Source organism: Kitasatospora terrestris (genome assembly GCF_039542905.1).
Lineage (GTDB): Bacteria > Actinomycetota > Actinomycetes > Streptomycetales > Streptomycetaceae > Kitasatospora > Kitasatospora terrestris.
In genome coordinates this window covers 6551569-6781437 of sequence record NZ_BAABIS010000001.1, presented here as the reverse complement: position 1 = coordinate 6781437, position 229869 = coordinate 6551569, and the positions used below count along the sequence as shown (strand labels likewise).

Here is a 229869-nt window from a genome sequence, read left to right as displayed (position 1 = left end):
CGCCGCCTTCCCCTCCCCGCTCGACCGCGCCGACGACCTGCCCGCCTGCGACCCCGACGGGCCGCTCGCCGCCCAGGTCGTGCACACCGGCGAGGACCCCTACGTCGGCCGGCTCAGCCTGCTGCGGGTCTTCTCCGGGACCCTGCGGCCCGACACCACCCTCCACCTCCCCGGCCGGCCCGACGAGAAGATCACCGCGCTCACCTGCCCGTTCGGCAAGCAGCAGCGCCCCGTACCGGACGCCACGGCCGGCGACCTCGCCTGCGCCGCCAAGCTGCTCGGCGCCCGCACCGGCGACACCCTCGCCTCCGACGCCACCGTGCTGCCGCCCTGGCCGCTGCCCGAACCGCTGCTGCCGATCGCCGTCGAGGCCCACTCCAAGGCCGACGAGGACAAGCTCTCCCAGGCGCTCGCCAAGCTCGCCGCCCAGGACCCGGCGCTGCGCGTCGAGCAGAACCCCGAGACCCACCAGCTCGTCCTGTGGTGCACCGGCGAGGCCCACCGGGCGGTCGTCCTCGACCGGCTGCGCGGCCGGCACGGCGTCCACGTCGACACGGTGCCGTACGAGGTCGCGCTCCGCGAGACCTTCGGCGGCCCGGCCAGCGGCCACGGCCGGCACGTCAAGCAGTCCGGCGGGCACGGCCAGTTCGCGATCTGCGACCTGACCGTGGAGCCGCTGCCCGGCGGCGGCTTCGAGTTCGTCGACAAGGTGGTCGGCGGCTCCGTCCCGCGCAACTTCATCCCGTCGGTCGAGAAGGGCGTCCGCGCCCAGCTCGCCCACGGCATCCACGGCCACCCGATGACCGACGTCCGGGTCACCCTGACCGACGGCAAGGCGCACTCGGTCGACTCCTCCGACGCCGCCTTCCAGACGGCCGGCGCCCTCGCCCTGCGCGAGGCCGCCGCCCACGCCAAGGTCGAGCTCCTGGAGCCGGTCGACGAGGTCCGGGTGCTGCTCCCCGACGAGTACCAGGGCGCCGTCCTCGGCGACCTCTCGGCCCGCCGCGGCCACGTCCTGGGCACCGAGACCGGCGGCCCCGGCCTCAGCCTGGTCCGCGCCGAGGTCCCCGAGCTCGAACTGACCCACTACCCCGTCGACCTGCGGTCGCTGGCCCACGGCACCGCCGAGTTCACCCGCAGCTACGTCCGCCACGCCCCCATGCCGGCCAACCTCGCGAGCCGGTACGAGCACGCCTCCTGACCGCTCAGCGCACCTCGCAGGCCGCCGTGCCGATCGGGAGCTGGTGGCGGTGGCGGGCGACGAAGCGGTAGACGGCGTCCGCGAGCGGGCGGACCGGCGGGAGGGTGAGGAGCGCCCCGGCCCAGGCCCAGGCGCCGCCGGAGCGCATCAGCAGCCCGGCGACCGCCTGGGCGCCGCCGTACGTCCGGCGGGCCGGGGTGATCCAGAGCAGCTCGCGCTCCGCGCGGTCGGGCGTGACCTCGCCGTGGGTGAAGTCGGCCAGTGCGGCGAGGTCCGCGTGCTGCGAGGGGACGGCGTCCCAGCCGGCGGAGGAGAGGCTGGCCCGCGGGTAGCGCTCGGCCCAGCGGACGAAGGTGGTGCACAGGGCGCAGTCCCCGTCGAAGACCAGCACCGGGTCGCGCGAGATGTCATCGGCCATACGTCTGATCCTGCCCCATCGTGGGCACCATCACCGGGAAGCCGGGCAACGGCCGAGATGTGACCACGGATCAGACGATCATCCGCGCGGCCGGGCGGTGGCACGGTAACCTGCCGCTGACAAGGGGAGGAGGGGCAACTCGCCAGATGAGTACGCTCGACATGACCCCGGGTGCGCAGATACCCCGGACGGACGTCGGTAACCAGACCGCGGTCACCCAGGCACTCTCCTCGGCGGCGTACCGCACCGGCGAGTACAAGGAGTTGGAGGGCCTCGCCGGGGTGAAGTGGAAGCCCGGCCGGTCGGAGCTGTTCCGTCCGAGCGCGGGCGAGGCGTTCAGCCGCGCGCTGATCGACCGGACACTCTCGGCCAAGCGTCTCCCGCTGGTCCCCTCCTTCGGCACCGACGCGCGGATGGTGGTCGAGCACTGCCTCGCCGCCCAGGACCTGCGCGACGCCCGCGACCGGCAACTCTCGCTGATCACCCTGGTCTTCGGCATCGCCTTCCTGCCCGGTGCGCTGATCTGGCTGGCCGCCTACCAGGCCAAGGCCTGGCTGGGCCGCAACCGGAGCGCCGCCCGGGACGGCTTCTACGGCACCCTCGCGCTGCTGCTGGCCTGCGGGCTCGCCCTGCTGTTCGCGCTGCGCCCGCCGGTCTCCGGCCCGTGGTCGCTGTACGTCCGGGTGATGATGCTGGCGCCGGTGGCGGGCTGGTTGCTGGCCAAGCGGATCGTGGTCCGCTCGGTGCTGGCCCAGCGCGCCCGCTGGGGCGACCTGGTCGGCGGCAACCCGGTGGCGGCGACCGTGCCGAAGGCGGTGCCCCGCGACCACCTGGACAAGCAGGCGGTCGACCTGAAGGCCGCGCTGGACCGGCTGGGCGCCGAGCAGGAGACCAACATCCACCACTACGCCGGGTCGAAGGGCATCCTCGGCGTGGGCGCCCGCTGGGGCGACTGGGGCCTGCGCGAGGACCTCAGGCCGGCCGAGGGGCACGAGGACTTCCGGGTCTTCCACACCGCCGACCTGACCCGCCGGATCATCGAGCGGCTCGGCCGGCTGACCAGCAGCGAGGTCCCCAACGGCGGCATGCCGAAGGCCACCATCACCCAGTGGGTGGTGCAGGACATCCCCGAGGGCGCCGACGAGATCGGCCGGCCCGGCGGCGCCGACATGGACCAGTTCCGGATGCGCGACTTCGCCGTCCAGGAGGTGGCCAACCGGCAGACCTTCGGCAGCGACCCGCGCCACCGGATCGCCATCCAGTACGTGCTGCACAAGGGCCAGCTGGTCACCACGATGCTGGTCGAGGTCGTGGTGCTGCACAACAACCTCCAGGTGCACGTGACGGGCCACGCGCTCGGCCCGCTGGTGCCCTGGTTCGGCGCCAAGCCGAAGCCCAAGGAGAAGGACATCCCGAAGACCTTCCGCCGCTGGGAGAACCAGACCGTCCAGCTGCCGCTGGTCGACGACGACGAGGTGGTCCGCCAGGCCGTCCGGGCGCCCTTCCACCGGATGCCGACCCTGCTGACCTTCCTCGGCGGCTCGATCGGCCTGCCGGAGCCGTTCTGCATGCGGCAGGCGTGGACGGACCCGACCTGGGCCAGCCGGTTCAAGTCGGACGACGCGATCTACGCCTCCACCCCGGTGGTGAACACCATCCACGCCTCGGTGCTGGAGTTCCTCGCCGAGCACGACATCTCGATCGAGCGCTTCACCAACCGGTCGAACATCCTCAAGTCGGAGATGCAGGGCAGCCGCCCGTACCGGGTCGACAAGTACGACGCGGGCTGAGGGCGCACGGCACGAGGGGCGCGAACCGCAACGGTTCGCGCCCCTCGTGCCGTGCGCCCTCAGCCCTGCGGCCAGACGTCCGCGAGCATCTTGCGGGTGTCGGCCAGCAGCTGCGGCAGCACCTTGGTGTGCCCCACCACCGGCATGAAGTTGGTGTCCCCGCCCCAGCGCGGCACCACGTGCTGGTGCAGGTGCGCCGCGATGCCGGCGCCGGCCGCCGCGCCCTGGTTCATGCCGATGTTGAAGCCGTGCGCCCCGGAGGCGGCCCGCAGCGCGGTCATCGCGCGCTTGGTGTAGTCCGCCAGCTCCGCGGTCTCGGCCCCGTCCAGGTCGGTGTAGTCGGCGACGTGCCGGTACGGGACGACCATCAGGTGGCCGCCGTTGTACGGGTAGAGGTTGAGCACCGCGAAGACCGAGGTGCCGCGCGCGATGACCAGCCCCTCCTCGTCACTGAGCCGCGGGATCGAGCAGAACGGGCAGCCGTCGTCGGGAGCCGGTCCGGTGGGCTTGTTCTCGCCCTGGATGTACGCCATCCGATGGGGTGTCCACAGGCGCCGGAAGCCGTCCGGTTCGCCCACGCCCTGCTGCAGTTCCGGCTCACTCATCATGCTCGCCAGCATATTCGGCCGGGTACCCGTTCAACCAAGGGTGGGGCGGACTCGTACGAGCCCGCCCCACCCCGGTGTGCGTTTCCGGTCAGACCTGGATGCGGCGCTGCACCGCGTCCACGATCTCGGCGACCGCGTCGGCCACCGGGACGCCGTTCTTCTGCTCGCCGTTGCGGTAGCGGAAGGAGACCGCGCCCGCCTCGACGTCGTCGTTGCCGGCGATCAGCATGAACGGGATCTTCGCCTTCTGGGCGTTGCGGATCTTCTTCTGCATGCGGTCGTCGGAGGCGTCGACCTCGATCCGGATGCCGTGCTTCTTCAGCTCGGCGGCGACCTGGCGCAGGTAGTCCACGTGCTCGTCGGTGATCGGGATGCCGACCACGGTGACCGGGGCGAGCCACGGCGGCATGGCGCCGGCGTAGTGCTCCAGCAGCACCGCGAAGAAGCGCTCGATCGAGCCGAACAGCGCGCGGTGGATCATCACCGGGCGGCTGCGGTTGCCGTCCTGGCCCTGGAACTCCAGCTCGAAGCGCTGCGGCAGCTGGAAGTCGACCTGGATGGTGGACATCTGCCAGGTGCGGCCGATCGCGTCCCGGGCCTGCACGGAGATCTTCGGGCCGTAGAACGCGGCACCGGCCGGGTCGAGGACCAGTTCGAGGTTCTGCTTCTCGGCGGCCGCCCGCAGGGTCTCGGTGGCCTCCGCCCAGTCCTCGTCCGAGCCGATGAACTTCTCCGGGTCCTTGGTGGAGAGCTCCAGGTAGAAGTCGGTCAGGCCGTAGTCGCGCAGCAGGTCCAGCACGAAGGTGAGCAGCGAGTCGAGCTCGTCCGCCATCTGCTCGCGGGTGCAGTAGATGTGCGCGTCGTCCTGGGTGAAGCCGCGGGCGCGGGTCAGGCCGTGCACCACGCCGGACTTCTCGTACCGGTAGACCGTGCCGAACTCGAAGAGCCGCAGCGGCAGTTCACGGTACGACCGACCGCGCGAGCGGTAGATCAGGTTGTGCATCGGGCAGTTCATCGGCTTGAGGTAGTAGTCCGTCTCGCCGTCGAGCTGCATGGGGGGGTACATGCCGTCGGCGTACCAGTCCAGGTGGCCGGAGAGCTCGAAGAGGGTGCCCTTGGTCGCGTGCGGCGTGTAGACGAACTCGTAGCCCGCCTCCTCGTGGCGCTTGCGCGAGTAGTCCTCCATGACCCGGCGCATGATGCCGCCCTTGGGGTGGAAGACGGCGAGGCCGGAACCGATCTCCTCCGGGATGGAGAAGAGGTCGAGCTCGCTGCCGAGCTTGCGGTGGTCGCGCTTGGCGGCCTCCTCGAGGAAGTCGAGGTGGGCCTTCAGCTCGTCCTTGGTCGGCCACGCGGTGCCGTAGAGGCGCTGCAGCTGCGGGTTCTTCTCGCTGCCGCGCCAGTAGGCGGCGGCCGAGCGCATGATCTTGAACGCCGGGATGTGCCGGGTCGAGGGCAGGTGCGGGCCGCGGCAGAGGTCGCCCCAGCACAGCTCGCCGCTCTTCGGGTCGAGGTTGTCGTAGATGGTCAGCTCGCCGCTGCCCACCTCGACGTCGGCGCCGTCCCCGGCGGTCGCGGCGGAGCCCTTGAGGCCGATCAGCTCCAGCTTGAACGGCTCGGCGGCCAGCTCCTCGCGGGCGGCCTCGTCGGTGACCACGCGGCGGGAGAACTTCTGCCCCCGCTTGATGATCTCCTGCATCTTCTTCTCGATGACCTTGAGGTCGTCCGGGTGGAACGGCTTCTCGACGTCGAAGTCGTAGTAGAAGCCGTCCTTGATCGGCGGACCGATGCCGAGCTTGGCCTCCGGGAAGGTCTGCTGCACGGCCTGCGCCATCACGTGCGCGGTCGAGTGCCGCAGGATGTCCAGGCCGTCCTTGCTGGAGATCTCGACCGGCTCGACCTCGTCGCCGTCCTGGACCGCGTACGCGAGGTCCTTGAGCACACCGCCGACCCGGGCGGCGATGATCGAGCGGTCGTCGGCGAACAGGTCGGCGGCCGTCGTGCCCGTGGTCACCACGCGCTCTTCCCGATCGGGTTCGCGGTTGATGATGATCCGGACGTCCGTCACCGGTCTCTCCTGACGTTCTGGCTACCGTTTGCGCAACACTTCGCTGCCTGTGCATGGTACCGAGCCGCGCGCCCCGGGCGCGCACGCGCGTACCCGCCGGACCGGCGGCTCCGGTGACCCTCGGGTCCACTCCCCGCAACAGAGCGTCGCGGCCACGGTTGAGCGGCCGTCAACTGCGGTATCACCAGAGCAGCGTGCGGCGCACCACCGGTCCTCGGCGGCGCGCCGCACTCCCGGGCCCAGGGGGTGTGACCTATGGACTGGTACCGAGGCCCGCTGGCCTCCTTCGACACCGAGACCACGGGCGTGGACGTGGAGTCCGACCGGATCGTCTCCGCCGCCCTGGTCCGCCAGCCGTCCGCCGGGGCGCCCACCGAGGCGGTGACCTGGCTGGCCGACCCCGGGGTGCCGATCCCCGAGCAGGCCCGCGCCGTCCACGGCATCAGCGACGAGCGGGTGCGCGCCCACGGCCGCCCGGCCCGCGCGGTGGTCACCGAGCTCGCCGCCGCGCTGGCGGCGCTCGCCCGGGAGGCCGTCCCGGTGGTGGTGATGAACGCCCCGTACGACCTGACCCTGCTCGACCGCGAGCTGCGCCGGCACCGGGCCGGCTCACTGGACGAGCACCTGGCCGGCGCCGAGCTGCTGGTGCTGGACCCCCGGGTGATGGACAAGCACGTCGACCGCTACCGCCGGGGCCGGCGCACCCTGACCGACCTCTGCCTGCACTACGGCGTCGACCTGGAGGGCGCGCACGACGCCTCGGCGGACGCGGCGGCCTCGCTGGAGCTGGTCCGGGTGCTGGGCGCCCGCCACCCGGAACGGCTCGGCGCGCTCACCCCGGCCGAGCTCCAACTGCGGCAGACCGTCTGGCACATCGCGCAGGCGCGCGGGCTGCAGCGCTGGTTCGACCGCTCGGGCACGCCGGAACGGGTCGACCTCTCCTGGCCGCTGCGTCCGGCCCGCTGCTCCTGCGGCGAGCGCCTCGGCCCGCACCACCGCTGCGAGTTGGCCGCCTGAGGCCGACCGCCGACACCGGCCGCCGACGCCGCGCGAGCCGGCCCCGGAAACGCCGCAGGCCCCGACTCTCCGTCGGGGCCTGCGTGTTGTGCTCGGTGGGCGATACTGGGATCGAACCAGTGACCCCTTCGGTGTGAACGAAGTGCTCTCCCGCTGAGCTAATCGCCCGGGCAACGAGAAGAACTGTAGCACCACTTGGGCCCGGGGCTCAAAACGGTTCCGCCGACGCCCCTACAGTTCCGCCCCGGCACACCCCTTCTGAATAGCCGTCAGCCGCCACTCGGAGAACACGCCGAAAAGGCTCAGGGCCCCGATCATTAATTGATCGGAGCCCTGCGCCATTGCATTCCGGTGGGCGATACTGGGATCGAACCAGTGACCCCTTCGGTGTGAACGAAGTGCTCTCCCGCTGAGCTAATCGCCCGGGTGCAGGGAAAACATTACCCCATCCGCGCGGGTGCTCCGAACACCCCTCGCCGCGCCCGGCCCGGTCAGCCCAGGTTCCAGGGCATGGTCATCCCGTACCGCCACAGGTACCAGCCGCCGACCGCGGCGATCACCACGAGGCCGATCACCGTCAGCGTGATGTTGCGCCTGCGCACCCGGGGGTCCAGCGCCCGCTGCGCGGCCTCCGCGACCTTGCGCCGCGTCCAGCGCAGGGCCAGCTGGGCCCAGACGAACTCGGTCGCCCAGATGCCCATGCCCAGGAAGATGACCACCCAGCCCGGACCGGGCAGCGGCAGCATGAACACGCCGAGCACCACCACGGCCAGCCCGACCAGGAAGACCAGCACCTGCCAGGACAGGTGCAGCGGCCGGGAGCGCCGGATGAACCGGGGCGCCCGCGAGCCCAACGGCCGGCCCGGGTCCTCGCTCCTGCGGTCGCCGTCCATGGTCGCCACCAACTCTTCGTCGCTTCCTACAGCCATGCCTCGAAAAGTACCCGAGTTCCGCCCCCCGCCGGGCCCGTCCGCCCCTCCGGGGCGATTCCGCAATGCGCCGGAAGGGGTACGACTCGCACCGGAATCGGGACAGAGGGGTTTACACCGGGCTTTCAGGTGGGATGGTCCGTTCGCCGACGTGCGATTCCCCGAGCGCACACTGAGCGAAAGGCCCTGGCGCTTATGAACACCACGGTCAGCTGCGAGCTGCACCTGCGCCTCATCGTGTCCAGCGAGTCCTCACTGCCCGTCCCCGCGGGCCTGCGCTACGACACCGCCGATCCCTACGCCGTCCACGCGACGTTCCACACCGGAGCCGACGAGACCGTCGAGTGGGTGTTCGCCCGTGATCTCCTGGCGGAGGGGCTGCACCGACCCACCGGTACCGGCGACGTCCGGGTCTGGCCGTCGCGGAGCCACGGTCAGGGGGTGGTCTGCATCGCCCTGAGCTCTCCGGAAGGAGAGGCACTGCTGGAGGCCCCGGCGCGCGCCCTCGAGTCCTTCCTCAAGAGGACGGACGCCGCGGTGCCCCCCGGCACCGAACACCGTCACTTCGACCTCGACCGGGAGCTGTCCCACATCCTCGCCGAAAGCTGACCCCGAACGAGCTGCCCGCCGCCGTCCGGCGGCGGGGCGGGACTCGACGCGTCCGTCCTACTCGGGGGCACGGTCGCACTGATCAGCCGCGCGGTCTGCGGCCTCGGGGTACCGCCCCGGGCCCTCCTCCCACGGGAGGACGGCCCGGGGCACAGCCGCATCCCGATCCGGGCAACCCGACGCCGTGACGGCCTCTGCCGGTAGAGTCGGGCCCCGATGACCGGTGCGGGCGGCCCAGGCCCCCCGCCGCGTGAGGAGCCCCCACGTGCTGATCACCCATGACACCGAGTGCGCCCTGAGCATTCTGGTCGAGCTGCTCAACACCGCTCCGGAGGCGTGCGGCAGCGAACAGCTGCCCGATGTCACCGCGCTCGGCGCCTTCGTGGTCCGGCAGGAGATCAGCGAGATCGACTCCCTCGGCCCGCAGGACCTGGCGGCGGTGCAGGCGCTCCGCGGCCGGCTGCGCGAGGTGTTCTCGGCCGACTCCACCGGGCAGGCCGCCGAACTGGTCAACGCGATCGTCGCCGAGGCCGGGACGACGCCCCGGCTGACCAACCACGACCACCACGGCTGGCACATCCACTACTTCGCCCCGCACGCCGCGGTCGGGCCGCACCTGGCGGCCGAGCTGGGCATGGCGCTGGCGTTCATCGTGATGGCCGGCGAGCGCGAGCGGCTGCGCCGCTGCGAGGCGCCGGACTGCGCCCGGGTCTTCGTCGACCTCTCCCGCAACCGGTCGCGCCGCTACTGCGACAGCCGGACCTGCGGCAACCGGCTGCACGTCGCCGCCTACCGGGCCCGGCAGCGCTCGGCCGACCAGGTCCCCGCCGGCACCTGAGCCCCGCCGCGGGCTGAGAGACTGGGGGCATGACCGATGCCCCCCTCCCCCGCCTGGAGCTCTGGTGCGAGCTCCAGTGCCCCGACTGCCGCACCGCGCTGGACGACGTACGGGCGCTGCGCGAGCAGTACGGCGACGCGCTGACCGTCGAGCTGCGGCACTTCCCGCTGGAGAAGCACAAGCACGCGTACGCGGCCGCGGAGGCGGCGTCCGAGGCCTTCGAGCAGGGCCGGGGCTGGCCGTACGTGGAGGCGGTGCTGGCACGGCTGGAGGACCTGGAGCGGGGCGGCCAGAAGGTGCTGGTCGAGGTCGCGGCCGAGGTCGGGCTGGACGCCGACGAGGTCGACACCGCCCTGATCGACGGCCGGCACACGCTGCTGGTCGACGCGGACGTGGCCGAGGGCCGGGCGATCGGCGTGACCGGCACCCCGACCTACGTGATCGCCGGGCAGCGGCTCGACGGCGGCCGGAGCCAGGACGGCCTGCGCGAGCGGATCGTCGCGGTCATCGAAGCGGCCAGGGGCTAGCCCCTCTGCCGGGACGGCCTAGATCAGCGGTTTGCCGAGCACCCGGCGGGTGACCCGGTAGCCGAGGGACTCGTACAGGCCGATCGCGACCCGGTTGCCGGTGAAGACGTTGAGGCCGAGCCGGTGGACGCCGGCGGCCAGGCACTCGCGCTCGGCGAGCAGCATCAGGGTGCGCCCGTGGCCGTGGCCGCGGTGCGGCTCGTGGACGGCGACCACCATGACCCAGGCGAGCGGACCGTCCGGCAGCAGTTCGGCGCGCAGGTTGAGCCAGAGGGTGCCGAGCTCGGTGCCCCCGGGGTCGAGCAGCCGGCGCAGGGCCACGCCGTCGGTGGCGTGGCCCCGCGGCAGCAGGTGCTGGTGGTCGGTCTCGCACTTGGCGCGGGCCTGGGCGGGGCTGAGCCCGGAGCGTTCCAGGTCCGCGCGGTAGCCGGCCTTGGCCTGCTCCAGCCATTCCCCGTACTCGGCGGCGCCGATCGGACGGACCGTCACGTCGCCGGGCAGCTCCGGGAGTTCACCGAGCGTCTTGACGAGGTTGCGCATCCGCTCGGTGTAGCCGAGGGTGCGGGCCAGCCCCAGGGCGGCCGGGGCCCCGGCCGGGACGGTGACGTCCAGCCGGGTGCAGCCCCAGCCGCGCAGGACCTCCTCGGCGGCGAGCGCGGCCACCGTCGCGCGGCCGCGGCGGCGGCCGCCCTCGGCGACCTCGAGCTCGGAGATCTCGCCCCACCACTGGTCGCCGCGCGGGGCGGCGGTGGTGCGCAGGGCGCCCACCGGGCGGCCGTTGACACGGATCAGCCAGCGCCGGCTGCGGCCGCCGCCGGGGAGGTCCTCCTCGGGGCCGGCCGGGCGCAGTGTGGTGGTCATGTGGCTACGGTGCCCAGTCCGGGGCCGGTTCTATCGCACCGTCAGCGGGCGGCGACCGGGTCGGCGTCGACGGCGGCCCGTTCGGCGAAGGTGGCCATCGCCTTGAGGGTGACCGGGCCGGGGCCGGCGAGCTCCCGGTCGTCGACCCGGGTGACCGCCTGGACGTCGCGCAGGGTCGAGGTCAGGAAGACCTCCTCGGCGCGCTGCAGGGCGTCGAACGGGACGTCGACCTCCTCGGCGCCGGTCCAGTCGATCACCAGTCGGCGGGTGATGCCGGCCAGGCAGCCGGAGGCCAGGGTGGGGGTGATCAGCCGGCCGTCCAGGACCAGGAAGACGTTGGAACCGGTGCCCTCGCAGAGCAGGCCCGCGGTGTTGGCGAACAGCGCCTCGGAGGCGCCGACCCGGTGGGCGGCGGCCAGTGCGACCACGTTCTCCGCGTAGGAGGTGGTCTTCAGGCCGGCCACCGCGCTGTGCTCGTTGCGGCGCCAGGGGACGGTGGCCACGGCGGTGGTGTCGGGGCGGCGGGCGGCGGTGCCGACGGCGACCACCAGGCTGGGGCCGGAGTCACCGCGCTCGGAGCCGAGCGGGGCGGTGCCGCCGGTGAAGGTGATCCGCAGGCGGCCGAGCGGCATCGGGTTGGCGGCCAGCACCTCGGCGCACGCGGCGCGGACCAGGTCGTGGTCCGGGTCGGGCAGGCCGAGGCCGCGGGCGGAGCGGGTGAGCCGGTCGAGGTGGCGGGTGAGCGCGAAGAGCTGCCCGTGCTCGGCCTTCACCGTCTCGAAGACGCCGTCGCCGACGGTGATCCCGTGGTCGAGGACGGGCAGGGTGGCGGCGTCGGTGTCGGCCAGGGCTCCGTTGACCCAGATCACGTGCTGCTCCTTCGAGGTCGTTCAGTGCAGGGGTGTTCCCGACGCTATCGCGACCAGCCGGGCGGCCTTGAGTTCGGTCTCGGCCCATTCCCGCTCGGGGTCCGAGCCCCAGGTGATCCCGGCGCCGGTGCCGAACCGCAAGGTGGCGCCGGTTGCCGTCCGGTCGATCCAGAACGTCCGGATCCCGACCGCGAGTTCGCCCTCGCCGCGGTCGGCGTCGACCCAGCCGACGGCGCCGCAGTAGGGGCCGCGCGGGGCGGTCTCCAGGGAGTCGATGATCCGCAGCGCGCTGGACTTGGGGGCTCCGGTGACCGAGCCGGGCGGGAAGGTGGCGGCGAGCAGCTCGGGCCAGCCGGCGCTCTCGCGCAGGGTGCCCTCGACGGTGGAGACCAGGTGGACCAGGCCGGGGTGCTTCTCCACCACGCACAGGTCGGGGACGGTGACGCTGCCGGTGCCGCAGACCCGGCCGAGGTCGTTGCGGACCAGGTCGACGATCATCACGTTCTCGGCGTGGTCCTTCTCCAGCAGGTCGTCCTCGGTGCGGCCGGTGCCCTTGATCGGGCCGGAGAGGACGGTGCGGCCGCTGCGGCGCAGGTAGAGCTCGGGCGAGGCGGTGGCGATCTCCACGCCGTGCTCGGGAAGGCGAATCGTTCCTGCGTAGGGCGCGGGGTTGCCGTGCGCGAGCAGTCCGGTGAGCGCGTCGATGTCGCAGCGGTCCGGATCGGGGAGCTCGGCGCTCATCACCCGGCAGAGGTTGGCCTGGTAGACCTCGCCGCGGGCGATGTGCGCGCGGACGGCGCGGACGCCGGCGACGTACGCCTCGCGGTCCAGGGAGCTGTGCCAGCGGCCCGGGCCCGGGCCGAGCCAGCCGTCGCCGGCCGGCGGCAGCGGGTCGGGGCGGACCTCGTCGAACCGGGCGCAGGTGAGCCGGCCCTCGAAGTCGTACGCGACCGCCCAGAAGCCCTCGGTGTCGAGCACGGCCGGGTCGGAGCTGACCTCGCGCAGCCCGGTGGCGAGGCGACCGCCGAAGCGGGCCATCGGCTGGTGCGGACTGAGCGGGGCGGTGCGGCGGGACACGGTTCTCCTGCGCGATTTCGGTGGTGCTGGGTCCTGCTCGGGGTTCGGCCCCGGTGCTGAAAAGTCTAGGTCGGAGCGGGGGCGGAGGGCCGGGCGGAGCGAGCGGGGCGGGCGCGCCGGGCGGCGGTCGACGGCCATCCCCGCGCCACGCTGCGGGAACGGATTTTTCAGCTGGCCCTGGAATCCGCTAGAGTTCAACACGTCGCCGGGACGCGGAACCGAAGAAAAGCGGGGAAGCAACCGGGAGACAGGCGGACGTGGCTCAGTTGGTAGAGCATCACCTTGCCAAGGTGAGGGTCGCGAGTTCGAATCTCGTCGTCCGCTCGATGGAGAACAGGTAAGATCGTTCTTCGAAGTTGCCTGGTGGAGTGGCCGAGAGGCGAGGCAACGGCCTGCAAAGCCGTGTACACGGGTTCAAATCCCGTCTCCACCTCCAAGAGGTGCCCCTGGTGAGCCAGGAGCCCCTCCCCGCGCGATTAGCTCAGCGGGAGAGCACTACCTTGACACGGTAGGGGTCACTGGTTCAATCCCAGTATCGCGCACTCGAGCCCTTCGGGGCTTGGCATCCCAGCGCGATTAGCTCAGCGGGAGAGCACTACCTTGACACGGTAGGGGTCACTGGTTCAATCCCAGTATCGCGCACGCAGGGCCTTCGAGTCTTGACAACCCCGCGCGATTAGCTCAGCGGGAGAGCACTACCTTGACACGGTAGGGGTCACTGGTTCAATCCCAGTATCGCGCACAGAAGCAGAGCGGAGCCGTGGTCCTCGGACCACGGCTCCGCTGCGTTGTGGGCAGGTCGAAGAAGATTCCGGGCATGGCTACGGCGCCGGGTGCGGGACGCCCTCACCGACGTCCTGCACCCGGCCACCGCGCTGCCGGAGCTGCTTGATTGCGACCGCCCTCGCCCGTCCATGTCCGTGCGGCGCGCGGCCCCGGCCGGCGCCGACCCCTACCCCGGGGGTCAGCGCGCGATCAGATCGGCGACCGCTCTGGTCTGCGTCGCCAGTTGCTCCCAACCACCGAACAGCGACAGCAGCAGGACCGCTATCGGCAGGGCGATCGCGATCGCCACGGCCGGATGCCGGGTGTCCGCCGCGGCGTGCGCGGTGGAGGGCCTGCGCCGACGGGCGGCTCGGACGAGCTGCTGCGGTGCCATGATCCTCTGCTCCTGCCTGGCTGTCGTGGGGGTGGAAGTCGTACCGACCGTGCCGACACTGTCGGTCTGCGGTCGATATTCGGTCGATACGGAGGGGAGCGGGGGCGGTTGACCTCGGGGGACGAGTGGGCCGCCCACCGCTGATGACAACGCTATGGCCGCGGCGGCCGCGGGGCGTCATGCCCGCGTACCGTTCGCCGGGCCTCCCGAAGGATGACGCCGGTCCGTGGCGCGTACTACCAAGGGTGGACACGGGGTCGAGCCGATCCCCGAGGGAACCCTGAGAGGGACCCCGAGGAGGGCTGCCGGGCCGGTCGGCGCGGGCGCCCGGGGAGCCAGTCGACGCATATCTGACAATCGGACCGGCGCTTCGCGTGTTGCGAACCAGCGGAGCGGTACTCGCGGTCCGTAAGCTGTGCCGGGACAGTATTTGACGGCGCCCCACCTCCGACGGGGCCTCACCCCACGGGCTGACGGGAACAGAGCGAGCGATGGCGATGATGCGGCTGCGGCGTGAGGACCCCCGCATCGTCGGCCCCTACCGTCTGCACCGGCGGCTGGGGGCCGGCGGAATGGGCGTGGTCTACCTGGGATCCGACCGCAAGGGGCAGCGGGTCGCACTCAAACTGATCCGCGCCGAGCTGGCGGAGGACGCGGAGTTCCGCACCAGGTTCGCCCGCGAGATCGCCGCCGCCTCGCGGATCCGCGGCGGCTGCACGGCCCGGGTGGTCGGCTCCGACATCGAGGCCGACCGGCCCTGGCTCGCCACCGCCTACGTCCCCGGGCCCTCGCTCTACAAGCGGGTCGGCGACGAGGGCCCGCTGCCCTGGCCGGAGGCCGCCCGGATCGGCGCCGCCCTGGCCGACGGCCTGGTCAAGGTGCACGAGGCCGGGGTGGTCCACCGCGACCTGAAGCCGTCCAACATCCTGCTCTCCCCCAAGGGCCCGCGGATCATCGACTTCGGCATCGCCTGGTCGCGCGGGGCCAGCACGCTCACCCACGTCGGCACGGCGGTGGGCTCGCCCGGCTTCCTCGCGCCCGAGCAGGTGCGCGGCGCCGCAGTGACCCCGGCGACGGACGTCTTCGCGTTCGGCGCGACCCTGGCGTTCGCCCTGACCGGCGAGTCGCCGTTCGGGTCGGGCGCCTCCTCCGAGGTCATGCTCTACCGGGTGGTGCACGAGGAGCCGGACCTGGCGGCGGTGCCGCCGGCCCTGGCACCGCTGGTCCGGGCGTGCCTGGCGAAGGAGTCCACCGAGCGGCCGCCGGCCGCCGCGCTGCACGAGCGGCTGGCGGAGCTGGCGGCGCGCGGCACCGCGCTCGGGCCGCAGACCGGGGTCGGCGCGTTCGGGCGCGGACGCTTCGGCGGCGCGGGCGCCGGACCGGCGGCCGGCGCGGGGCCCGCCGAGGGCGAGGCGGTGCTGCCCGCACAGCACGGACAGCAGCAGGGACAGCAGCACGGACCGCACGGCGCGGTGGCCGGTGGACGCGGCGGGCCCTCGCGGGTCGCCGGGCGCGGCGGGGCGGCGCCGGGTGGCGAGTCGGCACCGCGACCGGCGGCCGGCCCGGGGCAGGCCGGGGGCCGCCCGCGGCCCGGCGCCGGGCCCGGGCCCGGCGCGCGACGGCCGACGCGGCCGTACGGGCAGGCGCCGACGGCGCCGATGCCGCGTCAGGAGTTCGTCGAGACCGGACGGGACGGCGCGCGCGACGGCGGTCGGGCCGGCCGGGACACCCGGGGCGGGCGGGAGGTCCGGGAGCGGACCCCGGTGCCCGGGCGGGAGCGGCAGCACAGCACGCTCTCCGGCCGCTCCCCCGCCGCCCGGCGGCGGCTGCTGCGGCAGCGGGTCGTGGTGTTCGTCACCGTCACCGTCGGAGTGGCGCTCGCCATCGCGGCTGCCCAGGGCTGCGAGAACCGGGACGCGCGGGGCCTCGGCCCCGCAGCGGGCGCCTCGGCGCACGCGATGCCGCCGGTGCCGCCGCTGTCGATCGACGGGGCGGGCGGCGAGGACGTCCGGCCGCGGGCGGACGGCGCCGCGGACGGCGGGCTCGGCCCGGCGGTCGACTCGATGCCGGTGGTGGACTGGACGAACCGCACGTACGGCGACCCGGCCGGCGGCCCGGCGATCCAGCTGCGCGACGGGCAGGCCCCCTCCGGGGCCGGGGCGCCGGTGTCGCTCACCGCGGTGCTGCCCGCGCACTACCGGGACGCACAGGCCGCGGTGGTGGTGCTGCGGCGCCTCGAGGGCGCGGTGCCGGTCGACCTGGTCCAGCTGTTCGGCTTCGACGCGGACGCGCCGGTGCTGCTCGCCTCCCGGACGTCGGCCGCGGATCCGCAGGCCACGGCGGCCTGGCGGGTGGAGAACGGCGCGCTGATCCGCGAGGAGCGGGTGGCCCGGACCGGGGCGACCTCCTCGACCCGGTACATCGTCCGGGCGGACGGCGGGATCGAGGAGTCCTGGCCCGGAGCGGGTGTCTCCGGGACGGTCACGGCGCACTGAGCGGGCGCCGCGGCGGACGTCGCAGCGAGCGCCGCAGGAGCGCCTCGGCTCAGGCGATTCCGCAGGCGCGGAGGGCGGCGGTGGTGCCGGCTGCGGCGAGGACGACCAGCGGGAACGGCGCGCGGCGCAGGGCGAGGACGCCGGCCACCGCGACGCCTGCGGGGCGGGCCCACCCGGCGAACTCCGGGCCCTGGGTGAGGGCGGCGGTCGCGGCCAGGGCGAGCAGCAGGACGGTCGCCGCGACGGCGAACAGGCGCTCCAGGCGGGGCGGGAACTCGAAGCGCGTACGGAAGGTGGGGCCGGCCAGGCGCAGGGCGAGGGTGCCGGCGGCGAGGGCGAGGACCGCGAACAGGGGCATGGGGGCGCTCCTTTCAGGAGGACGTGGCCGGGGGCGGGTCGACGGGGGCAGGAGGTCCGCGGGCCGGTGCGGCTCGGCGCCTGCCGCTGCGCGCAGTTCCCCGCGTCCCTGACGGGGCGGGGACGTCGGGCGCGGTCACGGCGCCGCGGGTGGGGTCAGCGGTCCGCGGGAGTCCGGGCCCCGGCGGCGGGTGGCGCCGGGGCCGGGTCGGCCGCCGGGTGCGGGGTGTCCGGGTCGGGGGCGGGGGTCTTCCCGGGTGCGGCGAGGGCGAGGCCCGCGAGGGCGAGGAGGACGGGGATGCCCGGCGGGAGGAAGGGGGTGGCGGCCACCGCGAGGGCTGCGCCGAGGAGGGCGGCGCGGCGGGTCGGGCGGTCGGTGGTGACGGCGGGGAGGACGAGGGCGAGCAGGACGGCGGGGAAGGCGGCGTCCAGGCCGAGGGCGTCGGTGTCGCCGATCGCGCCGCCGGCGAGGGCGCCGAGGACGACCGCGACGTTCCAGATCACGAACAGCCCGAGCCCACTGGCCCAGTACGCGGCGCGCCGCCGGGCGCGGTCGGGCTGCTGGAGGGCGAAGGCGGTGGCCTCGTCGGTGATCAGGTGGGCGCCGAGCAGGCGCTTCCAACGGGGGCCGTCGAGGACGTCGGCGACGGCGAAGCCGAACGGGAGCAGGCGGGTGTTGAGCACGAGGCCCGCGGCGACGGCGGCGAGGGCGCTGCCGCCGGCGAGCAGCACGCCGACGGCGGCGAACTGGGAGCCGCCGGCGAAGACGACGACGGAGAGCAGGACGGGCACCCAGGCGTCCATGCCGCCGGAGACGGTGATGGCGCCGAAGGAGGCGCCGACCACGGCGTCGGCGAGGCAGACCAGGGCGATGGCGCGGATGGTTGAGCGATCCAATGTTCGCAATGACGAACGCATGTCCATTAGAATGAACACCTCAGCCCGCGTTCGTCAAGGCGAACGAATCGACTCCTGGAGCGAACACGTGGAGACCGACCTGATCGGCCTGATCGCCGCCGCCATCCGGCGCGAGCGCGAGCGCGCCGGGGTGTCGATGAGCGAGCTCGCCAAGCGGGCGGGCATCGCCAAGTCGACGCTCTCGCAGCTGGAGTCGGGTTCGGGGAATCCCAGCGTGGAGACGCTGTGGGCGATCGGCGCGGCCCTGGGCGTGCCGTTCAGCCGGCTGGTCGACCCGCCGCGGCCGCAGGTCCGGGTGGTCCGGGCGGGCGAGGGCCCGGTGATGCACTCCGAGCAGGCGACGTACTCGGCGACCCTGCTGGCCTCCTGCCCGCCGAACGCGCGGCGCGACGTCTACCGGATCGACAGCCAGCCCGGCGAGTCACGGATCTCCGACCCGCACATGCCCGGCACGGTCGAGCACGTGGTGCTCGGCAGCGGCCGCGCCCTGGTCGGGCCGGTCGACGAGCCGGTCGAGCTGCTCCCCGGCGACTACGTCAGCTACGCCGGGGACGCCAAGCACATCTTCACCGCGCTGGAGCCGAACACCACCGCGACGATGGTGGTCGAGCACGTCTGAGCGGGCGCGGACCGGGCGGTTCAGCCCGCGTTGACGGCGTAGAAGGCGACCGCGGCCGCGGCGCCGACGTTCAGCGAGTCGATGCCGTGCGCCATCGGGATGCGCACCCGCCGGTCGGCGGCGGCGAGCGCCTTCGCGGTCAGGCCGTCGCCCTCGGCGCCGAGCATCAGCGCCGCCCGGGGCAGCGTGTGCGGGCGGGCGACGGCCAGGTCGACCGCACCGGACGGGGTGAGGGCGAGCAGTTCGAACCCGGCGTCGCGGACGGTCGCCAGCGAGCCCGGCCACGGGTCGAGGCGTGCGTACGGCACGGAGAACACCGCGCCCATGGAGGTCTTGACGGCCCGCCGGTACAGCGGGTCCGCGCAGTCCGGCGAGAGCAGCACGGCGTCCATGCCGAGCGCCGCGGCGGAGCGGAAGATCGCCCCGAGGTTGGTGTGGTCGACCAGGCCCTCCAGGACCGCCACCCGGCGGGCGCCGATCAGCAGTTCCGAGGCGGCCGGGAGCGGCTTGCGCTCCATCGAGGCGAGCGCGCCGCGGTGCACGTGGTAGCCGGTGACCTGCTCGGCGAGGGCCGGTTCGACGACGTGGACGGGGGCGTCGGCCGCGTCGATCACGTCCTGCATGACGCCGAGCCACTTGGCGGTCAGCAGCATCGAGCGCATCCGGTACCCGGCCGCGAGCGCGCGGCGGATCACCTTCTCGCCCTCGGCGATGAACAGGCCCTCGGCGGGCTCGCGGCGGCGGCGCAGCTCGACGTCCGTCAGGCCGGTGTAGTCGGCGAGGCGGGGGTCGGCGGGATCGGTGACGGTGAGTGGCTCGGACACCGGCTCATCTTCGCACGTGGGGAGGGCCGGCCAGGGGCCCGGCGGATGCCCGGGCCCCCGGCGGTGGTCAGCCCCCGAGGACGTTCACCACGTCGCCGACGACGATGACCGCCGGGGGCTTGACGCCCTCCGCGGCGACCCGGTCGGCGACCGTGGCGAGGGTGGCGTCCACCCGGCGCTGGGCGGCGGTAGTGCCCTCCTGGACCACGGCGACCGGGGTGTCCCCGGCGCGGCCCGCGGCGATCAGGCGGGCGGCGATCGCACCGATCTTGTCGACGGCCATCAGCAGCACCAGGGTGCCGGTCATCTGCGCCAGCGCGTCCCAGTTGGTCAGCGAGCGCTCGTCCGGGCCGACGTGGCCCGAGATCACGGTGAACTCGTGGGTCATCCCCCGGTGGGTCACCGGGATGCCGACCGCGGCGGGCACCGAGATCGAGCTGGAGATGCCCGGCACCACGGTGACCGGGATGCCGGCCTCCACGCAGGCCAGCAGCTCCTCGCCGCCGCGTCCGAAGACGTACGGGTCGCCGCCCTTGAGCCGGACCACGAACTTGCCGGCCTTGGCGTGCTCGACCAGCGTGTGGTTGATCGCCTCCTGGGCCATGTACCGGCCGTACGGGATCTTCGAGGCGTCGATCACCTCGACGTGCGGCGGCAGCTCGGCGAGCAGCTCGCGCGGGGCGAGCCGGTCGGCGACCACCACGTCGGCGTCGGCCAGCAGCCGGCGGCCGCGGACGGTGATCAGGTCCGGGTCGCCCGGGCCGCCGCCGACCAGGGCGACGCCCGGCGTCCGCTCGCGGTACTGCCGGGCCGCCAGCGAACCGTCGCGCAGCCCGTCCACGATGGCGTTGCGCAGCGCGGCGGAGTGCCGCGGGTCGCCGGTGAGGACCGCGACGGTGGCGCCGCCGTCGCGGCCGGAGGCGGGGGTCCACGCGGTCGCGGCGGCGGCGTCGTCGCTGCGCGCGCAGAACACCCGCCGCAGCTCGGCCTCGGCGGAGACGGCGGTGTTGACGGCCGGGTCGTCGGTGGCGACCAGCGCGTACCAGGTGTCGGCGAGGTCGCCGTCCTGGTACCGGCGCTCGTGCCAGGTCAGCTCACCGGCGTCCGCCATCGCGTGGACGGCGGGCGTGGTGGTCGGCGAGATCAGCTGGACGTCCGCACCGGAGGCGATCAGCGCGGGCAGGCGCCGCTGGGCGACCTGGCCGCCGCCGACCACGACGACGCGGCGGCCGGCGAGCAGCAGGCCGACCGGGTACGGGGTGAGGCCCTCGGTGCTGGGGTGGGGGGTGGGCGCGGTCATCGGCGGGAGCTCCTGGGTGGGCGGGTTCTCAAGGGCAGGGGACGACCCCGCACCGGCGCGCCCTCGGGCCGGTGCGGGGTGGGGATCCTGATGGGGGTCAGGCCTTCTCGGTGACCCCGGCGGAGTCGAAGGTGGCTACATCGTGCATCGCCCGGGCGGCGCTCTGCACCAGCGGCAGGGCCAGCAGGGCGCCGGTGCCCTCCCCGAGCCGCAGGTCGAGGTCGATCAGCGGACGCAGGCCGAGCTTGGCGAGCGCCGCCTGGTGGCCCGGCTCCGCGGAGCGGTGGCCGGCGATGCAGGAGGCGAGCACCTCGGGGGCGATCGCCTTGGCGACCAGCGCGGCGGAGCCGGCGATCACGCCGTCCAGGATCACCGGGGTGCGCAGCGACGCCGCGCCCAGCAGGAAGCCGGCGAGGGCGGCGTGCTCCAGGCCGCCGACCGCGGCGACCACGCCGATCGGGTCCGCCGGGTCGGGCTGGTGCAGGGCCAGCGCCCGGCGGATCACGTCCACCTTGCGGGCGTGCGTCTCGTCGTCGATGCCGGTGCCGCGACCGGTCACCTCGACCGGGTCGGCACCGGTGAAGACCGAGATCAGCGCGGCGGACGCGGTGGTGTTGGCGATCCCCATGTCACCGGTGATCAGCACCTTGTTGCCGGCCGCGACCAGGTCGCGGGCGGTCTCGATGCCCACCTCGACCGCCCGCAGCGCCTCGTCGCGGCTCATCGCCGGGCCCTGGGTCATGTCGTCCGTGCCCGGCTTGACCTTGCGCGGCAGCAGACCGGTGGTGCGGCCCTGCTGGATCGCCTCCGGCAGGTCCACCTTCACGCCGACGTCCACCACGCACACCTCGGCGCCCACCTGCGCGGCGAAGGCGTTGACCACCGCTCCCCCGGCCAGGAAGTTGCCCACCATCTGGCCGGTGACCTCCTGCGGCCACGGGGTCACGCCCTGGGCGTGCACGCCGTGGTCACCCGCGAAGATCGCCACGCAGGCGGGCTCCGGGATCGGCGGCGGGCACTTCCGGGACAGGCCGGACAGCTGCGCCGCGATGATCTCCAGCATGCCGAGCGAACCGGCCGGCTTGGTCATCCGCTTCTGCCGGTCCCACGCCTCGCCGAGCGCCTTCGCGTCCAGCGGGCGGATGCCCCGGAGGGTGTCAGACAGCAGGTCGTGCGGCTCCTCGCCGGGCAGCGCGCGGTTGCCGTACTGCTCCTCGTGCACCACCCAGGACAGCGGGCGCTTCTTCGCCCAGCCCTGCTGCTGCAGCTCCGGCTCGTCCGGGAAGGAGTCCACGTAGCCGACGCACAGGTACGCCACCACGTCCAGGTGCTCGGGCAGGCCGAGCTCGCGGACCATCTCCTCCTCGTCGAAGAAGCTGACCCAGCCGACGCCCAGGCCCTCCGCGCGGGCCGCGAGCCACAGGTTCTCCACGGCCAGCGCGGCCGAGTACGGGGCCATCTGCGGCTGGGTGTGCCGGCCGAGCGTGTGCCGGCCGCCGCGGGTGCGGTCGGCGGTCACCACGATGTTGACCGGGGTCTCGAGGATCGCCTCGATCTTGATTTCCTTGAACTGCTTCGCCCGGCCCTTGGGCAGCGAGTCCGCGTACTCGTCGCGCTGTCGCATCGCCAGCTGGTGCATCTTGCGGCGGGTCTCGGACGAGCGGATCACCACGAAGTCCCACGGCTGCGAGTAGCCGACGCTCGGCGCGGTGTGGGCCGCCTCGAGGACGCGGATCAGCACCTCGTGCGGGATCGGGTCGCCGCGGAAGCCGTTGCGGATGTCGCGGCGCTCGCGGATCACCTGGTGCACCGCGTCGCGGCCGGCGTCGTCGAAGCCCGGGGCGGCCGGCGGCCGCTCGGCGTCGGCGTCCTCTGCGGTGACGGGCTCGGCGGTGACCGGCTCGGCGGTGACCGGCTCGGCGGTCGTGCCCTCGACGGTGGCGGCCTCGACGATGAGCTCGGTGGCGACGGCCTCGACGGTCGTCTGCTCGGCGGCCGTCTGCTCGGCGGCCGGGGCGTCGGGGGTGAGGGTGGACGCGTCGACCGGGGGGAGGTCGGCGGCGATCGGGGCGGGCTCTGCGGTGGACACGGTGGCGCTCGGCTCTTCGGAGGTGGCGGTGGGGGCGTCGGCCTGGGGAAGGTCGGCGGAGGTGGGGGCCTCCGCCGGGGCGAGGTCGGCCGGGACGAGGTCGGTGAGGGCCGGAGCCGGGTCGGCGAGGAAGGCCGAGATCCGGCGGTGCTGGCCGCCTCTACCGCTCTGCTGCGGCGGGATCTCCGCCTGGGCCGGGGCCTCCTCCGGGGCCTCCACCGGCTCCGCGACGACGACCGCGACCGGCTGCACGGCGGCGGCCGGCTCCTGCGCGAGCGCGGTTTCCGCGGACAGCAAGAGTGTCGCGTCGGCCGGGACCGCGGCGACGGTCTCGGGTCCGGCGAGCTCGGCAGGAGCGGGCTGGGCAGGAGCGGGCTGGGCAGGGGCGGGCTGCTCCTGGGACTCCCCCGCCGGCGCATGGACGGGCTGCGCCGGGTCCGCGAGGGGCGGCTGAGGGGCCACGACCGCGGCGTCCAGCGGCTGCGCCGGGGCGACGTCGGCGGACACGGCGTCAGTGGGCGCGGCGCCGGCGGACACCGCGTCGGCCCCCGCCGCAGCGGCCGGGGCGTCGGCGGTGGGCGCGGCGTCCTGGGCGGCGAGGTGCAGCGTCTCGGCGCCGACCGGAGCGAGCGGCTGTCCGTCCGGGCCGACGGCGGCAGGCTGGGCGTCACCGGGCAGCGGGGCGACCGGGGCGGCGAGGTGCAGCGTCTCGGGGCCGACCTGGACCGGCTGGGCCGGGGCCGGGACCTGGCCGTCGAGACCGACGGCGAAGGGCTGCCCGGCAGCGAGCGGAAGACCGTCCGGACCCACCGGAAGCGGTCGGCCGTCGGGACCGACAGCGGCGGGCTGGGCGACCGGCTCGGCGGCGGGGACCTGCGGCTGACCGTCCGGGCCGACCGCGAACGGCTGCGCCGGTGCCGGGACCTGGCCGTCGGCACCGACGGCGAGGGGCTGCACGGCGGCGAGCGGAAGACCGTCAGGACCGACGGCGCCCGGGTGCGGTGCGCCCGCGGGCGACGGCCCGCCGGGGAACGCCGCCTCCGCCGGAGCCGGCTGGAGGGCGTCGGCGGGTACGGGCTGCGCAACGGGCGTGGCCGGGACGGCGTTTGCCGGGACGGGCTGGGCCACGGGCGCTGCCGCGGCGGCGTCCAGGGGCGCGGACTGGACGGCGGCGCCGTCGCCGGGCAGGGGCTGCTCGGCGGTGACCGCGGGCGCCAACTGAGCGGTGGCGTCCAGGGGCGCGGGCTGCGCGACGGGCGCTGCCGCGGCGGCCTCGGTGGGAACGGGCTGCGCGGCGGCGGCAACGGCCGCCGCAGTCGGGTCCACGAGCGCGGGATCGGCGGCGGGCACGGGCTGGGCGACGGCGTCGAACGGCAGGTGCTGCGCGGCGGCGGGCGCGGCCACCGCTGCGGGGGCCTCGCCGGGCACCGGCTGCGCGGCGATCTCCGCAGGTGCGGGCTGGGCAACAGCGGTGGCGTCCGCGGGTGCGGGCTGCGCGGCGGCGGGCGCGGCCACCGCCGCGGGGGCCTCGCCGGGCACCGGCTGCGCGGTGGCGTCCGCGGGTGCGGGCTGGGCAACAGCGGTGGCGTCCGCGGGCACCGGCTGCGCGGTGGCGTCCGCGGGTGCGGGCTGGGCAACAGCGGTGGCGTCCGCGGGCACCGGCTGCGCGGTGGCGTCCGCGGGTGCGGGCTGGGCAACGGCGGTGGCGTCCGCGGGTACGGGCTGCTGGGCGTCGCTGAAGAGCGGGGTGAGCGGCGGCGCGGGCGGGACGGGGACGCCGTAGGCGGGGGTGCCGCCGGGGGTGGTGGAGGGGCCGCGGTCGGCGAGCGAGCGGACCGGGACGTGCCCGGTCATCAGGGAGGGGTCCGGGATCGGCGGGCCGGCGTGCAGGGGTCGGCGCGGCTGGGGCTGAGCGGCCGTCAGCGGTTCGACGACGGGCGCTGGCGCGGGCGCGGGCTGCACAACCGGTTCTGCGGCGGCCGGGGCGGGCGGCGTGAGCGGCGGCCAGGAGGGCGCGACCGGGGTGCCGGCGGGCGGGGTGGCGGCGGCCGGGTCGTCGACGGTGCGCAGCGGCATGGTGTCGCCGACCGGGAGGTCGGCGGGGGTGGGGTCGACGTTGACGGTCTCGACGGCGCCGTGGATGGGCTCCCCCCAGGCGGCCTGCGGGCCGGGCATCAGCAGGACGTCCTCCTCCTCGTCCAGCTGGTCGGGCTGGTCGAGGAAGGTGTACGCGGGCCGGTGCTCGGTGGACCAGGGGCTGCCGAGCGGCGCGCCGGGCACGTGCCCGGGGTCGCCGGGCTCGGGCGCGAGCGGGCCGCCGTTGGGGACGTGGCCGCCATCGGTCATGTCAAAAGCTCCTTCCGGGCCGCTTGCGCGCCCTCGGTGCCGCGGTCGCCGACCGCCGCACCCACCTCCGCCGGGGGCGGGTTCGCACCGACCCGCCCCTGTCTGCACCTAGCACTAGCACCTGCGGCCGGACCGTCCGGCGTCGAGCACCGGACGGGCGTCACCCGTCGGGGTGGCGCGCCATCTGAAACAACGACAACCCCGAGCAAGCGGCACGACCGCTCCGGGGCCCGTGGGCATTCTTCCGGGCCGGTGCGCAGCGCGTCGAATGCCCGCAAGCCGGGTCATTCCGGATTGCAACGCGTCAAAAAGGGGACAACCGTGCCGGATCGGACACGATGCACCGGTCGGCGAGCGCAACCCAGGGGCCCAACCCTACCGGCCGCGGCGGACGCGTTCTCGAAACGGTGTCCGGATGCGACCGGGATCACCGTGGCTGTCCGAGGGGTGGTCGGCACGGTGCGGCGGCCGGGCTCAATCGGGCTGCTCGGCCCAGATCAGGAGGGTGTAGTCGGCGCGTCCGAGGGTCGCTCCCGCGGCGGCGCCGGGGTCCGCGGTGAGCGGCGCGGACTGCAGCAGGACGCCGTCGGTGCGGTACCCGGCGGAGGTGAGGATGCGGTGGATCTCGCCGGATTCGGCCAGTGAGCCGGCGACCGCGACCAGGCGTTCCGGGCGGCGGGCGACCACCTCGCGGACCACGTCGGCGCCTCCGGACTCGACGGCGACGGCATCGGGTTCGGGCAGGCCGCCGAGCACGTCGGCGGGTTCGCCGGGGACGGTCTCCACCTCGACGCCGCGGCGGCGGGCGTTGGCGGAAATCCGGGCGCAGGCGGCGCGGTCGGGTTCGACGGCGACCACGGCGGCACCGAAGCCGGCGGTCTCGACGGCGAGCGCGCCGTCGCCGGCGCCGACCGTCCAGACCAGGTCGCCGGGGACGGGCGCGAGCCGGGCCAGCGCCAGCGCGCGGACGTGCGAGGGCAGGGCGGTGGCGCGCCGGGCACCGGCGTCCGCGCCCGCGTACGCCCCGCGGGGCAGCGCCCAGCCGCGGTCCGGGCGGGGGAAGCCCAGCGGTCGGCCGGCCAGCCAGCCGGCCGCCTCCTCGCCGGGCTGCGGGCCGCCGCCGATGACCAGGACGACGTTGGGCTCGCGCCAGTCGTGGTCGGGGACGCGTTCGGAGTCGAGGACGGTGACGTCCTCCTCGGGGGTGCCGAGGCCCTCGCAGACCACGAAGGTGCGCGGGACGCCGCGCAGCATCAGGGCGAGCTCGCTGGGGCCGGCGTCGGCGGTGGTGAGGACGGCGACCTTGGGGTGGGCGCGGCAGATGTTGGCCGCGCGGCGCAGCCGGCCGCCGTGCGCGGAGACCACCTGGGCGTCCTCCCAGGCCATGCCGGCCCGGGCGAAGGCGGCGGCGACGGAGGAGACGGCGGGCAGCACCTCGAGTTCGAGGCCGAACTCGGGGCGGCGCAGGGTGCGCACCACGCCGAAGAAGCCGGGGTCGCCCTCGGCGACGACGACGGCGGTGCCGCGGTGCTCGGCCAGCCGGCGGGCGGCGGTGCGCAGGTCCGCGAGGCCGATCCGCTCGGCGGTCGCCGGCACCGGCAGGGCGTTGAGTTGGTAGGGCGCTCCGGCCACCAGTGTCGCTCCGGCGAGCGCGCCGGCGGCGGCCTCCGTGAGCGGCGTTCCGTCCCACCCGATGACCGTGATCCGGTCAGCCATCCCGGCCGCTCTCCCTCGCCTGGTCCGCCCCGTGGTCGGCCGCGCCGGCACGGCGCGTCCAGCACCAGAGGCTACCGGTTGTGCCGCCGCCGTGGCCGCACGGGCGCGCGATCGGTGGGGCGGCGGGGATCAGTCCCGCAGGGCGTACGGGCGTTCGGCCCGGTCGGAGCCGCCGGCGGGGTCGAGGTCCTCGGGGAGCAGGCTCCAGACGATCAGGTCGGTGCGCTCCACGGCGGCGTCGCCCCAGTCGCCGCGGACGGTGGCGGCGTTGCGCAGCACGCCCTCGCTGATCGCGCCGGTCTTCTGGGCGACCTGCTGGGCGGCGGCGTTGCCGGCGGCGGTGCGCAGTTCGAGGCGCTGGAAGTCGCGGTCCTCGAACAGCCACTGGGCGACGCCGAGCACGGCCTCGGGGGCGTAGCCCTCGCCGCGGGCCCAGGAGGCGGTGAGGAAGCGGACCTCGGTGGCGCGCAGCCGCCAGTCGGTGCGGCGCAGTTCGGCGAGGCCGACGACGCGCTGGGTGAGGTGCTCGGTGACGGCGAAAACGATTCCGCGCCCGTCGGCCCGTCTGGCGGGGGCGAGCAGGCGGACCAACTCGCGGGCGTGCGCCTCGGTGTAGGGCTGCGGATAGTCGGTCCAGGTGCGGACCGGCTCGTCGTCGAACATCGCGACCAGGCTGGGCACGTCCTCGTCCGCAAGCGGGCGCAGCAGCAACCGGTCGGTGCTGATGGCTGTCTCGGGGAAGCTCGCTGCCATGCCGTCATCTCCTCGCCGGGTCGTTGACACACCGTACGCCCCGTACCCATGGAGTTGCATACTGCACGACCGACCCCCGGCGCGGCCACGCCGGGGGTCGGTCGACGGTGTGTCAGAACGCCGGGATGACGGAGCCCTGGAAGGTGTCCTGGATGTACTTCTTGACCTGGTCGGAGTGGAGCAGCTCGGCGAGCTTCTTGACCCGCGGGTCGCTCTCGTTGCCCTTCTTGACGGCCAGGATGTTGGCGTACGGGTTGCCCTCGGCCTTCTCCAGGATCAGCGCGTCGGTGGCGGGCTTGAGGTTGGCCTCCAGGGCGTAGTTGCCGTTGATGACGGCGGCGTCCACGTCCGGCAGGGCGCGCGGCAGCTGGGCCGCCTCCAGCTCCTTGAACTTGAGGTTCTTCGGGTTGGAGGCGATGTCCTGGACGGAGGCGGTGACGCCGGCGCCGGACTTGAGGGTGATGACGTTGTTGTCGGCGAGCAGCTTGAGCGCCCGGCCCTCGTTGGTGGCGTCGTTGGGCAGCGCGACCTGGGCGCCGTCGGCCAGCTCGGTGACGGCCTTGACCTTCTTGGAGTAGAGGCCGAGCGGCTCCAGGTGGACGGTCTCCACCGAGACCACGTTGGTGCCGTTCTTCTTGTTGAACTCCTCCAGGTACGGCACGTGCTGGAAGTAGTTGGCGTCCGCGGAGCCGTCCTGGACCGAGGTGTTGGGGGTCACGTAGTCGTTGACCACCTTGATGTCGAGCTTCAGCCCGGCCGACGCCGCCAGGTTGTCCTTCACGTACTGGAGGATCTGGGCGTGCGGGGTGGGGCTGGCGACCACCGTGAGGGCCTTGTTGGGGTCGGCGGAGGCACCGCCGGTCGAGCTGTCGCTGCCGCACGCCGCGAGGGTGAGGGCGAGGCCGGCGGCCGTGGCGGTGACGACGGTGGTCTTCAGAACGTTACGCACGAAAAGTGCCTTTCTGCGGGTTTCTTGCGGACCGCTCCTGGTGGGAGCGGAAGTTCAGTGGACGGACAGGGTGTCCTCTTCGGCCTCGGCGGGCCGGGCGGCGGCGCTGCGGAAGAACGCGAGCGGGCTGGCGTAGTCGCCGCGGTGGGAGAGCCTGCGGGCGGCCTGGTCGCCGATGGTCTGCAGGACGGTCACGATGACCACGATCTCCGCGACGATCACCCACATGAAGGCGGTCTCGAAGCGCTGGTAGCCGTAGGTGATGGCGAGGGATCCGAGGCCGCCGCCGCCGACCGCGCCGGCGATCGCCGAGTAGCCGATCAGCGCGATCACCGTGGTGGTGACGGCGGCGATCAGCGAGGGCAGCGACTCGGGCAGCAGGGTCTTGCGGACGATCGTCGGGGTGGAGCCGCCCATCGACTGCACCGCCTCGACCAGGCCGGGGTCGACCTCGCGGACGGAGGTCTCCACCAGCCGGGCGAAGAACGGGATAGCGCCGACGGCCAGCGGCACGCTGGCGGCCTGCCAGCCGAGGGTGGTGCCGGTGACCCAGCGGGTGAACGGGATCAGCGCGACCACGAGGATGATGAACGGGATCGAGCGGCCGATGTTGACGATCATGCCGAGCACCCGGCTGACCGCCAGGTTCTGCAGCAGCCCGCCCCTGTCGGTGAGCACGAGCAGCAGTCCGACCGGCAGGCCGACCACGATGGTGATGACCGAGCTGAGGCCGACCATCCCCAGGGTCTCCCAGGTGGCGGGCCACATCAGTTCCTGCATCTGGTCCCAGGTCATGCCGCGGCTCCGTTCACGTCCAGCACGTCCACCTGCAGGCCCTGCTCGCGCAGGTAGCCGATCGGCACCACGTTGTCCTGGTGGCTGCCGGGCAGTTCGACGCGCATCCGGCCGACCATCAGGCCGGCGATGGTCTCCACCGCGGCACCGAGGATGTTGATGTCGATCTGGTAGGTGCGGGCGAGCTGGGAGACGAACGGCTGGGCGGGCGCGTCGCCCTGGAAGGTGATCTCCAGGACGGTCCGGCCGGGGTGGCCGCTGCCGAAGTCGCCGAGCGGGAACAGCTCGCGGGCGAGCTGCGAGTTCGGGTCGGCGAGCAGCCCGGTGAGGCCGCCGGACTCCACCACCCGGCCGCCGCGCATCAGCGCCGCCGAGTCGCAGACCGACTTGATCACGTCCATCTCGTGGGTGATCAGCAGGACGGTCAGGCCGAGCTGCTGGTTGAGGTCGCGCAGCAGCTTGAGGATGGAGCGGGTGGTCTCCGGGTCGAGGGCGCTGGTGGCCTCGTCGGAGAGCAGCACCTTGGGGTCGCCGGCCAGCGCCCGGGCGATGCCGACGCGCTGCTTCTGGCCGCCGGAGAGCTGGCTCGGGTAGCTGCGGGCGCGGTCGCCGAGGCCGACCAGGTCGAGCAGTTCGGCGGCCTTGCGGCGGCGCTGGGTGCGGTCCAGGCCGATGATCTCCAGCGGGAGTTCGACGTTCTGCTGGACGGTGCGCGAGGACAGCAGGTTGAAGTGCTGGAACACCATGCCGATCCGCCGGCGGGCCTCGCGCAGTTCGCGGCCGGCCCGCTCGCCGCCGGGCAGCGCGGTCAGCTCGACGCCGTCCACGGTGACGCTGCCGGAGCTGGGGCGCTCCAGCAGGTTCACGCAGCGGATCAGGGTGGACTTGCCGGCGCCGCTGGTGCCGACGACCCCGTAGACCTCGCCCTCGCGTACGTGCAGGTCGACGCCGTGCAGGGCGGTGACCTCGCGGCCCCGGGAGCGGTAGACCTTCGTCAGGTCCTTGGTGGTGATCACAGCTGCTTCCGTTGTTCGGGGGCGGACGACTCGCGGCGGTCCGCGCCTGTGAAAGGGAATCAGTTCCTGTCGCTGTGTCGATCGTGGCCGGTGGGCGGCGGGGATGCTCGCGGGCATGGCCCTAACGAGTCATCAGCGGCGACAGGAGGAGAAGGCTGGGCGGGAGGAGGGGCGCTCAGCGGCGACACATTCGACGACACATGCAGCGCTCACCTGCCGGCACGGTGCCGGTGGGGGTGCAGTTCGTCGTCGCAGTCATGCCAGCAAGTAAATCAGACATATGGACACGGTCCCAATTATCAGGAGTCGACGTCCGATATGTGGACACGACACGGGCGCACCAAGGCGAACGGCGCCCGCCCCCGGTCACGGGGCGGGCGCCGCGGGGGCCGCGACGGTCTTCTCAGGCCGCCAGGGAGGCCGCGACGGGCTTGGCCATGGTGACGATCGACAGCTGCCGGGACACCTCGCGGACCCCGGTCTGCCGGTAGCCCTGACGCTGGTACAGACGCAGGTTCGCCAGGCTGCGGTGGCCGGTGAACAGCTCGAAGCCGCCCACCGCGCCGGCCTCGGCCAGCTGCGCCTCGATCCCGGCCAGCAGCCGCCGGCCCAGGCCGTGGCGCTGCATCCGGGGGTGGACCACCAGGCGGCCGATCCGGCCCACGCCCTCCTCGTCCACCCAGCCGCGGACCGAGCCCACGACCTCGTCGCCGAGCCTGGCGACCAGGACGTGGCGTTCCGCCAGCTCCTCGCGCAGGCTCTCCAGGGTCTGCGTCAGCGGGTCGATCGTCCAGTCCGCGTACAGCTCGGCCTCGCCCTGGTAACCGAGGTACTGGAGCTTCAGGATCTGCTCCGCCTCGTCCTGGCGTGCCGTCGAGATGATCACACTCATGCCCATGTGCGGGGGCCTCCCCATCGTCGTGGCCGGCGCGCGTGTGAGGGTCTCGCACCCGCCCTGTCCGAGGTGTGCCCGGACGGGGATCTGCCCGGTCCGGGAGAAGCGCAGCGACGCCCCGCCCGACGGTGGTACCGCTCACGGGAGCCGACACTGCGCTTACGCTCAGTATCCGGGCAGTCGAGCGACCGTCAAGGGAGGCGTTCGCCACCGCTCTACCCGCCATACGGGTGATCTCAACCTTCCGGACGCCCGACGTGGCGAGCGTCACTCCTCCCGCACCGCCGCCACCAGCGACCGCAGCCGCCCCAGACAGCGCGAGCGGAGCGGCCCGATCGAGCCGCGCGGCAGGTCCAGCCGGTCGGCCAGCTGCCGGTAGGTGAGGTCCGGCGAGGCCGCGAGCTCCTCCAGCAGCTCCCGGCACCGGCCCGGCACCAGGTCGAGCGCACGCCGGAGGGACTCGCTCCGCTCCGCCCGGAGCAGCTCCTCCTCCGGCCCGCGATGACGCTGCGTCACCCGCGCCACCGCGGTCTCCGGGCCGCCCCCGCGGCCGGACAGCGCCTCGCGGACGGCGAGGCCGCGGAGCCAGTTGCGGACGTCGACCGGCAGGCCGGAGGTCCGCGAGCGTTCCATCGCACGTAGCCAGACGGACTGTTCCAGGTCGTCGGCGTCCACGCCGGCGCCGGTGGCGAGGACGGTGAGGAAGGCGGTGAGCGCGGGCCGCAGCTCGGTCACGGGGAGCACGCCCGGTATGACGGCCCGGCGCGGCCCGAGGTAACGGTCAGACGCTGGGCGGGATGTTCTGGTTGACGCGGAAGAAGTTCTCCGGGTCCCAGCGGTCCTTGAGCGCCGTCAGCCGTTCGTACTTCGCCCTGCCGTACGCCTCCAGGACCCGGCCGGGCCCCTCCTGGCCGAGGAAGTTCACGTACACCCCGCCCGAGGAGTGCGGCCGCATCGCGTTCCAGAACGCCCGGGTCCACGCCACGTGCGGATCCGGCTCGCCCGACTCCCAGCGGCTGTTGATGTTCAGCAGGTACGGCGCCGCGCGGTGGGTGTACGCGGTGTCCTCCGGACCGACCCGGGCGATCGCGCCGCCGAGGAAGGCGAGTTTGACGTCGGAGAGCGGCGAGGTGACGGTCGCGAAGTGCGCGGCCACCGTGTCGATCGCGGCGTCGTCGAGCACCGACAGGTACTCCGACTTCCAGTAGTTGTGCGCGCCCGGCCCCCAGCCGGGATCCAGCATCTGCTGCCACACGGTGTACGGCCGGGTCTGCACGGCGTCCGCCACCAGGTGCGGCAGCGCCCGCAGCGGCGCCACCACCTCGCGCCCGCGGTCCGCGCGACCCGCCCAGCAGACCCCGACCCGGACGACCGGCCGCCCGTGCCACCCGGCCGGCAGGAAGGGCGCGGCCGGCGCCCGGCCGAAGATGCAGGAGGCGAACAGCTCGTCCGGGGCGTCCGCCATCAGGTCGCGGACCGCACGGACCGTGGCGGCCAGGTGCTCGGCCGGGAAGAACAGCCCGCCGCACAGCACGGCCGGGCCGATCCGGTGCAGGCGGTAGGTGAAGGTGGTGACGACACCGAAGTTGCCGCCGCCGCCGCGCAGACCCCAGAACAGGTCGGGGTGGGTGGCCGCGCTCGCGGTGACCACCCGGCCCTCCGCCGTCACCACGTCCGCTTCCAGCAGGTTGTCGCAGGCCAGCCCGTACGCGCGGCTCAGCCAGCCGAAGCCGCCGCCGAGAGTGAACCCCGCGATGCCGGTGGAGGACATCAGGCCGCCCGGCGTGGCCAGCCGGAAGGCCTGCGTCTCGTGGTCGAAGCCGCCCCAGGTGGTGCCCGGCTGCGCCCGGGCGATCCGGCGCTGCGGATCGACCCGGACCCCGCGCATCGCGGACAGGTCGATCACCATGCCGCCGTCGCAGACCGCCAGGCCCGCGATGTTGTGGCCACCGCCGCGGACGGCGGTGAGCAGGCCGTGCTCGCGGGCCACGGTGACGGCCCGCAGGACGTCGGCGGTGCCGGTGCAGCGGGCGATCACCTCGGGCCGGCGGTCGATCGCGCCGTTCCACACCGCGCGCGCCGCGTCGTACCCGGCGTCGCCGGGCACCACCACCTGCCCCCGAAAGCCCTCACGGAGGGCGTCCGCAGCCTTCACCGTTCCAGTATTACGGCGAAGTGCCGCCGGGGCTCGGGGAGCCCCGGACGGGGCTGCTCACTTCACCCAGGACTCCTGGACCGCCAGGTCCGCCTTGATCTCGGCGAGCTGGACGGCGACCGCCGACGGGGCGGTGCCGCCGCGGCCGCTGCGCGAGGCGATCGCGCCGTGGACGCTCAGCACCGACCGGACCTCGGGCGTCAGGTGCTCGGAGATCGATGCGAACTGCTCGTTAGTGAGGTCGGCCAGCTCGATCCCCTGGGCCTCGCAGACCTTGACGCAGGCGCCCGCGACCTCGTGCGCGACGCGGAACGGCACGCCCTGCTTGACCAGCCACTCGGCGATGTCGGTGGCCAGCGAGAAGCCGGCCGGCGCCAGCTCCTCCAGCCGCTCGCGGTGCACGGTGAGCGTGGCGACCATGCCGGTGAAGGCGGGCAGCAGGACCTCGAGCGTGTCGCAGGAGTCGAAGACCGGCTCCTTGTCCTCCTGGAGGTCGCGGTTGTAGGCCAGCGGCAGTGCCTTCAGGGTGGCGAGCAGGCCGGTCAGGTTGCCGATCAGGCGGCCGGACTTGCCGCGGGCGAGCTCGGCGATGTCGGGGTTCTTCTTCTGCGGCATGATCGACGACCCGGTGGAGAAGGCGTCGTGCAGCGTGATGAAGCCGAACTCCTTGGTGTTCCAGATGATGATCTCCTCCGCGATCCGCGAGAGGTTGATGCCGATCATCGCGGTGACGAAGGCGAACTCCGCCACGAAGTCGCGCGAGGCGGTGCCGTCGATCGAGTTGCCGACCGAGCCGCCCTCGAACCCGAGGTCCGCGGCGACCGCCTGCGGGTCCAGGCCGAGCGAGGAGCCGGCCAGCGCGCCGGAGCCGTACGGGGAGACCGCGGTGCGGGCGTCCCACTGGCGCAGCCGCTCGGCGTCACGGCCGAGGGCCTGGACGTGGGCGAGCACGTGGTGGGCGAAGAGCACCGGCTGGGCGTGCTGGAGGTGGGTGCGGCCCGGCATCGCGGTGTCGGGGTGCGCCTCGGCGAGGCCGACCAGGGCGTGCTGGAGGTCGAGGAGCAGGCCGCCGATGGTCCTGGCGTGGTCGCGCAGGTACATCCGGAACAGCGTGGCGATCTGGTCGTTGCGCGAGCGCCCGGCCCGGAGCTTGCCGCCGAGGTCGGCGCCGAGCCGCTCCAGCAGGCCGCGCTCCAGCGCCGTGTGCACGTCCTCGTCGGCGACGGTGCCGACGAAGCTGCCCGCCTCGACGTCGGCGAGCAGCTGGTCGAGGCCGGCCAGCATGCCGTCGAGCTCGGCGTCGCCGAGCAGGCCGGCCTTGTGCAGGACGCGGGCGTGGGCCTTGGAGCCGGCGATGTCGTACGGGGCAAGCCGCCAGTCGAAGTGGACCGAGGCGGAGAGCTTGGCCAGCGCCTCGGAGGGGCCGTCGGCGAAGCGCGCTCCCCAGAGTCGGACGTCGGCGTTCCGGTCGGCAGTCATCGCGGGAGCTCCCTTGGTATCCATACAGCGATCGGCATAAGTATGCACCAGCCCGTATGACTTCCACAAGCAAGGCGGGGGTAGCGCTACTGGGCCTTGGCCTGGGCCAGCTGCATCAGGTGGTCGGCCAGCGCCTGGCCGCCGGCCGGGTCGCGACTGATCAGCAGCACGGTGTCGTCGCCGGCGATGGTGCCGATGACCTCGAAGACCTCGGCCGCGTCGATCGCGGAGGCCAGGAACTGGGCCGCGCCCGGCGGGGTGCGGAGCACCACGAGGTTGCCGGAAGCCGTGGCGGAGACCATGAGCTCGCCCGCCAGCCGGGCCATCCGGGCCTCACTGGCGGACTCGCCCATCGGTGCACGCGGCGTGCGGTCGCCGCCCTCGGCCGGGACGGCGTAGATGAGCGCGCCGTCCCGGTTGCGGATCTTCACCGCGCCCAGCTCGTCCAGGTCCCGGGAGAGCGTGGCCTGGGTGACCACCAGCCCGTCGTCGGCGAGCAGCTTGGCCAGCTGGCTCTGCGAACGGACGGGTTGACGGGTCAACAGGTCCACGATCCGCCGGTGGCGCGCGGTGCGGGTCTGCGGGACCTGCGGCGTCGGACCGGCGGCGGGCTGGTCGGCGTGAGGTGCGGTCATATGACGATTCTCCCGGACTGGGGTCAGGCGGTCGCGCCGGGGGCGGCCTCGCGGACCGAGCGGAGGATGCCGGGCAGGGCCGCCAGGAAGGCGTCCGCCTGCGCTTCCGTGAGCACCAGCGGCGGCACCAGCCGGACCGCGTCGGCGACGGCCGCGTTGACCAGGAAGCCGGCCTGCTGGGCGGCGGCCTGGACCTGGGCGGCGACGGGCTCGGTGAGCACGATGCCGAGCAGCAGACCGGCCCCCCGGACGTGGCTGACCAGCGGATCGCCGATCGCCTCGATGCCGGCCTTCAGCCGCTCGCCGAGCTTCTGGACGTGGTCCAGCAGGCCCTGGCCCTCGATGGTGTCGATCACCGCGAGACCCGCGGCGGCGACCACCGGGTTGCCGCCGAAGGTGGTGCCGTGGTGACCCGGGTGGAGCAGGTCGCCGGCCTCGCCGAAGGCCAGCACCGCGCCCATCGGCAGACCGCCGCCGATGCCCTTGGCCAGCGTGACGACGTCCGGGTCGACGCCCTCGTACGCCTGGTGGGCGAACCAGTGGCCGGTCCGGCCGATGCCCGTCTGCACCTCGTCCAGGACCAGCAGGGTGCCGGTGGCCCGGGTGATCTCGCGGGCCGCCCGCAGGTACTCGCCGGACAGCGGGATCGCGCCGTTCTCGCCCTGGACCGGCTCCAGGAAGACCGCGGCGGTCTCGGTGGTGACGGCCGCCCGCAGCGCCTCGACGTCGCCGAACGGCACGTAGGTGGCGTCCGCGAGCAGCGGCTTGAACGGGTCCTGCTTGGCGGGCTGGGCGGTCAGCGTGAGCGCGCCCATGGTCCGGCCGTGGAAGCCGCCCTGCAGCGAGACCACGTGGGTCCGGCCGGTCAGCCGGCCGATCTTGAAGGCGGCCTCGTTGGCCTCGGCGCCGGAGTTGCAGAAGAACACCCGGCCCGGCCGGCCGGCCAGCTCCAGCAGCTTCTCGGCGAGCGCGACCGGCGGCTCGGCGATGAACAGGTTGGAGACGTGGCCGAGGGTGGTGATCTGGGCGGTGACCGCCTCGACGATCGCCGGGTGGGCGTGGCCGAGGGCGTTGACCGCGATGCCCGCGACCAGGTCCAGGTACTCCTTGCCGTCGGCGTCCCGGACGGTGGCGCCCTCGCCCTTGACCAGCGGCAGCCGCGGGGTGCCGTAGTTGTCCATCAGCGAGTGCTGCCACCGCTGCGTCATCTGGGTGTTGTCGCTCATGCCAGTCCCCCGGTCACGGTCGGTTCGTCGTCCGGCACGACCATGGTGCCGATTCCCTCGTCGGTGAAGATCTCCAGCAGCAGCGAGTGCTGCACCCGCCCGTCCAGCACGCGGGCGGTGCCCACGCCGGAGCGGACGGCCCGCAGGCAGCCCTCCATCTTGGGCAGCATGCCGCTGGCCAGGGTGGGCAGTATGGCGTCCAGCTCGGAGGCGTTCAGCTGGCTGATCACGTCGTCCGAGTTCGGCCAGTCCCGGTACAGGCCCTCGACGTCGGTGAGGACCACCAGCATCTCCGCGCCCAGCGCCACCGCCAGCGCGGCCGCGGCGGTGTCGGCGTTGATGTTGTACACGTGGCCGTCGGCACCGCGGGCGATCGAGGAGATCACCGGGATCCGCCCGTCCGCGATCAGCGCCTTCACCGCACCGGCCTCGATGTTGACGATGTCGCCGACCAGGCCGATGTCGACCTGCTCGCCGTCCACCACCGCGTACCGCTTGACCGCGGTCATGGTGTGCGCGTCCTCGCCGGTCATGCCGACCGCGAACGGGCCGTGGCCGTTGAGCAGGCCGACCAGCTCGCGCTGCACCTGCCCGGCCAGCACCATCCGGACCACGTCCATGGTCTCCGGGGTGGTGACCCGCAGGCCCGCGGTGAACGAGGACTCCAGGCCCAACTTGTCGAGCTGGGCGCTGATCTGCGGGCCGCCGCCGTGCACCACGACCGGGTTGAGGCCGGCGTAGCGCAGGAAGACCACGTCCTGGGCGAAGGCGGACTTCAGCTCCTCGTCCACCATGGCGTTGCCGCCGAACTTGATCACGACGGTCTTGCCGTGGAAGCGCTCCAGCCACGGGAGCGCCTCGATGAGGGTGCGGGCCTTGGGCAACGCGGCGTTGCTGCGGGCCTGTTCGCCCTTGGGTGCGATCTTCACGGTCTCTGTCCCCCCGGGATCAGGTGGAGTAGGCGCTGTTCTCGTGGACGTAGTCGGCGGTGAGGTCGTTGGTCCACACCGTGGCGCTCTCGGCGCCGGCCTTGAGGTCGGCGGTGATGACCACCTCGCGGTCCTTCATCGAGACCAGGTCGCGGTCCTCGCCGACGCCGCCGTCACGGCAGACCCAGACCCCGTTGATGGCGACGTCCAGCCGGTCCGGGTCGAAGGCGGCGGCGGTGGTGCCGATCGCGGCCAGCACCCGGCCCCAGTTGGGGTCCTCGCCGTGGATGGCGCACTTCAGCAGGTTGTTGCGGGCGATGGTGCGGGCCACGTCGACGGCCTCGTCCTCGCTCGCGGCGTTGACCACGTCGATCCGGATCTCCTTCGACGCGCCCTCGGCGTCGCCGATCAGCTGCCGGGCCAGGTCGTCGCAGACGGTGCGGACCGCCTCGGCGAACTCCGCGGCCTCCGGGGCTACCCCGGCCGCGCCGGAGGCCAGCAGCAGCACCGTGTCGTTGGTGGACATGCAGCCGTCGGAGTCGACCCGGTCGAAGGTCGTCCGGGTGGCGCCGCGCAGCGCGGCGTCCAACTCGGCGGCGGGGACCAGGGCGTCGGTGGTGACCACCACCAGCATGGTGGCCAGGCCCGGGGCGAGCATGCCCGCGCCCTTGGCCATGCCGCCGACCGTCCAGCCCTGCGCGTGGGTGACCTGGGCGGTCTTGTGCACGGTGTCGGTGGTCTTGATGGCGATCGCCGCCTGCTCGCCGCCGGTCGGCGAGAGCGCCGCGACGGCCGTCTCCACGCCCGGCAGCAGGATGCCCATCGGCAGCCGCTGGCCGATCAGGCCGGTCGAGCAGACCGCGACCTCGCCGGCGCCGACGTTCAGCTCGGCGGCCACCTTCTCCGCGGTGGCGTGGGTGTCCTGGAAGCCCTCCGGACCGGTGCAGGCGTTGGCGCCGCCGGAGTTGAGGATCACCGCGGCCAGCTCGCCGGCCTTCAGCACCTGCTCCGACCAGCGCACCGGCGCGGCCTTGACCCGGTTGGAGGTGAAGACGCCGGCCGCCGCGAAGGACGGGCCCTCGTTGACGACCAGGGCGAGGTCCGGGGTGCCGGAGGCCTTGATGCCGGCGGTGACGCCCGACGCGCGGAAGCCCTTCGCCGCCGTCACGCCCACGTTCTTGGGCTCGGACACGGTCTGAGTGTCGGTCACGGTGCGACTCCGTTCAGCGGGAGGCCCAGCTCCTCGGGGAGGCCCAGGGCGATGTTCATGCTCTGCACCGCGCCGCCGGCGGTGCCCTTCACCAGGTTGTCGATCGCGCTGATCGCGATCAGGCGCCCGGCGTGCGGGTCCAGCGCGACCTGGACCAGCGCGGCGTTCGAGCCGTAGACCGAGCTGGTCTGCGGCCACTGCCCCTCGGGCAGCAGGTGGGCGAAGGGCTCGGCCGCGAACGCCTCGGCGTAGGCGGCGCGCAGCTGCCCGGCCGTCACGCCCGGCTTCGCCTTGGCGCTGCAGGTGGCCAGGATGCCGCGCGGCATCGGGGCGAGCGTCGGGGTGAAGGAGACGGTGACCGGCTCCCCGGCGAGCGGGGTGAGGTTCTGCGCCATCTCCGGGGTGTGCCGGTGGCCGCCGCCCACGCCGTACGGGCTCATCGAGCCCATCACCTCGCTGCCCAGCAGGTGCGCCTTGACCGCCTTGCCGGCGCCCGAGGTGCCGGACGCCGCGACGATCACGGCCTCCGGCTCGACCAGCTGCGCCGCGTACGCCGGGAACATCGCCAGCGAGACGGCGGTCGGGTAGCAGCCCGGCACCGCGATCCGCCTGGCGCCCTTGAGCGCCTGCCGGTGGCCGGGCAGCTCGGGCAGGCCGTACGGCCAGGTGCCGGCGTGCGGCGAGCCGTAGAACTGCTCCCAGTCGGCGGCCGAGGCCAGCCGGTGGTCGGCGCCCAGGTCGACCACCAGCACATCCTCGCCGAGCTGTTCGGCGACGGCGGCCGACTGGCCGTGCGGCAGGCCGAGGAAGACGATGTCGTGGCCGGCCAGTGTCTCGGCCGTGGTCGGCTCCAGCACCCGGTCGGCCAGCGGCAGCAGGTGGGGCTGGAGCAGCCCCAGCCTCGTCCCGGCGTTGGAGGCGCCGGTCAGCGCGCCGATCTCCACCTCCGGGTGGCCGAGCAGCAGGCGCAGCACCTCGCCCCCCGCGTACCCGCTGGCGCCGGCGACGGCAACTCGCAATGCCATGGCGTTCCCTCCTTGAAGCTTGGCATGAATATACGCAGCACGGAACATTCATGCAAGGAGCTCAAGGTGAACGCCAGGAGCCGGCCCGTCTCCGGGCCGGCTCCTGGCGTTCAGGCGGGGATCCGCGGGCGCGCGCCGCGGGTCAGATCCGGCGGATGGTGTTGATCGTCATCGCGTCCACCTTCATGGTCCGCACCACGTCACCGGTCTGCGGCGCGTGCACCACCAGGCCGTTGCCGATGTACATCCCGACGTGGTGCCGGTCGGAGTGGTAGACCACCAGGTCGCCGGGCTGGGCGTTGTGCCAGTCGGTGCCCACGTTCGTCCCTGCGTTGCCCTGCTCCTGGGAGGTGCGCGGCAGCGAGACGCCCGCGCTCGCGTACGCGAACACCATCAGGCCGGAGCAGTCGAAGGTGTTCGGGCCGGTCGCGCCCCACTTGTACGGGTCGCCCTGCTGCTCCAGCGCGGTCTTCACCGCGATCGCGGCGGCGCCGCCGGCCGGGGGCAGCGTGGCCGGGTCCACCCGGGAGGCGCTGCGCGAGGCCGTCTCACCGCCGCCGGCCCGGATCGCGGCCTGGTCGGCCCGGCTCAGCCGGGAGAGCAGCCGCTGCGCCTCCTGGAGCTTCGACTGCACCTCGTTCTTGGCGTCGTTCAGGACCTTGGTCGAGCCGTCCAGCTCGGCCAGGACCGCCGTCGCCTCCTGCTTCTGCTGGTCCAACCGGCGCTGCTGGTCCTTGAGCGCCTTCAGCGAGTCCGCCTGCGTGTTGGCGGCCTGCTCGTAACTGGACGCCTGCGCCAGGTACCCGTCCGGGTCGCTGGACAGCATCAGGCGTATCGACGGGTCGACCCCGCCCTGCCGGTACTCCTCGCCGGCCACCTCCGCCAGCCCGGAGGCCAGCTCGGTCAGCTGCGCCTGGCTGCGGGCCATCTGGTCCTGCAGCTGGTCGGCCTGCTTGCGCAGCTGGTCGGCCCGCTCCTTGGCGCCGTTGTACCGCTCCGCCGCCTGCTCCTGCTGCTCGGCCAGCTTGTCGACCTGCGCCTTCACCTCGTCCTTGGTCGGGGCGGGGTCGGCGTGCGCGGCCAGCTGGGCCGTCAGCGCGACCGCGGTCGCGGCAGCACCGGTGAACACGGTCAGCCGTGCGCGGCTCGACTGCTTGGGGCGGCGGTGCGTGGCCAAGGCGGGCTCCTCTTCCTGCGGACCCACCCCCACGGGTGAAGGTCCGGAATACAGGTTCGATACCAGACCGTAATGAGGGTCCCGCCGCACGTCCACTCGGGAACCGAACAAACTCGCCTCCGTGACAGCGGATTGACTCTCCGTCAGTACCATCGGCCCATGACCGCCGTCGCCACCTGGAACGTGCTGCACCGCGTCCACGCCGAGAACCACGCCGGCGAGATGCTCGACCGCTGGCCCGCCGAGGCCGACCGGATCACCGGCGTCACCGCCGAGATCGTCGCGATGACCGAGCAGGTGATCGCCCTGCAGGAGGTCAGCGGCGACCAACTCGCCGCCCTGCGCGCGGCCCTGCCCGGCGGCCGGACCACCCACCTGCTGCGCTACCCGCGGACCCCCGAACCCCGGCGGATCCCCACCCAGCTCGACGACCGCGCCGAACACCTGGTGCTGCTGCTCGACGGCCCCGGCGAGGTGGTGGCCGAGGCCGCGGGCGACGGACCCGCGGTGCTGCTCGGCGACTTCAACGCCGACCGCACCGTGGTGGCGGCCGGACTCGGCCCGGACTGCACGGTCACCGCACTGCCGGCTGGCGCCGGTCCGACCCGGCCGCGGGAACCCGGGGCGCCCAAATCCCAGTGGATCGACCACGTGGTGGTCCGGGGCGGCCTCGCCGGGCGCGACGCGGCGGTACGGGACGTGCACGGCCTCTCCGACCACAACCCGGTCCGGGCCGTGGTCGGCTGACCGCCGGGGCCCGTGACTACTTCCGGGCGTCCTTCTGCGCGTCCTTCTGGGCGTCCTTCTGGCGGTTCTTCTCCTTGATCCGGACCGCCTCCTTGCGGACATCGACCTGGGTGGCGCGCTCGTGCTGCAGCCACAGCGGGTTCTCGTCCTTCAACGCCTCGATCTGCTCCGTGGTCAGCGCCTCGGTGACCCCGCCGCGCGCCAGACCCGCGATCGACACGCCCAGCTTCGCCGCCACCACCGGACGCGGGTGCGGACCGGTGCGGCGCAGCTCGCGCAGCCACTCGGGCGGGTCGGCCTGGAGGGAGTTCAGCTCGGCACGCGAAACCACGCCCTCCTGGAACTCGGCGGGCGTGGCGGGCAGGTACACACCCAGCTTCTTCGCCGCGGTGGCGGGCTTCATCGTCTGGGCGGTCTGGTGGGACGTCATGGGGTCAAGGGTAACGAGCGCGCGCCGCCGCCCCGACCACGACCTCGGCCGACCCCCCGCGGCCGGTACGCTGGGCCGGTGACCAGCCCCATCAGCGCCGACCTGCCCGCCGAGTTCCGGCTCGCCTACGTGCCCGGGGTGACGCCCACCAAGTGGGTGCGGATCTGGTCCGAGCGGCTCCCCGACATCCCGCTCACCCTGGTGGCCGCCGACCCCGGCGAGGCCGCCGGGCTGCTGCTCAGCGGCGGAGCGGACGCCGCGCTGCTGCGCCTTCCGGTCGACAGGACCGCGCTCAACGCCATCCCGCTGTACACCGAGACCACGGTCGCCGTCGTCCCCAAGGACCACGTGATCACCGCGGCCGAGGAGATCACCCTGGCCGACCTCGCCGACGAGGTCGTGCTCCACCCGCTCGACGACACCCTCGGCTGGGACGAGCTGCCCGGCGAGCCCGCGCATCAGCGCCCCGCGACCACCGGCGACGCCGTCGAGCTGGTCGCCGCCGGCATCGGCGTCCTGGTCGCGCCGCAGTCGCTGGCCCGCCTCCACCACCGCCGCGACCTCACCTACCGCACGGTCGCCGACGCCCCCGAGTCCCGGATCGCGCTGTCCTGGCCGACTGGCGAGGACACCCCCGTGCTGGTCGAGGAGCTCATCGGCATCGTCCGCGGCCGTACCGTCAACAGCTCCCGCGGCGTCGCCGGCGCCGACCGGCAGCAGCAGGCCGCCACCAAGCAGCCGCGCAAGCCGCAGCAGCCCGCGAAGGGCAAGGCGGCCGGGAACCGCTCCGCCGCCGGCGCCAAGCGCACCGGCCAGGGCTCCACCCCCCGCAAGGGCGCCGCCTCCCGCCCGGGCAAGCCCCGCCGCCGCGGCTGACCCCGCACGCGCCCGCGGACTCCTGTCAGCCACCCCGCGCCGCACATCCCGCTGCCGCGCCCACCGTGCGGCAGACGCCGACCGGCCCGGTGGACGGCGGGCGGCACCGGCGGAGCCGGGACTCCCGTGGCCGCCGGTGGCGGCTGCGCCCTGCGGATGTCCCGGACCCGCGGGCGGCAGCGCGTCCGGGTGCGGGACGAGGCAATTTCCGGTGATCACGGTTTCATGCATCGAGACCCTACAGATTTCGCCGACGCGACACGGTGGGTGATGGCATCCGGTGATCGGCAACTGCACTGGCAGGGTGGCTATCGGGGCGGCCGGCCGAGGTCTGCGGCCGACCCCGTGTGCTGTCACTTGTCCACAGAGGGAGCGGGTTGTCGTGGGTATGGTCACCGAAGCCGTGGCGGTCACCGGGCTGGGCGCCACCACGCCGTTGGGCGGCGACGTGGCGTCGACCTGGGCGGCGATGCTGGCCGGGGAGTCCGGGATCGGCGCGATCACGGAGGGGTGGGCGGCGGACCTGCCGGTCCGGATCGCCGGACGGCTGAAGGTCGAGCCGACCACCGTGCTGGACCGGGTGCAGGCCCGCCGGCTCGACCGCTGCGAGCAGGTGGCGCTGGTCGCAGCGCGGGAGGCGTGGGCGGACGCGGGTGCGCCGGACGTCGCACCGGAGCGGCTGGCGGTGGTGATCGGCACCGGCACCGGCGGCGCGCTCACCATGCTGGGGCAGGACGACGTGCTGGAGACGTCGGGCGTCCGCCGGGTGTCGCCGCACACGGTGCCGATGCTGATGGCGAACGGTCCGGCGGCCTGGGTGTCGATCGAGCTCGGTGCCCGCGGCGGGGCGCACACACCGGTCTCCGCGTGCGCGTCCGGGGCGGAGGCCCTCGCGCTCGGGCTGGACCTGATCCGGCTGGGCCGGGCGGACGTGGTGGTCGCGGGCGGCGCCGAGGCGTGCATCCATCCGCTGCCGCTGGCGGGTTTCGCGCAGGCCAGGGCACACTCGACGCGCAACGACGCGCCCGCTGCCGCGTCCCGGCCGTTCGACGTCGACCGGGACGGGTTCGTGATCGGCGAGGGTGCGGCGGTGGTCGTGCTGGAGCGCGCTTCCCGGGCGGCGGCGCGGGCGGCACGGGTGCACGCGGTGCTCGCGGGCGCGGGCGTCACCTCGGACGCGCACCACATCACCGCGGCCCACCCGGAGGGCCAGGTCCGGGCGATGCGGCTCGCGCTGGCGGCGGCCGGGCTGCCGCCCGAGGCGGTCGGGGTGGTGCACGCGCACGCCACGTCGACGCCGCTCGGCGACCTGGCCGAGGCCGGCTCGGTCGCGGCGGCGATCGGCACCCACCCCGCGGTCACCGCCACCAAGTCGATGACCGGTCACCTCTTCGGCGCGGCCGGCGCGATGGGTGCGCTGGCTGCGGTCCTCACCCTGCGCGACGGCCTCGTCCCGGCGACCCTCAACCTCGACACCCTCGACCCGGAGGTGGCCCTGGACGTGGTGGCCGGCGAACCGCGCAAGGTCCTGGCCGAGGCGGCCCTGACCAACGCGTTCGGCTTCGGCGGCCACAACGCCTCGCTGCTGTTCACCGTGGCGCCCTGAGGCCTGTCCGACGGCCGGTCCGACGGCCGGTCCACGGCGCCGCCGTACAGGCGTGACACCGGTCGGCCGGGCGGCGATCCTGGAAGGAGGACCGGGTCGGCCGTCGGGGTGGTCCGTCGGCGCACGGGTGTGTGCGGGGGCGCCGCGGGCCGGACCGGTCCAGGGGGGTACGGGAGAGCGCCATGGGCTACTACAGCGAACACGTCGTCCCGCGGCTGATCGACTGGGCGTGCGGGATGAAGACCGGCGAGCCGATCCGGGAGCGGGCCTGTCGGGGCTTGACCGGCGAGGTGGTGGAGCTCGGCTTCGGGTCGGGGCTCAACATCCGGTTCTATCCGCCCGAGGTCGACTCCGTCGCCGCCGTCGAACCGTCCGACGTCGCGTGGCGGATGGCCGGCGACCGGGTGGCGGGCTCGCGCGCACCTGTCCGGCTGGCCGCGCGGGACGGGCAGCGGCTGCCCTTCGCCGACGCCTCGTTCGACTCCGCGCTCTCCACCTGGACGCTGTGCACCATCCCGGACGCCCAGGCGGCGCTGCGGGAGATCCGCCGGGTGCTGCGGCCCGGCGGCGTGCTGCGCTTCGTCGAGCACGGCCTCGCTCCCGAGGCCGACCGGGGCGTCCGCCGCTGGCAGCACCGGCTCGACCCGATCCAGCAGCGGGTCCTCGCCGGCTGCCACCTCGACCGGCCGATCGTGCCGATGATCACCAACGCCGGGTTCACCGTCACCGACCTCGAGGTCTTCTACGAACCGGGCGCCCCGCGCATCCTGGCCGCCGACTCCCTCGGCTCGGCCCGGGTGGCGGCCTGACCGGCCTGACCGCTCGACCCGCCTGGCCGTCCCGACCGGCCGACCGGCCGACTGGCCGACCGGCCCGACCTTCTCGCCCGCCCGGCCGGCCCGGCCGCGTGACAGCTGGTCGGCCGCGCCCGGTCACCCCGCGGCGAGGCGCTCGGCCAGCCCGACCAGGTCGGCGAGGTGCAGCGTCCGCCCGCCGCCGCCCGGCAGCGGCACGTGCAGCGGCGCGGTCCACCGCTCGGGCACGGCGCCCAGCCCGTACACCGCCCCGGCCAGCGCGCCGGTGACGGCGGCGACCGTGTCGGTGTCCCCGCCGAGGTCGACGGCGGCGCGCAGCGCGTCCTCGAAGCCGCCGGTGGTGCGCAGCGCCCACACCGCCGAGCCGAGGCAGGGCCAGACCGCGCCGTTGAACTCGGTGGCCAGCTCCGGGTGCCAGTCGGGGGCGAGGACGGTGGCGTAGCGCTCGCGGTGGTCGGGGTGGACCGCGTCGAGCGTGGCGGGCAGCGCGGCGATCGGGTCCCGCCCGGCCAGCGCGACCCGGACGAGTTCGTGCTGGATCGCCGTGCCCTCCCAGGCAGCCCGGTCGCCGTGGGTGAGCGCGGCGATCCGCCGGGCGGCGTCCATCGTGGCGTCCCGCCCGGCCGGGGCGAAGCGGACGGCGGCGGTGGCGGCCCGCATCAGGGAGCCGTTGCCGGCCGCGCGGAGGTTGGTCTGGAAGTGGATCGCGGCGGCGAGGTCCCAGGGCAGGTCGGCGGTGAGCACGGCCTCGGTCTGCAGGCCGATGTCCTTGGGCTGGTCGCACGCCCAGCGGCGGAAGCGGTCGAAGACGTCGGGCAGGTCGAGTCCGCCGCGTTCGAGCAGCGATTCGCCGAGGTGGACGGCCATCTGCGTGTCGTCGGTGGCCTCGCCCGGGTCCCAGCCGCCGCCCCCGCACATCTCGCCGCCCGCACCGGGAGCCGGGAAGCGGGTGCCGAAGGCGCCGGCCGGGCCGAATTCGAAGGGGGCGCCGAGCGCGTCGCCGACGGCCGAGCCGACGACGGCGCCCGCCGCCCGGTCCGCGCGGGTGGGGTCGATCATGGCGGGCAGCGTAGCGGGGTGGGGCCTCCGCTAGCCTGAGGGGACGATGAACCGCTTCGCCACGCCGTGGGGCGAGCTCGCGCTCGCCCGCTTCCCCGAGGACCCCCGCGACCAGCTCCGTGCCTGGGACGCATCCGACGAGTACCTGCTGCGGTACCTGGCCGGGGAGGAGCTGAAGGGGATCGAGCACCCCGCGCCCGTCGACCTCTCGGGCGAGGTGGTGGTGGTCGGGGACCGCTGGGGGGCGCTGGCGGTCGCACTCGCGGAGCGGCGGCCGACGCAGATCGTCGACTCCTTCCTCGGCCGCAGCGCCACCACCGCGAACCTGGCGCGCAACGGCGTCGCCGCGGACGCCGTCCGGCTGCTCACCACCCGGGATCCGGTGCCGGCGCGGATCGACGTCCTGCTGGTCCGGGTGCCGAAGAGCCTGGCGCTGCTGGAGGACCAGCTGCACCGGCTCGCCCCGGCCCTGCACCCGGGCACGGTGGTGGTCGGCACCGGCATGGTGACCGAGATCCACACCTCGACGCTGGAGCTCTTCGAGCGGCTGGTCGGCCCGACCCGTACCTCGCTGGCGGTCCGCAAGGCCCGGCTGATCCTCGCCACCCCTGACCCGGCGCTGGTCAGGCCCGCCAACCCGTGGCCGCACAGCTACCCGCTGCCGGAGGGGGTCGGCCCGGTGTCCGGCCGCACGGTGGTCAACCACGCCGGCGTGTTCTGCGCGGAGCGCCTGGACATCGGCACCCGCTTCCTGCTCGAGCACCTGCCGGAGCGCAGCGGCCCCGACCGGGTCGTCGACCTGGGCTGCGGCAACGGCGTGCTCGGTACGGCGGCGGCGCTGGCCAACCCGGCGGCCGAGCCGCTGTTCGTCGACGAGTCCTTCCAGGCGGTGGCCTCCGCCGAGGCGACCTTCCGGGCCGCGCTGGGCGCGGAGCGGACGGCCGGGTTCCGGGTCGGGGACGGCCTGGACGGCGTCCCGTCCGGCTCGGCGGACCTGGTGCTGAACAATCCGCCGTTCCACTCCCACCAGGCGACCACCGACGCGGTCGCGTGGCGGATGTTCACCGGCGCCCGCCGGGTGCTGCGCCCGGGCGGCGAGCTGTGGGTGGTCGGCAACCGGCACCTCGGCTACCACGTGAAGCTGCGCAAGATCTTCGGTGGCTGCGAGACCGTCGCCGCCAACCCGAAGTTCGTGATCCTCCGGGCCGTGCGCCGCTGAGGCCGGGGGTTCTGCGGGCCGTACGCCGCCGAGGCCCGGGGCCTGTCCGTCGCGGACCGCACGACAGGCCGTAGGGTTGGGCGCGCCGCCGGGTGTCCGGCGGCGGGCACCGACCGAGGGGGAGAACCGAGTCCATGGACGCCGACCACACCGCCGATCCCGGGCCGGGCACCGAGCCCCCGGCGCCCGCCGTCTGCTTCCGGCACCCCGACCGCGAGTCGTACGTGCGGTGCGCCCGCTGCGACCGGTACGCGTGCCCGGAGTGCCGACGCGAGGCCTCGGTCGGCTACCAGTGCGTGGAGTGCGTCCGGGAGGGCAACGCCGGGGTCCGGCAGGCCCGCTCGGTGTTCGGCGGGCCGACGGCGGTGACCCCGGTGGCGACCGTCGTACTGATGGCGGTCAACCTGATCGCGTACGTGATCGAGCTGGTCCGCCCCGCGTTCGTGGACCGCTTCGAGATGGTCGGCCAGACCGTGATCGGCCCCGACGGGGGCCACTACCTGGTGCACAGCACCGCGCTGCCGCCCGGGTTCGACGGGGTCGGCGTGGCGCAGGGCGAGTGGTACCGGCTGATCACCGGCGCCTTCCTCCACCTGCCGCTGACCGGCGGGCCGACCGCGATCCTGCACATCCTCTTCAACATGTACTGGCTGTGGATCCTCGGCCGGGCGGTCGAGCAGCAGCTGGGCGCGGTCCGCTACCTGGCGCTGTACCTGGCGTCCGCGCTCGGCGGATCGGTCGCGGTCTACCTGCTGAACTCCCCCGGGCAGTCGGCGGTCGGCGCGTCCGGTGCGATCTTCGGACTGGCGGGCGCGTACTTCGTGCTCAGTCGGCGCCTGCACCACGACCCCCTGGGCGGCAAGCAGCTGCTGATCACCTTCGTGATCTGGATGGTCATCTCCGCCGGGTTCACCTCCTGGCAGGGACACCTCGGCGGACTCCTCACCGGACTCGCCGTCGGCTCCGTGTTCGCCTACGCGCCCCGGCGGCGCAGGGACGTCCAGGGCGCGGTGCAGGCCGTCGGGGTGGTCGCACTGGTCGGACTGCTGATCGTGCTCGTGGCGGTGCGGACCGCCGACATCACGGCGTCGATGCCGTGGAGCGCGTAGCGTTCGCCCCATGCCCCCAGGTCCAGCCGAGAGTCCAGGTGCCGAGCCGGGAACGACCGCCGAGCCGGCCGTGCTGCCCGCACTGACCGGCCGCGCCGTGCTCCTGCGCGGCGCCGAGCAGCGGGACGTGCCCGCGCTCGCCGCCATCCGCGCCACCCCCGAGGTGCGCCGCTGGTGGCGCGGCCCGGAGTCCACCGCCGACCTGGAGGCCGAGGTCGGCGAGGACCTGGACGACCCGACCACCCGGGTGTACGCCGTCGAGTTCGACGGCCGGGTGGTCGGCCAGATCCAGTGGTACGAGGAGACCGACCCCGAGTACCGCCACGCCGGCATCGACGTCTACCTCGACCCCGCGGTCCACGGCCGGGGCCTGGGCACCGACGCCGTCCGCACCCTCGCGCACCACCTGCTCACCGACCGCGGCCACCACCGCCTGGTCATCGACCCCGCCGCCGACAACACCGCCGCCATCGCGTGCTACCGCCGCGTCGGCTTCCACCCCGTCGGCACCATGCGCGCCTACGAACGCGGCCTCGACGGCCGCTGGCACGACGGCCTCCTGATGGACCTCCTCCCCACCGACCTGATCCCCTGACACGGGCGGGCCCACCGCCCGGTCGAACGGGCGGGCCCCGGACAGCCTTCGGGCACGGCCCCCGCCCCCGCCCCCGCCGCCGACGGCGGTGGCGGCTGCCGGTGCGAAGGCCCCGTGCGCCCGGCGCGGGCGACGGGCACGGCGCGCCCGGGCCTCGGGCGGGGCAACCCCCGCCGGGGGCCGGCCGTCGCTTCGGCGTCTCAGAAAGTGTTGGGTAATTGATCAACTGCTTGGCGTGATGCCCTGGCGGTGATCTTTGCGGCCACGGTGTCCGTGAAGATCACCGCCATGTGTGTCTGTGCGTGCAAGCCTTCCTATTCCTCGTCGTTGACGGATGCCCAGTGGGCGGCGATCGAGCCGCTGCTGCCGGTGCGGGATCCGCGCAGGGCGGGTCGGCCGCTGAAGTTCCCGCGCCGGCTGGTCGTGGACACGGTGCTGTATGTGCTGGTCAGCGGTTGCGCCTGGCGGTTGGTGCCGCACGATCTGGCCCCGTGGGACGCGGCCTACCGGTGGTTCCGGGCCTGGACTGCGGACGGCACCTGGAACCGGGTCCACGACACGCTGCGCGAGCGGGTGCGGGTGGCGGACGGGCGGGATCCGCAGCCCTCGGCGGCGGTGCTGGACTCGCAGTCCGCCCGCAGCCACCAGGGCGGGCAGGCGATCGGCTACGACGCGGGCAAGCGCGTGCGGGGCCGCAAGCGGCACCTGCTCGTGGACACCTGCGGACTGGTGCTGCGGGCGGTGGTGCACTCGGCCTCGGTGCAGGACCGGGCAGGCGCGAAGCTGGTCCTCGCCGGGATCCGGAGCTCGTTTCCGCAGGTCGGGCCGGTCTGGGTGGACGGCGGATACGTGAACGTGGTCGACGCGGGACTGGTCGGCTGGGCGGCCGAGCACGAAGGGCTGGAGATCGTTGCGGTGCCGCGCAACGCCGATGTGAAAGGGTTCCAGGTACTGCCCCGCAGGTGGGTGGTCGAGCGGACATTCTCCTGGCTGGGACGGTGCAGACGGTTGGCACGGGACTACGAGCGCAAGACCGCGCACGCCGAAGCGATGATCAAGGTCGCGATGATCCGGCTCATGGCCGCCCGCCTCGCCGGCGAGGAGATCGAACCGCACGGTCCCATCGAGACCGAAGCGGCCCGCCGCCTCGCCGACGACCTCAAGAACGAGTGATCATCCGATTACCCAACACTTTCTCAGGCGGGTGGCACCCCGGCCCGCCGCTCACCCGCCGCAGGTTCTCCGCGCCGGCGCGGGGGCGCTCCCACGGCGGGCCCCCCGCACAGCCGTCGGGCACAGCCGTCGGGTCCCGCCGCCGCAGGCAGGTGGTGACCGGGGTCAGCCGGCTGCGGCGACGGCGGTGGCGAGGAGGTGGGCGGCCTCGCGGAGGCGGTGTTCCGGCAGGCCGGCGTAGCCCAGGGCGAGGGCGGGCCCGCCGGGGGCGAGGCGCATGGGCGCGACCGGCTCCACCCGCAGCCGCCGCTCCCCCGCCGCGGCCACCACCGCCGCCTCGTCGCTGCCGTCCGGCAGGTCCAGGTACAGGTGCAGCCCGGCGGCCACCCCCCGGACGCGTGCGGCGGGGAGTTCCGCCGCGAGCGCGGCGACGAGCGCGTCCCGCCGGGCCCGGTAGCGGGCCCGCAGGTCGCGCAGGTGCCGGTCGTACGCCCCGTCCGCGAGCAGCCGTCCGAACGCCAGCTGGTCGACGACGCCCGTGCCGAGGTCGGTGTACCGCTTGGCCTCGCGGAAGTCGGCGGCCAGCCACGGCGGCAGGACCGCCCAGCCGAGCCGGAGCCCCGGCGCGAGCGACTTGCTGACCGATCCGAGGTGGACGACCCGGTCGTGGGCGAGGCCCTGGAGGCAGCCGACGGGTTCGCGGTCGTAGCGGAACTCGGCGTCGTAGTCGTCCTCGATCACCACGCCGCCGGTGCGGTGCGCCCAGGCGGCGAGTTCGGCGCGCCGGCCCGGGGAGAGGACGACGCCGGTGGGGTACTGGTGCGCGGGGGTGACCAGGACCGTCCCGGCGCCACTGGCGGCGAGCGCGGCGACGTCCAGCCCGTGGTCGTCGACGGGGACGCCGACCGGCTCGATGCCGTGGGCGCGGAGCAGGCCGAGGGTGCCGGGCGAGCAGGGGTCCTCGACGGCGAAGGGGCCGTGGCCGCGCCGGGTGAGAACGCGGGCGAGCAGGGCGAGGCCCTGTCCGACGCCGCTGACCACCATGACCCGGTCGGGGGTGGCGGCGGCGGCGCGGACCCGGCCGAGGTAGCCGGCGAGCTCGGCGCGGACGGCGGGCAGGCCGGCCGGGTCGCCGTAGCCGAGGTCGGTGTGGGGGGCGTCGGCGAGGGCGCGGCGGACGGCGGCGGCCCAGCCGGCCCGGGGGAAGGCGGCCAGGTCGGGGGTGCCGGGTTTGAGGTCGTGGGTGGGTTCGGCGGCGGCCGGCGGGGGCGGGGTGGGTGGTCCGGGCGGGGTGACGCCGTCGGCGACCCGGGTGCCGGAGCCGTGCCGGCCGACCAGGTAGCCCTCGGCGACGAGCTGGGCGTAGGCCTCGACGGCGACGCCGCGGGAGACGCCGAGCTCGGCGGCGAGGGCGCGGGTGGCGGGCAGCCGGGTGCCGGCGGCGAGCCGCCCGTCCTGGACGGCGGCGCGGACGGCGCGGGTGAGCTGTCCGGTGAGGTCGCCCGCGGCGTGGTCCACGGTGATCAGCAGCTCTCGCACCCGAGTGGTCCTCTCATCGGCGGTCGAAGTGGTCCTTCAGACCGGACCACCTGCGACCCTAGCGTGGCGGCATGGCTCTCTCCGACTCCTCCTCAGGCGGGCTGCGCGCCGCCGCCGCGATGACCGTGCTGGGCTGCTCGGCCGGGGTGACGGCACTGCTCGCCGGCTTCCCGTCGGCGGGCGGGCAGGCGGTGCGCTACGTCCTGGCGGCGGCGCTGCTGCTGCCGCTGGCCCACCGCGCCGGCGGTCCGCGCCCCCGGCTCGACCGCCGGGAGGTCCTGCTGCTGCTCGCGCTGGCGGCGGTCGGCCTCTACGCGTTCAACCTGCTGATGGTGACGGCGCTGCGGCACACCGAGCCGGCGGTGGTGGGCAGCGTGCTGGGCTGCGCGCCCCTGCTGATGGGGGTGGTCGGGCCGCTGCTGGAGCGCCGGCGGCCGCAGGCGCGGCTGCTGCTGGCGGGGGTCGCGGTGGTGGCGGGCGCCGCGGTCACCCAGGGGTTCGGTTCGGGCGATCCGGTGGGGCTGGTGTGCGCGGTGGGGACGCTGCTGTGCGAGGTGGGGTTCTCGCTGCTGGCGGTGCCGTTGCTGCCCCGGCTGGGGGCGGTGCGGGTGTCCGCGTACGCGACGGCGCTGGCGGTGCCGATGTTCGCGGTGACGGCGCTGGTGCTGGACGGGCGGGCGGCGCTGCGCCTGCCGAGCGGGGCGGAGCTGTTCGCACTGCTCTACCTGGGGGCGGTGCTGACCTGCGGGGCGTTCCTGCTCTGGTACGGGGCGCTGGGCCGGCTGGGTGCGGAGCGGGCGGGGCTGTTCGCCGGGCTGGTGCCGGTCTCGGCGGCGCTGTCGGGCGCGGTGCTGGGCGCCGGGGTTCCGCACCCGGCGACACTGGCGGGGTCGGCGCTGGTCGGGCTGGGCGTGGGCGTGGGGCTGACCGGCCCGGACCCGCGGATGAGGGGGCGTCAGTCCGCCTACGCGGCGGGGTAGTCAGCTGCCGGTCCGGGGGTGGTGCCAGCACCAGGGAGAAGTCGGAAGCTGGCAGGATCGTGCGCGGAGCGCAGGCGGAGAAGACTTCTCGCCATGCGAACCCTTCACCGCGGCGCGGCCGTTGCCGCCGCCTCCGCCACCGTCCTCGCCCTCACCGCGCCGCTGGCCTCCGCCGCGCCACCGGTCCCCGCCTCCCCGCCGCCGCTCGTCTGGGGTGCCTGCCCGAGCCCGGGGGCCGCCGCCGTCCAGCGCTGCGCCACCGTCACCGTGCCCTTGGACCACCGGGATCCGACCGGCCCGTCGATCCCGCTCGCCGTCTCGCGGATAGCGGCCGCCCGGCCCGAGCTGCGGCACGGGGTGCTGCTGATGATCCCCGGCGGCCCGGGCAACCCGGGGCTGGACGGTCCGAGCAGCGCCCTCAAGCGCCTGCCGCAGTCCGTGCTGGACCGGTACGACATCGTCGGCTTCGACCCGCGCGGGGTGGGCCGCTCCAGCCCCGTCTCCTGCGGGCTGGCGCACGAGGACCTCACCCTGGTCCGGATGCTGCCGTGGCCCGCGGCCGACGGCTCGACGGCGGAGAACGAGGCGACCGCCCGGCGGGTCGCCGAGGCCTGCGTCGCGAACGGCGGGCCGGTGCTGCGCAGCCTGTCCACCGCCAACGAGGCGCGGGACATCGACCGGATCCGCCAGGCCCTCGGAGAGCCGCGGCTCTCCGCCTGGGGCGTCTCCTACGGCACCTACGCGGGCGCGGTGTTCGCCACCATGTTCCCCGGGCGCACCGACCGGATCGTGCTGGACAGCAACGACGATCCCGATCCGACCCGGGTCGAGCGCGGCTGGCTGGCCGCGTACGGCCGGGGCGTCGAGGACCGCTTCCCCGATTTCGCCGCCTGGGCCGCCGACCCGGCCAACCCGGACCGGGTGGCCGACACCCCCGAGCAGGTCCGGTCGCAGTTCCTCGCCCTCGCCGCGCGGCTGGACACCGCACCGCTCCCCTGGCCGGGCGCCAACCCGCCCCGGCTGGACGGCAACACCCTGCGCCAGACCCTGCTGGACGGCATGTACGCCGACAGCCGCTTCCCCGCGGTCGTCCGGCTGATGCTCGCCGCCGACGGCCGGCGCCCGCTGCCCGCCGCCGCCACCCCGCCCGACGAGGCCCTGCAGAACGCGCTGGCGGTGTCGGTCGGCACCCTCTGCAACGACGTCTCCTGGCCCCGCTCGCTCGACCAGTACCGCCGGGAGACCGCCGAGGAGCGGATCAAGCACCCGCTGACCGCCGGGATGCCGGTCAATGTGATGCCCTGCGCCTTCTGGCCGTCCGATCCCGCCGAGCCCCCGGTCCGGGTCACCCCGGCCGGCCCGTCGAACGTCCTGATGGCGCAGAACCTGCGCGACCCCGCGACCCCCTACACGGGCGCCCTCAAGCTGCGGGCGGCGCTCGGCGGCCGGGCCCGGATGGTCGCCGTCGACTCCGGCGGCCACGACGCCTACGCGGCCAACGGCAACAGCTGCGGCGACGCACTGGTGACGCGGTTCCTGACCACCGGTCGGCGCCCCGCGGGCGACGTGCTCTGCCCGGCCGAGCCGGGGAAGGGGTAGGCCCGGTGCGGGACCCAAGGCGAGACCCCGTGTCAGACCCAGTGCAGGGCCCGGTGGGAGATCCGGTGGGAAACCTGGTGGGAAATCCGCAGGTCATCGGGCAGGGTGACGACCATGGAGATCACCGAGGCGGTCGATGCCGCGCAGGCGCTGGTCCGCGAGCGCTTCCCCGAGGCGGTGGCGGCGTTCCTCGGCGGGTCGCTCGCCCGCGGCGAGGGCACCGACACCTCGGACCTGGACGTGGTGGTGATCCGCCCCGCCCCGGCCGAGGTGTACCGGGAGACCCTGGTGTGGCGCGGCCGCCCGGCCGAGGTCTTCGTCCACACCCCGGAGTCGGTGCGCACCATGTTCGCCTGGGACCGGGCGAACGGCGTGCCCACCATGGCCTCGCTCTGCGCCGACAGCCTGGTGCTGCGCTCGGTCGGCGGCGCCGCCGAGCAGGTCGCCAGCTGGGCTCGGGACACCCTCCGGGCCGGCCCCCGCCCGCTCAGCGCGGACGCGCTCGCCCTCCGCCGGTACACCGTCACAGACCTGCGCGACGACCTGCTCGACTGCCGGGACGCGGACGAGCGGCTCGCCGTCGCCGCCCTGCTGCACGTCGCGGCGGGCGAGCTGCTCCTCGCCGCGGTCGGCGCCTGGAGCGGCAAGGGCAAGTGGCTGGCCCGGCGTCTGCGCGCCGCCGCCCCCGACCTCGGCGGGCGCCTGCTCGCCGACTACCGCGCCCTGGCCGCCGGCGGGCCCGCCGAGCCCCTCGGCGCCACCGTCACCGCCGTCCTCGACCTGGCCGGCGGCCCGCTCCTCGCGGGCGACCGCCGCACCGCCGGCCCCTCCCTCCTCGCCGGCCCCGCCGACTGACCCCGGCCGCCCGTGCCCCTCAGCCGACCACCGGGAAGGACGACTGGTACGCCAGCCGTCCCTCCGCACCCTCCCCGATCGCCGTCAGCACCTCGTCCAGATCCAGGAAGACCTCCCACCGCTCCAGTCCGCAGATCTCCGCGATCCGCCCGGTGACCAGGTCTTCCAGCTCCTCCTCCCGGCGGTTCTTCCACACCTTGTCCGCCAGGGCGACCAGCAGTTCCTCCAGACTGATCCCGGGCAGGCCCCAGGAAGCGTGGGTCCGGGCGAAGCGGGCGTCCGCCGGGTCGACCCCGAGCTCCACCAGCAGCGCGTACCCGGCGGGCTCGTGCGCGTGGCCCGGCCCGGTCAGCTCCTCCGGGTGCCTGACCTTGCCGACGTCGTGGGTGGCCGCCCCGAACCGCACCGCCGCCTCGTCCACCTCGACCCCCGGCCACCGCCGGCCCACCTCCGCCAGCAGTTCCACGGCGACCCCGTGCACCAACTCCAGGTGCGCCACCAGCCGCGGCTGCGCCCCCACCCGCCCCAGCAGCCCCGCCACCCGCTCCGGCACCCGCTCCGGCACCCGAGAGATCCCCTGCTGACCGCCCGTCACGCGAACTAGCCTCCCCTCATGTTGAACCCCACCACCGTCGACCGGTACCTGGCCCGCCTCGACTTCCCCCGCCCCGCCGCACCCGATCTGGCCGGCCTGCGCGCCCTCCACCGTGCCCACGTCGAACGCATACCGTACGAGACGGTCGACGTCTGGCGCGGAACTCCGACCCTGATCGAGCCCGAGGCCGCGGTCGAACGGATCGTCAACGGACGCGGCGGATACTGCTACCACCTCAATGGGGCATTCGCCGCCCTGCTGGAGAGCCTCGGCCACCGGGTCGAGCTCCACCGGGGAGGCATCCAGTCCCGCCGGGACGCGGCTCCGCGCGGCGCCACCGGCGACCACATGGTGCTCACCGTCCAGTTGGAGGGCCGGCGCTGGTACGTGGACGTCGGCCTCGGCGACGGCCCGTCCGAGCCCCTGCCGCTCCCCCTCCCCGGCGCCGACCCCGCCAATCGATCGGTCACCCACCGGCAGGGTCCGTTCAGCTACCGGCTGCGGCCGTCCGAGGCGGTCCCGGGCGGATGGCGGCTGGACCACGACGACCGGGCCTGCTCGGCCGGGCTCGACTTCGACCCCCGCCCCGTCTCCACCGGCGACTTCCTGCCCAACCACCACCGCCTCTCCACTTCCCCCGACTCGCTCTTCACCCAGGTGCCGCTGGCCATCCGTCGCACTCCCGACAGCTACCGCGCGCTCATCGGCCTCGTCCTGACCGAGCAGGGCGCCGAGGAGCGCACCACCCGCGAGCTGACCAGCGAGCACGAGTGGTTCGCTGCCCTCGCCGACCGCTTCGACCTGCCCCTCCCCGAGCTCGGCCCGGCCGAACGGAGCAGGCTCTGGTCCGAACTCCACGCCGCCCACCTCGCCCGGCGCGCCGCCCAGCGGCAGCCCGCGGAGGTGTAGCGCTCCGCCCCCCGACCGGATCGCAGGGGGTTCGGGCACCGCTTAGGCTGAGCGGCGATGACTGTCGACCGACGCACCGTGCTGCGTTCCACGGCCCGGCTGGCCACGCTGACCGCGTCCGGCGGGCTGCTCGTTGCCTGCTCCTCCGCCCTGGAGCCGGGGGAGGCCGAGCCGACCTCGGTGGCGGCCCGTCCGCAGCCGACCCAGCTGACCACCACCACCGGGGGTACCGACCCGGCGGCCGGCGGGGCGCCGGAGACCGGCGGCCCGGCGAGTTCCGCGGCCGCGACGCCGGCCGGCACCCCGACCACGCCGCCGGCCGCTCCCCCGCTCGCGGCGTCCACGCCCGCCGAGGTGGTCAACGGCCCGCGTGACCGCACGATGGTGGCGTTGACCTTCCACGGCCAGGGCGACCCGGCGCTGGCCACGGCGGTGCTGGAGGCGGCCGAGAAGCACGGGGCACGGCTGACGGTCATGGTGGTGGGCAGCTGGCTCGACCAGCAGCCGCAGATGGCGCAGCGGATCCTGGCGGGCGGCCACGAGCTCGGCAACCACACCCAGAACCACCGGGACATCTCCTCGATGAGCCCGGACCGGGCGCGGGCCGAGATAGCCGAGTGCGCGGAGCGGCTGCAGCGGCTGACCGGCTCGATCGGCCGCTGGTTCCGGCCCTCGGCCGCGCAGTTCGCCAACGCGATGGTGCGCGAGCAGGCCCGACAGGTCGGCTACCAGCACTGCCTGTCCTTCGACGTGGACCCGCACGACTACGCCGACCCGGGCGCGCACGCGGTGCAGCAGCGGGTGCTGGGCGGGGTGTCCGGCGGCTCGATCGTCGCGCTGCACATGGGGCACCGGGGGACGGTCGAGGCCCTGCCCGCGATCCTGGACGGCCTGGCGGGGCGCGGCCTGCAGGCCGTGACGGCCAGCCAGCTCTGCTCCTGACGGCCGCCCAGCACCCGGAGCCCCCGGACCCGCCCCCGGTCGGCGGGCGTGGCATGCTCGGCGCATGCGCTATCTCATCATCGGCGCCGGCGCGGTCGGCGGGACGATCGGCGGTCGGCTGTACGAGAGCGGCCACCCGGTGGTGCTGGTCGCCCGGGGCGAGCACCTGGCGGCGCTGCGCGGCGAGGGCCTGCGGTTCACCACGCCGGAGGGCACCCGGCTGCTGCCGGTCCCGGCGGTGGGCGGTCCGGCGGAGGTCACGCTGACCACCGAGGACGTGCTGGTGCTGGCGGTGAAGACCCAGCACTCCCAGGCGCTGCTGGACGAGTGGTCGGTGCGGCCGGTGTCCGGCCCCGACGGGCGTCCGGCCGGTACGGCGGGCGAGCTGCTGCCGCTGGTGTGCGCGCAGAACGGCGTGGAGAACGAGCGGCTCGCGCTGCGCCGCTTCCGCCGGGTGTACGCGATGTGCGTGTGGCTGCCGTCCACCCACCTGGCGCCCGGCCGGGTGTCGGCGGCGGGTTCGCCGTGCTCGGGCATGCTGCACCTGGGGTGCTTCCCGTCCGGCACCGACGACACCGCCGCGGCGATCGCCGCCGACCTGGCTGCCTCGCACTTCGACGCGCCGGTCACCGCCGAGGTGATGGCGTGGAAGTACGCCAAGCTGCTGGGCAACCTCGGCAACGCGCTGGAGGCGGTGGCCGGTCCGATCGACGGCGGCACCCGGACGGCGGTCTGGCGGCGGGTGCAGGAGGAGGGCCGGGCGGCGCTGGCTGCCGCCGGCATCGCGTCCGTCGGGGCCGAGCAGCAGCGGGCGACCCGCGGCGACCGGATCACCCTGCTGCCGCTGCCGGGCGAGGAGCGCGGCGGCGGTTCCTCGTGGCAGAGCCTGGCCCGGGGCACCGGTGACATCGAGGCGGACCACCTGAACGGCGAGATCGTGCTGCTGGGCCGTCTGCACGGGGTGCCCACGCCGGTGAACGCGGCGCTGCAGCGGCTCGCCAACGAGTTCGCCCGCACCGGCCGCGCCCCCGGCAGCCTCCCGGAGGCCGAGCTGACCGCCCTGCTCGACCTCTGACCACCCTGCCCGGCCGCTGACCGCCCTGCCCGGCCACTGACCATCCTGGTCGCCCTGCCCGGCCTCTCAGGCCATCGGGTCGTCCGGTCCGTACGGGCGCAGCCGCAGCGTCCGGGCGTCGGACTCGCGGATCTGCGCGGCGCGGTCGACCAGCTGCTCGAGGTTGTCCCGCCCGACGTGGATGAACCGTCCGTGCAGCGCGTCGAAGCGGCCGCGGGCGGCGTCCACGGTGACCGCGACCATGTAGGGGATCGAGCCCCAGGCCTTCATGTCGTGGAACATCGGCATGCCGGCGGTCATGTCGGTGGCGACCGCGCCGGGGCTGATGTCGAGCACCACGATGCCGTGCTCGCCGACCGAGTCGGCGATGTTGTCGGTGAGCTTGAGCAGGGCGCCCTTGGAGGTGGCGTACGCGGTGTAGTTGCCGTCCGGGCGGAGTGCGAAGCCGCTGTTGAGGTTGATCACCCGGCCGCGGCCGCGTTCGACCATGCCGGGCAGCACGGTGCGCAGCAGGTTGTAGGGGCCGCGCAGGTTGGTCTCGACGACCTGCCACCACTGGGTGGGGTCGGTCTCCCAGAGCGGGACCTCGTCCCGGTCGACCTGGCCGGCGTTGTTGACCAGGAGGTCGACCGGCCCGAGGTCGCGTTCGACCGCGCGGACGGCCTCGCGGACGTTGCCGGGCCGGGTGACGTCGGCGGCGACCGCGACGCCGCGCGCGCCGTGCCGCACGCAGGTGCGGAGCGTCTCGACCAGTGGCGGGTGGTTGCGGCCGATGAGTCCGACGGCCATGCCTTCCGCGGCGAGTCCGATCGCGATCTCGCGGCCGATGCCGCGGCCCGCCCCCGTGATCAGTGCCACCTGGCCGGTCAGCGATCCCGTGCCCATGTCCCGTGCTCCCTCCTCGGCTGCTCCCTCCCCCGGTCCGTCTCCAGCCCGGGCGGGGCTCACACGGGCGGCCCGGGGAGTGTCGCCCGTTCGGCCGAAGGTGACGGAGAACGCGCGGTTCCGGCGGTCCGCGGACATTCGGGGAGCGTCCGGGGAGCGGGCGGTGGTGAACGGGCGTTAAGCGGAGTAGTACCGTCGTCCGGGGCGCGGCACCGGACACCACTGCCGGTGCCGCGCCGAGACACCCCGCTGGGCCACCCCCAGCACCACCGTGAAGGGCAACTGAGTGAGTGACATCGCGCGCGTCGGAGTGATCGGCTGCGGCCTCATGGGGTCGGGCATCGCCGAGGTCTTCGCCCGTTCCGGCCTGGACGTCCTGGTCGCCGAGGCCACCGGCGAGGCCCTGGAGTTCGGCCGGACCCGGCTGACCAACTCGCTGGAGACGGCGGTGAAGCGCGGCAAGCTGTCCGAGGAGGACCGCGACGCGGCCCTGGCCCGGCTGTCCTTCACCACCGAGCTGTCCGACTTCGCCGACCGCGACCTGGTGGTCGAGGCGGTCGCCGAGCGCGAGGACATCAAGATCAAGATCTTCGAGACCCTCGACCGGGTGGTCGAGCGCCGCGACGCGGTCCTGGCCTCCAACACCTCCTCGATCCCGATCGTGAAGCTGGCCGCCGCCACCTCCCGCCCGGAGCAGGTCATCGGCCTGCACTTCTTCAACCCGGCACCGGTGCAGAAGCTGGTCGAGGTCATCCCGACCCTGACCACCTCCGCCGAGACCACCGCCCGGGCCGAGGAGTTCGCCGTCCAGGTGCTCGGCAAGGACCCGATCCGCGCCCGCGACCGGGCCGGCTTCGTGGTCAACGCCCTGCTCGTGCCGTACCTGCTCTCCGCGGTCCGGATGTTCGAGTCCGGCGTGGCCACCGCCGCCGACATCGACAAGGGCATGGAGGCCGGCTGCGCCCACCCGATGGGCCCGCTGCGCCTGTGCGACCTGATCGGCCTGGACACCATCGTCTCCATCGCCGAGTCGATGTACGAGGAGTACAAGGAGCCGCTGTACGCCGCTCCCCCGCTGCTCTCCCGGATGGTCGACGCGGGCCTGCTCGGCCGCAAGTCCGGCCGCGGCTTCTACGACTACACCGCGACGGCCTGACCCTGCCGCCGGGCGGGCGGGACGCGGGCGCAACGGTGACGGGGCCCGGGAGCAGTATCCAGCTCCCGGGCCCCTGAGATGCCACCCAATTGCTCGCACCGGCACGTTTAAGGACGTGGATCAGTGTCAGAGCGTCGTGTTCTGCCTTTGAACTACCGTGCCAGGTCAGAGGCACAGGCGGGACTTGAACCCGCATCCGACGCTGGAGGTCCGCGTCCGGTCGATCCGGCGCTCGGCGGCGAATGCTGAGACTGGAGCGAGAGTCTGAGTCTGAGGGGCTGCCTCTGCCGTTTGGGCCACCCCGGCCGGTGGTGCCGGGGGGAGGATTCGAACCTCCACCGTTGCCTCGGTTCAGCTTCAACTGTCAGTTTCAGCTTTGCGCCGGGCTTCCCCGGCGCACCCCTCCGCTCGCGCGAGGGGCGTTCGGTGGGCTACCCGAAGAGGTAGCCGAAGACGGCGTCGCCGACCCGGCGGTCGGTGATCTCGCCGCCGTTGGCCTCCTCGCGGGCGAACTGCACGGCCTGCTGCAGCTTCTCCACGCGCTGGACCAGCTCGTTGACGCGGCGGGCGGGCAGGGCGCCGGAGAACTTCACCGTGGTCCAGTACCCGACCGGCACGTCCTCGTAGTACACCTCGACCTGCGCCGGGTGCTTCTCGGTGGCCTCGGCCTTCACGTGGTTGCGGGGGACCTTCTTGGTCCGGATGGTGCGCACCGGCTCGGTCTTCCAGGCGTCGGTGGACGGGTCCGGGCTCCAGGCCTCGGAGGCGTCCAGCACCGGCAGCTTGCGCACGAAGGTGTAGAGGTCGGTGAGCTGCTTCTCCAGGAACAGCAGGTACGTGACCGGCACGTCCTTGAGCAGCGGGTTCCCGTCGACCACCACGTCGGCGCGGGCCGAGCAGTTCGCCCAGTCCTTGGTCGCGGTGACGTCGAACAGCTTGCCGAGCGAGGCCGCGGTGTCGCGCAGGATGTCCTCCGCGCGGACCTGCACCCGGGTCGACTCGGGCGGCAGCTGCTCGCCCTCCTCGTCCTTCGGCTGGTAGGTCCGGGAGATGCCGGCGAGCAGTGCGGGCTTCTGCAGGCCGTGGTGCGCCTGGGTCAGCTCCTGGAAGGACTTGGACTTGACGCCCTTCTCGACCGCGATGATCTGATTGAGTTTCGCCACGACGCGGACGCTATCGGCGCCCGCTCGCGGCTGTCACCCGATTATCCGGCGCACCGTCACCCGCGGCCGCTGCCACGGGTGACGGTGCGCCGGCGGTCAGCCCAGGATCTGGTACGGGTCGCCGTAGACCTTCCACTTGAGCGGCGGGTTGAGGTCGAAGTTCTTGGCGTTGAGGAAGACCAGCTGCTCGGTGTCGACCCGGCTGGTGTCGGCGTGGGCCTCCTCCTGCTTCATGACCACCTTGCGGGCGTCCAGGAAGGCCTTGAGGTAGGCCGCCTCGTCGCCGCCCTGGGCGGGGGTCCTGGCCTTCTTCATGGCCGCCTTGCGGATGCCGCCGAAGCTGTCCGAGGAGTCGCCCGGACCGTGCATCACGATGGCGTCGTAGTAGGCGAACTGGCCGAGCGCGCGCAGTCCGTCGGCCTTGGCCTGCTTGACGGCCGGGTTGAAGTAGACCCGGTCGCGCTCGTCGTTCTGGGCCTTCTGGAAGACGCTGTCCTTGGCGGCGGTGGCCCAGTCCCTGGTGAAGGCGGAGCCGAGGCCGGAGTGCGACTCGGTGCCGTTGACCTTGCGCAGGGCGGGCAGGTACTTGGCGAGGACGTTGCCGGGCTCGAGGTCGGTGTAGTGCTCGACGAGGTCCAGCATGTCGCCGGTGCCGGAGCAGAAGCCGATGATGCCGGCGGTGTAGCCCCGGCCGTCCTTGATGTCCTCGATGTACTTGTACTGGGCCTTCCAGTCGAGCGAGGAGTTCTCCGCGCTGGAGACCAGCTCCATCGCGATCTCCTTCTTCTTCGCGTCGTCCAGGCCGACGGCGGCGACCGCCGCGGTGCCGGTCAAGGCGTGGCCGACGCCGGCCGTGACGGCGGTCAGGGGGACCGCGGCGAGCAGGACCGCGAGGGCGGTACGGGCGGTACGGTGCAGGGCAGGACGCATGTGACGCTCCGGCTGCTTCGGGGCGCGGGCAAGGGGGTGCCCGGGCGAAAGCTGTTAGGAAACTTTCCTAACCAGATTGAAGCGCCGAACGGCCGCCCACCGCAAGGGGTCTGACGGACCGACGTCAAACCGCGGGCTCGAAGCCCGCCAGCATCCGCTCCAGCGCCTGCTGGTCCGGGCCGACGAACGGCTCCAGCCCCGGCGCGCCGCTGACCGTGTCCAGCAGCGCCGACAGGATGCCCCGCGCCGGCGGCAGATGGGTGGACAGCACCGTCTCCGCGCCCTGCGCGCGCACCGGCTCCACCCAGGCCAGGAACCGCCCGGCGTCGACCGCCGCCAGCCACGGACTGTCCACCGACGCCCAGAGCAGCTGCGCCGCGCGCAGCTCGTCCGCGGGCAGCACCCGGACGTCGGGCCCGGCCGCCACCTCGGCACTGGGCATCACGCCGCCGAAGCAGTCCGAGCTGAAGGTGGTGCGCGAGCGGTCGTCGTAGAAGCCCACCGTCGCCGGGTTGTCGAACAGCGGCGGGCGGAAGGCGTGCAGCGTCCGGTCGCCGACGTCCAGCGACTGGCCCGGATTCAGCAGGAAGACCCGGTCGAGCGGCACCGGGCGCTCGCAGGACATGATGCCCAAGCCCGCGAAGGTGGAGACCAGCCGGGCCCGCGGGGCGGCCTCCAGCAGGGCGAACAGGCCGCCGGTGTGGTCGCGGTCCGGATGGGTCAGCCAGATCCATCGGACGTCGGCCGGGTCGAGCACCTCGCCGACCGCCGCCACGAAGTCGCGGTCCGGCAGCCCGAGACCGGTGTCGACGACCACCGGCTCGGCCGCCTGCAGGACGAAGGCGTTCACCGGGAGGAACCCCAGGCCGGGCACCTCCAGGCAGTCGCCGAGGACGCTGGTGTCGCGACCGATCCGGTGGATGTTCATGGCGCCGTCGCCTCCGGGAGTGTGACCGGGTGGACCCACCCTCCAGCCTGGACCCCGACGGCCCGAAGGGCACGGCGCGGCGGTCGGTCCCGGAAGGCCGCCCGGAAACGGCGGGGGCGCGAGGAGCCCGTCGTCCGGCCGTGCGCTCGGATCGAGCGTGGCCGGTCGCGCGGGTCCTCGCGCCCCTGGTGGCTGCCGTCCTGCCTAGCCGCGCAGCGTCGCGCCGGTGCGGTCGGTGGCCAGCGCCACCGCGGCCTCGCGGGCGGCGGTGGCCTCGTCGGCGGTCAGCGTCCGGTCGGTGGCGCGGAAGCGCAGCGAGTACGCCAGCGACTTCTTGCCCTCGCCCGCCTGCTCGCCGGTGAAGACGTCGAACAGCCGGATCGACTCCAGCAGCTCGCCGGCGCCCTCGCGCAGCGCGTCCTCCACGGCCGCGGACGGCACCGAGGAGTCGACGATCAGCGCGACGTCCTGGGTGGCGACCGGGTAGGCGGACACGGTCGGGCCGTGCACCCGGCGACCGTCCTCGAAGACCAGGTCGAGGTCGATCTCCATCGCGCAGGTGCGCTCCGGCAGGTGCATCGCCTTGATGACCCGCGGGTGCAGCTCACCGGCGTACCCGACGACCACGTCGCCGGCCACCAGCTCGGCGCAGCGGCCCGGGTGCCACGGCGCGTGCTGCGCCTGGCGGACGGTCAGCTCGACACCGGCGGCGGCGGCCACCGTGCGGGCGGCCTCGATCGCGTCGGCCCAGATCGCGCCGGAGCCCTTGCCCCACCAGCCGGACGGCAGCCGCTCGCCGGCCAGCGCGACGGCGACCCGGCGCGGCTGGTCGGGCAGCGCGGCGTTGAGCTCGGCGAGCTCCTCCTCGCTGGGGCGGCGTTCGACGGACAGCCGCGGGGCGACCTTGAGCTCGGCCTTCGGCAGGAAGACCGTACCGGTCTCGAACAGCGCGAGGTCGGTGTTGCCGCGGCCGACGTTGCGGCGCAGCGCACCGAGCAGGCCGGGCAGCAGCGTGGTGCGCAGCGCCGGCTCCTCGTCGTTGAGCGGGTTGACCAGCTTGACCGTGCGGCGGCGCTCGTCGTCCTGGTCCAGGCCGAGGGCGTCGAACGCGGCGTCGCCGAGGAACGGGTACGCGTTGATCTCGACGTAGCCGGCGCCGGCCAGCGCCACGCCGACCCGGCGGTGGAAGCGCTGGGTCTCGGTCAGGCCGCGGCCCGGCGGGACGGTGGGCATCCGGGCGGGCACGTTGTCGTAGCCCTCCAGCCGGATGACCTCCTCCGCGAGGTCGTACGGGTCGGTGAGGTCGGGCCGCCAGGACGGCGGGGTGACCTCCAGGACGTCGGAGCCGGCCACGGTGCAGCCGACCTCCTGCAGGCGCCGGGTGACGGTCTCGCGGCCGTACTCGGTGCCGGCCACCCGGTCGGGCAGGTCGGCGGCGATGGCGATGGTGCGCACCGGGTGCGGGGCGGCGATGTCGGTGACCCCGGCCTCGGCGGTGCCGCCGGCGATCAGGACCAGCAGGTCGACGGCGCGCTGCGCGGCGGCGCGGGCGGCCTCCGGGTCGACGCCGCGCTCGAAGCGCTTGGACGCCTCGGAGGGCAGCTTGTGCCGCTTGGCGGTGCGGGCGATCGAGATCGGGTCGAAGTGCGCCGCCTCGATGATCACCTCGGTGGAGCCGGTGGTCAGGCCGGTCTCCGGGTCCACGACGGGGTCGAGGATCTCGGTGGTGGAGCCGCCCATGACGCCGGCCAGGCCGATCGGGCCGGAGTTGTCGCAGATCAGCAGGTCCTCGGCGGAGAGCTTGCGCTCCACGCCGTCGAGGGTGGTGATCTTCTCGCCGGCCTCGGCGCGGCGCACCTGGATCGGGCCGTCGACGCGGCCGCGGTCGTAGGCGTGCAGCGGCTGGCCGACCTCGAGCATCACGTAGTTGGTGATGTCGACGGTCAGCGAGATCGGGCGGATGCCGGCCTTCTGCAGGCGGCGCTGCAGCCAGATCGGCGACTTGGCGCCCGGGTCGATGCCGGTGACGGTGCGGGCGACGAAGCGGTCGCAGCCGGCCGGGTCGGCGACCTTGACCAGGTAGCCGTAGGAGTTGGCCGGAGGGACGTCGAGCAGCGCCGGGTCGGCCAGCGGCAGGCCGTACGCGGCGGCGGCCTCGCGGGCCACACCGCGCATCGACAGGCAGTAGCCGCGGTCCGGGGTGACGGCGATGTCGAGCACCTCGTCGACCAGCTGGAGCAGCTCGATCGCGTCGGTGCCGGGCTCGAACTCCGGCGGCAGCACGATGATGCCGTTGTGGTCGTCGCCCATGCCGAGCTCGCGGGCGGAGCAGATCATGCCGGCCGAGGTGTGGCCGTAGGTCTGCCGCGCGGCGATCGGGAACGGGCCGGGCAGCACGGCGCCCGGGAGGACCACGACGACCTTGTCGCCGACGGCGAAGTTGGTCGCGCCGCAGACGATCTCCTGCGGCTCGCCGGTGCCGTTGGCGTCGCCGACGTTGACGAAGCAGTGCCGGATCGGCTTCTTGAAGCCGCTGAGCTCCTCGATGGAGAGGACCTGGCCGACCACCAGCGGACCCTTGAGGTCGCCGCCGAGCTGCTCGACGGTCTCGACCTCCAGGCCGGCGCGGACCAGCCGGGCCGCCACGTCGCGGCCGGTCTCCCCGGCAGGCAGGTCGACGTACTCGCGCAGCCAGGAAAGCGGGACGCGCATCAGATCTCCATCCCGAACGGGAGGGTGAAGCGGACGTCACCCTCGACCATGTCGCGCATGTCGGCGACGTTGTGGCGGTTCATCAGGATTCGCTCCAGGCCCAGGCCGAAGGCGAATCCGCTGTAGCGGTTGGGGTCCACACCGGCCGCGACCAGCACCCGCGGGTTGACCACGCCGCAGCCGCCGAGCTCGATCCAGCCCTCGGAGGAGCAGGTGCGGCAAGGGCGGTCCGGGTTGCCGACGGACTCGCCGCGGCACACGAAGCACTGCAGGTCGATCTCGGCGCTCGGCTCGGTGAACGGGAAGTACGAGGGGCGCCAGCGCAGCTGCAGGCCGGTGCCGATCAGCTTCTCGACCAGCACCTCGATGGTGCCCTTGAGGTCGGCGAAGGTGATGCCCTCGTCCACCGCGAGGCCCTCGACCTGGCGGAACACCGGGGTGTGGGTGGCGTCCAGCTCGTCGGTCCGGTAGACCCGGCCGGGGCTGACCGCGTACAGCGGGGGCTCGCGGTCGAGCATGGTGCGGATCTGCACCGGGGAGGTCTGGGTGCGCAGGACCACGCCGGAGTCGGGCGAGCCGTCCGGGGCCTGCACGAAGAAGGTGTCCTGCATCGAGCGGGCCGGGTGGTCCTGGTGCAGGTTGAGGGCGTCGAAGTTCAGCCACTCCGCCTCCACCTCGGGGCCGGAGGCGACCTCGTAGCCCATGGCCACGAAGGTGTCCTCGATCCGCTCCGCGAGGGTGGTCAGCGGGTGCCGGGCGCCGCGCGGCACGCGGTCGTACGGCAGCGTGACGTCCACCGCCTCCTCGACCAGCACGCGGGCGTCGCGCTCCGCCTCCAGCTCGCTCTGGCGCTTGGCCAGTGCCTGGTTGACGGCGCCGCGGGCCTGGCCGATCAGCTTTCCGGCGGCGGCCTTGGCGTGCGGCGGCAGGGCGCCGATCTCCCGGTTGGCGAGGGAGAGCGGGGAGCGGTCGCCGGTGTGCGCGACCTTCGCCTGCTTCAGCTCGTCGAGACCGGTGGCGGCGGCGAACGCGGCGAGCGCCTCGTCGCGGGCCTGCTCCACCACCTCGGGCTTGAGTGCCTCGACCTCGACCGGGTCGTACGACTTGTTGGGTGCCGACATCTCTATCTTTCCCGTGCTCCTGCTCGTGATCAGGGGGTGTTGCTCGCCGCAGGCCGTCCCACAACGCCAAAGGACGAGTGTAGTCGCAGCGCGCACGCGCCTACCGCGCGTGACCGGTGGGTGGCCCGCCCGGGAACGTCAGAGCATGAAGTCCGGGATCCCGGCGGGCAGGATGAATCGGAACTGGGCGCCGCCGCCGGGCGCGCGGCTGATCCGGATCGTGCCGCCGTGGGCCTCGACGATGCCCTTGACGATGTAGAGGCCGAGGCCGGTGCCGCCGCGCTTGGAGCCGCGCCAGAAGCGGGTGAAGACGCGGGGCATGGACTCCTCCGGGATGCCGCTGCCCTCGTCGCTCACCGTGACCGCCGTGCCCTCCAGTACCCGGGGCGGAGTGCCCGCCGGCTCCCAGCCGGCCGCCTCCACCACTTCCTTGGCGGGCGCGATCTCGATCGTGACAGTCCCCTCACCGTGCCGCACCGCATTTTCCAGCAGGTTGGCGAGCACCTGGTCGACCTTGTCGGGGTCGGCCCACAGCTCGGTCAGCGGCTCGGTGATCCGGATGTCGAAGCGCTCGGGGGCGATCCCGGCCGCGACCTTGCCCTCCACGTGCCGGCGCACCGCGGCGGCGATGCCGATCCGCTGCTTGCGGACCTCCAGGCGGCCGGCGTCGATCCGGGAGATGTCCAGCAGCTCGGCGATCAGCCGGGTGACCCGGTCGGCGTCGGCGTCGACGGTCTCCAGCATCACCCGCTTCTGCCCGTCGTTGAACCGCTCCCACTTCGCCAGCAGGGTCGCGGTGAAGCCCTTCACGCTGGTCAGCGGGGAGCGCAGCTCGTGCGCGACGGTGGCGATCAGCTCGGCGTGGCTGCGCTCGGTGCGGCGGCGCGCCTCGGTGCCGCGCACCGCGACGACGACCCGGCGCACCGGGCCGAGCGGCCGCTCGCGGACGTACCGGGCCGAGACCAGCACCTCGCGCCCGCCGGGCAGCAGCAGGTTGCGCTCGGGCTGCCCGGTGCGGGTGGCGAGGCCGCCGTACGGGTCGGTCAACTGCCACCAGCGACGGCCGTCCAGGTCCTCCAGCGGCAGCGCCTGCTCCAGCGGGCGGCCGAGGGCGGCCCCGGAGCCGATCCCGGTGATCCGGGCCGCGGCCCGGTTGAACACCACGACCAGGCCGTCCGCGTCCGCGACCACCAGCCCGTCCGGCACGTCGTCCGGGTCGAGCCCGGCCCATCCGCCACTCATCGGCACGTCCTCCCCCTGCCGCTTCCCCCAGGAGCAGACCCTAGCGCTCGTTCCCCGCCGCGCGACAGCCTTGCGGGGAGCGCTGGGCGCGCGCGGAGGCGTAGAGGCACACGGCGGCGGCCGTGGCGAGGTTGAGGCTCTCGGCGTGGCCGTGGATGGGCACCCGCACCACCTCGTCGGCGAGTGCGCGGGTCTCCTCCGGCAGGCCCCACGCCTCGTTGCCGAACACCCAGGCGCCGGGCGCGCCCAGGGTGCCCTCGTCGAGCTCCTGGTCCAGGTCGCGCTCCCCCGCGCCGTCGGCGGCCAGCACCCGCACCCCGGCCTCGCGCAGCCGCCGGACCGCCTCCTCGACCGGCACCCCGGTGGCGAACGGCAGGTGGAACAGGCTGCCGACCGAGGCCCGGACCGCCTTCGGGTTGTAAGGGTCGACCGAGGCGTCGGTGAGGATCACCGCGTCGGCGCCGGCCGCGTCGGCGGTGCGCAGCACGGTGCCGGCGTTCCCGGGGTCGCGCACGTGCGCCAGCACGGCGACCAGCTGCGGGCGGGCCGCCAGCACGTCCTCGAAGGGGGTGTCGATGAAGCGGCAGAGCGCCACGATGCCCTGCGGGGTGACGGTGTCGCAGATCTCCGCGATCACCTCGTCGGTGGCGGTGAGCACCGGCAGGCCCTCGGCCAGGGCCGCCGTCACGATCTCGGCGTGCCGCCCGGCGGCCTCCTGGGTGAGGTAGATCTCCACCACCGCGTGCTCGTCCGAGCCCGGCGCCCGCCCGTAGGCCACGGCCTCCCGGACCGCCTGCGGACCCTCGGCGAGGAAGCGGCGCTCCTTGCTGCGCTGGTTGCGCTTGGCCAGCCGGCGGGCGGCCACGACGCGCGGGGAGCGGAGGGAGGTGAGCAGGGGGGTGTCGGTGCTCTGCATGCTCTCGTTCTCTGTGGAATGCGCGACGGACCCGCAGGCAGTTGCCTGCCTGCGGGTCCGGGAAGTCAAGGCGTGGGCCTGGATCAGGCGGCGACCTTGGGGGCGTTGACGTCCTCCGGCAGCGCCTTCTTCGCGACCTCGATGAGGGCGGCGAACGCGTTGGAGTCGTTGACGGCCAGCTCGGCGAGCATCTTGCGGTCGATCTCGACGCCGGCGGCCTTCAGGCCCTGCACGAAGCGGTTGTAGGTCATGCCGTTGGCACGGGCCGCAGCGTTGATGCGCTGGATCCAGAGCTGACGGAAGTCGCCCTTGCGCTTCTTGCGGTCGTTGAAGTTGTAGACGAGCGAGTGGGTGACCTGCTCCTTGGCCTTGCGGTAAAGGCGGGAGCGCTGGCCGCGGTAACCGCTGGCCCGCTCGAGGATGACCCGGCGCTTCTTGTGGGCGTTGACTGCCCGCTTGACGCGTGCCACTTGATTACTCCTTGGCTCCGGACCGCGGTTCGTGCCGGCGGTCCGTTATTCGATTCGGTCGGGAAGGATCAGCTGCGTCCCACGGCCGGGGCCGCGGGCTGCGATCACTTGCCGAGAAGCTTCTTGACCTTCTTGGCGTCCGGCGCGGCCAGCACGACGGTGCCGGCGAGCTTGCGGGTCAGCGTCGAGGGCTTGTGCTCAAGCAGGTGCCGACGGCCGGCGCGCTCGCGCAGCACCTTGCCGGAGCCAGTGATCTTGAAGCGCTTGCTGGCGCCGCTGTGGGTCTTCTGCTTCGGCATGTCGCCGTTTCTCCTCGTCGGTCCGTCCCGGCCCGCGCCTTGCGGCGCGGGCCGGAACCGGGTTGATCTCGGTCTCCGGGGCGGGTGCCCCGGTACCACGGGGCCGATCCGCTCGGATCCGCCCTGAGCCCGAGGGCTCAGGCGTCCTGAGCGGTCTCGGCCGGCTGCTCGACCTCGGCGGCCTCGTCGGCCTCGACGGCCTCCACAGCCTCGTCGGCCTCCAGGACCTCGGCCGCGGCCTCGTCGGCCTCGATCCCGTCCTGGGCCTCGGCGGAGTCGGTGGCCGTGCGCCCCTGGCGCTCCGCCTTGCGGGCGTCCGCAAGGGCGCGGGCCTCGGCCATCGCCTCGGTCTTCTTCTTGTGCGGGCCAAGCACCATGATCATGTTGCGGCCGTCCTGCTTCGGCGCCGACTCGACGAAGCCCAGCTCCTGGACGTCGTCGGCGAGCCGCTGGAGCAGTCGGAAGCCCAGCTCGGGGCGGGACTGCTCACGACCGCGGAACATGATCGTGATCTTGACCTTGTCGCCCTGCTTGAGGAACCGAACGACGTGACCCTTCTTGGTGTCGTAGTCGTGCGGGTCGATCTTCGGCCGGAGCTTCATCTCCTTGATGACCGTGTGCGCCTGGTTCTTGCGCGCCTCACGGGCCTTCATCGCCGACTCGTACTTGAACTTGCCGTAGTCCATGAGCTTGCAGACCGGCGGCCGGGCGGTCGCCGCGACCTCGACCAGGTCGAGGTCGTACTCCTGCGCAAGCTCCAGCGCCTTCGCGAGCGGGACGATGCCGACCTGCTCGCCGCTGGGACCGACGAGTCGCACCTCGGGGACGCGGATCCGGTCGTTGATGCGGGGCTCGGTGCTGATGGGGCCTCCTCGGTTGCACCTTCATTCGATGCGGCCGTCGGACGGCGGTCGCACGTAGTGACCATTCTCGGTCACAGTGCGGGGCTTCATTCGCTCCTCCGCTGCCGGTGTGTGCACCGGACGAACGAAAAAAGCCCCGCGCATGCGGGGCTCCACGACCGGGACACCAGCGGACTGGCGTCACAGGCGGCGCGTGTCGGTGGGACACTGCCGCGACCGGACCCGTCGACCCGTGGGACGAAGCGGGTGGGAGACCGTGTGGAGCCTCCACTTGCTGGCCGGGCGCCCATACGGAACACCTGGCCGGTCAGTCTCGAAGCATAGCAGCGTTCCCCGCCCGACCGGTATTCCGGCCCGCGCGAGCGCTCCTTGTACTCTCCCTGTTGTACGTCCACCGGCACGACGGAGTGAGTCCACCTTGACCAGCCAGCCCGAGAACACCGACGACGCCATCGGCTTCGACGACCTGACCCGCGACATCGCGGAGGTGCCGGCCGTCGAGGTGATCACCACCGTCGCGGTGCACCTGATGAGCGCCGCCGCCGTCAAGTGCGGGCTCGCCGAGGGCGGCGAGGCCGACAAGGACCTCGACGAGGCCCGCAAGCTGATCACCGCCCTGGCGGGCCTGGTCACCGCCGGCGCGCCGGAGATCTCCAACTTCCACGCCGCGCCGCTGCGGGACGGCCTGCGCTCGCTGCAGCTCGCCTTCCGCGAGGCCTCCGTCGTCCCGGACGAGCCGGGCACCGGCCCGGGCGAGAAGTTCACCGGCCCGGTCTACGGCTGAGCGCCGCACGGCGGCTGGACCCGGGGGCGCGGCTCGGCCGCGCCCCCGGGTGTTTTCAGCCCGCGGTGTAGAAGGGCTCCCCGCGGAGCGGCTCGCGCAGGACGGCCAGCTGGAGGCCGGTGTCCAGGCGGACCCGCAGGACGGGGTCGCCCGACAGGGCGTCGATCAGCGGGCGGGGGTCGGCGTCCGGGACGAGGACGACGGCGAGGGTGCCGTCCGCGTCGTCCGCGGGGGCCAGGTAGGCGTGGGTGACGACGCCGGTGGTGTCGAGCAGCCCGCGCAGCGCCTCGTGCACCGCGGGGTCGGCGAGCGGCGGCAGGTACGGCCGGTTCTCCGCGAGCGCGCGCAGCCGGGCCCCGGTGACCTGGAAGGCGACCGGCCCCGCGGGGTCGATCAGCAGGGTGTCGGCCTGCTCGGAGTAGGCGACCATCGCGGCCTGCGGCGCGGCGACCGGCGCCGGCCGGGCGTCGGCGCGCCAGCGGGCCAGGGTCTCCAGTGAGGTGAAGGCCGGCAGGGCGCGGCGCCCGTCCGCGGCCTCGACCAGCGGGACGGCCATGTCACTGGTCTTCTCGTGCTTGTGCCCGTTGGCGTCGACCTCGACCTCGCCGAGCAGGGCGACGATCGGGACCATCAGCCGGCCGGGGGCCAGGGCGGCGAGCAGTTCGGGTTCGGCCGCGTCGCCGTCGGCCGCCCAGGCGGCCAGGGCGGCGGCGAGCCTGGGGTCGGCGGTGCCGTCGTCCTCGGCGAACCCGGGGTTCGGAATGTTCTTGCGCTCCACCCCGTGAGGGTATGCCACCGGGCGGCGGCGGCTTCTCAGCGCGGGCTCATCCGCAGCTCATCGCGGCCCAAGGGGTGCGGCCGAGCATCGTGGGCATGATGGCACCATCGAGTTCGCGGGCGACCGTGCGCAGGCGTCGGCGCCGTACGAGGCGGATCAGGCGGGTGGTGGTGCTGGTGGTGGCGCTCTCGGTCCTGGGGTCCTGGCTGGTGTTCTCCCGGCCCGCGACGAGCACGCCGGTACCGGTCGCCGCGTCGGCCGCGGCGTCCGCGTCGACGTCCGCGGCGGCCCCGGCGGTCGACCCGGACGCCGTCCTGGGCGCGGCGGTGAGCGGGCTGGCCGGCCACTTCGCGGTCGCCGTGACGGACCCGGCGGCGGGCACCGGCGCGAGCTGGGGCGAGGACTCCTTCGTCACCGCGTCGATCGTCAAGGTGGACATCCTGGCGGCGCTGCTGCTGCGGAGCGGCGGCGAGCTGACGGACGACCGGCGGAGCGCCGCCGCGCTGATGATCGAGCAGAGCGACAACGACGCGGCGACCGCGCTGTTCGAGGCGGCGGGCGGGGCGTCCGGGCTGGACGAGGCCAACGCGGCCTTCGGCCTGACCGCGACGGTCGCGGGGACGGACGGCTACTGGGGGCTGACCTCGACCACCGCCGCCGACCAGGTGCGGCTGCTGCGGGCGGTGTTCACCGAGGACTCGCCGCTGACCCCGGACTCCCGGGCGTACCTCCGGCAGCTGATGGGTCAGGTGGTGGACGGTCAGGACTGGGGCGTCTCGGCGGCCGACCAGGGCGGCGCCGCGCAGCTGAAGAACGGCTGGCTGCCGCGGACCTCCACCGGGCTGTGGGTGGTCAACAGCATCGGGCGGATCGACTACGGCGGACGGGAGTTGCTGGTCTCGGTGGTGAGCGACGGCTCGGCCACCCTGGAGGACGGCATCGCGCTGGTCGAGTCGGTGGCGTCCGCCGCGGTGCGGGCCTTCGCCTCTACCCACGGGTAGTCCGATGTGGCAGTCTGCGCCCATGGCCCTCGACCTCGCGCCCGCCACCGGCACGGGCACCGTCTCCGACCGCGCCCGCTACGACCGGGCGACCGCGCACCTCGACGCGCCGCTGGCCATCGTCGACCTGGAGGCCTTCGACGCCAACGCGGCGGACCTGGTGCGGCGGGCGGCCGGCAAGCCGATCCGGGTGGCGAGCAAGTCGGTGCGCTGCCGGGCCCTGCTGGAGCGGGTGTTGGCGACGGACGGCTTCGCCGGGATCATGAGCTTCACGCTGGCGGAGTCGATCTGGCTGGCCCGCGCGGGCTTCGACGACATCCTGCTCGCCTACCCCTCGGCCGACCGGGCCGCCTTCGCCGAGCTGACCGCCGACCCGGAACTGGCCCGGGCGGTCACCGTGCTGGTGGACGACCCGGCGCAGCTGGAGCTGATCGACAAGGCCCGCGAGGGCTCCGCCGAGGTCCGGGTCTGCCTGGAGCTGGACACCTCGCTGCACCTGCTCGGCGGCCGCGTCCGGGTCGGCGCCCGGCGCTCCCCCCTCCGCACCCCGGAGGCGCTCGGCGCGCTGGCGGAGCTGGTGCAGACCCGGCGCGGCTTCCGGGTGGTCGGGCTGATGGCTTACGAGGGCCACATCGCGGGCGTCGGCGACGCGGTGCGCGGCCGGCCGCTGCGCTCGGCGGCGGTCCGGCTGATGCAGGCGAAGGCACGGACCGAGCTCGCGGAGCGCCGGGCCGCCGCGGTGCGCCGGCTGCGGCAGGTGGCGGACCTGGAGTTCGTGAACGGCGGCGGCACCGGCAGCGTGGAGTCCACGGTGGCCGAGCGGGCGGTGACCGAGGTGGCCGCCGGCTCGGGGCTGTATGTGCCGCGGCTGTTCGACAACTACCGCTCGTTCACCGGCCGGCCGGCCGCGCTGTTCGCGCAGCCGGTGGTCCGGCGTCCGGGCGTCGGCGTGGTGACGGTGCTGGGCGGCGGCTACCCGGCCTCCGGCGCTGCCGGGGCGGACCGCTCCCCCGTGCCGTACCTGCCGGCCGGGCTGTCCTACGACCCGCAGGAGGGCGCCGGCGAGGTGCAGACCCCGCTGATCGGCTCGGCCGCCGACGACCTGCTGATCGGCGACCGGGTGTGGTTCCGGCACGCCAAGGCGGGCGAGCTGTGCGAGCGGTTCGCGGAGCTGCACCTGGTCGAGGGCGACCGGGTGGTGCGCACCGTCCCCACCTACCGCGGCGAGGGCCGGACGTACCTGTAGATCAGGTGCGGGTGCCGCCGCCGGCGCTGCCGAGCGGGCCGCCCTTGGCCTCGGCGATGCCGCTGACGATGGTGTCCATCTGGGCGACGTCGGGCGCCTTGTCGGCGATGTCGAAGCCGAGGTGGACGGAGACCAGCGCCTTGCCGTCGGCGCTCGGGAAGACCACGGTCTCCACGTAGCCGTCGTTGCCCTGGGCGGCGTCGACCTTCCAGCGCACCAGGTAGCCGTCCCGGCCGGCCACCTTGACCGCCTCGGACTTCAGCTCCTCGTGCCCGTTGACCTGGTTGTAGGACTCCTTCGCGGCGGCGGCGATGTCCTCCAGGGCGGCCTGCTTGGCGTCGGTGCCCTTGAGCCGGCCGGTGACCGCACCGCCGAGGGTGCAGTTGCCCTTGCCGTCGGCGCAGGTGTACTCGCCGATCGAGAGCGTCGCGAACCCGTCCTTGGTGGTGCCGGCCTCCCAGCCGGACGGGACGGGCAGGCTGAGGCCGTTGACCAGGTCGATCGCGGCGTTGCCCGGCCGGCCCCCGCGACCCTGGCCGTTCTGGCCGCCGCCGTTCTGCCCACCGCCGTTCTGCCCACCGCCGTTCTGCCCGCCGCCGTTCTGGCCGTCCTGGCTGCCCGGGCCGCCGCGGCCGTCCATGCCGTAGCCGCCGCCGAGGCGCGGACCGCGCCGGTCGCTCGCCGTGGAGTCGCCGCGCCCGTCCATCGCCAGGTAGGTCACGCCGGAGCCGACCGCGAGGCCGATCAGGGCGGCGACCGCCGCGGCGACCAGCACCGGCCGGGCCGGCTTGCGCACCGCGCCCGCCGGGGCCGGCACCTGGTCGGTCACCGGCGGCAGCTCGGGGTAGCGGACCGCCGGACCGCTGTCGAGCACGGTGCCCTCCAGCACAGCGGTGTCCTCGACGGACGGCTGCGCGGCGGGCTCCGGGGCGGGCCGGGTGGTGCCCGTCCAGCCCGTGCCGTCCCACCAGCGCTCGGGCCGGGGGTCGCTCGTGGTGTCCTTCGGGTCCGGGTACCACCCGGCGGGAATCTGCTGCTCGCTCACGTCAAAGAATCTAAGGGCACGCGGATAAGCGGGATATCAGCGCGGCCCGGGAACGGCCCGGGATTCGATGAGATTCCGGTGAGAAATCCCAACGGCCGAACCGAGTCGTTGCCCCGGCCCCGCGCACGGCAGAATGCGCGCCATGGACAACCGCCCGGTGATCGGCATCTCCACCCAACTCCTCGACGCCGCCTGGGGCCGCTGGGACCGGCAGCGCGCCGTGCTGCTCCCCGAGCGGTACCCGGCGATGGTCCGGGCCGCCGGCGGCGTCGCGGTGCTGCTGCCGCCGGACGCCCCGCAGTACGCGGCGCAGGCGGTCGAGCGGCTGGACGCCCTGGTGGTCGCGGGCGGCGAGGACGTGGACCCGGCGCTGTACGGAGCCCGGCCGCACCCCCTGACGGTGGCGAACGCGCCGGAGCGCGACGCCTGGGAGGCCGCGCTGCTGCGGGCGGCGCTGGCCGCCGGGAAGCCGGTGCTCGGCGTCTGCCGCGGCATGCAGCTGCTGAACGTGGTCTTCGGCGGCACGCTGGTCCAGCACCTGCCGGACGTGGTCGGCCACGAGGGCCACGTAGGCCCGCCCAACGCGTACGGGCGCCACCCGGTGCGGCCGGTGCCGGACACCCTGCTCGGCGGGCTGCTGCCGGAGCCCGAGCTGGTGGTGCCGACCTTCCACCACCAGGCCGTGGACCGGCTGGGCGAGGGGCTCACCGTCGCCGCGTACGCCGCGGACGGCACGGTCGAGGCGATCGAGGCCCCGGCCGGCTTCGTCCTCGGCGTCCAGTGGCACCCCGAGCAGGACCCGGCCGACCTCCGTCTCGCCGAGGCCCTGGTCCGAGCCGCCTCCCTGGTCCGGGAGACGGCCCTGATCACCGCGGCCGGCTGAGGCCCCCCGGGGTCCGGGCCCGACGCCGACCGGGCCCGACGTCGATTGGCCCGACGGGGCGTCAGGGCAGCGGGAGGCCGGCCGTGACGGCGAGGGTGCCGAGCGCGCCGGCGGCGAGCAGGCAGGGGACGACGGAGCGGCGCAGCGCCAGCAGCCAGAACAGCGCGAGGGCCAGCACCGCCGCCTGCCACCAGGCGTGCAGGCCGAGCGCGAGCGGGACGGTGGAGCCCGCGATCGCGCCGATCACGGCGGGCCCGGCGCCGGTGAGGAAGTCCTGCACCCGCCGGTCGGCGCGCAGCCGGTCGAAGTGCGCGGCGCCGAACAGCACGAACAGGAAGGACGGCGCGAAGGCCACGCAGGCGGCCAGCAGCCCGCCGGCCACCCCGGCGGCGGCGTAGCCGACCACGGCGACGGTCTGCACCACCGGGCCGGGGGTGATCTGGCCGAGCGCGACGGCGTTCAGGAACTGGCCGTCCGTCATCCAGTGGTAGCGGTGCACCGCGTCCTGCTGCATCAACGGGATGATCACGAACCCTCCGCCGTAGGAGAGCGCGCCGACCTTGAACGCCACCCAGGCGAGCGCGCCGATCCCGCCGGTGGCGGCGGTCGCGGGGGCCAGCAGCGGCAGCAGCCCGCGCGGACGCCGGTCGGAGGTGCCGCCACCCGGACGGCGGACGGCGATCTCGGTGATTCCGGTGGCGATCAGGACGAGCACCAGCCAGGGCCCGGTGAGCAGGGCCGCGAGCGCCCCCGCGGCGAGGTAGCCGCACCAGCGCCGGCGGGCCGCGCCGCCACCCGCGCGCTGCCGGCTGGCGGGGACGAGGGCGGTGGCCGCCTGCAGGGCGACCGCGGGGACGGCGGCCCCGGCGCCGGCCGCCGCGCCGAGCACCCAGCGCGGCGGGTCGCCGGCCAGGAAGAGCGCGGAGAGCAGCAGGATCAGCACCAGGCCGGGCACGATGAACGCGGCCCCGCCGACCAGGGCGCCGGCCGGCCCGCGCAGCCGCCAGGCAGTGAAGACCGCCAGCTGGGTGGAGGCCGGGCCGGGCAGCAGGTTGGTGGCGGCGATGCCGTCCTCGAACTCGGCGGCGCCCAGCCAGCGGCGCTGCTCCACGCAGAGCCGGCGCAGCAGCAGGATGTGCGCGGGCGGTCCGCCGAACCCGGTGATCCCGATCCGTCCCCACTCCCGGGCGATGGTGGCCAGCCCGACCCGCTCCTCCACTGTGTCCTCCCTCGTTCGACCGGCGCAGACCCTATCGGAGCAAGTGGTCACTCGTGCGAACGACAACGGTCACCAGTGCAGCCTTTGGATCTTCGTCCGATCTGGGGTTCACTTCCGGTGCGGACTCCACCTCGACCGGGAGGATCTCGATGGGCGCCCAGCACGACCACGACCACGGGCACGGCGGGCACGGGCACGGCGGGCACGGCGGGCACTCGCACGGCGTCTCCGCCGACGCGGACCGCCGCTGGCTGGTCAGCGCGCTGCTGCTGATCCTGGTGTTCATGGCGGGCGAGGTGGTGGTCGGCTTCGCCGCCCAGTCGCTGGCGCTGATCTCGGACGCGGCGCACATGCTCACCGACGCCGCCTCGATCGCCCTGGCGCTGGTCGCGATGCGGCTGTCGGCCCGTCCGGCGCGCGGCGGCTACACGTACGGGCTGAAGCGGGCCGAGATCCTCTCGGCGCAGGCGAACGGCGTGACGCTGCTGGTCCTCTCGGCCTGGCTCGGCTACGAGGCGGTGCAGCGGCTGATCGACCCGCCGGAGGTGACCGGTTCGCTGGTGCTGGTGACCGCGCTGGTCGGGATCGTGGTCAACCTGGCCGCCGCCTGGTGCATGTCCAAGGCCAACCGCAGCTCGCTGAACGTCGAGGGCGCCTTCCAGCACGTGCTGACCGACCTGTACGCGTTCATCGCGACCGCGGTGGCCGGTGCGGTGGTGATGCTCACCGGCTTCGTGGCGGCGGACGCGATCGCCTCGCTGGTCGTGGTGGTGCTGATGCTCCGGGCCGGCGTCGGGCTGGTCCGGGACTCCGGGCGGATCTTCCTGGAGGCCGCCCCGGCCGGCATCGACCCGGACACGGTCGCCGACCAGCTGGTCGCCGCCCCGCTGGTGGAGGAGATCCACGACCTGCACATCTGGGAGATCACCTCCGGCCAGCCCGCGCTCTCCGCGCACATCCTGGTCACCCCCGGCGGGGACTGCCACGCGGTCCGCCGGGACCTGCAGCGGCAGCTGCGGGAGGACTACCGGATCAGCCACTCCACCCTGCAGGTCGACCACGTCGGCGAGGAGGAGGTCGACGGGCTGCTGCAGATCACCCGCCCCGGCGACGACGACCGCGACCACTGCGCGGACGCGCACGGCCCGGTCCACCGCGCCGGTCCGCACCGGCACTGAGGCGCTGTCAGCCCGGTAGGGCATGATTCGGAAGGTGACCGCACCGCGCCTGATGCTGCTCGACACCGCCAGTCTCTACTTCCGCGCCTACTTCGGCGTGCCGGAGTCGATGAAGTCCCCCGACGGGCAGCCGGTGAACGCCGTGCGCGGCCTGCTCGACTTCATCACCCGGCTGGTCCAGGACCACCGGCCCGACCAGCTGGTCGCCTGCATGGACGCCGACTGGCGCCCGCAGTGGCGGGTCGACCTGATCCCCTCCTACAAGACCCACCGCCTCGCCGAGGGGGCCGCCGAGGGCGAGGAGGAGGTCCCCGACACCCTCGCCCCGCAGGTCCCGGTGATCGAGGCGGTGCTGGACGCGATCGGCATCGCCCGGGTCGGCGTCGCCGGCTACGAGGCGGACGACGTGATCGGCACCCTCGCCACCGCGGCCACCGGTCCGGTGCAGATCGTCACCGGCGACCGCGACCTGTTCCAGCTCGTCGACGACGCCCGGGCGGTCACCGTGCTGTACCCGGTGAAGGGCGTCGGCCACCCGCAGGTCGTCGACGACGCGTACATCGAGGAGAAGTACGGCGTCGGCGCCGCCTCGTACGCCGACCTCGCGGCACTGCGCGGCGACACCAGCGACGGGCTGCCCGGGGTGAAGGGGATCGGCGAGAAGACCGCCGCCCAGCTGCTGCGGACCTACGGCGACCTGGCCGGGGTACGGGCCGCGGCGCTCAACCCCGCCTCGAAGATCACCCCGGCCCGCCGGAAGAACCTGCTGGACGGCTCCGCCTACCTGGACGTCGCCCCCACCGTGGTCGGGGTCGCCCGGGACGTCCCGCTGCCGGCCTTCGACCCGGCCCTGCCCGCCGAGCCGATCGACCCGATGACCCTGGAGTCGCTCTCCACCCGTTGGGGCCTGGGCACCTCCCTCACCCGCACCCTGGCCGCCCTGGCCGAGGCCGGCCAGGGCGCCTGACCGGGCTATCCGAGCAGTTGGTCGACGAGGTGGGCGACCGCGTGCTCGTCGTTGCTGGGCAGGATCCGGTCCGCCGCGGCGCGGACCGGGGCTCCGGCGTTGGCGGGGGCCGCGCCGAGGCCGGCCAGGCGGAGCATGTCGCGGTCGTTGAGGCCGTCGCCGACGGCCACCGTCTGGGCGGTGGCCAGTCCGAGGTCGGCGGCGATCCAGGCGAGGACGCCGTGCTTGCCGGTGCCGCGCGGGCCGAGTTCCAGGAAGTGCTCCCCGGAGGCGGTGACTTCGGCCTCCTCGCCCACCATCTCCTGCACCGTGTCGACGAGTTCGGCGTCGCAGGGGAGGAAGGGGCAGACCAGCACCTTCACCACGGCCCGCGCGAGCTCGGCCCCGCCGCGCCACTCGACCCCGGCCCAGCCGCGGGTCAGCTCCGCGGGGAAGCCCGGCTGCACGACCGTCCCGTCGAGCAGGTCGAAGGCCAGCGCCCAGCCGGGACGCCGCGCGCCGAGGACCTCGTGGATCCGGCCCACCGCGCCCGCCCCGAAGACGAGTTGGCGGCTCGGCAGGCGCTGCCCGGGCCGGAAGACCAGCGCGCCGTTCCCGTGCGCCCAGTAGGCCGTCCCCGGGATCCCCGCCCGGACCCGCGGGGGGACGTCGCGCGGCGGCCGCGCCGTGATCACCGCGACGGCCATCCCGGCCGCCGCGGCCCGGTCGAGTGCCGCCGACACCGCGGCGGGCAGCTCGCCGCGGGAGTCGAGCAGCGTGCCGTCGAGGTCGCAGGCTAGCAACCGATAGCCGTCGGCCATGGCCAGTCCTCCGCCGGGGGTTCCAGGAACCGCAGGGTCAGCCGGGCCAACCCCTCTGCGGTGACCACGAGTTCGACGTCGGCGGTGCCCGCGCACCGCCGGGTGGTCGGCCCGGTGCCGAGCGGCACCCAGAGCCACTGGGTGTCCACCACCCCGCGTCCGATCACGTCGTCGCCGTCCACCCGGGGCAGCCGGTCGGAGACCTCGACGGGGATGTCGTGGACGTTGATCGAGGAGACCTCGCCCGAGGCCCCGAAGGCGACCCAGCCGATGCTCCGGAAGGACATCCGCGCCGCGTCCGGCGCGTTCGGGTCGGCCCGCAGCTCGGCCCTGACCCGGTGCCGTTCCTCGTCCCACTCGGCCTGCACGCTGCGGAGCCCGGCCGGGCCGGCGTGTGCTTCCACGGATCAACCCCCGTTGGTCGTGATCGATGCACCTTCAGACGTACTGGAGACGGTCTTCAGACGTACTGGAGACGGTCGAGCCCGACGACCGGCGGGCGGTCCAGCCGGCCGGGTCGGAGTTCGATCTCCCCGAGGACGGTGTCCCTCGGCGTGGCGGCCGCCCAGGACACCACGTCGGCGACGGATTCCACGCTCATCTTGTAGGCGGAGTCGTCGTCGTCGAGGTTGCGGATCGCCCCGGGGCTGAGCAGGGTGGTGCGCACCCCGTGGCGCCGCTCCTCCATCAGGAGCACCTCCGCCACCTGCTTGAGCGCGGCCTTGGTGGCGCAGTAGGCCAGCCCGCCCTCGAACGGGCGGGAGCCGGCGTGCGAGCCCATCAGCACGATGTGCCCCTCGCTGCGGCGCAGCAGCGGGAGTGCGGCCTGGACGACGCGGACCGGGGTGGTGAGGTTGACCGCCACGGCCTCGTCCCAGTCCCGTGCGCCGACCTCGGCGACGGTGCCGAAGCCGCGGGTGACCGCGTTGACCACGAGCAGGTCCAGGCGCGGGGCCCCGGCCAGGGCGAGGACCGCCGCCCGGGCGGCGGCGTCGGGGTCGGCGAAGTCCGCGGTGACGGGGTCGGTGTGGTCGGCGCACGGGGTGCGGTTGAGGCAGCGCACGGCGTAGCCGTCGGCCAGCAGCCGGCTGCGGATGGCCCGGCCGGTGCCGCGGTTGCTGCCGGTCACCAGGGCCAGGGGGCCCGGGAGATCAGGCACCGGAGACCATCGCGATGAGCTCGGCCCAGCGGGCGAGGATGTCCTCGCGGCCGGCGCCCTCGCGGAACATGTCCTTGTCGTACGGGCGCCCGTCGGCGGCCTTGAGGCGCATGCAGTCCGGTGAGATCTCGGAGTTGACGACCAGTCCGTGCGTCTCGTCGGGTGCGATGACGAGGCAGAAGTCCCAGAGGTCGAGCGGGTCGAGGAGCTTGCGCAGGGCGGCGTTGCAGTCCAGCGCGAGCTTCCGGTGGTGCTCGACGTCCACGCCGAGGAGGCGGAGGTAGTCCTCGCCGATCGGCTGGTCCTCGGGGTCGGTCCGGTAGTCGAACTTCACCACCGGGCGGTCGAGGACCTGGCCCTCCTCGAAGAGTCCGGGGTACTTGCGGATGGTGGAACCGGTGGCCCGGTTCTTGACGATGACCTCGAAGGGCGGGGCCGGCCGGTAGTCCGCGATGTAGGTGGTCGGGCCGACGCGCTCGCCGAATACGGTGTGGACGTCGTATTCGGCGAGCCGGGCGGAAACGTACTCGAAGAAATCGAGGCGCAACTCGGCGGTGCCGTCGACGAGCTCGTCGCGATCGAATGTGAAACTCCGCAGCGACGGAATCATCTCTATCAGGCAGCGGCCGTCGTCGAGATACCAGAGTTTCTTGCTACGGCCCTCGATGTCCGGAGTACGGGAAGTCACGTTATCCACGTTCAAGGAAGCCACGGGTCGCTCTCATGAGATCGGGCACGAATCCGTGCCAGGACTTGATGATCAGCGGTGCGGCAAGTCTTGCACGGGCATCACCGGAAAGAAAGGGCCATCGAGATGTTTAGAAGTGGACATGACATGTCTGGCGGGGGGTCAGAAGTGTTCCAGCAGCTCCGCGAAGCGGCCCAGCGCGAGCGTCGCCTCCTCGGGCCGGAACACCTCGTGCTCCAGCACCCAGGTGTGCTCGTGCGGGATGTAGACGGCCTTCAGGCCCGCCCGCAGCGCGGGCAGGATGTCCGACTTGGGAGAGTTGCCGATCATCCAGGTCCGCTCCGGGTCGAGCCCGAGCTCGGCGACGAGCTGCCGGTAGGTGTCCACGTTCTTCTCGGCGACGATGTGGATGCTGCGGAAGTGGTGGGCGATCCGCGACGCGTCCACCTTCAGCTGCTGCTCCGCCGGGTTCCCCTTGGTGAGCAGCAGCAGGTCGTGCCGGCCGACGAGCACCGGCAGGACCTCCTCGACGCCCTCGATGAGCTCGATCCCGCGGTTGGTGAGCGGGGCGAGGAGCTCCTCGATCCGCGCCCGGTCCTCGGCCGTGGGGGTCCGCCCGGTGACCTCCTCCAGGCAGTCCGCGAGGCTCTGCCGGAACATCTCCGCGCCGTACCCGAGGGTGACCGCGTTCTTCGCCTCGATCTCGTCGAGAAGGGTCCGGTTGCGGCTCCGTTCCTCCGGAGTCGACACCCAGTTCAGAAAGCCGTCGATGACGCGCTCGAAGAGGACGTTGTTCTCCCACAGTGTGTCGTCGGCGTCGAAGACGAGCGTCTGGCCCATGAGCATCTGATCCACCTCACGTGAGTGCGCCGAAGGCTGCACCGGAGACCGCGCCCGACCCCGGCCCGTCGTTCTCGGACGTGGGCGGACAACCCACCTGCGGGGCTGCGGTCGTGCAGAATGTTCATCATGCCAGAGCAGCATCAGATTCGTGGGCGTCGGGCCTCGGAGATCGCCGCCGACATCGAGCAGGCGGTCGCCTCCGGCAGCCTCGGCCCCGGGAGCGCACTGCCCTCGCTCCGCCGGCTGGCCACCGATCTGGGAGTGAACCCCAACACCGCGGCGGCCGCGTACCGGCTGCTGCGCGACCGGGGCGTCATCGAGACCGACGGGCGGCGCGGCACCCGCGTCCTGGCCCGGCCCGCCCACACGCCGCGCGACCACCTCCGCTTCGAAGTCCCGGACGGAGCGCGCGACTTGACCGACGGAAACCCGGCCCGCGAGCTGCTGCCCCCGCTCGCCGACGCGCTCGCCTTCGCCGCCGACGAACAGCTGCGCACCCCGGTCCTCTACGGCGGACCGGCCATCGACCCGGGCCTGCTGGCCGTCGCCCGGCGGGAGTTCACGGCCGACGGCGTGCCGGCCGAGTCGGTCGCCGTCACCTCGGGCGCCCTCGACGCGATCGAGCGGGTGCTGCAGGCCCGGCTGCGCCCGGGCGACCTGGTCGCGGTCGAGGACCCGGGCTGGGGCAGCCTGCACGACCTGCTCCCCGCGCTCGGCCTGCGGATGACCGGGATCGGGGTGGACGACGACGGGCCGCTCCCGGCGGACGTCGCGGCGGCCCTGGCGGCCGGCGCCGCCGCCGTGGTGGTCACCTCCCGCGCGCAGAACCCCACCGGCGCTTCGATCGGCGCGGCCCGGGCCGCCGAGCTGCGCGCGCTGCTGGCCGCCCACCCCGACGTCCTGCTGGTCGAGGACGACTTCGGCCACGCCATCGCGGACAGCCCGTACCGGGCGGTGTGCGCGGCGGACGGCCGCCCGGTCACCGACCACTGGACGGTGATCCGCTCGGTCACCAAACTCCTCGGCCCCGACATGCGGTTGGCCGTGCTGAGCGGCGACGCCGACACCGTGGACCGGCTGCGCGGCCGGCAGCGACTGGGCACCGGCTGGGTGAGCCACGTGCTCCAGCGGGCGGCGGCCCGGCTGCTCACCGACCCGTCGGTGGACCGGGCGCGGGTGGCCGCCCACTACTCCGAGCGGCGCGGCGCGCTGATCGGCGCGCTGGCGGCACAGGGCGTCCCGGCCCGGGGACGCAGCGGCTTCAACGTCTGGATCCCGGCGCGGAGCGAGACCTCCGCCGTGGTGGCGCTGCTGCAGCGGGGCTGGGCGGTGGCCCCGGGCACTCCGTTCCGGCTGAAGTCGGCGCCGGGGCTGCGGGTGACCGTCTCCGGCCTGGACCTGCCGGAGATTCCGGCGCTGGCGGCGGACGTGGCGGCGGTGTTCCGGGTCGATTCCGGCCGGGGGCGCCTTTCCTGACGATCAGTCAGTCAGTCCGGGGCCGGGCCGTGACGCGTCCTTGACAGTCGGTTCTGCGCGAACGATGCTGACGGACGGCCCAGGAGAGAAGTCGGCCCCTCCGCCTCTCCGCCCCGGCGCGGCCGGTCCGGCCGGACCGGCCGCCACCCGTAGGTCGCCCCCACGCCCCGCACCCGTACGGACCGAGGAGTCCGAAGGCCGTGACGTCGATGATCGAGCGCCTGCACGACCACACCCTCACCGACCTGGCCGCGCTCGCCGCGCCCCACGACTCCGGGCACCTGGCCCGGACCGCCGAGCTGGCGGGCCGGATCGCCGAGGAGTCCGGGCTCACCGCGGGCACCGCCCGCTGCGCCGCCTACCTCTACCACCGCTTCGGCCTGCCGGACGCCCCGCACGGCCAACACGGCCCGGCCGGCGGGTCGGCGCCGACCCGCGCCGACGCGGTCGACTTCCTGACCCGTTCCGGGGTGCCCGGCGCGCTGCACCGGGACCTCCTGACGCTGCTCGACCCCGACCCGCCGGCCGCCGAAGTGCCGTACGGCGCGGCTGTGCTGGACGCCGAGCGGATCGACGCGATGGGCGCCGCCGGCCTCCACCGGACGCTCGCCGGCGGCGGGCCGCGCTGGCACGCCCCGGCCGGCCGGCACCCGCGCCCGGCCCTGCCGGAGCTCTACGAGGCGCTGGTCCGGACCGAGCGGGAGCTGCTGACCGAGCCGGCCCGCCGGCTGGCCGCGGACCGGATGGACCTGGTCCACCGGCTGGCCGCCGACTACCGGGCGGAGGCCGAGCTGGGCCGGCACCCGGCGGAGGCCGGGCCGGCCCCGACCGCCGCCCCCGGGGTGAGCTGGGATCCCAAGTCGGGCTTCCTGCACGCCGCGACGGGCGTCCCCGCGGTCGGACCGCTGGCGCGCATCGGCTACCGCGGCACGGTCTGGCTGACCTTCGACGACCGGGACCGGCTGCTCGGCATCGACCTGTACGACGCGCCGGCGGCCCTGGTCGCCGTCCTGCCGCCCGGCCAGCAGCACCGGTACTTCTGGCACAGCACGGCCCGCGGAGCGGGCATGGCGTGGTGGGCGGACCCCGCCACCTGCCACGTCTGGATCACCACCGCGCCGGGCCTGGCCCACCACCGGGTGGTGGGGGCCGCGGACATCGAGGTCGGCACCCGCGCGGACCGTCCGGCAACCCTCAGGCTTCATGTACAGGCCAACCGATGAATCGCGGTGTATCCGCGCGTAGATCCTCCTAAGGTAGAGCTCATGAGCTTCCTGGCATTACTCCGGTCCCCCTTCGTCACCCGTCTGCTGCTGGGCAGTTGGGTCGGCAGACTGCCCTCCGCGATGGCCGCGCTCACCATCCCGCTGGCGCTGCGCGAGGCCGGGTCCGGGTACGGCTTCGTCGGTGCGGCGGCCAGCGCCTACGCGATCGCGGCGGCGGTCGGCTCCCCGCTGCTCGGCCGGCTGGTCGACCGCTGGGGGCAGACCAGGATCCTGGTGCCGACCGCGCTGCTCGCCGCCGCCGGCTTCCTCGCCATCGCGCTGGCGCCGCGCGAGCCCGCGGCCGTCCTGGTCGGCGCCGTGCTCGCCGGGTCGATGACGCCCCCGCTGGAGCCCTGCCTGCGGGTGCTGTGGCCGGCCATCGCCCCCGAGGGGAAGCTCGAATCGGCGTACGCGTTGGACTCCAGCGCGCAGGAACTCGTCTTCGTCGCCGGCCCGTTGGTGGTCACCGGCAGCGTCGCGATCTGGTCCCCCACCGCCGCGCTGTACGTCCAGGCGCTGCTCGGCCTGTTCGGCGTCGCGGTGGTGGCGAGCGCGCGGCCGTCCCGCGAGTGGCGGGCCGAGACCCGGTCCGGCGACTGGCTGGGCCCGCTGCGCAGCGGGCGGCTGGTCACCCTACTGAGCGCGATGATCGGGGTGGGCTTCGCGATCGGCTCGCTGAACGTCCTGGTGGTCTCGTACGCGGAGCACTGGCACGTGCCCGGCGGCGCGCCCACCCTGCTGGCGCTCAACGCCTTCGGCTCGCTCGCCGGTGTGCTGGTGTACGGCTCGCGCAGTTGGCCGGGCACGCTCGCCGGCCGCGGGCTGCTGTTCGCCGGCGGCCTGGTGGTCGGGTACGGCCTGCTGGTGCTGCTGCCCCCGCCGGGCTGGATGGCCGGGCTGATGCTGCTCACCGGGGCGTTCCTCGCCCCGATGCTGACGGTCACCTTCGTGCTGGTCGGCGAGCTGGCACCGCCGGGCACCACGACCGAGGCCTTCGCCTGGCTGGTCACCCTGTTCGCCGCCGGCACCTCGCTGGGCTCGGCGGCGGTCGGCACCGTGCTCGCGCACGCCGACGCGCACTGGGCGGCCCTGTGCGGCACCGCGGGCGCCCTGGTGACCCTGACGATCCTCGCCCTCGGCCGGCGGGGCTTCACGACCGCCCCGGCGGCCGCGCCCGCCACGGCGGAGGCGGCCGCACCGCGCTGAGCGACCGGCGAGGGCCCCCGGAACCGTCCGGTTCCGGGGGCCCTCGCCGTCGGTGCCCGCTCAGCGCGGTGGGAGGGCCAACCCCAGGTGGTCCCTGAGCGTCCGTCCGCGGTACTCCTTGCGGAACAGCCCGCGGCGCTGCAGCACCGGGACGACCAGCTCGGTGAAGGCGGTGACCGCGCCCGGCACGTACGCCGGATAGATGTTGAACCCGTCCGCGGCGCCCTCCTCGAACCACTCCTGGATCATGTCGGCCACCTCCTCGGGGTTGCCGACCACCACGTGCGAGAGCTGGGCGGGCGTGGCGTGCACGAGGTCGCCGTAGGTGATCGGGGCCGGCCCCCCGACGGTGCGCCGGGTGAGCCTGGTGATCTCGGCGAGCCGCCGGGCGCCCTCCTCGGAGACGCCGGCCAGGACGGCGGCCGGTACCGCGTCGGCCAGGTCGTGGCCGCGCACGTCCACGCCGAACACCTCGGACGCGGACGTGAGGTTGCGCCGGTGGCCCTCGCCGATGCCGCCGGCCCGCACGATGTCGCCGACCTCCCGCTCCGGGTCGAGCACCAGCAGCGCGTTGAGCAGGTCGTGCAGGGCGACCGCCTCCTCGGTGGTGGGCGCGACGATCGGGGTGAGCCCGGGCAGCACCGCCACCCGGTCCGCGCGGCCGTGCCGGGCGGCCCTGGCCCTGATGTCGGCGTAGTACTCCTTGCGCTTCGCGAAGGTGGGCTGGGGCCCGGCGAAGACGACGTCGGCGTCCCGGGCCCCGAGTTCACGGGAGCGGTCGGAGGTGCCGGCGCTGAACACCACCACGTGGCCCTGCGGCGGCCGGGCGACGTCCAGCGGCCCGTCCACCGAGAAGTACCGGCCGCGGTGGTCGATCCGGCGGGAGCCGGTGCCGTCCGGGTCGGGGGCCGCGTCCCACAGTCGGCGGACCACCGCCAGGGTCTCCTCGGCCCAGTCGTAGCGCCGTTCGGTGTCCCAGTGGGCGTCCCGGCCGAAGTTGAGCGCGGCGGCCGGGTCGGCGCCGGTCACCAGGTTCCAGGCCGCGCGGCCCTCGCTGAGGTGGTCGAGCGAGGCCAGCAGCCGGGCGATGCCGTACGGGTCGGAGTAGGTGGGGTTCGCGGTGACGACCACCCCGATGTGCGTGGTGGCGGCGGCGATCGCGGCGGCGGTGGCGAAGGGCTCCAGCCGGGAGATCTGCGCCGGGTTGCTGTGCTGCAGCGCCGGGTCGGAGGCGAGCCGGTCGCCGAGGAAGACGAAGTCGAGCTTGGCCCGCTCGGCGCTCCGGCTGACCTCCTGGATCAGCTCGATGTCGTAGGCCGCGTCGGCGACCGCGTCGGGGTGGCGCCACCCGGCGGCGTGCGTGCCGGTCGCCCAGAACATCAGTCCGAGGTGCAGTTCCCGTGTCCTCATCGCGGTCGGCTCCTCTCCGTGCCGGCGGCCGTCAGCCGGGCGACGATCCGGTTCTCGGGCCTGGCCAGTCCCAGGTGTCCGCGCAGCGTCGCGGGCCCGTGCCCGTCGACGAGCCCCCCGGCGGCCCGCAGTGCGGGCAGCGCGAGGGCGGTGAAGGCCTCGACCCCCTCGGGCTGCGGGAAGCGCAGGGCGAAGCCGTGCAGGGACGCGCGGTCGGCCCAGGCGAGCAGGCGCCGCGCGACGGACGGTCCGTCACCGACCAGCACCGCCGCGTCCGCGTCCGACCGCGGCGCGCCCGCCCGGGCGTGCAGCTCCTGGGCGCCCGCCTCCGTCCCCGCCACGAACGGGGTGACCGTCGCCAGCACCGGCCGGTCGGCGGCGGCCGCGGCCTCGGGGCTGCCGGCCAGCAGGACGTCCGCCTCCCGGGCGAGCACCGGGTGGTCGGCCGGGGCCAGCACCACCGGATGGCCCTGCGGCGGGCGGACCAGGTTGAGCGGCCCGCGCACCCGCAGCGCCGGGCCCCGGTGGTCCAGCACCCGGACCCGGCCGGGGTCGATGAACCGCCCGGTGTCCTTCTCGTGGACGAAGGCGCCGTCCTCCCAGGTGTCCCACAGGTCGCGCAGCAGCGGCACGAACTCCGCCTCGCGCGCCGCCCGCCCGTCCACCGGGTCGGCGCCCTCGCGGCGGTGGTTGGCGTCCGCCTCCGGGTCGGCTCCGGTGACCACCCGCCAGCCGGCCCGGCCGGCGCTGACGTGGTCCAGCGAGGCCACCATCCGGGCCAGGTTGTACGGCTCGTGGTAGGCCGGCGCGGCGTCCACGACCAGGCCGATCCGCCGGGTGCGCACCGCGAGCACCGAGGCGGTGACGATCGCGGCCGGCGGGGCCGGTCGGCCCGGCCGGGCGGCCGGGCGGTCGCCCAGCAGCAGCGCGTGCACCCCGGCCGCCTCGGCCCGCCCGGCCGCCGCGACCGCGTCGGCGGGCCGGCCGGCCAGCACCGCGTCGGGCAGCCCGTACGCCAGGAAGAGCCCGGTGCGGCCCGTCACGACCGACCCCCGCGGGCGCCGAACAGCTCCGCGACCGACGCGTCGTACGCGCTGCTGATCCGGAACGCCTTCTCCGCCAGGGCGAGCCGGCGCTCCACCGGGACGGCGGACGGGCTGCCGCCGCCCTCCTCCAGGAGCTTCAGCACCCCGTCGTAGTCGTCCGGGTCGCTGAGCGGGATGACGTGCTCGAAGTTCTTCGCGGCGCCGCGCAGCATCGCGGGCCCGCCGACGTCCACCTTCTCGCGGAACGCGGCCGGTTCCTGCCCCGGCTCGGGCAGCAGGTAGTAGTTGTTGCACACCAGGTCGATCCGCGGGATGCCGTGCTCCGCCATCTCGCGCAGGTCGGACTCGGTCTCCCGGGCCAGGATGCCGCCCATCACGGAGACGGTGAGCGTCTTGACCCGGCCGCCCAGCAGGGTCGGCACACCCGCGAGGTCGGCGATGCCCTCCACCGGGTGGCCCGCGTCCCGCAGCAGCCGGTACGTGCCCTCCGTGGCCGCGACCCGCCAGCCGAGCCGGACGAGTCCGGCGGCCAGCGGCTCGATGTTCCGCTTGTCGCTCACCGCGAGTACGGCCAGCATGTCAGCGCTCCTCCTTGAGCCGGTTCACTTGATCTCGATCAGGGCGTCGCGGTGCGGGCCGACCGACACGTGGCGCACCGGCGCACCGAGCAGGTCCTGGATCGCCTCGACGTACTCCCGCGCACCGGCGGGCAGTTCCTCGTACGCGCGGATGCCGGTGAGGTCCTCGTCCCAGCCGGGCAGGGTCTCGTAGACCGGGGTGGCGGCGGCCAGGTCGGCCGGGACGGGGCTGAACTCGCGCACCGTGCGGCCGTTCTGCTCGTAGGCCACGCACAGCTGCAGTTCGCCGGTGCCGCTCAGCTGGTCGAGGTTGGTGATCGCGACCTCGTCGGCGCCCTGCACGCGCGCGCCGTAGCGGGTCGCCACCGCGTCGAACGCGCCGAGCCGGCGCGGGCGGTTGGTCGTCGCCCCGTACTCGCCCCACTGCCGGCGCAGCCGGTCGGCGCGCTCCTCGTCGAACTCCGTCACGAACGGCCCCGCCCCGACGCAGGAGGAGAACGCCTTGGTGACGCCGACCGTCCGGTCCACCCGCGCCCACGGGACGCCGATGCCCACCGGCGCGTGGCCGGCCAGGCAGTTGGACGAGGTGGTGAAGGGGTAGATGCCGTAGTACAGGTCCTTCAGGGCGCCGAGCTGCCCCTCCGCGATGACGGTGGCCCCCTCGTCGAGGGCCTTGCCGAGCAGCGCGGTCGCGTCGACGACGTGCGGCTCCAGCCGCTCGGCGACGTCCGTGGCCCAGCGCAGGACCTCGTCGGGGGAGAGCGCGGCGCCGCCGTAGATCCGCTCGGTCCGCTGGTTGGCCCAGTCCAGGACGGCGGCGAGCCGGCCGGGCAGGTTCGGCCGGTCGAACAGCTCCCGGACGAGCAGGGTCTTCTTCATCACCCGGTCCCCGTAGGCGGGCGAGATGCCGCGCCGGGTCGAGCCGTACCGGCCGTCGGAGAGGCGTTCCTCCTCGGCGCCGTCCAGGTCGCGGTGGAAGGGGAAGCAGACCGAGGCCGCGCCCGCGACCAGGAGCCGGTCGGCCCGCACCCCGTGCTCGCGCAGCGCCTCGAACTCGGCGAGGAAGCCCTCGACGTCGACGGTCATCCCGGGGCCGAGCACGCCGGTCACGGTGGGGCGCAGCACGCTGCTGGGCAGGCTGTGCAGCTTGAACCTGCCCCGGTCGGTGTGGATCGTGTGGCCGGCGTTGCTGCCGCCGTGGTAGCGGACGGTGAAGTCGGCCTCCGCGGACAGGTTGTCGACCATTCTTCCCTTGCCCTCGTCGCCCCAGTTGAGGCCCACGATCGCCTTCAGCACGGCGGCACTCCTCGCTCTCGCGGTCGGTCGGTCTCAGGCCAGCAGGGCGCGGCGGCGCTCGGCGGCCCGGCCCCAGACGTCGGGGTTGAGCGCCGCCGGCGGCTGCTTGCCGGCCAGCGCGCCGGCCAGCTGGGTCGCCGCGGACAGCGCGAGGGCACGCTTGGTCTCGACGGTGAAGTCCGCGATGTGGGCGCTGAGCACCAGGTTCCCGATGCCCAGCAGCGGGCTGTCGGCGGGCAGCGGCTCGTCCTCGTAGACATCCAGCGCGGCGCCGCCGAGGTGGCCGCTGCGCAGCGCGCGGGCCAGTGCCTCGCCGTCGACGACCCGGCCGCGCGAGGTGTTCAGGAAGTACGCGCCGGGCTTCATCTGCGCGAAGGTCTTGTCGTTGAACATCTGCTCGGTCTCGTCGTTGAGCTCCGGGTGGCAGGTCACGACGTCGGCCCGGGAGAGCAGTTCCTCCAGGGTGTCCACCTTCTCGGCGCCGACCTCGGCCATCTTCTCGGCCGGGACGTAGGGGTCGTAGGCGAGCACCCGCATCAGGAAGCCGCCGTGCGCCCGGCGGGCCATCCAGCCGCCGACGTTGCCGAGGCCGACGATGCCGAGCACCTTGCCGGTCAGCTCCACCCGGTGGGTGGTGAGGCGGTCCTCCCAGGCCTTCTCGATCCCGTCCCGGCTGATCGCGGTGAGGCCCCGGGTGACCATCAGGAGCAGGCCGAGGGCGTGCTCGGAGACCGGCTTGCCGCCCAGGCCCGGGTTGTTGGCGACGACGACGCCGGCCTCGGTCGCCGCGTCGAGGTCGATGTTGTCGACGCCGCGCCCGCTGGAGAGCACCGCGACGAGGTTCGGGGCGGCGGCGATCAGCTCGGCGTCGATGCGGGCGGGGTAGCGGGCGACGATGCCGTGCGCCTCGGCGACGGCGGCGAGGACGGCGGGCCGGTCCTGGTCGTCCACTCGGCGCACGTCGGCGTGCTGCTCCAGCAGTTCCTCGGCCTCGGCGGCGTACATCGAGCCGATCAGGAGCACGGTGGGTCGCATGGCGGGTTCCTCCAGGTGCGGGGGTGGTCGTGGTGGTGGCGGGTCACGCGGCCATCGCCGCGGCGAGCAGGTCTTCCAGCGGCTTGAGTTCGCCGCCGCGGCTGGCCGCCAGGAAGCGCCGGGTCAGCTCGGTGCGTTCGGTGGGCGCGACGGTGAAGCGGGAGCGGTCGGCGGTGAGGCGGTCGCAGGCCCGGCCGTACAGCTTGCGGCTGTAGGCCTCGCTGATGCCGAGCGCGGCGGCGATCTCCCGGTGGCTGTAGTCGAAGGCGCGGCGCAGCAGCAGGACGGCGCGCTCGGCCGGTGAGAGGCGTTCCAGCAGCCAGGTCATCCGGCCGTGCAACTCGTCCTCGTCACCGACCAGTTCGTGCGGTTCGCCGCCGACGGGCAGGACCTCCTCGGGCACCAGGGCGCCGACGTAGGAGACCCGGCGGGTGTGCGCGGACTTCAGGTGGTCGACGCACAGCCGGCTGACCACGGTGGCCAGGAACGCGGCGTGGTTCTCCACGTCGGTCGCGGCGGACCAGCGCAGCCAGGCTTCGGAGACGATGTCCTCGGCCTCCTCGGCGGAGCCGACCCGCCGGGAGGCGAGTGCCAGCAGCCGCGGGCGCTGGCGCTCGAACTGCTCGTCGGGGGCGGGGACGTACTCGTGTTCCCGCTCGTGCTGCTGCGGGTGTTCCAGGACGGGGCCGGACAACGGTGCTGCCTCCCAGGGCTGTTCCGGTGCGGGGCCGGGACGGCGGCCCCGCACCGGAAGCAGGTTCGCGTTCGCGGTCAGGCCCGGCCCTCGGCCAGGACCTGGTCGAGGCTGGTGCTGAAGGCCGCCGCGTACTCGGCGACCTCCTCCTCGCCCATCGGCGTGGAGATGCAGCCCAGGCCGCTGTCGCCGACGTGGATGCCGTTCTCCAGCAGCTTCCAGTAGAGGGCCTTCATCGCGGCGGCCGAGCTGTCGTAGCCGGCCGGGGCGCTGGTCGCGACCACCCGGAACAGCGAGCCGAGGCCGTTGACCTCCCAGTCCAGCCCGGCGTCGGCGAGCGCGCCGCGCATGGCCACCCGGGCCTGCTCGCCCAGCAGGCCGATCCGCTCGTGCGCCTCGGGGGTCAGCAGGCGCAGCGAGGCGAGGCCGGAGCTCATGCTGACCGGGTTGGCGTTGTAGGAACCGGAGTGCGGCAGCGCCGGCTTGCCCTTGCTCGGGTCGAACACGCCCATGAAGCGGCGGCGGCCGGCCACCGCGCCGATCGGCATGCCGGCGGCGATGACCTTGCCGAGGACGGTGATGTCCGCCTCGGCGCCGAGCAGTTCCATCGCGCCGTGGTAGCCGACCCGGTAGGAGCCGACCTCGTCGGAGATCAGCAGCGCACCGGTCGTGTCGCAGAACTCGCGCAGCGCGTCGAGCCACTCCTTGCTCGCGGGCAGCAGGCCGATCCGCCACGGCACCGGGTCGATCAGCACGCAGGCGAGCTCGTCGGCGTGCCGGCGCAGCACCTCCAGCGAGCCCTCCGGGTCGTTGAACGGGATGACCACGGTGTTGGAGACCACGCCCTCGGGGTTGCCGGTGACGGCGTGGCTGATCAGGTTGCCGGAGCCGTCGTTGTTGACCGCGACGGCGTCGTAGGCGCCGTGGTAGGCGCCGGCGATCTTGGCGATCTTCGGGCGGCCGGTGTGGGCGCGGGCGGCCTGGACGGCCATCATCACGGCCTCGGTGCCGGAGCTGGTGAAGCGGACGTGCTCGAAGGTGGCGTTGCGGGCCGAGAGCGCCTCGGCGTACTCGACCTCGACCGGGGTGGGCATGCCGAAGCTGGTGCCGTGGCCGACCGCCGCCGCGATGGCCTCGACCATCTCGGGGTGGGCGTGGCCGTGGATCAGCGTGGTGCTGTTGTTCAGGAAGTCGATCCGCTCGACGCCGTCGACGTCGGTGACCCGGGCACCGCTGCCGGACCGGACGTAGACGGGGTAGGGCGAGCTGTAGACGGCGGTGCGGCTGTTGCCGCCCGGCATGACCTCGACGGCGCGGGCGTACAGGGCGGCGGACTTCTCGGTGTTCACGGGTAGCCCCTCGGGACGGGCCTCTCGGCCGCGGGAAACGGGTGGAAGGACGGTGCTCGGGTGGTCAGTCGGCGCTGCGGACCAGCGCGTCCGTCACGAAGTACGGCCCGGTGAGGTCGACGGCGGTGCCGGGCGCGACCCAGCTCGCCGGGGTGCCGCCGGCGGGTGCGCCGAGCTTCCCGCGGAGGCGGGCGGCCAGCTCCGGCAGCAGCGGTCCGGCCGCCTCCGCCAGGGCCCGGACGGCCATCAGCTCCAGCGCCATGCAGGTCCGCGCGGTGGCCGAGACCGGCTGCACCGCGAGGACGTCCTCGCAGACCTCGGTGAAGCGGCGGGCCTCGGCCACGAAGTCGCGGACCTCCCGGGCCGCCGCCCGGGCGGAGAATCGTTCCGGCCGGAGGGCCTCGGCGAGCCGGGAGGCGAAGGCCCTGATCCGGCCGTAGAACTGCTCGGCCTCCCGGTTCCAGCTGCCCGCCTCCGGGGCGCGGCCGTCGAAGGACTTGCGCAGCCGGTCGTCCACCGAGGCCAGCCAGCCCTCCCACTGCCCGGCGAGCTCCTCGCGGACGAAGCGCTCGTACTGGGCGAGGGAGAAGTCCCGGCGCCGGATGTCCGGACTGGTGGCGGCCAGGTACAGCCGCAGCTGGTCGCGGGTCTCGGGCCGGAAGGCGTCCCGGCCCCAGATCGCGTGCTTGCGGCCGGTGGAGAACTTCTGCCCGTCGAGCAGGTAGAACTCGTTGCAGACCATGGTGTCGGCGAGCTCCAGCCGGTCGGTGAAGGCACCGAGCACGGCCGGGAAGACCACGGCGCGCAGGAAGGCGTTGTCGAAGCCGAAGAAGAGCACGGTGCGCGGCCGGACGGCCTGCGCGTACTCCTCCCAGCCCGCCATCCCCTGCTGCCCGGCCAGGTCGTCGACCGCCGTCAGGTACCGGGCGGCGAGCTCGAAGGCCGAGTACATCCGCTGGCCGGCGGTCGCCCCGGACGGGTCGGCCGGCAGCAGGATGCCGTCCGCGGCGACGGTGCTCACCGGCAGGTCGGGCAGCGGGGCCGCGAGCACCCGGTCGACGTACGACCGCAGCCGCGCGCTCATCGAGACCGACCGCAGGTAGCCGGTCAGCCTCTCCCGCAGCGGTTCCAACGGCAGGTAGTAGCGCGTGAGTTCACGCTGCTCGGCCGGGGTGCCGCAGTTGCGGCAGCTGGGCTCCAACAGCTCGTGGTCGGCGAACGGGAGCGCGCAGGCCTCGCACTCGATGCCGGCGGTGTCGTACGAGCCGCAGTGCGGGCAGGCCCCTGCGACGAACGCTTCGAACAGCCAACTGTCGCACGGGACACAGTAGTTGGACTGGACGGCCTTCGCCGTGACGGTCCCGTCGGCACGCAGCCGCTCGAACACCTCCAGCGCGATCTCCGGGTAGCGCGGGGAGGACGGCCGGACGAAGACGTCCCAGGCGACGCCGGCCGCGGCCAGCGCCTCCTGGATCGCGTCGGTGTTCCGCTCGGCCAGCTCGTAGAAGCTCAGCCCCTGGTCCTGCGCGGCGGCCGCGACCTGGCTCTGGTGACCGACGGTGCCCAGCAGCAGCCCGACCGGGGTGCCCCGGGCGGCCAGGCCGCGCCGCAGCAGGTCCGCGTTGAGGAACGGGCCGGCCAGGTGGCCCAGGTGCAGCTCGCCGTTGGGGGTCGGGAAGGAGGGCAGCAGCAGGACCGGGCGGCCCTCCTCCGCGGTCCGCTCCGAGCGCCGGTCGTGCTCGGCCTCCAGCGCCGCCAGGTCCTCCCACCAGAAGGTGAGGAAGGACAGCGGCCGGTCCGCGGCCGGGTTGTGCAGGGTGTGCACCCCGAGCGGCGGCAGGCGGACCGCGTCACCGGCCGCCACCTGCACCGTCCGGCCGTCCGAGGTGACCTCGCCCCGGCCGTCCAGGACCACCCAGACCTCGACGTCGTGGTGGTTGTGCGGGGCCGTGGTCTCGCCCGGACGCAGGGTCACCCGGCGGACGTTGACCGGCAGTTCGGGATCCTTCGCCCAGGCCGGCTGCGCGCTCCGGACGAAGTCCGGCCGGCCCAGGTCGTCGACTGTGCGCGGAACGGTCACGATGTCCATGCTGTGGTGGGGGCGGGACCGCCCCCAGCTCCTCTCCCGAGGTCGTCGTCGGAACGTCGGTGTGCGCGAAGGGAACCGTCAGTACGAGGTGTTCAGGGCGAGTCCGGCGGGCCCGTCCGGGGCCTCCTGCGGGCCGGGTCCGGCCCAGTCCAGGGCGGTGCTGACCGAGCCGGTGTCGTAACGCCGGAGGCCGAGCAGGCTGTTGGCGATCACCGCGCTGCGCCAGGCGAGCAGGCTGAGGTTGGGGTCCGCCACGCCGTACTCGCGCCGCGCGGCGTTCTGCACGTAGATCCGGTGCTCCGCCGGGCCGTCCCACTGGAGGCTGAAGTCCGGCCGGACGACCGGCAGTCCGTCGCTGATCGCGAGCCGGTCCTTCAGGCCGAGCAGCAGGTCGGGCATGCCGTGCTCGTAGCCGGTGGCGCAGATGACCATGTCCACCGCCTCACGCACCACCTCCCCGCCGCGGGTCGGCCGCCAGCCGATGACCAGGCCGTCGGCCGTCTCCTCCAGGTCCTCCAGGGCGTGGTCCAGCAGGATGCGGCAGCTGCGCTCCCGCCCCTCCAGCAGGTCCAGGTCGTACAGCCGCCGGTAGAGGTCCTCCAGCAGCGGGATGGAGATGCCGTCGCTGGTGAGGCGCAGCCGCTCCACGGTCTCCGCGCGCTCCTCCTCCGGGAGGGCGTAGAAGTGGTGGCTGTAGTCGGGCAGGTAGAGCTCGTCGACGAACGGGCTGTCGTCGAGCGGGAGCAGGTTGCTGCGCCGGGTGCCCCAGAGGATCCGCTCGGGCCGCCGGTCCTCGCCGCCCAGCAGGTAGTTGACGACCTCGGCGCCGCTCTGCCCGCCACCGACCACGGCCACCCGCTTGCCCGCGAAGTCCCGCGGCCGCCGGAGCAGTTGGTCGGTGTGGAAGACCTTCTCCGGGTCGTGGCCGCGGGCGCTGCGGGGCAGCCGCGGGGCCAGGCCGGTGCCGACCACGATGTTGCGGGCCTGCAGCACGCCCTCGCCGGTGTGCACGACGAACGCACTGCCGTCCCATTCGACGTTCTCCGCCCGCCGCCCGAAGCGCAGGTTGTCCAGGCCGGCCGCCACCCACTGGCAGTACTGCTCGAACTCGCGGCGCGGCACCTTGGAACGGCCGGTCACCAGCAGGCGGTAGAGCCGCTTGGTGGCCACCTGGAAGGCGAGGAAGGAGAACGGGTTGGTCGGGTCGACCGGGGTGACCAGGTCCTTGAGGAAATGGACCTGCATCTGGGCGTCCGGCAGCATCAGGCCCGGATGCCATTCGAATCGGTCCTTGCTGTCGAGGAACACGGTCGACAGGCCCCGCTCCCCCGACGTCAGTGCCGCGAGACTCAGATTCGAGGGACCTATACCGACACCCAGCAGATCGAAAGTCTCCGGCAGTTCACTCATGCTTTCTCTCCCGTTGCCACGTGGGCGATTGTCAGCTGATCTCGTGGGCCGGTACCCAGGTCACTCCGCGAGCGGTCAGTGATCCCATCAGCTGTTCGAAATGTGCTGCGGACAGGGCGCGGTGCGGCTTTCGCCAGCCGGGCCCGGTGACGTCCCGGTCGGCGAGCAACCGGGCCGCCTCGGCCAGCGCGAAGCCCGTGGTGCGGGCCATCGCGGACAGGCCGGTCGCCTCGTCGGCGGAGTCGAGCACGGTGCTGCGCAGGCTCACCGGCCGGCCGCCCAGGCGGCCGTGCGCGGTCACCTCCAGTACCACCAGGTCGCGGTCGCCGGCCCGGGCCCTGACCTGCGGGGCCAGCACCCGCTCGACGACGCGCTTGGGTGGGACCCGGACGCCGTCGACCTCGACCTCGTCCTCGGCCAGCAGGCCGAGCCTGGCCAGGTCGGTCACCGTCCGGGCGAAACCCGGCCAGCGCAGGGTCTTCTGGGTGCAGTCCGCGCCGCGCAGGAGCGGGTGCTCGCCCAGCCAGGGGGCCATCCCGTCGTGGTAGGCCTCCAGCAGGCCGACGCCCTCCACCTCGCGGGTCTCCACGCCGGAGAAGCGGGCGTGCCGCACCCGCCGTCCGCCGCTCAGCGCCAGGGCCTCGCGCTGGGCGATCGGCAGGTGGTGCTCGTTCTCCCCGCCGAAGAACGCGGTGTAGCCGAGCGGGTCGCGCGGCTGCTCGGGCACGCCGCCGCAGCAGATCTCCAGCGACTCGACGGTGTCCAGGCGCTCCGCGAGGTGCACGGCGAGCAGTTCGGTCAGGCCCGGTTCGAGGCCGAGCGGCAGCAGGACGGTGACGCCGGCGGCCAGGAACCAGGCGTCCAGGTCGGGCAGTTCCTCGGTCGGCGGCCGGGTGATGCCGGCCACCGGCACCGCCGGGTCGGTGCGCACCACGGTCCGGATCACCGCCCGGGTGGCCGCCCACGGCAGGGCCGTGGCGAGGACGTCCGCCCCGGCGACGGCGGCCGCCGGGTCCTCCACCACCCGGACCGGGCAGCCACCGGAGCCGGCCAGCCAGTCGGCCAGCCCGGCGGCCCGCCCGCGGTCCCGGTCGCACACCGTCAGCCCGGTGGTGCCGGGGGCGGTGGCCAGTGCGTAGGCGGCGGCCCGGCCCATCTGCCCGCAGCCCACCAGGGCCGCCTTCACGAGCGGCCTCCCCGCCGTCGGGTGGTCACCCGCTACTCGCCGTCGGTCGCGGTCACCCGGGCGACCGCCTCGGCGGACACCCGTCCGAGCAGGGCGTCCAGCCCGGCCCGCTCGACGTGCCGGGCGATCACCGCGGCCACCCGCTGCTGCCCGAAGTTCTGCGGCGGCAGCGCCACCTCGGTGCCGGCCGGGACCTCGACGAAGACGTGGTCGAAGCCCGCCTGCTCGCAGATCCCGGCCAGCCCGCCGACCTCCTCGAACCGCCCGGCGCGCTCGGCGAGCACGAACGCGAGGCCCGCGTTGAGCTCCCGGTCGTGCTCCAGCCGCAGCGGGTCGCCGGTGGCGACCCGGACGACGTTCTCGAAGTAGTCGACACCGGTGGCCAGCGGCACCAGGTGCGAGCCGATGTAGTCGCCGGCCGGCCGGGCGGCGATCTCGATGAACCTCAGCCCCTGCCCGCCCCACTTGGCCTCCAGGTGGAAGGCGCAGTGGTCGAAGCCCAGGCCCGCCACGATGTCCTTGGTGGTGGCGGTGATCTCGGCCCAGGCGTCGGCGGGCAGCGCGCTGGGCACCTTGTGCGACAGCTCCAGGTGGTACGGGACGCTGGTGGCCTTGTCGGTCACGGTGACGACGTGCACCTCGCCGCCCGCGACGAAGCCCTCGACGCTGAGCTCGTCGCCCTCCAGGTACTCCTCGACGATGAACTCCGCGCCGAACTGCTGGAACACCGGGTCGAAGTCCGGCCGGGCGATCTCCGCCAGCCGCTCCATGGCCGGCTCCAGGTCCTCCGGCGCGCGCAGCTCGAAGATGCCCTTGGACCCGGAGGCGCCGGTCGGCTTCACCACCGCGGGCAGCCCGACCTCCTCCAGCGCCTTGCGCAGCTCGTCCAGGCCGGTGACCCGGGCGAAGCGCGGCAGCACGTCGCCGAGGTGGCGCAGCGCCTCCTTCATCGCGTACTTGTTGCGGGCCCGCAGCGCGGCGCTCGCGGACATGCCGCGCAGGCCGAGGTCGGCCGCGATCGCCGCGACGAGCTGCACGTCGACCTCGGTGAAGTTGGCGACGCCGGCCAGGTCGTACCGCCCGGCGAGCTCCCGGGCGGCCGCCAGCGAGGCCTCCCGGTCATAGGTGTCGACCTGGTGGAATTCGTCCACGAGGGGCCTCGCGAACTCCGGGATGGATCGTCCGAGGAGCACCACACCATAACCGAGACGGCGGGCCGCGAGGAGGGATTCCAGGCCCTCCCGCTGAATCCTCCGCAGGTTCACGAAAAGCACATGGCGCTTCGCCACAGGACTCCTCCAGTGTTGCCTTGTCGGATGAATGGCCGTGCAGATCCATTACCGCCCGAGCGGCCGTCAATCACGTGTACGAGAAACTCCCGCGGCATGAACGCACACGGAGAAAGGACGGAGACCACGACCCGCGCCTGACAGCGGTGACTCTCCCAATGACAGGGGCACCGTCAGTACCGCTGCCCCCTGGCTCATCACCAGCATGATTTGCCCTCAAGGACATGTCAACCGGTCACTTCAGGTCACCTCCGGGCGCACTTCGTCATGTCCGGGCCCCCGGGGAACCTGCTGTTCAACCGTCAACACTCGGTCGCCCGGCCGCCCTTGGCGGCGTGGCCGAAATCCTCCGTGCTCGGACGACGCCTTCCGGACAGCCGCCACGAGCACCCGGCCCGTGGCAGGATGACCACGCGGGCGGGGTCCGGCCCCGACGTCCGACACCCCGGGCCCGCCGGCACCCCCCGATCCGCTCCCACCCGTCCACCCGCCCGCACCGCGGGCGGGTCGACCCCGCGCGCCCGCACCTCCACGACCCCGCGCGCCCGCGCTTCCCGCGACCCGCCCGGCCCCACGACCGCCGAGGAGAACGCATGTCCGACCGCGCCCGGACCGCCCCGTACGGCACCTGGCCCTCCCCCGTCACCCCCGCCGAGGCGGCGCGCGGCGGGGCCCTCGTCGAATGGGTCGGCTTCCTGGGGGCCGACCCCTGCTGGACCGAGGCACTGCCCGAGGACGGCGGGCGCAACGCCCTGATGCGGCAGGGCCCGGACGGCGGACCCGCCCAACTGCTGCCGCCCGGCTGGGACGTCCGCAGCGGCGTCATCGAGTACGGCGGCCGGCCGTGGGCCGCGCTCTCCGACCGGGCCGGGGACGGCCTGGTCTTCAGCCACCGGGGCGACCAGCGGGCCTACCGGTGGAGCCCGGGGCGCGACCCCGTGCCGCTGAGCCCGGCCGCACCGGCCGGCGTCCAGCTGCGCTACTGCGACTTCGCCGTCCGCGGCGGCGAGGTCTGGTGCCTGCGCGAGCGGGTCCTGGACGAGGCCGGCACCCGGGTCGAGCGCCACCTGGTGGCCCTGCCGCTGGACGGCGGCGCCGCCGACGACCCCGGCAGGGTCCGCGAACTCGTCAGCAGCCACCACTTCCTGACGGGCCCTCGGATCTCGCCCGACGGCACCCGGGTCTGCTGGATCGGCTGGGACCACCCGAACATGCCCTGGGACGGCACCGAGCTGATGGCCGCCGCGATCGACCCGGACGGTGCCGTCGGCGAACCGGTCCGGCTGATGGGCGGCGACCGCGAGTCCGTGGTCCAGGCCGACTGGGCGGCCGACGGCTCCGGCCGGCTCCACGCCGTCGGGGACCCGGACGGCTGGTGGAACGTCCACGAGATCGGCCCCGACGGCGCCGTCCGCAACCTGCGCCCCGCCGAGGAGGAGTTCGGCGAGGCGCTGTGGCGGATCGGCCTGCGCTGGTGCCTGCCGCTGCGCGACGGGTCCCTCGCCACCGTGCACGGCACGGGTCGGCGCCGACTCGGCCTGCTCACCCCGGACGGCCGGCTCACCGACCTCGGCCTCCCGTACACCGAGTGGTCCTCGGTCGCCACCGACGGCCGCCGGATCGCCGCCGTGGTGGCCGGGCCGGAGCACCGCCGCGGCGTCGTGCTGATCGATCCCGCCGACGGCTCGACCACGGTGGTCCGGGCCCCGCACCGGGCCCACGAGGAGTACGCGTCCGCCCCGGTCGTGCGCGCCTTCCACGGGCCTGACGCCACCGTGCACGCCTACCTGCACCCGCCGCACCACCCGGAGGTCACCGGCCCTCCCGGCGAGCTGCCCCCGTACCTGGTCTTCGTCCACGGCGGCCCCAACAGCCGCAGCCAGCCGGTGCGCAACCAGGAGATCACGTACTTCACCAGCCGGGGCATCGGCGTGGTGGACGTCCAGTACGGCGGCTCCAGCGGCTTCGGCCGGGCCTACCGGGAGCGGCTGCGGGGCGGCTGGGGCGTGGTGGACGTCGAGGACTGCGCGACGGTCGCCCGGGCCCTGGTCGCCGAGGGGCTGGCCGACCCGGACCGGATCGCGATCCGCGGCGGCAGCGCGGGCGGCTGGACGGCCCTCCTGTCGGCGATCGCCGAGCCCGGGCTGTACCGGGCGGCGTGCCTCTACTTCCCGGTGCTCGACCCGGTCGCCTGGCGGGCCGGCGGCACCCACGACTTCGAGGCCCGGTACGCGGACGCCCTGATCGGCCCCTGGCCGCAGCAGCGCGCCCGCTACGAGGAGCGCTCCCCGCTGAACCGGGCGGAGGCGCTGTCCGTGCCGATCGTGCTGCTCCAGGGCGAACTGGACCCGATCTGCCCGCCCGCCCAGGCCGAGCGCCTGGTGGAGCGGCTGCGCGGGACGGGCGTCCCGCACGGCTACCTGCTCTTCGCCGGCGAGCGGCACGGCTTCCGCCGGAGCGACACCGTGGTGCGCTGCCTGGAGGCCGAACTCGCCCTCTACGGGCGGACCCTGGGATTCGATCCGGCCTGACGGCGAACGGTGTGCGGGGCGCGGGTCAGACCGCGTCCAGCAGCCGGCCCGCGCGGTCCAGGGTCTCCCGGAAGTTCTCCTCGGTGGTGCGCTCCCGGGCCTCGGCCAGGGTCAGCCACTCCAGCGGCGACTCGGGGTTCTCCGGCCGCGCGTCCTGGGGCGACTCGGTGGCCAGCAGGAACCGGAGGTCGGCGTGCTCGTGCGCGGGCTCGCGGGGGGAGTCGGGCACCGGCACCACGGTGACGTGCACCAGCGACGCGTCCGGCCAGGGCACCAGGTCGGTCAGGTGGGTCTCCTCCCGGCCCTCGCGCAGCGCGATGTCCAGCGGCAGCGTCTCGCCCGGGTCGCCGTGCCCGCCGACCTGGAGCCAGGCCTGCTGCTTGACGTGCCAGCGCAGCAGCACCCGCTTGGTCTTCGGGTGGACGATCAGCGCGGAGGCCGTGAAGTGCAGCGGGGTCGAGCGGTCCCAGGCGTCGGACGCGCCGACCAGGCCGAGCAGGCGCTCGTGGTCCGCGGTCTCCACCGGGCCCTGCGGCCGGTACCGGCCGAGCAGTTCGGCCAGGCCGGGGGTCTGCGTCCCGCTCGTCATATCAGCACTCCTCGTTCCGTCGGGCCAGCTCACCGGGCTTGTTCCGCACGGCCGTCGGGCCCGTCGTCGGTTCCCGGACAGGGCGGTTCCACCTTACCCGGTGATCGACGACGGGCCCGGCCGGTCAGCGGACCAGGACCGCCGGGCGGGCGGCCCGCGGGGTGTTGCGGCTGGCCAGGAACCGCAGTTCACCGGCGGTCACGACCGCCGAGATCCCGGGCACGTCCCCGATCGCCAGCGCCTCCAGCGCGGTGCCGGCCGCCGAGCCGCGCGGGGCGTCGAGGACCAGCAGGTCGGCCTCCTCGCCCACCCGCAGCCGGCCGGCGGGCAGCCCCCACACGTCCGCGACGTTGCCGGTGGCCAGCGCCCACACCCGGGCCGGGTCCACCGGGGAGAGGGCCGACAGCTCCACCACCGTCTTCAGCACCGCCAGCGGCATCACCCCGAACCCGGACGGCGTGTCCGAGCCGAGCACGATCCGGTCCAGCGCGTCCTCCTCCACGGCCCGCCGGACGATCCGCAGTCCGGCCCGCAGATTGCCCGCCTGGACGACCTGCAGGGCCATCCGGCTCTCCGCCAGCAGCCGGTCCACGTCGTGGTCGGGCAGCGCCGTCGGGCCGCCGTTGGCGTGCCCGCAGACGTTCGGCGCGAGGGCCAGCAGGTCGTCCGCGGTCAGCGAGGCCGACCCGGCGGCGCTGGCACCTCCGGCGTGGCACATCACCACCAGGCCGCGCTCCCGGGCCCAGCGGATCTGCTCGACGCCGTCCGCCGCCTTCTCGTAGGCGCCGAACCCGAACTTGGCCAGCCACACCCCGCAGCGCGCCAGGTCGTCGAAGTCGGCCTCGTCGAGCACGGGTTCGAGCAGGACGTTGCCCGCGTGCACCCGCATCCCGCCGGGGCGGAAGTTGTCGAACGAGGCCCGCGCCGCGACCGCCAGCGCCTTGACGCCGTCCCGGTCGCGCGGCCGCCCGGGGACGTGCACCTCCCCGGCCGAGATCGTCCGGGTGATGCCGCCGTGCACGTACCCCTCCAGGTAGTCCACGGCCTTCTGCCGGGGCGAGTAGTCGCCGAAGGTGACGTGCCCGTGCGAGTCGATCAGCCCCGGGGCCACCGTCGCCCCGGCCGCGTCCAGGACCCTTTCGGCGGCGGCGAGTTCGCCGGCCAGGTCGGCGGCGCGGCCGACCGCGGTGATCCGGCCGCCGGTGCACACGACGGTGTCCGCGCCGTCGACCACCGGTGCGGCGAGGTCGCCGGAGAGCAGGCGTCCGGCCCCGGTGACCGCCAGCGTTCCCACGTTCGGTTCCTCCGTCCGCACCGTCACACCGCCGCGAACCGCTCGGGGCGGAACGCCGCCGCCAGCGGCGACGGTCCGTCCAGCAGCTCCTGCGCGACGATCTCCCCGAGCACCGGCGCCAGGGTGAGCCCGCTGTGCGTCACCACCACGTACAGCGACTCGACACCGGGCACCGGCCCGACCACGCTCATCCCGTCGACCGGCATCGGGCGGACCCCGACGTACGCGTCCTCCACCGCGACGCCGGCCCCGGCCGTCCCGGGCAGCACCTCGGCCAGCCGGGCCAGCACCCGCTCGGCGGCGGCGGGGCCCTGCCGCGCGTGCGTCAGCTCCTCGTCCACGTCGTGGCAGTGCAGCACCACCCGGCCGCCGCTGTGCGGCCGGATGCTCAGGTGGGGCGCGTGCAGCACCCGGTCCACCCGGACGGGCAGCGGCGTGGTCCGCACCAGCAGCCCCACGACCGTCACCCCGGAGCCGTCCCCCGGCTCCACCAGCGGCACGTCGGCGCCCGCCCGGCCGAGCAGGGCCCTGGTCCCGCGCCCGGCGCAGCTCACCACGGCGTCCGCCTCGATCCGCTCCCCGGAGGCGAGTTCGACGCCGCGCACCCGTCCGCCGGGCTGCCCGCCGAGCAGCCCGGTGACGGCGCTCCCGATCCGCAGCCGGACGCCGGCCCGCCGGCCGTGCTCCTGGACCGCCGCCACGAACCGGTCGGCCACCACGTGGGCGTCCGCCGGGTAGTGCACCAGCGGCCCGTGCAGCCGGTCGAGCGCGAGTCCGGGCTGCAGGTCGCGCCGGGCCCGTTCGGCGTCGACCTCCTCGACCGGGTACCCCTTGGCGCGGTACCCGTCGGCGACGGCGGCCAGCCGCCGGGCGCCCTCGGCGCTGTCCGCCCAGTGCAGGTTGCCGTGCCGGAAGAACCACGGCGCGCCGTCCGCGGTCTCGGCGGCCAGCCGCTCGTGGGCCCGCAGGCTCTCCGCGGAGAGCCGGTAGTAGGGGTCGGAGCCGTTGTCGACGGCGTTCACCCAGCCGAAGCCGTGCGCGGAGAGCCCCTCGGCGGGCTCCCGGGCGTCGACCAGCACCACGTCGGCGCCCCGGCGCGCCAGGCGCAGCGCGACGCAGCTGCCGATCGAACCGGCTCCGACGACGACGATCCGGGTCACCGCTGCTCCTCCTTGCCGATGGCCGTCCCGCAGAGGTAGCCGCCGACCAGGGCCGGGCCGAGGGTGCCCCCGGACCCGGGGTAGCCGGGGCCCATCACGGTCGCGGCGACGTTCCCGCAGGCGTACAGCCCGGGGATCGGGCTGTCGTCGTGGCGCAGCACCCGGCCGCGCCCGTCGGTCACCAGGCCGCCCTTGGTGCCGAGCATGCCCGGTTCGACCCGGACGGCGTGGAACGGCGGTTCGACCAGCGGCCCCAGGCAGGGGTTGGGCCCGTGCAGCGGGTCGCCGTAGTACCGGTCGTGGCTGGTGGTCCCGCGGCCGAAGGCGGTGTCGACGCCCCGGGCGGCGTCCGGGTTGAACGCGGCCAGGGTCTCGGTGAGGCCCTGCTCGTCCACGCCGATCGACCGGGCCAGTTCGGCGGGCGTGCCGGCGCTGGTGTACCAGCCGGGCGCGGCGGCGCCGGGCTGCTCGCCGGCGATCGGGTACCGCCGGCGGAAGCCCTCGTCGAAGACCAGCCAGGCGGGCAGGTTGGGGCGTTCGTGCCGGGTCGGGTCGAAGGCCAGGAAGGCCTTGGTGACGTCGTTGTAGTTGACGGCCTCGTTGACGAAGCGCCGGCCCTGCCGGTTGACCATGATCGAGCCGGGCAGGCAGCGCTCGCCGACCAGGTGCCGGGTCAGCGGCGCGCCGTCGTACTCCTCGCCCCGGCCGGACACCGCCGGCACCCACCAGGCCTGCGACATGCCGTCGAGCGCCGCGCCGGCCTCCGTCGCCATCAGCAGGCCGTCGCCGTGGTTCCAGGGCGGGCTGACCGGGCGGGTGCCGGGGATCCCGAGGTGGGCCCGCTTGAGCCGCTCGTTCCACTCGAAGCCGCCGGTGGCGAGCACCACGCCGGCGCGCGCCCGGTACTCCGCCGGGCCGTCGGCGGTGTCGGCCCGGACGCCGACCACCCGGCCGTCCTCCCGCAGCAGTTCGCGGGCCCGGACGCCGGTCTCGAAGGCGACCCCGCGGTCGTCGCAGGCGGCCACCAGGGCGGCCGCCAGCGCGGCGCCGACGGTGAGCACGCCCTCGGCCCGGCGGCGGGCGACCAGGGCGTGGTCGTAGCGTCCGGGGATCTGCCAGCGGTGCCGCTCGTCGTAGGTGACGGCGTCGAAGTGGCTGCCGCGCCGGATCCGGTCCACCAGGCCGGGCCGGTCGGCGGTCGGGAACGGCACGTTGTCCAGGGTGCGGCCGACGTCCCGGGCGCCGGGCCAGTCGGAGTGGTAGTCGGGCCGGTCGATCGGGAAGAGCCGGACGGGCGTCTCGGCGTGCAGGTAGTCGACCATCTCGCGGGCCGTCCCGACGTACTGCTCCAGCCGTTCGCGGTCGGTCTCGCCCTCGGTGACGAGTTCGAGGTAGCGCAGCGCGTCCTCGGCGGAGTCGGGCATGCCGTGCTCGCGCATGACCGAGCTGTCGGGCACCCAGACCATGCCGCCGGACACGGCGGTGGTGCCGCCCAGCTCCGGGGCGCGTTCGAGGACGAGCACCCGGTGCCCGGCGTCGGCGGCCCGGCAGGCCGCCAGCAGCCCGGCGCCGCCGGAGCCGATCACCAAAGAGTCGGTTTCAACCTGTCGCACGGGAGTCCAATCCCTCGAAGTCGGTCGGGTCCTGGAGCGGGAGCGGCTCAGAGCAGCGGGGCGGGGCGGTAGCCGGAGCTCTCCGGGTGGCGGGCGGCGAGCTCCTCGATCCGTCCGACCAGGGTCGCGACCTGGTCGGTGGCGGCGCCGGTGAAGCCGATCCGGTCGGCCAGCAGGGCGTCCAGTCCGGCCCGGTCGAACGGCAGCCTCTCGTCGGCGGCGAGCCGCTCCAGCATCAGGTTGTCCCCGCCGTCCGACCGCATGGCCAGGGCCGCGCCGACGGCGTGCTCCTTGATGATCTCGTGCGCGGTCTCCCGGCCGACGCCCGCGCGCACCGCCGCCATCAGGATCTTGGTGCTGCCCAGGAACGGCAGGTAGCGCTCCAGCTCGGCGCCGACCACGGTCGGGAAGACGCCGAACTCGTCCAGGACGGTGAGCATCGTCTCCAGCAGGCCGTCGAGCGCGAAGAACGCGTCCGGGAGGGCGACCCGGCGGACCACGGAGCAGGAGACGTCGCCCTCGTTCCACTGGTCGCCGGAGAGCTCGGCCGCCATCGAGGCGAATCCTCGCAGCACGATCATCAGGCCGTTGATCCGCTCGCACGAGCGGGAGTTCATCTTGTGGGGCATGGCCGAGGAGCCGACCTGCCCCTCGGCGAAGCCCTCGGTGACCAGCTCGTCCCCGGCCATCAGCCGGATCGACTTGGCGAGCGAGGAGGGTCCGGCGGCGAGCTGCACCAGCAGGCTCAGCACCTCGTGGTCGAGCGAGCGCGGGTAGACCTGGCCGACGCTGGTGAGCCGGTGGGCGAACCCGAGGTGGGCGGCGACCCGGTCCTCCAGCTCGGCCAGCCGGGCCGCGTCGCCGCCCAGCAGGTCGAGCATGTCCTGGGCGGTGCCCATCGGGCCCTTGATGCCGCGCATCGGGTAGCGCGCGATCAGCTCGTCCAGGCGCTGCACGGCGACCAGCACCTCGTCGGCCACCGTCGCGAAGCGCTTGCCCAGGGTGGTGGCCTGGGCGGCGACGTTGTGCGAGCGGCCGACCATGACCAGCCCGGTGTGCTCGGCGGCGAGCCGGCCGAGCCGGGAGAGCAGCGCGACGCAGCGTCCGTGCACCAGCACCAGGCTGTCCCGGACCTGGAGCTGCTCGACGTTCTCGGTGAGGTCCCGGGAGGTCATCCCCTTGTGGATGTGCTCGTGCCCGGCCAGGGCGTTGAACTCCTCGATCCGGGCCTTCACGTCGTGCCGGGTGATCCGCTCGCGGGCCTCGATGGAGGCCTGGTCGATCCGGTCGACGACCTTCTCGTAGTCGGCCACCACGCCCTCCGGCACGGCGATGCCGAGGTCGCGCTGGGCGGTCAGCACGGCCAGCCAGAGCCGGCGCTCGAGGAGGATCTTGTGCTCCGGCGACCAGAGCGCGACCAGCTCGGGCGAGGCGTAGCGCGCGGCCAGCACGTCGGGGATCTCGGTCTTCATGGCCCTGTTCTCCGATTCGGTGGGGTGGCGTGGGTCAGGAGACGGCAGTGGTGGCGAGGCCGTGGTTGTTGGCCCGGGTGAACCAGAAGTCACGGATCGCGCCCCGGCGCTTGAGGTCCCAGGCCCAGCGTTCGGCGGCCTGCGGGCGCCGGGTGAAGGCGAAGCAGGCGGGGCCGGTGACGCTGAGCGCGATCGCGTCGACGGAGGGCGCGGCCCGGCCGGCCGCCAGGACGCCCGCGACCGCCTCGCCCTGGAAGGCGATCTGCGCCTGCTTGAAGTGGCCGGTGAAGGTGATCTCGTTGACGGCCGCGCAGAACGCGTCGAAGTCCTGCTCCAGGACGGCCGGGGCGAGCCCCATGAACACCAGGTGCGAGGTGCGCCAGGACTCCTCGGCGGGGATCGGCGTGACGGAGTGGAACCAGTCCAGCTCCTGCTGCCCGCCCAGGTGCCGCCCGTGCGTCAGCAGCACCAGGACCGGCCAGTCGGGGAAGTCCAGCCGCACCACCGGCCGGGGCGGCGCCTCCTGCTGCGCGAAGCGGCTCGGCCGCAGGTACTTGCGCGGCTCGTCGGCGAAGTCCGGCGGGTTGACGTGCCCGCCGTCGACCAGGAAGCCGCCGTGCTCGGCCAGCCCGGTGCTGGCGCCGGAGGTCCGGCCGCGGCCGAGGGTCCGGGCCAGTTCCCGCAGGTCGGGCTCGACCCCGCACAGCCGGCCGTAGGCGGCTCCGACGGCCACCAGCGTGCTGGTCTTGGAGCCGAACCCGCTGTGCTGGGGCAGTGCCTCCAGGACGTCCACCCGGGCGGGCGGCCCGTCCCAGAGCTTGCGCAGGGTCTCCAGCGCGGCGGACACCTCGCGGGCGGTCTCCTCCGCGGTGCCGGTCACGGTGACGATCCCGTCCGTCGCCTCCCGGACCTCGGCGCTCAGGCCCGGCCGGTCGACGGCCATCGCGGCGATGCCGTTGCGGCGCTGCGAGGAGGCGTCGAGGCTGATCAGGGTGAAGCTCAGCCGGGCCGGGGCCGACACGTGCACGGCGCGGCCCCGGCCGGTTGGGTCGAGTGCCATGGTGAGCCCTCCGGTTGGTCGTCGAGCGCGGTCGCGGGCATGGCCGGTCGCACGCGGAACTCGGGTGACGGGGGGGTGTTCCGGGACGACGGCCCGAACGGGCGCACCGCCGGCCGACGGCCGGGCGTCTCGTCGCGGCTCTGCGGAGCACCCGGCGGTCGGCGCCGGGGCTCGCGGCGGTTCAATCTTGGACCGTTCCCGGACGGACCGTCAATCACCGTATGCCGAACGCCGCTTCACCACCACCGGTGACGTGGGGTGTCACATCCGCGGCGGCCGAATCGTCTCAGGAGTGGAAACCGGTCATCGCGATCGGCGCATCGCGACCCATCGAGACGGAGGCCCGCAGTGGCAACGCGGAAGGTCAACGAATCCCTGACCCGGGTCGGACCGGGCACGCCCATGGGCCGGCTGCTCCGCGAGTACTGGCTTCCGGTGATGCGCGCGGAGCGCCTGGCCGAGCCGGGCGGCGCGCCGCTCACGGTGGAGCTGCTGGGCGAGAAGTACGTCCTGTTCCGCGGCGCGGACGGCCGGATCGGCTGCTTCGACGAGGCCTGCCCGCACCGCGGCGCCTCGCTCGCGCTGGCCCGGAACGAGGACTGCGCGCTGCGCTGCATCTACCACGGCTGGAAGTTCGACGTCTCCGGTCGGGTCCTCGAAACCCCGTCGGAGCCGGAGGACGGCGGCCGGTTCGCCTCCAGGGTGAAGCTGAGGCACCACCCGGTGGTGGAGGCCGGCGGGATCGTCTGGGTCTGGCTCGGCGGCACCGGCCGGGAGCCCGGGCCCTTCCCGGAGTTCCCGTTCACCAAGCTCCCCGCCGAGCAGGTCTTCGCCACCGTCGCGCTGGTGGACTGCAACTGGCTGCAGGGCGTCGAGGCCGACATCGACTCGGCGCACGTCTCCCTGCTGCACGAGACCGAGGCCCGCAACGGCCCGCTGCGCGACCTGCTCGACGACACCGCGCCGCGCGACGAGATCGACGAGCAGCCGTACGGGCTGCGCTACGCCGCGATCCGCTCGCTGTCCTCCGGGGAGTCGCTGGTCCGGATCAAGCCCTTCGCGATGCCCTGGTACACCGTGGTGCCCGAACTCCCCACCGGCGACCGGCTCTGGCACGCGTGGGTGCCCATCGACGACCACCGCACCATCATGTGGTACCTGTGGTGGAACGACGAGAAGCCCGTCGACCCGTCCTACTTCGCCGAGCAGTTCGGCCTCGACCTCGACCGGATCGACCCCGACGACATCCGCAAGGGCTACACCCGCGAGAACAACTGGGGGCAGGACCGCGACGCGATGGCCGCGGGCCGCAGCTTCTCCGGCATCCGCGGCCTGGTCCTGCAGGACGTGGCCGTCCAGGAGAGCATGGGGCCGATCGTCGACCGGACCATCGAGAACCCGGGCAAGAGCGACCGCGGCATCGTCCGCGCCCGGCGCTACCTGCTCGACGCGCTGGAGACGCACGAGGCCGGCGGCACCGCGCCGGGGCTCGGCCCCGACGCCGACTACGGCAAGGTGCGCTCCGCCAACATGGTCGTCCCGGACGGCACGGACTGGCGCGGCCTGGTGTCGTAGCCCTTCCGCGCCCGACCGCCGGCCCGGTCACCAGCCACTCAGCCGCTCAGCCACTCATCCGAGGAACCCGTCATGGCCCATGTGCTGTCCGTCTCGGGCAGTCCCTCCGCGACGTCCCGCACCACCGCGCTGCTGCGCCACCTGGGCACCAGGCTCACCGCCCACGGTCACCGGGTGACCGCGCTGGAGGTCCGCTCGCTGCCCGCCGAGGCGCTGCTCGGCGCCGACCCCCTGCATCCGGCGATCGCGGCGGCGGCCGAGCTCCTCGCGGCGGCCGACGGTGTCGTGGTCGGCACCCCCGTCTACAAGGCGGCCTACTCCGGTCTGCTGAAGTGCCTGCTCGACCTGCTGCCGCAGTACGCCCTGGCCGGCAAGGTGGTGCTGCCCCTGGCCACCGGGGGCAGCACCGCGCACGTCCTGGCGCTCGACTACGCGCTGCGCCCGGTGCTCTCCTCGATGGCCCCGGCGCAGATCACCCCGGGCTGGTTCGTCCTCGACCGCGAGATCTCCGTGCGCGAGGACGGCACGGTGGCCCTCCCCGAGCGGGCCGCCGGTCCGCTGGCCCAGGTGACCGACCGGTTCTCGCTCGCGCTCGGCGGCCGCCCGGTCCTGTCCGCGGCCTCCGCCTGAGCCCCTCCGCCTCCGCCCTGCACCTACCAGTTGGAGCATCCGTGAAGCGCTGGTCCACCAAGGACTTGGAAATCCTCCGCCCGCCGGCCGACGGCCGGCCCGGCGACGGCATCCTGACCTTCACCGACCGCTACTCGGTCTACGACTTCGGCGTCATGCCCGACGAGATCCCCGGGAAGGGCACCGCTTCCGCCACCATGGCCGTCCACTCCTTCGGCCTGCTGGCGGCGGCCGGCATCCCGACCCACTTCGTGGAGCAGGTGGCGGAGAACGCGCTGCGGATCCGGCTGCTGGAGATCGACTTCCTCGGCCGGTACGGCCCGACCGGCCCGGCCGGGATGATCCCGCTGCAGGTGGTGTACCGCAACGCGCTCCCGCGCGAGTCCTCGGTCCACCGCCGCACCGCCGCGGGCACCCTGGACCCGGCGCTGGTGCCCCCGTACGCGGCGGACGGCGCGCCCTGGCTGGCGTCCACCATGGTGGAGTTCACCACCAAGTTCGAGGAGACCGACCGCTTCGTCACCGCCGAGGAGGCGGCCCTGGTCGGCCGCGTCACCCCCGGCGCCCTGGCCGGGATCGCCGAGCTGACCCGGACCGTCGCCGGGGTGCTGACCGCGCACGCCGACCGGGTGGGGCTGCGCCTCGCGGACGGCAAGGCCGAGTACGGCTTCGACGAGCACCGGCAACCGCTGCTGATCGACCACGTCGGCACCCCGGACGAGAACCGCTTCTACTTCCGCGGCACCCCGGTCTGCAAGGAGCTCCTGCGCCTGCTTCACCCGGAACTCCGCGGCCAGGTGCAGGAGTTGGTGCGGCTCGGCACGCCCCGCAGCCAGTGGCAGCGGCCTGAGCCGCTGGGCGAGCGGCTGGTGGCGGCCACCGCCGAGGTGTACCGGGCCCTCACCGCGCTGTGGCTCGGCGGCCGGGCGGACACGCCGCTGCCCGAGGAGCGGCTGACCCTGGCGGTCAAGGAGTTCCACGCCGCCCTGCCCGCACCGCGGTTGTTGGACCGCATCGGTCTGGTCGGGGCAGCGGACGAATAGGTCGGCGGACATGGGGGTCGGTGACGGGATCAGTCCCGGTGCGGTGGCACGGGCGCTGCGCCGCGCCGGGGTCGAGGCGGACGTCTCGGTGCGGCGCCGGGCGGAGTACTCCAGCGACGCCTCGCTGTACCGGGTCGTCCCGGCCGCGGTCGCCTTCCCGCGGTCGGCCGACGACGCGGCGGCGGCGCTGGCCGTCTGCCGTGACCTCGGCATCCCGCTGACGGCACGCGGCGCGGGCACCTCGATCGCCGGGAACGCGATCGGTCCCGGCGTCGTCCTGGACTTCTCGCGCCACCTGAACCGGATCCACCGGGTCGACCCGGACGAGCGGACCGCGCTGGTGGACCCGGGCGTCGTCCTGGACGACCTGCAACGGGCCGCCGCCGCCCACGGGTTGCGCTTCGGCCCCGACCCGTCCACCCACAGCCGCTGCACGATCGGCGGCATGATCGGCAACAACGCGTGCGGCTCCCGCGCCCTCGGGTACGGACGCACCGCCGACAACCTCGTCGAACTCGACCTGGTCGCCGGCACCGGCGAACGCCTCACCGCGCGCCGGGGCGCGGACCCGTCCGGCTCCCCCGCCCTCGCCGCCCTCGCCCGCGTGGTGGGCGAGCGGCTGGCCGTCATCCGCACCGAACTCGGCCGCTTCGGGCGGCAGGTGTCCGGCTACTCCCTCGAACACCTGCTGCCGGAACGGGGCTTCGACGTCCCGGCCGCGCTGGCCGGCACCGAGGGCACGCTGGGCGTGCTGCTCGGGGCGCGCCTCCGACTCACCGCCGTCCCCGCGGCCACCGCGCTCGCCGTCCTGGGCTACCGCGACATGGCGAGCGCCGCCGACGACGCCCCGCAGCTGCTGCCCTGCTCGCCCGTCGCCGTCGAGGGCCTGGACCGGCGCATCGTGGACGTGGTCGGCGGCCTGCGCGGCAAGGCCGCACTGCCCGAACTCCCGCGCGGAGCCGGATGGTTGCTGGTCGAGGTGGCCGGAGAGACCCCGGCCGCGGCACGGGACGCGGCCGGCCGCGTGATCGCCGCGGCCGGCGCCGAGGACTCCCGCCTGATCACCGACCCGGCGGAGGCCGCCGCCCTCTGGCGGATCCGCGAGGACGGCGCGGGCCTGGTCGCCCGGACCGCACGCGCCCACCCCGGCTGGGAGGACGCCGCCGTGCCGCCCGCCCGGCTCGGCGCCTACCTGCGCGAGTTCGAGGACCTGCTGGCCGCGCACGGGCTCACCGGCGTGCCGTTCGGCCACTTCGGCGACGGCTGCGTGCACGTCCGCGTGGACTTCCCGCTGGAGCGCCCCGGCGGGCCGGCCGTGTTCCGCGCGTTCCTGGAGGAGGCGGCCCGCCTGGTCGCCCGGCACGGCGGCTCGATGTCCGGCGAGCACGGCGACGGCCGGGCCCGCGGCGAACTCCTGCCCGCCATGTACTCTCCCGCCGCGCTGGCCGCGTTCGGCGCCGTCAAGGCCGTCTTCGACCCGGACGGCCTGCTCAACCCGGGCGTCCTGGTCGACCCCGCACCGCTGGACGCCGACCTGCGGCTGCCCGCCGCCCGGCCGCTGCGCACCGGACTCGCGCTCGCCCACCACCGCGACGGCGGCGACCTCACCCGGGCCGTCCACCGCTGCACCGGCGTCGGCAAGTGCCGCGCGAGCACCCCCGCCCCGGACACCGTGATGTGCCCGAGCTACCTCGCCACCCGCGACGAGAAGGACTCCACCCGGGGCCGGGCCCGCGTCCTCCAGGAGCTGGCCAACGGCACGCTGGTCAGGGGCTGGCAGGCCCCGGAGGTCGCCGAGGCCCTCGACCTGTGCCTGGCCTGCAAGGGCTGCTCCGCCGACTGCCCGAGCGGCGTCGACATGGCCGCGTACAAGGCCGAGTACCTGTACCAGCGCTACCGGCGCCGGCTGCGGCCGGCCTCGCACTACGCCCTCGGACTGCTGCCCGTCTGGGCCCGCCTCGCCTCGCTCGCCCCCGGCCTCGCCAACCGGGTCCTGTCCGGCCCGCTCGGCGGCCTCGGGCGGGCCGCCGCCGGCCTGGACCGGCGGCGCGAGCTGCCGCGCCTCGCCCCGCAGACCTTCCGCCAGTGGTTCGCCGGCCGCCCGGGGCCGGCGCCCGCCGGCGAGCCGGTCCTGCTCTGGGTCGACACCTTCACCGACCACTTCGGCCCGCAGGTCGGCCGGTCCGCCGTCCGGGTCCTCGAACGGGCCGGCTACCGGGTCGTCCTGCCGGACCGGCGGCTGTGCTGCGGCCTCACCACCATCACCACCGGGCAGCTGGACTCGGCCCGGCGCACCCTGCGCCGCACCGTCGCCGCCCTGGCCCCGCACGCCGAGGCCGGTCTGCCGATCGTCGGCCTGGAGCCCTCCTGCACCGCCGTCCTGCGCGGTGACGCGGCCGAACTGCTCGGCGCCACGGCCGAAGTGGCCGCCGTCGCCGGGGCCACCCGGACCCTCGCCGAGCTGCTCACCGCCACCCCCGGCTGGTCGCCGCCCCCGCTCCACGGCACCCGCGTGGTCGCCCAGCCGCACTGCCACCACCGGGCGGTCCTGGGCTGGTCCGCCGACCGCGAGCTGCTCACCCGCGCGGGCAGCACCGTCGACGCGGTCGCCGGCTGCTGCGGCCTGGCGGGCAGCTTCGGCGCCGAACGCGGCCACTACGAGACCAGCGTCCGGGTCGCCGAAACGTCCCTGCTCCCGGCCGTCCGGGCCGCCGGGCCGGACGCCACCCTGCTCGCCGACGGCTTCTCCTGCCGCACCCAACTCGCCCAGCTCGCCCACCGCGAGAGCCTCCACCTCGCCGAACTCCTGGACCGCCGATGACCGCCAAGCGCCCCCTGCTCGTGGGAACCGTCACCCTCGACCACCTGCACGAGGGCCCGCTCGGCCGCGCCCGCCCGCCGGTGACCCTGGCCTGGGGCGGCGTCATCCACAACGTCGCCTGCGCGATGGCCGCCCGCGGCGCCGACCCGGTCTTCGTCACCGCCACCTACACCGGCGACCTCGCCCCGGCCGTCGCCGCCCACCTCGCCGACCACCGGGTCGACTGGTGTCCGCTCCCGGTCGACACCCCACTGCCCGTCTTCGAGGCCGAACTCGTCGACGGCTCGGTCGCCGACAAGCACTTCACCGGCCAGGAGGCGCTGGACCTGCTCGCCCCCGCGCTGCTGGCCACCCGCCCCGACCTCCTCGACCGCGCCTCGGTCGTCGTCGCCGGCACCGACGGCCACCCCGCCACCCTGGCCTGGCTGGCCGACGCCGCCCACGACCGCGGGATACCGTTCTGGCTGCTGTCCGCCGACCCCACCGAGGTCCACAAGCTGGTCCCCGGGAGCCGGCACGCCGGCTTCGTCTCCCTCAACGCCCGCGAGCTCTCGAACTGGGCTGGCACCGAACTGGCCGACCACGACGCCGTCGCCACCGCCGCCCGCAAGCTGGTCGCCCCCGGCGGCCACACCCTCGTCACCCTGGGCGAGCAGGGGGCGCTCCTCGTCCCCGAGGACGGCAGCACCCCGCTCCACCAGCCCGCGCACCCCGTCCCCGGCCGGCCGCTCACGGTCGGCGCCGGCGACATCCTCTTCGCCTGCCTGCTCTCCGCCCGGCTGCTGCGGACCCCCTGGGACCAGGCCCTCCCCCGGGCGACCGCCCTCACCGCCGCCTACCTCGGCACCCCCGGCTACGCCGCCCTGCGCACCGGGGCCTGACGGGGGCTTGGCCGGGGCCAGGCGCTCCGCCGAGGTGCTCGGATCCGGGCCGCGTCCTCGGCCGGCCCGGCGGCCCCGGACCCGGCCCCCGGACCGGGCCGCAGCCGCAGGAGCGGCGGACGACCAGCCGGGAGGGGAACCGGCGCAGCCGGTCGCTGCGCGAGCCGCCCGTCCGGGGCCCGGAGCCCAGCACCAGTTCGACCGCGGCCCCGGCCATCGCCCGGGCGACCCGGTCGGGGCGGTGGCCGAGGGCGGTGATCGCGGCGACCCGGTCGCCGGTGCCACGGGCCGCGGGCCGTTGTTCACCGCGCAGGAGACGACCGCGGTCGAGGTCCCGGGAGTCCCCGCTGGATGCCCGGGGCGCCCCGGGGGGCGTCAGTGCCAGTCGGAGATCCGGACGTCGTTCGGGGAGGGCTCGCCCGCGCCGGTCTCGACGAGCTTCTTGAGGCTCAGCAGGTAGCTGGCCCACTTGGTGCTGCAGTGGGACATGAACTCCACCTGCTCGCGCCAGCCCTCGTGGCGGAAGAGCAGGATCGTCCACTCGCCCTCGGTCCTGAGGTCGAAGGAGACCCGGGTACCGATCCACTCCTCGGGGCCGTCGACGACCTCCCAGAGCACCCGGCGGGAGGGCTCGGTCTCCAGCACCTTCATGTCGAAGCCGCCGGGCGGGAAGCGGAAGCGGAGCAGGCCGCCGGGCGCGGCGTCGCCGTCGGTGTCCTCGGTCCACCAGGCGGCCAGGCCGTCCACGGTGGTGAGGGCGGCGTAGACCTTCTCGATCGGTGCGGTGGCGCCGATGCGGTGCACGATGTCCATGGTCATTCCTCCCGGGCCTGCTGGATCGCCTCGGCGATCCGCTTGATGCGGTGCAGTCGGGCGTCCCATGCGGCGCCGACCGCGGTGAGTTGGGCGACGGCCCGGGCGAGCTGGGCGCGGTCGACCTCGTAGCGGCGTTCGCGGCCCAGGGCGGTGCCGTGCACCAGGCCTGCGCGGTCGAGGACGCCGAGGTGCTTGGCGACGGCCTGGCGGGTGACCGGCAGGTGGTCGCTGAGGGTGGTGGCGGTGCCGCCGCCCCCGGTGAGCAGCAGGTCGAGCATCCGGCGGCGGATCGGGTCGCCGACTGCGGACCAGAGCTCGTCGTCGACGGCGGTCACGGCTTCGCCGCCGCTCGGGGCGCGTAGGCGGCCAGGCGGGGCAGGAAGTGGTCCCAGCCGCGGGCGTGGTCCAGGTAGGCCTCCTCCAGGACGGCGGCCTCCCAGCCCTTCTCCCGGAAGCCGGCCTCGCTGAAGCGCAGCAGGGTGCCGGCGCCGGAGGGGACCAGGTCGAAGGTGACCAGCAGCGAGTTGTCGGGGGCGGCGCTCTCGCCGTCCTCGTACACCCAGCGGAAGGCGAACCGCCGGGGCGGGTCGGCCTCGACCACGGTGATCGGGGCCACCGTGGCGCCGGGCGAGGCCGGGTCGCCGAAGGTGATCACACCGGTGGCGCCGGGGACGGGTTCGAGGTCGGCCTCGTCGGGCCACCACTCGCGCAGGTGCTCGGGCGCGCTGACGACCTCGTAGACCACCTCGGGGGCGGCGTCGATGTGGATCTCCCGCTCGATGCTGCCGTACTCCATCGGAGCCTCCAGGGATGAGCAACCTTTGGTTGCACATCACTGTAGGCCGGACCCCCGCGATGCGCAACCGTTGGTTGCGAGTCAACGGGCGCGGGCGCGTCAGTCCGCCAGCGCGCGGCGCCCGAGCCCCTCCAGCGCCGCGACGATCCGCTCCAGCGACAGGCCGCCCTGGCGCTGGTGGCGGAAGAGTTCGGGGGCGAGCGGGGCCAGCAGGTGGTCGGCGGCGGCCGCGGGGTCGGGCAGGCCGGCCTGCCGGGCCAGGTGGGCGACGTGCAGCCGCCAGAAGCCGTAGGCGCCGGTCCGGTAGCGCGCCTCGCCGGTCTCCGCACCCAGCACCAGGTGGACGTGGGTCTCCAGCAGGCCGGCCATCGCGGCGTAGAACGCGGCCAGCCGCTCCCCGGGTGCGGGGTGCGGCCCGCCCGCCGGGCCGGGGCCGAGCGGCGGCGGGCCGGCGATCACCCGCTCCTGGAGCGCCCGCTCGTGCTCGTCGAGGAGCGCCCGGGCGATCGACGCCCGGTCCGGGTAGCGCCGGTAGAGCGTGCCGCGGCCGATGCCGGCGGCCTTGGCGATGTCGTCCATGGTGACGGCGGCCGGGTCGCCCTCGACGAAGAGCCGCTCGGCGGCGGCGAGCACCCGGGCCCGGTTGCGGGCGGCGTCGGCGCGCTCGCGCGGACGGCCCTCGTCGATCCGGGGCAGCGGGGGGAGTTCGGTCACGGTGGACAGCCTAGAGACAAGTGGACACCGCGTCCACTTGCTCGTAGGGTGCGGGAGGAGACAACCGGACACCGTGTCCGCTTGTTCGTCGTCGACTTCCTGGGGGTCCGCCATGCCACGGCTTCTGCACCTGAACAGCAGCGCACGCACCGACTCCGTCACCCGCCGTCTCGGCGCGGCGTTCGTCCGCGCCTGGCGGGAGGCCGGCGGCGGCGCGGTGGTCCACCGCGACCTCGCCGCCGAGCCGGTGCCGCCGATCGGCGCCGGTTGGACCGGCATCTGCGACACCCTGCTCCGGGAGGGCATCACCGAGATCGCCCGGTACCCGGAGGCGGTGCGCGGCCCCGAGCAGCGGCGGGCGTGGGCGGTGGTCGCACCGCTGCTGGCCGAGCTGACCGCCGCCGACGTGGTGCTGATCGGCGCTCCGATGTACAACTTCGGCGTCCCGGCCGCGCTCAAGGCGTGGATCGACCAGGTGACCTTCCCGAAGATGGTGCTGGCCCCGCGCCGCTTCGTGGTGCTCTCGGCCCGCGGCGGCGCGTACGGTCCGGGGACGCCCCGGGAGCCGTTCGACCACCAGGGCCGCTACCTGCTGGACTTCTTCCGCGGCCACTACGCGGTCGAGGACGGCCGGCTGATCGGCGCCGAACTGGTCAACGCGACGGTCGACCCGGCGCTGGCGGCCCGGCTGCCGCAGCACCGGGACTCGGCCGCCCGGGCGCTGGAGCAGGCCGACGCGCTGGCCCGCGAGCTGGCCGCGGCCGGCCGGGAGGGGTGAACCGTGGCGTGGATCTGGCTGCTGGCGGCGGGCGCGGTCGAGGTCGCCTGGGCGCAGAGCATCCGCCCGACCGACGGCTTCACCCGCCTCCCGCAGACCGTGCTCTGCTTCGCGCTGATGCTGGGCGCGGTCTTCCTGCTCGCCCGCGCGGTCCGCGACCTGCCGGTGGGCACCGCGTACGCGGTCTTCACCGGCATCGGCACGGTCGGCGCCGTCCTGGTCGGGGCCCTGCTGCGGGGCGAGGCGCTCACCCCGCTGCGCGCCGTCGGCCTCGCGCTGATCACCGCCGGCCTGGTCACCGTCCGCCTGGGCGAGTCGGGGTGACCCGGCCGGGCGGACGGTGAGGTCGGATCAGCCGACCGAGGAGTAGGCGATGATGCCGCGGCGCAGGCCGTCGACTGCCTTGCGGGCGGTGGAGCGCAGCTCGGCGTCCTCGCCGGCCGCGTCCTGGATCTGGCCGAGCACGTCGATCAGCTGCTTCGTCCACCGGACGAAGTCGCCGGCCGGCATGTCGGCGTCGCGCAGCACCTGGTCCAGCTCGTGGCCGAGCGCCCAGCGGTACGCGGCCCAGGCGAAGCCCAGGTCGGGCTCGCGCTGGCCGACGCCCTCGGCGGTGGAGATCTTGTGCTGCTCCTCCAGCGCGTCCAGGTGGCCCCAGATCCGGACCATGTGGCCGAGCGCGGTCTTGGCGTTGCCCTCGGGCACCCGCGGGGCGAGCGCGTCGTCGGACTGCCGGGCCTCGTACACCAGCGCCGAGGCGCAGGCGGCGAGCTCGGCGGCGGCCAGGCCCCGCCAGACGCCCTCGCGGATGCACTCGGAGGCGAGCAGGTCGAGCTCGCCGTAGAGCCGGCCCAGGCGCTTGCCGTCCGCGGTGACGGTGTCGCCGGTGAGGTAGCCGAGGTCGGTGAGCAGGCCGCAGACCCGGTCGAAGGTCCGGGCGATGGTGTGGGTGCGCGAGCGCATCCGCCGCTCCAGGAGCTCGGTGTCCCGGTGCAGGCGGTGGTAGCGCTCGGACCAGCGGGCGTGGTCCTCCCGCTCGTCGCAGCCGTGGCAGGGGTGCTGCCGCAGGGTGGCGCGCAGCCGGGCGATCTCGGGGTCGTCGGCGGCGGCCGCCCGGCCGCGGCGGTAGCGCTCGGGCTCGGTGTGGCCGGCCTTGGTGCGCAGCGCCGAGGCGAGGTCGCGGCGGGACTGCGGGCTGCGCGGGTTGAAGGACTTGGGGATCCGCATCCGGTCGACCGGCGCCACCGGGTGCGGGAAGTCGATCATCGCGAGGCGCTTGACCTGGCGCTCGGCGGTGAGCACCACCGGGCGCGGCCCGTCCTGGTAGTCGGGGTGGCGGCTCGCGCCGCGGCCGTTGCGGGAGACCGGCGGCAGGCCCGGGTCGAGGACCAGCGCGAGGCCGGCGAACTTGCCGGTCGGGACGTGGATGATGTCGCCCGGCTTGAGCTGCTCGATCGACTCGACGGCGGCCGAGCGGCGCTGGCTGCTGCCCTCGCGGGCGAGCTCGTTCTCCCGCTCCTTGAGCCGCCGGCGCAGCGCCATGTACTCCTCGAAGTCGCCGAGGTGGCAGGTCATCGACTCGCGGTAGCCCTCCAGGCCCTCCTCGTTGCGCTGCACCTGGCGGGCGATGCCGACCACCGAGCGGTCGGCCTGGAACTGCGCGAAGGAGGTCTCCAGCAGCTCCCGCGAGCGGTGCCGGCCGAACTGGCCGACCAGGTTGACCGCCATGTTGTACGAGGGGCGGAAGGAGGACTTCAGCGGGTAGGTGCGGGTGCCGGCCAGGCCGGCCAGCGCCTCCGGGTCGAGGCCGCGCTGCCAGAGCACCACGGCGTGGCCCTCGACGTCGATGCCGCGGCGGCCGGCCCGGCCGGTGAGCTGGGTGTACTCGCCGGGGGTGATGTCGGCGTGGGTCTCGCCGTTCCACTTGACCAGCTTCTCCATGACCACCGAGCGGGCGGGCATGTTGATGCCGAGCGCCAGGGTCTCGGTGGCGAAGACCGCCTTGACCAGGCCCTTGACGAAGAGCTCCTCGACGACCTCCTTGAACCGGGGCAGCATGCCGGCGTGGTGGGCGGCGATGCCCCGCTCCAGCCCGTCCAGCCACTCGTAGTAGCCGAGGACGTGCAGGTCCTGGTCGGGGATGTCGGCGCAGCGCTCCTCGACGATCTGCCGGACCTGGGCGCGCTCGGCGTCCCGGTTGAGGCGCAGGCCGGAGGAGAGGCACTGCTGGACGGCGGCCTCGCAGCCGGCCCGGCTGAAGATGAAGGTGATCGCCGGGAGCAGGCCCTCGGCGTCGAGCCGCTCGATCACGTCGATCCGGCCCGGCGTCCAGACCCGGCCGGGGCGGCCGGCCGGCATCGAGCGGCCGCGGCCCTTGGCGAAGCGGTCCCGCCCGCCGCGGTCCATCTCGGAGCGGGCGAGCCGGACCAGCTCGGGGTTGACCGCCTTGGCGGGGTTGCGCGGGGCGTTCCTGGGGCGGCCGTCGCGGTCCGGGTTGGCGAACAGGTCGTACATCCGGTTGCCGGCCATCACGTGCTGCCACAGCGGGACCGGGCGGTGCTCGGAGACGATCACCCGGGTGCCGCCGCGCACCGTGTCCAGCCAGTCGCCGAACTCCTCGGCGTTGGAGACGGTGGCCGACAGCGAGGCCAGCACCACCGACTCGGGCAGGTGGATGATGACCTCCTCCCAGACGGCGCCGCGGAAGCGGTCGGCGAGGTAGTGGACCTCGTCCATCACCACGTAGCCGAGGCCGTCCAGGGCGGAGGAGCCCGCGTACAGCATGTTGCGCAGCACCTCGGTGGTCATCACGACCACCGGGGCGTCGCCGTTGACGCTGTTGTCGCCGGTGAGCAGGCCGACCTTGGCGGCGCCGTACCGCTTGACCAGGTCGCCGAACTTCTGGTTGGAGAGCGCCTTGATCGGCGTGGTGTAGAAGCACTTGCGGCCGCTCGCCAGGGCGAGGTGGACGGCGAACTCGCCGACGATGGTCTTGCCGGAGCCGGTGGGCGCGGCGACCAGGACGCCCTCGCCGGCCTCCAGGGCCCGGCAGGCCTCGATCTGGAAGGGGTCGAGCGGGAAGTCGTACAGCTGCTGGAAGCCGTGCAGCGCGGTGGCCTGCTCCTTGGCGCGCTCGCGCGCGGCCGCGTACGCCTCGGAGGGGCTCAGCTGCTGCTCGGGCAGGGGGGTGTCCACTGGTGTCACCTGGTCTTCCCGTGCGACGGGGCGCAGCTGCTGGGTTCGGTGTGGTTGATCGTGCATCTCAGCCTGAGGTTACCCGGCTGCACTGACATCAATGACACCGTTTTCCGGGGGCCACGCGGCGCGGTCGGACCACTGCTCCCGGTGATCATGCAACTTGCGAACTGCTCACATCCTGAGTTGCAAATGTCTTCATTCAGTCGACATAACGTCAGCCCAGATCAAGAGTCGATCGAATTCGGACTCTTCTGATCAACAGTCATGTCAGGACCGAACGGTTCCTACAGTCGGACCACCGAGCACGCCACGAACTGGAGGATCACGATGGCGAATCTGGAGACCTCGCTGAAGGAAGCGATGAACATCGAGGGGGCCATGGGGGTGGCCCTGGTCGACTACAACAGCGGCATGGCGCTCGGCACCCTGGGTGACGGTGCCGAAATCGACCTCAATGTCGCAGCGGCCGCCAACACGGACCTGGTCCGTGCCAAGATGCGCACCATGGAGATGCTGAATCTCCAGGACAACGACATCGAGGACATCCTGATCAGCCTGACCAGCCAGTACCACCTGATCCGACCCCTGACCACGAAGACCGGTCGCGGGCTGTTCCTGTACCTGGCGCTCAACCGCACCCGGTCCAACCTGGCGATGGCCCGGCACCAGCTGAAGCGGATCGAGTCGACGCTGGAGATCTGACCGGGGGTCCGGAGGGAGGGGGCGTCGATGCCCAAACCGCTGTACCAGGCCAAGGCCGAGTTCTTCCGGATGCTGGGGCATCCGGTGCGGATCCGGGTGCTGGAGCTGCTGCAGGCCGGGCCGACCCCGGTCCGGGAGCTGCTGGCCGATCTGGACATCGAGCCCTCCAGCCTGTCCCAGCAGCTCGCGGTGCTGCGCCGGGCCGGGCTGGTGACCGCCACCAGGGAGGGCTCCAGCGTGGTCTACGAGCTGGCCGGCGCCGACGTGGCGGAGCTGCTGCGCACCGCCCGCCGGATCCTCACCGAGCTGCTGACGGACCAGAACATCCTGTTGGCCGAGCTGCGCGCGGGCGGCGCCAGCGGGTGATCCCTAACGGGTGATCAGGTGGGTCAGCCCGTCCGCCAGCCGGACGTACTCCTCCGGGCGGTTGTAGACCTGGGCACTGATCCGCAGGACGCCGCCGCCGATCCAGGGCCGGACCGCGATCCGGGCCCCGAGCCGGCGGCGGACCGCGACCATCAGCGCCTTCGCCGCGTGCTCGCTCTCGGCCACCCCCGGCGGCAGCCGCAGTGCCCGCATCGAGGTGCCCGCGCACTCGGCGAGCGGGCGCAGCCCGGCGCGTTCGACCAGCTGCCGGCGGCCGTGCCCGACCAGCGCCTCGTTGTGCCGCCGGACCCGGTCGGTGCCGAGCTTCTCCAGCAGGGCGAAGCCGGCCGGGGCCGCCAGCCACGGGGTGTAGTCGCAGGTGCCGCGCCACTCGACCCGGGCCGGGAAGCCCCGGTCGTGCTCCCAGGAGAGCATCAGCGGGCGGACCTTGGGCCGCCAGGCCGCGGTGACCGCGAGCACGGCGGCGGCCCGCGGGGCGAAGGCCCACTTGTGCAGGTTGCCGACCCAGAAGTCGGCGCCGCCGGCCGCGCCGCCCAGGTCGACCGGCAGCATGCCGGGGGCGTGCGCGGCGTCCACCACGGTGACCACGCCGCGGGCCGCGAGGTCGGCCAGCAGCTCGGGGGTGGCGATCGCCCGGGCGGTGGGCGAGGTGATCAGGTCGAGCACGGCGACCCGGGTGCGGGGCGTGACGGCGTCCAGCAACCGGTCGCGGACCGCCTCCTCGTCCGGGGCGTGCGGGGAGATCCGGACGCAGCGCACGGTGGCGCCGGTCTCGGCGGCGCGCCGCTCGGCGGCCCGGGTGACCACGCCGTAGCCGTGGTCGGTGACCAGCACCTCGTCGCCGGGTCCGAGCGGGACGGTGTCCAGGGCGACCGCGACGCCCTCGGTGACGTTGGTGAGCAGGGCGAGCTTCCCCGGGTCGCCGCCGAGCGCGGAGGCGACCTCGGCGCGGGCCCGGGCGATCCGGTCGGGCAGGTCGAGGAAGAACCCGTCGGGGTCGCGCTCCTGTTCGGCCCGGAGTCTGGCCTGGACGCGCTGCACGGGGACCGGGACGGCGCCGTACGAGCCGTGGTTGAGGTGGGCCACCTCCGGGTCGAGGGTGAAGAGGTTTCCGGTACCGGGCAGGGGTGGGGTCATCGCTTCGTCCAGGGGTCGTCTCGAATTTTATGTTGTGTGACATTTCACACTGCATACTTCTAGCCGAACGGCGGGGGTCGCGGCAACCATCGGCGGGTGACCCACACCGACCCCTTCCTCGCGCTGAGCGCCCGCACCGGCCGCTTCAGCTACGGTTCCCCGCGCGCGGCCGCCCTCTCCTCGGACGGCGCCCGCCTGCTCTTCCTGCGCTCCACCGGCGCGGAGGACCCGGTCGAGCGGCTCTGGCTGCTGGACCTGACCACCCGCCGGGAGACCCTGGTCGCCGACCCGGCGGCGCTCGCCCCCGGCCGCACCGGCGACCCGGCCGACCTGCCGGTGCTGGAGCGCCGGCTGCGCGAGCGGCTGCGGCTGTGGGCGCCGGGCATCGGCTCCTTCGCCGCCACCGGCGACCTGGCCACCGCCGTCTTCGCGCTGGACGGCCGCGTCTTCCGGACCGACACCGCCACCGGATCCACCACCGAACTCCCGGTCGCCGGGCCCGCGTTCGACCCCCGCCCGAGCGCCGACGGGAGCCTGGTCGCGTACGTCGCGGGCGGGCAGCTCTGGCTGACCGGCGAGCAGCCGGCCGACGCCCCGCTCAGCCCGCGCGACGGCGCGGTGTGGGGCGTGGCGGAGTTCGCCGCCGCCGAGGAGCTGGGCCGCACCCGCGGCCACTGGTGGTCGCCGGACGGCTCGGCGCTGCTGGTCACCCGGATCGACGAATCCGCCCTGCCACTGCGGTGGTTCGCCGACCCCGCGCACCCCGAGCGGGCCCCCGAGTCGTTCGCCTACCCGCAGGCCGGCGGCCCCAACGCGGACCTCCAGCTCTGGGTGCTCGGCCTGGACGGCGGCCGGGTCCGGATCCTCTGGGACACCGACGAGTTCCCCTACCTGACCGCGGCCGGCTGGGAGGGCGACGGCGAGCTGCTGCTGACCGTCGCCGACCGGCTGCAGCAGCGCGTCGTGCTGCTCAGCGCCGACCCGGCGACCGGAAAGACCACCGAACTCGCGCTCACCACGGACGAGTTCTGGGTCGACCCGCTGCCCGGCACGCCGCAGCGGCTGGCCGACGGCCGGGTGCTCACCTCGTACGACACCCCTGCGGCCCGCGGCGTGGCGCTGGACGGCCGGATCCTCACCGACGAGCGGCTGCAGGTCCGCCGGGTGGTCGGCACCTACCGCGACCGGCTGCTGATCGAGGGCGGCGAGGGCGACCCGGCCGACCAGCAGCTCTTCCTGCTCGACCCGGACGGCGGCGCGCCCGAGCGGCTCACCGAGGGCCCCGGCGTGCACAGCGCGACCGCGGTGAACGGCGGCACCCTGCTGCTCACCTCGGCCACCCAGGCCGGCGTACGCCGCACCCTGCACACCGCCGACGGCGACTTCCCGCTGGCCGACCTGGCCGCGCCGCTCCCCCACCGGGTGACCCCGAAGCTCGCCCGGGTCACCGAACTCGGCCTGCCCACCGCCGTGGTGTACCCTCGCGGGCACGCGGCGGGCACCCGGCTCCCGGTCCTGCTGGACGTCTACGGCGGCCCCGGCTACCAGGCGGTGGCCAACGAGCCGCGCCGCTGGCAGCTCAAGCAGTGGTGGGCCGACCAGGGCTTCGCGGTGGTCACCACCGACAACCGGGGCACCCCGTTCGTCTCGCCGGAGTTCACCCGGGCGATCTTCCGCCGGTTCTCGCAGGTGGCGATCGACGACCAGGTGGCCGCGCTGCAGGCGCTCGCCGCCGACCACCCGGACCTGGACCTCGGCCGGGTCGGCGTGCGCGGCTGGTCGTACGGCGGGTACTTTGCCGCGCTCGCGGTGCTGCGCCGCCCGGACGTGTTCCACGCGGCCAGCGCGGGTGCCCCGCCGACCGACTTCCGGCTGTACGACACCGCCTACACCGAGCGCTACCTGGGCCTGCCGCAGGAGAACCCGGACGGCTACCTGGCGGACTGCCTGATCCCGGACGCGCCGGGGCTGTCCCGGCCGCTGCTGCTGATCCACGGCCTGGCGGACGACAACGTGCACCCCTCGCACACCCTGCTCCTCTCCGAGGCGCTGACCCGCGCGGGCCGGCCGCACGGTGTGCTGCCGCTGCCGGGGGTGAGCCACATGACGCCGGACGGCGGGCTGGAGGCCGTCGCGGCGGCCGAGCTGGCCTTCCTGCGGAACGCGCTCGACATCAACCCTGGCCCAAACCCTTCCATGTGACCGATGACATGTGAAATATTACCCGCGCTCAACACCACCCACCGTCCGGAAAGGACAGGTCAGTTGCGCAGACTTTCCGTCGCAATCGCGGTAGCGCTGGCCTCCAGCGCGATAGCCGTGGCAGTACCCCCCGCCGGCGCAGCGCCGGTGGCCCACTCCCCGACCCTGGCCCAGAACCAGGGCGCGGAGGGCCAGGAGGCCCCCGCGGCACCGCTCGCCCCGCAGGAGCGCCGACGCCAGGCCCTGCGCACCGAGGCGCTCGCCGGCGTCAACCAGGGCACCGTCGCCAAGAGCGCCGAGGGCACCACGCCGAAGAAGGTGAAGATCGGCAACGACTACGTCCAGCTCGCGCAGCAGCGCACGGACAAGGTCTTCGTGATCCTCGCCCAGTTCGGCGACCAGGTCGACAACTCGACCCTCTACAACGGCCAGCCCCGCTACGCGGGGACCCCGGGCCCCAAGCACAACCAGATCCCGAAGCCGGGCAAGGACGACACGCACACCTACTGGGAGAGCGACTTCAGTCGCGACTACTACCAGCGGATGTTCTTCGACGACACCCCCGGCGCCAACTCGATGCGCAACTACTACCGCACCCAGTCCTCGGGCCGGTACGACATCGAGGGCACCGTCTCCGACTGGGTGACGCTGCCGTGGAACGAGGCCCGCTACGGCTCCAACAAGGGCCCGCAGGGCGGCGGCGCCTGGACCCAGGCGCAGGAGCTCGTCCGGGACGCCACCAAGGCCTGGTACGACGGCGAGATCGCCAAGGGCCGCAGCGCCGCCTCGGTCAAGGCCGAGCTGGCGCAGTACGACGTCCAGGACCGGTACGACTTCGACAAGGACGGCAACTTCGACGAGCCGGACGGCTACCTCGACAACGTGATCGTGGTGCACGCCGGCGTCGACGAGACCTGGGGCGGCGGCGCCCAGGGCCAGGACGCCCTCTGGGCGCACCGGTCCTGGACCTTCCCCGACCCCACCGGCCAGACCGGCCCCGCCGGCAACCGGATCGGCGGCGCCCAGGTCGGCGACAGCGGCCTGTACGTCTACGACTACGTGCAGGCGGGCGAGAACAGCGGCGTCGGCCTCTTCTCGCACGAGTACGGCCACAACCTGGGCCTGCCGGACCTGTACCCGACCTCGGGCGGCGACAACTCGGTCAACTTCTGGTCGCTGATGTCCTCCGCCTCGTACCTGGGCCGGGGCAAGAACACCACCGGTTCGCTCCCCGGCGACCTGGACGCCTGGAGCAAGCTGCAGCTCGGCTGGCTCAACTACGACGAGGCGCAGGCCGCCACCCGCTCCAGCCACACCCTGGGCGTCAGCGGCTACAACACCGACCAGGCGCAGGCGGTGCTGGTGCACCTGCCGGCCGGCCGCACCACCACCACGCTGGCCGAGCCCTACGAGGGCGGCTCGCAGTGGTGGAGCGACACCGGCGACTACATGGACGCCTCGCTGACCCGCACCGTCGACCTGACCGGCGCCACCGCCTCGGCGTCGATCTCGGCGGCCACCTGGTACGACATCGAGCAGGACTACGACTTCCTGACGGTGGAGGCCTCCACCGACGGCGGCAAGTCGTGGACGGCGCTCGGCGGCACGGTGGACGGCGCCCCGATCGGCAACACCACGGCGCTGGTGCCCGGCCTGTCCGGCACCTCCAACGCCTGGCGGCAGCTGGACATCCCGCTCGACGCCTACCTGGGCAAGAGCGTGCAGGTGCGCTTCCACGTCACCTCCGACTCCAACACCCACGGCAAGGGCGTGCTGCTGGACGCGGTCAAGGTGACCGCCGACGGCACCGCCGTGGTCCAGGACGGCGCGGAGGGCGGCGGCAGCGGCTGGGCCCGGACCGGCGGCTTCTCGGTGATCAAGGGCAAGGACGCGGTCAAGGAGCACCCGCGGGCGTACCTGGTGGAGAACCGCCGGTACGTCGGCTACGGCGCCTACCTGAAGACCGGCCCGTACAACTTCGGGTACTCGGGCGTCACCGGCAAGACCAACGTCATCGACAACTACCCCTACCAGCAGGGCGTCCTGGTGTGGCTGTGGGACACCTCCTACGGCGACAACAACACCAAGGACCACCTGGGCGGCGGCCTGGTCCTGCCGGTCGACGCCCACCCGCAGGCGACCCGGTTCGCCGACGGGACGGTCACCAACGGGCGGTCGCAGAGCTACGACGCGACCTTCTCGCTGCAGCCGACCACCTCGTTCACCCTGCACAAGGCGGGCGTGGCCACCGTGGTGCCTTCGGAGCCCGCGGTGACGGCGTTCAACGACCGCACCGGCGTGTACACCGACCCGGCGATCCCGCAGCTGGGCGTGGCCGTGCCGGACACCAACACGAAGATCGAGGTCGTCCGGGAGACCCAGGGCGGGCGGCTGACCACCATCAAGGTCGGCCCCGCGTCCTGAACCCGCACGACGGAGGCGGGGCGGCGCTTGTAAAGAGTTCTTTCTAAAGATAGCTTTACATCCATGAGCGACGACCCGCCGACCGAGATCCGGCTCACCGATCCGCGCGCCCTGCGCGCCTACGCCCATCCGACCCGGATGGCCCTGGTCGGCCTGCTCCGCCGCGAGGGTCCGCTGACCGCGACCCGCGCGGCGGAGCTGCTCGGCACCGAGTCGGTGGCGAGCTGCTCCTTCCACCTGCGCCAGCTCGCCAAGTACGGGCTGGTCGAGGAGGCCGGCGGCGGCCGCGGCCGGGAGAAGCCCTGGCGCGCCACCGCGACCTTCACCAGCTGGGACGCGGCCCCGGACGACCCGGCCGCCGCCACCGCGGGCGAGGCCCTGCAGCGCGCCGTCCTGGACAGCCACTACGAGCGCGCCGTGAACTGGCTCGCCGCCTCCGCCGACGAGCCGCGGGAGTGGCGCGAGGCGGCCGGCGCCGGGGACACCGTGGTCCAGGTCACCGCCGCCGAACTCGCCGAGCTCACCGAGCGGTTCGCCGAACTCACCCGGCCCTACCTGGAGCGGGTGCGCGACCCCGGGCGGCAGCCCGAGGGCAGCCGCCCGGTGGTGCTGGTCCAGCTCGCCCTCCCGGCCGGCCCGGAGGTGCGACGGTGACCGCCCTCCTCGACTCCCCCGCCGGCACCGGCCGGACAGCCGCGCTGCTGCGCGACACCGCCTTCCGCAGGTACTGGACCGGCCAGACCGTCTCCTCGCTCGGCGACCAGGTCACCATGCTGGTCGTCCCGCTGATCGCCATCTCCGCACTGCACGCCGACGCCGCGCAGATGGGCTACCTGGCCGCCGCCGGCTGGCTGCCGTACCTGCTGCTCTCGCTGCACGCGGGCAGCTGGGCCGACCGGTACGCCCGGCGCCGCCAGGTGATGATCGCCACCGACCTCGGCCGGGCCGCCCTGCTGCTGACCGTCCCGGCCGCCTACGCCCTCGGGGTGCTGACCCTCCCCCAGCTGTACGCCGTGGTGCTCGGGGTGGGCGCGCTGTCGGTGTTCTTCAACGTCTGCAACCCGCCGCTGTTCGTCTCCCTGGTGCCCGCCGACCGCTACCTGCAGGGCAACTCGCTGCTGATGGGCAGCCGGGCGGTCACCTACGTCGCCGGACCGGGCGCCGGCGGCCTGCTGGTGCAGCTGCTGGCCGCGCCGCTGGCCCTGGTCGCGGACGCCTTCTCCTACCTCGCCTCGGCCTTCTTCCTGGCCCGCATCGACCCGGCCGAGCCGCCCGCCGAACCCGCCGGACGGGGCGCGCTGGGCGCCGGCCTGCGCTGGATCCGGCGGAACCCGGTGATCCGGGCGGCCCTGCTCGGCACCGCCACGGTCAACCTGTTCACCTTCGTCTTCGCGGCGCTGTTCGTCTTCTACGCCACCACCGACCTCGGGCTGGGCGCGGGCCTGCTCGGCGCGGTGCTGGGCGCGGCCGCGGTCGGCACGGTGCTCGGCGCGCTGGTCACCGGGCGGCTGGCCCGGCGGATCGGGGTGGGCCCGGCCTTCGTGTTCGGCCTGGTGCTCTTCCCCGCGCCGCTGCTGCTGGTACCCGCCGTGCACGGCTCCGGCCCGGGCACCCTGGGGCTGCTGTTCGCCGCCGAGTTCTTCTCCGGCGTCGGGGTGATGATCCTGGACATCACGGCCGGGACCATCTTCGCCGGGGTGATCCCGGACGCCCTGCGCTCCCGGGTCTCCGGCGCGTACCAGGCGGTCAACTACGGCGTGCGGCCGATCGGTTCGCTGCTCGGCGGCGCACTCGGCGCCACCCTGGGGCTGCGGCCCGCGCTGTGGATCGCCGCGGTGGGCGCGCTGGCCTCGTTCCTGTGGGTGGTGGCCTCGCCGATCCCGCGCATGCGGGAACTGCCTGACATCCCGTCAGGGGACGGCGCACCCTAGCGCATTCGGGCATATGCCCGACGGATATGCGAGAAAGACTCCCCTCGCACGAGTGTCCCCGGTAGCGTTGCGTCCTGGTCAGACTACCGCAGGTGACGGCGGTGGCAGGGGCGCGCGCCGTGGCCGCGCGCGGGGAGGGGCAGCAGTCAGTGCCGGGGATCGAGGAGTGCCTTGCGGAAGCCATGGGGATCACCGGCGCCCTGGGAGTGAGCCTGGTCGACTGGACCAGCGGCCTCGCCATAGGCACCGCCGGCGAGGGCCCGGACGGCGACCACGAGGCCGGCGCGGCGGACGCCACGGAGCTGGCCCGCGCCGTCACCCAGACCCCGTCCTTCGCCGACCCGGCGACCGGCGCCGCCCCCGCCGAGGACGTGATCGTCAGCTCGGCCGGCGCGTACCACCTGATCCGCTTCGTCGACACCGTCTTCGACTCCAACGTCTTCTTCTACCTGCGACTCGACCGGGACAAGGCGAACCTGGCGATGGCCAGGATCCGGCTGGCCGCCGTCGCCGACCGATTGGTGCTGGTCTGATGCGCACCGCACCCGCCCCGCTGCCGCGCCGGCACCGCTCGTCCTGCGCGCCCGCCACCACCTTCGAGGCCGCGCTCACCGACCTCGCCGCCGAGCACGCCACCGGCTCGCTGGCCGGCCCGGAGGGCACCGTCCACCTCGCCTACGGCCAGGTGGTGCACGCCGAGGCGCCGGCCGCCGCCGGCGTCGGCGAACTGCTCACCGGCAGCGGCCGGATCGCGGCCCGGGACTGGGAGGACGCCGAGCTGCTGGGCGCCGGCCGGCTCGCCGAGTACCTGCTGGCGGCCGGCCAGGTCGGCCGCGGCGAGCTCGAACTCTGCCGGCTCACCGCGCTGTTCGACGCCGCGCACTTCGCGCTCGGCCAGCACGGCGGCGAGCTGACCTTCGACGCCCTGGCCCTGCCGCGCTTCCGCCTCACCCGGCCGCTGACCGTGCACCAGCTGCGCGGCGTGGTCGGCCGGCGGCGCGCGCTGCTCGACCGCTGCTGGCCCTCCACCGCGGTGGACGCGGTGCCGCTGCTGCGCCGCCACGGCGCGCCGGTCCGCCGGCCCGCGGTCCCGGTCCGCCGCCGGGAGGCGCTGCTGGCCGCCTGCGACGGCACGCGCACCGCCCCCGAGATCGCCCGGCTGATCGGGCGCTCCGCCTTCGGCACGCTGCTGGACGTCCGGCAGTTGGCCGCCGCCGGACTGCTGGAGGCCCGTCCGCAGCCGGCCACCCCTCCTCCGCCACCGGTCGCGGTCGGGCAACCGGCCGCCCTGCCCGACGTCTCGCTGCCGCCGGGCCCCCGCACCTACGACCCGGCGGATCCGGAGGTGGGGCTGCTCCTTCGACTACGCGCCGCTCTGGAGGCCCTGTGACCCCGCCGCCCGCCCGCTGTGTCCCGCCGACGAAGTCATGAGGCGGACCTTGCGACAGCTCACCGCCAAGAGGACAACCGTGCTGCCCGAACCCGAGGTCCAGGCCGAACTGCGCGGCCTGCGCGCCAGGATCCCGCACCTGACCGGCGGCCTGGTCGCCACCACCGACGGCCTCGTCGTCGCCCACGACACCAGCGGCCTGGAGGCCGAGTCGGTGGCGGCGCTGACCGCCGCCGCGCTCGGCGTCGGTGCCCGGCTGGCCGAGGCCACCGGCCACGGGTCGTTCCGCGAGCTGCTCACCCGAGGCGAGCGCGGCTACACCGCCACCTACGCGGCGGGGGCCTACACCGTGCTCACCCTGATGGCCGGACCGGAGACCAACGTCGGCCGGCTCCACCTGGAAGCCCGCCGGGCCGGCGCGCGGATCGCCGCGCTGGCCGACGCCGAACTCGACCGCGGCTGACCGCAGCCACCCGCTCGTCCACCGAACATCGACAAACCGACAGGAAGAGAAACACATGGCCACCATCGACACCGCCCTCAAGGAAATCATGTCCTCGATCGAGGGCAGCATCGGCATCGCCGTGGTCGACTACAACAGCGGCATGGCTCTGGGCACCCTCGGCGGCGGCCCGGACCTGGACCTGAATGTGGCGGCGGCCGGCAACACCGACGTGGTGCGGGCGAAGCTCCGCGCGATGGAGCTGCTCAACCTCAACGAGGCGATCGAGGACATCCTGATCACCCTGTCCGGCCAGTACCACCTGATCCGGCCGCTGACCGCGCGCTCCGGCAAGGGCCTGTTCCTCTACCTGGCGCTGGACCGGAACCGGGCCAACCTGGCGATGGCCCGGCACCAGCTCAAGAAGATCGAGGCCGACCTGGAGGTCTGACCCTCCGGCGGGCCCTACCGCGACGGGGCCCTACCGGCGGACCGTCAGCAGGCCGCCGGTGGGCACGTGCAGGGCCAGCTCCGGGCCGTCCACCCGGGTCTCGGCGGTGGCGACCTCGGCCCCCAGGCAGTCCTGCACCAGCAGCGACACCGGCCCGGGCGCCCGGTCGAACACCAGCCGGACCAGGGTGTCCTGGTCCGCGTTGGCGACCAGCAGCAGCTCCCAGTCGCCCTCGGCGCGCAGCGGCAGCGGGGCGTACCGGCCGAAGGCCAGCGCCCGCTCGCCGCGCGCCTCGATCACCGGGTAGCCCAGGTCCGGGCGGTGCGGGCGCAGCCCGGAGCGCTGCAGCAGGTCGCGGTGGTCGCGCATCACCGCCAGCCAGAACCGCAGCGCGGCCAGCTGGCCGGGGCCCTGGGCGGAGAGCTCCACCGAGACCTGGGCGGTGGCGAACAGCACCGACTGGAGCAGCACCGCGATCTGCTCGGGGCTCTCCTCGGGGTGCCAGGTGAGCGGGTCGGCGTGGACCGCCAGCGGGCCGGCGGTGAGCCGCAGGTCGGCGGTCCGGGCCCGGTTCTCGGCGGCGTTGTGCGGGCAGTCGGTGGCGCGGACCATGGTGGCGAACGGCCACAGGCCCGGCCCGACGTAGCCCTGCCGGTGCTCGACCAGCACCTCGGGGCGGGTGGCCCGCAGCCGGGCGTCGAGCTGGGCGAGCAGCTTGTGCACGCCCTCGGCCACGGTCGGGCAGTCGGCCTCCGGGGAGGCGGTCTCGGCGGGGCGGGCGAAGGTGTCGACGAAGTCGACCTTGAGCCCGTCCACGCCGAACTCCTCGACCGCGGCCGCCAGCCGCGCCACCTGGTGGTCGCGGACCGCGGCGCTGCGCGGGTCGAGCAGGAAGGTCTCCAGCGCCGGCAGGTGGGCCAGGGTGTGCCCGGCCAGTTCGCGGGCTGCGGCGCTGCGGTCGCCGGCGAACGGGATCGCGTACCACAGCAGGTAGTTGAGCCCGAGCGCCTGGACCCGCTTCACGTGCTCGGGGAAGTCGGGGAAGCCGGCCGGGGCGGGCCGCCAGTCGCCGGTGGTGGCGTACGAGCGGGACCGCTCGTCGGTCTGCCAGCCGTCGTCGACGATCAGCGAGCGGAAGCCGAGCGGCGCGGCGAGCGCGGCGAGCCGCTCCACGTCGGCGGAGGTCATCGCCAGGTGCAGCGCGTACCAGGTGCAGAACACCGGGTCGAAGGCGCTGTCCGGGACGGTCGCCGGGCCCTGCAGGGAGGCCCACCAGCCGGCCGCGGCGCGCACGGTGTCGGCGAAGTGCCGACCGCTCAGGTCGAGCCGCAGGCTGAGCCCGGGGCCCTCGTGCTCGACCCACCAGCTGAACGCGCCGGTCTCCTCGACCGCGCCCTCGCCGATGCTGACCGGCCGGACCGGCTCGCCCACCGCGTAGGTGCACAGTGCGGCGTCGTCCGGGCCGACCAGGCTGCCGACCGGAGCACCCTTGGCCACCGACGCTTCCCGGGGCAGCGCCCAGGACGGCGGCAGCCAGCGGGAGTTGGTGGTCGGCGTCCAGTAGCCGGTGGCGCCGGTGCAGGGCAGCTGCCACTCCGCCCGCAGCCGGGCGCCGGGCGTCGGGCAGGCCGCGTCCACCAGCAGCACGCCGGGGGTGTCCTGCTCGGTGACGGTCACGGTGGGCGGGAGGTCCGAGCCGATCGCGGTGACGCGCAGCCGCAGCGGGCCGGCGTCGACGGTCAGGGTGGTCTCGGTACGGCCGGAGGGCGGGGCGGAGCCGTCCCAGGACAGCGCGGTCACGCGGTGGTTCCTCTCAGGTGCGGTGGTGCCCGCACGGGCCGGCCGCGGAAGCGGTGAGACGGCCGGCCCGTGCGGGAGTCGGGTGCTGCTGCGTCACCGGCGGAGCGGGCCCTCGCAGGTGTAGTCGGCGGTGCCGGCCCGGCCGCTCGGCCAGACGTCGACCTTGCCGAACCAGCAGTTCATGTCGTTGAGGTTGTTGGCGGCGTTCCTGGTGCGCTCCAGGACGAAGTAGTCGACGGTCGCCGACATGTCCTTGAACACCTGGTCGGGGTTGCCGGAGTCCGCCAGGTTGGCGGTGATCCGGCCGGTGCAGACGAACCGCATCGGCTTGTTGTCCCAGTCGCCGTTGTCCTTGCAGTCCGGGGTCGTGTACGCGGACCTGGTGAAGGCGTCGCGCACCTCGGACGGGTAGGCGTAGTCCAGCGCGCCGTTGGCGGTGAACGAGGTGTTCGGCACGTACAGCGAGCCCACCTTGGCGATCTGGGCGTCCAGGAACGCCCAGTACTCGGCGTTCAGCGCGGCGTCGGCGCCCAGGCGGGTGCGCCAGGCGTCGAAGCCGGCCGGGTCGTCGGCCCGCTGGTAGCCGTACATCTCGCGCAGCAGCGAGGGGTGGCTGGTCCAGAGGAACTCGAAGAAGGTGCCGGCGTAGTTGTAGAAGTGGAACGCCGGGGTGTCGTCGTAGGTCGCGTGCAGCACCTGGTCGACGGTCAGCCGCGGGATGCCGGCCGCCTCGTCCTGGGCCAGCTTGTTGACCAGCGACTTGCGCACCAGGACGCCCTGGTCGCGGGTCGAGCCGTCGAAGAACTCGGCGGTGCCCTCGTCCATCGCGGTGGTCCGGTCGCCCGAGTACCAGCGGCTGTCGCCGAAGTAGCCCGGCACCGCCCAGCGGCCGTTGAGGTAGTGCACGTACTCGTGCCGGAACAGCTCCTCCAGCGTCAGGTACGACTCCGCGGTGGTGCGCTGGTAGGTGTAGAAGGTGGCGCCGCGCTCGATGTAGATGCCGCCGTTGCTGGTGCCCATGCCGGTCAGCAGCGGGTGGTACACCTCGTAGTCGGAGCGGGTCGCGTACAGGTGGATGTTCAGCGTGGCGTTGGTGTCCCCGACCAGCGGGACGTCGGTGCCGAGGACGCGGAAGAACTGGTTCTTCACCTGCTTCGACGCGTAGTACATCTGGTCGACGGTGGCCTTGTCGAGGCCGGTGCGGACCGCGACGGCGCCGTTGTCGTACTTGTAGGTGTACGGGAAGAGCCTGGCCTCGATCTGGTCGGTGCACACGCCGTACTGCGCGCACACCCCGTAGGTGTTGGCCCAGCCGACCACCTTGATCCACGGTGCCGAGTACTCGCCGAAGGTGGCCTTGGTGTCGGCCAGCAGCCGGCCGATCTCGGCGGTGACCGACGCCTTGAGCGCGTCGATCTGGCCGAAGCGGCCGTACTCCGCCATCGCGTCGCGGGCCAGCCACTCGTTCTGGGTGCCCTTGAGGTGGCCGGCGGTCGCGAAGGCGCGGAACACCGCGCGGTACGCCGGGTCGGCCTCGACGGCGGCGGTGAAGGCGGCGTCCCGGTTGTAGATGCCCAGGTAGTTGATGTTCAGCGCGGACAGCGCGGCGCCGCCCCACGCCCAGCTGTTCGCCAGTGCGGTCCCCGGGCCGAAGCGGGACAGCACCTGCTTCACCAGGCCCAGGTTGTTCTGCCGCAGGCCCGGCGCGGTCGCGGTGGTGCCCAGCTCGCGCAGCACCAGGCCGGCCGCCTCGGTGGTGTCGAACGCGTGGCCGCCCGCCAGGTGCGCGTCGATCGCGCGCTGGATCGAGCCGACCGTCGCGGCGTCGGTGGTGTCGATCTCGGCGTGCGAGAAGTCGTGGTAGACGGTGGCGTGCAGGAAGGTCCAGATCTGGAACAGGTTCGGGTCGTTGGTCGCGGCCAGCTGCTGGGCCTTGGCGGCCACCGCCTGCACGTGGGCGTCGTCCATGGTGGTGGCGTAGCGGGCGTCCCACTTCCACAGGAAGCCGTTCAGGCAGTCCAGGGTGACGGCGGGGTCGGCCAGGAAGTCACCGAGCGCCGCCGGGCCGAGGCCCGTCATGCCGTCCAGGGTGCACGGCACCCCGGCGGCGGTGGTCGCCGGGGCGGTGGCGGCGGACGCCGCCTGCTGACCGGCGGTCGGCGCGGGACGGCCGACCCGGTCCGGCAGTGCGCCGGGGATCGGCGAGTCGCCCAGCGACCCGCCGCCCGGTGCGGGGGCCGGCCCGCCCGGCCGGGCGGTCGCGGTCCCGAGCCGGTCGACCTCGTCGTAGGCGTTGGGGTCCCCGGGCGCGGGCACCGGGGCCGGAGCCGCGGTGGTCGGCGTCGGCGTCGGCGTGGCGAGCGCCTGCGCCGCGGGCAGTGTGAACGAGGCGGCCAGCGTGGCCGCGAGCAGGAGGTTGCGGGTTCTGCGGTGGGACATGGGGGTCCTCCGAGTGGGGGAGAGGATCGGCGCCCCGCCAGGGGCGCGTGGGGTTACCTCCCGGCCGGAGGCCGGGGGAGAACTGCGCGACCAGCCACGGGTGACGGAAGGTGGGTGGTCGGGCAGTTCCTCGCGCCCCTGGGGCAGGCGGTTTCCTACGCTTCGGGGAAGTGGCAGGCGGCCTGCCGGGTTCCGCTCGGCGCGGTCAGCCGGAGCAGGGGTCGCTCCGTGCTGCACACGGGTTGCGCCTTGGGGCAGCGCGGGTGGAAGGTGCAGCCGCTGGGCGGGTTCGCGGGGCTGGGCGGGTCGCCGAGCAGGACGATCCGTTCCCGGGCCCGCTCGGCCGCCGGGTCGGGCAGCGGCACGGCGGAGAGCAGCGCCTTGGTGTAGGGGTGCGCCGGGTCGGCGTACACCTCGTCCTTCCCGCCGATCTCGACGATCCGTCCGAGGTACATCACGGCGACCCGGTGGCTGATGTGCTTCACCACGGCGAGGTCGTGCGCGATGAACACGTACGCGACGCCGAGTTCGCGCTGCAGCCGCTCCATCAGGCCGACGATCTGGGCCTGGATGGAGACGTCGAGGGCGGAGACGGGTTCGTCGGCGACGACCAGCTCCGGCCGGGTGGCGAGCGCCCGGGCGATGCCGATGCGCTGGGCCTGGCCGCCGGAGAACTGGTGCGGGTAGCGCTCCAGGTGCTCGGGGGCGAGGCCGACGAGGCCGACCAGGTCGCGCACCTCGCGCCGGACGGCGTCCGGTGCGACGCCCTGGGCGCGCAGTGGCGCGGCGATGATCTGCTGGACGGTCTGCCGCGGGTTCAGCGAGGCGAACGGGTCCTGGAAGATCATCTGGAACTTGCTGCGCAGCGGCCGCAGTTCGCGCTGTCCGGTGCGGGTGATGTCGGCGCCGCGGAAGCTGACCCGGCCCGCGGTGGGGTCGAGCAGGCGGACCAGCATCCGTCCGGTGGTGGACTTGCCGCAGCCGGACTCGCCGACCAGGCCGAGCGTCTCGCCGGGCCGCACGTCGAAGGTGACGCCGTCCACGGCCTTGATGCCGGCCCTGCGGCTCAGGACGCCGCGCGGTCCGGGGAAGGTCATCCCGAGGTCCTGGACGCTGAGCAGCGGCGCCTCGCCGACCGTGCGGGTCTCGGCGGCCGTGGTGGTCGTCTCGGTGGTCATCGGGTCACCTCATCGAGGACGCAGGCGTTGCGGTGGGCGTCGGCGACCTGGCGCAGCCGGGGGCGTTCGCCGGTGCAGAGCGGGTTGCGCTCGGCGGCGTAGACCGGGCAGCGGGGGTGGAAGGCGCAGCCGTCGGGCGGGGAGAGCAGCGAGGGCGGGCTGCCGGGGATGGACCGCAGGGCGTTTCCGTCCTCGGCGTCCAGGCGCGGCAGCGAGTCCAGCAGGCCGCGGGTGTACGGGTGCCGCGGGGTGGCGAACAGCGAGTCGGCGGGGGCCTGTTCGGCGGCGGAGCCGCCGTACATCACCAGGACCTCGTCGGCGACCCGGGCGATCACCCCGAGGTCGTGGGTGATCATCACGATGCCCAGGCCGCGCTCCTGCTGGAGCTTCATCAGCAGTTCCAGCACCTGGGCCTGCACGGTGACGTCGAGCGCGGTGGTCGGCTCGTCGGCGATGATCAGGTCGGGTTCGCAGGACAGCGCCAGGGCGATCATCGCGCGCTGCCGCATGCCGCCGGAGAACTGGTGCGGGTACTCCCCCGCCCGCCGGGCGGGTTCGGGGATGCCGACGTCGCCGAGCACCTCGGCGGCGCGCGCCCAGGCGGCCTTGCGGCTGCCGCCGTGGTGCTCCCGGTACGCCTCGGCGATCTGGTCGCCGACGGTGAAGTACGGGTGCAGCGAGGTGAGGGCGTCCTGGAAGACCATGGCCATCCGGCGGCCGCGCAGCCGGCGCAGCGACTCCTCGTCGGCGCCGATCAGTTCGGTGCCGTCGAGCTTGGCGGAGCCGGTGACCGTGGCACCGCGGTGCAGGCCCATGACGGCCAGCGAGGTGACGGACTTGCCGGAGCCGGACTCGCCGACGATGCCGAGGGTGCGGCCGCGCTCGACGCTGAAGTCGACCCCCTTGACGGCCCGCACGACGCCTTCGGCGGTGTTGAACTCCACGGAGAGGTCCGAGACGTGGAGAAGGGTCATGCGAGCCTCGCCCTCGGGTCGATCCAGGCGTAGAGCAGGTCCACGACCAGGTTGGAGGTGACGATGAAGAAGGAGGCGAGCAGCGTGATGCCCATGATCACGGGCTGGTCGGCCTTGTTGAGCGAGTCGGCGAACAGCTTGCCGACGCCGGGCAGGCTGAACAGCGACTCGGTGATCAGGGCGCCGGCGAGCAGGCCGCCGAGGTCCATGCCGAGCATGGTGGCGACCGGGGTGAGGGCCGGCCGCAGGCCGTGCCGGCCGACCACCCGGCGCTCGCGCAGGCCCTTGGCACGGGCGGTGCGCACGTAGGGCTCGGCCATCGTCTCGATGACCGAACTGCGGGTCATCCGGGCGTAGATGGCGGCGTTGATCAGGGCGAGGGTGATCCACGGCAGGATCAGGTTGGCGATCCAGCCGCCGGGGTTCTCGGTGAAGGCGATGTAGCGCGGGTACGGCAGGATCCCGAGCAGGGTGACGACCACGTAGAGCAGGATCATCGCGGTGAAGTAGACCGGCAGGGCGGCGATGCCGATGGTGCCGACCATGACGGTGCGGTCGATCCAGGTGCCCCGGCGCAGCGCGGAGAGCACGCCGGCCGAGACGCCGAGGCCGAGCCAGAGGACGGCCGCGCCGACGGCCAGCGAGGCGCTGGTCGGCAGGCGGTCCATCATCAGGTCCCAGACCGGCTGGGCGCTCTGGAAGGAGTACCCGAAGCACGGGAAGTCGCAGCTGACCGCGTACTGGCCGGAGCCGAAGGTCTGGCCGGCGAAGATGCCGACCACGTAGCGGCCGAACTGGACGATCAGGGGGTCGTCCAGGCCGAGTTGCTGGCGGACCAGCGCGATCCGCTCCACCGAGCAGTCCTTGCCGCAGAACTGGGCGGCCGGGTCGTTGGGCAGCAGGTAGAAGACGGCGAAGGTCAGGGCGCAGATCACCAGCAGGGTGACCAGCATGGCGGCGGTCCGCCGGAGCAGGAATCCGATCACGTCCGGCTGCCCTTCGGGTCGAGGGCGTCCCGCAGGGCGTCGCCGAGCAGGGTGAAGGCGAGCACCACCAGGAACAGGCAGGCGCTGGGCAGGACGAAGAACATCGGGTCGACCTTGTAGTAGAGCACCGAGTCCGCGATCATCTGCCCCCACGAGGGCGTGGGCGGGCGGATGCCGACCCCGAGGTAGGTGAGCGCCGCCTCGGCCCCGATCAGGCCGGGGATGGCGAGGGTGACGTACACGATGACGGTGCCGGTGAGGTTGGGCAGGATCTCGGCGAGCAGGATCCGGCTGCTGCGGGTGCCGCAGGCGCGGGCGGCCTCGACGTACTCGCGGTGCTTGAGCGAGAGCGTCTGGCCCCGGATCACCCGGGCGATGTAGGGCCAGCCGAAGAAGCTCATCACGCCGATCAGCAGCAGGACGCGGTTGACGTCACGGGCCACCGAGAGCAGCGCGATCATGAAGATCAGGCTGGGGAAGGACATCATGACGTCCATCAGCCGGCTGATCACGGCGTCGACGCGGCCGCCGAAGTAGCCGGCGGCGATGCCGAGCGAGACGCCGATCAGGGTGATCAGCAGGGCGGCGCTGAAGGCGACCAGCAGGCTGATCTGGGCGCCGTAGACCAGCCGGGCGAAGATGTCGCGGCCGAGCAGCGGTTCGACGCCGAGCCAGTGCTGGGGGCTCATGCCGCCGAAGCTGCCGCGGGGCAGTCCGCCGAGGTAGGGGTTGACGGCCTTCTTGTCGATGTCGGCCGGTCCGGTGCCGCTGATCGCGGTGAGGACCGGTGCCAGGACGGCGACCAGGACGAAGAAGACAATGATGGCCAGGCCGGTCACGGCGGCCTTCTGGCGGCGCAGTCGGTGGAAGGCGAGGGCCCAGGGGGAGGCGGGGGCGGCGGTCTGCTCCGCCGCCCCCTCACCCTCGGCCGCTTCCGTCAGGATCGGGGCGGTCATGGGAGGTCGGTCCGGGTCAGCCGACGGACTTCAGGCCGATGACGGCGTAGTCGATCTGGCCGGCCCACACCGGGTGGGCGTAGGCGCCGGCGATGTTGGAGCCGACCAGCAGCGGCTTCTTCTGCCAGACCAGCGGGACGGCGGGCGACTTGTCCATGATCTTGGCGTCCAGCGCCAGCCAGGCGGTGTTGGCCTTCTGCAGGTCGGCCATGTCGGCGATGCGGTCCAGCTCGGCGATGGTCTCCGGGTCGTTGAAGCGGGTGATGTCGCCCTGGTTGCCCTTGTCCTTGATCTGCCGGCCGTCGAAGATCATCGGCAGGAAGGTCGCCGCGGACGGGTAGTCCGGGCACCAGCCGAGGTTGGCCAGGCCGGGCTGCTTGTCCTTGTCGCCGATGATCGAGTTGACCGCGGTCGGGTCGACGGTGGTGATGGTGACGTTGACGTTGACCCGCTTCAGGGCCGCCTGGATCGCCTCGGCCTGCGGCTTGCCGCCGGTGGAGGTGACCAGCTCGGTCTCGAAGCCGTTGGGGAGGCCCGCCTCGGTCAGCAGCGCCTTGGCCTTCTCCGGGTCGCCGGCCGGCTTGATCTGGAAGTGGTCGATCGGGTTGCCCGCGGTGAGCACCGGCGGCAGGTAGGTGGTGGCGATGTCGTTGAACGCCGGGCCGCCGGTGGTGGCCGCGAAGGCCTCCTTGTCCACCGCGTACTGCATGGCCAGGCGGACCTTGGCGTTGTCGAACGGCGCCTTGGTGGTGTTCATGTCGAGCTTGGTGGTACAGCCCGCGTTCTCGCTGATCAGGCGCTTCTTGACGTCGGGGTTGGTCAGCACCTCGCTGATCTTCGACGGCGTCAGGTCGACGTAGGAGATCGCGTTCCTGTCCTCGCCCTGGTCGGCGATCAGCCGGTCGGCGATGCCGGTGCCCTTGAGGGTCTGGTCGACGACGATCCTGTCCGGGTACGCCTTGCGGACCGTGTCCGACTTCGGGTCCCAGTTGGTGTTGCGGACCAGCACCATGCGCTTGCCGCGGTCGTAGGTCTCGATCTTGTACGGGCCGGAGGAGACCGGGTGGTTGCTGTAGTTGGCGCCGGTCTCCTTGGCCTTCGGCACCGGGGCGAAGGTCGGCAGGGTGACGGTGTAGCCGAACTCGGCGACCGGGCGCTTGAGGTGGAAGACGATGGTCTTCGCGTCCGGGACCTCGATGGCCTCCTTGCCGAGGCGCTCGCCCTTGAGCGGGCCCTGGTAGCCGGCCGGGGCGTTGAGGTAGCGCACCGCGTAGTCCGGGCCGCCGGGCAGCTCGGGCGAGAAGGACCGCTCGACGTTGTACTTGATGTCGTCCGCGGTGATCGCGGTGCCGTCCTCGTACTTGAGGCCGTCCTTCAGGTGGAAGGTCCACGTCTTGGCGCCGTCGCTCGGGGTGCCGAGGTCGGTGGCCAGGTCCGGCTCGATCTTCAGGCCCTCGGAGCCCGGGGCGGCCTTGAAGGTGGTGAGCGTGCGGTAGAGCATCCGGACGCCGACGTCCATGACCGGCATGGTCCAGTTGCGGGCCGGGTCGAGCTGGTCGAAGTCCTGGTTGGACAGGATGGTGAGGGTGCCGCCCTTGACCGGCGTACCCCCGATGATGCCGTTGCCCTCGGTGGTCACGCCCTGCTGGCCGCCGTCGCCCGCGTCGCCGCCGGTGCTGCTGCACGCGCCGAGTCCGAGGGTCAGTGCCGCCGCGATGGCCGCCGCGATGGCGGTGTGGGTACGCCTGTTCATGTGTGCAACTCCACGATGGGGGGCCGCTCTTCGGGATCTACCCGGCCGCATCTGGCCCGCTCTGAGGTGTGACCCGTAACATAGTAATGTGAAATTTCACAGCGCAAGAGGTGTGCGGGCCGTTATCGAGACGTGTCCTGACCTTCCGCAACCCGTGTCCCACTTCTCATAGTTCGCAGGTTCCGCGCCGCACCCAGGAGCAGCCATGACCGCCGACCCCCTCGCCGCACTCGCCACCGGCAGCCACGACCTCCCGGTCTCCGAGACCCTGGCCGCCTTCCTCACCCAGGGCTGGGCCCCCACCCCGCTGCCTGCCGACGCCCGCACCCCCGGCCACCACGTCACCCCGGCCCGGCGCGCCCGGCTGGCCGCCGCCTTCCCCGGCGAGCGGCTGGTCGTCCCCGCCGGGCAGTTGCACGTGCGGTCCAACTCCTGCGACTACCGCTTCCGCCCGCACAGCGCGTACGCCCACCTCACCGGCCTCACCGGCGAGGACCAGGTCGGCCACGTCCTGGTCGTCGAACCCACCGGCGAGGCCGTGCTCTACGCCCGGCCGCGCTCGCAGCGCACCCCCGGCAGCCGGGAGTTCTACGGCGACCGCCGGCACGGCGAGTTCTGGGTCGGCCGCCGCCCCGAACTGGCCGAGGCCGAGCAGCTGACCGGCATCCGCACCGTCCACCTGGACCGGCTCGCCGCCCTGCTGGACGGCCCGCAGCCCGCCACCCGGGTGCTCACCGGCACCGACCCCGCGGTGGACGCCGCCACCGGGCGCCCGTGTGCCGCCACCGCCTTCGCCGACGGCGAATTCGCCGCCGTCCTCGCCGAGCTGCGCCTGGTCAAGGACGCCTGGGAGGTCGAGCAGCTGCAGCTGTCCGTCGACCACACCGTCACCGGCTTCGCCGACGTGGTCCGCGCCCTGCCCGCGGCGCTGCGCCACCCGCGCGGCGAACGCTGGCTGGAGGGCGCCTTCAACCAGCGCGCCCGCGCCGAGGGCAACGGCGTCGGCTACGACACCATCGTGGCCTCCGGCGCGCACGCCTGCTCGCTGCACTGGATCCGCAACGACGGCCCGCTCGACCCCACCCAGCTGCTGCTGCTCGACGCCGGCGTGGAGACGGACTCCCTCTACACCGCCGACATCACCCGCACCCTGCCGATCAGCGGCACCTTCTCCCCCGTCCAGCGCGAGGTGTACGACCTGGTGCTGGCCGCCCAGAGCGCCGGCATCGCCACCCTCAAGCCCGGTGCCTCCTTCCGCGACTTCCACCGCGCGGCGATGCGGGTGATCGTCGAGGGGCTGGCCGACTGGGGGGTGCTGCGGGTGCCCGCCGAGGAGTCGCTGCGCGACGACGTCGGCCTGCACCGCCGCTACACCCTGTGCAGCAGCGGGCACATGCTCGGCCTCGACCTGCACGACTGCGCCCGGGCCCGGGCCGCCACCTACCTGGACGGCGTGCTGGAGGAGGGCATGGTGCTCACCGTCGAACCCGGCCTCTACCTCCAGCCCGACGACGAGACGCTGCCCCTCGAACTGCGCGGCATCGGCGTCCGGATCGAGGACGACCTGGTGATCACCGCGGACGGGGCGCGGCTGATGTCCGCCGAGCTGCCGCGCACCGCCGACGACGTCGAGGAGTGGATGGGCGCCCTGCTGGGCTGACCGCGGCCCGCGCCGGATAATGCCTGGAGCGCGCTCCAGCTGACCCGGCATGATCTGATGCCATGTCGACGATCAGCTATCTGACCCCCGCCCAGGCCGTCGCCGAGTCGGGCTTCAGCCTGGACACCCTGCGGTACTACGAGAAGATCGGCCTGCTGGACGGGGTGGAGCGCTCCGCCAGCGGGCACCGCCGCTTCACCCCCGCCGACCTGGAGTGGCTCGGCGTGCTGCGCTGCCTGCGCGACACCGGCATGCCGATCGCCGACATGCTCCGCTTCGCCGAACTGGTCCGCGACGGCGAGCACACCTTCGCCGACCGGCTGGCCGTCCTGCTGGAGCACTCGGCCCAGGTGGACGAGCAGATCGAGCTGCTGCGCCGCCAGCGGGCCTACCTTCAGCACAAGGTCGACTTCTACCGCTCGGCGATCGCCCCGTAGCCGCCGGCCGTCCCGCCGCCCGCTACAGCAGCTTGGCCAGGCCGCGCGCGAGCGCGGGCAGCCCGTCCTCCGCCCGGCGGTGGCGGTGCAGCGCCGCCCGGCCCGCCCCGCCGCGCAGCCGGGCGGCGAGCCGGGCCGGCAGCACCACGGTCAGCAGGAAGCCCCGGCCGCCGAACCCCTCCGCCATCCAGGACATCCACGGCACCGGGAAGTTGCCCGCCGGGCTGAAGAAGACCGGCGGCCGCCCCTCGAACACCACCTCGTACAGCCCGAACCGCGACCAGTTCGACAGGCTGAACCGCCGGTTCGCCGGATCGAAGCCGAGCGGCACGCACTCCCCCGTCCGCTCCCGGCCCAGCGCCCGCAGGAAGTCCAGGTTGGACCGCAGGTTGAGGTGGTCCTCGGGGAAGCGCAGCACCGCGTCGCGCAGGGCCCCGGCCAGCGCCGCCGGCCCCTGGGCGGGCGCCCACGGCAGGTGGATCTCGCTCAGCGGGTTGCCGACCAGCGTCGCCGGCATCCCCAGCGCGCGGCGGACGTTCACCGGCACGGTGACCCACCTGGTCCCGGTGTCGCCGTCCAGCTCCCGCAGGGTGGCCACCACGTGCGCGGTCAGCGCGTCGCCCGCGCTCAGCCGGCGCCCCGCCGCGTCGGCCGCCTCCCGGTGCAGCCGGGCGACCTCCTCCTCGGCGAAGAACACCTGCAGGGTCCGGTTGGCCCGTCCCGCCGCCGCCACCTCGGCGGCCAGCGCCGCCGCCTCCGCCGCGTCCGGCACCCGGAAGCCCGGCCGTCCGCAGTCCGTCGCGGGCAGGTGCCGCTCCAGGTACGCCTCGCGGTCCACCACCTGCACGGCCGGTTCGACGGTGCCGCCCTCCACCGCCGCCGACCAGGCCCGCATCAGCAGCATGAACGACTGCAGGTCGCCCACCGCGTGGTGCCAGGAGCAGCCGAGCGCCGTACCGCCGGCCGAGGGGCGGGTCACCCGTACGGTGAACAGCGGCAGGCCGCCGCCGCGCGCCTTCGCGGCGTCCACCGGGTCGACCAGGTCGCCGCCGCCGGGCGCGGTCACCCGGCCCATCAGCTCCTCCAGGGTGCCGTCCACCTCGTAGGCGGCCATCGGCACCCCGGCGTCGTCGCAGACGATCTCCAGCACACCGTCGTCGGCGGTGCGCAGCCGGCCGCCGAACTCCGGGACGGCGGCCAGGGCGGCGGCCAGGCCGGACGCCAGCCGGTCCTCGTCCAGCGCCCGCTCGTAGAAGTGCACCACCGAGACCGAGAGGTCGGCGAGCATGGTGTCGGTCAGCCCGCAGCGCACCACCGTCCCGGTCGCCCGCCCGGCGGTGACGGTCCGGACTCCACGGAACTGCGGCCAGGCGCTCACGACTGCTCCCTCGGGGGCGAAAGTCCGTCCGGACACCAACCGACCTGCGGCGGAGGCGACTTCAGACCCTAGGGCCTGGCCAGGCCAATGGTCCAGTCCAATCGACGAGGTGGCCGGAGGAGAGCGCTACCTCCCCGCCTCCGCCCACAGCGCCCGGGTCAGCCGGGCGGCCGGGCCGGTCCGGGCCAGCCGGTGGCCGGTGCCCGCCCACAGGTGCATCGCGTCCAGGTCCGCGCGCCGGGTCGCCGCCGCCCGCAGCGGCTGGGTCAGGTGGTGCACCTCCGGGTAGCCGGTCGGCGCGTACGGCTGGTACCGGTCGATGAACGCGTTGCGCAGCCCCCGCGCCGGCCGCCCGGTGAACGCCCGGGTCACCACCGTCTCCCCCAGCTCCAGCAGCGCCCGCCGGTGCGCCGGGGACGCCCCCGACTCGTCGCTGCGCAGGAACGCCGTGCCCAGCTGCACCGCCTCCGCGCCCGCGTCCAGCGCCGCCGCGATGCCCGGGCCGTCCGCCAGGCCGCCCGCCGCGATCAGCGGCAGGTCCGTCACCCGCCGTACCGCCGCCAGCAGTTCGAGCAGCGGGGCGCTGCCCGGCTCGTCCTCCGCTCGGTGCGTCCCCCGGTGCCCGCCCGCCTCCGGGCCCTGCACGGTCAGCGCGTCCATGCCCCGCCCGGCCGCCGCCACCGCCTCCGCGGCGCTCGTCACCGTCCCCACCTGCACCGTGCCCGCCGCCCGCACCTGGGCCGCCTCCGCCGCGCTCGGCAGCCCGAAGGTGTACGACACGTACGCCACCGGGTCGGCCACCAGCGCCGCCAGCTTCGCCTCCCAGTCGTCCCGGTCCTCCGCCACCCGCTCCGGCAGCTCCACGCCCCACCGCCGCGCCTCCGGCAGCAGCCGCTCCCGGTACGCCGCCACCACCGCCGGATCGGCCGCCGGACCCGGCACGAACAGGTTCATCCCGAACGGACGGTCCGTCAGCGCCCGGGTGGCACGGATCTGCTCCGCCATCCCGGCCGCCGTCCGGTACCCGGCCGCCAGGAAGCCCAGCCCGCCGGCCCCGCCGACCGCCGCCACCAGCTCCGGCGTCGACCCGCCGCCGGCCATCGGCGCCGCCACCACCCCGACCGCGAGCCCGAGCCCCATCCCGACCACCTTCCGCAGCTGCTCCGTCCCGGCCACCCTACGCACGGCCCGCCCCGCCGCCGGCACCCCGACACGACACCCCGTCAGCTCCCCGCGCCGCGGACCGCCGCAGGGTCGTCGCCGTCCCCGCCCCGGCCGGGATGACACGATCCGAGCCCTACCCGAGACGGGAGAGCGTGCGCCCGACCGTCGCGCAGAGCCGGTCGTCGTCCGCGATCGCGCTGACGCCCTGACCGGGCACCGGACGCCGGTCCACGGTCAGCAGCGGCCGCAGCAGCGGCGCGGCACCCGCCGCGTCCGGGCCGATCCCGCCGATCCGGGCGATCGACCGCTCGGCGCGCCTCCCGATCCCGGCCTCCCCGGGCAGCGCGAACCGCAGCGCGACGACGGTGGCGTGGGCGTCCTCGGGCGTCCCCGTGATCCGCCACAGCGCGTGGGCGAGGTCGACCTGGTTCCAGTCCCGCTCGCGCGGCCCGACCCGCTCCCGCAGTCGGGGTTCCAACCGGCGCGCGAGCGGCCCCAGCTCGGCGACGAGCCCGGGCAGCAGGTCCGCCGACTCCTGCCCCAGCCGGGCGAGCAGCGGCTCCGGGTCGCCGCTCGCGCGCCAGTACCGGACGGCCACGCGGTGCCGCTCGCCCGGGCCGGCGTCCGGGGGCCCGTCCGGGCCTGCCGCCCGGACCGCCTCCCGGGCCGGCGCCGTGCCGACGGCCACCAGGGCGTCGAGCGCCCACGGTTCGGCCTCCGTCCCGACCAGTCGCAGCAGTTCTCCGGTGGCCGGGGCGGCCGCCGGCCCCCAGGCGGCGAGCAGCAGGACGAGGTCCCGCCGCTCGTCGCGCGTCCGGGCCGCTCGCAGTCGCCCGATCAGCAGTGGCAACAGCACGTCCGCGTGGGCCCGCAGCGGTTCGAGGAGCCTGGTCAGCGTGGGCCCGCACCCGAAGTGGGCCAGGCCCCGCGAGGCGAACGCCGTGGCGGGGTCGCCGGCCGCCAGCCGCTCGGCGAGCGGGGCGACGACCCGCGCGTCCCCGATCCCGGACAGCGCGTGGAGTGCTCCGAGCGCCACGGCCGGTTCGGGCGCGCGGGCGAGTTCGGCCAGCCGGTCGGCCCACGGCACGCCGCGACTCCCGCAGGCAGCGACCAGTTCGACGGCCAGGGTCCGCACCTCGGGGTCCGGGTCGGCCAGCCGATCGGCCACCCGGGGCAGCAGCTCGTCCACCGGGGAGCGCCAGCGGCTCATCACTTCGCCCGCGGTCCACAGCCCCGGGGCGCCAGGTCCGCCCGGGCCGGTCAGCAGCAGGGTGCTGAGGCGGACGCGTCCGGCGCGGTCGTCGCCGAGCGCGGCGTCCGCCTGCGGCGCCAGCCGGTCGGGCCGGTGGGGTCCGCACCAGGCGTCGACCCAGGGGCCGACGTCGCTGCGACCGAGGGCCTCCGCGATGACGTCGATGTGCCGGGCGTCGCGCCCGCCCAGGCCGCTCCGGCGCAGGGCGACCGCCCCGGCCAGCCGCTGCGCGGGCTCGTGCCGGGCGGTCAGCGACAGCAGCCAGTCGACGCTCTCCGCCGGCCACTCCCCGTCCAGGTGCCGGAGCAGCTGACCCGCCGCCATGACCAGGCCGATCCGGGCGGCCTCGTCCTCCTCCACCTGCCAGCGCCGGTGGAGGGCGGGCAGGACCCGGTCGGCCGCCCGCACGGCCTGGGCCAGCGGGAAGCCGACCTCCCGGCGGACCCGCGGGTCCGGGTCGTCGAGCAGCTCCACCAGGACGGGGACGGCGCCGTCCCAGGCGGCGGGCCAGGCGGGCGTGACGAACCGGGGCGCGGCCTGACGCCCCACCTTGGCCAGTGAACCGATCAGCCGGACGGCTCCGCACCGCAGCCGGCAGCCGGGGTCGGCGGCCCAGCCGAGCAGCACGGGAAGGACCGGCGGCGCGGCGGAGACGACCGCTCCGCCTTGGTGGAAGACCTTGTTGTGCAGCTCGCCGAACGCGCGGTCCGCTGTCTCCGGGTCCGCACCGGCGCACCGGGCGATCAGCGCCGGAAGGTCGCCGGCCGGGCCGTAGTGGTGGTCGAGCGTGTCCCACACCGGGGACGGGGAGTCCTGGAGCACCAGGGAACTTCTTCTCTTCGGAGGTCCTTCGACTCCCCGGATGCTATCCGAGCCCGGGCGGCACCGGGCGCGGGCGGCTCAGGAGGCGGCCGGGCGGATCAGCCCGGTGCTGAGGCCGGCGGCGATGGCGGAGGTGCGCGAGTCGACGCCGAGCTTGTCGTAGATGTGGACCAGGTGCGTCTTCACGGTGGCCTCGCTGATGAACAGGCGCTTGGAGATCTGCCGGTTGGCGAGGCCCTCGGCGAGGAGCTGGAGGATCTCCGCCTCGCGCGGGCTGAGGGTCGGGCGCCCGGCCCGGACCCGGCCGAGCAGGCGGGCGGCGACCGGCGGGGCGAGCACGGTCTCGCCGCGGGCGGCGGCGTGGACGGCGGCGGCGACCTCCTCGGGCGGGGCGTCCTTGAGCAGGTAGCCGGTGGCCCCGGCCTCGACGGCGGCGAGGATGTCGGCGTCGGTGGAGTAGGTGGTGAGGATCAGCACGGCGGGCGGCGAGGGCAGCGCGGTGATCCGCCGGGTGGCCTCGACGCCGTGCATGCCGCTGCCCATCTGGAGGTCCATCAGGACCACGTCGGGGCGGGGGCCGGGCCCGTCGAGCAGGGCGAGCGCGGCCGCCCCGTCCGCGGCCTCGCCGACCGCCTCGACGTCGGGCAGGTCGTCGACCATGGCGCGCAGGCCGCGCCGGACCACGGGGTGGTCGTCCACCAGCAGTACGCGGATCACTGGACCACCGCCACCGGGGCCCCGGTGGGCACGCTCTCCGCCGTCCCGATCGCGCGCAGCGGCAGGGAGACGGCGACGGCGGTGCCCTCGCCGGGGGCGGACTCGACGGTGAGGGTGCCGCCGAGGGCGGTGATCCGCTCGTGCATGCCGTGCAGGCCGAAGGAGTCGGGGCCGGGGGCGGTGACCGCGTCGAAGCCGATGCCGTCGTCGAAGACGTCCAGGGTGACCTCGTCGTCGAGGTAGCTGAGGGTGACCGCGATCCGGGAGGCGCGGGCGTGCCGGACGGCGTTGGCGAGCGCCTCCTGGGTGAGGCGCAGCAGCGCGACCTCGGCCTCGACCGGCAGCGGGTAGGGCTCGCCGTCGAGGTGGAAGTCGGCGTCGGCGCCGCCGGCGAGGCGTCGCAGCGCCTCGGTCAGGGTGGCGTCGTCGAGCGCGGGCGGGGCGAGCGCGTGGACGAACCGGCGGGCCTCCGCGAGGTTGGCGGAGGCGGTGTCCTGGACCTCGCGGATCCGCTCGGCGGCGGCCCCCGGGTGGGTGGTCAGGGTGGCCTCGGCGGACCGGGCGAGCAGCACGATGCTGGACAGGCCCTGGGCGAGGGTGTCGTGGATCTCGCGGGCGAGGCGCTGCCGCTCGGCGAGCACGCCCGCCTCGCGCTGGCTGGCGGCGAGCTCGTCGCGGGTGCGGACCAGGTCGTCGATGAGCTGCTGCCGGGCCCGGCTCTCCCGGTAGAGGGCGGCGTAGCCGTACGCGGTGAGCAGGGCGACGGCGGCGCCGGCGACCGGGCCGAGGACCTTGGGGACGGTGAGCCCGCCGGGGGTGGAGGCCTGGGCGGCGACCACCACGCCGGTGAGCGCGAGCACGGCGGTCAGCGACCAGCGCAGCGGCAGCACGTGCAGGCAGACGAAGTACAGCGGGAAGGCGAGGTAGCAGAACTCGGGGTGCTGCAGGGTGAGCGCGATCCACAGCGCGACGACCGCGCCGAGCCAGACGCCGGCCCACAGCCGGGTGTCGCGGACCCGCTCCGCCACGCCCCCCGACGCGTAGACGGCCGCGAGCACCCCGGCGGTGGCGAGGCCGCCCGCGCCGAGACTGCCGCCGACCACGCCCCGGACCAGCAGCACGCCCAGCAGGGTGAAGAACAGCCCGTGCAGGGCGAGGTTCATCAGCCGCAGGGCGGGGGTGCGGGCAGAGTGGACGGGACTCTCGGGTGCGGGCGGTTCGGTACGGGACACGCCTTCCGAGGGTACGGGGTGCGGCGGCCGCGCAGGAGCGGCCCGGCATCAACCGTTCGATGTATTTGCAGGTCCACCGCCTGTGCGGCGGCGGACCCGTACGTCTCCCCGATGGCAGGGGCACCCCGGTTCGCCAGGGTGGAGGGGTACTCAGCAGCAGGTATCCACCCTCGTCCCGGAAGGTCCCCGTGTTCGTCGCACTGCGTGACATCCGCTTCGCCAAGGGGCGCTTCGCCCTGATGGGCGCGGTCGTCACCTTGATAACGACCCTGGTCGTGTTCCTGTACGGACTGACCGGCGGGCTGGCCTCGGCCGCCTCGTCGACCGTCGCCGAGCTGCCCGCCGACCGGATCGTCTTCGGCGCGCCCGCGGGCGCGGCGCCGGAGGTGTCGTTCAGCAACAGCACGGTCTCCGCGCAGCAGCAGGCCGCGTTCGCCGCCGCGCCGGGCGTGCGCTCGGTGGCGCCGCTGGGCATCTCGATGACCCGGCTGACCGCCTCCGACGCGGCCGCCTCGGTCTCCGTGGTCGGCACCACCGCCGCGATGCTGCCGCCGCTCTCCGCCGGCGGCGCCCCGCAGGACGGGCAGCTCGTGGTCGGCGCCGACACCGCGGCGAAGTACCGCCTGGCGGTGGGCGACCAGGTCGCGGTCGGCCCGAAGCGGCTGACCGTCTCCGGTCTCGCCGCCGAGCGCTCCTTCTCCCACGCGCCGACGGTGTGGACCACCGTGGCCACCTGGGAGCAGGTGTCCGGCCAGTCCCAGCCGACCGCGCTCGCCCTGACCGGCTCGCCCGGCGGCCTCGCCGCACTCGACGCCCGGCAGTCCACCGACACCGTGCCGCTGTCCGACGCGCTGTCCGGCATCAACGGGTACGCGGCCGAGCAGGGCAGCCTGCAGATGATCCAGGGCTTCCTGTTCGCGGTGAGCGCCCTGGTGGTCGGTGCCTTCTTCACGGTGTGGACGGTGCAGCGCAAGCCCGACATCGCGGTGCTCAAGGCGGTCGGCGCGTCCAGCGGCTACCTGGTGCGCGACGCGCTGGCGCAGGCCGCGGCCGTCCTGCTCGGCGGCGCGCTGCTCGGCGGGGCGGTCGGCGGCCTCGGCGGGCTGTTCGCGGCCGCCGCCGTGCCCTTCGCGGTCAGCGCCTCCAGCGTGGCCGTGCCGGTCTCCGTGATGGTCCTGCTCGGCCTCGCCGGGGCCGCGCTCGCCGTCCGCCGCATCACCGCCGTCGACCCGCTGGCTGCCCTGGGGGCCAACCGATGACCACCGCACTCGACACCCTGACCACCCGCACCGGTCTCGCCCTGCGCGACGTCACCCTGACCTACCCCGACGGCGAGGCCCGGCTCACCGCGCTGGACGCGGTCTCGCTGGACGTCGCGCCCGGCGAGTTCACCGCCGTCGCCGGGCCGTCCGGCTCCGGCAAGTCCAGCCTGCTGGCGGTCGCCGCGACCCTGCTGCGCCCCGACTGCGGCGAGGTGCTGATCGACGGCGTCGACGCGGGCGCGCTCGGCGACCGGGAGCGCACCGCGCTGCGCCGCGACCGGCTCGGCATCGTCTTCCAGCAGTCCAACCTGCTCGCCTCGCTCACCGCCGTCGAGCAGCTGCTGGTGCTGGAGTCGGTCCGCGGCCGGCGCCCCCGGGAGGCCCGGCGCCGCGCCGAGGAGCTGCTGGCCTCGGTCGGCCTGGAGGGCGCCAAGCAGCGGCGCCGCCCGCACCAGCTCTCCGGCGGCGAGCGCCAGCGGGTCAACATCGCCCGCGCCCTGTTCGGCGAGCCCTCCGTCCTGCTGGTCGACGAGCCCACCTCCGCCCTCGACCACGAGCGCGGCGCCCAGATCGTCACCCTGCTCGCCGAGATCACCCGCGCCCACTCCACGGCCACCGTCATGGTCACCCACGACCGCGACCTCCTCGGCCGCGTCGACCGCGTCCTGGAGATGCACGACGGCCGCCTGTCCTGAGCCCGGCCACGACGGAGCCCCGGCGACCTCGCGGTCACCGGGGCTCTTCGCCGATCGGGTCAGCGGGTGCCGAGGCGGAGGGCGGGGCGTTCCTCGACGGGGGTGTCGGCGCCGGAGGCCCAGAGGGAGCGGATGTGGCCGAGGTGGCGGGACATGCAGTCCTCGGCGGCGGTGGCGTCGCCGGAGATCATCAGGTCGAGGAGTTCGAGGTGCTCCTCGGCGGAGGAGACGAGTTCGCCGCGCTGGTCGAGGCGGTTGAGGCCGTAGAGCCGGGAGCGCTTGCGCAGGTCGCCGACGGTCTCGACCAGACGGGAGTTGCCGGCCAGGCCGAGCAGGTCGAGGTGGAACTGGCGATCGGCCTCCAGGTAGCCGATCAGGTCGTGCTTGCGGGCGGCGGCGACGATCGCCTCGGCCTGCGGCCGCAGCGCCTCCAGCTGTTCGGCGGTGGCGGTGCGGGTGACCCGGCCGACGGTGGGTACCTCGATCAGGGCGCGGATCTCGGTGTACTCGTCGAGGTCGCGCTCGCTGAGCTCGGTGACCCGGAAGCCCTTGTTGCGGACGGCCTCGACCAGGCCCTCGCGGGCCAGGTCGAGCATCGCCTCGCGCACGGGGGTGGCGGAGACCCCGAAGTCCGCGGCGAGCGCGGGCGCCGAGTAGACGACGCCGGGGCGCAGCTCGCCGGAGATCAGCGCCGCGCGCAGGGCGTGGGCGACCTGGTCGCGCAGCCGCTCCTGGACGGAGATGAGGGTGCGGGGCTTGAGGTCCGCCATGGTGTTCCTCCGGAGGTTTGCAGGACCTCATTGTACAATGTCACGTTACGGTGAGTGAATCCGCCCGGCCGCGTCCCAGTTCGTACTGTGCGGCGGCCACCGCGAGGTCCTGCCACGCCATGCCGACGCTCTTGAAGAACCTCGGCCGATTGTGCGGTACAACTGCCTCGCCGGTCACCAGTTCTGACAGATTAGCAAGGCTGTCCGCCGCGGCCCCGGCCTGGATCAGGTCGCCGGCCTCCCGCAGCGCCACCGTCCTGGCCTCGACGTACCGGGCGGCCCGGCCGACCAGGACGGCGTCGACCTCGCGGGCCTCGGGCTCGTGCGAGCCGACGGCCGCGACCACCGCGTGGTCGGGCACCAGGGCGCCGTCGAAGAGCGGGGTGCGGGCGGTGGTGCAGCAGACCACGGCGTCCGCCGCGGCGACGGCCTCCGGTCCGCCGGTGCGGGCCTTCAGTCCGAGCGAGGCCGCGTACGCGACGAGCCGCTCGGCGGGCCCGGCGCTGCGGGCGACCACGGTCAGCTCGACGAGCGGCAGGACGGCGCGCAGCACGTCGAGGTGCCCGTACGCCTGGGGGCCGGCCCCGAACAGCACCAGGTGCCCGGTGCCGGGTGCGGCGAGCCGGCGCAGGGCGACGGCGGTGACCGCGGGGGTGCGCAGCGCGGTGAGCGCGGCGCCGTCCAGCAGGGCGAGCGGCTGCAGGGTGGCGCCGTCGAGCAGCAGGTAGCTGCCGGTGATCCGGGGCAGGCCGCGGGCGGGGTTGGCGGGCGCGACGCCGGCGATCTTGACCCCGGCGTACCGCTCGGTGGCGGCCGGCATCAGCAGGAGCTCACCGGCGGGCACCGGGATGTTGGAACGCTGCGGGCAGTTCTCCGGGTCGAGCCCGTCGAGCAGGACGCGTTCCAGCGCGGCGACGGCCGCCTCCGGGGTCAGCGTGAGGTCGAGCGGCGCGGTCACAGCAGGAATCCCGTCCCGAGCGCGTCGTCGGTGTCGAGCACGAAGCGGTGCTCGCCGGTGCGGTACGCGGTGCCGGTGACCTCGGTGACGATGCCGCCGTCCTGTTCGGCGAGGGCGCGGCCGGTGAAGACGGTGCCGATGACCGATTCGTGGCGCAGTTCCTCGCCGGCGCCGAGCCGGCCGTCGACGGCGAGCAGGGCGAGCCGGGCGGAGCTGCCGGAGCCGCACGGGGAGCGGTCGATCTGGCCGTCCGCGAAGACGGTGACGTTGCGCTGGTGCGGGCCGGCCGGGGTGTCGGCGAGCTCGTCGAAGAGGATCACGCCGTAGATGCCGTCGCGGACCGCGGCGACCGCCGGGTGGTCGGCGAGGGCGGCGCGGATCTCCCGCCCGGCCGCGGTCAGTCCGGCGAGCTGCCCGGGAGCGACCTGCAGGCCGAGGTCGGCGGCGCGGACCGAGGCGTACAGGGCTCCGGAGTGCGCCAGGTCGACCTCGACGGTGCCGCGGGCGGTGGCCGTCTCGATCTTGCGGGCGACGATCCGGGTGGGGACGTTGCGGAAGGTCACGCCGGTGGTGCGGCCGCCGGCGCGGTGCACGGTGGCGCTGACCCTCCCGGACGGCACGTCGATGCGCACCAGCGCGGTGCCGTCCTCGGGGGCCTGGACCAGTCCGGAGTCCACCGCCCAGGCGCCGAGCGCCATGGTGCCGTGGCCGCACGCGGTCGAGTAGCCGTCCTTGTGCCAGAACAGCACGCCCAGGTGGGCCTCGCCGTCGTCCGGCGGGACCAGGAAGCCGCCGTACATCCCGGCGTGGCCGCGGGGTTCGCGGGTGAGCAGCCGGCGGATGTCGTCCAGGGCGCTGGGCCGCGGCGAGGTCGCGGTGCCGCCGGAGCCGATCGCGATGGCCCGGCGCTCGGCGACGCTGTCGCCGGGGATCGGCGGCAGGCCGGCGGTGACGATCCGGAACGGCTCGCCGGCGGTGTGGTAGTCGGTGGTGGCGATGTTCACCGGGTGCCTCCGGCGGGGAGCAGGGTGACGGTGCGGGAGGCGGTGTAGAAGTCGAGCACGGCCTGGCCCTGCTCGCGCGAGCCGTAGCTCGCGGCCTTGGCCCCGCCGAACGGCAGGTGGAAGTCGACGCCGCTGGACGGCGCGTTGACCCGGACCATGCCCGCGTCGAGGCGGTCGGCGGCGGCCAGCGCCACGTCCAGGTCGCGGCTGTGCACGGAGGTGGAGAGGCTGTGCCGGGTGTCGTTGGCCAGCGCGATCGCCTCGTCCAGGTCGGCGGCGTGCAGCAGCACGGCGACCGGGCCGAAGAACTCCTCGGTGCGCAGCGGGTGATCGGCGGGGACGTTCTCCAGCAGGGCCGGCTCCAGGTACCAGCCGTCCCGCTCGGCGCGGCGGCCGCCGGCCAGCAGGGTCGCCCCGGCCGCGGTCGCGCTGCCGATCGCGGAGGTCAGCCGGTCGAGGGCGGCCTCGTTGATGACCGGGCCGCACGCGGTGGCGGACCGGGCCGGGTCGGCGGCGGGGGTGGCGGCCAGCGCCTTGGCGAGCGCCTCGGCGAGCGGCTCGTACGCGTCGCCGACCGCGATCACCCGGCTGGTGGCGGTGCACTTCTGGCCCGCGTAGCCGGCGATCGCGGCGGCCAGGTGGGCGGCCGCCTGGGCGATGTCGGCGTCGGGGAGGACGAGCGCGGCGTTCAGGCCGCCCATCTCCGCCTGGACGGGGATGCCGCGCTCGGCGGTCGCCGCGACGACGGCCCGGCCGACCCCGGTGGAGCCGGTGAAGGACACCACGTCGGTGGCCGCCACCAGCGCGGCGCCCTCCTCGGCGCCGCCCGGGACGACGGTCAGCACGCCCTCGGGCAGACCGGCCAGCTCGGCCAGGCGCAGGGCGCACGCGGTGGCCTCGGGCGCGGGCTTGAGCACCACGGTGTTGCCGACGGCGAGCGCGGGCGCCGCCTTCCAGGTCGGGATGGCCAGCGGGAAGTTCCACGGCGTGATCAGTCCGGCCACGCCGTACGGGCGGCGCCGGGTGAGCAGCAGGCCCTCGCCGGCGGCCGGCTCGTGCACCGCGCCGGACGGGGCGAACGCCGCCTGCGCGTAGTAGCGCCAGATCGCGACGGTGCGGGCGAGCTCGCCGCGCGCCTCGACGACCGGCTTGCCGACCTCGCGGACGGTCAGCGCGACCAGCTCCTCGGCGTTCGCCTCCACCGCGTCGGCGGCCCGGCCGAGCGCCGCGGCCCGCGCGGCGGCGCCGATCGCCAGCCAACCGGGCTGCGCGGCGCGGGCCCGGGCCACCGCCGCCGCCACCCCGGCGGCGCCGGGGGCCTCGACGGCGACCACCAGATCGGCCGGGTCGGCGGGGTTGTACGAGCTGATGGTCATCGAAGAGGCACCTTTCGGTCTCACCCCGCGCCCCGGCAGGGGCGCGTGGGGGTCCCTCCCGGCCGGAGGCCGGGGGAGAACTGCGCGAAGCGGAAGAGCAGGCGGGTCAGGTCGCGGCACGGACGGAACGCGGCACGCGGCACGCGGCAGCGTCGGAGCGGCAGCGTCAGAGCAGGAACCCCGCCGGGAAGGGATCCGTCGGGTCCAGGAAGTACTGGGCCGTGCCGGTCACCCAGGCCCGGCCGGTGACCGTCGGCACGACGGCGGGGCGGCCGGCGACCTCGGTCTCCTCCACCAGGCGGCCGGTGAAGCTGGTGCCGATGAAGGAGTCGTTGACGAAGTCGGTGTCCAGCGGGAGTTCGCCGCGCGCGTGCAGCTGGGCCATCCGCGCGGAGGTGCCGGTGCCGCAGGGCGAGCGGTCGAACCAGCCGGGGTGGATGGCCATCGCGTGCCGGGAGTGCCGGGCGTCGGAGCCGGGGGCGAGCAGCTGGACGTGGTGGCAGCTGTGGATGGACGGGTTGTCCGGGTGGACCGGCCGGTCGGCGCTCGCGTTGACGGCGTCCATCATGGCGAGCCCGGCGTCCAGGATCTCCTGCTTGCGCTCCCGCTCGAAGGGCAGCCCGAACTGCTCCAGCGGCAGGATCGCGTAGAAGTTGCCGCCGTACGCCAGGTCGTAGGTGACGGTCCCGAAGCCGGGCACGTCGACCTTGAGGTCCAGGGCGACGGAGTACGAGGCCACGTTGCGGATGGTCACGGCCTTCGCCGCGCCGTTCTCCACGTGGACGTCGGCGACGACCAGCCCGGCGGGCGTGTCGAGGCGCACGGTGGTGACCGGTTCGACGACCGGCACCATGCCGGTCTCGACCAGGACGGTGGCGACCCCGATGGTGCCGTGGCCGCACATCGGCAGCAGCCCGGAGACCTCGATGTAGAGCACGCCGAAGTCGGCGTCCGGCCGGGTGGGCGGCTGCAGGATCGCGCCGCTCATCGCGGCGTGGCCGCGGGGCTCGTACATCAGCAGGGTGCGGAAGTGGTCGAGGTGCTGCTGGAAGTGGACCCGCCGCTCGGCCATGGTGGCGCCGGGCACGGCGCCGAACCCGCCGGTGATCACCCGGGTCGGCATGCCCTCGGTGTGCGAGTCGACGGCGTGGAAGACGTGGCGGCTGCGCATCGCGTGTGCTCCTGGAAGGTGGGCGGGCCGGCTCCCCCCGGTGAGCCGGCCCTGCGGTCTGGCGTGGTGCCGGTCCGGGTTACTTGTGGCCCTCGGCGATGGCCTTCTCGGTGGCCGCGCGCACGGCGGCGTCGATCTCCGGGACGAGCGGCAGGCGCGGCGCGCGGGTGGGGCCGCCGCGACGGCCGGCGATGTCCTGGGAGAGCTTGATCGCCTGGACGAACTCGGTCTTGGAGTCCCAGCGCAGCAGCGAGTGCAGCGACTTGTACAGCGGGAGGGCGACCGGGAGGTCGCCGGCGACGGCCGCGCGGTACAGCGTGGCGGAGGCCTGCGGCAGCGCGTTCGGGTAGCCGGCGATCCAGCCGACGGCACCGGCGAGGGCGAGCTCCAGCAGGACGTCGTCGGCGCCGATCAGCAGGTCCAGCTCGGGGGCGAGCTCGGCGATCTCGTACGCCCGGCGGACGTCGCCGCTGAACTCCTTGACCGCGACGATGGAGCCCTCGGCGTGCAGCTCGGCGAGCAGCGGGGGGACCAGGTCGACCTTGGTGTCGATCGGGTTGTTGTAGGCCACGATCGGCAGGCCGGCCTGCGCGACCTCGGCGTAGTGCGCGCGGACGGCGGCCCGGTCGGCGCGGTAGGCGTTCGGCGGCAGCAGCAGCACGGAGCCCGCGCCGGCCTCGGCGGCCTGCTCGGCCCACCGGCGGGACTCGGCGCTGCCGTACGCGGCGACGCCGGGCATCACGCGGGCGCCGTCGCCGGCCGCCTCGACGGCGACGGTGACGACCTTGGCGCGCTCCTCCGGGGTGAGGGTCTGGTACTCGCCCAGCGAGCCGTTGGGCACCACGCCGTCGCAGCCGTTGTCGATCAGCCAGCGGACGTGCTCGGCGTACGCGTCGTAGTCCACCGTGAGGTCGTCACGGAACGGAAGCGTGGTGGCGACCATGATGCCGCGCCACGGACGAGTGGGGTCGTGCGCTTCGAGGGACACGGGGGGAACTCCCTTGTAGGTGAGGTGTGACATTTTATAGAAGGGGGCAGAGGACCACAAGGCCCCCGCCGAAAAGCCGCGGAAGGCTCAGGCCGGCGGCTCGGCCAGCTGCGCCAGCGGCACCGGGCAGGACAGCGGGCGGCTGTCCGCCCGGCCCTCGGGCCCGCCGGACAGGCAGGCCACGGCCGCGCCGCACATCCGGCCCTGGCACCAGCCCATCCCGGCCCGGGTGAGCAGCTTGACGGTGCGGGCGTCGCCCGCGCCGAGCTCCTCCACGGCCTCCCGGATCCGCGCGACGGGGACCTCCTCGCACCGGCAGACGTCCGTCTCCGGGGTCAGCCAGCCGGTCCAGCCGGCGCCCGGCACGTGCGCCGCGGCCATCAGCTCCGCGAACGCCCGCCGGCGGTCGCGGCGGACCACCGCGCCGCGCGGCGCGGGCCGTCCGGCCACCGCGTACGCGGCCAGCACGCCCTCGGCGAGCGCCAGGTCGGCGCCGCCGACCCCGCAGGTCTCCCCGGCCGCGAACAGCCCGTCCAGGCTGGTGCGCTGCTCGGCGTCGACGGCGAGCGCCACCGCGCCGTCCGGGGTGGTCCTGGTCGCGGCGCCCAGCTCGGTGGCCAGCTCGATCTGCGGGACGAGCCCGTGGCCGACCGCGACCGCGTCGCACGCGATCCGGCGCTCGGTGCCGGGCACCGGGCGCCAGTCCCCGTCCAGCCGGGCCACCGTGACGGCGGTGACCCGGTCGGTGCCGTGCGCCTCGACCACCGCGCCGGACCGGCGCAGCCGGACCCGGTGCCGCAGCAGGGTCGCACCGTGCCGGGCGCCCTCGACCAGCTTCGCCGGGTTGCCCAGCAGGGTGGGCAGGCCCTTGGCGTAGCCGAGGTAGTCGGTGGCCTCCACCACCGCCGGCACCTCGGCGCCGGCGTGCACCAGCGAGGAGGCGGCGGCCAGCAGCAGCGGACCGCTGCCGGCCACCACGATCCGCCGCCCGGGCAGCACCAGGCCGGACTTCAGCATGGCCTGGGCGCCACCCGCGGTGACCACCCCGGGCAGCGTCCAGCCCGGGAAGGGCAGCTGCCGCTCGTACGCGCCGGTGGCGAGCAGGACGGCGCCCGCCTCGACGGTGGTGCGGTCGGCGGCCTCCGGGCCGTGCGTGGTGTGCAGCCGCCACACCGGGCCGCGCTCGGCGGCCCAGACGTGGTGGCCGGCCAGGTGGTCGACGCCGGCGTGCGCGGCGAGGCGCTCGCGCAGGCCGGCGAAGGCCGACCAGCCGTGGTGCAGCCGCTCGGGGCGGGCCGCGCCGAGTTCGGGCGCGGGGTGCCGGTAGTACTGGCCGCCGATCCGCGCCCCGGCGTCGACCAGCGCGACCCGCAGGCCCAGGTCGGCCGCGGTCACCGCGGCCGCCAGCCCCGCTGGGCCGGCCCCGACCACCGCCAGGTCGTACGGCCTCCCCCCGGCGCGGGCCGCGCCCGCCGGGTGCGCGCCGGCGCTCCGGCCGCTCTCAGATCGCGAGTTCGGCATGGCCGTGGCCCTCCTGGGTGGTGACGGTGTCGCCGTCCTCGGCGGGTTCCAGGCAGGTGCGCCGGTTGGGCCGGCCGTTGACGGTGGCGAGGCAGTCGAAGCACTGGCCGATCCCGCAGAACGCGCCGCGCGGCCTCCCGCCGTCGCGGGTGGTGCGCCAGGCGAGCACGCCGGCGGCCCACAGCGCGGCGGCGATGGTCTGCCCGGGCAGGGCGGGCACCGGGCGGCCGTCGAAGAGGACGGTGCGGGCGGGCCCGGGCTCCGCGCCGACCAGGTCGATGGGGTTGCGGCCCATGGCGGTCACTCCGTTCCCTTGCTGAAGCGGTCGGCCCGGAAGGGCGCGAGGTCGAGGCCGGGCTCCTTGCCGGTGAGCTGCTCGGCGATCAGCAGGCCGGTGGCGGGAGCGAGGCCGATGCCGGCGCCCTCGTGGCCGCACGCGTGGTACAGCCCCTCGACCCGGGGGTCGGCGCCGATGGCGGGCAGGTGGTCCGGCAGGTACGGGCGGAAGCCGCGGTAGGCGCGCTGCACCGAGACGGTGCGCAGGACCGGGAAGAGCGCGGCGGCCTGGGCGGCGAGCCGGCGCAGCACCTCGGTGGAGAGCGTCCGGTCGAAGCCGACCCGCTCCCGGCTGGCGCCGATCAGCACCGGCCCGGCGGGCGTGCCCTCGACCACGGCGGAGCTCTGCAGGTCGGCGGAGCCGCTGGCGACGTCGGCGACGTAGTCGGCGGCGTACACCTTGCGGCGGACGATCCGCGGCAGCGGTTCGGTCACCAGGACGAAGCCGCGCCGGGGCATCACCGGCAGCTCGACCCCGGCGAGGGCGGCGAGTTCGCCGCCCCAGGTGCCGGCCGCGTTGACCACGGCGGCGGCGGGCAGCTCGCGGCGGTCGGTGCGCACGCCGGTGACGGCGCCGCCGGGGCCGCGCAGCAGGCCGGTGACGGCCTCGCCGAGGAAGCGGTCGGCGCCGGAGGCGCGCAGCAGGTGGGCGGCGGCCAGGGCGGGCTGCACCTGGGCGTCCTGCGGGTAGAGGAAGCCGCCGGCCAGGCCTTCCGCGAGGTGCGGCTCCAGTTCGCGCAGCCGGTCGCCGGGGATCTCCTCGGCGTCGACGCCCACGGTGCGCTGCTCAGCGGCGAAGGCGCGCAGGGCGTCCTGCCCGGCCTCGCCGGAGGCGACCACCAGGCCTCCCTTGGGCTCGTACTCGACCGCCTCGCCGAGGGTGTCGGCGAGTCCGCGCCACAGCCGGGTGGAGAGCAGCGCGAGGTCGAGTTCGGGGCCGGGCTCCTTGTCGGAGACCAGCAGGTTGCCCTCGCCCGCGCCGGTGGTGCCGCCGGCCACCGGGCCGCGGTCGACCACGGCGACCCGCAGGCCGGCCAGGGTGGCGTAGTACGCGCAGGCGGCGCCGACGACACCGGCGCCGATCACCACGACGTCGTGGGGGGATCGCTTGAGCACCTCAGTAATATGTCACATGGCTCAATGCTCTGCCAAGCCCGCCCCACCGCGAGCCTTCCCAGGTCAGGCGCCCGGGGAACGCGCGGGGGCGGGAGCACCGAGGCGGGAACACCGAGGCGGGAAGACCGGGGGCGGGAACGCCGAGGGCCCCGCACCGCCGGGGTGGTCGGCGGTGCGGGGCCCGGGCCGGGCGTCGGCGGGATCAGGTGATGTCGTCGTCGATGTGCTCGCGGCGCGCGGCCGGCACCGGGGCGGGCGCCTCCGGGGCCGCGGAGGCCTCGATCTCCTCCGCGCCCTCCACGCCGTCCACCGACAGGTCCACGTGGGACGCCTCGTCGTCGTCCAGACCGGCGTCGGGGTTGCGGGCCGCCTTGCGCTTGTCGTTCATCAGCGCGATGCCCACGGCGACGAAGTACAGCGCCCAGATCGGCGCGGCCAGCGCCAGCATCGACAGCGGGTCCGCGCTCGGCGTCGCGAACGCGGCGAACACGGTGATGCCCATCACCATGCCGCGCCACCAGCCCAGCAGCCGCTTGCCGGTGAGCACGCCGACGAAGTTCAGCATCACCAGGAACAGCGGCAGCTCGAAGCCCAGGCCGAAGACCAGCACCATCCGGGTGACCAGGTCGAGGTAGGTCTCCACCGGCACGATCGCCTCGACGTCGTCGCCCGCCATGCCGGCCAGCACCGCCGCGGTGGTCGGCATGACCAGGTAGGCGAAGGCCGCGCCGGCCAGGAACAGCGGCGTGCCGAAGCCCAGGAAGCTCAGCGAGTAGCGGCGCTCGTGCTTGTGCAGGCCCGGCGCGACGAAGCGCCAGAGCTGGTACAGCCAGACCGGGGTCGCCGCCACCAGGCCGGCCGTGAGGCTGACCTTGAGGACGACGGTGAACGGCGCCAGCAGGCCGATGTTGGCGACCTTGACGCAGCTCTCCAGCCCGGGCGGCTTGGTGCCGTCGGGGAGGCAGCGCGGCAGCGGGTCGGTGAGGAAGTTGATCAGGTGCTTGTTGAAGTAGGCCGCGACGATCGTGAACACCAGGATGGCGAGCACCGACTTCACCACGCGGTTGCGGAGCTCGCGCAGGTGGTCGGCGAGGGCCATCCGACCCTCGGGGTCCTTGTCTGGCTTGGACGACTTGGTCAACCCGGGTCCTCGAATCGTGCGGCGGCTTCAGCGGAGCGGCGGTACGGGCTCAGGCGGCGCGGTCGGTGCGGGCCGCGCCGGGCGCCGCCTTGACCACCCGGTCCGGCTCCGCCTCGGGCTTCGAGGCGTCGTCGAACTCCCTGCGCAGGGCCTTGGTCTCGCTCTTCAGGATGCGCAACGAGCGGCCCAGCGCCCGCGCGGCGTCGGGCAGGCGCTTGCCGCCGAAGAGCAGCACGGCGAAGAGCACGACCAGGACGATCGCCGTCGGCGAGATCCTCACGGCGGACCACCTCCCTGCGGAGGGACCACTCCCCCGCTTCCGGCGATGGTAGCCGCTGGGGGCGGCCTACCGGGAACCCAGGTCCTTCCGATTTCCCGCCCGCTCCGCGGGCAGCCGCCGGGTGAACAGCAGACTGGCCGCCGTGATGGCCGAGCAGGCCAGCACCGCGGACTTCAGCCCCGCGATCTGGGCGCTCTCGTAGTTCTCCAGCAGCGCGGCCGCCTCGGCCGGCGGCAGCCCGGGCTGGGCGGCCAGCGCCGCGGCCACCTGGTCGGACGGGACGAAGGAGATCCCGGCCTCCACCCGGGTCGTGGCCTGCGCGGAGACCGCCGCGGAGATCCGCGGGTCGCCGCCCACCAGCTCGGTCACCGAGCCGGCCAGCGCCCCGATCAGCAGCGCGCCGATCAGCGCGGTGCCCACCGAGGAGCCCAGGTTCTGCGCGGTGTACTGCAGGCCGCCGGCCTCGCTGCGGTCCTGCTCCTCGACACCGGACTGCACCACGTTGCCCAGCTGCGAGGCGAGCATCCCGAGGCCCAGCCCGAGCAGCGCCATCGAGCCGGCGAAGGAGGCGCCGTTCAGCTCCGGGCCGATCGTGGTGATCAGCCACAGCGTCGCCGCCAGCAGGACCAGCAGCCCGACCCGGACGATCCGCCGCGGCGAGGCCACCCGCAGCAGCAGCGAGCCCGACATCGAGGCGACCAGCATCGCGATCGACACCGGCAGCAGCTTCAGCCCGGTCTCGAAGGCGTCCAGGCCCTGCACCACCTGGAGGTAGAGCGGGATCACGAAGAACAGGCCGAGCAGGATGGTGTTCTGGTTGAACAGCGTCATCAGGCCCGAGCGCAGCACCCCGACCCGGAACAGCCGGACGTGCACCAGCGGGGTCCGGCCCAGCCGCTCCTGGCGCCGCTCGTTGTGGACGAAGGCGTACAGCAGCGCCCCGCCGACGGCGATCACGAACAGCGTCGGGGCGAAGCCCAGCACGGTGAAGGGCGGGTTGCGCGGCTGCACCCAGCCCCAGGTGCCGCTCTGCAGCACCGCCAGCACCACCAGCGCCAGCCCGGCCGCGGAGAGCAGCACGCCCGGCACGTCCAGCCGGCCGCGCTCGGCGGGCCGCTCCTCGGCCGGGATCCACCTGTTCAGCACCAGGATCAGCACCACCAGCACCACCTCGCCGGCGAACACCAGCCGCCAGGTGAGGTAGGTGGTGACCCAGCCGCCGAGCAGCGGACCGACCGCGATGCCGGCGCCGGCCAGCCCGCCGATCACGCCGTACGCCACCGCCCGGTCCCGGCCCTGGTACGCCCCCGCCACCAGCGCGGCCAGCGCGGGCAGCACCAGGGCCGCGCCGAGGCCCTCGATCACCGACCAGCCGAGGGCCAGCACCCCGACCGTCGGCGCCACCGCGGTCAGGCCGGAGCCGACCGCGTACACCACCAGCCCGCCCAGGAAGACCCGGCGGCGGCCGAACATGTCGCCGAGCCGGCCGCCGGTCAGCATGAAGGCCGCCATCACCAGGGTGTACAGGGTGATGACGGCCTGGATGGCGGTGACCTCCGTGTCGAAGTCCTCGACCAGCTGGCTGATCGACACGTTCATCACCGAGGCGTCCAGCACCATCAGGAACTGGGCCAGGCCCAGTACGGCCAGCGCCTTCCATCGGTCCACGGGGTCGCTCCGCTCTCAGCCGCCCAGGATGCGGGACTTCTGCGCCTCGAACTCCTGCTCGGTGAGCACGCCCTGGTCCCGGAGGGCAGCCAGGTCCTTCAGCTGGTCGAGCTTCTGGTCCATCGTGGCGGCCTGGGTCGGCGGCGCCGCGGGGGGCGGCGGCGGGGGCGGCGCGTACTGCTGTTGCTGCTGCGCGTACTGCTGCTGCTGGGCGGCCTCCTGGTCGGCCCAGCGGCCGGCCTGGCGGCGCGAGACGCGGTTGGAGACGGCTGTCGCCGTGCCCGCGACGACGGCGGTGCGGGCGACTCCTCGAAGCAGTCCCATGACGTTCCTTCCTCGGTCGGGGGTGCGGCGGCTCAGGCCTCGGACTCCAGGGCGTCCAGCGCGTCGACGACGTCCTGGACGGGGATCCGGCCGCCGGCGATCAGGCGGGCGCCGCTGCGGCGCATCGCGGCCGCGAACGGGGCGGCCCAGAGGTTCTCGTAGACGAGGATGGCGGCCGAGTCGCCCGGGGAGAGCAGGCCGCCCGCGTTGGAGAGGTCGTCCTCGTCCAGCAGGCCGGAGGAGGCGCCCTCGAAGACGGTCAGGTCGAGCTTGCCGTCACCGTCGATGTCGGCCAGCTCCATGCCGATCAGCGAGCCGTCCTCCTCCTTGCGGACGAAGGACAGGTCGAGGATGCGGATGATGCCGCGCTCGACCAGGTCGACCAGGATCGGCATGCCCTCACCGGTCAGCCGGCTCCCGGGGAATTCCACGATCAGGTAGTCGATGGGGCCCGGCTCGTCCGTTCCGCCGGGCTCGTTGGCTGCACTGCTCACGACCGCTCCCAGGGTGGGGTCCGCCCCGGCCGGATCGGCGCGGGGCACCCCATCAGCCTGGTCGGACCGGCCGGGTACGGCCACCCGGGCGAGGCGTCGTTAGCCCATCAGGTCACGGCCGGCCGCCGCGAGGGCGCGGGAGGCGGTGTCGACCTCGCGGGCGAGCGTGCGGACGTCCAGCCACAGGCGGCAGGCGAGGACGCCCAGCACCAGCAGGCCGGCGGTGGCGAGCAGGACGGCGGCGGTCAGGATCCACGTCATGGTGCCCACGACCCTATCCGTCCACCGGCAGCAGCCGCATGGTGCGCACGCCCGCGTCGGTCAGCGCCGTCACGATCTTCTCCCCGGCCGGCTTGCGCACGGCCGCCCCGCACTCCGGGCAGGTGAAGCTGTAGAAGGTGCGCTCCTTGGTGGCGCCGAGCGCCAGCCGGAACGCCTCCACCGGGAGCTCCACCTTGACCCGGCACTGCGAGCAGTACACCTGGAATCTGAGGCCCTCCGTCACGCGGTCGCGGCCCCGTCCCGGTAGTGCTCCAGCGCGGCGCGCGCGGCGGCGCGGGCCTGCTCGGCGAGCAGCGCCGGGGAGACGATCCGGCCGTCGCGGCCGAGCCGCAGGGCGAGCGGCCGCAGCCCCGACGGGTCGGCGCTGCGCAGGGTGATCCGGAGGCCGCCGTCGGGCAGCTCCTCGGCCTTGTCGTGGGTGTAGTACTCGGCGACCCAGCGGCCGCCCGGACCGACCTCGACGACCACCTCGGGGTCGTCGGCGGACGGGTTGACCAGGCCGGCGGACAGGTCGCGGGGCTGCAGCCGCGGCGGGTTGGCGGGCTCGTCGAGCACCTTGATCTCGGCGACCCGGTCGAGCCGGAAGGTCCGCCGGTCCTCGGAGGTGCGGCACCAGCCCTCGAGGTAGGTGTGGCCCTCGGTGACCAGCCGGATCGGGTCGACCAGGCGCTCGGTCATGCCGCCGCGCCCGTGCGACCAGTAGCGCAGCCAGAGCAGCCGGCCCTCGCTGAGCGCGCGGTCGATGTCGGCGAAGACCTGGCCCTCGGCCTCGAAGGTGACGCCGACCCGGGCGGAGGACTCGGCGCTCTCCCCCGCGGCGTCCTCGATCTTGGCGACGGCGCGGGTGAGCGCCTGCCGGTCGCGCTCGCGCAGGCCGGGCAGGCCGGCCACGGCGCGGGCCGCCACCAACAGGGCGGTGGCCTCGTCGGCGGCGAGGCGCAGCGGCTGGGCCACGTCGTCGACGTTGTGCCACCAGATCCGCTCGCCGTCGGTGTCGATGTCGAGCAGGTCGCCGCCGCGGAAGCTGGTGCCGCACATCGGCAGCACGTTGAGGTCGCCGATCAGCTCGCGCTCGGTGATGCCGAAGGCGCGGGCCACCTCGGCCACCTCGGCGCCGGGCCGCTCGCGCAGGTAGGTGACCAGCGAGAGCATCCGCCGGGTCTGGTCGATCGCATTGCTCATCGGTGGGTCACTCCCCCTGGGAAACGCCGGCGACGGCGCGCAGCCGGTCGATCACGTCGGCCCGCAGGTCGTCGGGGCCGATCACGATCACGTCGGGTCCGAACTCGGCCAGGTCGGCGCCCAGGCCGTTGCCGTACGGGATCTCCAGCTCGTCCCACTGCTCGTCGACGGCGGTCGAGCTCAGCGCGCGGGTGGAGAGCGGGAAGGCGGCGCCGCGGCGCAGCCGGACGGTCGCGGTGCCGGTCGCGCCCTCTCCGGCGAAGCGGGCGACGTAGGCGCGGACGTCCACGTGCTCGGGGACGGTGCCGGTGAAGGTGCCGGCCCGGGAGCGGACCTTGCCGGTGATCCGGGAGAGCCGGAAGACCCGGGCGTCGGCCCGGTCGCGGTCCCAGCCGGCCAGGTACCAGTGGCCGCGCCAGCACTCCAGCGCCCAGGGCTCGACCGAGCGCAGCTCGGGAGTGGCCGCGCCGGCCTTGCGGTAGTCGAAGGTGACCGGGCGGCGCTCGCGGGCGGCGGTGAGCAGCGGCTCGAAGGCGGCCTCGCGGGCCGGGATGCGCGGCTCCAGGGCGGTGTGGCCCTGCTCCTCGGTGAACGGGACGCCGGCGGCGCGCAGCTTCTGCAGGGCGCCGCTGGCGGCGCCGGACATCTTGGCCTGCTGCCAGACCCGGGCGGCCAGCGTGAGCGCGGCGGCCTCCTCGGCGTCCAGCGCGATCTCGGGCAGCCGGTTGCGGTCGCGGCGAGCCAGGTAGCCGATCTCGCCGTCCAGGGCGTTCTCGTCGACGTCGATGACCAGTCCGAGTTCGCGCAGGTCGTCCTTGTCCCGTTCGAACATCCGGTTGAAGGCGTCCTCGCTGCCCTGCTGCCAGGCCTCGCGGTACGCCTCGATCGACTCGCGCAGCTCCTTCTTGGAGAGCGGCCGACGGGTGTTCATCAGGCACAGGGCGAGGTTCATCAGCCGCTCGGCCTTGCCGATCGCCATCGCGGTCCCTTCCTGGGAATCTTGGTGACCCGCCGACCGTACCGGTACCGGCACTCGGAGTAAAAGCCGAGCCCCCCGGCGCCGAGGGGCACCGGGGGGCTCGGACGGGGCGGGCTCAGACGCCCAGCAGGTCCACGACGAAGATCAGCGTGGAGCCGGCCGGGATGAGCGGGCTCGGCGACTGGTTGCCGTAGGCCAGGTGCGGCGGAATGATCAGCTCGCGCCGACCGCCGACCCGCATGCCCTCGACGCCCTGGTCCCAGCCCTTGATGACCCGGCCGCCGCCCAGCGGGAAGCGGAAGGTCTGACCGCGGTTCCAGGAGGCGTCGAACTCCTCCCCGGACGCGAAGGTGACACCCACGTAGTGGACCTCGACCGTGGCACCGGCCTTGGCCTCGGCACCGTCGCCGACCACGATGTCGCGGATCTGCAGCTCCGCCGGGGCGTCGCCGCCCGGGAAGTCGATCTCCGGCTTGGTAAGGCTCACGATGAAACTCTTCTCGTTCGGTGATGCAAACGTGACGGAACCGATCCTATTGGTCGGCGGCGCCGACGCCCGCATCCAGGATGTCGATCACGAACACCAGCGTCGAGTTGGCCGGGATGCCACCGGTCGCCTGGTCCTTGTAGGCGAGCGAGGCGGGGATGACCAGCTCGATCCGGCTGCCCACGGTCTGCCCCGTGACGCCCTTGTCCCAACCCTCGATGACGCCGCCGCCACCGGTGACGAAGCTGAACGCCTGGCCGCGGTCGAGCGAGGAGTCGAACTTCTTGCCGTCCGCGTAGAGCGCGCCGGTGTACTGCACCAGCACCTTCTCGCCGGAGCCGATCTTGCGGCCCTTGCCCTGGATCAGCACGTGGGACTTGAGCTCGGTCACCGCGGGGGTGCCGGGGACCGGGGTGATGTCGGCCGGCTTGGTGCCGTTGTCCTTGACCTTCGGCATGTCGGCCGGCGGGGCCGTCATGTCTCCGCTGAGCACCGCGCCGGGCGCGTTGGCGTTGCGGACGTCCAGGACGAACACCAGGGTGTCCTTCGGGCCGACGCCCATCTCCTGGCTGCCCTGCGGGCCGAACGCGGCGGCCGGCGGAGCCACCACCAGCAGGCGGCTGCCCGCCTTGTGGCCGGTCACCACCTTGTCGAGGGCGGCGATCAGCTTGCCGGAGTCGGCCTGGAACAGCTGCGGCTTGCCGCCGTCGCCGTACGAGCCCTCGATCTCCTTGCCGGTGTTCCAGTTCAGCGCCGTGAAGTCGGCGGTGACCCAGGTGCCCTTCTCGACCTTGGTGCCGTTGCCCGCGGTCAGCTCCTTGACCACGAAGTCGCCGCCGGCGGCCTCCTTGGGCACGGTGATGGTCGCCTTGGTCCCGAAGTCGCCGGTGACCGTGGGCAGCACCTTGGCGTTGTCCTTGATCGGCGGGACGGCCTCCTCGGTGGGGGCCTGCGAGCTCGGCGCGGCGGCCGGCTTGGCGGCGGGCTTCCCGTCGTCCTTGTTGACCAGGTACAGCGTGACGCCGGAGCCGACCAGCAGCACGGCCAGCACGGTGCCGAGGATCACCCCGAGGCGGCCCACCCCGGGCGGGTTCTCGTCGTAGCCGGCCTCGGAGATCTCCTGGCGGCGCTGGGTCGACGCGAACACCTGCGGCGGCGCGTCCTTCTGCTCGGCGGACGCCTGGCCCTGCGACGGGACCTGGCCCCAGCCGGCCTGCGGCGTCACCAGGGACTGCGGGACGACGATCGACTCGCCGTCCCCGGCCCGGAGGCCGCCCGTGAGGTCGGCCTCGCCCGGGCTCGACGGTTTCTCAGACATGACTCCCCAATTCATCTCGCCCGACGGGACCTGCACGCGGGTGCGGCGGTGCGCAAGTATGTCAGGTCGGTCTGAGAGGACCTACACCGCTTCCAGGATGTCGATCACGAAGACCAGGGTGGAGTTGGCCGGGATCGACCCGCTGGCCTGGTCCCCGTAGCCGAGCGACGGCGGGACGACCAGCTCGACCCGGCTGCCCACGGTCTGGCCGACCAGCCCCTGGTCCCAGCCCTTGATCAGGCTCCCGGTGCCGACCTGCAGCGCCTGCGCGCCGCCGTGGTTCCAGGACGAGTCGAACTGCTTGCCGTCCGCCCAGGTGACGCCGGTGTACTGGACCACCAGTTGCTGGCCGGCCTTCACCTCCTTGCCGTCGCCCTTGATCAGCACGTACGTCTGCAGTTCGGTGGGCGGGGCCTGGCCGGCCGGGATCGTGATGGTGGGCGCGGCCTTCCCGTTGTCCTTCACCTGCGGGGCGGTGGGCGGCGGCTCGGTCATCGTGCCGGAGAGGGTGGAGTCCTGCGGGACCGACTGCATCAGGTCCAGCACGAAGACCACGGTGTCGTCCTTGCCGACGTTGAGCGCGCTGGAGCCCTGGCTGCCGAAGCCGGCGGCCGGCGGGGCCACCACCAGCAGCCGGCTGCCGACCTTCTTGCCGAGCACGCTCTGGTCGAAGGCGGGCACCAGCTGGCCGTTCCCGGCCTGGTACAGCTGCGGCTTGCCGCCGGAGTCGTAGGAGCTGGCCAGGTCCTTGCCGGTGGTCCAGTCCTTGGCGGTGTAGTTGACGGTGACCCAGTCGCCCTTGGCGACCGTGGCGCCCTCGCCCTCGCTGACCGTGCTGACCACGAACTGGCCGCTGGGCTGCCCCTCGGGCAGGTTGATCGTCGCCTTGGTCCCGAAGTTCCCGGTGACCGTCGGCATCGGCGAGGCCGAGGCCACCGGGCTCGGCACCTCGGCGGCGGTCGGCGTGCCCGACGGGCTGGCCCCGGAGGAGTTACTGGATCCGCTGCTGCACGCGGCAAGCAGCACGGCAAGGGGGACGACCAGCAGGCCGGCGATTCGACGCATGGTCGTCAGCGTATGGCCCGGGCCGTCCCCCTCGCCGGAGGCACCACCGTCGCGCGACTACATACCCGCGATCAGCTTCTCCACCCGCTCGTCCACCGAGCGGAACGGGTCCTTGCACAGCACGGTGCGCTGCGCCTGGTCGTTGAGCTTGAGGTGCACCCAGTCGACGGTGAAGTCGCGGCGCTGCTCCTGCGCCCGGCGGATGAAGTCGCCGCGCAGCCTGGCCCGGGTGGTCTGCGGGGGCACCGACTTGGCCTGGAAGGTCTTCAGGTCGGTGGAGACCCGCTGGGCCTGGCCCTTGTTCTGGAGCAGGTAGAACAGGCCGCGGCGGCGGTGGATGTCGTGGTACGCGAGGTCGATCTGGGCGACCCGCGGGTTGGACATGGTCATCTGGTGCTTGTCGCGGTACCGCTCGATCAGCCGGTACTTCATGATCCAGTCGATCTCGTCGCCGACCCGGGCCAGGTCCTCGGTGCGGACCGCCTCCAGGGTGCGGCCCCACAGGTCGAGGACGCGGGCGATGGTGCCGGTGTTGATGCCCTTGCGCTCGGCGAACTCCAGGGCCTTGGAGTAGTACTCCTCCTGGATGTCGAGGGCGCTGGCCTCCCGGCCGTTGGCGAGGCGGACCTGGTGGGTGCCGGTCAGGTCGTGGCTGACCTCGCGGATCGCCCGGATCGGGTTCTCCAGGGTGAGGTCGCGCATCACCACGCCGGCCTCGATCAGCCGGAGCACCAGGTCGGTGGCGCCGACCTTGAGCAGGGTGGTGGTCTCCGACATGTTGGAGTCGCCGACGATGACGTGCAGGCGCCGGTAGCGCTCGGCGTCGGCGTGCGGCTCGTCCCGGGTGTTGATGATCGGCCGGGAGCGGGTGGTGGCGGAGCTGACGCCCTCCCAGATGTGCTCGGCCCGCTGGCTGACGCAGTAGACCGCGCCGCGCGGGGTCTGCAGCACCTTGCCGGCGCCGCAGATCAGCTGGCGGGTGACCAGGAAGGGGATCAGCACGTCGGCCAGCCGGGAGAACTCGCCGTGCCGGGCGACCAGGTAGTTCTCGTGGCAGCCGTAGGAGTTGCCGGCCGAGTCGGTGTTGTTCTTGAACAGGTAGACGTCGCCGGCGATGCCCTCCTCGTGCAGCCGCCGCTCGGCGTCGACCAGCAGGCCCTCGAGGATCCGCTCGCCGGCCTTGTCGTGGGTGACCAGCTCGGTGACGTCGTCGCACTCGGGGGTGGCGTACTCGGGGTGGGAGCCCACGTCCAGGTAGAGGCGGGCGCCGTTCTTCAGGAAGACGTTGCTGCTGCGGCCCCAGGAGACCACGCGGCGGAAGAGGTACCGGGCCACCTCGTCCGGGGACAGCCGGCGCTGCCCCCGGAACGTGCACGTGACGCCGTACTCGTTCTCCAGCCCGAAAATTCGGCGATCCATATGGCACCTCTTCCCTGCTCGTCGAGGTACTGCACGTGCTGCTGCACGGTGTCACTCGGAGTCGTCGGCCGCCTGGTCCTCGGCGGCCGCCGTCTCGTCCCCGCTGAGCAGCCGCTCCAGCTGGCTGCCCAGGATGCGCTTGAACTTCCGCTGCTGGAAGCGCTGGCGGTCGAGCACCGCCACCTCCAGCTGGCCCGGCGTGAGGGTCCGGGCGGCGCCGCCGTTCGGGTCCCGGGCGAGGCCGTCCACCGCGATCCGCAGCGCCTCGGCGAGGCCCATGCCGCCCCGGTGGCGCTGCCCGAGGTAGCTGCCGATCGAGTCGGAGCTGCCGCCGATCGCGACGTAGTTCTTCTCGTCGACGACCGAGCCGTCCGGGGTGAGCCGGTAGATCTGGTCGTCCTCGCCGGTGCGGCCGACCTCGGCGACGACCAGCTCCACCTCGTACGGCTTCTCGCCGACCGAGGAGAAGATGGTGCCGAGGGTCTGGGCGTAGACGTTGGCCAGGCCCCGGGCGGTGACGTCGGCCCGGTCGTAGGAGTAGCCGCGCAGGTCGGCGTAGCGGACGCCGCCGATGCGCAGGTTCTCGAACTCGTTGTAGCGGCCGACCGCCGCGAAGGCGATCTTGTCGTAGATCTCGGAGACCTTGTGGAGGGCGCGGGAGGTGTTCTCGGCGACGAAGACGATGCCGTCGGCGTAGGTGAGCACGACCACGCTCCGGCCGCGGGCGATGCCCTTGCGGGCGTACTCCGCGCGGTCCGCCATGGCCTGCTGGGGCGAGACGTAGAACGGTGTCGACACCGGGGTGCGTCCCTTCTCTTCGGTAGTGGCGGACTAGAGGAGCGGGGCCTGCGGCCCGTTGGGGTGCTCGCGGCGCTGGTCGGTGATGGAGACGGCGATCTGCGAGACCCGCTCCTCGGAGAGGCGCTCGAAGCCGTCCTCGGTGATCACCGAGACGATCGGGAAGATCTTGCGGGCGAGGTCCGGCCCGCCGGTGGCGGAGTCGTCGTCGGCCGCGTCGTAGAGGGCCTGGACGGCCAGGGTGGCGGCCTGCTCGGCGGTCAGGTCGTCGCGGTACAGCTTCTTCATCGAGCCGCGGGCGAAGACCGAGCCGGAGCCGGTGGCGGCGAAGCCGCGCTCCTCGGAGCGGCCGCCGGTGACGTCGTAGGTGAAGATCCGGCCCCGGCCGAGGTCCAGGTCGTACCCCGCGAAGATCGGCACCACGGCCAGGCCCTGCATGGCCATCGCCAGGTTGGAGCGGATCATCGTGGTGAGCCGGTTGGCCTTGCCCTCCAGCGAGAGCACGGTGCCCTCGATCTTCTCGTAGTGCTCCAGCTCCAGCTGGAACAGGCGGACCATCTCGACCGCCAGGCCCGCGGTGCCGGCGATGCCGACCGCGCTGTACTCGTCGGCCGGGAAGACCTTCTCGATGTCGCGCTGGGCGATCACGTTGCCCATGGTGGCCCGGCGGTCACCGGCGATCACCACGCCGCCGTCGAACACCGCCGAGACGATGGTGGTGCCGTGCGGCGCCTCCACCGTCAGGCCCTCGGGGAGGGTGCGGCGGCCGGGCAGCAGCTCCGGCTGGTGGGCGGAGAGGAAGTCGAGGAACGACGAGGACCCGGGGGTCAGGAAGGCAGCCGGCAGACGCCCGGTGCCGGTGAGGTTGGCTTCCACACGTGTCCTTCCAGGTTGAAGATCACTACTGATGACCCGGACCCTACCCGGTTCGCGGCCGCGACCAACGCGGTGGAGAGAAGATCGTGCCGCGGGCGCGACGAGCGCGCCCGCGGCCCGACCGGAAGGGGGGATTCTCCCCCCTCCTACTCGCCGCCCTTCTGCACGAATCCGCGGACGAAATCCTCCGCATTGGATTCCAGGACCTCGTCGATTTCGTCCAGGACGGCGTCCACGTCGTCGTTGAGCTTTTCCTGGCGCTCCTTGAGCTCGTCGGACGCCTGCGTCTCCGCAGCCTGCTCCTCGACCTCCTCGGAAGAGCGGTTGGCCCGCTGCTGGCCGCCGTCGGTGTCCTTACCAGCCATTTCCCTCACCCCGCTCAATCGGTGTTCTCGTTCAACGTTCCGCGCTCACCCGGATGATTCCCATTTCGGGAACGTTCACCCCAGGTGATCGAAAAGTTACCCTCCGGACAGCACCCGGACCAGGTCCTCGGCCGTGCGGCACCGGTCCAGCAACTCCTTCACGTGCTCCTTGGTGCCGCGCAGCGGCTCCAGGGTGGGAACGCGCTGGAGGCTGTCCCGACCGGGCAGGTCGAAGATCACGGAGTCCCAGGAGGCCGCCGCGACGTGGTCCGCGTACTGCTCCAGGCAGCGGCCGCGGAAGTACGCCCGGGTGTCCTCCGGCGGCTTGCCCACGGCCCGGTCGACCTCGTCCTCGGTCAGCAGCCGCTCGAACCGGCCGCGCGCCACCAGACGGTTGTACAGGCCCTTGTCGGGGCGCACGTCGCTGTACTGCAGGTCGACCAGCTGCAGCCGCGGGCTGTCCCAGTCCAGCCCGTCGCGCTGGCGGTAGCCCTCCAGGACCTCCTTCTTGGCCACCCAGTCCAGCTCGCGGGACAGGCTCATCGGGTCGCGCTCCAGCCGGCCCAGCACGTCCTCCCAGCGGGCCAGCACGTCGACGGTCTGCTCGTCGGCGTCGTCGCCGTAGCGGTCCTCCACGTACTTGCGGGCCAGCTCGCAGTACTCCATCTGGAGCTGCACCGCGGTCAGCTTGCGGCCGCTGCGCAGCTGGATCAGCTGGGTCAGCGCGTGGTCGTGGGAGACCCGGTGCAGGGTGCGGACCGGCTGGTCGACGGCCAGGTCGACGGCGATGAAGCCGTCCTCGATCATCGCCAGCACCAGTGAGGTGGTGCCGAGCTTGAGGTAGGTGGAGATCTCGGAGAGGTTGGCGTCCCCGATGATCACGTGCAGCCGGCGGTACTTCTCGGCGTCGGCGTGCGGCTCGTCGCGGGTGTTGATGATCGGGCGCTTGAGGGTGGTCTCCAGGCCGACCTCGACCTCGAAGTAGTCCGCCCGCTGGCTCAGCTGGAAGCCGTCCGCGCCGCCCTCCTGGCCGATGCCGACCCGGCCGGCGCCGGTGACCACCTGGCGGCAGACGAAGAACGGCGTGAGGTGGCGGACGATGTCGGCGAACGGCGTCGCCCGCTTCATCAGGTAGTTCTCGTGGGTGCCGTAGGAGGCGCCCTTGTTGTCGGTGTTGTTCTTGTAGAGGTGGATCTGCTGGCCGTTGGGCAGTTCCAGGGCGCGCTGCGCCGCCTCGGCCATGATCCGCTCGCCCGCCTTGTCCCAGAGCACGGCGTCGCGCGGGTTGGTCACCTCGGGCGAGCTGTACTCGGGGTGGGCGTGGTCCACGTAGAACCGGGCCCCGTTGGTGAGGATGACATTGGCCAGGCCGATGTCCTCGTCGGTGAGCTGGCTGGCGTCCGCCACCTCGCGGGCCAGGTCGAAGCCCCGGGCGTCGCGCAGCGGATTCTCCTCCTCGAAGTCCCAGCGGGCCCGGCGGGCCCGGTGCATCGCCGCCGCGTAGGCGTTGACGATCTGGGACGAGGTGAGCATGGCGTTGGCGTTCGGGTGGCCCGGTACGGAGATGCCGTACTCGGTCTCGATCCCCATCACGCGCCGTACGGTCATGCGGCCCTCCTTGCCCGTGTGGACGGAACCCCTGGACGCGCCGTCCGGCCGCGGCGGGTGGCGCCGCAGCCGGACGGAGGTCGGCGTCGCACCTACAGGTACTGTCCGGTGTTGGCGACGGTGTCGATGGAGCGGCCGGACTCGGCGCCCTGCTTCCCGGTGACCAGCGTGCGGATGAAGACGATCCGCTCGCCCTTCTTGCCGGAGATCCGGGCCCAGTCGTCCGGGTTGGTGGTGTTGGGGAGGTCCTCGTTCTCCTTGAACTCGTCGACGCAGGCGGCGAGCAGGTGGGAGACGCGCAGGCCGCGCTGGCCGTGGTCGAGGAAGTCCTTGATGGCCATCTTCTTCGCCCGGTCCACGATGTTCTGGATCATCGCGCCGGAGTTGAAGTCCTTGAAGTACAGGACTTCCTTGTCACCGTTGGCGTAGGTGACCTCCAGGAAGCGGTTGTCCTCGGTCTCCGAGTACATCCGCTCGACCACCGACTGGATCATCGCGGCGACGGTGCCCGGCACCGACCCGTCGTGCTCCTTCAGGTCGTCCGCGTGGAACGGCAGCGAGTCCTTCAGGTACTTGGAGAAGATGTCCTTGGCCGCCTCGGCGTCCGGCCGCTCGATCTTGATCTTGACGTCCAGGCGGCCGGGCCGCAGGATCGCCGGGTCGATCATGTCCTCGCGGTTGGAGGCGCCGATGACGATGACGTTCTCCAGGCCCTCCACACCGTCGATCTCGGCCAGCAGCTGCGGGACGATGGTGTTCTCCACGTCCGAGCTGACACCCGAGCCGCGGGTGCGGAACAGCGACTCCATCTCGTCGAAGAAGACGATGACGGGCGTGCCCTCGCTCGCCTTCTCCCGGGCCCGCTGGAAGACCAGGCGGATCTGCCGCTCGGTCTCGCCCACGTACTTGTTGAGCAGCTCGGGGCCCTTGATGTTGAGGAAGTAGCTCTTGCCCTGCGGGCGGCCGGTGACCTCGGCGACCTTCTTGGCCAGCGAGTTCGCGACCGCCTTGGCGATCAGCGTCTTGCCGCAGCCGGGCGGGCCGTAGAGCAGCACGCCCTTGGGCGGGCGCAGCTCGTACTCCTTGAAGAGGTCGGCGTGCAGGTACGGCAGCTCGACCGCGTCCCGGATCTGCTCGATCTGGCCGGCCAGACCGCCGATCTGCCGGTAGTCGATGTCCGGGACCTCCTCGAGGACCAGCTCCTCGACCTCGGACTTCGGGACCACCTCGTACACGTAGCCGGACCGCGGCTCCAGCAGCAGCGCGTCGCCGGGGCGCAGGGTGAGGGCGCGCAGCGGCTCGGCGAGCCGGACCACCCGCTCCTCGTCGGTGTGCCCGGTCACCAGCGCGCGCTCGCCGTCCTCGAGGACCTCCTTGAGGGTGACGATGTCGCCGATGGACTCGAACTCCATCGCCTCGACCACGTTCAGCGCCTCGTTGAGCATGACTTCCTGGCCGCGGCGCAGGTCGTCGAGCTCGACGCTCGGGCTGACGTTGACACGGAGCTTGCGGCCGCCGGTGAAGATGTCGGCGGTGCCGTCCTCGTTGGCGGTGAGGAAGGTGCCGAACCCGGCGGGCGGCTGGGCGAGCCGGTCCACCTCTTCCTTGAGGGCCACGATCTGGTCGCGGGCCTCGCGAAGGGTGGCGGCGAGCCTCTCGTTCTGGGCGGTCACACCGGCCAGGTTGGTCTGGAGCTCGACGATCCGCTCCTCGAGAATCCTCGAGCTGCGGGGCGATTCCGCGAGCTTGCGCCGCAGCACGGCGATCTCCTGCTCGAGGTACGAGACCTGCGCGGCCTCGTCGGAACCACGAGCCGGCCTGCCGGGGCTGCGGTTGTAGTCGTCATCGTGGGCTGCCACGGTCCTCACCTCCTCCTGGGGGAGCTGGACGACCCAAACCTACCTGGGACCAGGGTCGTGTAAACCCCTAGATCAGAAAGATGGATCAGGCGTGTCCGATCTTCGCCCTTGAGTGCTTCCCCTCTGGTACTGGAGATGCCCACCGCCCGGAGGTTCAATGCAGGCCGGATGTATCGTGACAGGAATGTCCCCGAAACCGGGGCATCGGTGAGCAGAACGGCAGGGGCAATGGCGGGGACGGGCGAGGCGCTCGAGGTGTGGATCGACCAGGACCTGTGCACCGGTGACGGCATCTGCGCGCAGTACGCGCCGGACGTCTTCGAGCTGGACATCGACGGCCTGGCGTACGTGAAGGGCGAGGACGACGAGCTGCGCCAGCAGCCGGGCGAGACCGCGCCGGTGCCGTTGACGCTGCTTCAGGACGTGGTGGACTCCGCCAAGGAGTGCCCGGGCGACTGCATCCACGTGCGCCGGGTCTCGGACGGCGTCGAGGTGTACGGCCCCGACGCCGAGTAGCGGGCGGCCGTCAGACCTGGCCGGCGGCGGCCTTCGCGGTGGAGCGCACCCACTGGCCGCCCTTCTCCGCCCAGTTGAGCTGCAGGTCCAGGTCGGGGGCGAAGCGCGGCACGTCGTCCGAGGAGTAGCCCTTGGCCCGGGCGCGGACGGTGCCGTCGCTGCGTATCGCCAGCTGGGTGACGGTCAGGTTCTCGGTGTCCTCGACCAGGGTGGCCGCGACCTGCGGCTTCCCCGGGCCGTTCACCAGCAGGTAGACCGCGTCCGGCGGGGTGCCGAGGTCGGCCTGGCAGTGCGCCGCGACCACGGTGACCGGGCCCCGGCCCAGGTCTGCGCCGGCCTTGAGGCTCACCGCGACCGGGAACGGTCCGCAGTCCAGCGGAAGTTCGGCCTGGGCCGGATCGGGTGCGGCGACCGGTGCGGGCTTCCCGGCGGGGGCCGCGGGGTGCGCGGTGGTCACCGCCCCGGTGGCGCTGGTCGCGGCCAGCGCGCCGCCCACCACGGCCGCGCAGCCGGCGGCCACCAGCGCCCAGTGCCGCAGCCCCGGGCGGGCATGGGCGGGGGTCTGCCTCGTCGTCACGTCCTCGGCCACCTCGACCACTGTCTCCACCCGGCCGTCCCTCCCAAGCGCGTGCTGTGAGCGTGCATCCTCGCACACCGGCCGGACGGGTCGTCAACCGCCTCTCACCTGCGAAGATGTGCGGAAAACGTGAAAGGGCGGGGCCCGGTGGCCCCGCCCTTCCCGCGGTCAGTCGAGCTCGCGCCCCTCGTGGGCCGCCGCCTGCCGCTGGGCCTTGCGGACCGCGGCCCGCTCGGCGAGCGACAGCTCGGGCTCGTTGGTGTCGTAGTCCTCGCCGTAGGCGCCCTTCGCGGGGCGGCGCCGGCGCAGCGGCGGCTCCACGCCGTCGGCGAGCCGGCGGGCGGTGAGCAGGAAGCCGGTGTGGCCGATCATCCGGTGGTCCGGGCGGACCGCCAGGCCCTCCAGGTGCCAGGTGCGGACCATGGTCTCCCAGGCCTGCGGCTCGGTGAAGGTGCCGTGCTCGCGCAGCGCCTCGACGGTCCGCGACATCTGCGTGGTGGTGGCCACGTAGCAGCAGATCAGACCGCCGGGGACGAGCGCCTTGGACGCGACGTCCAGGCACTCCCAGGGGGCCAGCATGTCGAGGATGACGCGGTCCACGTCCGACTCCACCAGGTTGTCCTGGAGGTCGCCGACGGTCAGCTTCCACGCCGGGTGCGGGCCGCCGAAGTAGCGCTCGACGTTGCCCTTCGCGATCTCCGCGAAGTCCTCGCGGCGCTCGTACGAGGCGAGCATGCCGGTGTCGCCGACCGCGCGCAGCAGGTACGTGGAGAGCGCGCCGGAGCCGACGCCGGCCTCGACCACGCGGGCGCCCGCGAAGATGTCGGCCATCGCCAGGATCTGACCCGCGTCCTTGGGGTAGATCACGGCGGCGCCGCGCGGCATGGACAGGACGTAGTCGGGGAGCAGGGGGCGCAGCGCGAGGTACGGGACGTTGCCCGTCGTGCGGACGACCGTGCCCTCGGGAGCGCCGATCAGCTCGTCGTGCGGGAACGCACCCTTGTGGGTGTGGAACTGGTTCCCGGCCTGGAGCGTGAACGTGTAGTGGCGGCCCTTGGGGTCGGTCAGCTGGACCTGGTCCCCGACCTGGAAGGGCCCGCGTCGGCGGGTGGCACCGGTCGGTTCGGACATGGGGGCAATCCTACGGGAGCCCGGAGGCTCCGCCGACCACATGATCGGTTCAGCGTCCGGTCAGGGCGGCGGTCAGCCGGCGCTCCAGGTCCGCCAGGGCGAGCACCCCGTACGCGCTGCCGTCCGGCCGGACCACCAGGTACTCGGTGGCGGGGGCGCGGCGCAGCACGTCCAGGATCTGCTCGCCGGCCAGGTCCACCGGGATCCGCAGGCCCGGCTCCAGGTCGCGGGCGACCGCCGAGACCGCGATCCACGGGCGGCGGTGCTCCGGGACGGCGCTCACCGCCGTCTCCTTCACCACCGCGATCGCCGCCCCGCCGCCGTCGACCACCACGATCGCGCCGGCCTGCGCCTCGTGGGCCCGGCGCAGCGCCTCGCCGAGCGGGGTGTCCGCGGGCACGTCGATCGAGCGGCGGGCCAGCGCCCGGACGCTCAGCTCCGGCAGCACCTGCTTCAGCCGGGCGTTGCGCAGGCTGTTGCCGGCGCCGTTCCAGATGATGAAGGCGAGGATCGCCGCCAGCACGCCGTCCAGCATCGCCTCGCCGGTGGTCCGGTCGACGCCCGAGCGGGAGGCGCTGATCATCGGCAGGCCGACCAGCACCGCGACGGCCAGCGCCCGGCCCGCCCAGACCGCGGCGACCGTGCCGCGCATCGGACTGCCGGTGAGCTTCCAGACCGCGGCCCGCAGCAGCCGGCCGCCGTCCAGCGGCAGGCCCGGCAGCAGGTTGAACGCGGCGACCACCAGGTTGGAGACCATCAGGCCGGCCAGCAGCACCCCGGGCACCGACTCCAGCTCGACGGCGCGCATCGCCAGCCAGAAGCCGCCGCCGAGGACCAGCGACAGCAGCGGGCCGACGAAGGCCAGCCAGAACTCCCGCCCGGGGGTCTCGGCCTCCTTCTCGATCTCGGAGATGCCGCCGAGGAACTGCAGCTGGATCCGGCGCACGCCCAGCTTGTAGTGCAGGCCGACCAGGGTGTGGGCGAGCTCGTGGACCAGCACCGAGCCGTAGAAGGCGACCGCGAAGGAGAGCGCCACCAGGTAGCGGGTGTAGCCCAGCTCCGGCAGCACGTCGGCGAGCCGCCCGCCGAACAGCCAGGTGATCAGCCCGGCGACCACGAACCAGGACGGCGTGACGTACACCGGCACGCCGAACGGCCGACCCATCAGGATGCCGCCCCGCGGCTGCGGGCCGTCCGGTCTCTGGTCGCTCACGGTTGCCCCTTCGCTCCGACTCACCGTCGTACGCTACGTGATCTCTCCGTCGATTCTCCGCGCGCCCCTCCCGGGCCCGCCGCGGGCTGCTCCGACGCGGCCCGTGGGAGAGGGCCCATCCGTCCTATACCCGCTTCGGCCGCCCTATAGGGTCGGTGCCATGCACACCGACGCCGCCGACACCGCCCCCGTGCGGGCGGCCGCCGCGCCGACCGGGCTGTCCCCGTCGCGCGCGGGGGACTTCATGACCTGCCCGCTGCTGTACCGGCTGCGGGTGATCGACCGGCTGCCGGAGCCGCCGAGCGCGGCGGCGACCCGGGGCACCCTGGTGCACGCGGTGCTGGAGCGGCTGTTCGACCACCCGCCGGCCGAGCGGACCCCGGAGCGGGCCCTCGCGCTGCTGGCCCCGCAGTGGGAGCGGCTGCTGGCCGAGCGTCCGGAGCTGGCGGGGCTGTTCTCCCAGGACGACGCCGAGGGCCTCGGCCGCTGGCTCGGGGACGCCGAGAAGCTGGTGGAGAAGTGGTTCCGGCTGGAGGACCCGACGCGCCTGCACCCGGTGGAGCGCGAGCTGTACGTGGAGACGGCCCTGGAGTCGGGGCTGCTGCTGCGCGGGTACATCGACCGGGTGGACGTCGCGCCGACCGGCGAGGTCCGGCTGGTGGACTACAAGACCGGCCGGGCGCCCTCCCGGGACTTCGAGGGCAAGGCGATGTTCCAGATGAAGTTCTACGCCCTGGTGGTGTGGCGCTGGAAGGGGGTCGTGCCCAAGCGGCTGCAGCTGGTCTACCTCGGCGGCGGCGGTGACGTGGTCACCTACGACCCGGACGAGGCCGACCTGCTTTCGGTGGAGCGCAAGCTCCAGGCGCTGTGGCAGGCGATCTCGCAGGCGGTGGCGACCGGGGACTTCCCGGCGACCCGCAACCGGCTGTGCGACTGGTGCGACCACCGGGCCAGCTGCCCGGAGTTCGGCGGCACGCCGCCGCCGTACCCGCTCCCACTGGCGAGAAGGCCTGACGATCCCACGGGGGATCCTGTCGTGAGCAAGGAGTCGTAGGTGACGATCCGAGTGCTGCTGGTGGACGACCAGCCGCTGCTGCGCACCGGTTTCCGGATGATCCTGGAGGCCGAGTCCGACCTGGTGGTGGTGGGCGAGGCCGGGGACGGGCAGCAGGCGCTGGACCAGGTCCGCGCGCTGCAGCCGGACGTGGTGCTGATGGACATCCGGATGCCGCGGATGGACGGGGTGGAGGCGACCCGGCGGATCTCCGGCCCGGGCCGCGACGGCCCGGCGAAGGTGCTGGTGCTGACCACCTTCGACCTGGACGAGTACGTGGTGGAGGCGCTCCGGGCGGGGGCCAGCGGCTTCCTGCTCAAGGACGTGCCGGCCGAGGAGCTGGTGCAGGCGATCCGGGTGGTGGCGGACGGCGCGGCGATGCTCGCGCCCTCGGTGACCCGCCGGCTGCTGGACATGTACGCCACCAAGCTGCCCTCGGGCGACGAGGCGCCGCCGCAGGCGCTGACGGTGCTGACCGAGCGCGAGGTGGAGGTGCTGCGGCTGGTCGCCAAGGGCCTGTCGAACGCGGAGATCGCGGGCGAGCTGTTCGTCAGCGAGACCACGGTGAAGACGCACGTCGGCCACGTGCTGACCAAGCTCCAGCTGCGCGACCGGGTGCAGGCGGCGGTGTACGCCTACGAGTCCGGGCTGGTGCGCCCCGGCGCACTGTAGCGTGGGAACGCGGAAGGGCCCGCCCTCCCGGGGCGGGCCCTTCCGTGCGGGCGTCAGGCCTTCTTGCCGCGGCCGATCTCCCAGAAGCGGAACACGCCGGTGTTGTCGACGGTCGCGTCGACGCCGGTGATGTTGTTCTTGGAGACGTAGAACGACTTGTTCTGGAACAGCGGGAGCAGCGGGACGGCGTCCGCCACGATGTTCTGGATCTGGCCGTAGGCGCCGCCGGCGGTGCGGTCGGTCAGCTTGATCGAGTCGGGCACCAGCTTGCCGGAGATCTTCGGGTCGTCCCAGCTGTTGTGGTACGCCCCGCCCTCGACCACCAGCGGGCTGATGTAGTCGTCCGGGTCGGCGTAGTCCGGGGTCCAACCGACGGTGTACGCCTGGTAGCTGCCGGCCTTCCACTCGGCCTGGTACTTCTTCCAGTCCGGCTGCTGCTCCACGGTGACCTGGAACAGGCCGCTGGCCTCCAGCTGCTTCTTCACCAGCTCCAGCTCGGCGGCGCCGACCCGGGCGCGCGACCAGGTCAGGTCGAGCTTGACCGGGGTGGTGACGTGCGCGTTGTTGAGGATCTTCTTGGCCTTGGCCGCGTCCGGCTCGCCGTACTTGTCGAAGAAGGCGGTGTTGTGGCCGGTGATGCCGGCCGGGACGACCGAGTAGAGCGGCTGGACGGTGTTGGCGTAGACGTCGCGGGCCAGCGCCTTGCGGTCCAGCAGCTGCGCGGCGGCCTGGCGGACGGCCTGGTTGCCGGCGGTGGCGTCCTTGGTGTTGAAGACCAGGTAGCGGGTCTCGCCGGTCTCGCCCTCGGCGACCTTGAGGTCGCCCTTGCCGGCCAGCTGGTCGGCCTTGATCTGGGTGGCCGCGGTGGGCTCCAGGCTGTTGTCGGCGAGGTCGACCTCGCCCGCGTCCAGCGCGGCCTTCAGCGCGTCCGGCTTGTCGAAGTAGCGCAGCACGAACTTGCTGTTCTGCAGCTGGGCCTCGCCCTTGTAGTCGCCGTTGGCGGAGAGCGTGACCTTGCTGGGCGCGTTGTTGGCCGTCTCGATCGAGTCGATCTTGTACGGGCCGGAGCCGATCAGCTTGCTGTTGTCGAGCAGCTTGTCGGCCGGGAAGACCTGGTGGTCGACGATGGCGCCGGCGGCGGAGGCCAGCTTGGCCGGGAGCACCGCGTCCGGGGCGGTGAGGTGGAAGAGCACCTCGGCGTCGCCCTTGGCCTCCACCGACTTGACGGTGGCGAGCAGCGAGGACGGGCCGGACGGGTCGTTGATCTTCTTCATCCGGTCGACCGAGTACGCCACGTCGGCGGCGGTCAGCGGGTGCCCGTTGGAGAACTTCAGGCCGCTGCGCAGGGTGCAGTGGTAGGTCATGGTGTCCGCGCCGGTGAACTCGCAGGACTGCGCGGCGTCCGGCTGCGGCACGGTCGCGCCGGCCGGGAAGCGCAGCAGCGACTGGAAGGTGTTGTTGAGCACCAGCCAGGAGCCCGCGTCGTAGGCACCGGCCGGGTCCAGCACGCTGGTCACGTTGGTGGTGCCCATGGTGATCGCGCCACCGCCCGAGTCGCCGCCCCCGGCGACCTTCTCCACGGAGGCGCAACCAGCGGCAGTGGTGGCGACCAGCGCGGCGCAGCTGAGCACGGCCAGGCGGTTGGGCATAGTCATGCGGGGTGAGTTCCTTACGCGAGCGGCCGGCCTGAGCCGGTGCCCTCGCGACGTCCGCCGGGGGTGTGGCGGCTGTCCGCGAGGGGTTGGTACGACCGTGATCGGACGTAGCCTGCCACATGGGCCGCGTACGAATATCGGGCAGTCATACAACCGGTGAACCGTCGAGCGGTACCGCACTCGGAGGAATCGACGAGTTGTCAGTCAATGCCCGATTTCTCCCTTGCCGCCGACCACCGTCCGCTGTCACGGCAGCGCGGTGCGGCAGCGGCTTTCACCCGAAGAGAGACCAATCTCACACCGGACGTCAGACCCGGGCCGCGGTGAGGCTCCGCAGCAGCTCCAGGTCGACCTGCTCCAGCGAGGAGAGCACGGTGCGGCCCGGTCCGGGCTCGATCGCGGCCACCGAGGGCACCGCGATCACCGGGCAGCCGGCCGCCTCGGCGGCCAGCACGCCGGTCGGGGCGTCCTCGACCACCACGCAGCGGGCCGGCTCCGCGCCGAACCGGGCGACCGCCGCCAGGTACGGGTCCGGGTGCGGCTTGGTCCGCACGACCTCGTCGCCGGCCACCGTGAAGGCGAAGTGGTGGGCGCCCAGGCTCTCCAGCACGATGTCGATGATGTGCCGGTGCGAGGCGGACACCAGGGCGGCCGGGACGCCGTGCGCGTTCAGCGTGTTCAGCAGCAGCTCGGCCCCGGGCATCAGCGGCACGCCGCCGGCCAGCAGGTCCACGAAGCGCTGGTTGATCAGCACGGTCAGCTCGGCCGGCGAGAGGCCCACCCCGGTGCGGGCCAGCAGGTAGTCGATCACCCTGGTCATCGGCCCGCCCACCACCTGGGCCCGGTCGGCCTGGTCGAGCCGGTGGCCGAGCTCGGCGAAGAGCGACGCCTCGGCCTGCCACCAGAAGTCCTCGGTGTCGACCAGGGTGCCGTCCATGTCGAGCAGGACCGCCTGCAGTCCGCTGCCCTCTCCGCCGCCGAGGCGGGTGGTGGTCGAGACGGTCGTCATGGATGTGGTCCTTCCCCAGGGGATGGCACAGGCCGGCCCGCTGGTGAGCGGACCGGCCCGTTCAGGATCATCAAGCTTACGCCCGGTCGGCACGGATGTGTCGAACGCTGCGCAGCGTACGGATTACCGCGCGTTGAAGTACTTCGCCTCGGGGTGGTGGATGACGATCGCGTCGGTGGACTGCTCGGGGTGCAGCTGGAACTCCTCGGAGAGCACCACGCCGATCCGTTCCGGCCTCAGCAGCTCGGCGATCTTGGCGCGGTCCTCCAGCTCCGGGCAGGCGCCGTAGCCGAGTGAGAAGCGCGCGCCCCGGTACTTCAGGGCGAACATGTCGCGCACGTCCTGCGGGTCCTCGTCGCCGAAGCCCAGCTCGAAGCGGACCCGGGCGTGCCAGAACTCGGCCAGCGCCTCGGCCAGCTGCACCGACAGTCCGTGCAGCTCCAGGTAGTCGCGGTAGGAGTTGGCGGCGAACAGCTCGTTGGCGGCCTCGGAGATCCGGTTGCCCATGGTGACCACCTGCAGGGCCACCACGTCCCGCTCGCCCGACTCCTCCGGGCGGAAGAAGTCCGCCAGGCACAGCCGCCGTCCGCGCCGCTGGCGCGGGAAGGTGAAGCGGGTGCGCTCCGAGCCGTCCTCGTTGTAGACGATCAGGTCGTCGCCCTTGGAGTTGGCCGGGAAGTAGCCGTAGATCACGGCCGGCTCCAGCCAGCCCTCGGTCTGCAGCCGGTCCAGCCACATCCGCAGCCGCGGCCGGCCCTCGGTCTCCACCAGCTCCTCGTACGAGGGGCCGCCGGAGCGGGCCGCCTTCAGACCCCACTGGCCCTTGAACAGCGCGTCCTCGTCCAGCCAGGTGGCGTAGTCCTGGAACGGGACGCCCTTGACGATCCGGTCGCCCCAGAACGGCGGGGCGGGCAGCCGGTTGTCCACCGCCACGTCCGAGCGGATCTGCCCGAGGTTGACCTCCTCCGGCTCCTCCACCTCGACCCTGGCGTGCCGCCGCTGCCGCAGCTCCGGCAGGGCCGCGCCGGGCACCCCGCGCTTGACCGCGACCAGGGCGTCCATCAGCTTCAGGCCCTCGAAGGCGTCCCGGGCGTAGCGGACCTCGCCCTGGTAGATCGCGTGCAGGTCCTGCTCCACGTACGCGCGGGTCAGCGCCGCGCCGCCGAGGATCACCGGGAAGTCGGCGGCCAGGCCGCGCTGGTTCAGCTCCTCCAGGTTCTCCTTCATGATCACCGTGGACTTCACCAGCAGGCCGGACATGCCGATCACGTCCGCCCTGTGCTCCTGCGCGGCCTCCAGGATCGCCGAGACCGGCTGCTTGATGCCCAGGTTGACCACGTTGTAGCCGTTGTTGGACAGGATGATGTCGACCAGGTTCTTGCCGATGTCGTGGACGTCGCCCTTCACGGTGGCCAGCACGATGGTGCCCTTGCCGTCCGCGTCGGACTTCTCCATGTGCGGCTCCAGGTGCGCCACCGCGGCCTTCATCACCTCGGCGGACTGGAGCACGAACGGCAGCTGCATCTGGCCGGAGCCGAACAGTTCGCCGACCACCTTCATGCCGCTCAGCAGGGTCTGGTTGATGATCTCCAGCGCCGGACGGGTGGTCAGCGCCTCGTCCAGGTCGGCCTCCAGGCCGCCCCGCTCACCGTCGATGATCCGCTGCTGCAGGCGCTCCTCCAGCGGCAGCGCCGCCAGCTCCTCGGCCTTGGACGCCTTCACCGACGCCGAGCTGACGCCCTCGAAGAGCTGGAGCAGCTTCTGCAGCGGGTCGTAGTCCTCGGTGCGCCGGTCGTAGACCAGGTCCAGGGCGACCTGGCGCTGCTCCTCGGGGATCCGGGCCACGGGGAGGATCTTCGCCGCGTGCACGATCGCCGAGTCGAGGCCGGCCTCCACGCACTCGTTGAGGAAGACCGAGTTGATCACCACGCGGGCGGCCGGGGAGAGGCCGAAGGAGATGTTGGACAGGCCCAGCGTGGTCTGCACCGCCGGGTGACGGCGCTTCAGTTCGCGGATCGCCTCGATGGTCTCGATGCCGTCCCGGCGGGACTCCTCCTGGCCGGTGCCCAGGGTGAAGGCCAGGCAGTCGACCAGGATCGAGCCCTCGTCGACGCCGTACTCGCCGGTCAGCTGCTCGATCAGCCGCTCGGCGATCGCGACCTTCTTCTCCGCGGTGCGGGCCTGGCCCTCCTCGTCGATGGTCAGCGCGATCAGGCCGGCGCCGTGCTCCCGGGCCAGCGCGGCGATCCGGCCGAACCGGGTCTCGGGCCCGTCGCCGTCCTCGTAGTTGACCGAGTTGAGCACCGCGCGGCCGCCGAGGTGCTCCAGGCCGGCCCGCAGCACCTCGGGCTCGGTGGAGTCCAGCACGATCGGCAGGGTGGAGGCGGTCGCCAGCCGGGCGGCGATCTCCTTCATGTCCGCGACGCCGTCGCGGCCGACGTAGTCCACGCACAGGTCCAGCAGGTGGGCGCCCTCGCGGATCTGCTCGCGGGCGATCTCCACGCAGGCCTGCCAGTCACCCGCCAGCATCGACTCGCGGAACTTCTTCGAGCCGTTGGCGTTGGTCCGCTCGCCGATCGCCAGGTACGAGGTGTCCTGGCGGAACGGCACCGGCTGGTACAGCGAGGCGGCGGCCGGCTCGGGCTGCGGGTCGCGGACGGCGATCGGCCGGCCCTGGACCCGCTCGACCACCCGGCGCAGGTGCTCGGGGGTGGTGCCGCAACAGCCGCCGACCAGCGACAGGCCGTACTCCCGGGTGAAGGCGTCGTGCGCGTCCGCCAGCTCCTCGGGGCTCAGCGGGTAGTGCGCGCCGTTCTTGGTCAGCACCGGCAGGCCCGCGTTCGGCATGCAGGACAGGCCGATCCGGGCGTTCTTCGCCAGGTAGCGCAGGTGCTCGCTCATCTCGGCCGGGCCGGTGGCGCAGTTCATGCCGATGAAGTCGATGCCCAGCGGCTCCAGCGCGGTCAGCGCCGCACCGATCTCCGAGCCCAGCAGCATGGTGCCGGTGGTCTCCACCGTGACCTGGGCCAGGATCGGCAGGTCCAGGCCCGCCTCGGCCAGCGCGTCCTTGATGCCCAGCACCGAGGCCTTGACCTGCAGCAGGTCCTGGCTGGTCTCCACCAGCAGCGCGTCCGCGCCGCCGGCGATCAGGCCCGCCGCGTTCAGCCTGAAGCCCTCGCGCAGCACCTCGAAGGTGGTGTGGCCGAGGGTGGGGAGCTTGGTGCCCGGGCCCATCGAGCCCAGCACCCAGCGCTGCCGGCCGTCCTCGGCGCCGAAGGCGTCCGCCGTCTCGCGGGCGATCCGCGCGCCCGCCTCGGACAGCTCGAAGATCCGCTCGGGGATGTCGTACTCCCCCAGCGCCGCGTGGTTGGCGCCGAAGGTGTTGGTCTCCACGCAGTCCACGCCGACCGCGAAGTACGCCTCGTGCACCGAGCGCACGATGTCCGGGCGGGTGACGTTCAGGATCTCGTTGCAGCCCTCGAGCTGCTGGAAGTCCTCCAGCGTCGGGTCCTGCGCCTGGAGCATCGTGCCCATCGCGCCGTCGGCGACGACGACACGGGTGGCGAGCGCCTCGCGCAGCGCGCTCGCGCGCTGCTGGGGGCTGCTGGATGCGGGGACGACGGTGGCCATGGGGCTGCTCCCTGGGTGCGACGGCTGTCGGCTATGCGCCCCTCCGGGATCCGGGACGCACGCGGTCAGGGTATCCGGACCGGTGCCTCCGTACGGAACCCATTCCGCATCGTGGGCGTCCTGGTTCCACGAGGGATGGGGGTTGATCATGGGATTTCCGGCTGCACCGCTCACCAGGTGGCGGTCCTGGACACGCGGTCGGCGTGTCGGCGTGTCGCTCGCGGCGGTGCTCGCGCTGGTGGTCCTGCCGGTCGCCGGCGCCGCCGGCGCGCTGCGCCTGCAGTACGCCGGCGAGCCCGCCGCCGACGCGCGGACCAGGGGGCGCGACGCGATCTGGCTCGGCCACGCCTGGGTCGACGGCCGCAAGGGCGACGCGGAGCTCGCCGCGCTCGCCCAGCGGATGGCCGGTACCGGCATCCGCGACCTGTACGTGCACACCGGGCCGCTGGCGCACGACGGCTCGCTCGACCCGGCGCTCTACCCGAAGGCGAAGGACTTCCTCGACCGGGCGCACCGGGCGCTGCCCGGGGTGCGGGTGCAGTCCTGGCTGGGCGACGTGGTCAGGCCGGAGAAGGACGGGCTGGACCTGGAGCGCGCGGACGTCCGGGACCGGGTGACCGCCTCGGCCCGCCAGGTGCTGGACGCCGGCTTCGACGGGGTCCACTTCGACATGGAACCGGTCCGGCCCGACTCGGCCGGGTTCCTCGCGCTGCTGGACCGGGTCCACGAGGTGACCCGGGCGGCGGACCGGCCGTTCTCGGTGGCCGCCCCGCAGATCGACCCGCTGCCCGGCCTGCACGTGGTCACCACCGGTCTCAGCGGCCACGGCAAGTGGTGGTCCCAGTCGTACTTCGCCGAGGTCGCCCGGCGGGTCGACCAGGTCGCGGTGATGTCCTACGACACGGCGATGCCGGTGGAGTCGCTGTACGGCGGGTACGTCGCCCAGCAGACGGAGCTGGCCCTGGAGGCCACCCCGCCGTCGGTGGACCTGCTGATGGGCCTGCCCGCGTACTGGGACGACACCTCCGCGCACCGCGGCGCGGCCGAGACCGTCCGCGCGGCGGTCCGCGGCGCCCGGCTCGGCCTCGGGAAGAACGGCCGGGCCAACTTCGGCCTCGCGCTGTACGTCGACTTCACCGCCACCCCGGACCACTGGACGGCCTACCGCGACGGCTGGTGCTGACCGCCGGCCGGGTGAGCCCCCGGGCGGGGCGTCCGGGCGGGCCCGCCGACCCGTGCTGAGCTGGGCCGGAGAGTTTCCGTGCCCCGCCGGGAGGCGTCGTGCTCCGTCCGTCCGTTCCCACCCGCGCACTGGCGGCCGCCGTCGCGGGGCTGCTGCTCGGTGCCGCCGCCGCACCCGCCCGGGCGGCGGTCGCGACCCGGGTGGGCATCGAGGACCCGGCGCAGTACGTGGACCCGATGATCGGGACGCGCGCCGACGCCCCGTACTACGGCAACGGCGGCGCCGCCGGGGACACCTTCCCCGGCGCGGCCGCGCCGCTGGGCATGGTGCAGTGGAGCCCCGACACCGTGATGTACCAGAACGGCGGCGGCTACAACCACGACGACAACCGGATCACCGGATTCAGCCTGACCCACATCTCGGGCGCGGGCTGCCTCGACTACGGCACCACCCCGTTCATGCCGGCCCTCGACGACCTGCCGGTGGACGTCGCGACCTTCGACCACGCGCACGAGTCGGCCGGCGCCGGCGCGTACCGGGTGACCCTCGACAACGGCGTCACCACCGAACTGACCGCGGGCCTGCGGACCGGAGCCGCCCGCTTCGGCTTCCCGGCCGGGCACACGGGCGCGCTGACGATCGACGCCGGCCGGGCGTTCAACAGCGCCGAGGGGTCGCTCACCATCGGCACCGACTCGGTGTCCGGCTGGACCGAGAGCGGCGGCTTCTGCGGCACCGGCAACCGGTACCGGATCCACTTCCACGCCGTGTTCGACCGGCCGCTGCGCACCGCGGGCATCCTCGGCCCGGCCGGGGTCGGGCCGGGCGTGCTCAGCGCCACCGGCGGGACGACGGTCGCCCCGCGCACCCCCGGGCACCCGGTCGCCGGGCTGCCCGCCCCGACCGCCCCGCGGCCGGCGGAGGGCGGCGACCGGGCACCGGCCTCGTCCGGGGCGAAGGCGCTGATCGGCTTCGACCTGGACGCCTCCCGGACCGTCACCGTCCGGGTCGGGCTGTCCTTCGTCGACGCCGAGGGGGCCCGCGCCAACCTGGCGGAACAGCCCGCCGGCACCGGCTTCGACCGGGCCGCGGACGCCGCCCGGCAGGCCTGGAACGCCTGGCTCGGGCGGATCGCGGTGGGCGGCGGCACCACCGCCCAGCGGCGGGTGTTCTACACCGCGCTGTACCACTCGCTGCTGCACCCGTCCGTCCTCAGCGACGCCGACGGGCGCTACCCGGGCTTCGACGGCCTGATCCGGCGGACCAGGCCCGGCCACACCCAGTACGCCACCTTCTCCGGCTGGGACGTCTACCGCAGCCAGGTCCAGCTGGTCGCCCTGCTCGCCCCGCAGGAGGCGTCGGACATCGGGCAGTCGATCGTCGACCAGGCGGCGAGCGGCGGCTGGTTCGACCGCTGGACGGTGGCGAACGGGCCGACCGGGGTGATGGTCGGCGACCCGCTGCCGGCGATGGCCGCCACCGTCGCCGCGTTCGGCGCCACCGACTTCGACCGGGCCGGGCTGCTCGCCCGGGCGGTCGCCGGGCGCGGCGACGACCGGCAGCGCCCGGGCCACGGCCCGTACGACGCCGTCGGGTTCGTCCCGGTGGGCACGCCGGGCGTGGGCGGCCCGGTGTCGACCGCGCTGGAGTACACCACCACCGACTTCGCGCTCGCCCAGCTCGCCGCCCGGCTCGGCGACGCGGACGCGTACGACCTGCTCGCCCACCGGGCCACCGGCTGGCGCAACCTCTTCCACGGCGGCAGCCGCTACCTCCAGCCCCGCGGCGCGGACCACGGCTGGCCGGACTTCCGCCCGGACCAGCTCGACGGGTTCGTGGAGAGCAGTGCCGCCCAGTACACCTGGATGGTGCCCTACAACCACCGCGGGCTGTTCGACGCGATGGGCGGCGACGGCGCGGTGCTCGCCCGGCTGGACGAGTTCTTCCGGGAACTCAACGCCGGGGACCGCTCGGTCCACGCCTACCTCGGCAACGAGCCCTCGTTCAACACCCCGTGGGCGTACGTGTACGCGGGCCGCCCGGACCGCGCCCAGGACGTGGTCCGGCGGGCGTTCACCGAGCTGTTCGCCGACACCCCGGGCGGCGAGCCCGGCAACGACGACCTCGGCGCGCTCTCGTCCTGGGCGGTGTGGGCCGGCCTCGGCATGTATCCGCAGGCCCCCGGCCGGGCGGAACTGGTGCTGGCCAGCCCGCTGTTCCCGGCGGTCACCGTGCGCCGGGGCAACGGCGCCACCATCGACATCACGGCCCCGGGGGCGTCGGCGGCCACCCGCTACGTCCGGGCGCTGTCGGTGGACGGGAAGCCCAGCGGGCGGCCGTGGCTGAGCGAGGAGTTCGTCCGCGGCGGCGGGACGCTGTCGTACACGCTGGCCGACACCCCCGACCCGGGCTGGGGCAGCGCGCCCGAGGACCGGCCGCCCTCCTTCGACGTCGGCCCCGCGCAGCCCCGGACCGGCCCGGTGACCGGGCCCGGCGCCCGGTGCCTGGACGTCGACCACAGCCGGACCGCGAACGGCACCCCCGTCCAGCTGTGGGACTGCAACGGCACCGCCGCCCAGCAGTGGACGCTCGCCCCCGACGGCACCCTGCGGGCCCTCGGCAAGTGCCTGGACGTGGCCGCCAGCGGCACCGCCGACGCGACGCCGGTCCAGCTGTGGGACTGCAACGGCACCGGCGCCCAGCAGTGGTGGCCGCGGGACGGGGCTCTGCGCAGCACCCCGTCCCCGCACTGCCTGGACTCCCCCCGGAGCGCGACCGCTGCCGGCACCCGGCTGCAGATCTGGACCTGCAACGGCACCGACGCCCAGCGCTGGACCCTCTGAGGCCGGCCCGTCCCGCCCTCAGACCGCGCGGTGCAGGGCGATCAGCAGCCGCCAGCTGTGCCCCGCCAGGTCGGCCGCGCTGCCGGGCAGGCGGCCGTGCAGCCAGTCGGCGAGCAGGGCGGTGAAGGTGGCGGCGACCGCGGCGGCGACCACGTCCGGGTGGGCGGCGCCGCGCAGTTCGCGTTCGCGGCGGCTGCGCTCCCCCAGCTGCCGGTGCATCAGCTCGCCCAGCGGTCCGCCGCCGCCGGGCGTGAGCAGCGAGCGGTAGAGCGCGGCCCGCTCCCCCGCGCCGGTCAGGAACTCGACCAGGGCGGGCGGCGGCACGGCCGGGTCGGGCAGGCCCCGCCAGGCGTGCAGGGCGTCCACCGCGTCCCGGACGACCTCGCCGCAGGCGTCGACGGCGAGCGCCCGCAGGTCCTCGTAGTGCAGGTAGAAGGTGGCCCGGCCGACGCCGGCCCGGCGGGCCAGCGCGGAGACGCTGACCCGGTCCAGCGGTTGCCGCTCGCACTCCGCGAGCAGCGCGGCCCGCAGCGCCGCCCTGGTCCGCTCGGCCCGGGGGTCGCCCGACCCACCGCTCACCCCGCCGCCACCACCGCGGCCAGCGCCAGGGCCCCGGGCAGCGCCTGCACCAGCAGGATGCGGCGGTTGGCGGTGGCGGCGCCGTAGAGGCCGGCGACGATCACGCAGCACAGGAAGAAGATCTGCACCTGGTGCCCGGTGGGGTCGTCGGCGAGCAGGCCCCAGAGCAGGCCGGCGGCCAGGAAGCCGTTGTACAGGCCCTGGTTGGCGGCGAGCACCGACGTGGCGCGGGCCATCTCCGCGTCGAACCCGTGCAGGTCGTGGCCCGGCCTGCGCTCCCAGAGGAACATCTCCAGCACCAGGATGTAGCCGTGCAGCGCGGCCACCAGCCCCACCAGCACGTTCGCGACCACCAACACCTGACACTCCCTCGCCCTGGACAACTGTCCAGCAATCATAGACAGGTGTCCAGGACGAGGACGTCATCGCCGATTTGCGCGATGCACGTCAGAGTTTGCAGCGCCCGTGGCCGACCGCTCAGCCCCGCTCGCGGGCCGGCGCGGTCGACCCGCGCACCACCAACTCCGGCTCGAACAGCAGCTCGTCATGGGTCACCCGGACCCCGGCGATCTCGCCGACCAGCAGATCCACCACCGCCCGGCCCATCGCCTCGATCGGCTGCCGGACCGTGGTCAGCGGCGGGTCCGTGCACATCATGAACGAGGAGTCGTCGTACCCGACCACCGACACGTCGTCCGGCACCGACAGGCCCGCCCGGCGCACCGCGCGCACCGCACCGAGCGCCAGCGGGTCGCTCGCGCACACCACGCCGGTCACCCCCTGGCGCAGCAGCCGGGTGGTCGCCGCCTGCCCGCCCTCCAGGCTGAACAGCGCCCGCTCCACGTGCTGGTCCGGCAGCTCCAGGCCGAGCCGCTGCACGGTCGCGCGGGCCGCCGCCAGCTTGCGCTGCGAGGGCACGTGGTCCGCCGGGCCGAGCACCAGCCCGATCTTCGTGTGCCCCAACTGCCGCAGGTGGCCCACCGCCTGCTCCACCGCCACCGCGTCGTCGCAGGACACCCGGGGGAAGTCGAGGTCCTCGATCGCCGCGTTCAGCAGCACGGTCGGCAGGCTGCGCTCGGCCAGCCGCTGGTAGTGGTCGTGCGGCGCGTCGCCCTGCGCGTACAGGCCGCCGAAGAAGACCACGCCCGACACGTGCTGCTCCAGCAGCAGGTCCACGTAGTCGGCCTCGGAGACCCCGCCCGCGGTCTGGGTGCACAGCACCGGCGTGAAGCCCTGGCCGGCCAGCGCACCGCCGACCGCCTCGGCGAACGCCGGGAAGATCGGGTTGCTCAGCTCCGGCAGGACCAGGCCGACCAGCCGGGCGCGCTCGCCGCGCAGCTGGGTCGGCCGCTCGTAGCCGAGCACGTCCAGGGCGGTCAGCACGGCGGCCCTGGTCGACTCGGAGACGCCCGGCTTCTCGTTCAGCACGCGGCTGACGGTTGCCTCGCTCACTCCGACCTTCTTGGCCACCTCGGCAAGTCGTCGTGTCATGGCGGCGAGTGTACTGCAAACTACGCAAGCCGCTTGCGTTCGGTTGCAAATCACTCGGCCGAACCGGCTCCGACCGGTAATCTTGCTGCCTCGCACCGGCCGGGCGCGGGCCGCTCCACGGGCGCATCAATGCCCGTAGGCTGGGCAGGTAGGGAGGCGTGGAGCGAGGGTTCCACGCGTGGTGGAGGGAGACACTGGGTGATCGAGCTGGAGGACCTTCCCGAGTTGATCGACCCGGTGATGATCTGCGCCTTCGAGGGCTGGAACGACGCCGGGGACGCCGCCTCCGCGGCGCTCGGCCACCTGGACGACACCTGGGGCGGAAAGGTCTTCGCCGCGCTCGACGCGGAGGACTACTACGACTTCCAGGTCAACCGCCCCACCATCTGGCTGGACGGCGGCGTCCGCCGGATCACCTGGCCCACCACCCGGCTCTCGGTGGTCCGGGTCACCGAGCCCAAGACCCGCGACCTGGTGCTCGTCCGCGGCATCGAGCCCAGCATGCGGTGGCGCTCCTACTGCAACGAACTCCTCGGCTTCGCCCACGAGCTCGGCGTCGAACTGGTCGTCATCCTCGGCGCGCTGCTCGGCGACACCCCGCACAGCCGGCCCGTCCCGGTCAGCGGCGTCACCTCCGACGCGGCGCTCGCCCGCACCCTCGACCTCGAGGAGAGCAAGTACGAGGGCCCGACCGGCATCGTCGGCGTGCTGCAGGAGGCCTGCGCGCACGCCGGCGTCCCCGCCGTGACCCTGTGGGCCGCCGTCCCGCACTACGTCGCCCAGCCGCCGAACCCCAAGGCCACCCTGGCGCTGATCAACAAGCTGGAGGACCTGCTCGACCTGCGCATCCCGCCGGGCGAGCTCACCGACGACTCCCGGGCCTGGCAGCTCGGCGTGGACCAGCTCGCCGCGGAGGACACCGAGGTCGCCGAGTACGTCCAGCAGTTGGAGGAGGCGCAGGACACCGCGGAGCTCCCCGAGGCGTCCGGCGACGCGATCGCCCGCGAGTTCGAGCGCTACCTCCGCCGCCGCGAGAACCTCGGCCCCACCGGCGAGAAGCCCATCACGGGCACCGGCCACGCCACGGACCGTCCCAAGGACGAGACCGACGAGGACGAGTAGAGAAGACGCAGCAGGGGGCTCGGGGAACTGCCTCGCAGTTCCCCGAGCCCCCAGTGATCAGAGCGCCACGCCGAGCAGGGCGTCGACGGTGCGGGAGACCAGCCCCGGGGCACCGATGTCGGTGCCGCCGTCGGTCTCCTGGAGGGTGACCCAGGCGTCGACCGCGGCGAGGGCGGCGGGGGCGTCCAGGTCGTTCGCGAGGGCCTCGCGGACCGCGGCGAGCATGCCCTCGGCCGACGGGCCGTCGGGGCGGGAGACGGCGGCGCGCCAGCGGGCCAGGCGGGCGGTGGCGGCGTCGAGGTCGCCGGTGGTCCACTCCCAGTCGCTGCGGTAGTGGTGGCCGAGCAGCGCGAGCCGGATCGCCGCCGGGTCGACCCCGTCGCGGCGCAGGGCGGAGACGAACACCAGGTTGCCGCGCGACTTGGACATCTTGTGGCCGTCCAGGCCGACCATGCCGGCGTGCACGTACGCCCGGGCGTACGGGTGCTCGCCGGTGGCGACCTGGGCGTGCGCGGCGCCCATCTCGTGGTGCGGGAAGGAGAGGTCGCTGCCGCCGCCCTGGATGTCGAAGGACATGCCGAGGAACTGCAGCGCGATGGCGACGCACTCGATGTGCCAGCCGGGCCGGCCGTGGCCGAGCTCGGTGTCCCAGGCGGGCTCGCCCGGGCGGGCGGCCATCCAGAGCATGGCGTCCAGCGGGTGCTTCTTGCCGGGGCGCTGCGGGTCGCCGCCGCGCTCGGCGAAGACCGGGAGCATCTCCTCGCGGCTGAGGCCGGAGACGCCGCCGAAGCGCGGGTCGGCGTCGGCGGAGAAGTAGACGTCCCCGTCGAGCTCGTACGCGGCGCCGCTCGCCAGCAGGTCCTTCACCAGCGGGACGATCCACGGGATGGACTCGACGGCGCCGATGTAGTGGGCCGGCGGGAGCATCCGCAGGGCGGTCATGTCCTCGCGGAAGAGGGCGGTCTCGCGCTCGGCGAGTTCGGTCCAGTCCTGGCCGGTCTCGATGGCCCGCTCCAGCAGCGGGTCGTCGACGTCGGTGACGTTCTGCACGTAGAGGACGTCGTGGCCGGCGTCCTTCCAGACCCGCTGCACCAGGTCGAAGGTGTTGTAGGTGGCAGCGTGGCCCAGGTGGGTCGCGTCGTAGGGGGTGATGCCGCAGACGTACAGCCGGGCGGTCGGGCCGGTGGGCTCGACCGTTCTGACGGTGCCGGTGGCGGTGTCGTGGATGCGCAGGGGAAGCCCCTGACCGGGCAGGGCGGGAACCTCGGAGGCGGGCCAGGCATGCATGGCACCGACTCTAACCTCGCGATCATTTGAAAGACCAACCAGTTGGCTGGATCGGCTGGATTCCGCTTCCGCCCGGTTTCGCTTCGGTATCAGACCGGCGGCCAGGGAATAGATGGCCAGTCAGCCGACGGCAGCGGGTGGCGTCCGGTCCCGGCGAGCCGGGCGGTCCGGGCCCGCAGGGCGTCCAGTTCGGCGGCGGTCAGGTGGGGGGCCAGCCGGGCGCCGAGCGGGCCGTCCAGATCGGCGAGGAGGGCCTTCAGCACGGGCTGCGCCTCGTCCGGCAGCGGCTGGTCGGCCCAGCCCCAGAGCAGGGTGCGGAGCTTGTCCTCGGTGTTCAGGGTGACGCCGTGGTCGATGCCGTAGATCCGGCCGTCGGCCGCGCCGATCCAGTGGCCGCCCTTGCGGTCGGCGTTGTTGAGCACCGCGTCGAGCACGGCGAGCCGGCGCAGCCGCCGGTCGTCACGGTGGACCAGCAGCGCGACCCGGCCCTCGCCGACCTCGGCGCGGACGATCGGCAGCCAGCCGTCCTCGGGCCCGGCCGGGTCCTGCAGGGCGAGCAGTTCGGGGGCCTCGGGGTCGGGTTCGATCCACAGCTGCACCATGCCGGGGCCGGCCGGGCCCCCGCGCAGCACGGTGGGCGGGACCAGCGCCCAGCCGGTGGCCGCGGCGATCTCGTACGCGGCGACCTCGCGGCCGGCCAGGGTGCCGTCGGGGAAGTCCCAGAGCGGGCGTTCGCCGGCCACCGGCTTGTAGACGCACGGCGCGGTCAGGCCGTCCAGGGTGACGGTGCAGTAGAGGACGGCGTTGGAGGCGTCGGTGAGCCGCCCGTGGATCTCCAGCTCGCCCTCCCGCAGCAGGGCGAGCGCGGTGGCGGGGTCGGCGGCGAGCGCGGCGCTGGCGGCCGGGTCGGTGCCCGGCAGCGCCTCCTCCGGCAGCCCGTGCTCCTGGTCCTGCTCCGGCTCGTGCTCGGCGGCGTCCACGGTCAGCGCCGGTAGCCGTTCGCGCGGGGGCAGAGGTGGCCCTCGGGGTCGAGCGGCAGGTTGCAGAACGGGCAGGGCTTGCGGCCCGCGTCGACCAGCTCCAGGGCCCGCTTGGCGAACACCCGGGCCATCGCGCCGCTGAGCCGCACCCGCAGCATGTCGGGCCCGTCCTCGTCGTCGAAGGCGGTGCCCTCGTCCGCCTCCTCGGCGTCCTCGGGCTCCTCGACGTACGCCTGCGCCTCGACCACCAGGCACTCCTCGACGCCGTCCCAGGCGAGCGCCATGGTGCCGACCCGGAACTCCTGCTCCAGCGGCAGGTCCAGCGGAGCGCTGTCGATCAGGTCGGCGGGGGCGACCGCCGGGATCGCGGAGTCGCCGCCGGTGCGGCGCAGCGCCTCGTCCAGGACCTCCTCGATCCGCTCGGCGAGCGCCGCGACCTGCCCCTTCTCCAGCAGCACGCTGGTGATCCGGCCCCGCGAACTGGCCTGCAGGTAGAACGCCCGGGCACCGGGCTGGCCGACGGTGCCGGCCACGAATCGCTCGGGCTGGTCGTAGAAGAAGACCTGACGGGGCACGCTCTCGCTCCGGATCGGGACTGGCGAACGGGGGGTCTGGGCGGACGGGGCACGGAGTGCCGGTTCTTCCACCGCCACCCTACGCCGTACCGGTCTCCCCGCCGACCGTCGCGTCCCCCTCGCGTCCGGGCGCGTGCGCCGGGCCGCCGGGCCGGGGCGCCAGGCCGGACAGCCCGCCGGTGTCGCCGAGGCGCAGCAGGAACGGCCGGTGCGGGGTGTACCGGATCGCGGTGACCGAGCAGGGCTCGACCGAGATCCGCTGGAAGTGGTCCAGGTGCAGGCCGAGCGCGTCGGCGACCACCGCCTTGATCACGTCGCCGTGGCTGGCGGCCAGCCAGACCGCGTCCGGGCCGTGCTCGACGGCGATCTTGTCGTTCCACTCGCGGACGGCGGTCACGGTGCGGTGGCTGAGCTCGCGCAGCGACTCGCCGCCGGGGAAGGCGGCCGCCGAGGCGTGGTCCTGGACGGTGCGCCACAGCGGCTCCTCGGCCAGCTCGCGCAGCGGTCGGCCGGTCCACTCGCCGTAGTGGCACTCGCCGATCCGCTCGTCCAGCGCGGCGGCGCCGAGCTCGGGCCGGGCGGCGAGCAGCGGCTCGACCGTCTGCCGACAGCGCTCCAGCGGGCTGCTGACCACCTGAGCCAGCGGGATGCCCGCGAGCCGCCCGGGCAGCTCGGCGGCCTGCGCGCGCCCGGTCTCGTCGAGGTCGACGCCGGGCGTCCAGCCGGCCAGGATCCCGGCCGTGTTGGCGGTCGAACGGCCGTGGCGGACAAGCAGCAGCGTGGGCATGCGGCCAAGCCTACGGCGTGCCGGCCGCGACGGGAGCGGGTACCGCCGTTCCTCGGCGGCTTGCCCGGACGGGGCGCGCGGGCGGCCCCGGGCAGGCCACAATGGCCCGCATGATCGTCGATTGCGCCACCTACCGGGACGGCCACCGCACCACGGGGCCCGCGGACTTCTCGGACGCCCTGGACGCGGTGCGCGCCGCCGGTGACGGTTTCGTCTGGATCGGCCTGTTCGAGCCCACCGCCGAGGAGTTCGAGCACGTCACCGCCGAGTTCGGCCTGCACCCGCTGGCCGTGGAGGACGTCGTCACCTCGCACCAGCGGCCCAAGCTGGACGTCTACGACGACTCGGTCTTCATGGTGCTCAAGACCGTCGGCCACCACGGCAACGGGCAGCCGATCTCGGTCGGCGAGGTGATGGTGATCCTCGGCGACGCGTACGTGATGACCGTGCGGCGCGGCGCGGACAGCCCGCTGAAGAACCTGCGGGTCGAGCTGGAGGAGCAGCCCGAACTGCTCCGCGAGGGCCCCGCCGCCGTCCTGTACGCGGTCTTCGACCTGGTCGTCGACAGCTACCTGGACGTGGCGGGCGCCCTCCAGGACGACCTGGACGAGCTGGAGGCCACCGTCTTCGCCCCCGGCCGGACCACGGGCCTGGCCGAGCAGATCTACGCCTTCAAGCGCCAGGTGGTCGCCTTCCGCCGGGGCACCCTGCCGCTCGCCGAACCGGCCCGCCGGCTCTCCGGGCAGGCCGCCGCACCCGCCTGGCCGTCGGTCTGGGTGCCGTTCGTCCCGGACGGGCTGCGTCCGTACTTCCGCGACGTCGCCGACCACCTCGCCAAGGTCAACGAGGCGGTCGACGGCCTGGACCGACTGCTCACCGACATCCTCAGCGCCAACCTCGCCCAGGTGAGCGTCCAGCAGAACAGCGACATGCGGAAGATCTCCGCCTGGGCCGCCCTGGCCGCCGTCCCCACCATGATCGCGGGCATCTACGGCATGAACTTCGAGCACATGTGGGAGCTGCGCCAGCCCTGGGGCTACCCGGCCGCGGTCGGCGTGATGGCCGTGGTCTGCCTCCTCCTGCACCGCGTCTTCAAGCGCTCCGGCTGGCTGTAGCGGCGCCCGCTACGCGAGGCCGGCGAGCTCCAGGGCCTCGATGCCGGTGCGCAGGGCGGCGACGCGCTCCTCCAGGCCGAAGCCGGAGGGGGCGAGGGTGAGGGTGGTGACGCCGGCGTCGGCGTAGGCCTGCATGCGGTCGGCGATCCGCTCCTTGGTGCCGAGCAGGGCGGTGGCGTCGATCAGGTCGTGCGGGACGGCGGCCGCGGCGCCGGCGTAGTCCTTGGCGAGGTAGCGCTCCTGGACCTCGTCGGCGGCCTGTTCGTAGCCCATGCGGCGGGTGAGCTGGTTGTAGAAGTTCTTCTCCTTGCTGCCCATGCCGCCGATGTAGAGCGCGGCGTAGGAGCGCAGGCCGTCGGCGGCGGCCTTGACGTCCTCGCCGACCGCCAGGTTGACGGTGGGGCAGAGGTCGAAGCCGTCCAGGGTGAGGCCGGCCTTGGCGCGGCCGGCGGCGAGCGGGTCGACGGAGAGGGCAGCGTGCTCGGGGGCGAAGAAGATGCCGAGCCAGCCGTCGGCGATCTCGCCGGTCTGTTCGAGGTTCTTGGGGCCGATCGCGGCGATGTACAGCGGGATGTGCTCGCGCACGGGGTGGACGGTGAGCTTCAGCGGCTTGCCGGGCCCGTCGGGCAGCGGCAGGGTCCAGTTCGCGCCCTGGTGGACCAGGCGCTCGCGGGACATCGCCTTGCGGATGATCTCCACGTACTCGCGGGTGCGGGCCAGCGGCTTGTCGAACTTGACGCCGTACCAGCCCTCCGAGACCTGCGGGCCGGAGACGCCGAGGCCGAGCCGGAAGCGGCCGCCGGAGAGGGTGTCCAGGGTGGCGGCGGTCATCGCGGTCATCGCGGGGGTGCGGGCCGGGATCTGGAAGATCGCCGAGCCGACGTCGATCCGCTCGGTCTTCGCCGCGACGAAGGAGAGCACGGTGGCGGCGTCCGAGCCGTACGCCTCGGCGGCCCAGCAGACGTCGTAGCCGAGCCGGTCCGCCTCCTGGGCGACGGCGATGTTGTCGGCGTCCATGCCCAGTCCCCAGTAACCGAGGTTGATACCCAGTCGCATCTGCGTGCCCAAGCCTTCCAGTCGGTGGTGCCGTCACCGTAGCCGCGGCGGCACGGGTCACGCTACTGGCCGGTAGGCGTGGCCCGCGTCACGTCCCGCCGGCCCGCGTCTGCGGGTCGCGCGGGAGCCGGCGGCAAACGCCGCTACGCTCAGCCAGCGGCGGGTGGACCCACTCCCCACCTGCACGTTCACCGCGAAATACAGCCGACGGAGGCCAACCCGTGGAACAGCGACACCTCGGCCGGACGGGACTCCGGGTGTCCCGGCTCGGGCTCGGCACCATGACCTGGGGCCGGGACACCGACGAGCACGAGGCCGCTGAACAGCTCAAGGCCTTCGTCGACGCCGGAGGCACCCTGATCGACACCGCGGACGTGTACGCCGACGGGGGCGCCGAGTACCTGCTCTCCCGGCTCACCGACGGGCTCGTCCCGCGCTCCGAACTGGTCATCGCCACCAAGGCCGGCTCGACCGGCGCCACCGGCCGCCGCTTCGACACCTCCCGCGGCCACCTGCTCTCCGCCCTGGACGCCTCGCTGCGCCGGCTCGGCACCGACTACGTCGACCTGTGGCAGGTCCACGCCTTCGACCCCGCCACCCCCGGCGAGGAGACCATGCACGCGCTCGACCTGGCCGTCGCCTCCGGCCGGGCCCGGTACGTGGGCGTCTCCAACTACAGCGGCTGGCAGCTCGCCAAGGCCGCCGCCTGGCAGCTGGGCCATCCCGGTCGGGTGCCGCTGGCCGGGGCGCAGATGGAGTACTCGCTGCTGCAGCGCGGCATCGAACGCGAGGTGCTGCCCGCCGCGCTGGACGCCGGGATCGGCGTGGTCGCCTCCTCCGCGCTCGGCCGGGGCGTGCTCACCGGCAAGTACCGGCACGGCGTCCCGCCCGAGTCGCGGGGGGCCTCCCCGCACCTGGCCGGCTTCGTCCAGCCGTACCTCGGCGAGCGCTCCCGGCGGATCGTCGACGCCCTCGCCACCGCCGCCGACGGGCTCGCCTCCACCCCGCTGAAGGTCGCCCTCGCCTGGGTCCGCGACCGGCCCGGGGTGGCGAGCACGCTGCTCGGCGCCCGGACCGCCGCCCAGCTGCAGACGTCACTGTCGGTCGAGGCCCTTACGCTTCCGGGTGAGATCCGCGGTGCGCTGGACGACGTGTCGGCCCCGACGCACCGCTACCCGGACCAGGGCTGGACGGAGCTGTAGGCGGCCGGCCGTAAGGAGTTTCACCCATGACCGAAACCGGGCGCACGGCACCCGAGGAGCGGGCGGGCACGGTCGCCGCGCTCGCGGAGGCGATCCGCGCGGTCGGCGCGACCGAGACGGGTCAGGCCGGCCCGGCGGGCCCGGAGGCGCCGTCCGGCGGCGCGGTCACGGACGAGCAGCGGGCCGCGGCGCTGAAGGCCACCACCGAGGTGCTCACCGCCGGCGGGGCGCCCGCCGCGCTGGCCGGCCCGGCGGTCGCGGAGCTCGGCGAGGGCGCGGCGCAGCTGCTGCGCGAGGACCCGTGGGCGGTGCTGGCGCTGCCCGGCGTCCGGCCCGAGCACGCGGACGGGTTCGCCCGCGGCCTGCTGGGCGCCGAGGCCGGCCCCGGGGACCCGCGGCGGGCGCAGGCCCTGGTGCCGTGGCTGCTGGAGCAGGCCGCGCTGCGCGGGCACTCGGCGCAGGAGATCGGCGAGGTGTCCGCCGGGCTGGAGCGGCTGGGGCTGCCCGATCCGGCGGCCGCACTGCAGGCGGTGGTGGTCGACGGGCGGGTGATGGCCTTCCAGGAGGAGCTGCCGGGGCGTCCGGGCGCCGCCGCGGACGAGGACGAGGAGCCGCCGATGCGGACCGTCCTCGCGCTGGAGCGCCTGGCGCTGGCGGAGGAGAGCCTCGCGGACGGTCTCGTTCGGGTGATGTCCACGTTCGTGCCGGGCGACGACGAGGAGTACGAGGCCGCGAGGGGCGCCGCCGGGGACGACGGGGGCCGCCCGGCCGACGCGGGCGACGGGCCCGCCGACGCGGGCGACGGGCCCGCCGTGGCGGACGGGGACGACGCCGGGGCTCCGTCCGGTGCGGACGGGGACGCGGGTTCGGCGGCGGACAGCGACGCGGCCGACCGGCCCGGCCCGGCGGCCGCCGCGGGCGACGCCGGTGCGGGCGACGCCGACGGGTGGGTGGACCCGACCGGCGGCGCCCCGGTGCAGCCGGGTCCGGCGGCCTGGGAGGAGGCGGCGGGGGCGGCGGCGTCCTCCTCGGCCGCGGCGCTGATCCGGGCGGCGGCGGAGAACGGCGTGGTGCTGCACACCGGCGGCGAGGCGGCGCGCGGCGAGGTCGCCGCGCTGCTGGCGGCGGCGCACGGGCTGGGCCTGCGCGCCTGGGCGGCGACGTGGACGGACCAGGGCCGGGACGGCCTGGTGGCGATGCTGCCGGAGGGCTCCCCCGCGCGGGAGCGGGTGGTGCCGCTGGGCGCGCTGCTGGCGGGCGCGTCCGGTCCGGGCCGGTCCGTGGACGGCACGCTGTCGCTGGACGTGCTGCTGGTGCTGGACGCGCCGCTGCTGGACGTGGAGCTGGCGGCGACGCTGCTGGAGTCGCTCGCGGACGGCACCCGGCTGGTGCTCAGCGGCGACCCGGGCCAGCTCTGGTCGGCGGGCCCCGGCCGGTTCTTCGCCGACCTGCTGGCGGCCAGGGCCTGCCCGGCGGTGGCGTCCCGGACGCCGGACTTCGGGCCGATCGGCGAGCTGGTGTCGGGCATCGGCATCGGCGAGCTGTCGGCCGTCGAGGCGCCGGACAAGGAGGTGGTCATCCTCGGGGTGAAGGACGCCGGCGAGGCGGTGCACCGGGCGGTGCAGCTGCTGTCGGACTCCATTCCCCGCGCGCTGGGCATCCCCGCCGAGCAGACGGTGCTGCTGACGCCGGGCCACGGCGGCGCGGCCGGCACGCGGGCGCTGAACGCGGCGGCGAAGGCCCGGCTGAACCCCGGGCCGGGCCGGTTCGGCGGTTTCGACCCGGGCGACCGGGTGGTGCACTCCCCCGCGCTGGGCGTCAACGTCCCGGGCCGGGTGCTGGACGGCGACGCGGCCGGCCTGCACCTGGAGCTGGGCGACGGCGAGCGGCTGACGCTCTCGCCCGCGCAGGCGGCGAAGCTGCGGCACGGCTGGGCGGTCACCGCGCACCAGGCGGTGGGCCGGCGCTGGCCCGCCGTGGTGGCGGTGCTGCCGGAGGACGCGGCGGCCGGGCTGACCCGGCAGTGGGTGTACACGGCGTTCGGCCGGGCCGAGCGGCACCTGTCGGTGGTGCACGCCGCGGGCCCGGCGCTGGCCCAGGCGGTGGCCGAGCGGCCGGCCCAGGACCGGACCACCCGGCTGCGGGCGATCCTGACCGAGCAGTAGCGGGCGGGCCCGCCCACGGAGGGCGGGCCCGCGAGACGGCCCGAGGGGGCGTGCGGACGACCCGCACGCCCCCTCGGTGTACACGGCGGGACTCAGTCCTCGCCGTCCTCGCCGTCCTCGGTCTCGTAGCCGTCCAGCTCGTCGTCGTAGACCTCGCTGACGTCGAAGCGGCAGATCAGCAGCTCCGGGTCGGCGCCCTCGAACGGCTCGGGCAGCCATTCGCCGGGCTCGCTCGGCTCGGTGGCGGAGACCCACAGCGTGGAATCGCCCTCCTCCAGGCCGAACTCCTCCGCGCGGGCGGCGATCTCGTCCGGCTCGAACTCGCTGAACACCGCGCCGATCGCGGCGGTCACGCCGCCGTCCTCGCCGCCGCCGGGGGTGAGCTCGGCGTCGACCCGCTCGGCCTGGGCACGCAGCCGCTTCGGATCGGTGATCAGGTAGTCCCGGCGGATCAGCACGCTGATCGCCTCCGGGTGGTCGGGGCCCCGGTACGTCCCGCCGGGCTCGTCGCCCGGCACCTCGAACGGGGTGACCTCGTCGTACACCTCGTACAGGATCTGGTCGTAGGCGATCGCCGCCGCAGCGAGCTCCTCGTAGGCGCTGACAACGGCGGGATCCCCGGCCTCGACGGTGCTGGAGACCGCCTGCAGGTGGCGGTCGATGGCGGCCTTGACCGCCTCGGCGGCGGCCCGTACCTCGGTAATGGTCAGCTGCGCGGCATCAGACATGGTGCAGACGCTATCCCCACCCGCCGACGACACGCACAGCGGTTGTCACCTACGGCCGCTAATTCACGACAAGTTCCGCCCTGATGTCCGATCCGGGTGGTTCTGTGCCGGTCGCGAAGCGGTCACGGCGGGCGTTCCCGCGGCCGGATCGGGTATCCCTCTCCTCGGTACCAAAACTGATTGACGGTCAGCTCGGACACCGGCGAGGCTCATGGTGGACGATCCGGCCGTGTCGGCCCCGAGTCGTACGCTTGCAGCAGCGCACAGCAGAGGAGACGCCTTGACGCGACCCAACCCGGTCCGGCAGCCGGAGTACGAGTACCAGTCGCTGCGCCTGCCGCGCGGCACCACCCGCAACGCCGCCCGGCAGCTCCTCACCGAGCACGCCGAGTACGGCCACTGGGAGCTGGACCGGCTGCGCCTCTACCCCGACGGAAGTCGGACGGTGCTGCTCCGCCGCCGCATCATCCGGCAGGTCCGCAGCAGCTGGTAGCGGGCGCGCGGACGGGCCTCCCGGGCGGGTGCCCGGAAGGCCCGGTGCGGCACGGCCGGGCCGGAAGGCCGGGACCGGACGCGCGGGCGCCGTCAGACCCCGGCGGAGACGCGGGAGCGCCGGTAGAGCACGCCGCCGCCGATCAGCAGCAGGGCGCCGGTCGGGGCGAGCAGCTCCAGGCCGGAGACGCCGGTGGAGGCCAGGCGGTCGCCGGCCACGGCCTCGGCGGTGTCGACCGCGGGGGCGCCGGTGCGCGGGGTGCCCGCGGTGGTGGTCGACGAGGCCGGGACGACCCCGCCCTCCGGGGTGCCGCCGCCGGTGCGCGGGGTGCCGTTCGTCCCGCCCGGGGTGTGGTCGCCGCCGGTGGAGCCGGTGCCGGGGGGCGTCTGGGTCGCCGGCGGGGTGCGGTCGCCCGGGTGGCCGGGCGGGCAGTCGTCGTGGCCGGGCGGGGTGGTGGGCGGCTGGTGGTGCGGGGCCGCGTGGTTGCCGCAGTCGTTGCCGAACGCGGGGTTGCCGATGCCGACCACGTTGACCGAGTTGCCGCACGCGTCGACCGGGGCGTTGACCGGGGCCTGGACGTTGTTGCCGGAGACGACGCCGGGCGAGCCGGTGGTGGAGCCGCTCGCCGAGGAGCCGGCGTGGCTGCCGGAGCCGGTCTGCGAGCCGCCGGTGTGCGCGCCGCCCGTGTTGCCGCAGTTGTTGCCGAAGGCCGGGTTGAGCAGGCCGATCAGGTTGATGGTGTTGCCGCAGGCGTTCACGGGGATGTCCACGGGCGCCTGGACCGCGTTGCCCGAGCCCACACCGGGCGAGCCGGCCGCGGCGCCCTGGGCGTCGCTCCCCGCCGCGTACGCGTAGCCTGCGGTCGAGGCCAGCACACTGCCGGTGGCCATGGCAGTGAGGAGGCCCTTCTTTGCGACCTGTCGCATTGACTCCCCTGACTATTTCAGATTGTCGGAATACTTGACGATTTCCTCGCCGATACAGAGACAACGACATCCGGCGACAAAGGATCGGCCGGATTCCGCCCGTTCATCCGATCGGGTGAGGAAATCGAACAGCGTGGTGGTGAGAGCGAAAAGCGCGCGCCCCCGAGCGGGGAATCCTCCGCTCGGGGGCGCGGGTGTCACGTGACCGTCGGCAGCGGACGGGCCCGGCTCAGAAGTTCTGGCAGTTGTTGCCGAAGGCCGGGTTGAGCAGGCCGATCACGCTGATGGTGTTGCCGCAGACGTTGACCGGGACGTGCACCGGAACCTGGATCAGGTTGCCGGACAGCACGCCCGGGGAGTTGGTGGCCGCGCCGGCGGCGGACGCACCGCCGTGGGCGGCGGCGGCACCCGCGCCGGCGAGCACCAGGCCACCGGTGGCAGCGGCGACGGCAGCGATCTTCTTGGCCTTCATGTATTCCTCCTGGTCGATATCCGCAGCCCGCTTTCCCCCGGGCTGCATACGGGTGAACGAGGCGCCTTCGCAGGGGAAACGGAGGCGGTCACGGATTCACCCGCACCGGTGATAGGAAGAACGGATGATCGACCAGGAGGACGGTCGGGGCGCGCCTCAGCAGGCGTCGAGGAACCGGTCCAGCACCCGGACGCCGAACTTCAGGCCGTCCACCGGCACCCGCTCGTCCACGCCGTGGAACATGCCGGCGAAGTCCAGATCCGGCGGCAGCTGCAGCGGCGCGAAGCCGAAGCAGCGGATGCCGAGGTCCTGGAAGGACTTGGCGTCCGTCCCGCCCGACAGGCAGTACGGCACCGCGCGGGCGATCGGGTCCTCGGCGCGCAGCGCGCTCTGCATCGCCTCCACCAGGTCGCCGTCGAAGCTGGTCTCCAGCGCCTTGTCGTAGTGCAGGCTCTCGCGCTTCACCCGGGGGCCGAGCACGCTGTCCAGCTCGGCCAGGAACTCCTCCTCGTAGCCGGGCAGGAAGCGGCCGTCCACGTGCGCGGTGGCCTGGCCGGGGATCACGTTCACCTTGTAGCCGGCACCGAGCATGGTCGGCTGCGCGGTGTTGCGCAGCGTGGTGCCGATCATCTTGGCGATGCCGCCGAGCACCTTCAGCGTCTCGTCCATGTTCTCCGGGTCGAGCCGCACGCCCAGCGCGTCCGAGAGCTCGTCCAGGAAGGCCCGCACGGTCTTCGTGATCCGCAGCGGGAAGCGGTGCCGGCCGAGGCGGGCGACCGCCTCGCACAGCTCGGTGATGGCGTTGTCGTCGTTCTCCATCGAACCGTGCCCGGCCCGGCCCTCGACGGTCAGGCGCATCCAGTGCATCCCCTTCTCCGCCGTCTCCACCAGGTACAGCCGCACCTGGTCGTTGACGGTGAAGGAGAAGCCGCCGACCTCGCCGATCGCCTCGGTGACGCCCTCGAACAGGTCCGGGTGCTCGTCCACCAGGTAGCGGGCGCCGTACGTGCCGCCCGCCTCCTCGTCCGCGACGAACGCCAGCACCAGGTCGCGCGGGGGCTTGCGGCCGGTGCGCAGCCGGTCGCGGACCACCGCCAGGGTCATCGCGTCCATGTCCTTCATGTCCACCGCGCCCCGGCCCCAGACGCAGCCGTCGGCGATCTCCCCGGAGAAGGGGTGGTGGGTCCAGTCGTCGGCGTTGGCCGGAACCACGTCGGTGTGGCCGTGGATCAGCAGGCCCGGCCGCGACCGGTCCTCGCCCTCGATCCGCACCACGGTGGACGCCCGCCCCCTGGCGGACTCGTAGATCTTCGGCTCCAGCCCGAACTCGGCGAGCTGCTCGGCCACGTACTCGGCGGCCTTGCGCTCGCCCGGGCCCGAGCCGTCCCCGTAGTTGCTGGTGTCGATCCGGATCAGGTCACGGCAGATCTCGGCGACCTCCGACTCGGCCGTCACCGTACGTCCGCTGGCCTCGGTCATGCTTCCACCACGCTCCCACCTCGTCCTCAGCCCGCCCCGGGGCACCTGTCCGCCATCCTCTCCCAGCCCGCCGCCCGCCCCAAGGCCATTCCCGCAGTTCCCGGCCCCGGTGCGGTCGCGGGGGCGGTTTTGGGAGTCCCAGGCGATCACTGCTACTGTTACTCCTGTCAGCGCGGCACGGAGTCGCGACGACAGACACCTTGTCCGGGTGGCGGAATGGCAGACGCGCTAGCTTGAGGTGCTAGTGCCCTTTATCGGGCGTGGGGGTTCAAGTCCCCCCTCGGACACCACCGGAGGACCCCAGCCGAGCTGGGGTCCTCCTGCGTTTCAGCGCTCGGTGCGCCGGCGGCGGGGCGGTGGCGGGAGGGCGTTGCGGTCGGCCTTGCCGTGCGCGGTGGTGGGGATCTCCGCGAGCGGGACGATCCTCGCCGGGACCATGTGCTCGGGCAGGTGCTCGGCGAGGTGCGCGCGCAGACCGGCCTCGTCGAGGGCGTCCGGGGACCCGTCGGCGGGGACGGCGTAGGCGACCAGGGTGCGGCCCTCGCGCAGCACGGCGACCGCGTGGCGGACCGCCGGGTGGCGGCGCAGGGTGGCCTCGATCTCGCCGAGTTCGACGCGCTGGCCGCGGATCTTGACCTGGGTGTCGATCCGGCCGAGGTAGTCGAGGTGGCCCTCCGGGGCCCAGCGGGCCAGGTCCCCGGTGCGGTAGACCCGTTCGGTGCGGCCGGCGACCGGCAGCTCGACGAAGCGCTCGGCGGTGAGGTCGGGCCGCCCGGCGTACCCCCGGGCCAGCGAGGGCCCGGCGAGCAGGAGTTCACCGGGGACGCCGACCGGGGCGAGCTCGCCGTACTCGTCCACGACGTAGGCGCGGACGTTGGAGAGCGGGCGGCCGATCGGGACCAGGTCGCCGGTCTCCCGCGGGCGGCACCGCCATCCGGTGACGTCGATGGTGGCCTCGGCGGGGCCGTACATGTTGTGCACCTCGGCCTGCGGCAGGGCGGCGGTCAGGGTGTTGGCGAGCCGCGGCGGCAGCGCCTCGCCGCCGCACAGGACGGTGCGCAGGGTGGTGCACTCCTCGACCCCGGGCTCGGTGACGAACAGGGCGAGCATCGACGGCACGAAGTGGACCATGGTGACGCCGTGCCGCCGGACCAGCTCGACCAGCGCCTGCGGATCGCGGTGCGCCTCCGGCGGCGCCACCGCGAGGGTGGCGCCGGCGAGGAAGGCGAGCAGGAGCTCCCAGAGCGAGACGTCGAAGGTGTACGGCGTCTTCTGCAGCAGCACGTCGCCGGGGCCGAGCCGGTGGCGCTCCAGCATGCCGGCCAGCCGGTTGGCGAGGGCGGCGTGGGTCAGTTCGACGCCCTTGGGCTCGCCGGTCGAGCCGGAGGTGAAGACGACGCAGCAGAGCCCGTCGACGACGGACGGCCCGGCGGTGAGGGAGCGCCAGTCCACCGGGGCGCCGACCAGCGCGGTGCCGGTGACCGGGAGGACCGGGACCGGCAGGTCGTCGGGCAGCGGCGCGGCCCCGTCGCTGAGCAGCAGGGCGGCCCGGGTGGACTCCAGCATCCGGCGCAGCCGGGCCGGCGGGTGCTGCGGGTCGAGCGGGACGTACGCGGCGCCGGACAGCAGGATGCCGAGGACGGCGGTGACCAGCTCCGGCCCGCGCCGGGCGGCGAGGCCGACCGCCGTACCGGGGCCGGTGCCGCGGGCCCTGAGCCGGCCGGCCAGCACGGCCGCGTCGTCCAGCAGCTGCCGGTAGGTGAGCGCGGTGTCGCCGTGGCGCAGGGCGACGGCCTCGGGGGTGCGGGCGGCCTGGCGGCAGATCGCCTCGTGGACGGGGGTGCGCGGGGCGGGGGTCGGGTCGGGGTTGAAGCCGAGCAGCGTCCGGAGGTCGGTGCGGGCGGTCATCCGGCCACCACCTGGGCGGCGATGGCGCGCGGGGTCGGGGAGTCGGCGAGGGCGCCGATGTCGATCGGGGTGCCGAGCCGGCGCTGCACCTGGGAGATCATCCGGATGAAGAGCAGCGACTCGCCGCCCAGGGTGAAGAAGTCGGAGTCGGCGGCGACGTCGGGGACGCCGAGCAGGGTGCGCCAGATGTCGAGGATCCGGGCGAGCGGATCGTCGGCGTCGACGGCGGCGTGGACGCCGGGGTCGGCGGGCACGGGTGCGGCGGACGCGGCCGGGGTCGGCGCGGCCAGCCAGTGCCGGGTGGCGGCGAAGGGATGGGTGGGCAGGGCGACCCGGGCGGCGGGCGCGCCGGCCCGGACGGCGGCCCAGTCCAGGTCGACGCCGTGCGCCCAGAGCCGGCCGAGGCCCCCGAGCAGCTCGCCGCGCCGGGGCTGGAGGGCCACGGTGGCGGCGTCCCGGACGGCCGGGATCTGCCGGGCGCTGCCGATCAGGCCGGTGCCCGGGCCGACCTCGACCAGGACCAGCCGGGAGCGGTCGGCGACCGCCTCCACCGCGGCCTGGTACCGGACCGGGCTGCGCAGTTGCCCGGCCCAGTAGCCCGGTGGGCGGATGCCGCCCTTGGGCAGCACCCGGCCGTCGACGGTGCTGACCACTGGGACGGTGGCGGGCCGGGTCGGGATGCCCGCGGCCGCGGTGCCGAGCGCGGTGGCCGCCTCGGCCATCATCCGGGAGTGGAAGGCGCGGCGGGCGGGCAGCGGCCGGTGCGGCACGCCCTCGGCCGCCAGCCGGTCCTGCAGCAGCAGCATCGGCTCGACCGGTCCGGACACCACCGCGACCTCGGGGGCGTTGAGCGAGGCCAGGTCCAGCTCGGGCAGGCCGTCCAGGTGGCGGCGGACCACCGGCTCGGCGGCGAGGACGGCCAGCATCCGGCCCTCCGGGGCGCGCTGCATCAGCGACCCCCGCTCGGCCACCAGCCGGAGCATCTCGGTCAGCGCGAGCTCCCCGGCCAGGGCCGCGGCGGCGAACTCGCCCACCGAGTGGCCGATCAGCGCGGCCGGCCGCACCCCGAAGGAGAGCAGCAGACGGCCCAGCGCGTACTCGTGCAGCACCAGCGCGGGCTGGGTGAGGTCGGTCCGGTGGACCAGCCCGTCCGGGTCGCTGCCGAGCAGCAGCTCGCGCAGGTCCACGCCGAGCAGGCCCCGGACGTGGTCGGCGCCCCGGTCGAGGTCGGCGGCGAAGCCCGGGTAGCGGTCGTACGGCCAGGCGGACATGCCGGGCGCCTCGGCGCCCTGGCCGGGGAAGAGCAGGACCACCTCGGGCCGGCGCAGCGCCGTGCGGCGGGGCGCCGCGGTCAGCGCCTTGGCCGCGGCCGCCGGGTCACCGGCGAGGACGGCGAGGCGGTGCGGGAAGTGCCGGCGGTGCTCGCGGGTGGTCACCGCGACGTCGCGCAGCGGCAGTTCGGGGTGGTCGCGCAGGTGGGTCGCGAGCCGTTCGGCGGCGGTGACCAGCGCCTCCTCGGTACGGGCGGAGACCACCAGCAACTCGGGTTGCCCGGCTGCGGGCCCGGCGGGGGCCTCGGCCGGGGGCTCGGCGGGGGCGGGCCCGGGAGGCGTTTCCTCGGTGAGGACGAGGTGGACGTTGGTGCCGCCCAGGCCGAAGGAGCTGACCGCGGCGCGGCGCGGCCGACCGGGGGTCGCGGGCCAGTCGCGGGCCACCGTGTCCACGGTGAACGGGCTCTTCGGGTCCAGCAGTTCGGCCCGCGGTTCGGTCAGCCCGGCCAGCGGGGGCAGCTTCCGGTGCCGCAGCGCCAGGACCGCCTTGATCAGGCCCGCCACGCCGGCGGCCGCGGACAGGTGCCCGATGTTGGCCTTGACCGAGCCGAGCGAGCAGCCGGCCCCGGTGCCGCCGAACACCTCGTGCAGGGCGGCGAGTTCGATCGCGTCGCCGACCTCGGTGGCGGTGCCGTGCGCTTCCAGGTAGCCGACCGTGCCCGGATCCACACCGGCCGCCGCGTACGCGCGGGCCAGGACGTCGACCTGGCCCGCCACCCCCGGCGCGGTGTAACCCACCTTGGCGGCACCGTCGTTGTTGATCGCGGACCCGGAGATCAGCGCGAGGACCAGGTCGCCGTCCCGGCGGGCGTCCTCGGCGCGCTTGAGCGCCACCATGCCCACGCCGCTGCCGGGCACGGTGCCGTTGGCGCCCGCGTCGAACGGCCGGCAGCTGCCGTCCGGCGACATGATGCCCTTCGGCTCGTACTGGTAGCCGGACTCCTGCGGCAGCGCGAGGTAGGCGCCGCCGGCCAGGGCCACGTCGCAGTCGCCCGTGCGCAGGCTCTGGCAGGCCAGGTGCACGGCGGTCAGCGAGGTGGAACAGGCGGTCTGGACGGTGATCGCCGGGCCGCCGAGACCCAGCCGGTACGCGATCCGGGTCGCCAAGTGGTCCTTCTCGTTGGTGAGCACCACGGACAGCAACCCGTCCGTCTCCAGCACCTCCGGATCGGCCAGGACGTGTTGCTGCAGGTAGTAGTTGAAGCCCGCACCGGCGAACACCCCGACCCGGCCGGGCACGCCGTCGGTGAGCAGGCCGGCGGACTCCAGCGCCTCCCAGGCGGCCTGCAGCAGCAGCCGCTGCTGGGGGTCCATCAGGTCCGCCTCGCGCGGCGGAACGCCGAAGAAGGCGGAGTCGAACAGCTCCGGGTCGGCCACGGCGCCGCGCACCGGGACGTAGCCCGGGTCGTCCAGCCGCTCGGCGGGCACCCCCGCGGCCAGCAGCTCGGCCCGGCCGAGCCGGCTCACGGTGACCCGACCGGCCAGCACGTTCGACCAGTACGCGTCCAGGTCGGCGGCGCCGGGGAACCGGCCGGCCATGCCGACGACGGCGATCTCCTGGCTCATCTCGGAACTCCCGTGGTCGTCGTGCGCAGGTGGGCGGCCAGGGCCTGCACGGAGGGGAAGCGGTAGAGGTCGGTCAGCGGGATCGGCCGGCCGCCGAGCTGCTCCTGGAGCCGGCGGCGGACCAGCGCCACGCCCAGCGAGTCGCCGCCGACGTCGAAGAAGCCCTCGTCCGGGTCGAAGTCGTCGGTGCCCAGCACCTCGGCCCACGCCTCGGAGATCAGCTCTTCCAGGTCGGCGCTGGGCGCGGCCCCGGGCGGTGGCGCGGCAGGCTCGGACGGCGCGGCGAGGACGGGTGGTGCGGCGGGCGCGGACGGCGCGGCAAGGACGGGTGGTGCGGCGAGGACGGCGAGGGCGCGCAGGTCGACCTTGCCGTTGCGGTCCAGCGGGAAGGCGTCCACGGCGAGCCAGCGTTGCGGGCGCTCGTACGGGGCGAGGCCGGGTTCGACCGCCTCGCGGACCGCGGCCAGCAGCCCGTCCGGGGCCTTGACCGCGGCGCACAGCCGCTCGGCGGCCAGGAACACCACGGCGTCCAGCACCCCGGGCTGCTCCCGGATCCGGCGCTCCACGGCCACCGGTTCGACCCGGTGACCGGCGATCTTCACCTGCCGGTCCGCCCGGCCCAGGAAGCGCAGCCGGCCGTCGGCGCCCCAGCGGACCAGGTCGCCGGTCCGGTACTCGCGGAGCCCCGCGAGGTCGGTGAACACCTCGGCGGTGCGCTCCGGATCGCCCAGGTAGCCGTCGGCCAGACCCGCGCCCGCGGCACGCAGTTCGCCGACCGCGCCCGGCGGCACCGGGCGGCCGGCGGCGTCCACGATCCGCAGCGCCGTACCGCGCACCGGGGAGCCGATCGGGAACGGGTCGGGCACCTCGTGCGCGCCGTCCGCGTGGCATACCGCGGTGAACGTGGTGTTCTCGGTCGGGCCGTAGCCGTTGGTGACCCGGAGGCCGGCGCACCGGCGCAGCACCCGCCGGACGTGGTCCGGCGAGACCACGCCGCCGCCGGTGAACAGCTGCCGCAGGCCCGCGAACGCCTCCGGGCGGTGGTCCGCGACCAGGTGGAACAGGCCCGAGGTCAGCCAGGCGTGGGTGGTGCCGGAGGCCGGCAGGAACGCGGCCAGGCCGGCGGGGGTCGGCTCCTCGGGCGGGTGGACGACCACCGTGCCACCGGTGGCGAGCGGGACCAGCAGCTCCAGGGTGGAGGCGTCGAACGCGAGCGGGGAGAGCCGCAGCATCCGGACACCGGCGGCGGGGTCGGCGAACAGCCGCTCGTCGTCGGCCAGCCGCAACACCGCGCGGTGCGGCACGACGACGCCCTTGGGCTCGCCGGTGGTGCCGGAGGTGAAGGAGATGTACGCCGCCGCCCCGGCACCGGCAGCAGTCGGAACTCCCTCCGGGAGGAGGGCCGCCGGGCCGCCGGGGGCCGAGGAGCCCCGCGAGACGTCAGGCGTGCCACCGGGCGGCGAATCAGCCGGGAAGGTGGCGGGTGGGCAGGTGGGGACGGCGGTGAGGGCGGGGTCGTCGGGGGTGCCGCCGATGCGGGCGGCGGGGGTGGTGGCGGCGACGATCCGGGCGCGGCGGTCGGCGGGGACGCCGGGGTCGACGGCGACGTAGCTGGCGGGCAGGCCGAGCACACCGAGGACGGCGACGGCCTCGGCCGCGGAGCGGGGCAGTTCCAGCACCACCCGGTCGCCCGGGCGGACTCCGGCCTCGCGCAGCCGATCGGCCTGGGCGAGCGCGTGGGCGTGGAGTTGACGGTACGTCAGACGCACGCCGGCGTGCGGGTCGTCGACGGCGAGCGCGTCGGGCCGGCTCGCGGCCTGCTGCTCGAAGCGGGTCCACAGGTCGTCGTCGGTGGCGAACGGGGTGCCGTCGCCGAGTTCGGCGAGTCTGCGGTGCTGGGCGGCGGAGAGGCCGGTGACCTCGTCGATCGGCCGGTCGGGCCGGGCCGCGAGTTCGGCGAGGACGGCCCGGAAGGATTCGGTGAGCTCGCCGGCGTCGGCCGCGCTCTGGGCCGAACTCGCGTACTCCACGGCCAGGCGGGGCCGCCGCGACCAGTCCTGGACGAACAGCAGGGCGTCGAAGACCGATCCGTGGCAGTGGCCCTCGTGCACCTGCCACCGGCTGCCGTCCGCCGTGTCGAAGCTGTGGGGGACCAGGTCGTGGTGGGCGGCGAAGCCGATCTGGGCGACCGGGTTGCGGCTGCCGTCGACCTCTCCGGCGAGCGCGCCGACGACGCGGGCGAAGGGCAGGTCGGCGTCGGTGACGGCGTCGGCGAGCGCGGCGGCGGTGGCGCGGACGTACTCGGCGGCGGTCTGCCGCCCGCCGGTGCGGCAGCGGACCGGGACGATCCGGGTGCAGAGGCCGACCAGGTCGGCCATGCCGGCCTCGGACCGGCCGGAGGCGGCGACGCCGAGCAGCAGGTCCTCGGTGGCGGCGCGGCGGGCGGCGGCGAGGGCCCAGGCGGCCAGCAGGACGGAGGTGACGGTGGTGCGGGCGTGCCGGGCGAGCCGTTCGACGGCCTCGGCCAGGGCCGGTTCGAGGGTGAGGAGCAGCCGTTCGCCGCGTCCGTCGGCCTCCTCGGCGCGGGGGTGGTCGCCGGGGAGGGCGGCGACCAGCGGGGCTCCGGCCAGCCGGGCGGTGACCCGGTCGGTGGCGGCGGCGAGCGTGCCGTCGGCCTCCTTGGCGGCGAGCCGGGTCGCGGTCCAGTCCGGGGAGGGCGCGGTGGCGGGCAGCGCGGCCGGGCCGTCCTGGTGGAGCCGGGCGAACTCGCGCCACAGCACGCCGATGCTCCAGCCGTCGGCCAGCACGTGGTGCACCAGGACGGTGAGCAGGGTCCGCTCCCCCGTGTCGGTGCGGACGAAGACCACCGGCGGCTGCTCGAAGGGGCGCAGCAGTTCGGCGGCGCGCCGTCCGTACAGCTCGTGGACGGCGCGGACGGGGTCGGTGCCGGCGGGCAGTCGCTGGTGGAGCAGGCGCGGGGTGCGGCCGGCGGGCAGGACGGTCCGGCGGGCGCCCCCGGCGTGCTCGGTGAACAGGGTGCGCAGCGACTCGTGCCGGGCGGTGAGGGCGCGCAGGGCGGCCTCGGTGCGGTCGGGGTCGAGCGGGCCGTCCGGCTGCAGGGTGAACATCAGGTGGTAGGCCTGGTCGCGACCGGCCAGGTGGGCGGCGAGCATGGCCTTCTGACCGGGCAGCAGCTCCCGGTCGCGGGGTTCGGCGCCGGCCGGGCGCGGGGCGGGGTCGGTGCGGACGTACGTCCGGGCTCCGGCCAGGGCCTCGGCCAGCGGGAGGGCGCCGAGCAGTCGGGCCACCTCGACGTCCAGGGCGAGGTGGCGCTGGCCGTTCGCGGTGAGCGCGATGGCCTGCAGGGAGGTGCCGCCGAGCGCGGTGAAGGACTCCTGCCGGGAGCGGGCCGCGACCTCCTCGGCCGGGAGGCCGAGGAGGTCGACGATCAGCGGGGTCCACTCGGTGAGCGGGCTGACCGGAAGGGTCATGCCCGGCCGCCCTCGGCGACCCGCTCCGGCGCGGCCTGCGCGGCGACGGCCAGCAGGTCGCCGAAGCGCGGGTTCTCCAGGACGTGGGCGAGTTCGACGGCGAGGCCGAGTTCCTGGCGGATCAGGGTGGACAGTCTCAGGGCGCTGAGCGAGTGGCCGCCGAGGTCGAAGAAGTCGTCGTCCGGGTCGACGGCGTCGACGCCGAGGACCTCCATCCAGATCTGCTCGAGCTCGGCCGCCCGTGCCGGGTCAAGGTGCTCGCTCATCACAGGTGCCTCTCCTTGGCGGTGGGGGGGATGTCGAGGTAGTGGCGGGTGGGGGCGAAGGGGTAGCCGGGGGCCGGGACGCGGCGCAGGCCCTCGTCGAGCTCGGGGTCCCAGGGGCCGCCGATGCCCATCTCCCAGAGCAGGCCGACGGAGGCGAGCATCCGGTCGTAGCCGTTGGACAGCGGCGGGAGTTCGACGTCGACGTGCGGCAGCACCTGGGTGCCGATCTCCAGCCAGGCGGCCGGGTCGGGTCCGGTGGCGGGCGGGGCGAAGGTCCGGTCGTGCTCCTCGTGCAGCCGCGTCGCCCAGTAGTGCGGGTCGGCGGCCTGGTCGGCACCGATCGGGGTGCCGTCCGGGGCGTACAGCGGGACGGTCGGCTCGGCGCAGCGCAGGCCGTCGGCGCTCCGGCCGAGGGTGAGGCCGATGGCGTCGGTGAAGTCCAGGACACCGGCGGCGCTTGCCGCGGCGAGGGCGCCGACGCCCAAGCCGGTCAGGGCGGACGGGCGGACGCCGCGGCGGCGGAGCGCGTCGATCCAGGCCTGGGCGAGCGCGAAGCGGCCGGCCAGCTCCCGGGTCTCCAGGTCGGGTTCGGCGTCCAGGGTGCGCAGTTCGGCGTAGCCCCGGTCGACGATCCGCCGGAAGTGCGGGTCGAGGTTGTAGGTGTGCGGGCTGCCCGGGAGGCGGCCGCCGGCGGTGAGGAAGTAGCCGACGCCCCGTTCGGCGTTCTTGGCGGCGGCCCGGCGGACCGGGCGCAGCGGCTTGAGCTCCTCGTCGGGGGTACGGATCAGGCAGCCGCGCCAGGGGAACTCGACCCGGCCGGCGCGCAGGGTGTACCCGAGGTCGGGGAGGTCGGCGGCGGGCAGGTCGGCGAGGTGCTCGTTGATCCGGGCGAGGCTCGCGGTGGCGGTGTCCTCGGTCTTGGCGGAGACCAGCAGCAGTTCGCTGCCCTCGCGGCGGCGGCGCCCGGTGCGGTGGACGGCCGGGGCCTCCTCCAGGACGACGTGGGTGTTGGTGCCGCCGATGCCGAAGGAGCTGACGCCGGCCCGGCGGATCCCGTCGATGGCGGGCCATTCGTGCGCCTCGGTGGGGACGTACAGCACCGACTTGTCGAGCTCCAGCGCGGGGTTGGCCTCGGTGAACCGGGCGACCGGCGGGATGGTGCGGTTCTTCAGGGCGAGGACGGTCTTGACCACGCCGACCACGCCGGCCGCGGTGTCCAGGTGGCCCATGATCGACTTGAGCGCGCCGAGGGCGACCGGCTGACGGTCGGGGCGGTCGGTGTCGAAGACGGTCCGCAGTGCGGAGACCTCGATCGGGTCGCCGAGGATGGTGCCGGTGCCGTGCGCCTCGACCAGGCCGATGCCGTCCGGCTCGACGCCGGCGACCGCGAGGGCTGAGCGGATCGCGGTCGCCTGGCCCTCCGGGCCCGGTGCGGTGAAGCCCGCCTTGCGGGCGCCGTCGTTGACGGCGGCGGTGCCGGCGATCACCGCGTGCACGGTGTCGTTGTCCCGGATCGCGTCCTCCAGCCGCTTGAGCACCAGGATGGCGCCGCCGTCGGCGTCCACGGTGCCCTGGGCCTGGCTGTCGAAGGTGCGGCAGCGCCCGTCCGGGGAGAAGATCCCGCCGGGTTCGTGGAAGTGGCCGCGCCGGGTGGGCGGTGCCACCGAGGCGGCCCCGGCCAGCGCGACGTCGGCCTCGTAGGTGAGCAGGCTCTGCACCGCCAGGTGGACGGCGACCAGCGAGGTGGAGCAGGCGGTCTGCACGGTGAACGCGGTGCCCTGGAGGTTGAGCTTGTACGCGATCCGGGTGGCGGCGAAGTCCTTGTCGCTGGAGATCAGGATCTGCAGGCCGCCGGCGGACTTCACCGCGCGGGCGTTGGGCCACAGGACGTCCAGCAGGTAGACGTTGAGGCCGGTGCCGACGTGCACGGCGATCCGGTTGCCGTCCGGGGCGATCGGCGGGTAGCCGGCGTGCTCCAGGGCGCTCCAGGCGCACTCGAGCAGGACCCGCTGCTGCGGGTCCATCAGGACGCTGTCCTGCGGCGAGTAGCCGAACAGCCGGCCGTCGAAGCGGTCGTAGTCGTCGAGCACCGAGCGGGCCGGGACGAAGTCGGGGTGGTCGATCACCTCGTCGGGGTAGCCCCAGCTGCGCAGCTGCTCGCGGTCGAAGAAGCTCATCGCCTCGACGCCGTTCTCGATGTTGTGCCAGAAGCGGTCCAGGTCCCGTCCGGCTCCGGGCAGCCGGATCCCCATCCCGATGATGGCGATCCGGTCCTGTCCCAGGTCGTCAGGCATGCTCGTCCCCTCTGCTCAGTCGCCGCCGGCGGGCGAGCTGTTCGCGGCCCTGCCGGCGTTCTGCGAGCCGTTGGTCGGTGGCGGGCGCGGTCGGCGCCGGCCGGAAGTGGGCGGCGCAGGCCGCCGCCGTGCCGAAGCGGAAGAGGTCGGTGACCGAGATCTCCAGGCCGACCTCGGCCATCCGCTGCTGCACGGTGATCAGGGCGAAGCTGTGGCCGCCCACGTCGAAGAAGTTGTCGCCGGGCTCCAGGTCGGGGCGGCGCAGCACCTCGGCCCAGATCGCCCGGATCCGCTCGGTCAGGGTGTCGTCGGCCGGGCGCGCCGGGGTGGGGGCGGCGGCCGGGGCGGAGGCCCGCCCGGCCTCGGCGAGCAGCCGGCGGGTGTCGACCTTGCCGTTGGCGTTCAGCGGGATCCGCTCCACCGGCACGATCCGGGACGGCACCATGTAGCCGGGCAGCTCGTCGCGGACCAGGGCGCGCAGTTCGCGTTCGCCGCCGGCGGCGGGGTCCGCGACCACGAAGGCGACCAGTTCGTCGTCCTCGGCCGCGGCCACGCAGGAGCGCACACCCGCCTGGCGCAGGAACGCGGCCTCCACGTCGGCGAGTTCCACCCGGTATCCGCGCACCTTGACCTGGGCGTCCTCCCGGCCGAGGTAGACCAGACGCCCGTCCGGCGCCCACTTGGCGAGGTCGCCGGTCCGGTAGAGGGTGCCCGGGGCGTACGGGTCGGCGCCGAAGCGGGCCGCGGTGAGCTCGGGCATGCCGACGTACCCGGCGGCGACCAGGTCACCGCCGACGTACAGCTCGCCGGGCACGTTGATGCCGCTGGGGCGCTGCCGCTCGTCCAGGACGTAGCAGCGGGCGGAGGGCAGCGGCACGCCGATGTCGCCGTCCCGCACCTCGCCGAGGTCGGCGGCCTGGGCCTGGGCGACGGTGACGTGGATGGTGCCCTCGGTGATCCCGTACATGTTGACGAAGACCGCGGGCATCCGCTCCGGGTCGACCAGCGAGGCCAGCCGGGACCAGCTCAGCGCCTCGCCCGCCAGCACCACGTACCGCACCGGGGACTTGCCCGGTCCGAGCGTGTCGAAGAAGGGCGGGAGCAGGCGGTAGAGGGCGCCGGGGGTGAGGCTGAGCACCGTGATCCGTTCGGTGTGCGCCAGCCGGGCCAGCCGCGCCGGGTCGACCAGGTCGGCCTGGTCGGCGACGACCAGCCGGGCGCCGGACGACAGCGCGCCCCACATCTCCCAGACCGAGACGTCGAAGGAGAAGGAGTGGGCGCCCAGCCACCGGTCGCCGGGGCCGGTCTCCAGGCCGGCCGGGGTGGGGTCGCAGAGCGCGTTCAGGCCGCGGTGACGGACCATCACGCCCTTGGGCACGCCGGTGGAGCCGGAGGTGTAGATGAGGTACGCGAGGTCGTCCGGGTCGGGCAGCGCCGCGGGGGCGGGTGCCGGGCCGTCCAGGGTGCGGGCGTCCAGCAGGGCGAGGTCGCCGGGCAGTTTGCGGGCCAGGTCGAGGGTGTCGGCCTCGACCAGCAGGGTGGCCGGCCGGGCGCTGTCCAGGATCAGCTCCAGGCGCTGCCGCGGGTACTCGGGGTCGAGCGGGACGTACACCCCGCCGGCCTTCCAGACGCCGAGGATCGCGGCGACCACCGCCGGCGAGCGGCCGAGCAGCAGGCCGACCCGCTCGCCCCGGGCGAGGCCGGCGGCTGCCAGTCCGGCGGCGATCCGGTCGGACCAGCGGTCCAGCTCGCCGTACGCCACCTGTTCGCCGCGGTGGACCAGTGCGACCGCGTCCGGGGTGCGGGCCGCGTGGTCGCGGAACGCGCCCAGCACGGAGGGGTGTTCGGCCGGCCGGTGCCGCACCGGCGGGTTCCACCCGGCGGTGAGCAGGTGGTGCTCCCGGGCCGAGACCGGGCCGGGCTCGCCGTCGCCCACCACCGAGGCGAGCAGGGTGTGGTACTGCTCCAGCAGCCGTTCGGCGGTGTCCGGTTCGAACAGCTCGGTGGAGAACTCGGCGCGCAGGAACGGCGCCCTGGTGGACACGTCGAGGGTCAGCGCGAGGTCGAACTTGGCCGCCTCGATCTCCACGTCCACCTCGGTGGTGCGCAGCCCGGCGAACTCCGGCACGGTGAAGGTGAAGTTCTGCACCGTCAGCATGGTCTGGAACAGCGGGGCGTGGCTCAGCTGCCGCTCCTCGCCGACGGCCTGGACGATCTGCTCGAACGGCACGTCCTGGTGGCCGAGCGCGGTCAGCGCGGTGCGCCAGGTGCGGGTGGTCAGCTCGGCGAAGTCCGGGTCGCCGGTCAGGTCGACCCGGATCGGCAGGGTGTTGACCAGGCAGCCGACCAGCCGCTCCTCCGCCTCGTCCAGCCGGTTGGCGACCGGGACGCCGATCACCACCTCCTGCTGCCGGGCGTACCCGCCCAGCACCTTGGCGTACGCGGCGAGCGCGACGCCGAACAGGGTGGTGCCGCGCTCCTTGGCCCAGGCGGTCAGCCGGTCGACCAGCTCCGGGTCGACCGGGCGGCGCAGCACGGCGCCGGCGAAGCTCAGCACGCCCGGCCGGGGGTGGTCGGTGTGCAGGGTCAACTGGGGTGCGCCGGTCAGAAGTTGCCGCCAGTGTTCGAGCCGGCGGGTGTTCTTGGACCAGAGCGCGCGCTGTGCCTCGGCGTAGTCCAGGTAGCTGGGGCCGGCCGGGCCGCCGGTACCGGTGGAGTACTCCTCGGCCAGGTCGTCGAGGAGCAGGCCGACCGCCCAGCCGTCGCAGGCGATGTGGTGCACCAGCACCACCAGGGCGTGCTGCTCGGCGTCCCAGGAGAGCAGGTGGGCGCGCAGCACCCGGCCTGCGGCCAGGTCGAACGGGCGGGCGGCCTCGGCGGCCACCAGTTCGCGCAGCCGGGCGTCCTGCCCGGCCCGGTCGGCGGGGCCGCCGTCGTGCAGGGTGACCTCCGGCTCGCCGTCGTCGACCAGCCGCTGGACCAGTTCGCCGTCCAGCACCGCGAACCCGGTGTGCAGCACCTCGTGCTTGGCGGCCACCCGGCGCAGGGCGGCGGCGAGCGCCGCCCGGTCGAGCGGGCCCTCCATCCGCAGCGCGAACGCCACCACGTAGGCGGGGTTGCCGGGTTGGAGCTCGTTGAGGAAGTAGAACCGTTCCTGGGTGAAGGAGGCGCGGGCGGTGCGGGTCATACCGGTTCCTCCGTCTCCACCTGGGTCTGCCGCTCGGCGGCGAGCGCCGCCATCGCCTCGGCGCTGCGCCGGGCGGCCGGGCCGATCAGCAGCGCGGCCGCGACCATCAGCGCGGCGACCGCCGCCCAGCCCCAGAAGCCCTGGGCGATGACCAACCCGGAGAGCAGCACCGGGCCGGCCACGTTCTGGGTGGCCACGTGCAGGTCGAAGGCGCCCAGGTACTCGCCCTCGGCGTGCTTGGGGGCGAGGCCGAAGGCCAGGCCCCAGGCCGAGGCGGACTGCATCACCTCGGCGACCGAGAGCGCCAGCACGGCGGCGACGATCGCGGCCACCGCGAGCGCGGTGTGGTGCCAGACGGCGGTCAGCGACACCGAGAGGCAGCCGGCCGCGATCCACAGGCCCGCCCGGCGGCCGGTGGCGGCGGCGCCGGCCACCGTCTCGGCGCCCTTGCTGGCCCGGACCTGGAAGAGGATGACGAACACGGTGTTGATCACGAGCAGCAGCGGGACCAGGAAGGGCCGCACCCCGGTCCGGTTGAGCGTCCACAGCGGCAGCACCACCATCAGCAGGCTGATGTGCGAGGCGAGCAGCGCGGACACCCCGATCACGCTCAGGTACCGCAGGTCGCGGACCGCGCCGAACGGGCGGGGGCGGCGGGCCGCGGTGCCGGGCGCGCCGGCCGGCAGCCGGGTGACCAGCGCGGCCGCGGCACCCAGCAGCACCGCCGAGCCGACCGGGATCAGCACCAGCAGCCGTTCGCTCAGCGCGGCGACGGCGGCGATGCCGATGCCGGCGCTGAAGCCGATGTTGAACATCGAGCGCATCATGGCGTTCAGCCGGACCCGCTCCCCGTCGGGGACCAGGGTGGCGACCATGGCGCTCTCGGTGGGCCCGGTGCCGTAGTCCAGGAAGGCGATCAGCACCACCAGGACGTAGAACTCCAGCGCGTTGGAGACCAGCGAGTACAGGCCGAAGCCGACCGCGACCGCCGCGAACAGCGCGCACAGCAGGGTCCGCTTGTGCATCCGGTCGGCGATCATGCCGAACAGCACCGAGGAGACCAGGCCGGCGAAGCCCGCGGCGGACAGTCCGATGCCCACCTGGGCGGCGGACAGTCCGACGTGCAGGGTGAAGTAGACGACGCTTCCGCTGATGAACACGCCCTTGCCGGCGGCCCCGGCGAAGCGGATCGCCAGCAGGCTGCGGCGCAGCGGGTCGGCGGGGATCAGCCGGGCGATCCGGCCGGCGGGCACCGTGTCGTTCTCGCTCACGTCAGTACTCACCGCGCCCGAACGCGAGCAGCTCGGAGATCCGCTCGGGGGTGTTCGAACGGGACGCGCCGAGCGGGGCCATCGCCCGGCACCAGGCGTCCAGCCGGTCGACGTCCAGCCGCGCCTCGCTCGCGAGTTCGTCGCGGCGCCGGAGCATGGCGGCCCGGTCCCAGCCCTCCAGGACGTAGTCGGCGGCGTCGAAGCAGCGCTCGCCGGCGCAGGCGATCGGGCTGCGGGCGACCAGGCCGCGGCTGTCGGAGGCGAGCACGTTGCCCAGGTGCAGGTCGCCGTGGAGCAGGACCCGGTCGGCCGGGTCGGCGAGCAGTTCGGCGGTGATCCGGCGGGAGTCGGCGACGTCCAGGCCGCCGCGCTCGGTCCAGCCGTACATCAGCTCCAGCCAGTCGGTGATCCGGCGCGGCGCCGCCTCCGGGTCGCCGACCGCGTGCAGGTCGTCGAGGAAGCGGGCGTACTCGACCGGGTCGGGCTGCTCGGGCAGCTTCTCCACCGGGGTGCCCGGGGTGACGGCCTCCAGCAGGACGGCGCCGCGGGCGGTGTTCCGCACCTCGGGAACCCTTCCACTGGGGGCGAACTGACGGAGCATCGACACCTCTTCGGCCAGCGCGTAGGAGTCGGCGGCGAGCTTGAGGCTCGACGCGCCGAGCGGCCCGGTGCAGGCGATCACCACGGAGGAGACCCCCGAGGTGAAGTCGGTCTCGACGTCGGTTCCGATCTCCAACTCCCAGGCCCGGGACAGTGCTTCCAGCTGGCCGGGCAGAGCGGCCAACCAGCGGTGGTTGACCTTTCCGTGGCGGGCGTAGTCGGCGATCGCCTGGAATCTCGCGGTTATCTCTTCCAGATCAAGCAACGGGGATCATCACCAA

The 229869-nt window shown here is 74.1% G+C and carries 203 protein-coding genes and 9 tRNA genes (1 of these 212 only partly in view); 70 read left to right on the top strand and 142 right to left on the bottom strand.

Annotation, left to right across the window (positions count from 1 at the left end; translation table 11 throughout):
• Positions 1-1201: the 3' portion of an elongation factor G-like protein EF-G2 gene (locus ABEB06_RS31120; protein WP_345700237.1), read on the top strand. The gene continues 827 nt to the left of window position 1, outside the view; 1201 of the gene's 2028 nt are visible here — the last part of the coding sequence; the start codon falls outside the window, past its left edge; it ends in the stop codon at positions 1199-1201.
• A 4-nt stretch (positions 1202-1205) separates the two neighbouring features.
• On the opposite strand, the gene ABEB06_RS31115 is transcribed toward ABEB06_RS31120, so the two are convergent.
• Positions 1206-1619 carry a thiol-disulfide oxidoreductase DCC family protein gene (locus ABEB06_RS31115; protein WP_345700236.1) on the bottom strand — a complete coding sequence of 138 codons (414 nt, stop codon included), beginning with the start codon at positions 1617-1619 and terminating at the stop codon, positions 1206-1208.
• A 146-nt stretch (positions 1620-1765) separates the two neighbouring features.
• Between ABEB06_RS31115 and ABEB06_RS31110 the strand changes: the two genes are divergently transcribed.
• Positions 1766-3409, top strand: a complete 1644-nt coding sequence (locus ABEB06_RS31110) for a hypothetical protein (RefSeq protein ID WP_345700235.1) — start codon at positions 1766-1768, stop codon at positions 3407-3409.
• Between the two features lie 59 nt (positions 3410-3468).
• On the opposite strand, the gene ABEB06_RS31105 is transcribed toward ABEB06_RS31110, so the two are convergent.
• Complete coding sequence (locus ABEB06_RS31105; protein WP_345700234.1) at positions 3469-4029, bottom strand: HIT family protein; 561 nt, start codon at positions 4027-4029, stop codon at positions 3469-3471.
• Positions 4030-4105: 76 nt separating this feature from the next.
• Complete coding sequence (thrS, locus tag ABEB06_RS31100) at positions 4106-6085, bottom strand: threonine--tRNA ligase (protein ID WP_345700233.1); 1980 nt, start codon at positions 6083-6085, stop codon at positions 4106-4108.
• 255 nt (positions 6086-6340) lie between these two features.
• Between thrS and ABEB06_RS31095 the strand changes: the two genes are divergently transcribed.
• Complete coding sequence (locus tag ABEB06_RS31095; RefSeq protein ID WP_345700232.1) at positions 6341-7102, top strand: exonuclease domain-containing protein; 762 nt, start codon at positions 6341-6343, stop codon at positions 7100-7102.
• Positions 7103-7198: 96 nt separating this feature from the next.
• Here ABEB06_RS31095 and ABEB06_RS31090 read toward each other — a convergent pair.
• The 3 genes from ABEB06_RS31090 to ABEB06_RS31080 all read right to left on the bottom strand — a co-directional run bounded on the left by ABEB06_RS31090 (position 7199) and on the right by ABEB06_RS31080 (position 8031).
• Positions 7199-7270, bottom strand: a tRNA-Val gene (locus ABEB06_RS31090).
• Positions 7271-7454: 184 nt separating this feature from the next.
• Positions 7455-7526 (bottom strand) — tRNA-Val (locus ABEB06_RS31085).
• 67 nt (positions 7527-7593) lie between these two features.
• Positions 7594-8031, bottom strand: a complete 438-nt coding sequence (locus ABEB06_RS31080; RefSeq protein ID WP_425559721.1) for a TIGR02611 family protein — start codon at positions 8029-8031, stop codon at positions 7594-7596.
• Positions 8032-8226: 195 nt separating this feature from the next.
• Here ABEB06_RS31080 and ABEB06_RS31075 point away from each other — a divergent pair, with 195 nt between their 5' ends.
• From ABEB06_RS31075 to ABEB06_RS31065, 3 genes are all read left to right on the top strand, one after another.
• Complete coding sequence (locus ABEB06_RS31075) at positions 8227-8640, top strand: SsgA family sporulation/cell division regulator (protein ID WP_030056266.1); 414 nt, start codon at positions 8227-8229, stop codon at positions 8638-8640.
• 265 nt (positions 8641-8905) lie between these two features.
• Entirely contained in the window at positions 8906-9478 is a 573-nt protein-coding gene (locus ABEB06_RS31070) for a CGNR zinc finger domain-containing protein (protein WP_345700231.1), read from the top strand.
• A 29-nt stretch (positions 9479-9507) separates the two neighbouring features.
• Positions 9508-10005 (top strand): DsbA family protein, encoded by a 498-nt coding sequence (locus ABEB06_RS31065; protein WP_345700230.1) that lies wholly within the window; start codon positions 9508-9510, stop codon positions 10003-10005.
• A gap of 18 nt (positions 10006-10023) precedes the next feature.
• Here the strand turns inward: ABEB06_RS31065 and ABEB06_RS31060 are convergent, their stop codons facing one another.
• The 3 genes from ABEB06_RS31060 to ABEB06_RS31050 are packed head-to-tail and all read right to left on the bottom strand — an operon-like array spanning position 10024 to position 12812.
• The gene (locus tag ABEB06_RS31060; protein ID WP_345700229.1) at positions 10024-10866 is read right to left on the bottom strand and encodes a GNAT family N-acetyltransferase; all 843 of its coding nucleotides are present in this window, start codon (positions 10864-10866) and stop codon (positions 10024-10026) included.
• Between the two features lie 41 nt (positions 10867-10907).
• The gene (locus ABEB06_RS31055) at positions 10908-11735 is read right to left on the bottom strand and encodes an aminotransferase class IV (RefSeq protein ID WP_345700228.1); all 828 of its coding nucleotides are present in this window, start codon (positions 11733-11735) and stop codon (positions 10908-10910) included.
• Positions 11736-11756: 21 nt separating this feature from the next.
• Positions 11757-12812, bottom strand: a complete 1056-nt coding sequence (locus tag ABEB06_RS31050; RefSeq protein WP_345700227.1) for a chorismate-binding protein — start codon at positions 12810-12812, stop codon at positions 11757-11759.
• A gap of 251 nt (positions 12813-13063) precedes the next feature.
• Between ABEB06_RS31050 and ABEB06_RS31045 the strand changes: the two genes are divergently transcribed.
• From ABEB06_RS31045 to ABEB06_RS31025, 5 genes are all read left to right on the top strand, one after another.
• Positions 13064-13136: transfer RNA gene (locus ABEB06_RS31045), tRNA-Gly, on the top strand.
• A 38-nt stretch (positions 13137-13174) separates the two neighbouring features.
• A tRNA-Cys gene (locus ABEB06_RS31040) sits at positions 13175-13248 on the top strand.
• A gap of 34 nt (positions 13249-13282) precedes the next feature.
• Positions 13283-13354: transfer RNA gene (locus tag ABEB06_RS31035), tRNA-Val, on the top strand.
• A 28-nt stretch (positions 13355-13382) separates the two neighbouring features.
• Positions 13383-13454: transfer RNA gene (locus tag ABEB06_RS31030), tRNA-Val, on the top strand.
• A gap of 28 nt (positions 13455-13482) precedes the next feature.
• Positions 13483-13554: transfer RNA gene (locus ABEB06_RS31025), tRNA-Val, on the top strand.
• A gap of 222 nt (positions 13555-13776) precedes the next feature.
• On the opposite strand, the gene ABEB06_RS31020 is transcribed toward ABEB06_RS31025, so the two are convergent.
• Positions 13777-13971, bottom strand: coding sequence for a hypothetical protein (locus ABEB06_RS31020; RefSeq protein ID WP_345700226.1), 195 nt, complete (start codon positions 13969-13971; stop codon positions 13777-13779).
• A 491-nt stretch (positions 13972-14462) separates the two neighbouring features.
• Between ABEB06_RS31020 and ABEB06_RS31015 the strand changes: the two genes are divergently transcribed.
• Positions 14463-16466 carry a serine/threonine-protein kinase gene (locus ABEB06_RS31015; RefSeq protein WP_345700225.1) on the top strand — a complete coding sequence of 668 codons (2004 nt, stop codon included), beginning with the start codon at positions 14463-14465 and terminating at the stop codon, positions 16464-16466.
• A gap of 49 nt (positions 16467-16515) precedes the next feature.
• Here the strand turns inward: ABEB06_RS31015 and ABEB06_RS31010 are convergent, their stop codons facing one another.
• Both ABEB06_RS31010 and ABEB06_RS31005 read right to left on the bottom strand, forming a co-directional pair.
• Positions 16516-16824 carry an AzlD domain-containing protein gene (locus ABEB06_RS31010; protein ID WP_345700224.1) on the bottom strand — a complete coding sequence of 103 codons (309 nt, stop codon included), beginning with the start codon at positions 16822-16824 and terminating at the stop codon, positions 16516-16518.
• A 155-nt stretch (positions 16825-16979) separates the two neighbouring features.
• Positions 16980-17741, bottom strand: coding sequence for an AzlC family ABC transporter permease (locus ABEB06_RS31005; protein ID WP_345700223.1), 762 nt, complete (start codon positions 17739-17741; stop codon positions 16980-16982).
• A gap of 67 nt (positions 17742-17808) precedes the next feature.
• Between ABEB06_RS31005 and ABEB06_RS31000 the strand changes: the two genes are divergently transcribed.
• Complete coding sequence (locus ABEB06_RS31000; RefSeq protein ID WP_345700222.1) at positions 17809-18360, top strand: helix-turn-helix domain-containing protein; 552 nt, start codon at positions 17809-17811, stop codon at positions 18358-18360.
• A gap of 20 nt (positions 18361-18380) precedes the next feature.
• Here ABEB06_RS31000 and ABEB06_RS30995 read toward each other — a convergent pair whose 3' ends face one another.
• From ABEB06_RS30995 to ABEB06_RS30910, 18 genes are all read right to left on the bottom strand, one after another.
• The gene (locus ABEB06_RS30995) at positions 18381-19184 is read right to left on the bottom strand and encodes a TrmH family RNA methyltransferase (protein WP_345700221.1); all 804 of its coding nucleotides are present in this window, start codon (positions 19182-19184) and stop codon (positions 18381-18383) included.
• Positions 19185-19251: 67 nt separating this feature from the next.
• Complete coding sequence (cobA, locus tag ABEB06_RS30990; RefSeq protein WP_345700220.1) at positions 19252-20484, bottom strand: uroporphyrinogen-III C-methyltransferase; 1233 nt, start codon at positions 20482-20484, stop codon at positions 19252-19254.
• 97 nt (positions 20485-20581) lie between these two features.
• A complete protein-coding gene (gene cobT, locus ABEB06_RS30985; RefSeq protein ID WP_345700219.1) occupies positions 20582-24919 on the bottom strand; it encodes a nicotinate-nucleotide--dimethylbenzimidazole phosphoribosyltransferase in 4338 nt (1445 codons plus the stop codon).
• 474 nt (positions 24920-25393) lie between these two features.
• Positions 25394-26635, bottom strand: a complete 1242-nt coding sequence (gene cbiE, locus ABEB06_RS30980; RefSeq protein WP_345700218.1) for a precorrin-6y C5,15-methyltransferase (decarboxylating) subunit CbiE — start codon at positions 26633-26635, stop codon at positions 25394-25396.
• A gap of 129 nt (positions 26636-26764) precedes the next feature.
• On the bottom strand, positions 26765-27388 hold the full coding sequence (locus tag ABEB06_RS30975; protein ID WP_345700217.1) for a GNAT family N-acetyltransferase: 624 nt from the start codon (positions 27386-27388) through the stop codon (positions 26765-26767).
• Positions 27389-27500: 112 nt separating this feature from the next.
• A complete protein-coding gene (locus ABEB06_RS30970; RefSeq protein WP_345700216.1) occupies positions 27501-28337 on the bottom strand; it encodes a MetQ/NlpA family ABC transporter substrate-binding protein in 837 nt (278 codons plus the stop codon).
• A 54-nt stretch (positions 28338-28391) separates the two neighbouring features.
• Positions 28392-29132 carry a methionine ABC transporter permease gene (locus ABEB06_RS30965; protein WP_345700215.1) on the bottom strand — a complete coding sequence of 247 codons (741 nt, stop codon included), beginning with the start codon at positions 29130-29132 and terminating at the stop codon, positions 28392-28394.
• Positions 29129-30148 (bottom strand): methionine ABC transporter ATP-binding protein, encoded by a 1020-nt coding sequence (locus ABEB06_RS30960; RefSeq protein WP_345700214.1) that lies wholly within the window; start codon positions 30146-30148, stop codon positions 29129-29131. Before ABEB06_RS30960 ends, ABEB06_RS30965 begins: the two co-directional genes overlap by 4 nt.
• Positions 30149-30551: 403 nt before the next feature.
• Positions 30552-31046: a GNAT family N-acetyltransferase gene (locus ABEB06_RS30955; protein ID WP_345700213.1), complete on the bottom strand. Its 495-nt coding sequence runs from the start codon at positions 31044-31046 to the stop codon at positions 30552-30554.
• Positions 31047-31310: 264 nt separating this feature from the next.
• Positions 31311-31787, bottom strand: coding sequence for an RNA polymerase sigma factor (locus ABEB06_RS30950; protein ID WP_345700212.1), 477 nt, complete (start codon positions 31785-31787; stop codon positions 31311-31313).
• Between the two features lie 37 nt (positions 31788-31824).
• Positions 31825-33198 (bottom strand): FAD-binding oxidoreductase, encoded by a 1374-nt coding sequence (locus ABEB06_RS30945; protein WP_345700211.1) that lies wholly within the window; start codon positions 33196-33198, stop codon positions 31825-31827.
• Positions 33199-33255: 57 nt separating this feature from the next.
• A complete protein-coding gene (gene argH, locus ABEB06_RS30940) occupies positions 33256-34677 on the bottom strand; it encodes an argininosuccinate lyase (RefSeq protein WP_345700210.1) in 1422 nt (473 codons plus the stop codon).
• A gap of 86 nt (positions 34678-34763) precedes the next feature.
• Positions 34764-35312: an arginine repressor gene (locus tag ABEB06_RS30935; protein WP_345700209.1), complete on the bottom strand. Its 549-nt coding sequence runs from the start codon at positions 35310-35312 to the stop codon at positions 34764-34766.
• 23 nt (positions 35313-35335) lie between these two features.
• Positions 35336-36538, bottom strand: coding sequence for an acetylornithine transaminase (locus ABEB06_RS30930; protein WP_345700208.1), 1203 nt, complete (start codon positions 36536-36538; stop codon positions 35336-35338).
• On the bottom strand, positions 36535-37467 hold the full coding sequence (argB, locus tag ABEB06_RS30925) for an acetylglutamate kinase (RefSeq protein WP_345700207.1): 933 nt from the start codon (positions 37465-37467) through the stop codon (positions 36535-36537). Before argB ends, ABEB06_RS30930 begins: the two co-directional genes overlap by 4 nt.
• A gap of 19 nt (positions 37468-37486) precedes the next feature.
• Entirely contained in the window at positions 37487-38641 is a 1155-nt protein-coding gene (gene argJ, locus ABEB06_RS30920; RefSeq protein ID WP_345702046.1) for a bifunctional glutamate N-acetyltransferase/amino-acid acetyltransferase ArgJ, read from the bottom strand.
• 32 nt (positions 38642-38673) lie between these two features.
• Positions 38674-39702: an N-acetyl-gamma-glutamyl-phosphate reductase gene (gene argC / locus ABEB06_RS30915; RefSeq protein ID WP_345700206.1), complete on the bottom strand. Its 1029-nt coding sequence runs from the start codon at positions 39700-39702 to the stop codon at positions 38674-38676.
• A gap of 142 nt (positions 39703-39844) precedes the next feature.
• Positions 39845-40879 carry a C40 family peptidase gene (locus ABEB06_RS30910; RefSeq protein WP_345700205.1) on the bottom strand — a complete coding sequence of 345 codons (1035 nt, stop codon included), beginning with the start codon at positions 40877-40879 and terminating at the stop codon, positions 39845-39847.
• Positions 40880-41038: 159 nt separating this feature from the next.
• On the opposite strand from ABEB06_RS30910, the gene ABEB06_RS30905 reads away from it, so the two are divergent.
• Complete coding sequence (locus tag ABEB06_RS30905; RefSeq protein ID WP_345700204.1) at positions 41039-41626, top strand: endonuclease/exonuclease/phosphatase family protein; 588 nt, start codon at positions 41039-41041, stop codon at positions 41624-41626.
• A 16-nt stretch (positions 41627-41642) separates the two neighbouring features.
• Here ABEB06_RS30905 and ABEB06_RS30900 read toward each other — a convergent pair whose 3' ends face one another.
• On the bottom strand, positions 41643-42056 hold the full coding sequence (locus ABEB06_RS30900; RefSeq protein WP_345700203.1) for a DUF5997 family protein: 414 nt from the start codon (positions 42054-42056) through the stop codon (positions 41643-41645).
• Between the two features lie 78 nt (positions 42057-42134).
• On the opposite strand from ABEB06_RS30900, the gene ABEB06_RS30895 reads away from it, so the two are divergent.
• The 3 genes from ABEB06_RS30895 to ABEB06_RS30885 all read left to right on the top strand — a co-directional run bounded on the left by ABEB06_RS30895 (position 42135) and on the right by ABEB06_RS30885 (position 45347).
• A complete protein-coding gene (locus ABEB06_RS30895; RefSeq protein ID WP_345700202.1) occupies positions 42135-42932 on the top strand; it encodes a LysR family substrate-binding domain-containing protein in 798 nt (265 codons plus the stop codon).
• A 388-nt stretch (positions 42933-43320) separates the two neighbouring features.
• On the top strand, positions 43321-44538 hold the full coding sequence (locus ABEB06_RS30890) for a beta-ketoacyl-[acyl-carrier-protein] synthase family protein (RefSeq protein WP_345702045.1): 1218 nt from the start codon (positions 43321-43323) through the stop codon (positions 44536-44538).
• A 182-nt stretch (positions 44539-44720) separates the two neighbouring features.
• Positions 44721-45347 (top strand): class I SAM-dependent methyltransferase, encoded by a 627-nt coding sequence (locus tag ABEB06_RS30885; RefSeq protein ID WP_345700201.1) that lies wholly within the window; start codon positions 44721-44723, stop codon positions 45345-45347.
• Between the two features lie 123 nt (positions 45348-45470).
• On the opposite strand, the gene ABEB06_RS30880 is transcribed toward ABEB06_RS30885, so the two are convergent.
• The gene (locus ABEB06_RS30880) at positions 45471-46412 is read right to left on the bottom strand and encodes an ADP-ribosylglycohydrolase family protein (protein WP_345700200.1); all 942 of its coding nucleotides are present in this window, start codon (positions 46410-46412) and stop codon (positions 45471-45473) included.
• Positions 46413-46458: 46 nt separating this feature from the next.
• On the opposite strand from ABEB06_RS30880, the gene ABEB06_RS30875 reads away from it, so the two are divergent.
• The 4 genes from ABEB06_RS30875 (at position 46459) to ABEB06_RS30860 (ending at position 50508) form a co-directional block, all read left to right on the top strand.
• On the top strand, positions 46459-47631 hold the full coding sequence (locus tag ABEB06_RS30875) for a methyltransferase (RefSeq protein ID WP_345700199.1): 1173 nt from the start codon (positions 46459-46461) through the stop codon (positions 47629-47631).
• A 134-nt stretch (positions 47632-47765) separates the two neighbouring features.
• Positions 47766-48740, top strand: a complete 975-nt coding sequence (locus ABEB06_RS30870) for a rhomboid family intramembrane serine protease (protein ID WP_345700198.1) — start codon at positions 47766-47768, stop codon at positions 48738-48740.
• Positions 48741-48750: 10 nt separating this feature from the next.
• Complete coding sequence (locus ABEB06_RS30865; RefSeq protein WP_345700197.1) at positions 48751-49335, top strand: GNAT family N-acetyltransferase; 585 nt, start codon at positions 48751-48753, stop codon at positions 49333-49335.
• A 288-nt stretch (positions 49336-49623) separates the two neighbouring features.
• Positions 49624-50508: an IS5 family transposase gene (locus ABEB06_RS30860; protein ID WP_345694804.1), complete on the top strand. Its 885-nt coding sequence runs from the start codon at positions 49624-49626 to the stop codon at positions 50506-50508.
• A gap of 165 nt (positions 50509-50673) precedes the next feature.
• On the opposite strand, the gene pdxR is transcribed toward ABEB06_RS30860, so the two are convergent.
• A complete protein-coding gene (pdxR, locus tag ABEB06_RS30855; protein ID WP_345700196.1) occupies positions 50674-52047 on the bottom strand; it encodes a MocR-like pyridoxine biosynthesis transcription factor PdxR in 1374 nt (457 codons plus the stop codon).
• A gap of 71 nt (positions 52048-52118) precedes the next feature.
• Between pdxR and ABEB06_RS30850 the strand changes: the two genes are divergently transcribed.
• From ABEB06_RS30850 to ABEB06_RS30840, 3 genes are all read left to right on the top strand, one after another.
• Positions 52119-53027 (top strand): DMT family transporter, encoded by a 909-nt coding sequence (locus ABEB06_RS30850; protein ID WP_345700195.1) that lies wholly within the window; start codon positions 52119-52121, stop codon positions 53025-53027.
• Between the two features lie 93 nt (positions 53028-53120).
• Positions 53121-54626: an alpha/beta hydrolase gene (locus ABEB06_RS30845; RefSeq protein ID WP_345700194.1), complete on the top strand. Its 1506-nt coding sequence runs from the start codon at positions 53121-53123 to the stop codon at positions 54624-54626.
• 114 nt (positions 54627-54740) lie between these two features.
• Positions 54741-55481, top strand: coding sequence for a nucleotidyltransferase domain-containing protein (locus tag ABEB06_RS30840; RefSeq protein ID WP_345700193.1), 741 nt, complete (start codon positions 54741-54743; stop codon positions 55479-55481).
• Between the two features lie 19 nt (positions 55482-55500).
• Here the strand turns inward: ABEB06_RS30840 and ABEB06_RS30835 are convergent, their stop codons facing one another.
• A complete protein-coding gene (locus ABEB06_RS30835; RefSeq protein ID WP_345700192.1) occupies positions 55501-56076 on the bottom strand; it encodes an HD domain-containing protein in 576 nt (191 codons plus the stop codon).
• Positions 56077-56094: 18 nt separating this feature from the next.
• Between ABEB06_RS30835 and ABEB06_RS30830 the strand changes: the two genes are divergently transcribed.
• From ABEB06_RS30830 to ABEB06_RS30820, 3 genes are all read left to right on the top strand, one after another.
• Positions 56095-56985, top strand: coding sequence for an arylamine N-acetyltransferase family protein (locus tag ABEB06_RS30830; protein WP_345700191.1), 891 nt, complete (start codon positions 56095-56097; stop codon positions 56983-56985).
• Between the two features lie 57 nt (positions 56986-57042).
• Positions 57043-57927: a polysaccharide deacetylase family protein gene (locus tag ABEB06_RS30825; protein ID WP_345700190.1), complete on the top strand. Its 885-nt coding sequence runs from the start codon at positions 57043-57045 to the stop codon at positions 57925-57927.
• 64 nt (positions 57928-57991) lie between these two features.
• The gene (locus ABEB06_RS30820) at positions 57992-59002 is read left to right on the top strand and encodes a ketopantoate reductase family protein (RefSeq protein WP_345700189.1); all 1011 of its coding nucleotides are present in this window, start codon (positions 57992-57994) and stop codon (positions 59000-59002) included.
• A gap of 66 nt (positions 59003-59068) precedes the next feature.
• On the opposite strand, the gene ABEB06_RS30815 is transcribed toward ABEB06_RS30820, so the two are convergent.
• A complete protein-coding gene (locus ABEB06_RS30815; RefSeq protein ID WP_345700188.1) occupies positions 59069-59887 on the bottom strand; it encodes an SDR family NAD(P)-dependent oxidoreductase in 819 nt (272 codons plus the stop codon).
• A 286-nt stretch (positions 59888-60173) separates the two neighbouring features.
• Between ABEB06_RS30815 and ABEB06_RS30810 the strand changes: the two genes are divergently transcribed.
• Positions 60174-61043: a 3-hydroxybutyryl-CoA dehydrogenase gene (locus ABEB06_RS30810; protein ID WP_345700187.1), complete on the top strand. Its 870-nt coding sequence runs from the start codon at positions 60174-60176 to the stop codon at positions 61041-61043.
• Between the two features lie 309 nt (positions 61044-61352).
• Here the strand turns inward: ABEB06_RS30810 and ABEB06_RS30805 are convergent.
• The 11 genes from ABEB06_RS30805 to infC all read right to left on the bottom strand — a co-directional run bounded on the left by ABEB06_RS30805 (position 61353) and on the right by infC (position 71687).
• Positions 61353-61439, bottom strand: a tRNA-OTHER gene (locus ABEB06_RS30805).
• A gap of 35 nt (positions 61440-61474) precedes the next feature.
• Positions 61475-62206: a DUF7873 family protein gene (locus ABEB06_RS30800; protein WP_345700186.1), complete on the bottom strand. Its 732-nt coding sequence runs from the start codon at positions 62204-62206 to the stop codon at positions 61475-61477.
• 96 nt (positions 62207-62302) lie between these two features.
• Entirely contained in the window at positions 62303-63136 is an 834-nt protein-coding gene (locus tag ABEB06_RS30795; RefSeq protein ID WP_345700185.1) for a chitosanase, read from the bottom strand.
• A 124-nt stretch (positions 63137-63260) separates the two neighbouring features.
• A complete protein-coding gene (locus tag ABEB06_RS30790; protein ID WP_345700184.1) occupies positions 63261-64064 on the bottom strand; it encodes an MBL fold metallo-hydrolase in 804 nt (267 codons plus the stop codon).
• Positions 64065-64268: 204 nt separating this feature from the next.
• The gene (pheT, locus tag ABEB06_RS30785) at positions 64269-66776 is read right to left on the bottom strand and encodes a phenylalanine--tRNA ligase subunit beta (RefSeq protein WP_345700183.1); all 2508 of its coding nucleotides are present in this window, start codon (positions 66774-66776) and stop codon (positions 64269-64271) included.
• A complete protein-coding gene (pheS, locus tag ABEB06_RS30780; protein WP_345700182.1) occupies positions 66776-67897 on the bottom strand; it encodes a phenylalanine--tRNA ligase subunit alpha in 1122 nt (373 codons plus the stop codon). The genes pheT and pheS overlap by 1 nt, the downstream gene beginning before the upstream one ends.
• A gap of 138 nt (positions 67898-68035) precedes the next feature.
• Positions 68036-69139, bottom strand: a complete 1104-nt coding sequence (locus ABEB06_RS30775) for a sensor histidine kinase (protein ID WP_345700181.1) — start codon at positions 69137-69139, stop codon at positions 68036-68038.
• Between the two features lie 40 nt (positions 69140-69179).
• Positions 69180-70055, bottom strand: a complete 876-nt coding sequence (locus ABEB06_RS30770) for a TrmH family RNA methyltransferase (RefSeq protein ID WP_345700180.1) — start codon at positions 70053-70055, stop codon at positions 69180-69182.
• An 83-nt stretch (positions 70056-70138) separates the two neighbouring features.
• The gene (gene rplT, locus ABEB06_RS30765) at positions 70139-70525 is read right to left on the bottom strand and encodes a 50S ribosomal protein L20 (RefSeq protein WP_345700179.1); all 387 of its coding nucleotides are present in this window, start codon (positions 70523-70525) and stop codon (positions 70139-70141) included.
• A gap of 104 nt (positions 70526-70629) precedes the next feature.
• A complete protein-coding gene (rpmI, locus tag ABEB06_RS30760) occupies positions 70630-70824 on the bottom strand; it encodes a 50S ribosomal protein L35 (RefSeq protein ID WP_345700178.1) in 195 nt (64 codons plus the stop codon).
• 137 nt (positions 70825-70961) lie between these two features.
• The gene (infC, locus tag ABEB06_RS30755) at positions 70962-71687 is read right to left on the bottom strand and encodes a translation initiation factor IF-3 (protein WP_345702044.1); all 726 of its coding nucleotides are present in this window, start codon (positions 71685-71687) and stop codon (positions 70962-70964) included.
• Positions 71688-72105: 418 nt separating this feature from the next.
• Between infC and ABEB06_RS30750 the strand changes: the two genes are divergently transcribed.
• Positions 72106-72471 carry a DUF1844 domain-containing protein gene (locus tag ABEB06_RS30750; RefSeq protein ID WP_345700177.1) on the top strand — a complete coding sequence of 122 codons (366 nt, stop codon included), beginning with the start codon at positions 72106-72108 and terminating at the stop codon, positions 72469-72471.
• Between the two features lie 55 nt (positions 72472-72526).
• Here the strand turns inward: ABEB06_RS30750 and ABEB06_RS30745 are convergent, their stop codons facing one another.
• Entirely contained in the window at positions 72527-73249 is a 723-nt protein-coding gene (locus ABEB06_RS30745) for an SseB family protein (protein WP_345700176.1), read from the bottom strand.
• A gap of 95 nt (positions 73250-73344) precedes the next feature.
• On the opposite strand from ABEB06_RS30745, the gene ABEB06_RS30740 reads away from it, so the two are divergent.
• Positions 73345-74250 (top strand): serine hydrolase, encoded by a 906-nt coding sequence (locus tag ABEB06_RS30740; RefSeq protein WP_345700175.1) that lies wholly within the window; start codon positions 73345-73347, stop codon positions 74248-74250.
• A gap of 22 nt (positions 74251-74272) precedes the next feature.
• A complete protein-coding gene (locus tag ABEB06_RS30735) occupies positions 74273-75496 on the top strand; it encodes an amino acid deaminase/aldolase (RefSeq protein ID WP_345700174.1) in 1224 nt (407 codons plus the stop codon).
• A gap of 1 nt (position 75497) precedes the next feature.
• On the opposite strand, the gene ABEB06_RS30730 is transcribed toward ABEB06_RS30735, so the two are convergent.
• Complete coding sequence (locus tag ABEB06_RS30730; protein WP_345700173.1) at positions 75498-76541, bottom strand: DUF2510 domain-containing protein; 1044 nt, start codon at positions 76539-76541, stop codon at positions 75498-75500.
• A gap of 142 nt (positions 76542-76683) precedes the next feature.
• Between ABEB06_RS30730 and ABEB06_RS30725 the strand changes: the two genes are divergently transcribed.
• Positions 76684-77424 (top strand): gamma-glutamyl-gamma-aminobutyrate hydrolase family protein, encoded by a 741-nt coding sequence (locus ABEB06_RS30725; RefSeq protein ID WP_345700172.1) that lies wholly within the window; start codon positions 76684-76686, stop codon positions 77422-77424.
• A gap of 61 nt (positions 77425-77485) precedes the next feature.
• Here the strand turns inward: ABEB06_RS30725 and chrA are convergent, their stop codons facing one another.
• Positions 77486-78643, bottom strand: coding sequence for a chromate efflux transporter (gene chrA, locus ABEB06_RS30720; protein ID WP_345700171.1), 1158 nt, complete (start codon positions 78641-78643; stop codon positions 77486-77488).
• A gap of 149 nt (positions 78644-78792) precedes the next feature.
• Between chrA and ABEB06_RS30715 the strand changes: the two genes are divergently transcribed.
• Positions 78793-79821: a cation diffusion facilitator family transporter gene (locus ABEB06_RS30715; protein WP_345700170.1), complete on the top strand. Its 1029-nt coding sequence runs from the start codon at positions 78793-78795 to the stop codon at positions 79819-79821.
• 52 nt (positions 79822-79873) lie between these two features.
• Positions 79874-80788 carry a 5'-3' exonuclease gene (locus ABEB06_RS30710; protein WP_345702043.1) on the top strand — a complete coding sequence of 305 codons (915 nt, stop codon included), beginning with the start codon at positions 79874-79876 and terminating at the stop codon, positions 80786-80788.
• Positions 80789-80793: 5 nt separating this feature from the next.
• On the opposite strand, the gene ABEB06_RS30705 is transcribed toward ABEB06_RS30710, so the two are convergent.
• The 5 genes from ABEB06_RS30705 to ABEB06_RS30685 form a co-directional block, all read right to left on the bottom strand.
• Positions 80794-81588 (bottom strand): HAD family hydrolase, encoded by a 795-nt coding sequence (locus ABEB06_RS30705; protein WP_345700169.1) that lies wholly within the window; start codon positions 81586-81588, stop codon positions 80794-80796.
• Complete coding sequence (locus ABEB06_RS30700) at positions 81564-81992, bottom strand: hypothetical protein (RefSeq protein ID WP_345700168.1); 429 nt, start codon at positions 81990-81992, stop codon at positions 81564-81566. Before ABEB06_RS30700 ends, ABEB06_RS30705 begins: the two co-directional genes overlap by 25 nt.
• A 56-nt stretch (positions 81993-82048) precedes the next feature.
• A complete protein-coding gene (locus ABEB06_RS30695) occupies positions 82049-82717 on the bottom strand; it encodes an SDR family oxidoreductase (RefSeq protein WP_345700167.1) in 669 nt (222 codons plus the stop codon).
• 22 nt (positions 82718-82739) lie between these two features.
• Positions 82740-83435, bottom strand: a complete 696-nt coding sequence (locus ABEB06_RS30690) for a phosphoribosylaminoimidazolesuccinocarboxamide synthase (RefSeq protein ID WP_345700166.1) — start codon at positions 83433-83435, stop codon at positions 82740-82742.
• Between the two features lie 162 nt (positions 83436-83597).
• A complete protein-coding gene (locus ABEB06_RS30685) occupies positions 83598-84281 on the bottom strand; it encodes an HAD family hydrolase (RefSeq protein WP_345700165.1) in 684 nt (227 codons plus the stop codon).
• Between the two features lie 123 nt (positions 84282-84404).
• Here ABEB06_RS30685 and ABEB06_RS30680 point away from each other — a divergent pair, with 123 nt between their 5' ends.
• The 3 genes from ABEB06_RS30680 (at position 84405) to ABEB06_RS30670 (ending at position 88225) form a co-directional block, all read left to right on the top strand.
• A complete protein-coding gene (locus ABEB06_RS30680; RefSeq protein WP_345700164.1) occupies positions 84405-85754 on the top strand; it encodes an aminotransferase class I/II-fold pyridoxal phosphate-dependent enzyme in 1350 nt (449 codons plus the stop codon).
• A 200-nt stretch (positions 85755-85954) separates the two neighbouring features.
• The gene (locus tag ABEB06_RS30675; RefSeq protein WP_345700163.1) at positions 85955-86977 is read left to right on the top strand and encodes an HD domain-containing protein; all 1023 of its coding nucleotides are present in this window, start codon (positions 85955-85957) and stop codon (positions 86975-86977) included.
• A gap of 42 nt (positions 86978-87019) precedes the next feature.
• Complete coding sequence (locus ABEB06_RS30670) at positions 87020-88225, top strand: MFS transporter (protein ID WP_345700162.1); 1206 nt, start codon at positions 87020-87022, stop codon at positions 88223-88225.
• 60 nt (positions 88226-88285) lie between these two features.
• On the opposite strand, the gene ABEB06_RS30665 is transcribed toward ABEB06_RS30670, so the two are convergent.
• The 11 genes from ABEB06_RS30665 to ABEB06_RS30615 form a co-directional block, all read right to left on the bottom strand.
• Positions 88286-89635: an LLM class flavin-dependent oxidoreductase gene (locus ABEB06_RS30665; RefSeq protein WP_345700161.1), complete on the bottom strand. Its 1350-nt coding sequence runs from the start codon at positions 89633-89635 to the stop codon at positions 88286-88288.
• Positions 89632-90678, bottom strand: a complete 1047-nt coding sequence (locus tag ABEB06_RS30660) for an LLM class flavin-dependent oxidoreductase (protein WP_345700160.1) — start codon at positions 90676-90678, stop codon at positions 89632-89634. The genes ABEB06_RS30665 and ABEB06_RS30660 overlap by 4 nt, the downstream gene beginning before the upstream one ends.
• The gene (locus tag ABEB06_RS30655; RefSeq protein ID WP_345700159.1) at positions 90675-91259 is read right to left on the bottom strand and encodes a hypothetical protein; all 585 of its coding nucleotides are present in this window, start codon (positions 91257-91259) and stop codon (positions 90675-90677) included. Before ABEB06_RS30655 ends, ABEB06_RS30660 begins: the two co-directional genes overlap by 4 nt.
• Before the next feature lie 24 nt (positions 91260-91283).
• Positions 91284-92555, bottom strand: coding sequence for an adenylosuccinate synthase (locus tag ABEB06_RS30650; RefSeq protein ID WP_345700158.1), 1272 nt, complete (start codon positions 92553-92555; stop codon positions 91284-91286).
• Between the two features lie 33 nt (positions 92556-92588).
• Positions 92589-93590 carry a hydroxyacid dehydrogenase gene (locus ABEB06_RS30645; protein ID WP_345700157.1) on the bottom strand — a complete coding sequence of 334 codons (1002 nt, stop codon included), beginning with the start codon at positions 93588-93590 and terminating at the stop codon, positions 92589-92591.
• A 43-nt stretch (positions 93591-93633) separates the two neighbouring features.
• Positions 93634-94284 carry a sigma-70 family RNA polymerase sigma factor gene (locus ABEB06_RS30640; RefSeq protein WP_345700156.1) on the bottom strand — a complete coding sequence of 217 codons (651 nt, stop codon included), beginning with the start codon at positions 94282-94284 and terminating at the stop codon, positions 93634-93636.
• A gap of 77 nt (positions 94285-94361) precedes the next feature.
• Positions 94362-95633: an aspartate aminotransferase family protein gene (locus ABEB06_RS30635; RefSeq protein ID WP_345700155.1), complete on the bottom strand. Its 1272-nt coding sequence runs from the start codon at positions 95631-95633 to the stop codon at positions 94362-94364.
• A gap of 64 nt (positions 95634-95697) precedes the next feature.
• On the bottom strand, positions 95698-97713 hold the full coding sequence (locus ABEB06_RS30630) for a class I tRNA ligase family protein (RefSeq protein ID WP_345700154.1): 2016 nt from the start codon (positions 97711-97713) through the stop codon (positions 95698-95700).
• An 87-nt stretch (positions 97714-97800) separates the two neighbouring features.
• Positions 97801-99132 carry a lysine N(6)-hydroxylase/L-ornithine N(5)-oxygenase family protein gene (locus ABEB06_RS30625; RefSeq protein ID WP_345700153.1) on the bottom strand — a complete coding sequence of 444 codons (1332 nt, stop codon included), beginning with the start codon at positions 99130-99132 and terminating at the stop codon, positions 97801-97803.
• Positions 99133-99163: 31 nt separating this feature from the next.
• The gene (locus ABEB06_RS30620) at positions 99164-100318 is read right to left on the bottom strand and encodes a saccharopine dehydrogenase family protein (protein ID WP_345700152.1); all 1155 of its coding nucleotides are present in this window, start codon (positions 100316-100318) and stop codon (positions 99164-99166) included.
• A gap of 32 nt (positions 100319-100350) precedes the next feature.
• A complete protein-coding gene (locus tag ABEB06_RS30615) occupies positions 100351-101583 on the bottom strand; it encodes an ATP-grasp domain-containing protein (protein WP_345702042.1) in 1233 nt (410 codons plus the stop codon).
• Between the two features lie 617 nt (positions 101584-102200).
• Between ABEB06_RS30615 and ABEB06_RS30610 the strand changes: the two genes are divergently transcribed.
• Positions 102201-104138 carry an alpha/beta hydrolase family protein gene (locus tag ABEB06_RS30610; RefSeq protein ID WP_345700151.1) on the top strand — a complete coding sequence of 646 codons (1938 nt, stop codon included), beginning with the start codon at positions 102201-102203 and terminating at the stop codon, positions 104136-104138.
• A 25-nt stretch (positions 104139-104163) separates the two neighbouring features.
• On the opposite strand, the gene ABEB06_RS30605 is transcribed toward ABEB06_RS30610, so the two are convergent.
• From ABEB06_RS30605 to ABEB06_RS30580, 6 genes are all read right to left on the bottom strand, one after another.
• On the bottom strand, positions 104164-104727 hold the full coding sequence (locus ABEB06_RS30605; protein WP_345700150.1) for an NUDIX hydrolase: 564 nt from the start codon (positions 104725-104727) through the stop codon (positions 104164-104166).
• 124 nt (positions 104728-104851) lie between these two features.
• The gene (locus tag ABEB06_RS30600) at positions 104852-106021 is read right to left on the bottom strand and encodes an amidohydrolase family protein (protein WP_345700149.1); all 1170 of its coding nucleotides are present in this window, start codon (positions 106019-106021) and stop codon (positions 104852-104854) included.
• Between the two features lie 23 nt (positions 106022-106044).
• Positions 106045-107181, bottom strand: coding sequence for an NAD(P)/FAD-dependent oxidoreductase (locus ABEB06_RS30595; protein ID WP_345700148.1), 1137 nt, complete (start codon positions 107179-107181; stop codon positions 106045-106047).
• Positions 107178-108794 (bottom strand): FAD-dependent oxidoreductase, encoded by a 1617-nt coding sequence (locus ABEB06_RS30590; protein ID WP_345700147.1) that lies wholly within the window; start codon positions 108792-108794, stop codon positions 107178-107180. Before ABEB06_RS30590 ends, ABEB06_RS30595 begins: the two co-directional genes overlap by 4 nt.
• Before the next feature lie 47 nt (positions 108795-108841).
• Positions 108842-110266 (bottom strand): adenylosuccinate lyase, encoded by a 1425-nt coding sequence (purB, locus tag ABEB06_RS30585; protein WP_345700146.1) that lies wholly within the window; start codon positions 110264-110266, stop codon positions 108842-108844.
• A 34-nt stretch (positions 110267-110300) separates the two neighbouring features.
• Positions 110301-111326: a beta-ribofuranosylaminobenzene 5'-phosphate synthase family protein gene (locus ABEB06_RS30580; RefSeq protein ID WP_345700145.1), complete on the bottom strand. Its 1026-nt coding sequence runs from the start codon at positions 111324-111326 to the stop codon at positions 110301-110303.
• Positions 111327-111674: 348 nt separating this feature from the next.
• On the opposite strand from ABEB06_RS30580, the gene ABEB06_RS30575 reads away from it, so the two are divergent.
• The 5 genes from ABEB06_RS30575 (at position 111675) to ABEB06_RS30555 (ending at position 118276) form a co-directional block, all read left to right on the top strand.
• Positions 111675-112901, top strand: coding sequence for a Rieske 2Fe-2S domain-containing protein (locus ABEB06_RS30575; protein WP_345700144.1), 1227 nt, complete (start codon positions 111675-111677; stop codon positions 112899-112901).
• 72 nt (positions 112902-112973) lie between these two features.
• Entirely contained in the window at positions 112974-113531 is a 558-nt protein-coding gene (gene ssuE / locus ABEB06_RS30570; RefSeq protein WP_345700143.1) for an NADPH-dependent FMN reductase, read from the top strand.
• Positions 113532-113572: 41 nt separating this feature from the next.
• Entirely contained in the window at positions 113573-114574 is a 1002-nt protein-coding gene (locus tag ABEB06_RS30565; protein ID WP_345700142.1) for a phosphoribosylaminoimidazolesuccinocarboxamide synthase, read from the top strand.
• 10 nt (positions 114575-114584) lie between these two features.
• Positions 114585-117395 carry an FAD-binding and (Fe-S)-binding domain-containing protein gene (locus tag ABEB06_RS30560; RefSeq protein ID WP_345700141.1) on the top strand — a complete coding sequence of 937 codons (2811 nt, stop codon included), beginning with the start codon at positions 114585-114587 and terminating at the stop codon, positions 117393-117395.
• On the top strand, positions 117392-118276 hold the full coding sequence (locus ABEB06_RS30555) for a PfkB family carbohydrate kinase (RefSeq protein ID WP_345700140.1): 885 nt from the start codon (positions 117392-117394) through the stop codon (positions 118274-118276). The genes ABEB06_RS30560 and ABEB06_RS30555 overlap by 4 nt, the downstream gene beginning before the upstream one ends.
• Before the next feature lie 375 nt (positions 118277-118651).
• On the opposite strand, the gene ABEB06_RS30550 is transcribed toward ABEB06_RS30555, so the two are convergent.
• The 4 genes from ABEB06_RS30550 to ABEB06_RS30535 form a co-directional block, all read right to left on the bottom strand.
• Entirely contained in the window at positions 118652-119089 is a 438-nt protein-coding gene (locus ABEB06_RS30550) for an SRPBCC family protein (RefSeq protein ID WP_345700139.1), read from the bottom strand.
• Positions 119090-119091: 2 nt separating this feature from the next.
• Positions 119092-119427: an ArsR/SmtB family transcription factor gene (locus tag ABEB06_RS30545; RefSeq protein ID WP_345700138.1), complete on the bottom strand. Its 336-nt coding sequence runs from the start codon at positions 119425-119427 to the stop codon at positions 119092-119094.
• Positions 119424-119888: an SRPBCC domain-containing protein gene (locus ABEB06_RS30540; RefSeq protein WP_345700137.1), complete on the bottom strand. Its 465-nt coding sequence runs from the start codon at positions 119886-119888 to the stop codon at positions 119424-119426. Before ABEB06_RS30540 ends, ABEB06_RS30545 begins: the two co-directional genes overlap by 4 nt.
• Positions 119889-119987: 99 nt before the next feature.
• Entirely contained in the window at positions 119988-120602 is a 615-nt protein-coding gene (locus ABEB06_RS30535; protein WP_345700136.1) for a TetR/AcrR family transcriptional regulator, read from the bottom strand.
• Positions 120603-120714: 112 nt separating this feature from the next.
• Between ABEB06_RS30535 and ABEB06_RS30530 the strand changes: the two genes are divergently transcribed.
• Together ABEB06_RS30530 and ABEB06_RS30525 are read left to right on the top strand one after the other, a co-directional pair.
• Positions 120715-121380 carry an FMN-dependent NADH-azoreductase gene (locus ABEB06_RS30530; protein WP_345700135.1) on the top strand — a complete coding sequence of 222 codons (666 nt, stop codon included), beginning with the start codon at positions 120715-120717 and terminating at the stop codon, positions 121378-121380.
• Between the two features lie 3 nt (positions 121381-121383).
• Positions 121384-121704, top strand: a complete 321-nt coding sequence (locus ABEB06_RS30525) for a DMT family transporter (RefSeq protein WP_345700134.1) — start codon at positions 121384-121386, stop codon at positions 121702-121704.
• 27 nt (positions 121705-121731) lie between these two features.
• Here ABEB06_RS30525 and ABEB06_RS30520 read toward each other — a convergent pair whose 3' ends face one another.
• Positions 121732-124641, bottom strand: coding sequence for a DEAD/DEAH box helicase (locus ABEB06_RS30520; RefSeq protein WP_425559720.1), 2910 nt, complete (start codon positions 124639-124641; stop codon positions 121732-121734).
• A 264-nt stretch (positions 124642-124905) separates the two neighbouring features.
• Here ABEB06_RS30520 and ABEB06_RS30515 point away from each other — a divergent pair, with 264 nt between their 5' ends.
• Together ABEB06_RS30515 and ABEB06_RS30510 are read left to right on the top strand one after the other, a co-directional pair.
• Complete coding sequence (locus ABEB06_RS30515; protein WP_345700132.1) at positions 124906-125280, top strand: hypothetical protein; 375 nt, start codon at positions 124906-124908, stop codon at positions 125278-125280.
• A gap of 27 nt (positions 125281-125307) precedes the next feature.
• Positions 125308-125646, top strand: coding sequence for an ArsR/SmtB family transcription factor (locus ABEB06_RS30510; protein ID WP_345700131.1), 339 nt, complete (start codon positions 125308-125310; stop codon positions 125644-125646).
• A gap of 3 nt (positions 125647-125649) precedes the next feature.
• Here ABEB06_RS30510 and ABEB06_RS30505 read toward each other — a convergent pair whose 3' ends face one another.
• Positions 125650-126804, bottom strand: coding sequence for an aminotransferase class V-fold PLP-dependent enzyme (locus ABEB06_RS30505; RefSeq protein ID WP_345700130.1), 1155 nt, complete (start codon positions 126802-126804; stop codon positions 125650-125652).
• A gap of 96 nt (positions 126805-126900) precedes the next feature.
• Between ABEB06_RS30505 and ABEB06_RS30500 the strand changes: the two genes are divergently transcribed.
• The 8 genes from ABEB06_RS30500 (at position 126901) to ABEB06_RS30465 (ending at position 135644) form a co-directional block, all read left to right on the top strand.
• Entirely contained in the window at positions 126901-129006 is a 2106-nt protein-coding gene (locus ABEB06_RS30500; protein WP_345700129.1) for a S9 family peptidase, read from the top strand.
• A gap of 117 nt (positions 129007-129123) precedes the next feature.
• A complete protein-coding gene (locus tag ABEB06_RS30495; protein ID WP_345700128.1) occupies positions 129124-131430 on the top strand; it encodes an immune inhibitor A domain-containing protein in 2307 nt (768 codons plus the stop codon).
• Positions 131431-131493: 63 nt separating this feature from the next.
• Complete coding sequence (locus ABEB06_RS30490) at positions 131494-132084, top strand: winged helix-turn-helix domain-containing protein (protein ID WP_345700127.1); 591 nt, start codon at positions 131494-131496, stop codon at positions 132082-132084.
• Positions 132081-133361 carry an MFS transporter gene (locus ABEB06_RS30485; RefSeq protein WP_345700126.1) on the top strand — a complete coding sequence of 427 codons (1281 nt, stop codon included), beginning with the start codon at positions 132081-132083 and terminating at the stop codon, positions 133359-133361. The genes ABEB06_RS30490 and ABEB06_RS30485 overlap by 4 nt, the downstream gene beginning before the upstream one ends.
• 149 nt (positions 133362-133510) lie before the next feature.
• Positions 133511-133894 (top strand): hypothetical protein, encoded by a 384-nt coding sequence (locus tag ABEB06_RS30480; RefSeq protein WP_345702041.1) that lies wholly within the window; start codon positions 133511-133513, stop codon positions 133892-133894.
• A complete protein-coding gene (locus tag ABEB06_RS30475; RefSeq protein ID WP_345700125.1) occupies positions 133894-134751 on the top strand; it encodes a transcriptional regulator in 858 nt (285 codons plus the stop codon). Before ABEB06_RS30480 ends, ABEB06_RS30475 begins: the two co-directional genes overlap by 1 nt.
• Positions 134752-134788: 37 nt before the next feature.
• Positions 134789-135214 carry a roadblock/LC7 domain-containing protein gene (locus tag ABEB06_RS30470; RefSeq protein WP_345700124.1) on the top strand — a complete coding sequence of 142 codons (426 nt, stop codon included), beginning with the start codon at positions 134789-134791 and terminating at the stop codon, positions 135212-135214.
• A 55-nt stretch (positions 135215-135269) separates the two neighbouring features.
• On the top strand, positions 135270-135644 hold the full coding sequence (locus tag ABEB06_RS30465; RefSeq protein ID WP_345700123.1) for a hypothetical protein: 375 nt from the start codon (positions 135270-135272) through the stop codon (positions 135642-135644).
• Positions 135645-135674: 30 nt separating this feature from the next.
• On the opposite strand, the gene ABEB06_RS30460 is transcribed toward ABEB06_RS30465, so the two are convergent.
• From ABEB06_RS30460 to ABEB06_RS30430, 7 genes are all read right to left on the bottom strand, one after another.
• Positions 135675-137444 carry a glycoside hydrolase family 36 protein gene (locus ABEB06_RS30460; protein ID WP_345700122.1) on the bottom strand — a complete coding sequence of 590 codons (1770 nt, stop codon included), beginning with the start codon at positions 137442-137444 and terminating at the stop codon, positions 135675-135677.
• 93 nt (positions 137445-137537) lie between these two features.
• Positions 137538-139883, bottom strand: a complete 2346-nt coding sequence (locus ABEB06_RS30455; protein WP_345700121.1) for a collagenase — start codon at positions 139881-139883, stop codon at positions 137538-137540.
• A gap of 155 nt (positions 139884-140038) precedes the next feature.
• Complete coding sequence (locus ABEB06_RS30450; RefSeq protein WP_345700120.1) at positions 140039-141061, bottom strand: ABC transporter ATP-binding protein; 1023 nt, start codon at positions 141059-141061, stop codon at positions 140039-140041.
• A complete protein-coding gene (locus tag ABEB06_RS30445; RefSeq protein ID WP_345700119.1) occupies positions 141058-142035 on the bottom strand; it encodes an ABC transporter ATP-binding protein in 978 nt (325 codons plus the stop codon). The genes ABEB06_RS30450 and ABEB06_RS30445 overlap by 4 nt, the downstream gene beginning before the upstream one ends.
• Positions 142032-143021, bottom strand: a complete 990-nt coding sequence (locus ABEB06_RS30440) for an ABC transporter permease (protein ID WP_345700118.1) — start codon at positions 143019-143021, stop codon at positions 142032-142034. Before ABEB06_RS30440 ends, ABEB06_RS30445 begins: the two co-directional genes overlap by 4 nt.
• The gene (locus ABEB06_RS30435; RefSeq protein ID WP_345700117.1) at positions 143018-143977 is read right to left on the bottom strand and encodes an ABC transporter permease; all 960 of its coding nucleotides are present in this window, start codon (positions 143975-143977) and stop codon (positions 143018-143020) included. The genes ABEB06_RS30440 and ABEB06_RS30435 overlap by 4 nt, the downstream gene beginning before the upstream one ends.
• Positions 143978-143993: 16 nt before the next feature.
• Entirely contained in the window at positions 143994-145730 is a 1737-nt protein-coding gene (locus tag ABEB06_RS30430; RefSeq protein WP_345700116.1) for an ABC transporter substrate-binding protein, read from the bottom strand.
• Positions 145731-145935: 205 nt separating this feature from the next.
• Between ABEB06_RS30430 and ABEB06_RS30425 the strand changes: the two genes are divergently transcribed.
• Together ABEB06_RS30425 and ABEB06_RS30420 are read left to right on the top strand one after the other, a co-directional pair.
• Positions 145936-147390 (top strand): aminopeptidase P family protein, encoded by a 1455-nt coding sequence (locus ABEB06_RS30425; RefSeq protein WP_345700115.1) that lies wholly within the window; start codon positions 145936-145938, stop codon positions 147388-147390.
• A 62-nt stretch (positions 147391-147452) separates the two neighbouring features.
• Positions 147453-147827, top strand: coding sequence for a MerR family transcriptional regulator (locus tag ABEB06_RS30420; protein ID WP_345700114.1), 375 nt, complete (start codon positions 147453-147455; stop codon positions 147825-147827).
• Positions 147828-147849: 22 nt separating this feature from the next.
• Here the strand turns inward: ABEB06_RS30420 and ABEB06_RS30415 are convergent, their stop codons facing one another.
• From ABEB06_RS30415 to ABEB06_RS30395, 5 genes are all read right to left on the bottom strand, one after another.
• A complete protein-coding gene (locus tag ABEB06_RS30415; protein WP_345700113.1) occupies positions 147850-149205 on the bottom strand; it encodes an acyltransferase in 1356 nt (451 codons plus the stop codon).
• A 126-nt stretch (positions 149206-149331) separates the two neighbouring features.
• Positions 149332-150345 (bottom strand): nitronate monooxygenase, encoded by a 1014-nt coding sequence (locus ABEB06_RS30410; protein WP_345700112.1) that lies wholly within the window; start codon positions 150343-150345, stop codon positions 149332-149334.
• Positions 150346-150502: 157 nt separating this feature from the next.
• Positions 150503-152443, bottom strand: coding sequence for a HEAT repeat domain-containing protein (locus ABEB06_RS30405; protein WP_345700111.1), 1941 nt, complete (start codon positions 152441-152443; stop codon positions 150503-150505).
• Between the two features lie 78 nt (positions 152444-152521).
• Positions 152522-153160: a response regulator gene (locus ABEB06_RS30400; protein WP_345700110.1), complete on the bottom strand. Its 639-nt coding sequence runs from the start codon at positions 153158-153160 to the stop codon at positions 152522-152524.
• Positions 153157-154392, bottom strand: a complete 1236-nt coding sequence (locus ABEB06_RS30395) for a sensor histidine kinase (protein ID WP_345700109.1) — start codon at positions 154390-154392, stop codon at positions 153157-153159. The genes ABEB06_RS30400 and ABEB06_RS30395 overlap by 4 nt, the downstream gene beginning before the upstream one ends.
• A gap of 188 nt (positions 154393-154580) precedes the next feature.
• On the opposite strand from ABEB06_RS30395, the gene ABEB06_RS30390 reads away from it, so the two are divergent.
• The gene (locus ABEB06_RS30390; RefSeq protein ID WP_345700108.1) at positions 154581-155651 is read left to right on the top strand and encodes an ABC transporter permease; all 1071 of its coding nucleotides are present in this window, start codon (positions 154581-154583) and stop codon (positions 155649-155651) included.
• Positions 155648-156349: an ABC transporter ATP-binding protein gene (locus tag ABEB06_RS30385; RefSeq protein ID WP_345700107.1), complete on the top strand. Its 702-nt coding sequence runs from the start codon at positions 155648-155650 to the stop codon at positions 156347-156349. Before ABEB06_RS30390 ends, ABEB06_RS30385 begins: the two co-directional genes overlap by 4 nt.
• A gap of 59 nt (positions 156350-156408) precedes the next feature.
• Here ABEB06_RS30385 and ABEB06_RS30380 read toward each other — a convergent pair whose 3' ends face one another.
• The 27 genes from ABEB06_RS30380 to arc all read right to left on the bottom strand — a co-directional run bounded on the left by ABEB06_RS30380 (position 156409) and on the right by arc (position 181734).
• On the bottom strand, positions 156409-157119 hold the full coding sequence (locus ABEB06_RS30380) for a GntR family transcriptional regulator (protein WP_345700106.1): 711 nt from the start codon (positions 157117-157119) through the stop codon (positions 156409-156411).
• 40 nt (positions 157120-157159) lie between these two features.
• On the bottom strand, positions 157160-158077 hold the full coding sequence (locus ABEB06_RS30375; protein ID WP_345700105.1) for an ornithine cyclodeaminase family protein: 918 nt from the start codon (positions 158075-158077) through the stop codon (positions 157160-157162).
• Positions 158074-159081 (bottom strand): proline racemase family protein, encoded by a 1008-nt coding sequence (locus ABEB06_RS30370; protein ID WP_345700104.1) that lies wholly within the window; start codon positions 159079-159081, stop codon positions 158074-158076. Before ABEB06_RS30370 ends, ABEB06_RS30375 begins: the two co-directional genes overlap by 4 nt.
• On the bottom strand, positions 159078-160457 hold the full coding sequence (locus tag ABEB06_RS30365; RefSeq protein WP_345700103.1) for an aldehyde dehydrogenase family protein: 1380 nt from the start codon (positions 160455-160457) through the stop codon (positions 159078-159080). Before ABEB06_RS30365 ends, ABEB06_RS30370 begins: the two co-directional genes overlap by 4 nt.
• 166 nt (positions 160458-160623) lie before the next feature.
• Positions 160624-161628, bottom strand: a complete 1005-nt coding sequence (locus ABEB06_RS30360; protein ID WP_345700102.1) for a proline racemase family protein — start codon at positions 161626-161628, stop codon at positions 160624-160626.
• A 79-nt stretch (positions 161629-161707) separates the two neighbouring features.
• Positions 161708-162571 carry a dihydrodipicolinate synthase family protein gene (locus tag ABEB06_RS30355; RefSeq protein WP_425559814.1) on the bottom strand — a complete coding sequence of 288 codons (864 nt, stop codon included), beginning with the start codon at positions 162569-162571 and terminating at the stop codon, positions 161708-161710.
• Positions 162572-162703: 132 nt separating this feature from the next.
• A complete protein-coding gene (locus tag ABEB06_RS30350; protein ID WP_345700100.1) occupies positions 162704-164137 on the bottom strand; it encodes an FAD-dependent oxidoreductase in 1434 nt (477 codons plus the stop codon).
• On the bottom strand, positions 164118-164432 hold the full coding sequence (locus tag ABEB06_RS30345) for a (2Fe-2S)-binding protein (protein ID WP_345700099.1): 315 nt from the start codon (positions 164430-164432) through the stop codon (positions 164118-164120). Before ABEB06_RS30345 ends, ABEB06_RS30350 begins: the two co-directional genes overlap by 20 nt.
• A gap of 5 nt (positions 164433-164437) precedes the next feature.
• A complete protein-coding gene (locus tag ABEB06_RS30340) occupies positions 164438-165589 on the bottom strand; it encodes an NAD(P)/FAD-dependent oxidoreductase (RefSeq protein WP_345700098.1) in 1152 nt (383 codons plus the stop codon).
• Between the two features lie 202 nt (positions 165590-165791).
• Positions 165792-166688: a twin-arginine translocase subunit TatC gene (gene tatC / locus ABEB06_RS30335; RefSeq protein ID WP_425559813.1), complete on the bottom strand. Its 897-nt coding sequence runs from the start codon at positions 166686-166688 to the stop codon at positions 165792-165794.
• 91 nt (positions 166689-166779) lie between these two features.
• Positions 166780-167010: a Sec-independent protein translocase subunit TatA gene (gene tatA / locus ABEB06_RS30330; RefSeq protein WP_345700096.1), complete on the bottom strand. Its 231-nt coding sequence runs from the start codon at positions 167008-167010 to the stop codon at positions 166780-166782.
• Positions 167011-167076: 66 nt separating this feature from the next.
• Positions 167077-168678: an MFS transporter gene (locus ABEB06_RS30325; RefSeq protein WP_345700095.1), complete on the bottom strand. Its 1602-nt coding sequence runs from the start codon at positions 168676-168678 to the stop codon at positions 167077-167079.
• Positions 168679-168693: 15 nt separating this feature from the next.
• Positions 168694-169002 carry an SHOCT domain-containing protein gene (locus tag ABEB06_RS30320; RefSeq protein ID WP_345700094.1) on the bottom strand — a complete coding sequence of 103 codons (309 nt, stop codon included), beginning with the start codon at positions 169000-169002 and terminating at the stop codon, positions 168694-168696.
• Positions 169003-169034: 32 nt separating this feature from the next.
• The gene (locus tag ABEB06_RS30315) at positions 169035-169496 is read right to left on the bottom strand and encodes a DUF6325 family protein (RefSeq protein ID WP_345700093.1); all 462 of its coding nucleotides are present in this window, start codon (positions 169494-169496) and stop codon (positions 169035-169037) included.
• Between the two features lie 99 nt (positions 169497-169595).
• Positions 169596-169766, bottom strand: a complete 171-nt coding sequence (locus tag ABEB06_RS30310; protein ID WP_345702126.1) for a hypothetical protein — start codon at positions 169764-169766, stop codon at positions 169596-169598.
• A 4-nt stretch (positions 169767-169770) separates the two neighbouring features.
• Positions 169771-170001 carry a hypothetical protein gene (locus tag ABEB06_RS30305; protein WP_345700092.1) on the bottom strand — a complete coding sequence of 77 codons (231 nt, stop codon included), beginning with the start codon at positions 169999-170001 and terminating at the stop codon, positions 169771-169773.
• Positions 169998-170960 (bottom strand): helix-turn-helix transcriptional regulator, encoded by a 963-nt coding sequence (locus tag ABEB06_RS30300; RefSeq protein WP_345700091.1) that lies wholly within the window; start codon positions 170958-170960, stop codon positions 169998-170000. The genes ABEB06_RS30305 and ABEB06_RS30300 overlap by 4 nt, the downstream gene beginning before the upstream one ends.
• A gap of 7 nt (positions 170961-170967) precedes the next feature.
• Positions 170968-171939, bottom strand: a complete 972-nt coding sequence (locus ABEB06_RS30295; RefSeq protein WP_345700090.1) for a helix-turn-helix transcriptional regulator — start codon at positions 171937-171939, stop codon at positions 170968-170970.
• Positions 171940-172054: 115 nt separating this feature from the next.
• Positions 172055-172426, bottom strand: coding sequence for an FKBP-type peptidyl-prolyl cis-trans isomerase (locus ABEB06_RS30290; protein ID WP_345700089.1), 372 nt, complete (start codon positions 172424-172426; stop codon positions 172055-172057).
• Positions 172427-172472: 46 nt separating this feature from the next.
• Positions 172473-173744: an FKBP-type peptidyl-prolyl cis-trans isomerase gene (locus ABEB06_RS30285; RefSeq protein WP_345700088.1), complete on the bottom strand. Its 1272-nt coding sequence runs from the start codon at positions 173742-173744 to the stop codon at positions 172473-172475.
• 81 nt (positions 173745-173825) lie between these two features.
• Positions 173826-174809 carry an FKBP-type peptidyl-prolyl cis-trans isomerase gene (locus tag ABEB06_RS30280; protein ID WP_345700087.1) on the bottom strand — a complete coding sequence of 328 codons (984 nt, stop codon included), beginning with the start codon at positions 174807-174809 and terminating at the stop codon, positions 173826-173828.
• Positions 174810-174866: 57 nt separating this feature from the next.
• Positions 174867-176228: a Pup--protein ligase gene (gene pafA / locus ABEB06_RS30275; RefSeq protein WP_345700086.1), complete on the bottom strand. Its 1362-nt coding sequence runs from the start codon at positions 176226-176228 to the stop codon at positions 174867-174869.
• A 51-nt stretch (positions 176229-176279) separates the two neighbouring features.
• The gene (prcA, locus tag ABEB06_RS30270) at positions 176280-177026 is read right to left on the bottom strand and encodes a proteasome subunit alpha (protein ID WP_345700085.1); all 747 of its coding nucleotides are present in this window, start codon (positions 177024-177026) and stop codon (positions 176280-176282) included.
• 33 nt (positions 177027-177059) lie between these two features.
• Positions 177060-177902, bottom strand: a complete 843-nt coding sequence (gene prcB, locus ABEB06_RS30265) for a proteasome subunit beta (protein ID WP_345700084.1) — start codon at positions 177900-177902, stop codon at positions 177060-177062.
• Positions 177903-178048: 146 nt separating this feature from the next.
• On the bottom strand, positions 178049-178267 hold the full coding sequence (locus ABEB06_RS30260) for a ubiquitin-like protein Pup (RefSeq protein WP_345700083.1): 219 nt from the start codon (positions 178265-178267) through the stop codon (positions 178049-178051).
• A gap of 96 nt (positions 178268-178363) precedes the next feature.
• On the bottom strand, positions 178364-179875 hold the full coding sequence (dop, locus tag ABEB06_RS30255; protein ID WP_345700082.1) for a depupylase/deamidase Dop: 1512 nt from the start codon (positions 179873-179875) through the stop codon (positions 178364-178366).
• A gap of 92 nt (positions 179876-179967) precedes the next feature.
• Positions 179968-181734, bottom strand: a complete 1767-nt coding sequence (arc, locus tag ABEB06_RS30250) for a proteasome ATPase (protein WP_345700081.1) — start codon at positions 181732-181734, stop codon at positions 179968-179970.
• Positions 181735-181962: 228 nt separating this feature from the next.
• Between arc and ABEB06_RS30245 the strand changes: the two genes are divergently transcribed.
• Complete coding sequence (locus tag ABEB06_RS30245; RefSeq protein WP_345700080.1) at positions 181963-182250, top strand: ferredoxin; 288 nt, start codon at positions 181963-181965, stop codon at positions 182248-182250.
• Positions 182251-182260: 10 nt separating this feature from the next.
• On the opposite strand, the gene ABEB06_RS30240 is transcribed toward ABEB06_RS30245, so the two are convergent.
• The 3 genes from ABEB06_RS30240 to ABEB06_RS30230 form a co-directional block, all read right to left on the bottom strand.
• Positions 182261-182857 carry a hypothetical protein gene (locus tag ABEB06_RS30240; protein WP_345700079.1) on the bottom strand — a complete coding sequence of 199 codons (597 nt, stop codon included), beginning with the start codon at positions 182855-182857 and terminating at the stop codon, positions 182261-182263.
• 138 nt (positions 182858-182995) lie between these two features.
• Complete coding sequence (locus tag ABEB06_RS30235) at positions 182996-183958, bottom strand: tRNA (adenine-N1)-methyltransferase (protein WP_345700078.1); 963 nt, start codon at positions 183956-183958, stop codon at positions 182996-182998.
• A 49-nt stretch (positions 183959-184007) separates the two neighbouring features.
• Complete coding sequence (locus tag ABEB06_RS30230; protein ID WP_345700077.1) at positions 184008-185171, bottom strand: site-2 protease family protein; 1164 nt, start codon at positions 185169-185171, stop codon at positions 184008-184010.
• A 160-nt stretch (positions 185172-185331) separates the two neighbouring features.
• Between ABEB06_RS30230 and ABEB06_RS30225 the strand changes: the two genes are divergently transcribed.
• Positions 185332-186225 (top strand): RecB family exonuclease, encoded by an 894-nt coding sequence (locus ABEB06_RS30225; RefSeq protein WP_345700076.1) that lies wholly within the window; start codon positions 185332-185334, stop codon positions 186223-186225.
• The gene (locus ABEB06_RS30220; protein ID WP_345700075.1) at positions 186226-186897 is read left to right on the top strand and encodes a response regulator; all 672 of its coding nucleotides are present in this window, start codon (positions 186226-186228) and stop codon (positions 186895-186897) included.
• Between the two features lie 53 nt (positions 186898-186950).
• Here the strand turns inward: ABEB06_RS30220 and ABEB06_RS30215 are convergent, their stop codons facing one another.
• From ABEB06_RS30215 to metH, 3 genes are all read right to left on the bottom strand, one after another.
• The gene (locus tag ABEB06_RS30215; RefSeq protein ID WP_345700074.1) at positions 186951-188552 is read right to left on the bottom strand and encodes an ABC transporter substrate-binding protein; all 1602 of its coding nucleotides are present in this window, start codon (positions 188550-188552) and stop codon (positions 186951-186953) included.
• Between the two features lie 307 nt (positions 188553-188859).
• Complete coding sequence (locus ABEB06_RS30210; protein ID WP_345700073.1) at positions 188860-189561, bottom strand: HAD family hydrolase; 702 nt, start codon at positions 189559-189561, stop codon at positions 188860-188862.
• 123 nt (positions 189562-189684) lie between these two features.
• Complete coding sequence (metH, locus tag ABEB06_RS30205) at positions 189685-193191, bottom strand: methionine synthase (RefSeq protein WP_345700072.1); 3507 nt, start codon at positions 193189-193191, stop codon at positions 189685-189687.
• Between the two features lie 211 nt (positions 193192-193402).
• On the opposite strand from metH, the gene ABEB06_RS30200 reads away from it, so the two are divergent.
• The gene (locus ABEB06_RS30200) at positions 193403-194374 is read left to right on the top strand and encodes a glycoside hydrolase family 18 protein (protein ID WP_425559719.1); all 972 of its coding nucleotides are present in this window, start codon (positions 193403-193405) and stop codon (positions 194372-194374) included.
• A 98-nt stretch (positions 194375-194472) separates the two neighbouring features.
• On the top strand, positions 194473-197217 hold the full coding sequence (locus tag ABEB06_RS30195; RefSeq protein WP_345700070.1) for a GH92 family glycosyl hydrolase: 2745 nt from the start codon (positions 194473-194475) through the stop codon (positions 197215-197217).
• Positions 197218-197235: 18 nt separating this feature from the next.
• Here the strand turns inward: ABEB06_RS30195 and ABEB06_RS30190 are convergent, their stop codons facing one another.
• From ABEB06_RS30190 to ABEB06_RS30180, 3 genes are all read right to left on the bottom strand, one after another.
• Positions 197236-197796: a TetR/AcrR family transcriptional regulator gene (locus ABEB06_RS30190; RefSeq protein WP_345700069.1), complete on the bottom strand. Its 561-nt coding sequence runs from the start codon at positions 197794-197796 to the stop codon at positions 197236-197238.
• Complete coding sequence (locus ABEB06_RS30185) at positions 197793-198194, bottom strand: DUF1304 domain-containing protein (RefSeq protein ID WP_425559718.1); 402 nt, start codon at positions 198192-198194, stop codon at positions 197793-197795. Before ABEB06_RS30185 ends, ABEB06_RS30190 begins: the two co-directional genes overlap by 4 nt.
• A gap of 79 nt (positions 198195-198273) precedes the next feature.
• A complete protein-coding gene (locus tag ABEB06_RS30180; protein WP_345700067.1) occupies positions 198274-199287 on the bottom strand; it encodes a LacI family DNA-binding transcriptional regulator in 1014 nt (337 codons plus the stop codon).
• Between the two features lie 198 nt (positions 199288-199485).
• Here ABEB06_RS30180 and ABEB06_RS30175 point away from each other — a divergent pair, with 198 nt between their 5' ends.
• Positions 199486-200409 carry a PAC2 family protein gene (locus ABEB06_RS30175; RefSeq protein ID WP_345700066.1) on the top strand — a complete coding sequence of 308 codons (924 nt, stop codon included), beginning with the start codon at positions 199486-199488 and terminating at the stop codon, positions 200407-200409.
• Positions 200410-200466: 57 nt separating this feature from the next.
• On the opposite strand, the gene mshC is transcribed toward ABEB06_RS30175, so the two are convergent.
• From mshC to ABEB06_RS30155, 4 genes are all read right to left on the bottom strand, one after another.
• Positions 200467-201696, bottom strand: a complete 1230-nt coding sequence (gene mshC / locus ABEB06_RS30170) for a cysteine--1-D-myo-inosityl 2-amino-2-deoxy-alpha-D-glucopyranoside ligase (RefSeq protein ID WP_345700065.1) — start codon at positions 201694-201696, stop codon at positions 200467-200469.
• 89 nt (positions 201697-201785) lie between these two features.
• A complete protein-coding gene (locus tag ABEB06_RS30165; RefSeq protein WP_425559812.1) occupies positions 201786-202616 on the bottom strand; it encodes an SCO1664 family protein in 831 nt (276 codons plus the stop codon).
• A 62-nt stretch (positions 202617-202678) separates the two neighbouring features.
• Positions 202679-203251, bottom strand: a complete 573-nt coding sequence (locus tag ABEB06_RS30160; RefSeq protein WP_345700064.1) for a DUF3090 family protein — start codon at positions 203249-203251, stop codon at positions 202679-202681.
• A gap of 79 nt (positions 203252-203330) precedes the next feature.
• The gene (locus ABEB06_RS30155; protein ID WP_345700063.1) at positions 203331-204038 is read right to left on the bottom strand and encodes a histidine phosphatase family protein; all 708 of its coding nucleotides are present in this window, start codon (positions 204036-204038) and stop codon (positions 203331-203333) included.
• 110 nt (positions 204039-204148) lie between these two features.
• On the opposite strand from ABEB06_RS30155, the gene ABEB06_RS30150 reads away from it, so the two are divergent.
• Positions 204149-205153: a magnesium and cobalt transport protein CorA gene (locus ABEB06_RS30150; RefSeq protein ID WP_345700062.1), complete on the top strand. Its 1005-nt coding sequence runs from the start codon at positions 204149-204151 to the stop codon at positions 205151-205153.
• Between the two features lie 9 nt (positions 205154-205162).
• Here ABEB06_RS30150 and ABEB06_RS30145 read toward each other — a convergent pair whose 3' ends face one another.
• The gene (locus tag ABEB06_RS30145; protein ID WP_345700061.1) at positions 205163-206209 is read right to left on the bottom strand and encodes an LLM class F420-dependent oxidoreductase; all 1047 of its coding nucleotides are present in this window, start codon (positions 206207-206209) and stop codon (positions 205163-205165) included.
• Between the two features lie 221 nt (positions 206210-206430).
• On the opposite strand from ABEB06_RS30145, the gene ABEB06_RS30140 reads away from it, so the two are divergent.
• Positions 206431-207411 (top strand): aldo/keto reductase, encoded by a 981-nt coding sequence (locus tag ABEB06_RS30140; protein WP_345700060.1) that lies wholly within the window; start codon positions 206431-206433, stop codon positions 207409-207411.
• A 26-nt stretch (positions 207412-207437) separates the two neighbouring features.
• Positions 207438-209576, top strand: coding sequence for an ATP-binding domain-containing protein (locus ABEB06_RS30135; RefSeq protein WP_345700059.1), 2139 nt, complete (start codon positions 207438-207440; stop codon positions 209574-209576).
• 92 nt (positions 209577-209668) lie between these two features.
• Here ABEB06_RS30135 and ABEB06_RS30130 read toward each other — a convergent pair whose 3' ends face one another.
• Positions 209669-210304 carry a hypothetical protein gene (locus tag ABEB06_RS30130; protein WP_345700058.1) on the bottom strand — a complete coding sequence of 212 codons (636 nt, stop codon included), beginning with the start codon at positions 210302-210304 and terminating at the stop codon, positions 209669-209671.
• A gap of 280 nt (positions 210305-210584) precedes the next feature.
• Between ABEB06_RS30130 and ABEB06_RS30125 the strand changes: the two genes are divergently transcribed.
• Complete coding sequence (locus ABEB06_RS30125; protein ID WP_345700057.1) at positions 210585-210797, top strand: DUF5703 family protein; 213 nt, start codon at positions 210585-210587, stop codon at positions 210795-210797.
• A 92-nt stretch (positions 210798-210889) separates the two neighbouring features.
• Here ABEB06_RS30125 and ABEB06_RS30120 read toward each other — a convergent pair whose 3' ends face one another.
• The 3 genes from ABEB06_RS30120 to ABEB06_RS30110 form a co-directional block, all read right to left on the bottom strand.
• On the bottom strand, positions 210890-211723 hold the full coding sequence (locus tag ABEB06_RS30120; RefSeq protein ID WP_345700056.1) for a chaplin: 834 nt from the start codon (positions 211721-211723) through the stop codon (positions 210890-210892).
• Between the two features lie 229 nt (positions 211724-211952).
• Complete coding sequence (locus ABEB06_RS30115) at positions 211953-212195, bottom strand: chaplin (RefSeq protein ID WP_345700055.1); 243 nt, start codon at positions 212193-212195, stop codon at positions 211953-211955.
• A gap of 156 nt (positions 212196-212351) precedes the next feature.
• Positions 212352-213674 carry a M20/M25/M40 family metallo-hydrolase gene (locus ABEB06_RS30110; protein ID WP_345700054.1) on the bottom strand — a complete coding sequence of 441 codons (1323 nt, stop codon included), beginning with the start codon at positions 213672-213674 and terminating at the stop codon, positions 212352-212354.
• Between the two features lie 202 nt (positions 213675-213876).
• On the opposite strand from ABEB06_RS30110, the gene ABEB06_RS30105 reads away from it, so the two are divergent.
• A tRNA-Leu gene (locus tag ABEB06_RS30105) sits at positions 213877-213964 on the top strand.
• Between the two features lie 37 nt (positions 213965-214001).
• Here ABEB06_RS30105 and ABEB06_RS30100 read toward each other — a convergent pair.
• From ABEB06_RS30100 to ABEB06_RS30065, 8 genes are read right to left on the bottom strand one after another with little or no spacing between them, the layout of a single operon-like run.
• Entirely contained in the window at positions 214002-215582 is a 1581-nt protein-coding gene (locus ABEB06_RS30100) for an amino acid adenylation domain-containing protein (protein WP_345700053.1), read from the bottom strand.
• Complete coding sequence (locus tag ABEB06_RS30095; protein ID WP_345700052.1) at positions 215579-218479, bottom strand: type I polyketide synthase; 2901 nt, start codon at positions 218477-218479, stop codon at positions 215579-215581. The genes ABEB06_RS30100 and ABEB06_RS30095 overlap by 4 nt, the downstream gene beginning before the upstream one ends.
• On the bottom strand, positions 218476-221970 hold the full coding sequence (locus ABEB06_RS30090; protein WP_345700051.1) for a non-ribosomal peptide synthetase: 3495 nt from the start codon (positions 221968-221970) through the stop codon (positions 218476-218478). Before ABEB06_RS30090 ends, ABEB06_RS30095 begins: the two co-directional genes overlap by 4 nt.
• Complete coding sequence (locus ABEB06_RS30085; protein WP_345700050.1) at positions 221967-222236, bottom strand: phosphopantetheine-binding protein; 270 nt, start codon at positions 222234-222236, stop codon at positions 221967-221969. The genes ABEB06_RS30090 and ABEB06_RS30085 overlap by 4 nt, the downstream gene beginning before the upstream one ends.
• Positions 222236-224530, bottom strand: a complete 2295-nt coding sequence (locus ABEB06_RS30080) for a beta-ketoacyl synthase N-terminal-like domain-containing protein (protein WP_345700049.1) — start codon at positions 224528-224530, stop codon at positions 222236-222238. Before ABEB06_RS30080 ends, ABEB06_RS30085 begins: the two co-directional genes overlap by 1 nt.
• On the bottom strand, positions 224523-227717 hold the full coding sequence (locus tag ABEB06_RS30075) for a non-ribosomal peptide synthetase (RefSeq protein ID WP_345700048.1): 3195 nt from the start codon (positions 227715-227717) through the stop codon (positions 224523-224525). Before ABEB06_RS30075 ends, ABEB06_RS30080 begins: the two co-directional genes overlap by 8 nt.
• Positions 227714-228988, bottom strand: coding sequence for an MFS transporter (locus ABEB06_RS30070; protein ID WP_345700047.1), 1275 nt, complete (start codon positions 228986-228988; stop codon positions 227714-227716). Before ABEB06_RS30070 ends, ABEB06_RS30075 begins: the two co-directional genes overlap by 4 nt.
• A gap of 1 nt (position 228989) precedes the next feature.
• Positions 228990-229853, bottom strand: coding sequence for an aminoglycoside phosphotransferase family protein (locus tag ABEB06_RS30065; protein WP_345700046.1), 864 nt, complete (start codon positions 229851-229853; stop codon positions 228990-228992).
• Positions 229854-229869: the final 16 nt, after the last annotated feature.

Coding starts and splice junctions, on each gene's coding strand:
- ABEB06_RS30885 (WP_345700201.1), top strand. CDS start 44,721: ATGGGCTACTACAGCGAACACGTCGTCCCGCGGCTGATCGACTGGGCG.
- ABEB06_RS30850 (WP_345700195.1), top strand. CDS start 52,119: ATGGCTCTCTCCGACTCCTCCTCAGGCGGGCTGCGCGCCGCCGCCGCG.
- ABEB06_RS30225 (WP_345700076.1), top strand. CDS start 185,332: ATGCACACCGACGCCGCCGACACCGCCCCCGTGCGGGCGGCCGCCGCG.
- ssuE (WP_345700143.1), top strand. CDS start 112,974: ATGGCCCATGTGCTGTCCGTCTCGGGCAGTCCCTCCGCGACGTCCCGC.
- ABEB06_RS30180 (WP_345700067.1), bottom strand. CDS start 199,287: ATGACACGACGACTTGCCGAGGTGGCCAAGAAGGTCGGAGTGAGCGAG.
- ABEB06_RS30360 (WP_345700102.1), bottom strand. CDS start 161,628: ATGCGCAGCCGCCACGTCTTCCACGCCGTCGACTCGCACACCGAGGGC.
- ABEB06_RS30655 (WP_345700159.1), bottom strand. CDS start 91,259: ATGCTGGCCGTACTCGCGGTGAGCGACAAGCGGAACATCGAGCCGCTG.
- ABEB06_RS30095 (WP_345700052.1), bottom strand. CDS start 218,479: ATGAGCCAGGAGATCGCCGTCGTCGGCATGGCCGGCCGGTTCCCCGGC.
- ABEB06_RS30210 (WP_345700073.1), bottom strand. CDS start 189,561: ATGACGACCGTCTCGACCACCACCCGCCTCGGCGGCGGAGAGGGCAGC.
- ABEB06_RS31065 (WP_345700230.1), top strand. CDS start 9,508: ATGACCGATGCCCCCCTCCCCCGCCTGGAGCTCTGGTGCGAGCTCCAG.
- ABEB06_RS30965 (WP_345700215.1), bottom strand. CDS start 29,132: ATGACCTGGGACCAGATGCAGGAACTGATGTGGCCCGCCACCTGGGAG.
- ABEB06_RS30610 (WP_345700151.1), top strand. CDS start 102,201: ATGTCCGACCGCGCCCGGACCGCCCCGTACGGCACCTGGCCCTCCCCC.
- ABEB06_RS30840 (WP_345700193.1), top strand. CDS start 54,741: ATGGAGATCACCGAGGCGGTCGATGCCGCGCAGGCGCTGGTCCGCGAG.
- ABEB06_RS30715 (WP_345700170.1), top strand. CDS start 78,793: ATGGGCGCCCAGCACGACCACGACCACGGGCACGGCGGGCACGGGCAC.
- ABEB06_RS30085 (WP_345700050.1), bottom strand. CDS start 222,236: ATGAGCGAGCACCTTGACCCGGCACGGGCGGCCGAGCTCGAGCAGATC.
- ABEB06_RS30880 (WP_345700200.1), bottom strand. CDS start 46,412: ATGATCGACCCCACCCGCGCGGACCGGGCGGCGGGCGCCGTCGTCGGC.
- ABEB06_RS30505 (WP_345700130.1), bottom strand. CDS start 126,804: ATGACCCCACCCCTGCCCGGTACCGGAAACCTCTTCACCCTCGACCCG.
- ABEB06_RS30670 (WP_345700162.1), top strand. CDS start 87,020: ATGAGCTTCCTGGCATTACTCCGGTCCCCCTTCGTCACCCGTCTGCTG.
- ABEB06_RS30245 (WP_345700080.1), top strand. CDS start 181,963: ATGGCGGGGACGGGCGAGGCGCTCGAGGTGTGGATCGACCAGGACCTG.
- ABEB06_RS30820 (WP_345700189.1), top strand. CDS start 57,992: ATGCGCTATCTCATCATCGGCGCCGGCGCGGTCGGCGGGACGATCGGC.
- ABEB06_RS30830 (WP_345700191.1), top strand. CDS start 56,095: ATGTTGAACCCCACCACCGTCGACCGGTACCTGGCCCGCCTCGACTTC.
- ABEB06_RS30100 (WP_345700053.1), bottom strand. CDS start 215,582: ATGACCGCCCGCACCGACCTCCGGACGCTGCTCGGCTTCAACCCCGAC.
- ABEB06_RS30280 (WP_345700087.1), bottom strand. CDS start 174,809: ATGCGTCGAATCGCCGGCCTGCTGGTCGTCCCCCTTGCCGTGCTGCTT.
- ABEB06_RS30875 (WP_345700199.1), top strand. CDS start 46,459: ATGAACCGCTTCGCCACGCCGTGGGGCGAGCTCGCGCTCGCCCGCTTC.
- ABEB06_RS30490 (WP_345700127.1), top strand. CDS start 131,494: ATGAGCGACGACCCGCCGACCGAGATCCGGCTCACCGATCCGCGCGCC.
- ABEB06_RS30560 (WP_345700141.1), top strand. CDS start 114,585: ATGGGGGTCGGTGACGGGATCAGTCCCGGTGCGGTGGCACGGGCGCTG.
- ABEB06_RS30110 (WP_345700054.1), bottom strand. CDS start 213,674: ATGACCGAGGCCAGCGGACGTACGGTGACGGCCGAGTCGGAGGTCGCC.
- ABEB06_RS30300 (WP_345700091.1), bottom strand. CDS start 170,960: ATGAGCAATGCGATCGACCAGACCCGGCGGATGCTCTCGCTGGTCACC.
- ABEB06_RS30775 (WP_345700181.1), bottom strand. CDS start 69,139: ATGAGTGGCGGATGGGCCGGGCTCGACCCGGACGACGTGCCGGACGGG.
- ABEB06_RS30735 (WP_345700174.1), top strand. CDS start 74,273: ATGGCCCTCGACCTCGCGCCCGCCACCGGCACGGGCACCGTCTCCGAC.
- ABEB06_RS30975 (WP_345700217.1), bottom strand. CDS start 27,388: ATGGCAGCGAGCTTCCCCGAGACAGCCATCAGCACCGACCGGTTGCTG.
- ABEB06_RS30550 (WP_345700139.1), bottom strand. CDS start 119,089: ATGGACATCGTGCACCGCATCGGCGCCACCGCACCGATCGAGAAGGTC.
- ABEB06_RS31080 (WP_425559721.1), bottom strand. CDS start 8,031: ATGGCTGTAGGAAGCGACGAAGAGTTGGTGGCGACCATGGACGGCGAC.
- ABEB06_RS30185 (WP_425559718.1), bottom strand. CDS start 198,194: ATGATTGCTGGACAGTTGTCCAGGGCGAGGGAGTGTCAGGTGTTGGTG.
- ABEB06_RS30075 (WP_345700048.1), bottom strand. CDS start 227,717: ATGACCCGCACCGCCCGCGCCTCCTTCACCCAGGAACGGTTCTACTTC.
- ABEB06_RS30350 (WP_345700100.1), bottom strand. CDS start 164,137: ATGCCGAACTCGCGATCTGAGAGCGGCCGGAGCGCCGGCGCGCACCCG.
- dop (WP_345700082.1), bottom strand. CDS start 179,875: ATGACCGTACGGCGCGTGATGGGGATCGAGACCGAGTACGGCATCTCC.
- ABEB06_RS30425 (WP_345700115.1), top strand. CDS start 145,936: ATGACCGCCGACCCCCTCGCCGCACTCGCCACCGGCAGCCACGACCTC.
- ABEB06_RS30625 (WP_345700153.1), bottom strand. CDS start 99,132: ATGAGTGAACTGCCGGAGACTTTCGATCTGCTGGGTGTCGGTATAGGT.
- ABEB06_RS30470 (WP_345700124.1), top strand. CDS start 134,789: ATGAGGCGGACCTTGCGACAGCTCACCGCCAAGAGGACAACCGTGCTG.
- ABEB06_RS30770 (WP_345700180.1), bottom strand. CDS start 70,055: ATGCAGAGCACCGACACCCCCCTGCTCACCTCCCTCCGCTCCCCGCGC.
- ABEB06_RS30680 (WP_345700164.1), top strand. CDS start 84,405: ATGCCAGAGCAGCATCAGATTCGTGGGCGTCGGGCCTCGGAGATCGCC.
- ABEB06_RS30260 (WP_345700083.1), bottom strand. CDS start 178,267: ATGGCTGGTAAGGACACCGACGGCGGCCAGCAGCGGGCCAACCGCTCT.
- ABEB06_RS30455 (WP_345700121.1), bottom strand. CDS start 139,883: ATGTCCCACCGCAGAACCCGCAACCTCCTGCTCGCGGCCACGCTGGCC.
- argH (WP_345700210.1), bottom strand. CDS start 34,677: ATGACTGCCGACCGGAACGCCGACGTCCGACTCTGGGGAGCGCGCTTC.
- ABEB06_RS30605 (WP_345700150.1), bottom strand. CDS start 104,727: ATGACGAGCGGGACGCAGACCCCCGGCCTGGCCGAACTGCTCGGCCGG.
- ABEB06_RS30090 (WP_345700051.1), bottom strand. CDS start 221,970: ATGACCCTTCCGGTCAGCCCGCTCACCGAGTGGACCCCGCTGATCGTC.
- ABEB06_RS31020 (WP_345700226.1), bottom strand. CDS start 13,971: ATGGCACCGCAGCAGCTCGTCCGAGCCGCCCGTCGGCGCAGGCCCTCC.
- ABEB06_RS30930 (WP_345700208.1), bottom strand. CDS start 36,538: ATGAGCGACAACACCCAGATGACGCAGCGGTGGCAGCACTCGCTGATG.
- ABEB06_RS30645 (WP_345700157.1), bottom strand. CDS start 93,590: ATGCGACCCACCGTGCTCCTGATCGGCTCGATGTACGCCGCCGAGGCC.
- ABEB06_RS30790 (WP_345700184.1), bottom strand. CDS start 64,064: ATGAACATCCACCGGATCGGTCGCGACACCAGCGTCCTCGGCGACTGC.
- ABEB06_RS30540 (WP_345700137.1), bottom strand. CDS start 119,888: ATGGAGTACGGCAGCATCGAGCGGGAGATCCACATCGACGCCGCCCCC.
- ABEB06_RS30795 (WP_345700185.1), bottom strand. CDS start 63,136: ATGCGTCCTGCCCTGCACCGTACCGCCCGTACCGCCCTCGCGGTCCTG.
- ABEB06_RS30385 (WP_345700107.1), top strand. CDS start 155,648: ATGACCACCGCACTCGACACCCTGACCACCCGCACCGGTCTCGCCCTG.
- ABEB06_RS30905 (WP_345700204.1), top strand. CDS start 41,039: ATGACCGCCGTCGCCACCTGGAACGTGCTGCACCGCGTCCACGCCGAG.
- ABEB06_RS30865 (WP_345700197.1), top strand. CDS start 48,751: ATGCCCCCAGGTCCAGCCGAGAGTCCAGGTGCCGAGCCGGGAACGACC.
- ABEB06_RS30465 (WP_345700123.1), top strand. CDS start 135,270: ATGGCCACCATCGACACCGCCCTCAAGGAAATCATGTCCTCGATCGAG.
- ABEB06_RS30815 (WP_345700188.1), bottom strand. CDS start 59,887: ATGGGCACGGGATCGCTGACCGGCCAGGTGGCACTGATCACGGGGGCG.
- ABEB06_RS30295 (WP_345700090.1), bottom strand. CDS start 171,939: ATGGCGATCGGCAAGGCCGAGCGGCTGATGAACCTCGCCCTGTGCCTG.
- ABEB06_RS30530 (WP_345700135.1), top strand. CDS start 120,715: ATGCCACGGCTTCTGCACCTGAACAGCAGCGCACGCACCGACTCCGTC.
- ABEB06_RS30935 (WP_345700209.1), bottom strand. CDS start 35,312: ATGACCGCACCTCACGCCGACCAGCCCGCCGCCGGTCCGACGCCGCAG.
- pafA (WP_345700086.1), bottom strand. CDS start 176,228: ATGGATCGCCGAATTTTCGGGCTGGAGAACGAGTACGGCGTCACGTGC.
- ABEB06_RS30285 (WP_345700088.1), bottom strand. CDS start 173,744: ATGTCTGAGAAACCGTCGAGCCCGGGCGAGGCCGACCTCACGGGCGGC.
- ABEB06_RS31060 (WP_345700229.1), bottom strand. CDS start 10,866: ATGACCACCACACTGCGCCCGGCCGGCCCCGAGGAGGACCTCCCCGGC.
- ABEB06_RS30080 (WP_345700049.1), bottom strand. CDS start 224,530: ATGCCTGACGACCTGGGACAGGACCGGATCGCCATCATCGGGATGGGG.
- ABEB06_RS30355 (WP_425559814.1), bottom strand. CDS start 162,571: ATGGTCGCCACCACGCTTCCGTTCCGTGACGACCTCACGGTGGACTAC.
- ABEB06_RS31075 (WP_030056266.1), top strand. CDS start 8,227: ATGAACACCACGGTCAGCTGCGAGCTGCACCTGCGCCTCATCGTGTCC.
- mshC (WP_345700065.1), bottom strand. CDS start 201,696: ATGCATGCCTGGCCCGCCTCCGAGGTTCCCGCCCTGCCCGGTCAGGGG.
- ABEB06_RS30510 (WP_345700131.1), top strand. CDS start 125,308: ATGCCCAAACCGCTGTACCAGGCCAAGGCCGAGTTCTTCCGGATGCTG.
- ABEB06_RS31005 (WP_345700223.1), bottom strand. CDS start 17,741: ATGCGTTCGTCATTGCGAACATTGGATCGCTCAACCATCCGCGCCATC.
- ABEB06_RS30150 (WP_345700062.1), top strand. CDS start 204,149: ATGATCGTCGATTGCGCCACCTACCGGGACGGCCACCGCACCACGGGG.
- ABEB06_RS30685 (WP_345700165.1), bottom strand. CDS start 84,281: ATGCTCATGGGCCAGACGCTCGTCTTCGACGCCGACGACACACTGTGG.
- ABEB06_RS30130 (WP_345700058.1), bottom strand. CDS start 210,304: ATGTCTGATGCCGCGCAGCTGACCATTACCGAGGTACGGGCCGCCGCC.
- argC (WP_345700206.1), bottom strand. CDS start 39,702: ATGGCATTGCGAGTTGCCGTCGCCGGCGCCAGCGGGTACGCGGGGGGC.
- ABEB06_RS30450 (WP_345700120.1), bottom strand. CDS start 141,061: ATGACCACCGAGACGACCACCACGGCCGCCGAGACCCGCACGGTCGGC.
- ABEB06_RS30420 (WP_345700114.1), top strand. CDS start 147,453: ATGTCGACGATCAGCTATCTGACCCCCGCCCAGGCCGTCGCCGAGTCG.
- ABEB06_RS30520 (WP_425559720.1), bottom strand. CDS start 124,641: ATGCACGATCAACCACACCGAACCCAGCAGCTGCGCCCCGTCGCACGG.
- ABEB06_RS30705 (WP_345700169.1), bottom strand. CDS start 81,588: ATGGCCGACGGCTATCGGTTGCTAGCCTGCGACCTCGACGGCACGCTG.
- ABEB06_RS30890 (WP_345702045.1), top strand. CDS start 43,321: ATGGTCACCGAAGCCGTGGCGGTCACCGGGCTGGGCGCCACCACGCCG.
- ABEB06_RS31110 (WP_345700235.1), top strand. CDS start 1,766: ATGAGTACGCTCGACATGACCCCGGGTGCGCAGATACCCCGGACGGAC.
- ABEB06_RS30900 (WP_345700203.1), bottom strand. CDS start 42,056: ATGACGTCCCACCAGACCGCCCAGACGATGAAGCCCGCCACCGCGGCG.
- ABEB06_RS31105 (WP_345700234.1), bottom strand. CDS start 4,029: ATGCTGGCGAGCATGATGAGTGAGCCGGAACTGCAGCAGGGCGTGGGC.
- ABEB06_RS30365 (WP_345700103.1), bottom strand. CDS start 160,457: ATGACCATCAGCTCGTACAACCCCGCCGACCCGGCCGATCTGGTGGTC.
- ABEB06_RS30725 (WP_345700172.1), top strand. CDS start 76,684: ATGGACAACCGCCCGGTGATCGGCATCTCCACCCAACTCCTCGACGCC.
- ABEB06_RS31015 (WP_345700225.1), top strand. CDS start 14,463: ATGGCGATGATGCGGCTGCGGCGTGAGGACCCCCGCATCGTCGGCCCC.
- cobT (WP_345700219.1), bottom strand. CDS start 24,919: ATGACCGATGGCGGCCACGTCCCCAACGGCGGCCCGCTCGCGCCCGAG.
- ABEB06_RS31010 (WP_345700224.1), bottom strand. CDS start 16,824: ATGCCCCTGTTCGCGGTCCTCGCCCTCGCCGCCGGCACCCTCGCCCTG.
- ABEB06_RS30320 (WP_345700094.1), bottom strand. CDS start 169,002: ATGGGACTGCTTCGAGGAGTCGCCCGCACCGCCGTCGTCGCGGGCACG.
- ABEB06_RS30740 (WP_345700175.1), top strand. CDS start 73,345: ATGATGGCACCATCGAGTTCGCGGGCGACCGTGCGCAGGCGTCGGCGC.
- ABEB06_RS30120 (WP_345700056.1), bottom strand. CDS start 211,723: ATGCGACAGGTCGCAAAGAAGGGCCTCCTCACTGCCATGGCCACCGGC.
- ABEB06_RS30445 (WP_345700119.1), bottom strand. CDS start 142,035: ATGACCCTTCTCCACGTCTCGGACCTCTCCGTGGAGTTCAACACCGCC.
- ABEB06_RS30870 (WP_345700198.1), top strand. CDS start 47,766: ATGGACGCCGACCACACCGCCGATCCCGGGCCGGGCACCGAGCCCCCG.
- ABEB06_RS30155 (WP_345700063.1), bottom strand. CDS start 204,038: ATGCCCACGCTGCTGCTTGTCCGCCACGGCCGTTCGACCGCCAACACG.
- ABEB06_RS30380 (WP_345700106.1), bottom strand. CDS start 157,119: ATGGCGGACCTCAAGCCCCGCACCCTCATCTCCGTCCAGGAGCGGCTG.
- ABEB06_RS30665 (WP_345700161.1), bottom strand. CDS start 89,635: ATGAGGACACGGGAACTGCACCTCGGACTGATGTTCTGGGCGACCGGC.
- ABEB06_RS30845 (WP_345700194.1), top strand. CDS start 53,121: ATGCGAACCCTTCACCGCGGCGCGGCCGTTGCCGCCGCCTCCGCCACC.
- ABEB06_RS30555 (WP_345700140.1), top strand. CDS start 117,392: ATGACCGCCAAGCGCCCCCTGCTCGTGGGAACCGTCACCCTCGACCAC.
- purB (WP_345700146.1), bottom strand. CDS start 110,266: ATGAAGACCGAGATCCCCGACGTGCTGGCCGCGCGCTACGCCTCGCCC.
- cbiE (WP_345700218.1), bottom strand. CDS start 26,635: ATGGCTGACCGGATCACGGTCATCGGGTGGGACGGAACGCCGCTCACG.
- pheT (WP_345700183.1), bottom strand. CDS start 66,776: ATGCGCGTCCCGCTTTCCTGGCTGCGCGAGTACGTCGACCTGCCTGCC.
- ABEB06_RS30435 (WP_345700117.1), bottom strand. CDS start 143,977: ATGACCGCCCCGATCCTGACGGAAGCGGCCGAGGGTGAGGGGGCGGCG.
- ABEB06_RS30475 (WP_345700125.1), top strand. CDS start 133,894: ATGCGCACCGCACCCGCCCCGCTGCCGCGCCGGCACCGCTCGTCCTGC.
- ABEB06_RS30235 (WP_345700078.1), bottom strand. CDS start 183,958: ATGTCCGAACCGACCGGTGCCACCCGCCGACGCGGGCCCTTCCAGGTC.
- ABEB06_RS30955 (WP_345700213.1), bottom strand. CDS start 31,046: ATGGGCATGAGTGTGATCATCTCGACGGCACGCCAGGACGAGGCGGAG.
- rpmI (WP_345700178.1), bottom strand. CDS start 70,824: ATGCCGAAGCAGAAGACCCACAGCGGCGCCAGCAAGCGCTTCAAGATC.
- ABEB06_RS30215 (WP_345700074.1), bottom strand. CDS start 188,552: ATGACTATGCCCAACCGCCTGGCCGTGCTCAGCTGCGCCGCGCTGGTC.
- ABEB06_RS30860 (WP_345694804.1), top strand. CDS start 49,624: ATGTGTGTCTGTGCGTGCAAGCCTTCCTATTCCTCGTCGTTGACGGAT.
- ABEB06_RS31115 (WP_345700236.1), bottom strand. CDS start 1,619: ATGGCCGATGACATCTCGCGCGACCCGGTGCTGGTCTTCGACGGGGAC.
- pheS (WP_345700182.1), bottom strand. CDS start 67,897: ATGTCGGCACCCAACAAGTCGTACGACCCGGTCGAGGTCGAGGCACTC.
- ABEB06_RS30135 (WP_345700059.1), top strand. CDS start 207,438: ATGACCGAAACCGGGCGCACGGCACCCGAGGAGCGGGCGGGCACGGTC.
- ABEB06_RS30515 (WP_345700132.1), top strand. CDS start 124,906: ATGGCGAATCTGGAGACCTCGCTGAAGGAAGCGATGAACATCGAGGGG.
- ABEB06_RS30145 (WP_345700061.1), bottom strand. CDS start 206,209: ATGCGACTGGGTATCAACCTCGGTTACTGGGGACTGGGCATGGACGCC.
- ABEB06_RS30580 (WP_345700145.1), bottom strand. CDS start 111,326: ATGGCACTCGACCCAACCGGCCGGGGCCGCGCCGTGCACGTGTCGGCC.
- ABEB06_RS30410 (WP_345700112.1), bottom strand. CDS start 150,345: ATGGGGCTCGGGCTCGCGGTCGGGGTGGTGGCGGCGCCGATGGCCGGC.
- ABEB06_RS30345 (WP_345700099.1), bottom strand. CDS start 164,432: ATGGGCCGCAACCCCATCGACCTGGTCGGCGCGGAGCCCGGGCCCGCC.
- ABEB06_RS31095 (WP_345700232.1), top strand. CDS start 6,341: ATGGACTGGTACCGAGGCCCGCTGGCCTCCTTCGACACCGAGACCACG.
- ABEB06_RS30825 (WP_345700190.1), top strand. CDS start 57,043: ATGACTGTCGACCGACGCACCGTGCTGCGTTCCACGGCCCGGCTGGCC.
- ABEB06_RS30710 (WP_345702043.1), top strand. CDS start 79,874: ATGCTGCTCGACACCGCCAGTCTCTACTTCCGCGCCTACTTCGGCGTG.
- tatC (WP_425559813.1), bottom strand. CDS start 166,688: ATGGCCCTCGCCGACCACCTGCGCGAGCTCCGCAACCGCGTGGTGAAG.
- ABEB06_RS30430 (WP_345700116.1), bottom strand. CDS start 145,730: ATGAACAGGCGTACCCACACCGCCATCGCGGCGGCCATCGCGGCGGCA.
- ABEB06_RS30115 (WP_345700055.1), bottom strand. CDS start 212,195: ATGAAGGCCAAGAAGATCGCTGCCGTCGCCGCTGCCACCGGTGGCCTG.
- metH (WP_345700072.1), bottom strand. CDS start 193,191: ATGGCCACCGTCGTCCCCGCATCCAGCAGCCCCCAGCAGCGCGCGAGC.
- cobA (WP_345700220.1), bottom strand. CDS start 20,484: ATGACCGCGCCCACCCCCCACCCCAGCACCGAGGGCCTCACCCCGTAC.